The organism is Winogradskyella damuponensis, assembly GCF_039538385.1.
GTDB lineage: Bacteria > Bacteroidota > Bacteroidia > Flavobacteriales > Flavobacteriaceae > Winogradskyella > Winogradskyella damuponensis.
Map to the genome: position 1 here is coordinate 1 of NZ_BAABCB010000007.1, position 230,686 is coordinate 230,686.

Annotated in this window: 183 protein-coding genes, 3 tRNA genes and 1 riboswitch (1 of these 187 cut by a window edge); of the genes, 86 read left to right on the forward strand and 100 right to left on the reverse strand. The window is 33.2% G+C overall.

The genetic code is table 11. The features are described from left to right. Positions 1-603: 603 nt before the first annotated feature. Both ABD730_RS04235 and ABD730_RS04240 read left to right on the forward strand, forming a co-directional pair. Complete coding sequence (locus ABD730_RS04235; protein WP_215927820.1) at positions 604-804, forward strand: dodecin family protein; 201 nt, start codon at positions 604-606, stop codon at positions 802-804. Between the two features lie 59 nt (positions 805-863). Further along, on the forward strand, positions 864-1,676 hold the full coding sequence (locus tag ABD730_RS04240; protein ID WP_334471603.1) for a mechanosensitive ion channel family protein: 813 nt from the start codon (positions 864-866) through the stop codon (positions 1,674-1,676). On the opposite strand, the gene tsaB is transcribed toward ABD730_RS04240, so the two are convergent. The 23 genes from tsaB to ABD730_RS04355 all read right to left on the reverse strand — a co-directional run bounded on the left by tsaB (position 1,673) and on the right by ABD730_RS04355 (position 30,197). Then, positions 1,673-2,344: a tRNA (adenosine(37)-N6)-threonylcarbamoyltransferase complex dimerization subunit type 1 TsaB gene (gene tsaB / locus ABD730_RS04245; protein ID WP_334471602.1), complete on the reverse strand. Its 672-nt coding sequence runs from the start codon at positions 2,342-2,344 to the stop codon at positions 1,673-1,675. The two genes, ABD730_RS04240 and tsaB, sit on opposite strands and share 4 nt — an antisense overlap. A gap of 18 nt (positions 2,345-2,362) precedes the next feature. After that, positions 2,363-3,664, reverse strand: a complete 1,302-nt coding sequence (locus ABD730_RS04250) for an efflux RND transporter periplasmic adaptor subunit (protein ID WP_344712835.1) — start codon at positions 3,662-3,664, stop codon at positions 2,363-2,365. 6 nt (positions 3,665-3,670) lie between these two features. Beyond that, positions 3,671-5,011, reverse strand: a complete 1,341-nt coding sequence (locus tag ABD730_RS04255; RefSeq protein WP_334471599.1) for a TolC family protein — start codon at positions 5,009-5,011, stop codon at positions 3,671-3,673. Between the two features lie 54 nt (positions 5,012-5,065). Further along, positions 5,066-6,223 (reverse strand): efflux RND transporter periplasmic adaptor subunit, encoded by a 1,158-nt coding sequence (locus ABD730_RS04260; RefSeq protein WP_344712837.1) that lies wholly within the window; start codon positions 6,221-6,223, stop codon positions 5,066-5,068. Positions 6,224-6,242: 19 nt separating this feature from the next. After that, a complete protein-coding gene (locus tag ABD730_RS04265; protein ID WP_215927831.1) occupies positions 6,243-7,502 on the reverse strand; it encodes an ABC transporter permease in 1,260 nt (419 codons plus the stop codon). Between the two features lies 1 nt (position 7,503). Continuing rightward, complete coding sequence (locus tag ABD730_RS04270; RefSeq protein WP_334471595.1) at positions 7,504-8,748, reverse strand: ABC transporter permease; 1,245 nt, start codon at positions 8,746-8,748, stop codon at positions 7,504-7,506. Next, complete coding sequence (locus tag ABD730_RS04275) at positions 8,741-9,442, reverse strand: ABC transporter ATP-binding protein (protein ID WP_215927834.1); 702 nt, start codon at positions 9,440-9,442, stop codon at positions 8,741-8,743. The genes ABD730_RS04270 and ABD730_RS04275 overlap by 8 nt, the downstream gene beginning before the upstream one ends. A gap of 114 nt (positions 9,443-9,556) precedes the next feature. Next, entirely contained in the window at positions 9,557-9,799 is a 243-nt protein-coding gene (locus tag ABD730_RS04280; protein ID WP_215927836.1) for a hypothetical protein, read from the reverse strand. Positions 9,800-9,801: 2 nt separating this feature from the next. Next, the gene (locus ABD730_RS04285; protein ID WP_334471591.1) at positions 9,802-10,347 is read right to left on the reverse strand and encodes a DUF420 domain-containing protein; all 546 of its coding nucleotides are present in this window, start codon (positions 10,345-10,347) and stop codon (positions 9,802-9,804) included. A 2-nt stretch (positions 10,348-10,349) separates the two neighbouring features. Next, positions 10,350-11,117: an SCO family protein gene (locus tag ABD730_RS04290; RefSeq protein WP_344712841.1), complete on the reverse strand. Its 768-nt coding sequence runs from the start codon at positions 11,115-11,117 to the stop codon at positions 10,350-10,352. Next, complete coding sequence (locus ABD730_RS04295; RefSeq protein ID WP_334471589.1) at positions 11,110-11,829, reverse strand: hypothetical protein; 720 nt, start codon at positions 11,827-11,829, stop codon at positions 11,110-11,112. Before ABD730_RS04295 ends, ABD730_RS04290 begins: the two co-directional genes overlap by 8 nt. Before the next feature lie 169 nt (positions 11,830-11,998). Beyond that, on the reverse strand, positions 11,999-12,445 hold the full coding sequence (locus ABD730_RS04300; protein WP_215927840.1) for a cytochrome C oxidase subunit IV family protein: 447 nt from the start codon (positions 12,443-12,445) through the stop codon (positions 11,999-12,001). Between the two features lie 20 nt (positions 12,446-12,465). Further along, positions 12,466-13,464 (reverse strand): cytochrome c oxidase subunit 3, encoded by a 999-nt coding sequence (locus ABD730_RS04305; protein WP_334471587.1) that lies wholly within the window; start codon positions 13,462-13,464, stop codon positions 12,466-12,468. A 36-nt stretch (positions 13,465-13,500) separates the two neighbouring features. Continuing rightward, on the reverse strand, positions 13,501-14,100 hold the full coding sequence (locus ABD730_RS04310; RefSeq protein ID WP_215927842.1) for a cytochrome c oxidase subunit 3: 600 nt from the start codon (positions 14,098-14,100) through the stop codon (positions 13,501-13,503). Continuing rightward, a complete protein-coding gene (cyoE, locus tag ABD730_RS04315; RefSeq protein WP_215927843.1) occupies positions 14,100-14,993 on the reverse strand; it encodes a heme o synthase in 894 nt (297 codons plus the stop codon). Before cyoE ends, ABD730_RS04310 begins: the two co-directional genes overlap by 1 nt. Positions 14,994-15,144: 151 nt before the next feature. After that, positions 15,145-17,253 (reverse strand): gliding motility protein RemB, encoded by a 2,109-nt coding sequence (locus ABD730_RS04320; protein WP_344712845.1) that lies wholly within the window; start codon positions 17,251-17,253, stop codon positions 15,145-15,147. A gap of 125 nt (positions 17,254-17,378) precedes the next feature. Then, positions 17,379-18,176 (reverse strand): energy transducer TonB, encoded by a 798-nt coding sequence (locus ABD730_RS04325; protein WP_334471581.1) that lies wholly within the window; start codon positions 18,174-18,176, stop codon positions 17,379-17,381. 119 nt (positions 18,177-18,295) lie between these two features. Further along, on the reverse strand, positions 18,296-19,024 hold the full coding sequence (locus ABD730_RS04330; protein WP_334471579.1) for an energy transducer TonB: 729 nt from the start codon (positions 19,022-19,024) through the stop codon (positions 18,296-18,298). Between the two features lie 66 nt (positions 19,025-19,090). Further along, the gene (locus tag ABD730_RS04335) at positions 19,091-19,396 is read right to left on the reverse strand and encodes a VanZ family protein (RefSeq protein ID WP_215927847.1); all 306 of its coding nucleotides are present in this window, start codon (positions 19,394-19,396) and stop codon (positions 19,091-19,093) included. Between the two features lie 49 nt (positions 19,397-19,445). Beyond that, a complete protein-coding gene (gcvH, locus tag ABD730_RS04340) occupies positions 19,446-19,826 on the reverse strand; it encodes a glycine cleavage system protein GcvH (RefSeq protein ID WP_215927849.1) in 381 nt (126 codons plus the stop codon). A gap of 58 nt (positions 19,827-19,884) precedes the next feature. After that, a complete protein-coding gene (sov, locus tag ABD730_RS04345) occupies positions 19,885-27,255 on the reverse strand; it encodes a T9SS outer membrane translocon Sov/SprA (RefSeq protein WP_344712849.1) in 7,371 nt (2,456 codons plus the stop codon). After that, complete coding sequence (gene ruvA / locus ABD730_RS04350; RefSeq protein WP_334471572.1) at positions 27,255-27,836, reverse strand: Holliday junction branch migration protein RuvA; 582 nt, start codon at positions 27,834-27,836, stop codon at positions 27,255-27,257. Before ruvA ends, sov begins: the two co-directional genes overlap by 1 nt. Positions 27,837-27,914: 78 nt before the next feature. After that, positions 27,915-30,197, reverse strand: coding sequence for an NADP-dependent malic enzyme (locus tag ABD730_RS04355; protein ID WP_334471570.1), 2,283 nt, complete (start codon positions 30,195-30,197; stop codon positions 27,915-27,917). Positions 30,198-30,336: 139 nt separating this feature from the next. On the opposite strand from ABD730_RS04355, the gene ABD730_RS04360 reads away from it, so the two are divergent. Beyond that, positions 30,337-32,670, forward strand: coding sequence for a DUF5686 family protein (locus ABD730_RS04360; RefSeq protein WP_344712852.1), 2,334 nt, complete (start codon positions 30,337-30,339; stop codon positions 32,668-32,670). A 6-nt stretch (positions 32,671-32,676) separates the two neighbouring features. On the opposite strand, the gene queG is transcribed toward ABD730_RS04360, so the two are convergent. The 11 genes from queG to ABD730_RS04415 all read right to left on the reverse strand — a co-directional run bounded on the left by queG (position 32,677) and on the right by ABD730_RS04415 (position 47,966). After that, positions 32,677-33,603: a tRNA epoxyqueuosine(34) reductase QueG gene (gene queG, locus ABD730_RS04365; protein WP_334471567.1), complete on the reverse strand. Its 927-nt coding sequence runs from the start codon at positions 33,601-33,603 to the stop codon at positions 32,677-32,679. Further along, the gene (locus ABD730_RS04370; RefSeq protein WP_344712854.1) at positions 33,603-34,937 is read right to left on the reverse strand and encodes a cytochrome P450; all 1,335 of its coding nucleotides are present in this window, start codon (positions 34,935-34,937) and stop codon (positions 33,603-33,605) included. Before ABD730_RS04370 ends, queG begins: the two co-directional genes overlap by 1 nt. A gap of 9 nt (positions 34,938-34,946) precedes the next feature. After that, complete coding sequence (ruvB, locus tag ABD730_RS04375) at positions 34,947-35,969, reverse strand: Holliday junction branch migration DNA helicase RuvB (protein WP_334471564.1); 1,023 nt, start codon at positions 35,967-35,969, stop codon at positions 34,947-34,949. Between the two features lie 178 nt (positions 35,970-36,147). Beyond that, positions 36,148-37,941, reverse strand: a complete 1,794-nt coding sequence (locus ABD730_RS04380; protein WP_215927865.1) for a cytochrome c oxidase subunit I — start codon at positions 37,939-37,941, stop codon at positions 36,148-36,150. Positions 37,942-37,978: 37 nt separating this feature from the next. Beyond that, positions 37,979-39,037: a cytochrome c oxidase subunit II gene (locus ABD730_RS04385; protein WP_215927866.1), complete on the reverse strand. Its 1,059-nt coding sequence runs from the start codon at positions 39,035-39,037 to the stop codon at positions 37,979-37,981. A 24-nt stretch (positions 39,038-39,061) separates the two neighbouring features. Next, on the reverse strand, positions 39,062-40,420 hold the full coding sequence (locus tag ABD730_RS04390; RefSeq protein WP_344712858.1) for a quinol:cytochrome C oxidoreductase: 1,359 nt from the start codon (positions 40,418-40,420) through the stop codon (positions 39,062-39,064). A 22-nt stretch (positions 40,421-40,442) separates the two neighbouring features. Then, positions 40,443-41,003, reverse strand: a complete 561-nt coding sequence (locus tag ABD730_RS04395) for a c-type cytochrome (RefSeq protein ID WP_334471560.1) — start codon at positions 41,001-41,003, stop codon at positions 40,443-40,445. Position 41,004: 1 nt separating this feature from the next. Beyond that, complete coding sequence (locus ABD730_RS04400) at positions 41,005-41,544, reverse strand: DUF3341 domain-containing protein (protein WP_215927868.1); 540 nt, start codon at positions 41,542-41,544, stop codon at positions 41,005-41,007. Positions 41,545-41,552: 8 nt separating this feature from the next. After that, entirely contained in the window at positions 41,553-43,292 is a 1,740-nt protein-coding gene (gene nrfD, locus ABD730_RS04405) for an NrfD/PsrC family molybdoenzyme membrane anchor subunit (protein WP_334471558.1), read from the reverse strand. Between the two features lie 87 nt (positions 43,293-43,379). After that, a complete protein-coding gene (locus ABD730_RS04410; RefSeq protein WP_334471556.1) occupies positions 43,380-46,649 on the reverse strand; it encodes a TAT-variant-translocated molybdopterin oxidoreductase in 3,270 nt (1,089 codons plus the stop codon). Between the two features lie 27 nt (positions 46,650-46,676). Continuing rightward, on the reverse strand, positions 46,677-47,966 hold the full coding sequence (locus tag ABD730_RS04415; protein ID WP_215928288.1) for a c-type cytochrome: 1,290 nt from the start codon (positions 47,964-47,966) through the stop codon (positions 46,677-46,679). A gap of 298 nt (positions 47,967-48,264) precedes the next feature. Here ABD730_RS04415 and ABD730_RS04420 point away from each other — a divergent pair, with 298 nt between their 5' ends. Further along, positions 48,265-48,645: an SPOR domain-containing protein gene (locus ABD730_RS04420; RefSeq protein ID WP_334471554.1), complete on the forward strand. Its 381-nt coding sequence runs from the start codon at positions 48,265-48,267 to the stop codon at positions 48,643-48,645. Positions 48,646-48,757: 112 nt separating this feature from the next. On the opposite strand, the gene infB is transcribed toward ABD730_RS04420, so the two are convergent. The 3 genes from infB to rimP form a co-directional block, all read right to left on the reverse strand. Continuing rightward, on the reverse strand, positions 48,758-51,541 hold the full coding sequence (gene infB, locus ABD730_RS04425; RefSeq protein ID WP_334471552.1) for a translation initiation factor IF-2: 2,784 nt from the start codon (positions 51,539-51,541) through the stop codon (positions 48,758-48,760). A gap of 87 nt (positions 51,542-51,628) precedes the next feature. Continuing rightward, the gene (gene nusA, locus ABD730_RS04430) at positions 51,629-52,861 is read right to left on the reverse strand and encodes a transcription termination factor NusA (RefSeq protein WP_215927875.1); all 1,233 of its coding nucleotides are present in this window, start codon (positions 52,859-52,861) and stop codon (positions 51,629-51,631) included. 12 nt (positions 52,862-52,873) lie between these two features. Beyond that, positions 52,874-53,338, reverse strand: a complete 465-nt coding sequence (gene rimP / locus ABD730_RS04435; RefSeq protein WP_334471550.1) for a ribosome assembly cofactor RimP — start codon at positions 53,336-53,338, stop codon at positions 52,874-52,876. Positions 53,339-53,492: 154 nt separating this feature from the next. Here rimP and ABD730_RS04440 point away from each other — a divergent pair, with 154 nt between their 5' ends. After that, positions 53,493-54,317, forward strand: a complete 825-nt coding sequence (locus ABD730_RS04440) for a universal stress protein (protein WP_334471548.1) — start codon at positions 53,493-53,495, stop codon at positions 54,315-54,317. Between the two features lie 80 nt (positions 54,318-54,397). Here the strand turns inward: ABD730_RS04440 and ABD730_RS04445 are convergent. Continuing rightward, positions 54,398-54,474: transfer RNA gene (locus ABD730_RS04445), tRNA-Gln, on the reverse strand. 151 nt (positions 54,475-54,625) lie between these two features. Here ABD730_RS04445 and ABD730_RS04450 point away from each other — a divergent pair. Further along, the gene (locus tag ABD730_RS04450) at positions 54,626-58,024 is read left to right on the forward strand and encodes a glycosyltransferase family 117 protein (protein ID WP_344712864.1); all 3,399 of its coding nucleotides are present in this window, start codon (positions 54,626-54,628) and stop codon (positions 58,022-58,024) included. 6 nt (positions 58,025-58,030) lie between these two features. Further along, positions 58,031-58,699: a polysaccharide deacetylase family protein gene (locus ABD730_RS04455; RefSeq protein WP_334467933.1), complete on the forward strand. Its 669-nt coding sequence runs from the start codon at positions 58,031-58,033 to the stop codon at positions 58,697-58,699. A gap of 36 nt (positions 58,700-58,735) precedes the next feature. On the opposite strand, the gene ABD730_RS04460 is transcribed toward ABD730_RS04455, so the two are convergent. Further along, positions 58,736-59,032, reverse strand: coding sequence for a thioredoxin family protein (locus ABD730_RS04460; RefSeq protein WP_334467935.1), 297 nt, complete (start codon positions 59,030-59,032; stop codon positions 58,736-58,738). Between the two features lie 108 nt (positions 59,033-59,140). Beyond that, positions 59,141-60,370, reverse strand: a complete 1,230-nt coding sequence (locus tag ABD730_RS04465) for a metallophosphoesterase (RefSeq protein ID WP_344712866.1) — start codon at positions 60,368-60,370, stop codon at positions 59,141-59,143. A gap of 185 nt (positions 60,371-60,555) precedes the next feature. On the opposite strand from ABD730_RS04465, the gene ABD730_RS04470 reads away from it, so the two are divergent. The 6 genes from ABD730_RS04470 (at position 60,556) to ABD730_RS04495 (ending at position 71,525) form a co-directional block, all read left to right on the forward strand. Continuing rightward, positions 60,556-63,489 (forward strand): GH92 family glycosyl hydrolase, encoded by a 2,934-nt coding sequence (locus tag ABD730_RS04470; RefSeq protein WP_344712868.1) that lies wholly within the window; start codon positions 60,556-60,558, stop codon positions 63,487-63,489. Between the two features lie 108 nt (positions 63,490-63,597). Beyond that, entirely contained in the window at positions 63,598-65,268 is a 1,671-nt protein-coding gene (locus tag ABD730_RS04475) for an MFS transporter (RefSeq protein WP_334467941.1), read from the forward strand. 15 nt (positions 65,269-65,283) lie between these two features. Beyond that, on the forward strand, positions 65,284-66,285 hold the full coding sequence (locus tag ABD730_RS04480) for an isoaspartyl peptidase/L-asparaginase family protein (RefSeq protein ID WP_344712870.1): 1,002 nt from the start codon (positions 65,284-65,286) through the stop codon (positions 66,283-66,285). A gap of 38 nt (positions 66,286-66,323) precedes the next feature. Then, positions 66,324-68,273, forward strand: coding sequence for a tetratricopeptide repeat-containing sensor histidine kinase (locus ABD730_RS04485; protein ID WP_344712872.1), 1,950 nt, complete (start codon positions 66,324-66,326; stop codon positions 68,271-68,273). A gap of 103 nt (positions 68,274-68,376) precedes the next feature. After that, positions 68,377-69,066, forward strand: coding sequence for a LytR/AlgR family response regulator transcription factor (locus tag ABD730_RS04490; RefSeq protein ID WP_334467947.1), 690 nt, complete (start codon positions 68,377-68,379; stop codon positions 69,064-69,066). Between the two features lie 218 nt (positions 69,067-69,284). Then, positions 69,285-71,525: a tail fiber domain-containing protein gene (locus ABD730_RS04495; protein ID WP_344712874.1), complete on the forward strand. Its 2,241-nt coding sequence runs from the start codon at positions 69,285-69,287 to the stop codon at positions 71,523-71,525. Between the two features lie 239 nt (positions 71,526-71,764). On the opposite strand, the gene ABD730_RS04500 is transcribed toward ABD730_RS04495, so the two are convergent. After that, on the reverse strand, positions 71,765-73,177 hold the full coding sequence (locus ABD730_RS04500) for an aldehyde dehydrogenase family protein (protein WP_344712876.1): 1,413 nt from the start codon (positions 73,175-73,177) through the stop codon (positions 71,765-71,767). Between the two features lie 277 nt (positions 73,178-73,454). On the opposite strand from ABD730_RS04500, the gene ABD730_RS04505 reads away from it, so the two are divergent. Then, entirely contained in the window at positions 73,455-73,715 is a 261-nt protein-coding gene (locus ABD730_RS04505) for a hypothetical protein (protein ID WP_215927893.1), read from the forward strand. A gap of 109 nt (positions 73,716-73,824) precedes the next feature. On the opposite strand, the gene cphA is transcribed toward ABD730_RS04505, so the two are convergent. After that, positions 73,825-76,467: a cyanophycin synthetase gene (cphA, locus tag ABD730_RS04510; RefSeq protein ID WP_344712879.1), complete on the reverse strand. Its 2,643-nt coding sequence runs from the start codon at positions 76,465-76,467 to the stop codon at positions 73,825-73,827. 97 nt (positions 76,468-76,564) lie between these two features. On the opposite strand from cphA, the gene ABD730_RS04515 reads away from it, so the two are divergent. Next, positions 76,565-77,428, forward strand: a complete 864-nt coding sequence (locus tag ABD730_RS04515; protein WP_334467958.1) for a cyanophycinase — start codon at positions 76,565-76,567, stop codon at positions 77,426-77,428. Between the two features lie 231 nt (positions 77,429-77,659). On the opposite strand, the gene ABD730_RS04520 is transcribed toward ABD730_RS04515, so the two are convergent. After that, complete coding sequence (locus ABD730_RS04520; protein WP_334467961.1) at positions 77,660-79,666, reverse strand: T9SS type A sorting domain-containing protein; 2,007 nt, start codon at positions 79,664-79,666, stop codon at positions 77,660-77,662. A gap of 84 nt (positions 79,667-79,750) precedes the next feature. Here ABD730_RS04520 and ABD730_RS04525 point away from each other — a divergent pair, with 84 nt between their 5' ends. Further along, a complete protein-coding gene (locus ABD730_RS04525) occupies positions 79,751-80,077 on the forward strand; it encodes a hypothetical protein (RefSeq protein WP_334467963.1) in 327 nt (108 codons plus the stop codon). 198 nt (positions 80,078-80,275) lie between these two features. On the opposite strand, the gene ABD730_RS04530 is transcribed toward ABD730_RS04525, so the two are convergent. Continuing rightward, positions 80,276-81,205 carry an isoaspartyl peptidase/L-asparaginase family protein gene (locus tag ABD730_RS04530; RefSeq protein WP_344712883.1) on the reverse strand — a complete coding sequence of 310 codons (930 nt, stop codon included), beginning with the start codon at positions 81,203-81,205 and terminating at the stop codon, positions 80,276-80,278. A 364-nt stretch (positions 81,206-81,569) separates the two neighbouring features. On the opposite strand from ABD730_RS04530, the gene polA reads away from it, so the two are divergent. Beyond that, on the forward strand, positions 81,570-84,422 hold the full coding sequence (gene polA, locus ABD730_RS04535) for a DNA polymerase I (protein ID WP_344712885.1): 2,853 nt from the start codon (positions 81,570-81,572) through the stop codon (positions 84,420-84,422). A 14-nt stretch (positions 84,423-84,436) separates the two neighbouring features. Here the strand turns inward: polA and ABD730_RS04540 are convergent, their stop codons facing one another. From ABD730_RS04540 to ABD730_RS04565, 6 genes are all read right to left on the reverse strand, one after another. Continuing rightward, entirely contained in the window at positions 84,437-85,723 is a 1,287-nt protein-coding gene (locus ABD730_RS04540) for a DNA cytosine methyltransferase (RefSeq protein ID WP_344712887.1), read from the reverse strand. Beyond that, positions 85,704-87,125, reverse strand: coding sequence for a DNA cytosine methyltransferase (locus ABD730_RS04545; RefSeq protein WP_344712889.1), 1,422 nt, complete (start codon positions 87,123-87,125; stop codon positions 85,704-85,706). Before ABD730_RS04545 ends, ABD730_RS04540 begins: the two co-directional genes overlap by 20 nt. Positions 87,126-87,252: 127 nt before the next feature. Further along, on the reverse strand, positions 87,253-89,649 hold the full coding sequence (locus ABD730_RS04550; RefSeq protein ID WP_344712891.1) for an AIPR family protein: 2,397 nt from the start codon (positions 89,647-89,649) through the stop codon (positions 87,253-87,255). A gap of 2 nt (positions 89,650-89,651) precedes the next feature. Next, positions 89,652-90,632, reverse strand: coding sequence for a PD-(D/E)XK motif protein (locus ABD730_RS04555; RefSeq protein WP_344712893.1), 981 nt, complete (start codon positions 90,630-90,632; stop codon positions 89,652-89,654). Between the two features lie 12 nt (positions 90,633-90,644). Then, positions 90,645-93,779, reverse strand: coding sequence for a Z1 domain-containing protein (locus ABD730_RS04560; RefSeq protein ID WP_344712895.1), 3,135 nt, complete (start codon positions 93,777-93,779; stop codon positions 90,645-90,647). Between the two features lie 9 nt (positions 93,780-93,788). After that, positions 93,789-95,285, reverse strand: a complete 1,497-nt coding sequence (locus ABD730_RS04565) for an ATP-binding protein (RefSeq protein WP_344712897.1) — start codon at positions 95,283-95,285, stop codon at positions 93,789-93,791. Positions 95,286-95,788: 503 nt separating this feature from the next. Here ABD730_RS04565 and ABD730_RS04570 point away from each other — a divergent pair. Further along, on the forward strand, positions 95,789-95,929 hold the full coding sequence (locus ABD730_RS04570; RefSeq protein ID WP_344712899.1) for a hypothetical protein: 141 nt from the start codon (positions 95,789-95,791) through the stop codon (positions 95,927-95,929). Positions 95,930-96,586: 657 nt separating this feature from the next. Here the strand turns inward: ABD730_RS04570 and ABD730_RS04580 are convergent. Then, on the reverse strand, positions 96,587-96,952 hold the full coding sequence (locus tag ABD730_RS04580) for an endonuclease domain-containing protein (protein ID WP_344712901.1): 366 nt from the start codon (positions 96,950-96,952) through the stop codon (positions 96,587-96,589). A 360-nt stretch (positions 96,953-97,312) separates the two neighbouring features. Next, positions 97,313-98,239, reverse strand: a complete 927-nt coding sequence (locus tag ABD730_RS04585; RefSeq protein ID WP_344712902.1) for a T9SS type A sorting domain-containing protein — start codon at positions 98,237-98,239, stop codon at positions 97,313-97,315. 614 nt (positions 98,240-98,853) lie between these two features. On the opposite strand from ABD730_RS04585, the gene ABD730_RS04590 reads away from it, so the two are divergent. Further along, the gene (locus ABD730_RS04590; RefSeq protein WP_344712904.1) at positions 98,854-100,020 is read left to right on the forward strand and encodes a glycoside hydrolase family 3 N-terminal domain-containing protein; all 1,167 of its coding nucleotides are present in this window, start codon (positions 98,854-98,856) and stop codon (positions 100,018-100,020) included. A 535-nt stretch (positions 100,021-100,555) separates the two neighbouring features. Here ABD730_RS04590 and ABD730_RS04595 read toward each other — a convergent pair. Both ABD730_RS04595 and ABD730_RS04600 read right to left on the reverse strand, forming a co-directional pair. Next, entirely contained in the window at positions 100,556-101,209 is a 654-nt protein-coding gene (locus tag ABD730_RS04595; RefSeq protein ID WP_344712906.1) for a hypothetical protein, read from the reverse strand. Between the two features lie 10 nt (positions 101,210-101,219). Then, positions 101,220-102,137, reverse strand: coding sequence for a hypothetical protein (locus ABD730_RS04600; protein ID WP_334467984.1), 918 nt, complete (start codon positions 102,135-102,137; stop codon positions 101,220-101,222). Positions 102,138-102,468: 331 nt separating this feature from the next. On the opposite strand from ABD730_RS04600, the gene ABD730_RS04605 reads away from it, so the two are divergent. Beyond that, on the forward strand, positions 102,469-102,606 hold the full coding sequence (locus ABD730_RS04605; protein ID WP_344712909.1) for a hypothetical protein: 138 nt from the start codon (positions 102,469-102,471) through the stop codon (positions 102,604-102,606). A 7-nt stretch (positions 102,607-102,613) separates the two neighbouring features. On the opposite strand, the gene ABD730_RS04610 is transcribed toward ABD730_RS04605, so the two are convergent. Continuing rightward, positions 102,614-104,245, reverse strand: coding sequence for an ABC-F family ATP-binding cassette domain-containing protein (locus tag ABD730_RS04610; protein ID WP_344712911.1), 1,632 nt, complete (start codon positions 104,243-104,245; stop codon positions 102,614-102,616). A 168-nt stretch (positions 104,246-104,413) separates the two neighbouring features. On the opposite strand from ABD730_RS04610, the gene ABD730_RS04615 reads away from it, so the two are divergent. The 13 genes from ABD730_RS04615 (at position 104,414) to ABD730_RS04675 (ending at position 117,670) form a co-directional block, all read left to right on the forward strand. Further along, positions 104,414-104,557 (forward strand): hypothetical protein, encoded by a 144-nt coding sequence (locus ABD730_RS04615; RefSeq protein ID WP_215927940.1) that lies wholly within the window; start codon positions 104,414-104,416, stop codon positions 104,555-104,557. Between the two features lie 44 nt (positions 104,558-104,601). After that, positions 104,602-105,585, forward strand: coding sequence for an L-threonylcarbamoyladenylate synthase (locus tag ABD730_RS04620; RefSeq protein WP_344712913.1), 984 nt, complete (start codon positions 104,602-104,604; stop codon positions 105,583-105,585). 159 nt (positions 105,586-105,744) lie between these two features. Further along, positions 105,745-106,200 (forward strand): 50S ribosomal protein L13, encoded by a 456-nt coding sequence (gene rplM, locus ABD730_RS04625; RefSeq protein ID WP_215927944.1) that lies wholly within the window; start codon positions 105,745-105,747, stop codon positions 106,198-106,200. Then, positions 106,201-106,587, forward strand: a complete 387-nt coding sequence (gene rpsI / locus ABD730_RS04630) for a 30S ribosomal protein S9 (RefSeq protein WP_215927946.1) — start codon at positions 106,201-106,203, stop codon at positions 106,585-106,587. Positions 106,588-106,797: 210 nt separating this feature from the next. Further along, a complete protein-coding gene (gene rpsB, locus ABD730_RS04635; RefSeq protein ID WP_215927948.1) occupies positions 106,798-107,583 on the forward strand; it encodes a 30S ribosomal protein S2 in 786 nt (261 codons plus the stop codon). An 81-nt stretch (positions 107,584-107,664) separates the two neighbouring features. Further along, positions 107,665-108,639 (forward strand): translation elongation factor Ts, encoded by a 975-nt coding sequence (tsf, locus tag ABD730_RS04640; RefSeq protein WP_215927950.1) that lies wholly within the window; start codon positions 107,665-107,667, stop codon positions 108,637-108,639. A gap of 216 nt (positions 108,640-108,855) precedes the next feature. Continuing rightward, positions 108,856-109,563: a UMP kinase gene (pyrH, locus tag ABD730_RS04645; RefSeq protein WP_215927952.1), complete on the forward strand. Its 708-nt coding sequence runs from the start codon at positions 108,856-108,858 to the stop codon at positions 109,561-109,563. A gap of 45 nt (positions 109,564-109,608) precedes the next feature. Further along, positions 109,609-110,163, forward strand: a complete 555-nt coding sequence (gene frr, locus ABD730_RS04650) for a ribosome recycling factor (RefSeq protein WP_215927954.1) — start codon at positions 109,609-109,611, stop codon at positions 110,161-110,163. Between the two features lie 103 nt (positions 110,164-110,266). Continuing rightward, positions 110,267-111,547 (forward strand): DUF5686 family protein, encoded by a 1,281-nt coding sequence (locus ABD730_RS04655; RefSeq protein ID WP_344712917.1) that lies wholly within the window; start codon positions 110,267-110,269, stop codon positions 111,545-111,547. Between the two features lie 76 nt (positions 111,548-111,623). Next, a complete protein-coding gene (locus tag ABD730_RS04660) occupies positions 111,624-114,026 on the forward strand; it encodes an efflux RND transporter permease subunit (RefSeq protein ID WP_334467997.1) in 2,403 nt (800 codons plus the stop codon). Between the two features lie 36 nt (positions 114,027-114,062). After that, entirely contained in the window at positions 114,063-115,508 is a 1,446-nt protein-coding gene (asnS, locus tag ABD730_RS04665; protein ID WP_344712919.1) for an asparagine--tRNA ligase, read from the forward strand. 76 nt (positions 115,509-115,584) lie between these two features. Then, positions 115,585-117,051, forward strand: coding sequence for an RNA polymerase factor sigma-54 (gene rpoN, locus ABD730_RS04670; protein WP_334468000.1), 1,467 nt, complete (start codon positions 115,585-115,587; stop codon positions 117,049-117,051). A gap of 10 nt (positions 117,052-117,061) precedes the next feature. Next, entirely contained in the window at positions 117,062-117,670 is a 609-nt protein-coding gene (locus ABD730_RS04675) for a hypothetical protein (RefSeq protein WP_215927964.1), read from the forward strand. Here the strand turns inward: ABD730_RS04675 and ABD730_RS04680 are convergent. The 8 genes from ABD730_RS04680 to ABD730_RS04715 form a co-directional block, all read right to left on the reverse strand. Then, positions 117,665-118,372 (reverse strand): porin family protein, encoded by a 708-nt coding sequence (locus ABD730_RS04680; protein ID WP_215927966.1) that lies wholly within the window; start codon positions 118,370-118,372, stop codon positions 117,665-117,667. The genes ABD730_RS04675 and ABD730_RS04680 overlap by 6 nt on opposite strands. A 91-nt stretch (positions 118,373-118,463) precedes the next feature. Further along, positions 118,464-118,928 carry an ExbD/TolR family protein gene (locus tag ABD730_RS04685; protein WP_334468007.1) on the reverse strand — a complete coding sequence of 155 codons (465 nt, stop codon included), beginning with the start codon at positions 118,926-118,928 and terminating at the stop codon, positions 118,464-118,466. Between the two features lie 11 nt (positions 118,929-118,939). After that, positions 118,940-119,575: an ExbD/TolR family protein gene (locus ABD730_RS04690; protein ID WP_334468009.1), complete on the reverse strand. Its 636-nt coding sequence runs from the start codon at positions 119,573-119,575 to the stop codon at positions 118,940-118,942. Between the two features lie 6 nt (positions 119,576-119,581). Further along, positions 119,582-120,022, reverse strand: a complete 441-nt coding sequence (locus ABD730_RS04695) for a hypothetical protein (RefSeq protein ID WP_334468010.1) — start codon at positions 120,020-120,022, stop codon at positions 119,582-119,584. A 9-nt stretch (positions 120,023-120,031) separates the two neighbouring features. After that, positions 120,032-120,799: a MotA/TolQ/ExbB proton channel family protein gene (locus ABD730_RS04700; protein WP_215927972.1), complete on the reverse strand. Its 768-nt coding sequence runs from the start codon at positions 120,797-120,799 to the stop codon at positions 120,032-120,034. A gap of 75 nt (positions 120,800-120,874) precedes the next feature. Next, positions 120,875-120,962, reverse strand: a tRNA-Ser gene (locus ABD730_RS04705). A 74-nt stretch (positions 120,963-121,036) separates the two neighbouring features. Continuing rightward, positions 121,037-122,065, reverse strand: coding sequence for an asparaginase (locus ABD730_RS04710; RefSeq protein ID WP_344712924.1), 1,029 nt, complete (start codon positions 122,063-122,065; stop codon positions 121,037-121,039). A gap of 1 nt (position 122,066) precedes the next feature. After that, complete coding sequence (locus tag ABD730_RS04715; protein WP_344712926.1) at positions 122,067-122,834, reverse strand: TatD family hydrolase; 768 nt, start codon at positions 122,832-122,834, stop codon at positions 122,067-122,069. 60 nt (positions 122,835-122,894) lie between these two features. Between ABD730_RS04715 and ABD730_RS04720 the strand changes: the two genes are divergently transcribed. Then, positions 122,895-123,347 (forward strand): retropepsin-like aspartic protease, encoded by a 453-nt coding sequence (locus tag ABD730_RS04720; protein ID WP_334468391.1) that lies wholly within the window; start codon positions 122,895-122,897, stop codon positions 123,345-123,347. A 57-nt stretch (positions 123,348-123,404) separates the two neighbouring features. Then, positions 123,405-124,040 (forward strand): response regulator, encoded by a 636-nt coding sequence (locus ABD730_RS04725; RefSeq protein ID WP_334468015.1) that lies wholly within the window; start codon positions 123,405-123,407, stop codon positions 124,038-124,040. Positions 124,041-124,570: 530 nt separating this feature from the next. Here ABD730_RS04725 and odhB read toward each other — a convergent pair. Together odhB and ABD730_RS04735 are read right to left on the reverse strand one after the other, a co-directional pair. Beyond that, positions 124,571-125,785, reverse strand: a complete 1,215-nt coding sequence (odhB, locus tag ABD730_RS04730; RefSeq protein ID WP_215927981.1) for a 2-oxoglutarate dehydrogenase complex dihydrolipoyllysine-residue succinyltransferase — start codon at positions 125,783-125,785, stop codon at positions 124,571-124,573. Between the two features lie 49 nt (positions 125,786-125,834). Then, positions 125,835-128,591, reverse strand: coding sequence for a 2-oxoglutarate dehydrogenase E1 component (locus tag ABD730_RS04735; RefSeq protein WP_334468018.1), 2,757 nt, complete (start codon positions 128,589-128,591; stop codon positions 125,835-125,837). A gap of 117 nt (positions 128,592-128,708) precedes the next feature. Here ABD730_RS04735 and ABD730_RS04740 point away from each other — a divergent pair, with 117 nt between their 5' ends. The 13 genes from ABD730_RS04740 to ABD730_RS04800 all read left to right on the forward strand — a co-directional run bounded on the left by ABD730_RS04740 (position 128,709) and on the right by ABD730_RS04800 (position 140,505). Continuing rightward, a complete protein-coding gene (locus ABD730_RS04740; protein ID WP_344712929.1) occupies positions 128,709-129,251 on the forward strand; it encodes an alpha-ketoglutarate decarboxylase in 543 nt (180 codons plus the stop codon). Positions 129,252-129,558: 307 nt separating this feature from the next. Beyond that, positions 129,559-130,044 carry a c-type cytochrome gene (locus ABD730_RS04745; protein ID WP_334468022.1) on the forward strand — a complete coding sequence of 162 codons (486 nt, stop codon included), beginning with the start codon at positions 129,559-129,561 and terminating at the stop codon, positions 130,042-130,044. 6 nt (positions 130,045-130,050) lie between these two features. Beyond that, positions 130,051-130,623 carry a fasciclin domain-containing protein gene (locus ABD730_RS04750; RefSeq protein ID WP_344712931.1) on the forward strand — a complete coding sequence of 191 codons (573 nt, stop codon included), beginning with the start codon at positions 130,051-130,053 and terminating at the stop codon, positions 130,621-130,623. Between the two features lie 27 nt (positions 130,624-130,650). Beyond that, positions 130,651-132,609 (forward strand): Sec-dependent nitrous-oxide reductase, encoded by a 1,959-nt coding sequence (gene nosZ, locus ABD730_RS04755; protein ID WP_334468027.1) that lies wholly within the window; start codon positions 130,651-130,653, stop codon positions 132,607-132,609. A gap of 140 nt (positions 132,610-132,749) precedes the next feature. Continuing rightward, the gene (locus ABD730_RS04760; RefSeq protein ID WP_344712934.1) at positions 132,750-133,364 is read left to right on the forward strand and encodes a hypothetical protein; all 615 of its coding nucleotides are present in this window, start codon (positions 132,750-132,752) and stop codon (positions 133,362-133,364) included. Between the two features lie 27 nt (positions 133,365-133,391). After that, positions 133,392-133,829 carry a nitrous oxide reductase accessory protein NosL gene (locus ABD730_RS04765; RefSeq protein ID WP_344712936.1) on the forward strand — a complete coding sequence of 146 codons (438 nt, stop codon included), beginning with the start codon at positions 133,392-133,394 and terminating at the stop codon, positions 133,827-133,829. Between the two features lie 4 nt (positions 133,830-133,833). Beyond that, positions 133,834-135,069, forward strand: coding sequence for a nitrous oxide reductase family maturation protein NosD (locus tag ABD730_RS04770; protein ID WP_344712938.1), 1,236 nt, complete (start codon positions 133,834-133,836; stop codon positions 135,067-135,069). Continuing rightward, the gene (locus ABD730_RS04775) at positions 135,063-135,770 is read left to right on the forward strand and encodes an ABC transporter ATP-binding protein (RefSeq protein WP_334468034.1); all 708 of its coding nucleotides are present in this window, start codon (positions 135,063-135,065) and stop codon (positions 135,768-135,770) included. Before ABD730_RS04770 ends, ABD730_RS04775 begins: the two co-directional genes overlap by 7 nt. Further along, positions 135,763-136,545 (forward strand): ABC transporter permease, encoded by a 783-nt coding sequence (locus tag ABD730_RS04780; protein ID WP_344712941.1) that lies wholly within the window; start codon positions 135,763-135,765, stop codon positions 136,543-136,545. Before ABD730_RS04775 ends, ABD730_RS04780 begins: the two co-directional genes overlap by 8 nt. A 2-nt stretch (positions 136,546-136,547) precedes the next feature. Continuing rightward, positions 136,548-136,970: a hypothetical protein gene (locus ABD730_RS04785; RefSeq protein ID WP_344712943.1), complete on the forward strand. Its 423-nt coding sequence runs from the start codon at positions 136,548-136,550 to the stop codon at positions 136,968-136,970. Between the two features lie 54 nt (positions 136,971-137,024). Beyond that, the gene (locus tag ABD730_RS04790; RefSeq protein ID WP_334468039.1) at positions 137,025-137,423 is read left to right on the forward strand and encodes a hypothetical protein; all 399 of its coding nucleotides are present in this window, start codon (positions 137,025-137,027) and stop codon (positions 137,421-137,423) included. 99 nt (positions 137,424-137,522) lie between these two features. Further along, complete coding sequence (locus tag ABD730_RS04795) at positions 137,523-138,368, forward strand: hypothetical protein (RefSeq protein WP_344712945.1); 846 nt, start codon at positions 137,523-137,525, stop codon at positions 138,366-138,368. 136 nt (positions 138,369-138,504) lie between these two features. After that, complete coding sequence (locus tag ABD730_RS04800) at positions 138,505-140,505, forward strand: TonB-dependent receptor plug domain-containing protein (protein WP_344712947.1); 2,001 nt, start codon at positions 138,505-138,507, stop codon at positions 140,503-140,505. Positions 140,506-140,524: 19 nt separating this feature from the next. Here the strand turns inward: ABD730_RS04800 and ABD730_RS04805 are convergent, their stop codons facing one another. Together ABD730_RS04805 and ABD730_RS04810 are read right to left on the reverse strand one after the other, a co-directional pair. After that, on the reverse strand, positions 140,525-140,875 hold the full coding sequence (locus ABD730_RS04805) for a hypothetical protein (protein WP_334468045.1): 351 nt from the start codon (positions 140,873-140,875) through the stop codon (positions 140,525-140,527). 7 nt (positions 140,876-140,882) lie between these two features. Beyond that, positions 140,883-141,857 (reverse strand): polyprenyl synthetase family protein, encoded by a 975-nt coding sequence (locus ABD730_RS04810; RefSeq protein WP_334468047.1) that lies wholly within the window; start codon positions 141,855-141,857, stop codon positions 140,883-140,885. A gap of 150 nt (positions 141,858-142,007) precedes the next feature. Here ABD730_RS04810 and ABD730_RS04815 point away from each other — a divergent pair, with 150 nt between their 5' ends. The 8 genes from ABD730_RS04815 (at position 142,008) to ABD730_RS04850 (ending at position 153,154) form a co-directional block, all read left to right on the forward strand. Then, on the forward strand, positions 142,008-142,616 hold the full coding sequence (locus tag ABD730_RS04815) for a TetR/AcrR family transcriptional regulator (RefSeq protein ID WP_215928002.1): 609 nt from the start codon (positions 142,008-142,010) through the stop codon (positions 142,614-142,616). Next, complete coding sequence (locus ABD730_RS04820) at positions 142,613-143,938, forward strand: TolC family protein (protein ID WP_344712950.1); 1,326 nt, start codon at positions 142,613-142,615, stop codon at positions 143,936-143,938. Before ABD730_RS04815 ends, ABD730_RS04820 begins: the two co-directional genes overlap by 4 nt. Positions 143,939-143,956: 18 nt before the next feature. Next, positions 143,957-145,135, forward strand: a complete 1,179-nt coding sequence (locus tag ABD730_RS04825) for an efflux RND transporter periplasmic adaptor subunit (protein WP_215928005.1) — start codon at positions 143,957-143,959, stop codon at positions 145,133-145,135. A gap of 64 nt (positions 145,136-145,199) precedes the next feature. Next, positions 145,200-148,733, forward strand: a complete 3,534-nt coding sequence (locus ABD730_RS04830; protein WP_334468053.1) for an efflux RND transporter permease subunit — start codon at positions 145,200-145,202, stop codon at positions 148,731-148,733. Between the two features lie 140 nt (positions 148,734-148,873). Then, a complete protein-coding gene (aspS, locus tag ABD730_RS04835; RefSeq protein WP_334468055.1) occupies positions 148,874-150,628 on the forward strand; it encodes an aspartate--tRNA ligase in 1,755 nt (584 codons plus the stop codon). 142 nt (positions 150,629-150,770) lie between these two features. Beyond that, the gene (locus tag ABD730_RS04840) at positions 150,771-152,573 is read left to right on the forward strand and encodes a chloride channel protein (protein WP_215928010.1); all 1,803 of its coding nucleotides are present in this window, start codon (positions 150,771-150,773) and stop codon (positions 152,571-152,573) included. A gap of 32 nt (positions 152,574-152,605) precedes the next feature. After that, complete coding sequence (locus ABD730_RS04845) at positions 152,606-152,851, forward strand: hypothetical protein (RefSeq protein ID WP_344712954.1); 246 nt, start codon at positions 152,606-152,608, stop codon at positions 152,849-152,851. Between the two features lie 111 nt (positions 152,852-152,962). Then, positions 152,963-153,154, forward strand: a complete 192-nt coding sequence (locus ABD730_RS04850; protein ID WP_020898101.1) for a cold-shock protein — start codon at positions 152,963-152,965, stop codon at positions 153,152-153,154. A gap of 83 nt (positions 153,155-153,237) precedes the next feature. Here the strand turns inward: ABD730_RS04850 and ABD730_RS04855 are convergent, their stop codons facing one another. Next, entirely contained in the window at positions 153,238-153,705 is a 468-nt protein-coding gene (locus ABD730_RS04855) for a hypothetical protein (RefSeq protein ID WP_344712967.1), read from the reverse strand. Positions 153,706-153,730: 25 nt separating this feature from the next. Beyond that, on the reverse strand, positions 153,731-154,180 hold the full coding sequence (locus tag ABD730_RS04860; RefSeq protein ID WP_344712969.1) for a nucleoside deaminase: 450 nt from the start codon (positions 154,178-154,180) through the stop codon (positions 153,731-153,733). Between the two features lie 65 nt (positions 154,181-154,245). Here ABD730_RS04860 and ABD730_RS04865 point away from each other — a divergent pair, with 65 nt between their 5' ends. Continuing rightward, positions 154,246-156,027 carry a 1-deoxy-D-xylulose-5-phosphate synthase gene (locus ABD730_RS04865; RefSeq protein WP_334468069.1) on the forward strand — a complete coding sequence of 594 codons (1,782 nt, stop codon included), beginning with the start codon at positions 154,246-154,248 and terminating at the stop codon, positions 156,025-156,027. Here the strand turns inward: ABD730_RS04865 and ABD730_RS04870 are convergent. Together ABD730_RS04870 and ABD730_RS04875 are read right to left on the reverse strand one after the other, a co-directional pair. Continuing rightward, positions 156,001-156,171, reverse strand: coding sequence for a hypothetical protein (locus tag ABD730_RS04870; protein ID WP_215928018.1), 171 nt, complete (start codon positions 156,169-156,171; stop codon positions 156,001-156,003). The genes ABD730_RS04865 and ABD730_RS04870 overlap by 27 nt on opposite strands. Positions 156,172-156,257: 86 nt before the next feature. Further along, on the reverse strand, positions 156,258-157,598 hold the full coding sequence (locus ABD730_RS04875; protein ID WP_344712971.1) for a deoxyguanosinetriphosphate triphosphohydrolase: 1,341 nt from the start codon (positions 157,596-157,598) through the stop codon (positions 156,258-156,260). Positions 157,599-157,833: 235 nt separating this feature from the next. On the opposite strand from ABD730_RS04875, the gene ABD730_RS04880 reads away from it, so the two are divergent. After that, complete coding sequence (locus ABD730_RS04880) at positions 157,834-159,057, forward strand: hypothetical protein (RefSeq protein WP_344712973.1); 1,224 nt, start codon at positions 157,834-157,836, stop codon at positions 159,055-159,057. A 74-nt stretch (positions 159,058-159,131) separates the two neighbouring features. Further along, a complete protein-coding gene (locus tag ABD730_RS04885; RefSeq protein WP_344712975.1) occupies positions 159,132-161,957 on the forward strand; it encodes a TonB-dependent receptor in 2,826 nt (941 codons plus the stop codon). A gap of 89 nt (positions 161,958-162,046) precedes the next feature. On the opposite strand, the gene ABD730_RS04890 is transcribed toward ABD730_RS04885, so the two are convergent. Then, complete coding sequence (locus ABD730_RS04890) at positions 162,047-162,403, reverse strand: toxin-antitoxin system YwqK family antitoxin (RefSeq protein ID WP_334468080.1); 357 nt, start codon at positions 162,401-162,403, stop codon at positions 162,047-162,049. Positions 162,404-162,827: 424 nt separating this feature from the next. Between ABD730_RS04890 and ABD730_RS04895 the strand changes: the two genes are divergently transcribed. From ABD730_RS04895 to ABD730_RS04905, 3 genes are all read left to right on the forward strand, one after another. Then, positions 162,828-165,101, forward strand: coding sequence for an inorganic phosphate transporter (locus ABD730_RS04895; RefSeq protein WP_334468082.1), 2,274 nt, complete (start codon positions 162,828-162,830; stop codon positions 165,099-165,101). A gap of 149 nt (positions 165,102-165,250) precedes the next feature. Beyond that, complete coding sequence (locus ABD730_RS04900) at positions 165,251-166,102, forward strand: OmpA/MotB family protein (RefSeq protein WP_334468084.1); 852 nt, start codon at positions 165,251-165,253, stop codon at positions 166,100-166,102. A gap of 104 nt (positions 166,103-166,206) precedes the next feature. Further along, positions 166,207-166,926, forward strand: coding sequence for a DUF6503 family protein (locus ABD730_RS04905; protein ID WP_334468086.1), 720 nt, complete (start codon positions 166,207-166,209; stop codon positions 166,924-166,926). Between the two features lie 672 nt (positions 166,927-167,598). Here the strand turns inward: ABD730_RS04905 and ABD730_RS04910 are convergent. Together ABD730_RS04910 and ABD730_RS04915 are read right to left on the reverse strand one after the other, a co-directional pair. Then, the gene (locus ABD730_RS04910) at positions 167,599-169,398 is read right to left on the reverse strand and encodes a ribonucleoside-diphosphate reductase subunit alpha (RefSeq protein WP_344712978.1); all 1,800 of its coding nucleotides are present in this window, start codon (positions 169,396-169,398) and stop codon (positions 167,599-167,601) included. 3 nt (positions 169,399-169,401) lie between these two features. Further along, positions 169,402-170,676, reverse strand: a complete 1,275-nt coding sequence (locus ABD730_RS04915) for a ribonucleotide-diphosphate reductase subunit beta (protein ID WP_215928035.1) — start codon at positions 170,674-170,676, stop codon at positions 169,402-169,404. An 843-nt stretch (positions 170,677-171,519) separates the two neighbouring features. Between ABD730_RS04915 and ABD730_RS04920 the strand changes: the two genes are divergently transcribed. After that, positions 171,520-172,254: a LytR/AlgR family response regulator transcription factor gene (locus tag ABD730_RS04920; protein WP_344712981.1), complete on the forward strand. Its 735-nt coding sequence runs from the start codon at positions 171,520-171,522 to the stop codon at positions 172,252-172,254. A gap of 192 nt (positions 172,255-172,446) precedes the next feature. Continuing rightward, positions 172,447-174,216: a tetratricopeptide repeat-containing sensor histidine kinase gene (locus tag ABD730_RS04925; protein ID WP_344712983.1), complete on the forward strand. Its 1,770-nt coding sequence runs from the start codon at positions 172,447-172,449 to the stop codon at positions 174,214-174,216. A 40-nt stretch (positions 174,217-174,256) separates the two neighbouring features. On the opposite strand, the gene ABD730_RS04930 is transcribed toward ABD730_RS04925, so the two are convergent. Then, positions 174,257-174,829 carry a DUF3109 family protein gene (locus tag ABD730_RS04930; protein ID WP_334468095.1) on the reverse strand — a complete coding sequence of 191 codons (573 nt, stop codon included), beginning with the start codon at positions 174,827-174,829 and terminating at the stop codon, positions 174,257-174,259. 170 nt (positions 174,830-174,999) lie between these two features. Between ABD730_RS04930 and ABD730_RS04935 the strand changes: the two genes are divergently transcribed. From ABD730_RS04935 to ABD730_RS04945, 3 genes are read left to right on the forward strand one after another with little or no spacing between them, the layout of a single operon-like run. Then, positions 175,000-175,581, forward strand: a complete 582-nt coding sequence (locus ABD730_RS04935) for a MarC family protein (protein WP_215928049.1) — start codon at positions 175,000-175,002, stop codon at positions 175,579-175,581. Positions 175,582-175,591: 10 nt separating this feature from the next. Beyond that, the gene (locus tag ABD730_RS04940; RefSeq protein WP_215928050.1) at positions 175,592-175,792 is read left to right on the forward strand and encodes a hypothetical protein; all 201 of its coding nucleotides are present in this window, start codon (positions 175,592-175,594) and stop codon (positions 175,790-175,792) included. Continuing rightward, positions 175,792-176,397, forward strand: a complete 606-nt coding sequence (locus ABD730_RS04945; RefSeq protein ID WP_334468103.1) for an FAD-dependent oxidoreductase — start codon at positions 175,792-175,794, stop codon at positions 176,395-176,397. The genes ABD730_RS04940 and ABD730_RS04945 overlap by 1 nt, the downstream gene beginning before the upstream one ends. 4 nt (positions 176,398-176,401) lie before the next feature. Here ABD730_RS04945 and ABD730_RS04950 read toward each other — a convergent pair whose 3' ends face one another. The 3 genes from ABD730_RS04950 to ABD730_RS04960 all read right to left on the reverse strand — a co-directional run bounded on the left by ABD730_RS04950 (position 176,402) and on the right by ABD730_RS04960 (position 179,163). Beyond that, positions 176,402-178,012: a S41 family peptidase gene (locus ABD730_RS04950; RefSeq protein ID WP_334468393.1), complete on the reverse strand. Its 1,611-nt coding sequence runs from the start codon at positions 178,010-178,012 to the stop codon at positions 176,402-176,404. Between the two features lies 1 nt (position 178,013). Next, positions 178,014-178,466, reverse strand: a complete 453-nt coding sequence (locus ABD730_RS04955) for a deoxycytidylate deaminase (protein ID WP_215928052.1) — start codon at positions 178,464-178,466, stop codon at positions 178,014-178,016. A 106-nt stretch (positions 178,467-178,572) separates the two neighbouring features. Beyond that, the gene (locus ABD730_RS04960) at positions 178,573-179,163 is read right to left on the reverse strand and encodes a HupE/UreJ family protein (protein WP_215928053.1); all 591 of its coding nucleotides are present in this window, start codon (positions 179,161-179,163) and stop codon (positions 178,573-178,575) included. A 135-nt stretch (positions 179,164-179,298) separates the two neighbouring features. Beyond that, positions 179,299-179,422: riboswitch (SAM riboswitch) on the forward strand. Between the two features lie 100 nt (positions 179,423-179,522). Here ABD730_RS04960 and ABD730_RS04965 point away from each other — a divergent pair. The 4 genes from ABD730_RS04965 (at position 179,523) to metF (ending at position 185,557) form a co-directional block, all read left to right on the forward strand. Then, positions 179,523-180,692: a trans-sulfuration enzyme family protein gene (locus ABD730_RS04965; protein WP_344712987.1), complete on the forward strand. Its 1,170-nt coding sequence runs from the start codon at positions 179,523-179,525 to the stop codon at positions 180,690-180,692. 60 nt (positions 180,693-180,752) lie between these two features. Then, positions 180,753-181,754: a homocysteine S-methyltransferase family protein gene (locus ABD730_RS04970; protein WP_344712989.1), complete on the forward strand. Its 1,002-nt coding sequence runs from the start codon at positions 180,753-180,755 to the stop codon at positions 181,752-181,754. Continuing rightward, positions 181,754-184,486, forward strand: coding sequence for a methionine synthase (gene metH, locus ABD730_RS04975; protein WP_344712991.1), 2,733 nt, complete (start codon positions 181,754-181,756; stop codon positions 184,484-184,486). The genes ABD730_RS04970 and metH overlap by 1 nt, the downstream gene beginning before the upstream one ends. 114 nt (positions 184,487-184,600) lie before the next feature. Beyond that, a complete protein-coding gene (gene metF, locus ABD730_RS04980) occupies positions 184,601-185,557 on the forward strand; it encodes a methylenetetrahydrofolate reductase [NAD(P)H] (RefSeq protein ID WP_215928062.1) in 957 nt (318 codons plus the stop codon). 27 nt (positions 185,558-185,584) lie between these two features. Here metF and ABD730_RS04985 read toward each other — a convergent pair whose 3' ends face one another. From ABD730_RS04985 to ABD730_RS05005, 5 genes are all read right to left on the reverse strand, one after another. After that, complete coding sequence (locus tag ABD730_RS04985) at positions 185,585-186,958, reverse strand: tetratricopeptide repeat protein (protein WP_344712993.1); 1,374 nt, start codon at positions 186,956-186,958, stop codon at positions 185,585-185,587. A 149-nt stretch (positions 186,959-187,107) separates the two neighbouring features. After that, a complete protein-coding gene (locus ABD730_RS04990; protein WP_344712995.1) occupies positions 187,108-187,917 on the reverse strand; it encodes a DMT family transporter in 810 nt (269 codons plus the stop codon). A 112-nt stretch (positions 187,918-188,029) separates the two neighbouring features. Continuing rightward, positions 188,030-188,548, reverse strand: a complete 519-nt coding sequence (locus ABD730_RS04995) for a LacI family DNA-binding transcriptional regulator (RefSeq protein WP_334468117.1) — start codon at positions 188,546-188,548, stop codon at positions 188,030-188,032. A gap of 6 nt (positions 188,549-188,554) precedes the next feature. After that, the gene (locus tag ABD730_RS05000; RefSeq protein WP_215928067.1) at positions 188,555-189,220 is read right to left on the reverse strand and encodes a bifunctional 4-hydroxy-2-oxoglutarate aldolase/2-dehydro-3-deoxy-phosphogluconate aldolase; all 666 of its coding nucleotides are present in this window, start codon (positions 189,218-189,220) and stop codon (positions 188,555-188,557) included. Between the two features lie 4 nt (positions 189,221-189,224). Continuing rightward, positions 189,225-190,271, reverse strand: a complete 1,047-nt coding sequence (locus tag ABD730_RS05005) for a PfkB family carbohydrate kinase (protein ID WP_344712998.1) — start codon at positions 190,269-190,271, stop codon at positions 189,225-189,227. Positions 190,272-190,406: 135 nt separating this feature from the next. Here ABD730_RS05005 and ABD730_RS05010 point away from each other — a divergent pair, with 135 nt between their 5' ends. Continuing rightward, positions 190,407-191,450: a LacI family DNA-binding transcriptional regulator gene (locus tag ABD730_RS05010; protein WP_334468120.1), complete on the forward strand. Its 1,044-nt coding sequence runs from the start codon at positions 190,407-190,409 to the stop codon at positions 191,448-191,450. Here ABD730_RS05010 and ABD730_RS05015 read toward each other — a convergent pair. The 14 genes from ABD730_RS05015 to ABD730_RS05080 form a co-directional block, all read right to left on the reverse strand. Further along, positions 191,430-192,434: a sugar kinase gene (locus ABD730_RS05015; RefSeq protein WP_344713000.1), complete on the reverse strand. Its 1,005-nt coding sequence runs from the start codon at positions 192,432-192,434 to the stop codon at positions 191,430-191,432. The two genes, ABD730_RS05010 and ABD730_RS05015, sit on opposite strands and share 21 nt — an antisense overlap. An 89-nt stretch (positions 192,435-192,523) precedes the next feature. Beyond that, positions 192,524-193,285, reverse strand: a complete 762-nt coding sequence (locus ABD730_RS05020) for an SDR family NAD(P)-dependent oxidoreductase (RefSeq protein ID WP_215928075.1) — start codon at positions 193,283-193,285, stop codon at positions 192,524-192,526. Positions 193,286-193,311: 26 nt separating this feature from the next. Continuing rightward, entirely contained in the window at positions 193,312-194,706 is a 1,395-nt protein-coding gene (locus tag ABD730_RS05025) for an MFS transporter (RefSeq protein WP_344713002.1), read from the reverse strand. 9 nt (positions 194,707-194,715) lie between these two features. Beyond that, entirely contained in the window at positions 194,716-195,429 is a 714-nt protein-coding gene (locus tag ABD730_RS05030) for a FadR/GntR family transcriptional regulator (protein WP_215928078.1), read from the reverse strand. A gap of 162 nt (positions 195,430-195,591) precedes the next feature. Beyond that, entirely contained in the window at positions 195,592-196,515 is a 924-nt protein-coding gene (locus ABD730_RS05035) for a polysaccharide lyase family 7 protein (protein WP_344713005.1), read from the reverse strand. Positions 196,516-196,528: 13 nt separating this feature from the next. Next, positions 196,529-197,461, reverse strand: a complete 933-nt coding sequence (locus tag ABD730_RS05040) for a PKD domain-containing protein (protein WP_334468132.1) — start codon at positions 197,459-197,461, stop codon at positions 196,529-196,531. A 24-nt stretch (positions 197,462-197,485) separates the two neighbouring features. Beyond that, the gene (locus ABD730_RS05045; RefSeq protein WP_215928083.1) at positions 197,486-198,934 is read right to left on the reverse strand and encodes a RagB/SusD family nutrient uptake outer membrane protein; all 1,449 of its coding nucleotides are present in this window, start codon (positions 198,932-198,934) and stop codon (positions 197,486-197,488) included. Positions 198,935-198,957: 23 nt separating this feature from the next. Beyond that, positions 198,958-202,056: a SusC/RagA family TonB-linked outer membrane protein gene (locus tag ABD730_RS05050; RefSeq protein ID WP_344713008.1), complete on the reverse strand. Its 3,099-nt coding sequence runs from the start codon at positions 202,054-202,056 to the stop codon at positions 198,958-198,960. A gap of 294 nt (positions 202,057-202,350) precedes the next feature. Continuing rightward, positions 202,351-202,722 (reverse strand): cupin domain-containing protein, encoded by a 372-nt coding sequence (locus ABD730_RS05055; RefSeq protein ID WP_215928087.1) that lies wholly within the window; start codon positions 202,720-202,722, stop codon positions 202,351-202,353. A gap of 22 nt (positions 202,723-202,744) precedes the next feature. Continuing rightward, positions 202,745-205,030, reverse strand: a complete 2,286-nt coding sequence (locus tag ABD730_RS05060) for a heparinase II/III domain-containing protein (RefSeq protein WP_344713010.1) — start codon at positions 205,028-205,030, stop codon at positions 202,745-202,747. 201 nt (positions 205,031-205,231) lie between these two features. After that, positions 205,232-206,278, reverse strand: a complete 1,047-nt coding sequence (locus ABD730_RS05065) for a polysaccharide lyase family 7 protein (protein WP_344713012.1) — start codon at positions 206,276-206,278, stop codon at positions 205,232-205,234. Between the two features lie 24 nt (positions 206,279-206,302). Beyond that, positions 206,303-208,609, reverse strand: a complete 2,307-nt coding sequence (locus tag ABD730_RS05070; protein ID WP_344713014.1) for a chondroitinase-B domain-containing protein — start codon at positions 208,607-208,609, stop codon at positions 206,303-206,305. Positions 208,610-208,697: 88 nt separating this feature from the next. Next, a complete protein-coding gene (locus tag ABD730_RS05075; protein ID WP_334468146.1) occupies positions 208,698-209,648 on the reverse strand; it encodes a T9SS type A sorting domain-containing protein in 951 nt (316 codons plus the stop codon). A 508-nt stretch (positions 209,649-210,156) separates the two neighbouring features. Then, a tRNA-Leu gene (locus tag ABD730_RS05080) sits at positions 210,157-210,238 on the reverse strand. A 179-nt stretch (positions 210,239-210,417) separates the two neighbouring features. Between ABD730_RS05080 and ABD730_RS05085 the strand changes: the two genes are divergently transcribed. The 3 genes from ABD730_RS05085 (at position 210,418) to pth (ending at position 212,888) form a co-directional block, all read left to right on the forward strand. Next, a complete protein-coding gene (locus ABD730_RS05085) occupies positions 210,418-211,359 on the forward strand; it encodes a ribose-phosphate pyrophosphokinase (protein WP_215928094.1) in 942 nt (313 codons plus the stop codon). Between the two features lie 179 nt (positions 211,360-211,538). Continuing rightward, the gene (locus ABD730_RS05090; protein WP_334468179.1) at positions 211,539-212,174 is read left to right on the forward strand and encodes a 50S ribosomal protein L25/general stress protein Ctc; all 636 of its coding nucleotides are present in this window, start codon (positions 211,539-211,541) and stop codon (positions 212,172-212,174) included. 81 nt (positions 212,175-212,255) lie between these two features. After that, positions 212,256-212,888, forward strand: a complete 633-nt coding sequence (gene pth, locus ABD730_RS05095) for an aminoacyl-tRNA hydrolase (protein WP_215928097.1) — start codon at positions 212,256-212,258, stop codon at positions 212,886-212,888. Positions 212,889-212,946: 58 nt separating this feature from the next. Here the strand turns inward: pth and ABD730_RS05100 are convergent, their stop codons facing one another. Further along, on the reverse strand, positions 212,947-216,912 hold the full coding sequence (locus tag ABD730_RS05100) for a reprolysin-like metallopeptidase (RefSeq protein WP_344713018.1): 3,966 nt from the start codon (positions 216,910-216,912) through the stop codon (positions 212,947-212,949). 65 nt (positions 216,913-216,977) lie between these two features. Between ABD730_RS05100 and ABD730_RS05105 the strand changes: the two genes are divergently transcribed. The 11 genes from ABD730_RS05105 (at position 216,978) to ABD730_RS05155 (ending at position 228,155) form a co-directional block, all read left to right on the forward strand. Next, the gene (locus ABD730_RS05105) at positions 216,978-217,910 is read left to right on the forward strand and encodes a bifunctional riboflavin kinase/FAD synthetase (RefSeq protein ID WP_344713020.1); all 933 of its coding nucleotides are present in this window, start codon (positions 216,978-216,980) and stop codon (positions 217,908-217,910) included. After that, positions 217,903-219,210, forward strand: a complete 1,308-nt coding sequence (locus tag ABD730_RS05110; protein ID WP_344713022.1) for an HTTM domain-containing protein — start codon at positions 217,903-217,905, stop codon at positions 219,208-219,210. The genes ABD730_RS05105 and ABD730_RS05110 overlap by 8 nt, the downstream gene beginning before the upstream one ends. 172 nt (positions 219,211-219,382) lie before the next feature. Then, positions 219,383-220,654, forward strand: coding sequence for a serine--tRNA ligase (gene serS / locus ABD730_RS05115; protein WP_344713024.1), 1,272 nt, complete (start codon positions 219,383-219,385; stop codon positions 220,652-220,654). Positions 220,655-221,062: 408 nt separating this feature from the next. Beyond that, positions 221,063-222,847, forward strand: a complete 1,785-nt coding sequence (locus tag ABD730_RS05120) for a tetratricopeptide repeat protein (RefSeq protein ID WP_344713026.1) — start codon at positions 221,063-221,065, stop codon at positions 222,845-222,847. A gap of 187 nt (positions 222,848-223,034) precedes the next feature. Further along, positions 223,035-223,355, forward strand: coding sequence for a DUF4286 family protein (locus tag ABD730_RS05125; RefSeq protein ID WP_215928107.1), 321 nt, complete (start codon positions 223,035-223,037; stop codon positions 223,353-223,355). Positions 223,356-223,436: 81 nt separating this feature from the next. After that, positions 223,437-224,225, forward strand: coding sequence for a 16S rRNA (adenine(1518)-N(6)/adenine(1519)-N(6))-dimethyltransferase RsmA (gene rsmA, locus ABD730_RS05130; protein WP_344713028.1), 789 nt, complete (start codon positions 223,437-223,439; stop codon positions 224,223-224,225). 89 nt (positions 224,226-224,314) lie between these two features. Further along, entirely contained in the window at positions 224,315-225,688 is a 1,374-nt protein-coding gene (gene mgtE / locus ABD730_RS05135; RefSeq protein ID WP_334468198.1) for a magnesium transporter, read from the forward strand. 49 nt (positions 225,689-225,737) lie between these two features. Next, on the forward strand, positions 225,738-226,676 hold the full coding sequence (locus tag ABD730_RS05140) for a 2-hydroxyacid dehydrogenase (RefSeq protein WP_344713030.1): 939 nt from the start codon (positions 225,738-225,740) through the stop codon (positions 226,674-226,676). Positions 226,677-226,705: 29 nt separating this feature from the next. Beyond that, the gene (locus ABD730_RS05145; RefSeq protein WP_344713032.1) at positions 226,706-227,161 is read left to right on the forward strand and encodes a DUF1801 domain-containing protein; all 456 of its coding nucleotides are present in this window, start codon (positions 226,706-226,708) and stop codon (positions 227,159-227,161) included. Between the two features lie 54 nt (positions 227,162-227,215). Next, positions 227,216-227,602 carry a VOC family protein gene (locus tag ABD730_RS05150; protein WP_334468204.1) on the forward strand — a complete coding sequence of 129 codons (387 nt, stop codon included), beginning with the start codon at positions 227,216-227,218 and terminating at the stop codon, positions 227,600-227,602. 73 nt (positions 227,603-227,675) lie between these two features. Beyond that, on the forward strand, positions 227,676-228,155 hold the full coding sequence (locus tag ABD730_RS05155; RefSeq protein ID WP_215928119.1) for a YtxH domain-containing protein: 480 nt from the start codon (positions 227,676-227,678) through the stop codon (positions 228,153-228,155). Between the two features lie 45 nt (positions 228,156-228,200). Here the strand turns inward: ABD730_RS05155 and ABD730_RS05160 are convergent, their stop codons facing one another. Together ABD730_RS05160 and ABD730_RS05165 are read right to left on the reverse strand one after the other, a co-directional pair. Then, on the reverse strand, positions 228,201-229,220 hold the full coding sequence (locus ABD730_RS05160) for a carboxypeptidase-like regulatory domain-containing protein (RefSeq protein ID WP_344713035.1): 1,020 nt from the start codon (positions 229,218-229,220) through the stop codon (positions 228,201-228,203). Beyond that, positions 229,210-230,686, reverse strand: partial view of a GNAT family N-acyltransferase gene (locus ABD730_RS05165; protein WP_215928122.1) — the 3' portion only. Its footprint extends 353 nt past the window's final position; 1,477 of the gene's 1,830 nt are visible here — the last part of the coding sequence; its start codon lies off the right edge, out of view; it ends in the stop codon at positions 229,210-229,212. Before ABD730_RS05165 ends, ABD730_RS05160 begins: the two co-directional genes overlap by 11 nt.

Below are 230,686 nucleotides of genomic sequence, written 5' to 3' on the forward strand. Positions count from 1 at the left end.
GTCTCAAAAAGGATGAAGATTTAATTACTTTATTTGAGTATATCAACACATTATAATCTACCTAATTAAAAACAGAATTAAATTCTGCTACAATTAAATAAATTCTAATAAAATAACCTGCTTAGACATCTAAAATATGTTTTTGTAGGTTATTTTTTTAGTCGTAATAATCCCATCGGAATATTGATTTTGTATTGGTTGTTTACTCCACATTTAAAACAACAGATGCAAAACAGTTGTAGTAAGTACGCTTAAATAGTATTTAGAGCAATTCCAGCACTACACATGCTCTAAATGGTTAAAAATTCATTAACTTTAAGATTATTAAAAGTTGTAAAGAACAAAAGTCTCATATTGTTCTGACATTTGTTTGTTTTGCACTCAATTCTACATTTTGAGTATCTAAAAATTCTAGATCATAGAATTTGCTTTATTTATCCTTGATCTACATGTACTGTACATTAAAATGGACTAAAAGGCACACAAAACGATGACACTATTAACCGCTAATGCTATTTATAGCTAAATTTCATTGATTTTAAAGTGACTATTTTAAAAAAACAGTTTCTAAAAAATATAAACCTTATAAAACAAATATAAATTATGGCAGTATTAAAAGTTATAGAAGTATTATCTAATTCAGATAAAAGTTGGGAAGACGCAACTAAAAAAGCAGTAAAAGAAGCATCAAAAACAGTAAAAAACATTAAATCTGTTTATGTGCAAGATCAAAGTGCAATTGTTAAAGACAATAATGTTACAGAATTTAGAGTGAACTTAAAGTTAACTTTTGAAGTAAAATAAACGTATTAATCGGTATAAAGTTAACCGACTTTTTTTTAACATAAATTAATTAAACCAACATGGAAACACAAAAATGGATTGACGCAGGCTACAATTTTATTATTGAGTTTGGCCCTAAAGTTATTGGAGCTATACTTATATGGATTATTGGTAGCTGGGTAATTAAAATGCTCTTAAAAGGTGCTACTAAAGCAATGAACAAAGGCAACTATGACGAAAGCCTAAAAAAATTCTTAGTAAATCTTATTAATTGGATTTTAAAAATTCTTCTCATTATTGTTGTATTAAGCACAGTGGGTGTTGAAACAACGTCATTTGCTGCTATTATTGCCGCTGCTGGTTTAGCTATTGGTTTAGCCTTACAAGGTTCTTTAGCAAACTTTGCTGGTGGAGTTTTAATTATGATTTTTAAGCCCATTAAAATTGGAGATTTAATAGAAGCTCAAGGAGAAATTGGAGTGGTTAAAGAAATTGAAATCTTTACGACCAAATTGATTGGTCTTTCTAATAAAGAAATCATTATTCCTAATGGATCGCTTTCTAACGGCAACATTGTAAACTACACAACACAAGGTACAAGAAGAGTCGATTTAGTATTTGGTGTAAGTTATGATGCAGATATCAAACAAACAAAAGACGTATTCAGCAAAGTATTAGCGGCACATCCTTTAATATTAAAAGATCCTGCTCCAACAATTGCTTTATCTGAATTAGCAGATAGCTCAATTAACTTTGTGGTAAGACCTTGGTGTAAGACTGAAGATTACTGGACTGTTTACTTTGAAGTAACCGAAAGCGTAAAAGAAGCATTAGATGCGGCGGGTATTGAAATACCTTATCCACATCAAGTAGAAATACATAAAGAAGCTTAAGCTTTCTTTTTTAAAGCTACAAAATCCTTTAAGTAATAAGGTTCAAAATAAGCGACATCTTCGGTGTCGCTTTTTTTGTATTTAATTTCAGCTAAAGATGACATCTCATTAGCAGAAGGCAATTTTCCATCAATAAAAACAGCATTGGGATGCTGAATTAAAGCTTTTGTTTTTGTTACACCACTACCTATAAAATAAACTTTATTCGTCTCAAGAAGTGACATATAGCTTTCTTCTGTGAGAATTTCAGCCTTAATTTCTCTCTCTAGTTCTAAATTTGAATTATATATAGCAGCATACACTTCCATACGCCTAGCATCTAACATAGGAATTATAAACCCGTCATCTATTTTCACTTGACAGGCTAAACTTTCTAAAGTTGAAATGGCAATCAAAGGTTTATTAAGTGCAAAACACAAACCTTTTGCCGAGGATACACCTATTCGCAAACCTGTATAAGAACCAGGTCCTTTACTCACAGCCACAGCATCAATTTCTGAAGGTTTAATTTTTGCAATTTTAAAAACCTCATCAATAAATAGGTGTAATGTTTCTGCATGAGAATAGCCTAAACTATTATCTTCTTTTAAAACTAAAGTCTCTCCATCTTTAGACAGAGAGACCGAACAATTTGTTGTTGCTGTTTCTATATTTAGCACTAATGCCATTGTCAAATATCTATTAAACTATTCTTCTGTACTGTCTGAAGAAGCTGAGTTTTTATTCTTTTCCTCTATTAAATCACCTGCATTAAGCATTTTAGAAACCATATTATAGGGTCCTGTAATGATTTTATCATCTTTGTTTAAGCCTGAAATAATTTCGATATTAGTATCATCTTGAATTCCTGTCTTAACAACTCTTAATTTTGCCTTACCATTTTCATTAACAAAGACACACTCAAACTTCTTTTCTTCCTCTTCTGTATTTTCATCTTCAACAACACGCTTACTATAAGGCTTCTTAGTAGAACTGGTATCTGTTTTAATTACAATTGCGCTAATAGGCACAGAAATAGCATCTTTACGCATTTTTGTAATTATATCTACAGTTGCTGTCATTCCTGGTCTAAAAGGCGAATAGGACTCTGGTTTTCCTTCTGTTAAATCTCTATAAGACTCTTCAATTATTCTAACTTTTACTTTAAAATTTGTGACTTGGTCTGCCGCTAGAGTTCCTGCTGCTGAGTTAGCGATCTCTGTAACAACACCTTTAAACTTTTTCTTTAAATAGGCATCTACTTCAACAATGGTAGAATCTCCAATATTAACTTTTACAATATCATTTTCATTAACATCTACCTCAACTTCCATATTATTAAGGTTAGCTACACGTAAAATCTCAGTACCAGCCATTTGCTGTGTTCCAACAACACGTTCTCCCAATTCTACACTTAGAAGTGAAATTGTTCCACTCATTGGCGCATAAATTGTGGTTCTGTTTAAATTATCCTTAGCTTCATTTACTGTAGCTGCTGCACTTTGCACATTGTAGTATGCTGAGTTTTTTCCTGCAACGGCACTTTCATACGTCGCAATAGATTTATCCCAATCTGCCTTAGAAATAACTCCCTTATCAAAAAGAATTTTACTTCTATCGTAATCTGCTTTAGCTTGTTTTAAATTAGCTTCTGCTTGTTCTAAACCTGCTCTAACATTTTGATAAGATGCTTGCGAACGACTCACTGCAGACTGAATTAAATCTGGATTTACTCTAACTAACAAGTCTCCTTTTTTAACTTCTTCTCCTTCTTTAAAAGGTAATTCTAATATTTCTCCAGAAACTTCCGAAGATATTTTCACCTCTATTTCTGGTTGAATTTTTCCAGTAGCAGATACCGTTTCTACAATATCTTTTAAAGTTACCTCCTTAACAATTACACTTTTGAAATTTCCCTTTTTACCAAACCATCCCATTTTAGATCCTGCTACTAAAAGAACAAGGACAAGAATGACAATTCCAATGATAATTTTTAATGTTTTACTCATTTTATTCTAATTTAAATCTGTTATTGGTAAACCGAAATAAAATTCTAAAATTTTAAGTCTAAAAATATAATCATATTTTGTACGCACAACATCTGATTGAGAGTTCTCGTAAGTTGCTCTAGATTGATTAAAATCAAAAGCATTTGACAAACCAACATCATAACGTTCTTTTGCGTATTCAAAAGCTAAACGACGCGCTTCTTCGGTTTGTAATGCTGCTTCATATGCCTTTTTAGAGTTTTTAGCATCGTTATAGGCTTGATAAACCGTAGATTCTAAATCTATTTCTGTTTGTTCTAATTGGTATTTTAAACGCTCTACATTTACTTTGCTGCGTTTTACATTATTACGCACGTTAAATCTATTAAAAATAGGAACATTTAACTGTAATCCTACAGACGTACCATCAAATATATATAACTGGTCTACAAAAGGAATATCTCCTCCTGTAAGAGGGTCTATTTGTGTACTTGCCCAACGTGTATTGTAACCTAAAAACCCAGAAAGAGTAGGATAATAACTGGTTCTTGCCAATTCTAAATCTTTTTGTGCTAATTCAAAACTGGTTTGAGCAATCTTAATGTCATTAACCTCTTCTTTTGCTTTTGCAACAATTTCAGAAGCATCTTTATCTAAAATATCTGCTGGCACCAAACCATAATCATCATCTGCAATGTCAAAACTTTCATAATCTTTTAATTGCAGTGTTTGCGCGAGTCCCAACTTAGATAAAAATAGTGCATTCTCAGCTGCTATAATTTGCTGAGCTTGTGTGGCATCTGTAGCTCTTATTTCTAACAAATCACCTTGTGGTAAAACACCTGCATTAACTAATTCTTGTGTGTTCTCAAGATTTTCTTTTGTCAATTTGTTTTGAGATTGTAATACTTTTAGCTGCTCTCTATTAGCTAAAATTTGTAAAAATGAATTCGCTACAATTAATGAAATATCATCTTTCATTTTCTCTAAACGATACTCTGAAGCAATTTTATTAATTTTTGCTCTTTGAAGTGTTTTCCAATTAGATAATCCAGAAAATATATTAATACTTGAATTTAGACCACTAGAAGCTGATTTAAATGTATTGTTTTCAAATTGATTTGTTGCAGGATTAATGTTTGCACCAGTATTTATATTGTAGGAAACATTAGAGTTAAGATTAGGCAAAAAATTGGAAGATGCCTGTTTCTTGTCAATGTCTGCTAAATCAACATCTAAATCTGATTGCTTAATGGAAATGTTATTTTCTAATGCATAATTAACACACTCAAGAAGTGTCCATTTCTTATTTTGTGCTTGTGCTATAACTCCTAAAAAGAGGAATATTATTATGATTTGTTTTTTCATGATGCCTATTTGTCTATGTAAATCTTAAAGTGTTACACTAAATGTTAAAAATTATTATTGTGCATATTTAGGGATTCCTTGTACTTGGTTCCAAATTTTTATTTTGTCGGTTTTTGAAACACCACTTTTAACTTCAACAAAAATACCATCGCTAATCCCTAACTCTATATCTTTTCTTTCAAATTTCTGATCACCAACCTCTACCTCTACGTAAGGTTTTTTGGTTTCGTTATCATATTGCACTAAAGCTTCTTTGATTGCCAAAACTTTTTCTGCTTTTTCTATAATAATAGAAGCATTGGCACTTAAACCTGCTCTAATAAATGTAGAATCCATTTTTTTAAGTGACCCTTTTATTTCAAATTGAATGGCACCATTTTCTGCCACTCCTTTTGGAGCAATATAATCTAACACTGCATCAAACTTTTTATCTTCAATAGCACCAACAGTAATTTCTAATGGTAAGCCTTCTTTAATTTTGCCAACTTCACTCTCATCTACTTTGCCTTCAAAAATCATTTGTTTTACATCTGCTAATGATGCAATTGACGTTCCTTCATTAAAATTATTAGCTTCAATAACCTGATTTCCCGCTTTTACAGGAACGTCTAAAACCATACCTGAAACAGTTGCTCTTACTTGTGTTTGTGCAATATTTCCTAAACCAGATGTGGTACCCGTTTTAATAATATCATAGTTTTGAGATGCTGAATTTAAATTAATTTTTGCTTGCTCTACACTTTGCTTTGCTTGCAAATAAGCATTATTGATACCTTCAAAATCATTTGCAGAAATCACTCCTTTTTCGAACAATGCCTTTTGTCTATCGTAATTAGATTGCTGAGTTTGTAAGTTTATTTTTGCTGTTTGAAGTGCTGTTTGATTACTAGCAATACTGTTTTTTGCACTTGTTAAAGACGAAGCATTTGGTATTACCTTTATTTGCGCTATAAGATCACCTTGCTCTACATACTCACCTGCTTCAATAAACACTTCTTCTATAACACCTGATATATTGGGCTTAATTAAAATTTCTTCTTTTGGCACAATACTTCCAGTAGCTACAGTTTTAACAATAATAGTTTCTTCTGTTGGAGATTCTGAAGTGTAAGTTATAGGATCTTCTTGATTCTTTTGCCACAAATAAAAGAGAGAGATTCCAAATACAGCTACAATGGCGATTAGTATAATTACGGTTTTAGTTCTTTTCATGATTATGATTGATATAATTTTATTCTTTTCTTAAAGCGTCTACAGGTTTCATTTTTGTGGCACTATTTGCTGGAATTAACCCCGCTAAAACACCGGAAACTATTAGTATGATTAAAGCTGTAAATACGACCTGCATACTTACACTTGGATTTGCAAAATTGTCTACTGGGCCAGCATTATCTAAAATAATATTCATCACCCAAATGACAAACGCTGCAAATGAAATCCCAACCATACCAGACAGTATTGTTAAGATAAGACTTTCTTGTAAAATTTGTGATTTTATACTCCATGGACTTGCCCCTAAAGCACGCCTTACTCCAATTTCTTTGGTACGTTCCTTTACTACAATAAGCATAATATTACTAATACCAATGATACCAGACATTAAAACTAAGGCTCCTACAAAATACCCAACTAAACTTAATATTGAAAACAACCCGTTAATACGCTCAAATTGTTCTGACAAATCAAAATGACCAATAGCTCGTTCGTCTGTTGGATCTACCTTGTGTCTAAATTTCATTAAATCGAAAACTTGTTGTTTTAGCGATGTAATACTTACACCATCAACTGCTGTTATTGCCATCCAACCTACATTTTCGCCTCTATTAAATGCTTGACCAAAGGTTGTAAATGGTATGTATATAGTGCTTGCGTCTTGCTCTCCATCCCCTTGACTATTACTCATTTTAAAAGTGCCAACAACTAAAAAATTAACACCATTGACTTTAATATAAGTTCCTAAAACCTCTTCTTCTTTATCATACAGTCCTTTTACAACACCAGTACCTATAACACATACTTTTCGTTTGGCCTCTATATCTGAATAACTAATAAAACGTCCTTGAAGAATGTCCATAGGCTGCTGTTTAATAAACTCTGGATAATCTCCATAAATTTCAAATGCACCTGTTTTTGTACCTCTAGTAACGTTATTAGCACCATTATATCCTCCTAATTGATTTCTAGGAGACACATATTTTAAATTAGGAATCTCAGATTTTATTGCGGCAACATCTCCTATTTTGTAACTAAAATAACGTCCTTTTGGCAATCCTTTATAAGGTTTAGAGGTGCCTTGAGTCCACATAAACATAGAATTGGTTGCAAAATCACCAAAATCTGCAGTTACACCATTTTTAAGCCCATTGGTTAAAGCCAACAACAGTACTAAGATTGTGATGCCCCAGAACACGCCAAACGCCGTTAGAAACGTTCTAAATTTATTAGCGTTTAAAGCTTCAAGTATTTCATCCCAACGGTCTCTACTAAACATATTATTCGTCTCTAAGTGCTACAATGGGTTTAATTTTTGCCGCTCTATATGCCGGAATAAATCCAGCTAAAGCACCTGCAAACACTAACAAAAACACTGTGGTTATTGCAATATTAAAATCTACTTGTGGGTATTTAATAAAGTCACTTTCTATTAATGGTCCTACAAGTTCTAGCAATCCGAGTCCAAAAATTAACCCAAACAAACCAGCAAACATTGTTACAAAAACAGCCTCTTGTAATATCATTCCAACAATAGACATTGGCAAAGCCCCTAAAGCTTTTCGGATTCCGATTTCTTTAGTTCGTTCTTTTACGATAATAAGCATAATATTACCAACACCAACAATACCAGCGATGATTGTACCAATACCTACAAACCAAAATACAGCTTGTATAGTTGCTACTAAAGAATAGATTTTTTCGGCCTGTTCTAGAGTGTTATTTACTCTAACGGCACTTACGTCATCTGGAGCAACTGTATGAATTTCTTTAATTTTTCTTTCTATACCTAAAGCAATAGCATTAGACATGGCTACAGCTTCATCAAAATCATCTGCCATCTTCACAGTAAAGGCCATATTTCTAATGTTATCTCCAGCATTAAAAACTTTTTGAGCCGTACTAACAGGAATATAAACCTGACCTTCTTCTCGATCTCCACCTGGATCAAAAAAAACACCTACGACTTTAAAGTTCATTCCAAAAATTTGAACATTTTGATTTATTGGATCTTCACCTTTAAAAAGGTCTTGTTTTATTTTGTTCCCAATAACAGCCACTTTTTTGCTTTCATTGATGTCTGATTGATTAATAAATCTCCCTGATCCAATATCTGCATTTTCAATAAATTGATTGTCGGGTAAGGTACCTCGAACTCTGTAGTTGCCTGTTTCGTTATTATAAGATATGGTTCCGCCCCAAATCATATAATCTTTTGTTCGGTAATCTAAATAATCATCATATTCATTTACAACGGCATCAAAACTTGAGTTTTTAAGTTGAATATAGCGTCCAGGGTTTAAGCCCTTGTAACCTTTTGTTGTAACACCTGTCCAAACAGAAACTCTGTTGGTTGCATCTTGTTCAAACTGTGATTTTACACCGTTTGCAATGCCCTGACTAAAACCAAGAAGTATAACTAAAATAAAAATACCAGAAGCAACAGATAAACCTGTTAAAAACGTTCGCAATTTATTTTTGCTTAACGTTTCAAAGATTTCTTGCCAACGTTCTAAATCAAACATGTGCTGATGCTCTAATTTGTTCTACTGGACTATCATCAATGATTAAACCATCCTTAAGATTAACGATGCGTTTAGTCATATGTGCAATATCGTCTTCATGAGTGACGACTAATATTGTTTTCCCTTCGTCATTAATTCCTTGAATAAGCTCCATAACCTCATAAGACGTTTTGGTATCTAAAGCTCCGGTTGGCTCATCTGCTAACAATACTTTAGGATCACTAGCCAATGCTCTCGCAATAGCAACACGTTGTTTCTGACCACCAGAGAGTTCGCTTGGTAAATGGTGAGACCATTGTGCTAAACCTACCTTTTCAAGGTAATGCATAGCTCTTTCGGTACGTTCTTTTCGCTTAACACCTTTGTAGTATAACGGCATAGATACATTATCTAATGCGCTTTTATAATTGATAAGATTAAATGACTGAAAGATAAAACCTAGAAATTCATTTCTATATTTGGCCGCTATTTTTTCATTAAGATTTTTAATAGGAACATTATCTAGAATATACTCACCTTCATCGGCCTCATCTAGCATCCCAAGAATATTCAACAATGTAGATTTACCTGAGCCTGACGACCCCATTATAGAAACGAGTTCTCCTTCTTTTACATCAAAATTAATACCTTTTAAAACGTGAAGCGAATTGCTTCCCATATGGTAAGATTTATGTAAATCCTTAATTTGAATCATAATTATGGTTAGTTAGCGAGTGTAATTTTAAGAAAATTCATTAGGCTTTTATGCCAATAAACTGTTAATACATATACATGTACTTACAGCTAAGACTCTTAAAAAGGTAATATGTTACAGAGTTTCCTCTGTATTTTTTGCTTTTTGTGGTTTATTAAATTTTCTGTAAATAATAAAACCAATTGTCCCAACCAAAATATAAGGCACAGCCATTAAAAAGACAATTCCATCGTTAATACCTTCTGCTGCAGATTGATCTTCACCACTTTCTAAAACAGCTCTACACATAGCACATTGCGCATTAGTTCTTAGAAAGAAAAATAAAGAAAATATGAGAAATATAATTTTACGTTGCATAATTATATATAATAAGGCGAAATCATTAAATATACTATAACGCCTGTTACAGCGACGTATAACCACAATGGAAATGTGATTTTTGCGATTTTTTTATGTCGCTCTATATTATTAGTTATTGCCCTAACATAGGTAATTAACACAAAAGGAATCACAACGATTGAAAGTACAATGTGTGTAATTAATATAAAATAATAAATGTATTTAATAACACCTTCTCCTCCAAATTTTGTAGAATCGCTCGTCATATGATAAGCAACGTAAAGCACTAAGAAAATAACGGAACTCCAAATAGCGGTAGTCATTAAGTTTTCATGAAGTACTATATTTTTATTTTTTACAGCAAAAAAAGCTAAGATTAAAATTATTGCAGTTAAACCATTTATAGTAGCGTAAATTGGAGGTAAAATTGTTAACGGCTCTACATCAAAACCAAGTTTACGGAGATTAACACCAAATAAGGCTGCAACCACTAATGGAATAACGATGGATAATACAACAATCCATTTATTATACTTTTTTTCTTTTTCTATATCTACAGAACTCATAACTACTCTTTTAAAAGTTTAGCAATATCTTCTTTTAAAATGCTTATTTCTTGCCCAATGCCATCTTCATCAACGCCCACTGCTTCAGGAACTAACCCATTATAAAAGATTAAAGGGTTTCCAAAATTATCTTTTCTTGATCTTATAAAGCCTTCTTTATCTATTAAAGCAAAGTTTCCTGAATGTTCAAAGCCACCTTCTACACTCTCATCTTTTGCTGTGTATAAATTAAACCCTTCGTTGGCTAGTTTGTATATAGCAACTTCACTACCTGTTAAAAAATTCCAGTTTGGATTTGAGATATCGTATTTATCTGCATAAGCCTTTAAAACTTCTGGTGTATCAATATCTGGTGTGATTGTAAAAGAGGCCACACCGAAATCTTTAAAGTCTTTAAATTCATTTTGAACTTCTACTAAATTTCTGTTCATTATAGGGCAAATGGTTGGACATGTGGTAAAAAAGAACTCTACGACATAAACTTTTCCTAAATAATCTTCATTGGTAATGATTTTACCATCTTGATTTATAAAACTAAATGCTGGCACTTTTTTGGGTTGCCCATTAATTTCTAAATAGCTTAAATCACTTTTATTTTGCTTTGTGTTTTTTTCTTCTGTAGTAGCGTTTGAAACATTTTTACTCCGACTTTCGTCTCTGGTAATATCACCTTCGCTAATACGGTCAATTATTTTTGGAACAAAGATAATTCCAAAAACTAAAATAATAAATGCAATACCTATGTATGAATAATTAGTTTTTTTACTCATTGTCTTTTTTTATTTCTTTACTTCTTCTTGTATTAGAATCATCAAATTTACCTTCGCGTTTTTGACGGTATTCTGTAAATAGAACTCTAACATCGTCACTCATCATATTCTTAATTTCGGAAACCTCAATGGTATTATAAGAATAAACACTAAATGCTGGTTTCTTATCTTCTATTTCCCTTTCTGTTCTCCCATCAATTCTACCACGCTGATTTAAGTCTTTATCTATGATAAACACATTGTTTGTTGATAAATCTTCAGATAATCTTTCTTTTGATTTCAAGGTATTAAAGAGCATTTTTATTTCGCCTTCAGTGCCAAATGCGTAATGCCAAAACTTTAAATCTTCGTAAGTATTAATTTCTTTTTTTAATGCTTTTACATCCTCTTCTGTACCTTCTGGAACAACAATTACAATTTGAAAGTTCTTAAATCCTTTAAATTTATCATACACTAATTCTTTTAGGTTTGATGCCGAAATCATTTTATCTAAAGGGCTTTTACCTAAAAAACCTAGAACAGTAATATGATTTTTTAATACAATAGAATCTGCTCTATCTGTGTAGAACCCTTTAGTATCAGAAACCTTTTCGTTTACAACATTTAAAGGCTCGTAATTGTGTTTAGCGGGGTAGAGCATCAATAAAAATGCAACTGGTAAAAAGAATAATATACCAAGAACTATATTGCGTTTTACTTTGTCTGCTTTCATTTTTTGAAGAATAAAATCCTAGTTCTTAAGTGCTTTTATCAACTGCAGAATTAACCTTAGTTTAGCATAAACTATTAGATTGCAAAAATAAAAAAGGTGGTTTAGAAAAACCACCTTTTAATTGTATTTAACACTTTGATTTATCTTAGTGTATAAACTTTATTTTGTTTTAAAAATCTCTCTTAATTAAACTATCTGTACCATTGTATACTTCAAAGACATAACCTCCTTCTTGTAACAAGATAAAAATTAAATAACAGATAAGAAAAACACCTGTCCATACAACCATTTTTCTCATACTACCAGTTTCATCTCTCATGTGCATGAAATCCCAAGTAATGTAATATGCTTTTACAATGGTTAATAATATGAAGATAAGGTTTAACGGTTTCATGTAAACGATTGGTGAGAACAGTATATTACCTAATGTAGCAAAGAATCCACCTTCAAAAGGGCTCATCCAAGTATGCATCAAAACATCTGGTTTATAAATCCCTAATACAACTTCTATTAAGGTTACAAAAGTTAAGAATCCTAAAACTCCCCAAATTTTTTGTGTGTTAGATTTAAACTTCCAACGTCCTCTAAATATTTCTAATTTATGCTCGTGTGCCATAATTTAATCTTAATTTCTTTTTATACTAAATAGAAGAATGTGAATACAAATACCCATACTAAATCTACGAAGTGCCAATATAATCCAACTTTTTCAACCATCTCATAACTTCCTCGACGCTCATACGTTCCTAAAACAACGTTGAAGAAAATAATAATGTTGATTATCACTCCTGATAGTACGTGGAAACCGTGAAAACCTGTTATGAAGAAAAAGAAATCAGCAAATAACGTTGTACCATATTCATTGACTTGTAAGTTAGCTCCTTTTACAACAAGCTTACCATTCTCTTTTATTTGTTTCAATGATTCTGCTCTAGACAATACTGTTTTATGACCATTCTCATCAAGTAGTTGATTTCTAACTAAAACATTTTCGTTAGCCATTAAACCAGCATAAATTTCATTTACAGAATAAGGCGGTAATGTAGCTTCATCTACAAACCAAAGTCCGTTTTTACGCTCATGTGCAGCACGATCACTTTCTTGTGCTATGGCAATATCGTCGATTGAAACTCGTTTGAATTTCTGTTCACCATCAACTGTTACATATTCACCAAACTGTAAGATATTCCCACCTTTTGTTTGCACAGCACCATAATCTCCTTGAATAAAGGTTGCCCATTCCCAAGCTTGAGAACCAACGAATATAGCTCCACCAATAATAGTAAGAAACATATATATGGTTACTTTAGCTTTGTTCATGTGGTGACCAGCATCAACGGCTAACACCATAGTTACTGAAGACATGATAAGTATAAAGGTCATAAATGCCACATAAATCATTGGCAATTCTTGACCATGTAAAAAAGGTACGTGAGTAAACACCTCATCTGCAATAGGCCATTCGTTAATGAACTTAAATCTCGAAAAACCATACGCTGCCAAGAAACCTGAAAATGTTAATGCATCAGATACAATGAAGAACCACATCATCATTTTTCCGTAACTTGCTTTAAGTGGCTCATTGCCTCCTCCCCAAGTTTTTTCTTCTGTACCAGTAGCTACTGTAGAATCCATAGAATTTATTTAAATTTTAAGATTGGACAAAAATAATCAAATTATATATCTAAAAAAATATAAAAACAAAAAGAGCACAAGCCAAAGCATATCTACGAAATGCCAAAAATTGGCTGCGAGTTCAAAACCCAACATATTGTTGGAGTTATACTTTTGTTTAAAATGATTATAAATTACAACAATGAGACATATTAAACCAGCAATGACGTGCGCTATGTGCAATACTGCAATAATATAAATGTAAGACATTGTAATATTACTTGTTGGTCCTGTAAAATTATATCCTGTTGCAATAATCTCACTAAAACCAGCAAATTGACTGTAAACAAATGCAATACCTAAGCCTAATGTTACTAATAGCCAAAGTGTTACCATTTGCATATTATTTTGTTTAAGTGCTTTTTTACCTAAGATAAATGTTAAACTACTTAGCAAAATAAGAATCAAACTGATTAAAAATGCATTAGGCAACTCATAGTTAACCAACCAATCTTCATTTAATCGTTGTTTGCTACTTACAATAAATGCACTTACTAATCCGGCAAAGGACATTATTAAAGAGCCAATACCAAACCATAGCATCATCTTTTTAGATCTTGCTCTTTTTTCTTGTTGTGTTCCTTGTGTTAAATCCATTATCTCAAAAATTTATCAGCAACATATATAATTTGCAGTAGTGTAATGTAAAACACGCTTGATAGCATGAGTTGTTTTGCTGTTTTTACAGAACGATCTTTAAACAACTTGAAGGCATATACCAACATTATTAAACCAATTAGAAATACCAAAACAGCTCCAACAACAGACAATTTTAAATCTCCTGTAAATCCAAATACAGGTATTATTGATGCAATAATTGTCCAAACGCTATACATTATAATTTGTACGGCTGTTCCCTTATCTGGTTTTCCTGTTGGCAACATATGAAAACCTCCTTTTTTATAATCTTCGTGTAAAAACCATCCTATAGCCCAAAAATGCGGGAATTGCCAAAAAAATTGAATCGCAAATAAAGTTCCTGGCTCTATTCCAAAACTATTTCTAGCAGCAACCCAACCTAACATAAAAGGAATAGCTCCTGGCAAAGCACCAACAAAAACAGCTAAAGACGTTTTTGTTTTTAAAGGCGTATATACACTTGTATATAAAAATATAGAAATAGCACCATACATTGCCGTTTTTGGGTTAATAATGTACAATGTAACTATACCTAAAATAGTAAAAGCTGTTGCTATTATAAATGCGGTATTTACGGTCATTCGACCAGCAGGAATAGGCCTATTTTTAGTTCTATCCATAAGCGCATCTAAATCACGCTCAATAATTTGATTATATGCATTAGAAGCACCAACCATAAAATAACCACCAAAAGCCAATAAAAGAAGTGTTGTAAAATTTATAGTTTCGGCACCCAAAAAATAACCCGCAATAGATGAAAAGACGACACTTAAGGACAAACCCATTTTGGTTATTTCCTTAAAATCTGTTACAACAGAAGCTGTTGCTATCGAAGATTTTGTACTACTCAAACTCTATTTTTTTTGTTCTTTTAAAAGCGACTGCAAAGATAGTCTGAAAATTGATTCTAACCAACGCAAAAACCTAGTTTTATCTAGCTAATCTTCAAGCCTATGCTTTATGAAGAAGCTTAGCTTGTTCTAGTTTTAAAAAAAATTGTCACTAAAAATCATTATACCAATTAAACAAGTCTGTTCTAAAACCTAGACTAAACCAAACCGAACCAGAACGTACCGTAGAAGCATTGACTGCATCTGGATTAAAATCTCTATAGATAATATTAGCAAACATCTTAAGATTTGTTTCCGGATTTAACAAATAACCAGCCTGTAACTCTGCCATAAAACTATTGGTTTTGTTGCCTTGTCCAATTTCTATTCCTGTATTGGCATTACGATCATTATAATCTCTATAAATATCACCTCCATAAGACACACTATCATCTGTAGTATTATAATCTAACCCTCGCTGCCCTATTATCATTTTAGCATCGCCAAACCATCGCTTATAGTTATAACGTCCAATTAATACAAATTCTCTAAAGTTTGCTCCCCAAAGATGCGCCATTGGCTGATTAAAATGTCCATAATTTAAAACTTGAGTATTATGAGAATAAGTATAAGGTCTCACTTGGTTATACTCTGCTTGAATTAATAGATCATCTACATTAAAAGCATTAAAATATTTAGCACCTACCTGAAATCCGAATTTATTTTTCCAACTTTTTTCACCAGCTTTTACATCTGCTAAAGAGAATTCATCTAAGACAAACTGCCCATATAAATTTACTTTATTGTTCCATTTATATTTTGAACTTAGTCCTAAAATTGCATTTCCAGCACCTTGACCAGTTTGAAACTCTATGGCTCTAAAAAAGATAATTGGGTTTAAATAATTAACATCAAAACCTCTACCATTGGTATCTGCCCACATTACAGATTCAAACAGTCCAAGATTTAATCGTTCTGATACATTCCAACTCAAATAATGATTTGCCATGTATTTGGTTAGAAAAGCATCATCAACCACAACTTCATCTCTAACATCCTTTAACCACATCCATGTACTCGTATATTTTAATTTCCAAAAAGTCGCATTCAATTTTAAAAATGGATAAGGACTAGCAACATCACTTTGCAACAACGATCTGTAACCATCTCCTATAAAGTTTTTACCATGACCAAATTGAATATTGAGAAAATCAGCAGGAGTATAGGATAAGTAAGCTTCTGCTACAGGGTAATCATAAGAATTATCTTTAAAACGCTTGGCTATTCCACGTCCAGGAATAATAGCAGGATCTGGCCCATAAGCTTTCAAACTTTCAGCATATCTATTGTAATAATCTGCAAAACGACCTTGACTTTCATAAACTGAAGCCGTAAGATTAAAACGTTTACCTAAACCTGCTTGTATATAAATTCCTCGTGTATTATTATATGTAGAACTAAAATCGGCCTCACTATCTTTTCCCACTTGTAAATCTAAAATAGGATCAACCGTAAACCAATAATCCTCTCCTTGGACCTCTACTAAATGTTCATTAAACAGTTTTCTTCCTAACCACGAATCGGTATCTTTTGCTAAACTTTCCTTTTCAGCTTTAATATCGTAGTACCTAGCAACATCACTATACACAAATGGTTTTGCTGCCGTATGACTATTGGTACCAATAGCATTCATTTCTGCATCAAAACGCGCATAATAAGAGTGTGTAAAAGGCACATTTAACTCACTGCTGTATTCTAATTTTTCATAAGGTTTTAATCCTTCTACAAGCACATCAAACTCATCAGACAATGTTGCATTAAGGCTATCTTTTTTTGTGAGTTGGTTTATTTCTTCTAGAGAATCAATTTTTCTAACTGGCTTTGTTAATGGTATTGCTATAGATATGCTATACTGTACAAATGTTGGATTGCCATTATAGGTTGCAGGTTTTATCTTTGGAAGAGAATCGAATACACGTTGACTTTCAGCTTTTAACTCTTCATAAATAGCATCAGAATAAATAACTTTAAATTCACCTTCACGGCTAACTTCAAACAAAATTTGAACCTCTCCTTTATAAGATTCATCTAAAACAATTTGTGGTGTTTTAAAATTCTCATAGATAAACGTATTTAGCGTAAAATTGAAGCATGATTTTAATTGATTTACATCTTCGGAATTACATTCACTAAAAACAGGAGGTTTTTCGTAAGTTACTATGGATTGAGCATAACCAAAAGTGGTCGTTAAAAGAACAGCAAATAGCACAATGCGCTTCATAAAGGACTAATTTTTAATGTGCGAAAGATACTTAATTTTTTTAGTAACCTAGAAACCAATTGCCGTATAAAAAAACCGTTATTCTAAGAATAACGGCTATAACATATTACTAACAACTTGTTTTACTAATTTCTAGCATCAAAAACTATAGGCAATGTATAGATAACACCTACAGGAACTTGGCGTTGTAAACCAGGTTGCATTTTTGGAATTTTATTGATTACACGTTTTGCTTCACTTTCTAAAGCGTGATGTGGCCCTCTTATTTTAACATCGGTAACGTTACCATTTTTATCTATGGTAAATTGTGTTGTAATTTTTTGTCTTCCAGAAATACCATAATCAGATCCAATATCTGTATTGAATTTGCTACCGACTAACTTTGATATTTTATCCGACATACATTTTTTTCGCTCACTATTTGTTTTCTTTCTTTCGCACCCTGGATACACTGGTACTTTTTCAATTAAAGCAAATGGAACAAAAACCTCATCTACAGGGTCATCATCACTAGTATGAATATCTTCAATATTTACTATTGGTTGATCTGTTACCTTTGGTTCTTCTGGTGTTTTAATAATAGTTTCTACAACTGGAGTGTCATCTTCTACTTCCTTGTACACATCAGTTAAATCTTCGGTTGGTGCAGGTTCAGGAGCTTTGGGCTCTACAACCTCTACAATAAAAGGCTCTACATAATCTATAGAAATAGGCTCTGCTTTGGCCGTATCTTCTACAAGATTAAATTTCTTTTCTTGAAACTGCATTTCAAAAAGTGCATAGGTTCCTAGCAAACAAAGTATCAGCCCTATTTGGAAATAAAGGGTTGAATTTTTTTGTAAATTTGCCTCATGCTTTTGTGACTTCTTTGCTTCAGTAGTGCTCTGACCAGCAGTACCGAAGTCTTTTTTAGAATTTTTCATAATATCTATGATTTAAATGTTAATATTATGTAAAAGTCACAATAAGCATACCAAAACGAAAATCCCGTCCAATTAATTTTGAACGGGATTTTTATATTTGATAGTATTTTATCTACTACTTAGTCTTGTACTTGGAATACAATTGGTATAGAGAATGGCATTACCACTGGCTTACCTCTTTGTTTCCCTGGTTGCATTTTAGGCAACAAACTAATAACACGCTTTGCTTCTTTCTCTAATCCTGGATGCGGACCACGAGCACCGATACTAGTTATATTACCTGATTTATCTACTTTAAACTGCACAAAGATTCTTTTTTTACCTGGAGGTAAACCTAAATCACCAGCTAAATCTGTATTAAACTTTTTACCGATAAATTTATTGACCTTTTCATTCATACAGGCTTTTTTAGCTGCATTCCCTTTTTTCTTTTCACAGCCAGGAAAAACAGCCACATTTTCAATAACTGAGAATGGTACCTCTAAATCTTCTTCAACCTCTACAACTTCTACCTCTTCAACTTCAACAATTTCTGTTTCCATTTCTGTTTCTGTAGATTCTATAACTGTTTCCTCTACTTCTACTTCATCTTCAACAACTTCAATAATTTCTGGCGCAGCTGGTGGTGGTGGTGGTGGTGGTGGAGGTGTAACTATTTGTTCTGTAATTGGTACTTCCTCTTCTAATTCATCATCTAAATTAAGTGAGTCTGCAACAACACCAGATGGATCATACGTTTTATAATTGATTGCCATATAGGTAATACCTAGCATTAAGGCAAGACCAACAGCAAAGTATAATGAGCTATTACGACTTACATCTGATTTCGGATTCTTTTTAAGTTCCATAGTGTTTTTGTTTATTATAACGTTGCTAATTTAACTAAATAATAGTAAAAAAAACAAGGCTTTATGTTATTTTAACTTATATATATTTAATTGACTCGCAATTAACGTACCAAAAATAGCTCCTATACTATTGGCAACCATATCATAAGTCTCATAAGTTCTGTTTGGATTTAAGAGATATTGCAACAATTCTAATATAAACCCTAAAAAAGCTGCAGCTAAGACAATTATAAAAGGAATGTATTTTGCTTTAAAGGGTTTAAAATAAAATACCCATAAAAAAGCCAAACCTAAGTAGGCTAAGATATGATAAATTTTATCATCAAATGAAAACCCCAAACTAGGTACTCCATTTAAACTGATTAAACTCATAATAATTAATGTCAACGTATAAGCAATTGACACTAACAAAAGCATTTTTTTAACCACTTATAAGTGCTTTATAATCTTCTGCAGATAATAAATTCTCTATTTGTGAAGCGTCTGAGAATTTTAATTTAATCATCCAACCGTCTCCATAAGGATCTGTATTTACGTTTTCTGGTTGATCTTCTAAACCTTCGTTAAATTCTACGATTTCGCCAGATAACGGTAAAAATAAATCTGAAACTGTTTTTACAGCTTCAACGGTACCAAAAACCTCTTCGGCATCTAAAGTTTCGTCTAAGGTATCTACTTCTACATAAACAATATCACCTAATTCGCTTTGTGCAAAGTCTGTAATACCGATAATAGCTGTGTCGCCTTCGATTTTAATCCATTCGTGATCTTTAGTGTACTTTAATTCTGATGGTATATTCATTTTAATGTGTATAATATTATTGAAACAAATGTAATTTTTTAATTGCTTTCATTCAACATTAATTACCAAAATTATATCTTAAGGTAAATCCAGACCTTATAGATGTTTGTGGGAATGACGTTGAAATTGCAAAATCTGAGAACGAATAATCAAAATAGAAAATAGCCGTTAAGTTTTTGCTAAAGGCGTAATCTGCGGTATATTTTAACCCCCAAATGGTTTGTCCTGCAGTAATTTGATTATTCTCTAAATCTAAATATCTAATAATAGTTTTATTATCTCTTACTGAGATATCTGCTCGCATGTTTAAATCGCTCTTAATAATTTGTTTTGGTCCTGCAAGTGCCGAACGAATTCTCAAATCCTTAAAACGATATCCTAAACCAAGTGTATATTCTTTACCTTGAATTTCGGTCATTAAGTTATTATCAAAACTTAGAGATAATGTTCTATCTGTTTTTACTTCTGCTAAGACTTTAATTGAATTTTTCATTTCAAAATCTAAACGAATTAAAGGACTAAACTGTTCTTCTAAGTTAATATTACTGAATAATATTTCATTTTTAAAATTCCCAGATTGATCAACAGCTTCAGTGTTTTCAACTTCATCTGCTCTAAAATTATAATTAGGTGAAACATAGTCTAAATTAGTTCTAAACTGGTTTATAGTATAATTAGATCTATAGCCATGCTGAACAGAGAAACGTCTAAACGTTTTCTTAAACCATGGAATTTTCATTAAGCCTGTATATTTTAATGTCCAGTTTGGAATTGGAATATCTCTAAACGCATCAGTACTCACCTTTTCTGGATTAGTACCTTGATAAGCTGATAAAAATGCTGGTAATAAGACACGCTGACTATTTTTACCAAATCCTAAAGGATAACCTTCTGCATCTAAATTTGCACTATCATTAATATTTATTCCTGCTTGTTTTGCTAGTCTGTTTGCTATAATTAGCCTATTAGCTCTAAAATCGTCAAAGGCTGCAGATTGGTTTTCGTCACTTTTACTGAACGCTGTTTTTATTATAGCTGTAGAAATGTTAAAGTTTCCAAAGGTGTTTGGTGTTAATGGTCTGTAATCTCTAATTCCATCTCCTAATTCACCGTTCTCCACATCCACAATATTTCCGGATGCATCTAAATAATCTTCAACTCTAAAGTTTTCAGTATAATTTTCAGCGTAAGTTCTATTTCCGGTTAAATCTATTTTTAAATCGCGCATAGGCTCAATATTAACCGCATAGTCTAAGCTTTTATTTTGCACCTCTGTGTATTGCTGATTAAAATCTGGGAAGTTTGTTAACCAACCATTTCTAGCGGCCAAACTTCTAATATCACTTTGACTTCCAAAAGTATATCCTACAGTAGGCTTAAGTGTACCAATAAAACCAGGTGTTGGCATATAACCAGGAAGGAAAGTACCATTATTTTCTGAATAGTTAAACTGAATACGTTTTACCATGGTAACGACATCAATCATAGTATTATATGCCTTTTTCCCCACACTTAACTTGTTAGGATCTTTACCATCTTCATTGTCTGAAGCAGCGTTACTTGGTGATATAGAACGTCTGTTTGCTGCTGTACTCCTACCTCTTCCTGCACTTTTTGATTTCCCTTTTCTTACCAAACCTAACGTTTTGTATAGGGTTTCCATATTTAAGGTAGAGTTAATGTTGTGTGTGTTAGAATTCTGAATTGAATTTCCTAGGTTGTATGTATTAAAAACCCCTGGATTATCTATATCTTCTACTTGTAAACCTTCATTAAGATCTGATCCTTTTTGCCATTGAAATGCTCCATTATAAGCATAGGTGGCTTTTAAAAAGCTTAAGGCTGGAATTTTATACAACGGCAATTCATAATTAACTTGAAGCTGTTGTGTTTGAAAGTTTGGATCTCCAAAATCGAAGAAACCATCCCAAACATTAAGATCTGGATCTTGAAGTCCATTAATACGATCATCTACAAAGTAATTACGTACAATATTAGTATTAGCAGCTGTGAAATTTAAACTTAGCGCATCTGTTAAATTATAATTAATAGCGTATTGAAAATCGAACGTATAATTTCTTCTAAATAATTCTTCAATACCTATATTATTGCCTCCTAATTCTACTTCTCTAAACTTTTGCTTGCTAAACTGTCTATTAATATCTGTATTAACTGAAAAATTAGATGGTAATAAATTAAGATTAAAATCTTTTAATATCTTCCAATGTTTACCAGTAAATAGGGAATCGTTTTTCTTAAATGGTTCTACTTTTAAAGGCTCAAAAGAATAGTTATAATTAGCTCCAGCTCTCACGGTTTGATCTAAAGCGTTTTCGATTTCAAAATCGCGATGTTGCACCTTATTATAAGAGTAATTAAACGTTAGATTTTCTACATCATAAAACCGTTTTTTCGCATCTCCTGTTTTTTGTTTTCTTACACCAATAAAGTTGATACTCTGTCGTTTTGTATAATCTTCAGATTGCTCTCTAATACGGTCTTCTTCTGATCTAGAATCTGCTGCATCTAAGCGCGACTCTAAAGTTAAATCATTATAAAATTGATCAAATTTTGGTGTTACCAATTCTTCACTTTGTGCGTAATTAAACGGAATTTGCACTCCCCATTTCTTGGGTAATAATTGACCTAGTTGTATGTTTGTCACAACATCGTATTGTTGAACGTCTTCTAAACTACGTTCACTTGGACCTTGCTCAACACCACCAAAACCAATAGTACTTCGTCTTCCTGTGGCACTAATACTTGCAAAATCCGCAATTTGAGTATCCATACTAGCTACAGCTGCCCAACCGCCTTCATTGTCCATGTCAGACATACGTAATTCGTTAAACCAAACTTCGCCACAAGCATTATCCATTGAATCGCCAAGGTTGCCATTTTTAACACCAATCATTAATACTCTAATGTCTCCAAAATTTGGATTTCCTTTAATAGCAATACGTTGTTGACTTGTATTTATCTCTACATCATCATAAGGAACCTCTTCTGGATTGTTAAATCCGTTTTCATCTAACACTCCATCAACAACATTATAAAATACAGGATCTGGGTCACTTAAAGTCCCTTGAGAAATACCAAGAGCTTTAATTTTTTGTAAAAACTCTAAAGGAATGTTTATTTCATTCTGGCTTGGCCAGATTTCTTCAGCAGTTGGATTTGCACTTAAATTAGCAGATTTTAATAAAGGAACTTCTACTTGATAATAATTTTGAGTAAAATCATTACCCATTCTTATAAAACCAACTAACTCTCCAGAATCTAGCTGAGATCCTTCTTGTGCTCTGGCATGTAAAAACATACGTAGTTTTTTATACTGACGCATATCTACATTAATATTTTTAAATACACCACGAGAATCTGCTGGCTCTAAGTCACAAGCCTGTATTACTAAAGACTGTTCGTTTTGTCTAATTATACTGTTATTATTGTTAAGTTCTTCTTGTGTTACTCCAGGAGGAGTTTTATAACTTGGATTATCTTGTACACTAACAACTCCTACACTAAACTCAGTTGGTTCATTTTCATGATCTGCAACAGAGTCATCATCTAAAGGCAGTTGATAACGTCTCCAATCACTACGTACTAAATCTAAAGAAGCGAAACGCATAACTGTCTTTTCTGTGAAATTTGACACATATAAACGTGCAAAACGAACAGAGCGTATATCTGAAATACCACCAACACGCTTGGTTTCTTCGTTAATAGGAATTCTAAATTGATACCATTTTACATCACTTCTTACGTCTCCATTAGGTAGTGTTACTGAAAAACCTTGTTTTATATCATTAATATAAGGGTTACCTATATTTAAACTTGAAGGTGTAATATCCAATTCATACTCAAAATAACTATCAATAGTATTCATGGTATTATCTCTATTGATATCCTCTACGTCTGGCTGGGTTGTAGACCCTCTATTGGTATCTGTAAAGACATCTGGTGTATTTCCTTCTAAACCATTGTACTTTTTGTAACGTTCAAAAATGTCTCCATCAGTATTTAAATAGTATGTATAATTATCATTTGAAGGGTCGTCACCAAACTGTCCTCCAAATTCAGCTATTTCTTCTGCATCATTAAATCCATCATAACCAACATCCTGATTTGCACGTTCTGTTCCTGTAGTTCCAAACGTATAAATTAGTGATTGATTTTGTGGTACCACACCTCCAAAGGACGTTCGTGTTAACGTAGAAACATCTCCATCTTCTGGTAAACCATTTTCATATTGTTTTTTACCATCTTTTAAAACATCTTCCGAAATATTACCAAGATTTATAAATAATTTACCTCCAGAATTGGTTGGGTTGTCTAAAAAGGGATCTTGCACCCAAAATTCGATATATTCGACATTAGCTTGTTCAAAATCGGTTGATGTAATAGGTCTCATTATACCTGCCCAACTATCGGCAGGATTATCTATCACATTATCTGCTGCAGCTGGGTCAAAGTTATAAGGACCACGTTCTCTAGGATAATATGCTAAATCTAAAGTATTAATTACTGATGTTTGTCCTTGTACAATATCTTGATTGAAAATTTCGTCAATAAAAACACGACGTGTATATAAATCTGAAATGTCATCATCTGTAATGCCACCTGGACGTTGATTACTATAGAAAATAGGATCAATGGTGTACCAATTTAAAAGTGCTCTTCCGAAACCATTTTCAATTCTCTTATCATTAATTGGATCATTTTCATCTACTCCATTAACCGTAAGTGGCCTACTAGATAAAGACCAAGATAAAGGGCTTAACAAATCTATGGCTCCTTGTGTACCCTCAAAATCATCTATATAAGCGGTGGCTTCTCCATTAAAATCTGCACCATTTGAAGCTCCTGGTAATAAGTAAGCAAATTCACCTCTTAAAGACAAATTAGAAGGGACATCTGTATCTATATTTGGCAATTTATTTACCATACGTGTTAGAAATGGAACTTCTGTTGAGTAATTTCCATTAAAACCAAAAATGGTATTATTAATAGGCTCTGAATTAAAATTGGCTTTTTGTGTTATTGGTCGTTCATTAAGATTTAATAAAGTCGCACCTAAAACAAAGTTTTCGTTGAATTGGTGCTCTACATTAATTCCTGTAAAACGTTTTGTTTGTTGTCCAAAAACGGCATTATTTTCAACCGAAACATTAATTGGTGTGTTTGATGCTTTTAAAGCTTCATCTAAAATCTCTACACGTCCTAATTGATAATTCACTGTATAATCAACACCTTCAACAAGTTGACGTCCACCTGCAGTTACTCTAACCGAACCTCTTGGCACATTAAAAGCACCAATAGGAATACCACTATCTCCACCACTGCTTTTAAAACGTCCTTTTATTTGAAATTTATTCTTTTCAGCTTCATCTAAGGCTTGCGTCTTTGTGGTCTTATAAAGTAAATCGTAAACGTATTTTTCTTGATTTGGATTGGTATAGGTTGCTGCGTCATAATCTCCTGGGTTTGAAGGATCATCTAATACATCAAATAAATAACGACCAAAAGGTTCTGTTTTTGTAAAAATAATTTTTCCGTTCTGAGATAATACAGTAATTCCTTCTACATAATCAAAGAAACCATCTCCGCGTTCTTGTGGATCATTGTTAAAGTTTAATCGGTCTAAATGAAACAATCGAATTAAAGGTGTTTCTTCAATTACAGTATCATCATCAGGAATATTGGATGTATTATTATCAAAGAGAGGGAACGTGGTCTCATCTATTGGTTTTATATAATTTAATGCTGAAGATTCTGTATAAAAAATATTAAGTTTAAAATCTTCTTGACTGAGTTGAAATGCTCCAGTATCATAAATATTTTTCATCATTAAATCCCAAATTGGCTCATTTACAGATGTAACTGCACTTTTCAACATTTTTAAGATTAAACTTTGATTATTTACAACTTGATTTCCTGAGGTATTTTCATCTACTACTGTAGCCTCTACACCATCGTTTGCAAATTCACCTACCTGATATACTTGTCCTCCAATTGTATATTGAAATGCTACTGCTAAAACTTCATCATTTTGTAAACGTTGATTTAAAGAGATATACCCTAATTCGGTATTTAAAAAATACTCTTGTCCTTCTTGTAATTTTCTTGCAGATTCTAATTTACCGTAATCAAAACCTTCATTTACGTTAACTGTATTTACACCACTTTCTACATTAGTAATATTTCTAACAGCCTCCGTTAAAAAAGAACCTGCGCCTCCTATATTTGTTGGATCAAACGCATTATTTTTATTGTTAGGTCTTGCTCCTGGATTGGTTACAAAATTCGCTGGATATGAGTCAAGTCCTATGTTTTCAATAGTAGATTCACCTAAATCTTGAAATGCAACAATATTTCTAACATTGTCGGTTTGGTTATTTCTATTGGTTACCCATACTTCTGCTCTTGTTATTTGAAGTCCTTGATTATCTATAAAAGGGTATTGTCTTAAGGCTTTATCGTAGTTTTCTCTAAAGTATTGTGCTAAGAAAAAGTGTCTGTTTTCGTCGTAATCTCTTGCAAAAAATTCAAATTCTTCAACAGTACCACCTCCTTCTGCTACTACAGATTTTGACTGTGATTGTTGCTCAGAAAACACTGCTGTAACTCTAGTTTTACCAAATTGCAATTCGGTTTTAACACCAAATAAACTTTGCGCGCCCGTAATTAAAGAACTATTTAATGGCATATTAACGTTACCAACTTCAATTTTTCTAATGATATCGTCTTCTGTTGGAGTGTATTCTAATTTTACAACTTGTTGAAAATCGAAAGTTGCTTCAGTATCATAGTTTGCTGTTACTTGAAGCCTCGTTCCTACTTTACCTAATAAACTTAAACTAATTCTCTGATCAAAATCGAATGTAAAGTTAGTTCTGTTTCTTGGCGAAAAGGATGGATTATCTTGTTTAGAAAACAGCACACCTAAATCAACTTCAACCGAACCTTGAGGTACTACATTTATTGTATTACCACCAAATATTGTTTCAAACAATCCTGAATTCACATAAAACTCTGGTAATAAATTCTTTTGATCTTCTTCTGAACCTTCTTTTTGTCCAGCTTTAGCATCAGCCATTTTCTTGTAATAGGCTTTTAATTTTTCTTGTAAAACTAGCTTTTGAAATTCATCTGGAGTTAGAATTAATGGGTAATTGATGTTAAACGCGCCTATTTTTTCAGTGTATATATAACGATCTAAAATGGGATCGTAAGTATATTTTGCAACAATACTATTTGGGTTAGGCATGTTAAGCTTACCTAAAGCGTATGTTGTTTTAGTTGAATCTTGTTCTGTTTCTGTTTCCGTTTCTTGTGCTAAAACTGAATTACCTATTAGCAACATAAAAGCTAATACGCAATAAAATTGGATGGAAAGTGGTTGCTTATGGATAGTAGTATTCAATTGCATTATAAGTTTTTAAGAGCTTCTTTAATAATTTGCTCTACAAGGGCTTCTGGTTGGGCTTGTAAAATTCTATCAACAACTTTTTCGGATTGTTTTTTATTAAATCCTAAAACGTCTAAAGCAGATAACGCTTCATCTTTGTGCGTATTGTTTGGCTTTAAAGAAAGTTCGTCTATACCATACACTTTTAACACTTTATCCTTTAAGTCTATGATAACACGTTGAGCCGTTTTTGCACCAATTCCTTTTACACTTTGAATTAATGCCACGTCTCCTCCTGCAATACCGTCTTTAACTTGGTCTGGAGTTAGTGATGACAACATTGTACGTGCTATATTAGCTCCAATTCCACTAACAGAAATTAATAGTTTAAAAATTTCACGTTCTGTTTTAGACGAAAAACCATAAAGACTGTGTGAATCTTCGCGAACTTGAAGATACGTATAAAGTCTTAAGTGTTCTTTATCTGGAATCTGAGAAAATGTATGAAGCGATATATTAATAAAATACCCTACTCCATTGCAATCTATAACAACATCTGTCGGATTTTTTTCAACAAGTTTGCCTTCTATCTGTGTAATCATTTATAACGAAAAGTTAAAAAACCAAATGTAATAAAATTATTTTCATTTAGAGGACAAGATTAGCTACTAAGAAAATGTCTATTTCTGCTGTCTTCGCTCTCGTTCTTGAGCATCTACAACTGCAATAGCGGTCATATTTACAATTTCGTCAACACTTGCTCCTAATTGTAAAATATGCACTGGTTTTCGCATTCCCATCATAATCGGACCAATAGACTCTGATTTATTAAGTTCTTTTAATAGTTTATAAGTAATATTTGCAGCATCCAAATTTGGAAAAATAAGTGTATTCACTTTACGACCTGCTAATTTTGAAAACGGAAAAATATCTTGAAGCATTTTAGCATTTAAAGCAAAATCGGTTTGTAATTCTCCATCTACCACCATTTCTGGGTAAGCTTTATGTAAATAAGCTACGGCTTCTTTTACTTTTTCTGCTCGTGGATTTTCTGAAGATCCAAAATTAGAATATGAAATCATAGCTGTTACAGGTTCTATACCAAACATTTTTGTAACTCTAGCAGTCATACGTGCAATCTTAGCCAAATCTTGTGCTGTAGGATCTATATTAATTGATGTATCACTTAAAAACATTGGACCACGTTGCGTCATCATTAGGTTTGTAGTGGCAACCCTTGTTACGCCATCTGCCATACCAATTAACTCTAGCATAGGCTTTACTACCGATGGATAATTACGTGAATACCCCGTAATTAATGCGTCTGCATCTCCTACATTAACCATCATGGCTGCAAAATAGTTACGTTCTCGCATTTTCTTTTCGGCAGAATAGATGGTTACACCTTGACGTTTGCGTTTTTTCCAATAAGCTTTTGCATAGTGGTTTTTGCGTTCTAACTCTTCATCTGACTTTGGGTCGATTATAGGTACATCGGCATCAAATTCAATTTCCTCCATCAATGTGATGATAGTCTCTTTACGTCCTAATAAAATTGGATGAGCAATCCCTTCTTCATAAGCTATTTGAGCTGCTTTTAAAACATCAAGCTGGTCAGCTTCTGCAAAAACTACACGTTTTGGATTTGTTTTGGCTCTTCCTAATAGCAGACGTACCAATTTATTATCTGAACCTAGACGTTCTAATAATGAATTTTTATAGCGGTCCCAATCTTCAATTGGTTCTTTAGCGACTCCACTCTCCATTGCTGCTTTAGCAACGGCTGGTGGAACTACTGCTATTAGTCTTGGATCAAAAGGTTTTGGAATGATATACTCTTTACCAAAAGTTAATTTTGTTTCTGCATAAGCTATATTCACCTGTTCAGGAACAGATTCTTTGGCTAAATCTGATAAAGCTTTAACGGCTGCCATTTTCATAGCTTCGTTAATCTTTGTTGCTCTCACATCTAGAGCTCCTCTAAAAATAAAAGGGAATCCTAGAACATTATTAACTTGGTTAGGATGATCACTACGACCTGTTGCCATAATAATATCATCTCTAGTATCTATTGCGAGTTGGTATTTTATTTCTGGATTAGGATTAGCCATAGCAAACACAATTGGGTTTGCTGCCATAGATTTTAACATCTCTGGCGTTACAATATCTGGCTGAGATAGACCGACAAACACATCTGCATTTTGCATAGCTTCATCTAAAGTATCTATTCTACGGTGAGTTGCAAACTCAGCTTTTTCTGGTGTTAGATTAGTTCTATCGTCTCTAATAACACCTTTGCTATCTAGCATTACAATATTTTCGCGCTTAGCACCAAAGGCTTGGTACAATCTTGTACAAGAAATAGCAGCTGCTCCTGCTCCACTAACTACAATTTTGACTTCTTCAATATTTTTATTTGCAATCTCTATGGCATTAATTAATGCTGCTGCAGAAATAATTGCTGTTCCATGCTGATCGTCGTGCATTACAGGAATATCTAATTCTTCTTTTAAACGACGTTCAATTTCAAAAGCTTCTGGTGCTTTTATATCTTCAAGGTTAATACCTCCAAATGTTGGTGCAATATTCTTTACAGTAGCTATAAATTCTTCTACGTTTTCTGTATTAACTTCAATATCAAAAACATCAATATCTGCAAATATTTTAAACAACAATCCTTTACCTTCCATTACAGGCTTAGACGCTTCAGGTCCTATATTTCCAAGACCTAAAACCGCTGTTCCGTTAGAGATAACGGCAACCAAATTGCCTTTAGCGGTGTATTTATATACATTATCTACGTCTTTAGCAATTTCTAAACAAGGTTCTGCCACACCAGGAGAATAGGCCAACGACAAATCGCGCTGAGAGGCATATTTTTTAGTTGGAACTACTTTTATCTTTCCAGGAGTTGGTTTTGCGTGATATAATAGGGCTTCTATACGTTTACTTTGTTTGCTCATAATTTGAATGAAATAAGACGCAAAGATAATGATTTTGAATCTTTGTTATAAATAACAAGTGATCTAAAAAATATTCCGATATTTAGTAACTTCTAACAGATGTAACATGATGAGGTACTTGTTTCTACTTACTTTTCTTTTGATAAATTTTGAAGCTTTTACTCAAACTAATATAAAATTCATACTTATTGATGACACAACAGAACAGGTTATACCTTTTGCAAATGTGCTTTTTAGCGAATTAGAAAATAAAGGCACGTCTACAGATATTGATGGAGTTTTTTATGTATCTAATACCGTCAAAACAATAACGATAAGCTATGTTGGTTATGAAACAAAGGAAATAAAACTAGACGATATTAATTCTCAAATCATAAGACTTAAATCAAAATTTAGCGAATTAGATGAAGTTATTATCGATGGAGAAAACCCAGCGCATCGTATTATTAGAAATGTAGTTGCTAATAAAGCTATTAATAATCCGGAAAATTTAGAATCTTACACTTACAAGTCTTACGATAAAATTGTTGTTGATGTAGATGATAGTAAACCAATGAATGATTCCTTAAAGGAGACTCAAACATTTTTAAAGGACTCTTACTTTTTTATAACAGAAACCATCGCTAAACACAAATATTTAAAACCACGATTTAGTGAAGATAGCATTATTGCGATAAGAACATCTGGTTTAAAAGATCCTAATTTTGCCGTTCTGGCAAATGCATTTCAACCTTTTTCATTTTATAATGAACATATTGAACTTTTTGAAACACCTTACCTTAATCCTATTTCTAAAGGGAGTACAAAAAAATATAAATTCAGGTTAAAAGAAGAATACCTAAAAGGTAAGGATACAGTTTTTGTTATTTCTTTTGAACCAAAGACAAATAGAAATTTTGAAGGCTTAAAGGGGTTACTTTACATCAACTCTAACAGATATGCAGTTGAAAGCGTCGATGCTTCTACATTTAACTCTGGAAAAATTGATTTTACTATTCAACAGAAATATAAATTTATAAATAATCAATATTGGTTTCCTGAACAGTTGAATTTTGTCATTATTTTGGGACAAGGTTTTGGTAGTTTTAAATATGTTGGCAAAAGTTACCTTTCTGAAATTACACCAAATGCGACATTGGAAAAGAAAGATTTTCCGTTTGTATCGCTCACATTGCCTAAAAATGTAGGTGGAAGAGATTCGAAATACTGGGATGATTACAGAAGAGAAGCTTTAGACAAACGCGAACTGCGAACCTATGCACTGATTGATAGTATTGGAGACAAAATAAAGCTTGATAAATATTTATCAATTCCTCAAAAGTTATTTGAAGGAAAATATCCTTTAAAATATGTTGATATAGACTTGCTAAACATCATAAGGTTTAATAAATATGAAGGCACAAGATTAGGTGCTGGTTTTTACACTAATGACGACATTCTTAAAAATGTTTCCTTAGGTGCATTTGCTGGTTATGGATTTAAAGATGATACATGGAAATATGGAGGAGAATTAGAGATTGATGTGCCTGGAAAAAAAGATATTTCTTTTAATATAAAATATGAAAATAGCATTAGAGAGGTTGGTACCTATTCTGGAAACAAAGTTAACAATCCATTTGTATCACGTAATATTATTGCGAGCCAAATGGATGCCATTGAATCTTACAGTATTAGAACAGACATGAAGTTATTGAGAAACATCAACTGGTTTTTGGGTTTTAATACTGCTAAAATAAATCCGTTGTACAACTACCAATTTATTCAAAATAATAATTCGGTAACTGGTTATAATAATTCTGAAGTTACCATTGGTGTTGGTTACCATGTTAATGAAAAACTAATTAATTCCTTTGGTACTACAACTAGACTTGCTAATGACGCTCCGGTTTTAAAACTTATTTATTCTAGAGGATTAGAAGGTGCTTTTGAATCTAATTTTAGTTACAACAAACTGTGTTTTACGTTAGACCATAGTTTTATGACTAAAGGTATTGGCCGAACAACTTATCGACTCGATTTAGGCTATATAGATACTGCATTACCTTATGGATTACTATTTACCGGAGAAGGGACTTTAGACCGACAAATACCCTTTGTGGTTAAAAATTATTTTCAAACAGTAACACCTTATGAGTTTTTATCCGATAGGTATGCACACTTATTTATTACTCATAATTTTGGAAGACTATTTAATAATAAAGGTTATTTTCAACCTGATATTTTGCTTTATAATAATGTGGGAATTGGTGATTTAGACCATAATGAATATCACCAAAACATTGAATTTAAAACTAAAAACCACTTATTTTTAGAAACAGGTTTAGAACTTCATAATTTAATAAAGGTACCATTTCAGAATTTAGGTTATTTAGGAATGGGCTTTGGTGCTTTCTATCGCTATGGTTATCACAATCTTGAGAAGTCTAGTGATAATTTTGCTCTAAAATATTCCGTTGGATTTACTTTTAAGTAAAAAAAACTAATCCTTCAAAAAACTAATATTCCTCTCCAAACCAGCAAATTTAGTCCGCTTTACAGCCGATTTCTGAAACACTTTTTTAAAGGTATCTTCCGTAATTTCCTCCCAATCCTTTTTGGTCATATCTAATAATTCTGGATGTGGATTAAATAAAGGCTCGTTATGCGGTTTAGAAAAACGATTCCAAGGGCAAACGTCTTGGCAGATATCGCAACCAAACATCCAGTCGTCAAATTTGCCTTTAAATTCTGTTGGAATGTTTTCTTTGAGTTCAATAGTAAAATACGAGATACACTTACTACCATCTACCACATAAGGTTCTGTAATGGCTTCTGTAGGGCAAGCATCAATACATTTGGTACATGTGCCGCAATGGTCTGTTGTGGCGTAATCGTATTCTAACTCTAAATCGATAATTAATTCGGCTATAAAATAAAACGAGCCGACTTGTTGGGTTAATAAATTAGAGTGCTTTCCTATCCACCCCAAACCCGATTTTGCTGCCCAAGCTTTATCTAGCACTGGTGCAGAATCTACAAAAGCGCGTCCACCAACCTCGCCTATTTCATCTTGAATAAAATACAATAATGATTTTAGCTTATGTTTTATGACGTGATGGTAGTCGTTACCATAAGCATATTTAGACAATTTATATGAATCATCTGTTTGAGTTTCTGATGGGTAATAATTCAACAATAAAGACACCACACTTTTTGAACCTTCAACAAGCAATGTTGGATCTAAACGTTTATCGAAATGGTTTTCCATGTAACGCATTTCACCATTCATGTTCTTATTTAGCCAAGTTTCTAATCGTGGTGCTTCTGCTTCTAGAAATTCAGCCTTACTAATACCACAAGACAAAAAACCAAGGCGTTTTGCTTCAGCTTTAATGATTGTACTGTATTTGGAAGCATTGTTTATCACTAGTGTCGTTTTTCAAACGTTAAAAGTGCATTCTTTGGTTTTAAAGTAATCAAAGGAGTAATATCTATGGTGTTAAACTCAGGATGCATTTTATAGTTTGAAACTAACTCTGAAACGGCAATGATCATTTCGAACATCGCAAAATTATTTCCAATACATTTTCGTGGGCCAGCTCCAAAAGGAAAATATTGTGATGAGAATTTACGACCACCTTCATTAAAACGCTCTGGTAAAAATTCATTAGGTTGGTCCCATAGTTTAGGGTGACGATGTATTTCGTATACCGAAAATAATAAGTTAGATCCGGCTTCAAAATCCATCCCATTAAAAGTATCTGGTGCCTTATTTACACGATCTATAAAATACGCTGGAGGATACAATCGCATAGCTTCTTCTAAAACCTGCTGGCAAACTTTAGACTTTGTTACCAAATCCATTAAGTCATCGCTTTCACTTTTTAATGCCAGACGTTCTTCATAAATTTTATCTTGCCATTCTGGATGCAATGCTAATAATTGCGTCGTAAATGTAAGTGCATTTGATGTGGTTTCGTGTCCTGCTGTAAATAGAATCAAGATTTCATCAATGAGTTGTTCTTCTTCCATAGCATTGCCATCGTCGTACCTAGCCTCTAAAAGCATATCTAACAAATCATCTGCTTTTATGTTTGAAGCCCTTCGTTCGTTAACAATGCGTTTTAATATTTGACGTGCTTCGTTGGTGAGTTCGATATGTTTTTCAATTTCACCACTCAAATTAAACCACCAACCCAAATATGGTTGACGTAATTCTTTTACCAACATTTTTTGAGCCTGTTCTGTAATATATTGAAGGCGATTAATATCTTCTTGATTTGCGGCACTGCTAAACAAGGATTTCACCACCGTTTGAAATGCCAAATCGTTTAAAATAGGAAAGATATCTATCACTTCATTCGATGTGATTTTTCCGTATTCTAAAAGAATTGCATTTTTAATACTTTCTAAAAGATTTGCTAACTGCTTTTTATGAAAAGCGGGTTGAATGAGCTTACGCTGTTTTTTCCAATGTTCTCCTTCTGAGGTAAGCAAGCCTTTACCAACATACTTCACTAAATCTTCCGTTTGTATCTTAGACTTGGTATAGTTCTTCTGATTCTTTTGAAGAACATATTCGGCAAATGCAGCATCACGAATAAAGACAACGCTGTTTTTAAATCCAATTTTTAACTTGAAAACATCTCCTTGCTCCTCAAAATTTTTATGATGAAATGGCAGTGGATTTTTTAAAATTTCTAATGAATGTTTAATAAATCGACTTAAAGGAACCGTGGGTATATTTTGTTTTAGACTCATATGCTTAAGTTAAAACAAACCTCCTTGGGTTGGTCCTTTTATTTTGCCCAAATGTTTATACGCTTGTTCTGTAACCTCACGTCCACGAGGAGTACGCATAATGAAGCCTTGTTGAATTAAAAAAGGTTCATAAACCTCTTCTATGGTTTCTGTACTTTCACTAACGGCCGTTGCAATAGTACTAATACCAACAGGTCCTCCTTTAAACTTATCGATGATAGTGGTTAGGATTTTGTTATCCATTTCATCCAATCCATAAGCATCTACGTTAAGTGCTTTTAAGGCAAATTTAGCGATACCAATATCAATTTTACCATTCCCTTTTATTTGTGCAAAATCTCTAACACGTCGTAAAAGCGCATTGGCAATACGAGGTGTGCCTCTACTTCTACCTGCAATCTCTATAGCAGCTTCCATAGAAATTGGCATGTTTAATATGGATGCACTACGTTGCACTATGGTGGTTAATAATTCGGTTTTATAATATTGTAAACGACTTTGTATTCCAAATCGAGCGCGCATTGGAGCAGTAAGTAACCCTGAACGTGTGGTTGCACCAATTAATGTAAATGGATTTAAGTTAAGTTGAACAGTTCTGGCATTTGGACCAGATTCAATCATGATATCAATTTTATAATCTTCCATTGCAGAGTATAAGTATTCTTCTACAATTGGACTTAAACGATGGATTTCATCAATAAAAAGCACATCGCGGTCATCAAGATTAGTTAACAAACCTGCCAAGTCTCCTGGCTTATCTAAAACAGGTCCTGAGGTCACTTTAATGCCTACGTCTAACTCATTAGCTAAAATATGTGCTAAGGTCGTTTTTCCTAGTCCTGGAGGTCCGTGAAATAAGGTGTGATCTAAAGCTTCTTCTCTAAGGTTCGCAGCTTGTACAAAAACTAATAGGTTTTCTAAGACTTGATCTTGACCTGTAAAATCTTCAAAGGTTAAAGGTCTTAATTTCTTTTCGACATCTAGTTCTTCTGGTGTGAAGTTATCGCTATTTGGATTTAGGTTTTCGTTCATAGTACTTCCCGTGAAAACGGGAATCTTATTAAGTTACACTGAGCTTAGAAATATAGGTTCTTCGTTTCACTCTGAATGACAACAAAGTCAAAACAAATATAAAGAAAAAGACCTTTGGATAGCTATCCAGAGGTCTTTTCTAATCTATTATGAGTTTCCTGCCTTCGCAGAAATTTGTTTAATGCTGTAATTCCTCTTCACCTTCCATTAAAGGTACATTCTGAGGTACAAAATCTACATCATGTCCTGGTTTACTGTAGTCATAAGACCAACGGTAAACGTGAGGAATAGCTCCTGGCCAGTTACCATGTATATGTTTTACAGGAGTAGTCCATTCTAAAGTTGTAGATCTCCAAGGATTTTGTTCTGCTTTTTTACCAAAGAACATACTTGCAAAGAAATTATACAAATAAATAATTTGTGCTAAACCTCCAATAATAGCAAATATAGTTATGATAACATTTGCATTTGCTAAATCATCAAATAACGGGAAATTAGAGTTTGTGTAATAACGTCTTGGTAATCCTGCCATTCCAATAAAGTGCATTGGGAAGAAAACTCCGTAGGCACAAATTGCAGTGATCCAGAAATGTAAATATCCTAAGTTTTTATTTAGCATACGACCAAACATTTTTGGGTACCAATGATAAATACCTGCAAACATTCCGTAAAGTGCAGAAATACCCATTACTAAGTGGAAGTGTGCAATTACAAAATAAGTATCATGAACGTTAATATCTAATGCACTATCACCTAAAATGATTCCTGTTAATCCACCCGTAATAAAGGTAGACACAAAACCAATAGAAAATAACATGGCTGGATTCATTTGGAGATTACCTTTCCATATGGTTGTTATCCAGTTAAAGGCTTTTACAGCAGATGGGATAGCAATCAATAATGTTGTAAATGTAAATACAGATCCTAAGAAAGGATTCATACCTGAAATAAACATATGGTGCCCCCAAACAATTGTAGATAAGAAAGCAATTGCTAAGATTGAAGCAATCATCGCTCTATATCCAAAAATTGGCTTACGAGAGTTTGATGCCATAATTTCAGACACTAATCCCATAGCAGGTAAGATAACGATATATACTTCTGGGTGACCTAAGAACCAAAATAAATGTTCGAATAATACTGGTGATCCACCTTGGTAGTGTAATACTTCACCTTGAATAAATATATCTGATAAGAAGAATGATGTTCCAAAACTTCTATCCATAATTAATAATAACGCTGCAGACAATAATACTGGGAATGAAACCACACCAATAACCGCTGTTACAAAGAATGCCCAAATAGTCAATGGCAATCTTGTCATAGACATCCCTTTAGTACGTAAGTTAATTACTGTTACTATATAATTTAAAGATCCTAATAAAGATGATGCAATAAATATAGCCATTGAGACTAACCATAAAGTCATTCCTAAACCAGAACCTCCTGATGCCATAGGCAAAGCAGATAGTGGTGGATAGATTGTCCATCCTGCTGCTGCTGGTCCGGCTTCTACAAATAATGAGCTAATCATTATAACACAAGAAATAAAGAATAACCAATAAGACACCATATTAAGGAATCCTGAAGCCATATCTCTAGCACCAATTTGCAACGGAATTAAGAGGTTACTAAATGTACCACTTAACCCTGCAGTTAATACAAAGAATACCATAATAGTACCATGAATCGTCACTAAGGCCAAATAAATATCTGCATCCATAACTCCGTCTGGAGCCCATTTACCTAGTAATGCTTCAAACAATACGTTTGGCTGTTCTGGCCATGCAATTTGCATACGAAACATTATAGACATTAAAACACCTATAACTCCCATTATAGTACCTGTAATTAAATATTGTTTAGCAATCATTTTATGATCAATGCTAAAAATATATTTAGTTACAAATGTTTCTTTGTGATGATGTACGTCGTGATCGTCGTGACCGTGTGTATCTATAGTTGCTGACATAATCTCTATCTATTATCTTTTTCTTTAAAAAATTCTATTAATTTAATGAATTTGGAAAGGTTGTTTGTTCTTTCATCCAAGCATCAAACTCTTCTTGTGTTTCTACAATAATCTTCATCTGCATATTGTAATGTGATGTACCACAAATTTTGTTACATAATAATAAGTAATCAAACTCGTAAACCAACTCTTGTCCAGATTCTTCAATTTCGGCTTTACGTTCTAATCTAAGAGCGTTAATATCTTTAACTTTCTCAACCATATCTGGATTTTGACGCATATCTGCAGTGGTAATTGTTGGTGTAAAACCAAATTGAGTTACCATACCAGGTACACAGTTCATTTGCGCTCTAAAATGCGGCATATAAGCTGAGTGTAATACATCTTGAGATCTCATTTTAAATACAACCGGCTTTCCTACTGGCAAATGAAGCTCTGTTACAATAACATCATCTTGAGCATTAGGATCGTCTTCATCGACACCTAAAATATTAGCACGATCTAAGTCTATTAATCTAACATTCGCTTTACCAAGGACATTATCTGCACCACTATAACGTGCTTTCCAGTTAAACTGCTGTGCATATAATTCAATAACCATTGGGTCTTCATCCTCATCGATATTCATAATATCATTCCAAGTGAATAAACCGTAGATTATTAAACCTGCTAAAACAATTACAGGAATTACTGTCCAAATAAATTCTAAAGTGTTATTATCTGCATAAAATAATGCTTTTCTTCCTTTTTCACCTTTGTATTTATAAGCAAAATAATGTAGTAAAAATTGCGTAATAGTCTGTACTATAAATATAACTACCATAGAGATAATCATAAGATTATCGACTTCTACACCATGTTCTGATGCAGCATTAGACATTAATGGTAAATCTCCTAAATACCAAAAACTAAGAATAGTTATAACATAGATAAAAATTAAAAACCCTATCATTAAATAACCATTGATTTTGTTATCATGGTCGTCCGCAATTTGGGAATTTGTTGTGCCTACTTGGGCCAAGTCAAAAATCTTTACCATTTGCCACAAGGCAACAGCTACAAAGAGTACAATTATAATAGTTAATAAAGCAGTCATTATCGTTTCTGTTCTTATTTAAAATTAATAATGGAAATTTTTACTTTCCTTAATAAATGGATTTCCTTTAGCTAGTAATGGATATTTACCTAATGCTGTAAAGACAACAAGCATAAATAAACCACCAAATAATAAAATTGCTCCTATTTCAGGAATTCCAATAAACCATCTATCACCAACTGTTGCAGGCATAATCATATTGAAAATATCTACGTAATGACCACAAAGAATTACAACTCCTGCCATTATTACAAACCAATTTACGCGTTTGAAGTCACTATTCATTAATAATAATAGTGGGAATACAAAGTTCATAGCTACCATACCAAAGAAAGGTAAGTTATAATCTTCAATACGTGTTACAAAATAAGTAACTTCTTCTGGAATATTTGAATACCAAATTAACATGAATTGAGAGAACCATAAGTAAGTCCAGAATACACTAAATCCAAACATAAATTTAGCTAAATCATGGATATGACTATCGTTTACATGTTCTAATAAACCTTTAGATTTTAGGTAAATTGCTATCATGGCAATTGTAGTTACACCACAAACAAGCATACCTGCTAATAAGTACCATCCAAACAAGGTACTAAACCAGTGTGGATCTACACTCATTATCCAGTCCCAAGACATTATTGATTCTGTGTAAATAAAGAATACTAAAAATGCTGCTGAAATTCTGAAGTTCTTTTTAAAGTTTCTGTTATCATTTATATCAGCATTATCTTGAGCAACTGAGAACTTTCTAGAAAAATATTGGTAAGCAGACCAACCTGCTAAAAATACAGCACCTCTTATAAAAAATCCTGTTTTATTTAACCAACCTGATTTCCCTGCGACAAGCGCATCATAATTATCGTGACCTACTGTAGTCATACCATCAGTTAACCAGATAAACAAATGACTATCTGCAACAAATGCGATTATTAATAAGATAACACCACCTGGTAAAACATAAGATGTAATACCTTCCATGACTCTAAACAGTACAGGCGACCAACCTGCTTGAGAAGCATATTGTACAGCATAAAATGCTAATACCCCTAATGCAATCATAAAGAAAAAGAATGCTGCTACATAAAGTGCGGCATAAGGTCTGTTATGAATTTGGTGTAAGACATGTTCTTCATGACTCATTTTGTGTCCTTCCTCAGCATGAGCTTCTTCACCATGTAATTCTGCTTCTCCGTGAGCATCATCATGTACATCTGCTTCGTGAGCATCACCGTGGTGAGCTTCACTTGCCAACAATTCTTTTACATCTTCTACCGTTTCATAGCTTTTAGAAGATATGAAACCAGAAGTGACGCCAATTGCTCCTAAAATTACAAGAACAATAGCAAATATTCTTAATCGATTTGAAATTTTATATTCCATTTATATAATCTTTATCTAAATCTTACTTTTCTAAATCTGCTTTCAGTTTCTCAACGTAAGCTACTACTTGCCAGCGCTCAGTCTCGTTCAATTGGTTAGCATAAGAACCCATTGTGTTTTTACCGTAATAAATAACGTGGTAAATACTTCCTGTAGTAATTGCTCTTCCTACATCATCGTAAGAAGGAACCCCTAAAATCTTTTCGCGTTGAACCAATTTACCTTTACCATCTCCTTTGTTACCATGACAAATTCCACAGTAAATGTCATATAGTATCTTACCTTCTGTATAATCTACTTGTAAAGAATCTAAAGGACTTTTTAAATTCGCTTTTGCATACGCAAAACCTTCATTTGTATTTTCAATTTCAAAAGGCATAAAATCACCTCTTGGTATTGATCCTTCTGCAGGTAATTGGGCTTCTACACCATTTTTAAATGCGTCAGATTCTTGATATGTTTCATAACCAACTGACTCATACATGTTTGGCATATATTGGTAATTGGGTCTAGAGTTCTTTTGGCAAGACACAAAGCTTACCAATAATACTAATGCTACGATATATTTTGTGGCTATCTTCATATTAATGTGCATCTTCATCTTTATCAACAATATTTATCTCAACAGCTCCTGTTTCTTGTAACAATGCAGTTAATGAATCTTCATTATTATGCACAGCAATTTCCATTAAGAAATGGTCATCTGTAGTTCTTGGGTCAGGGTTTTCTGCTTTTTTAAACGGCCACATTCTACTTCTTAGGTAAAAAGTTATAACCATTAAGTGAGCTGCAAAAAACACTGTAAGCTCAAACATAATTGGTACAAATGATGGCATATTCTCAATATAACTAAAGCTTGGCTTACCTCCAATATCTTGAGGCCAATCTTCAATCATTATAAAATTCATCATTACAATAGCTACAGTTAAACCAACACAACCATATAAAAAAGCTGTTATTGCTAAGCGTGTAGGCGCTAATCCCATTGCCTTGTCTAGTCCATGAACTGGAAAAGGTGTATATATCTCTTCAATGTGATGTTTTTCTGATCTAACCGTTTTGACGGCTGACATTAGTACATCATCATCTGTATAAATAGCATGAATTACTCTCGAAGCTTCCATAGACTATATTAGTTGTTTAATAAATTTTTAGCTTGTCCTGACCAATCATCACGTTCTGCTCTTCCTGGGAAAGAACCTGTAATTGCATCTAACAAGTCATATTCTTTTTTCGTCATCTTACTTACCTGAAGGAATGTGTAAATACCTATACTATTTAACACCTCTTCCATCTTTGGACCAATACCATTTATTTTCTTTAAATCGTCTGCAGTACCTGTTGTGGCATCAAACGCTCCAATAGTACCTAAAAGGTCATTTACTTTAGTAGAATTATCTTCCGATGAAACCACTGGTTTTGTTGGTGTAATAGTATTGGCAGCTAAATTTGATGTTCTAGCATCTGCTCCTGTTCCAACTAAACTATCACCGCGTTCTCTAATGTTTTTATAACGCTCCCCAGATGATTTTAAAATTGTTTTTACTTCTGCTTGTGCTATTACAGGGAATGTACGAGAATACAGTAAAAATAATACAAAGAAGAAACCAATTGTTCCAATAAAAATTCCAATATCTACAAACGTTGGTGAAAACATAGACCATGATGATGGTAAATAATCTCTATGTAGTGATGTTACGATAATTACGAAACGCTCAAACCACATACCAATGTTTACAACAATAGAGATAAAGAAAGAGAACATGATACTTGTTCTTAATTTCTTAAACCACATAAACTGAGGTGAGAATACATTACAAGACATCATTGCCCAATATGCCCACCAATAAGGTCCTGTTGCTCTATTTAAGAATGCATATTGTTCGTACTCTACTCCAGAATACCATGCAATAAATAACTCAGTAATATAAGCCACACCAACTATAGAACCTGTAATCATTATTACAATGTTCATTAATTCTATGTGTTGTACTGTTATATAATCTTCAAGGTTACACACTTTTCTCATAATAATAAGAAGCGTGTTTACCATAGCAAATCCAGAGAATACTGCACCTGCAACAAAATAAGGTGGGAAAATCGTTGTATGCCAACCAGGAATAACAGATGTTGCGAAGTCAAAAGATACAATAGTGTGTACAGAAAGTACTAAAGGAGTTGCTAAACCTGCAAGTACTAAAGATACTTCTTCAAAACGTTGCCAATCTTTTGCTCTTCCAGACCAACCAAAACTTACTAAAGCGTATATTTTCTTTTGGAAAGGCTTAACTGCTCTATCTCGTAACATAGCGAAATCTGGTAATAAACCTGTCCACCAAAATACAAGTGATACTGATAAGTACGTAGAAATCGCGAATACATCCCAAAGTAAAGGTGAGTTAAAGTTTACCCATAACGAACCAAATTGATTTGGTATAGGTAATACCCAATATGCTAACCATGGACGACCCATGTGAATAATTGGAAATAAACCCGCTTGAACTACTGAGAAAATAGTCATGGCTTCCGCAGAACGGTTAATTGCCATTCTCCATTTTTGACGGAAGAGTAAAAGTACTGCAGAAATTAAAGTTCCTGCGTGACCAATACCAACCCACCAAACGAAGTTAGTAATATCCCAAGCCCAATTTACAGTCTTATTAAGACCCCAAACTCCAATACCGGTAGATACGGTATAAATAATACAACCTATTCCCCAAAGGAATGCGACCAACGCAATGCTGAAAACTATCCACCATGATCTGTTGGCTTTACCTTCAACTGGTCTTGCGACATCAACAGTAACATCGTGATACGATTTTTCTCCTGTTACTAATGGTCTTCTAATAGGTGCTTCGTAATGAGACGCCATTCTTTATTGTTTAAATGTTGATTTGTTTAAATGCTAAAAGCTGTTGTTTATTTCAACTTCTAACTATTTAACTTTTTATTTAGTTATTTATGCTTTTGATGTATTTCTCACCTTTGTCTGATAGATTACGTTTGGTTTTGTACCTACGTATTCTAGCAAATGATACATACGATCATCTTCTTTTAATGCTGAGATTTTACTCTCCTTATCATTAATATCACCAAACACCATCGCTCCGTTTCCACATGCCGCAGAACAAGCTGTTTGGAATTCTCCATCTTTAACTTCTCGTCCGTCACGCTTAGCATCAAGAATTGTTTTTTGTGTCTTTTGAATACACATAGAACATTTTTCCATTACACCACGAGAACGCACTACTACATCTGGATTTAATACCATACGTCCTAAATCATCATTCATGTAGTAATCAAACTCATCATTCTTATTGTATAAGAACCAGTTAAAACGACGTACTTTATAAGGACAGTTGTTTGCACAGTAACGTGTACCTACACAACGGTTATAAGCCATGTGGTTTTGCCCTTGACGACCATGAGCTGTTGCAGCAACAGGACAAACTGTTTCACAAGGTGCATGATTACAATGCTGACACATTACTGGTTGAAATGCTACTTGAGGATTTTCTGCAGGATTTTCCATCTCACCAAAGCCTCCTAAAGATCCATTATCTCCAAATAAACCAGAGAAACCATCTTTTTTAGCATCATCCGATTCAAATGTATCTTGATGAGAATAATATCTATCAATACGCAACCAATGCATATCTCTACTACGTCTCATTTCTGATTTACCAACAACAGGAACGTTATTTTCTGCATGACATGCAATTACACATGCTCCACAACCCGTACAGGCGTTTAAGTCTATTGATAAGTTAAAGTGATGACCTATAGAACGATCAAACTCATCCCATAAATCTACATCTGGAGATGTTACAGGTGTTTCTATATGATTAAGAGATACAACAGGAACTGCATTCCAGTGCTTCTTATCTTTTGTATTAAAGACTTCTAAAGTAGTTTCTTTAATAATATCTCCACGTCCCATTAAAGTATTATGCAACTGTACACAAGCAAATTCGTGCTCACCAGAAGCTTTTTCAATAGTAACGTTTTGAACTGAATTGAAATTTTGGTATAACGGATAAGCGTTAACACCTGTTTTCATTTCTTCTTTTAAACCTTTTGATGTTCTTCCAAAACCGAAAGATAAACCAACAGATCCTTTTGCTTGTCCTGGCTGAATGATTACTGGTACTGTAATTGCTTCTGCTCCATTAACTGAAACTTTTGCATAACTACCATTTAACCCACCATTAGCTACATTCCAATTTTTCAACTCTAACCTATCAGCATCTGCCTGAGAAACTGTTAAGTAATTATCCCAAGTTGTTCTTGTAATAGGATCTGGAAATTCTTGTAACCATGGGTTGTTAGCTTGTTGACCATCACCCATTCCTGTCTTGGTATAAAGCAATAATTCCATTGCGCTACCTTTAGCCGAACTTGCTAAAGCTCTTGCGGCTTCACCACCAGATAAAGCTGAAACTGAACCTCCTGCAACTGAACCACCATTATTAACAGTAGTTGCTGTTGTGTTTGTTACATATTCGTCCTTATCTTCATCTTTTATACCAACTCCTACAGCAACATCATGAATAACGCCACCTAGGAAAGTTCTATCTTTTTTATCTTTTAACGCTGTTGTGGTTTCTGTACTTGTTGAAGAACTATTTCCACCATTCTTTGCAGAACTAGACACGAAAACACCATCTTGAACCGCCTTATTAAATGACGCACCACCTAATATATTTGTTGTCCAATATGATTTTAAGAAGTCTCTATATGAACCTGACTTATCTGTCCAACCCATTAATACCTCTTGAAATTGCTTAGTGTCAAATAACGGACGAATTGTTGGTTGCATCATTGAGTAATGACCAGCTTTCATCTCGATATCTCCCCATGATTCTAAATAATGAGGTGCTGCTGCGATATATTGACAATTAGTTGACGTCTCATCTTGTTTCATTGAGAACGCAATTGACAATTCTGTTTTTGCAAGACCTTCTGAAAAATCAGAAGCATTTGGCAATGTATATATTGGATTAACACCATTCATGATGATAGCTCCAACTTTTCCTGCTTTCATATCAGAAACCAATTGCATAACTGCTTTATCGCTTCCTTGTCTTGTTTTTATTGTTGTTTTAGGGTCAAATGCCTTACTCTTTAAGTAAGTATTTAACTCTAACACTACAGTTTGTGCATTTACATCTTGTATACCTGTAACCACAACGGCATTGCTACCGGCTTTGCTAATCTCTTTAGCTGCTGCTTTAACGGCTGCGTCTAATCCTTCAGGAAGCTTAGCACCACCAGCAGAATTTCCAGTGACTTCACTGTATAATTTAGCTAAAGCTATTTTTTGCTGACTTGGTGTTAATGGCACACGCTTATCTGCATTTGCACCAGATAATGACATATTAGATTCAAACTGAATATGTCTAGACATCTTACCATCTTCAGGAATACGTTTTTTAGCATAAGCAGACTCAAAGCCTCCACCCTGCCAATCTCCTAAGAAATCAGCTCCAATAGAAACAATAGTCTTAGCCTTAGAGAAATCGTAATTAGCCATTCCTCTTACTCCGTACTTCGCTTGGTAAGCATCTAAAGTAGCAGATTCTGAAACAGCATCATAAACAACGTGGTTTACGTTGCCATATTTAGCTTTAAAATCTGCAATCAATTTATTTGTTGATGGACTTGGCAATGTTTGCGTTAAAAACACAATTGCCTTACCATTAAGCCCATTTAATTTTGAAGTTGTTTCGGACATAAACGTCTCCCAAGAGATTTTAGAATCACCTTTCATTGGCGATTTTACTCTAAGGTTATCGTATAATCCTAAAACGGAAGCATTAACTCTCGCATTTGCAATACCACTAGCCCCAGCTTCAGTGTTATTCTCAATTTTAATAGGTCTTCCTTCTCTTGTTTTTACTAAAACACTTGTAAAATCAAAACCATCTGCAATCGTTGTTGCATAATAGTTAGCCACACCAGGAATAATCTCAGTTGGCTGAACTATGTAAGGAATTGACTTAATTACTGGCCCTTCACAAGCCGCCAAAGAAGCTGCTGCGGTACTAAAACCAACGTATTTTAAGAAATCACGACGCGATGTAGACGAAGATTCTAACGATTCTTTGTCTCCTAAAAATTCATCTGTAGGAATTGGTTCCACAAATTCATTTTGTTGTAGCGCCTCAACAATAGAACTATTTTCGTTTAGTTCTTCAACACTTTTCCAGTATTTCTTGTTTGATGACATATAATTTTGAATTACTTCTTATTTAATTTAATAATGACACTTTCCACATTCTAATCCACCCATCTGCGCCACAGTTAACTGCTCAACTCCATACTTTTTAGATAATTCTTCGTGTATCTTAGTATAATATTCGTTGTCTTTAACTTTTACATTTGTTTCTCTGTGACAGTTAATACACCAGCCCATAGTTAATGGTGCATTTTGGTACATTATTTCCATTTCCTCAACAGGACCATGACAAGTCTGACATTCAATACCACCAACCTCTACGTGTTGTGAGTGATTGAAATAAGCAAAATCAGGTAAGTTATGAATACGTATCCACTTAACAGGTTTAGAATCTCCAGTATAACCAGTTCCATCCCAACCTACAGCATCGTATAATTTTTGAATTTCCGCATTGTAATCTACACCATACTCTGTGCCTTCTGCTAAAGTTTCTGGTGCGACTTCTGAAATTGATTTATGACAATTCATACAAACATTTAAAGAAGGAATACCTGAAGTCTTACTTACTCTAGCTGATGAGTGACAGTACTTACAATCAATACCATTGTCGCCTGCATGAATTCTATGCGAATAATGAATAGGCTGAACAGGTTCGTAACCTTGATCTACACCTACTTGCATAAAGTAACCATACACAAAGTAACCACTTGCTAACAAGAAGATAATTGCTGTAACCAATACTAAAAATTGATTTTGAACAAACGCCTTCCATAATGGTGTTCTTTTTTCTTGCGCTGTAAAGACTTCAATATCTTTAGCTTTAGCAAAACGATTTAACGTACGGTTTACTAACACTAACGCCATTGCTAATAACCCAAACAATAAGGCTAAAGCACCTAAAATGATATCATTTGAAACACCACCTTGCTGACTAGCACCTTCATTAGTGTTGCTTTCTACAACTACAGGTTCTTTTTTCTCCTCAGCAGTATAAGCCAAAATATCTGAAATATCTTGATCACTTAACTGTGGAAACGGCGTCATAGGAGTTCCGTTATACTCATTAAAGATCTTATTCGCATACGCGTCTCCAGATTTAATAAGCGAAGAGCTATTTCTAATCCAAGCACTAAGCCATTCTCTATCTAAGCCTTGCTCATCTGCCAATCTTGCCTCTACATTACGTAATGCAGGACCTGTCATTGGCTTATCTAGCTTATGACACGCTGCACAATTAGAATTATAGAGCGATTTTCCATTAACTGGATCACCTTCTTGAGCTGTAAGTGAGGTCGAAAATGCAAGCAATAGTGCAAAACAAAGACTAACTATCCTTGAGGTTAAACTACGGTAAATCACTTGTTTCATATAATAAGTTGAATTATCTTCTAAACTTTGGTACGATTTTTTCATTAAAAACTTGAAAAAAGATGTTTATAAAAACTCTGGCAAAAGTAACATTTAAAGTCGATTTTGGAAATCTTAGAGAAGTGTTAATATATAATTTATACCAATTCTAAATAATGTATTTCAAAAATTTAATGATTGAATATTCGTTCCTTAATTACCGACAGCTTGAAGTATAATTGATTACAGCTAAAATGTAGATAAAAAAATCACACATGTTCTTCTGAAAATTATACCTTTGCCAATAAATAATTACTCTATGAAATTAAGAAATAAATCTTTTTGTCTTGTCTTTTTAGGTCTAGCATTATCTATTTCCCTTCATTCGCAAGAAGGAACAGTTAACGTTAGCCAAGACAGTGATATTGATAAATTATTGGAATACAAAAAAGATATCAAAACCTCTAAGGTCTATAAAATACAAGTATTTCAAAGCGTGGATCCTGATAAGGCTGCTCGAGAAAAAGCTAACTTTTTAAACGCTTACAGTGAATGGCCTGTAGAAATTGTATGGAACACTCCAAATTATAAAGTTTGGGTAGGCAACTTTGCTACAAAGTTAGAAGCTGAACGCGCTGGTGTAAAAATTAAAAAGAAGTATATGAATGCTATTATTTTTCAACCTAAAACAGACGACTAAATAGCTTCTAAAACAACTGCAATGAGTCCTTTTAAATAACTCATGTTTTCTAATTTTATCTCATAAAAAAAACCGACAATTACTTGTCGGTTTTTTTATTTGTTATAAGTTATTACTTTAACTTTTTCTTTACTTCTACTTCTTGGAATGCTTCGATAACATCACCAATTACAATGTCGTTATAACCTTTAATTTGCATACCACAATCATAACCTTTAGCTACCTCTCTAACATCGTCTTTAAAACGTTTTAAAGCTTCTAGTGTACCTGTATGAACAACGACTCCGTCTCTAATAATTCTTATGTTAGAATTTCTAAAGATTTTACCATTCATAACCATACAACCTGCAATATTTCCAATCTTAGAAACTTTAAATATTTCTCTAATTTCTGCAGTACCTGTAACCTCTTCTTTTAACTCTGGAGATAACATACCTTCCATAGCATCTTTAAGATCGTTAATTGCAGCATAGATAATAGAATACGTTCTGATATCAATTTCTTCCTTATCAGCAATCATTCTTGCATTTCCAACAGGACGTACATTAAATCCAACAATAATAGCATCTGAAGCTGTTGCTAATAAGACATCACTTTCTGTAATGGCACCAACACCTTTATGTATAATATTAACTTGAATTTCTTCAGTAGATAATTTTTGGAAAGAATCTGTTAATGCTTCTACAGAACCATCTACATCACCTTTAAGAATTATATTAAGTTCTTGGAAATCACCAAGAGCAATACGTCTTCCAATCTCATCAAGTGTAATATGACGTTGTGTTCTAACAGATTGCTCACGTTGTAACTGAGTACGTTTAGTTGCAATTTGTTTTGCTTCACGCTCATCTGCAAAGACATTAAACTTATCACCTGCTTGAGGCGCACCATCTAAACCAAGTATAGATACTGGAGTTGCAGGACCTGCTTCCTTAACATCGTGGCCTCGCTCATCTTGCATAGCTTTTACTTTACCACTATTCTTTCCGGCTAAAACATAATCACCAACTTTTAAAGTACCTGCTTGTACTAAAATTGTTGACACATATCCTCTACCTTTATCTAAGTAAGCTTCCACTACTGTTCCGCTTGCTGCTTTATTAGGGTTTGCTTTTAATTCTAGCAATTCAGCTTCTAGCAATACTTTTTCTAATAATTCTTTAACACCAGTTCCCATTTTAGCAGAAATGTCATGTGATTGAATTTTTCCACCCCAATCTTCTACTAAGAGATTCATTTGTGCTAATCCTTCTTTTACTTTTTCAGGATTGGCATCTGGTTTATCTATTTTGTTAATTGCAAATACGATTGGTACTCCAGCCGCTTGTGCATGAGAAATCGCTTCTTTTGTTTGAGGCATTATAGCATCATCCGCAGCAACTACAATAATAGCAATATCTGTAACTTGAGCACCACGAGCACGCATCGCTGTAAAGGCTTCGTGACCTGGTGTATCTAAAAATGCTATTTTTTGTCCATTTTCTAGTTCTACACCATATGCACCAATGTGCTGTGTAATTCCACCGGATTCACCAGCAATTACATTTTCTTTACGTATATGGTCTAATAATGATGTTTTACCATGATCTACGTGCCCCATTACTGTAACAATTGGTGCACGAGGTAATAAATCTTTAGGATCGTCAACAACATCTTCTATTGATTCTTCAATATCAGCTTTAATAAACTCTACATCGTAACCAAATTCTTCTGCAACTATAGTTAAAGTTTCTGCATCTAACCTTTGGTTCATGGTTACCATCATACCAAGAGACATACATGCTGAAATAACTTGTGTTACTCCAACTTCCATCATTGTAGCAATTTCACTAACGGTTACAAACTCTGTAACTTTTATTGTTTTGCTTTCTGCTGCAGCGATTTCTTGATCGATTTCACTTTGTTCTCTGTGTTGATCTCTCTTATCTCTTCTGTATTTAGCGCCTTTTCCTTTATTAGATTTACCTTGTAATTTCTCAAGTGTTTCTCTAATTTGTTTTTTTACATCTTCTTCTGTAGGCTCTTCCTTAACAATTTTTGGTCTGGCATTTCCTCCACGTCCTTTTGGACCTCCTCTTCTATTATCAAACTTAGGTTTTCCACCTGAGTCATTTCCGCCTTTACTAATTCTACGTCTTTTACGCTTATTAGCATCGCCAGAAGCTCCTGGTTTATTGTCTTCTTTTTTCTTTTTAGGTTTGTTGAATTGAGAAAGGTCTATTTTTTTACCTGTGGTAACTGGACCAGTAAGTTTCTTATACTGTGTCTTAATAGTTTCTTCAACTGGCTCAGAAGGTGCTTTAGGCTCTTCTTTTTTAGTTTCTTTTTTAGTAGAAACCTCTTTCGTTTCGGCCTTCTCTACTTTTTCAGTTTTCTCAACCTTTTCTACTTTCTTAACCTCTTCTTTCTTTTGAGGTTCTTCAGGCTTTTCAACTTTTTTGACCTCAACCTTAGGTTTTTCCTCTTTTTTGACTGGTTTTTCAACCTTAGGAGTTTCCTTAACTTCAGGTGCTTTAGGAGCCTCTTCTTTTTTAGATTTTGGCTTTTTATCTAAGTCAATTTTACCAACTTGTTTTGGGCCACTTAACTCAGCTTTAGCCTTAACTACAGATTCTCTTTCTGCCTTTTGCTTTTGCTTTTCTTCAATTTCGCGTTCTCGCTGTTCACGAAGCTCTTCTTTTTCTTTAAGTTTTGCTTCACTAACCTCTTGAGCTTTTTCACGTTTAGATGCATCTGTCTGAAATTCATCAGAAAGCGTGTTATAAACTTCTTGCGAAATTTTAGTATTAGGGCTTTTCTCAATCTCGATACCTTTGGATTCTAAAAAATCCACTGCACGATCTATTGAGATATTTAATTCCCTTAATACTTTATTTAATCTTGTTGTTTGAGCCATAAACTGCCTGTAAAATACTTAAATATATGTTATACCAATATAACTTCAAAATGAAATAATAAAAATCATTTTAAAATTAATCTGATATTATTCTTCAAATTCCTCTCTTAGAATCCTAATGACGTCTAAGATTGTTTCTTCTTCTAAATCTGTACGCTTCACTAAATCAACAACATCTTGCTCTAAAATACTTTTTGCAGTATCTAAGCCAGCTTTGCTAAATTCAGAAATTACCCAACCTTCAATTTCATCAGAGAATTCTTTTAATTCTACATCTTCTTCTGCACCTTCTCTAAATACGTCAATCTCATAACCTGTTAGTTGACCAGCCAAACGAATATTGTGACCACCTCTACCAATAGCTTTTGAAACCTCTTCTGGTTTTAATAACACCTCAGCACGCATATTTTCTTCGTCTAATTTTAAAGACGTTACTCTTGCTGGGCTCAATGCTCTTGTTACAAAAAGCTGAACATTGTTTGTATAATTAATTACATCGATATTCTCGTTTCCTAACTCACGTACAATACCGTGAATTCTAGAACCTTTCATACCAACACAAGCTCCAACTGGATCGATTCTATCATCGTAAGAATCTACTGCAACTTTTGCTTTTTCTCCTGGAATACGTACTACTTTTTTAACTGTAATTAAACCATCAAAAACTTCTGGTATTTCCTGTTCAAATAATTTCTCAAGAAATACTGGTGATGTTCTAGACATCACAATTGCTGGTTTGCTTCCTTTTAATTCAACACTTTCAATAATTCCTCTTACATTTTCTCCTTTTCTGAAGAAATCTGAAGGAATTTGTTTGTCTTTTGGAAGTATAATTTCATTACCATCATCGTCTAACAAAATAATTGCTCTGTGACGAATGTGGTGTACTTCTGCTGTATAAATCTCACCTTCAAGCTCTTTAAAGTGCTTGTAGATATTTGTATTATCATGTTCATGAATCTTAGAAATTAAGTTCTGTCTTAATGCTAAGATAGAACGTCTTCCAAGATCAATTAACTTTACTTCTTCTGCAACGTCTTCACCAACTTCAAAATCTGGCTCTATTTTTTGCGCTTCAGATAATTCAATTTCTTGATTTGGTTCTTCAACTTCACCATCTGCAACAACGATTCGGTTTCTCCAAATTTCTAAATCTCCTTTATCTGGGTTTATTATGATATCAAAGTTATCGTCATCACCATACTTCTTCTTCAATGCATTACGTAATACATCTTCAAGAATTGCCATTAGCGTAACTCTATCTATTAATTTGTCGTCCTTAAATTCTGAAAATGACTCAATTAACGCTACATTTTCCATAATTGATATGAATTAAAATTTTATTTTAACTTTTGCTTCTTTAATATTATCAAAAGCTACATTAGCTTGTTTAGCTACTGTTACTTTTCCTTTTCCAACAGGCTTTGGTTCTCTTGCTTTCCAGCTTAGAACCACTCCATCATCATTTACTTCTGTGAGTTCTCCTTCTAAATTTTGATGATCTAAAGTCTTTACCTCTAAATTTCTACCAATATGCTTATTATACTGTCTAGGCAAAACTAAAGGAGTTGTCGCACCTGAAGATAAAACTTCTAAAGAAAAATCGTGTTCTTCTCTATCTACATTGTGTTCAATTGCTCGACTTATAAACATGCAATCTTCTACTAAGACGCCATTATCACCATCTATTACAATTTTAATAACGTTATCTCCAGACAAAGAAAAATCTATTAAAAAGAGGTCTTGTCTCTCGTCTAGTGCCTTTTGTAATAAGTCTTCTACTATTTTCTTAAACATTATTTGATATAAAAAGAGAGGACTTTTCGTCCTCTCGCTTATTTATTTTTAGTAAACAACGGTGCAAATATACGACATTTATATTAATTTATCCAAGCTATGCAATGTGGAATAATTTTCTTAGATTTAAGGAACTAAATAAATACAACAAATAATGAATAAAATATTAGTTCCTACAGATTTTTCTGAACAAGCTGAAAATGCATTAAAAGTAGCAGCAATGCTTGCTAAATCTCATAATGCCGAAATCTATTTACTGCACATGATGGAAATTCCAACGCAGCAAACCGATCAAGGAAATGCAGAGAGTGATATTCCCGAAACCTTGTTTTTTATGAAATTGGCACAAAAAAGATTTGAAAATCTTATGGCTTCAGACTACTTACAAGGTCTTACAGTACATGAAACCGTAAAAGCTGACATTACATTTAATGAAATTAAAGATTCTTGTAAAGAATTTGATATCGATTTTATTGTTATGGGCTCTCATGGAGCTACAGGGCTTAAAGAAATGTTTGTTGGGTCTAATGCCGAAAAAGTTGTAAGAACTTCTGACGTTCCTGTTTTAGTAATTAAAAATGAGCACGAATCTTTTGACGTATCTGATTTTGTTTTTGCTTCAGATTTTAAAAATGACAACAAAGAAACTTATAAACAAGCCGTAAAATTTGCTAAAGCTTTTGGCTCAAAAATTCATTTATTACTCGTTATTACTTCTGGTAATTTTATGACATCGTATGAAGCTAAATCTAGAATTGAAGATTTTATTTCAGGCGAGACTTTTGACAATTACACCATTACTATTCACAATGATAATTCTGTAGAACAAGGTATTTTAAATGTTTCTAAAGATATAAATGCAGATCTTATTGGTATTAGTACGCATGGCAGACAAGGTATTGCGCATTTCTTTAATGGCAGTATTAGCGAAGATTTAGTAAACCATGCAAAACGCCCTGTAATTACTTTTAAAATATAAAAAATCAGACTAAATCTAAAATTAACTAATATTCTAAAATTAAAAAATCCTAATCAATTACTGATTAGGATTTTTTCTTTTGGTTGGCCTACTAGGTTTCGAACCTAGACTCTTCTGTACCAAAAACAGATGTGTTAGCCAGTTACACCATAGGCCAATCTCTCATTTTGAGGGTGCAAATTTAAAACAAAGTTTCACTTAGACAAAAAAAAACAATAAAAATTTTAAAAATACTTAACGTTAACTTAAAAATGTAGCCATTTAGGTAATAATTAGTAAATTCGCCAGCATTAATAATCAAGGTTTTCATGACAGATTTTAACTTTAAAAAGTGGAACAACATTCTAGGATGGTTTGTTTTTACAATAGCAGTTGTAGTTTACGGGCTTACTATTGAACCAACAGTGAGTTTTTGGGATGCTGGCGAATATATTTTAACTTCATCTAAGTTACAAGTAGGACATCCACCGGGAGCACCGTTATTTCAAATGTTTGGAGCTTTTTTCTCCATGTTTGCGTTAGAACCTTCACAGATTGGTGCCATAATGAACATGATGAGTGGTGTTGCAAGTGCATTTACCATTCTTTTTATGTTCTGGACCATTAGTCTTATGCTTGTAAAACTTACAAAGTACAATGAAGACAAAAACCCAGGTAAAGCATATGCTATTTTAGGAAGTGCTTTAGTAGGAAGTTTAGCTTTTACCTTTACCGATTCGTTTTGGTTTAATGCCGTAGAAACCGAAGTGTACGCCATGGCTACATTAATAATGGCTATTCTATTCTATTTAGGCTTACGTTGGGAACAAGATATGAACAAGCCACGAGGTAACCGTTGGTTAATCTTAATAGCCTTTGTCATTGGACTATCTTTTGGTGTTCACTTTATGGGACTCTTAACGATTCCTGCCATAGGTCTTCTGTATTACTTCAAGAATTACAAAACCATTACCGTTAAAAACTTCATCATAGCAAATATTGCTTCAGCTGCAATTCTGCTTTTTATATTTAAGTTACTACTGCCTTCAACATTAAAACTTTTTGGATACTTAGAAGTCTTTTTTGTAAACTCTATTGGTTTACCTTTTAATTCAGGAACTATTATTACTGGATTAATGGTTATCGCTTTATTTTATTTTGGGCTGAATTATACGCGTAAGAAAGAGTTGAAACACGCAAACACACTAGTACTATGCCTAATGTTCATCTTTATAGGATTCTCGTCTTGGATGATGCTTCCAATTCGTGCGAATGCGCAGGTTGTTATTAACGAAAACAACCCTTCAGATGCTAGAGAGCTTTTAGCTTATTACAACTTAGAACAATATCCTGAAACCCATTTATTTTATGGACCACAGTTTACAGAATCCTATTCTGGTGCAGATAAAGACGAACCTTTTGTAGACGACAAAAAGAATTATGAGCGTGATGATGAAGCTGGAAAATACGTCATTATTAACGATTGGGAAAAAAGCAAACAAAACTACAATCATGAGCATGCTTCAATTCTTCCAAGAATGTGGAGTGCTGAACATGCCGAAAATTATATGATGTTTACAGGTTTAATTGACTTTAGAGTTGATCCTAACCTACAAGTACGTGCCTACAACGAAGCAATGAATGCAGGTTTAACCGAAGACCAAGCTTCACAATATGCTTTAGGAGAAAAACAACAATTTGACCAGCTTGTTTATGATTTTAAGAGACGTGTTGCCGAAGGAGAAATTGATTATGAAGGTTATAATCAGTTTTTAAGAAACTACGGTCAGCAATATTTAATTGTTGAAAAACCATCATTTGTAGATAACATCATGTATATGTTTCAATACCAATTTGGCTACATGTACTGGCGTTATTTTATGTGGAATTTCACAGGACGACAAGACGACATTCAAGGACGATACACACATAAAAATGGAAATTGGATTTCTGGTATAAACTTTATAGACTCGTGGCATTTAGGGCTGTCTCAAGATAATTTACCAACAGACGTTCTAGAAAACAAAGCCAGAAACACCTATTACTTCTTACCACTACTATTAGGTTTAGTAGGCTTCTTTTTCTTAATGTATTCGGATTTGAAACGTTTTTGGGTATTAGTCGTCTTCTTTTTGCTAACAGGCTTAGCCATTCAGTTTTACACCAATATAAGACCATTTGAACCTAGAGAACGTGATTATTCTGTTGTAGGCTCTTTTTATGTTTTTGCTATCTGGATTGGTTTTGGAGTTTACGCCATCTACGATCTTTTACAATCAAGTATAAAAACAAAATTTTTAGCTCCTATTATTACTTTAGCTTGTCTTATTATTGTGCCAGGTGTCTTAGCTGCGAATAATTGGGACGACCACGATCGTTCTGGTAAGTACACCACAAATTCTATGGCTCGTAAATATCTAGAGTCCTGTGCACCTAATGCAATTCTATTTACCATTGGAGACAACGACACATTCCCATTGTGGTATTTACAAGAAATTGAAGGAGTACGTAGAGATGTACGTGTAATAAACACCAGTTTATTTCAAACAGATTGGTACATTGACCAAATGAAACGCAAGGCTTACGAGAGTGACCCTATTCCTTCACAGCTTACTCACAATCAATATCGAGGAGCCACAAGAGATGTTATTATTAGAAGAGAAATTACCAAGGACACATTACCTATTAAGGACTTTATGGATTTTGTATCTAGTGAAAAGCCAAGTACCAAACTCAAATATGTAGTTGAAAGACAAGGTGAAGACCCAGATCAATATCCTAAACACTTATTAAATTCTAATTATTACCCATCACGCTATATAAGCATTCCTGTTAATAAAGACATGGTTCTTAAAAAAGGAATTGTAAAACCGAAAGATGCAGACAAAATAGAAGACAATCTTTTTACTGAAATTAGCTCTAGCTACATTTATAAAAACAATCTATTAATGTTAGACATTATTGCCAACAATAATTGGGAACGTCCAATTTATTTTACTGGTGGTGCTTTTGGAGCCGAGGATTATATTTGGCTAAAAGATTACTTACAACTCGATGGCATGTGTTATAAATTAGTACCTATTAAAACACCTGTAGACAGAGCTAATCCTTATGACATGGGACGTGTAGATCCAGACCTTATGTACGACATGGTGAAAAACTGGGAATGGGGAGGCAGTGGAGAAGACCTCTATTATGATATTGAAACCAGAAGAAATGGAATTACCTATAGAGGCAATTTAGCTCGACTAATAGAACAGTTAATTAATGAAGATAAATTAGATAAAGCCGAAGAAATTGCAGACATCGCTATGGAAAAAATGCCTGTAGATAAATTTGGTTTCTATTCTTTATTAGAGCCTTATGTGAGTGCATATTATGAAATAGGAAACGTAGAAAAAGGACGTGCCCTTTACAAAGATGTCGCTAAAAAATACCAAGAAAACTTGGTATACTATAGCAGCTTAGATATAGAAGACCAAGAATTTATGGTTGGTGAAGAGATTTATATAGATATACAACGTTACAGAGCCTTAATTGATATTCTAGTTATATATAACGATAAAGATTTTGCATTACAGGAAACCAAAACATTTAATAGCTATTTAAGCTTGTTTGACGAACTTATGAATCGCTATAGTGACGAAGAGCTACCTGAAGTGCCAAACGATATTGATATACAAAGTACCATTAAAGACACTATTGAAAGAATAGCACCAGAGAATTAAACTCTAATGAAAATTATTCCAGCTAAAATACCAGGGTTTGTGAAAGCTTTATTTCCAAATTTTATTTGGAATATTGATACAACTAAAAAAGAACTCTTTTTAACCTTTGATGATGGCCCAACTCCTGAAATTACAGATTGGGTGCTTCAAACTTTAAAAGATTACAATGCAAAAGCAACATTTTTTTGCATTGGTAGTAATATTGAGGCAAATATTGAAATTTTTCAAAATATAATTAAAGAAGGACATTCAATTGGTAATCATACTTACAACCATTTAAAAGGTTGGAAAACGAAAACGAAAATGTATCTTGGGAATGTTGAACTTACCGACTCCGTTATTCAGTTTCAAATTCAGAATTCAAAATTTTTAACAGATAACAATAAACCGTCATCAAAACTATTTAGACCACCTTATGGTAAGTTTAAAAATAAACAAAGTAAAAAATTGTTGAAATTAGGATACAAAATCGTGATGTGGGATATTTTATCTTACGATTGGGATAAATCTGTATCAAAAGAAACTTGCCTTAAAAATATAACATCAGCAGCCAAAGAGGGAAGTATTATTGTGCTTCATGATAGCATAAAAGCATCACGTAATTTAAAATATGTACTCCCTAAGGTTTTAGAATATTACAGCAAAAAAGGTTATGAATTTAAGAGCATAACATAATACTTGATAGGTTTTATAAACCTTTATCAAAATCACCTAAACATACTCTTGAATAATATTAATCAACGTATTAGCGTCTTGTTCGCCACTATGACGCCATTTCATTTCTCCATCTTTATAAATGATTAATGTTGGTAGACCTTTAACACGCAATGCTTCTGCAAGTTCTTTATTTTTACCGACATCAATTTTTATAACTTTAGCTTTATCACCTAATGAAGCCGCAACATCTCTAAGCACAGAATGCATAGCAACAGATTGATCATTCGCTTCAGTGTAAAAATCCAGAAGTACTGGAATTTCAACATCTATTAATTCCCCAAATTTTGACATACGTTTTAGTTTTAGTCAAATATACAAGTACTTCAAACTCACAAAAACCTAGTAATTTATATCCGTGAGTTAGGTACTCATATCATAAAAATAAGCAATTCTTTACAATTATGCACTTTTAGTTCCTCTTTTGAGCTCAATTACAGTGATTTCTGGCCAAATTCCAACACGTCCAGGATATCCTAAATAACCAAAACCTCTATTGACATTGATATGCTGACCTAACTCTGTATAAATTCCAGCCCATTGTTTATAACGCCATTTTGCAGGACTCCATTTTACCCAACCCGGTATTTCAATTCCAAATTGCATACCATGTGTATGGCCACTTAAAGTTAAATGATAATGATACGAATCATTAACCACAACTTTATCCCAATGACTAGGATCATGACTCATTAGTATCTTAAAATCATCTTTATGAACTTGCTCAGAAGCTTTCTTTAAATCTCCAGCTTGCTTAAAACCTCCTATACCCCAATTTTCAACACCGATTAAAGCAATACGCTGACCTTCTTTTTCAAGAAATCGGTTTTCATTTAATAACAAATCGAAGCCTATTTCTTTCTGAAGGGTTTTTAAATCTTCTAAATTTTGCTTTTTAGCAGCAGCAGAACTCCAATCTACATAATCTCCATAATCATGATTTCCTAAAACAGAATACAATCCATCCTTAGCTCTTAATTTTCCAAAAGTATCCTTCCAAGGTAACATTTCAGACGCTTTATTATTTACCATATCTCCTGTAAATAACAAAATATCAGATTCTTGTTCATTAATTAAATCTACGGCATACTCAATTTTTTCTTTGTTATCAAAACTACCCGAATGTATGTCACTTATCTGAGTTATTCTATACCCATCAAAGGCCTCTGGTAAATCCTCAAAATGAAGCGTATAATTAAGAACTCTAAAATTATATTTGCCTTTATACATGCCGTAAAGCAAAGATGAAAACGGAATAGCAGCCAAGCCTAAAGCAACCTGACTAATAAATTTTCTGCGTGATGGAAAATAGAACGCCTCTTTCTGAGTCATGGCCTTTTGGTACAGACCAATTGCTCCTCTTATAATATCTTCTCCAATTAAAATTGGGACTAACACCAAATTAAAAGCTAGAAATGTTAGTAAAAACCCAAATGCGTAACTTTTGGCTGGTGTCAGTACACGCCCTTCATTACCAGATGTAAACTGAAAAATAAAATTCCCCACAATAACGATAGCTATACCAAAGAATACATAGTATATCCAAGTTTGTTTAGTTACAGTTCTTATGGCTTGAAAACCATAAACCGTTAGAATTATAAATAAAATAGCAAATAGTATCCAGCGAATCATCTTGTTTTTTTGAGTTTACAAATTTAAAGCTTATAACAAGCGACCTATCTTATGAAAGTGTTAAAGATTTTTCAAGCTTAATACTCAGAATGTCAAAATAAAAACTAAACAAAAAGGACTCCCCTTAAAAACAGTCTTAATTTCATTTTACTATATTAGATGCATTATAATTAATTGTCTTTTTGATGAATTTTAAACGAACCGCTATTGTAATTGCGCTTACACTTCTTATAAGTTGTAATACCTCAACTTCAATTACCGAAGCTCAAAAAGACCAACTACTAACCCACTACGTTAATACCTTTATTGGCACAGGTGGTCACGGACACACTTATCCTGGGGCAACACTGCCTTTTGGGATGATGCAGTTAAGTCCTGACACACGCTTAGACGGTTGGGATGGTTGCTCGGGCTATCATTATACAGACCGTTATATTTATGGGTTTTCGCATACGCATCTAAGCGGAACAGGCATTAGCGACTATGGAGATGTGCTTTTAATGCCAACAAACGAAATCAATTTTAATAATGGAGCTGATGGCAAAAAAGGCTATCGTGCACATTTCAGTCATGATAATGAATTTGCAGAACCTGGCTATTATAAAGTCCATTTAGATTCTACAAATATTAATGTAGAACTTACCGTTGCACAACGAAGTGGTGTTCATAAATACGAATTTCCAAGTTCTAAAAATCAATATGTGATTTTAGATTTAGTACATCGTGATAAGGTTTTAGATGCTAAGATTGAAAAAATATCGGACACTGAAATTGTTGGTTATCGCCATTCTGAAGCTTGGGCAAAAGATCAACGTTTATACTTTATTATAAAAACATCGCACCCGTTTAATGATGTGTTACAATCACCACCAGAAACAGGAATACCAGGAGCCAGACGATCTGCTTTAAAATTTATAAACCCAAACAACGAATCTGTTTATATGAAAGTCGGCATTTCAGCCGTTGATATAGATGGTGCACGTAAAAATCTAGAAGCCGAAGTTTTAAACAAAGATTTTGAAACCGTTAAACAAGAAGCCCAACAGATTTGGGAATCGCAACTTGAAAAAATAGTAATTGAAAGCAACGATTTAGATAAAAAGACCAATTTTTATACAGCATTATACCATACTATGCTAGCACCACAATTGTATCAAGATGTTGATGGTCGCTATAGAGGCATGGATTTAGAGATTCATAAGACAACCGATTTTAATTATTACTCGGTATTTTCACTTTGGGACACCTATAGAGCAGCACATCCGCTTTACACCATTATAGAACAAGACCGCACCAATGATTTTATCAAAACCTTTTTAGCAAAATATGACGAAGGTGGCATTATGCCTATGTGGGATTTAGCAGGAAATTACACGAATTGTATGATTGGCTATCACGCCGTACCAGTCATTGCAGATGCCTATTTAAAAGGCTTGCGCGATTACGATACCGAAAAAGCTTTTGAAGCTATGAAGTATTCGGCAACCAGAGATAAATTTGGACTTGAAGCATATAAAAAATATGGATTTATTCCTGTGGATGAAGAAAGCGAATCGGTTTCAAAAACACTAGAATACGCTTATGACGATTGGACCATTGCGCAAATGGCAAAAGCCATGGGTAAAACGGAGGATTACAAAACTTACATTCAGCGTGCGCAGTACTACAAAAATGTATTTGATCCGGAAACCAACTTTATGCGAGGACGTTTTAAAAACACCTGGTTTACTCCTTTTGACCCTTACGAAGTGAATTTTAATTACACCGAAGCCAACGCTTGGCAATACAGTTTTTATGTTCCTCAAGATATTTCAGGATTTATAGAACTACTTGGAGGAAAAGATCAGCTAGAAGCAAAATTGGATGAATTATTCAGCGCCAAAACAGAAATATCCGGACGCCACCAATCGGATATCACAGGCCTAATTGGGCAATATGCGCATGGCAATGAACCTAGTCATCATATGGCTTACCTCTATAATTTTGTGAATAAACCCTATAAAACGCAAGAGAAAGTGCATCAAATTTTAACGGAGTTGTATCGTAATGATCCCGATGGCGTTTCAGGAAATGAAGATTGCGGACAAATGAGTGCTTGGTATGTGTTGAGCTCCATGGGTTTTTATTCCGTAACTCCAGGAAGTAATGAGTACATCATTGGAACACCTCTTTTTGATAAAGCAACCATAAGTCTTGAAGACGGAAAACAATTCAACATCACCGCCAATAACCTCAGCGATTCAAATAAGTATATTGAAAGTGTGAAACTCAATGGCAAAACATTAAATGAAACGTTTATAAGTCATTCAGCAATTGTTTCTGGCGGATCTCTAGAATTTAATATGACCAATCAACCTTCAACATGGGGAACAAAAGAAGAATCTGAACCAAAAACCGAAATAAAAGATCATATCATTCTGCCATCTCCATTTATCGCAAAAGGAGATATTACGTTTAGAGATTCGACCGAAGTTGTGTTATCTACCTCTGAAGTTGATGCTAAAATATATTATGCTTTAGATGACAATGATTTCAAAATTTATGACACCCCATTTACTATTTCAGAAGATACACAAGTAAAATTATATTCCGAAAAAGGGAATTTAAAAAGTCCGGTATTAACCACATCATTTTTCAAAATTGATCCCAATTTGAGTATTACTCTTGAAAGTGATTATGCCAATCAATATAGCGCAGGAGGCAATGATGCACTTATTGATGGTATTAGAAGTACCAAAAATTACAGAACTGGAAGCTGGCAAGGTTATGAGGATAAAGATATGGTTGCAACCGTTAATTTAGGCACTGAGAAATCTATTAATTTAATCGCAGTTAACTTTTTACAAGATCAGGATGCTTGGATTTTTTACCCCACGGAAGTTCAGTGTTTTGTTTCAAAAGACAATAAAACATTTAAAGCTTTGCCTCCACAAACTATAAATTCGGCTGAAAAGAATAGTGCAATAGCCATTAAAACAATTGAATTTAAAATTCCAAAAACTAAATATAAATATGTAAAAATCGTTGCGAAAAAACTTGGCAAAGTACCAAAATGGCATGTTGGCTATCCTATGGATGGACGAAGTTGGATTTTTGTGGATGAAATTTCAATAAAATAGCATAACATTCAATACTTTTAAATCCGATTAGAATTAACCATTTAAGATTGTATTAGCAACAAAACACAATTTAAGCAAGACCTTTAAACTAACTAACCATTTATAACAATGAACAATCAAAATAACAAATCAGCATTAGCAACTCTATGTACGGTTTTCTTTTTCTGGGGATTTATTGCAGCATCAAATAGTGTCTTTATTCCATTTTGTAAAACCTATTTTAATATTGACCAGTTTCAATCGCAATTAGTTGATTTTGCTTTTTATGGTGCCTATTATATTGGTGCGCTATCATTATTTGTAATGTCTAGTGCTGTAAAGCGTGATATATTAAATAATTGGGGTTACAAAAATGGTATTGTTTACGGCTTACTGTTATCTGCAATAGGAGCTTTTGTAATGTATCCTGCAACTGCTGGTGCAGAACAAGGCCAAACAGAGGTGTTCTATTTTGTGCTTATCGCTTTTTTCATTGTAGCACTAGGATTTTCATTACAACAAACTGCAGCAAACCCGTTTGCCGTTGCACTGGGTGATCCAAAAACAGGCTCACATCGCTTAAATTTAACAGGAGGTATAAATTCCTTTGGTACAACTATTGGCCCAATTGTAGTAAGTCTTGCTATTTTTGGATCTGCTTCTTGGTCTACTGAGCAATTAGCTGAAAAAATTAACACCAATGAAATTACGTTGGTCACCGTACAAGTTTTATATATGTGCGTTGGTGCTTTATTTTTAATTGCAGCAGCACTATTTCATTTTTCAAAAAAACTACCAGCTCTTAAATCTGAAACCGCTTTTGAACCCGCTAATAAAGCTAGAAACTTATTAATTATTTTAACCTTAGTTATCGTCGGTTGTTTTGGTTATATTTTTAGCACGTACTCAGGAGACGCTGTTGCTACTGAAGACATAGAGCACACTAGATTAATCATTTTGTTTATTGCACTATTGGCAGTAATAGCAACTGTTTTTATAGCAAACTCTAGTGCTTCTAAAAATCCGGATGGTTGGGGAGCCATGAAATACCCTCAACTTGTTTTAGGCATGCTAGCTATATTTACTTATGTTGGTGTAGAGGTAACCATAGGAAGTAATCTTGGAGAACTTTTAAAGCAAGGTGTAGAAAACACTGGTTTAAATACTATAGGTTTACCTGTTTTAAATGATTCGGAATTAGGAAAATATATTTCCATGTATTGGGGCGGACTAATGATTGGACGATGGGTTGGTGCTGTTACTGTTTTTAATCCAAGTAAAGGGTTAAAAAAAGTACTTCTAATTATAGTACCTTATGTGGCCTTTGCTGTAATCATTTTGGCTAATTTGGTTAAATACAGTTTTACAGCAAATGAAATTCTATTTTTTGCCATCTGTATTGCGGTTCAAATTGGAGGTTTCTTTTTAGCAAAAGACAATCCTGTTCAAACTTTAAAAATATTCAGTCTTTTAGGAATGTTAGGAATGCTTATTGGTCTCTTTACTTCAGGTAATGTTGCTTTATTTGCCTTCTTGTCTGGTGGTTTATTTTGCTCAATTATGTGGCCTTGTATTTTTACACTAAGTATTGCTGGCTTAGGAAAATACACCTCTCAAGGTTCAGCTTTTTTAATTATGATGATTTTAGGTGGTGCTATTATTCCTCCTGTACAAGGAAAATTGGCAGACGTCTTTAATATTCAAACCTCATACTGGATTGCTGTAGCTTGTTTTGGGTATTTATTATTCTATGCCTTTAGAACAAAAACGGTTTTAGACAAACAAGGTGTTACATATTAACGAAAATAATTTTCGATGAAAAGACGCGATTTTATAAAAAATACATCGTTAACCGGAGTTGGTTTTGCTGTTGGTAGTACACTTGTAAATTGTGCAGAAAATTCTACTGAAACGAAAGCATCAATAGTTAATGTAGAAAAAGCCTCACTACCAATAGTCATTGCAACTTGGCATGTTGAAAACGCCACAGCCAAAGCTATGGAAATATTAAAAGAAGGAGGAAATGCTCTAGATGCCGTAGAACAAGGTTGCAGAATAGAAGAAGCTAACGAAAAAGGACAAACCGTTGGTAAAGGTGGCTTGCCAGACAGAGAAGGTAATGTTACACTCGATGCTAGTATAATGGACAAACATGGCAACTGTGGCTCGGTAGTGTATCTTCAAAATATAACCCATGCCGTTTCTGTGGCAAGAAAAGTGATGGAAGACACACCACATGTAATGCTCGCTGGTGAAGGCGCCAAACAATTTGCCATTTCAAAAGGCTTTAAATCCGAAAACCTACTAACTGAAGCTTCAAAAAAAGCATGGGAAAAATGGAAAATTGAAGCCAAATACAAACCCATTATCAATATAGAAAATCATGATACCATTGGCATGTTAGCCATTGATAAAAATGGAGATATTTCTGGTGCTTGTACTACAAGTGGCTTAGCTTACAAAATGGGAGGACGTGTTGGTGATAGCCCAATAATAGGTTCTGGATTGTTTGTAGATAATGAAATAGGAGCATGCGCAGCTACTGGTTTAGGCGAAGAGGTCGCAAAAACTGTCGGTAGTTTTTTAGTTGTAGAGTTAATGCGGCAAGGCAAATCTCCTCAAGAAGCCTGTGAAGAAGCAATTAGCAGAATTGTAAATAAACCTAATAGCAATTACAAGAATTTTCAAGTAGGATATATTGCTCTTAATAAAAAAGGAGAAACAGGAAGTTATTCAATTCATCAGTGGTTTAGTATGACTAAATTTCAAGATGGAAAAAACGAACAAATTCAATCGGATTATTATAATAAAACATAAATGCTTAAATTGTAGGAAATTAACCAACCTACATAATATTGAAATATACTTATTTTATATTCTTGCTCAGTTTTTTAAGTTTTCTGCCAGCACAGAACAATTTAGATAAGCAAAAAGTCATAGACTCATTAATTAGCACTGTAGATACTTACACTGATAATTATGAAAAAATAAGAGTCCTTACAAGTAATGCTGGCCAATTTCGATACTCAAAAGATTCGCGTGCTTTAATTGATAAAGCCATCAGCATTTCTAAAACAAACAATGATGCTAAGCTATTTGCTAATTCATATTATTCCTTAGGAAACTTCTTCTATTACAACAGCCAATTAGATTCCGCTGAGATATATTTAGACAAATCTATTTCTTATATCAATGATGAGACAATGCCCTTTTTAAGAGCCTCTAACTTAATGACCAAAAGTGGTATTTATAGAAAACAAGGCAATATTCCCTTAGCACTTGCCACAATGTTGAATTCTAAACGTGCTTTAGATAAAATTGACACGTTAAAATTAGATAAAACTCAACGTCGCAAATTTAAAGGAGAAAGCTCTGTACTCAATAATTCATTAGCAAATTATTATAATCAAATGGAAGAATTTGACAAGGCTTCCATTTATTATGAAAATGCTTACAAAGCGTCTTTGAGTCTTGACTCTTATGTAAATGCTGGAATTATTATTTCTAATGAAGGTGAAATGCTATTAAATCAGGGACGTCTTCAAGAGGCTTTAAAACAATTTGAAGAAGGAAAAATATTAAAAGAAAAAGGGAAAGCTCCAATGCGTTTTATTATGAGTTCGGCCTTAAACATTGGAAATGCACATTCAAAATTAAAAAACTATGATGAAGCTTTAATCTTTTTGAAACAAGCTCATGATTATTATGATAAAGCTGGTGTAACAGAAAACTTAACCATTGCTAAAAATTATCTTGGTAATCTTTATTTCGAAACTGGAAAATACAATTTAGCTATAGAAAATTGTAACACTGCTAAAGATTTAGCCTTGAAAGCAGGAAATTTAGAATTAACTTCTGAAGCCTGCGATTGCTTATCCAAATCATATAAATCTATAGGAAGCTATAACTTGGCTTTAGAAAATTACCAATTATACACCAAGACTAAAGATTCTATTTTCAATGAAAACAACATTAAAAAACAAACGCAGCAAGAAATGGAATATGAGTTTAACAAAACTCAAGAACTTAATGCCATTGAATTAGAAGCTAAGGAAAAACAAAGTAAATTGTATTCTTACTTAGCTGCATCAGGCTTGCTGTTAGTTTTAGTTTTAGGGTTTTTCTCTTATAGAAATAAAAAGCAGAGTATTACACTAGCCAAACAAAAGAAACTATTAGAAGCATCCGTAGATGAAAAAAATGTACTACTTAAAGAAACACATCATCGCGTAAAAAATAGTTTTCAAATTGTATCTAGTCTGCTGTATTTACAATCTGAAAGTGTTGTAGATAAAGAAGCTAAAATTGCCATAAAAGAAGCTGAAAACAGAGTCCGCTCTATGGTATTAATTCATCAAAAATTATACAATAAGGATGAATTGGTAGGCATTAATACGCAAGATTATTTCAATGATTTAGTACGCGATATTTTTGAAAGTCATCAATTTGAGTCAGAAACCATTACATACGAACTAGATGTAGAACCTTTAGTTTTAGACATTGAAACCGTTACTCCAATAGGCTTAATTTTAAATGAGCTTATTGTAAACACCATAAAACACGCTTTTGATAAGGTGACACCCAAAAGTAAAATTAGTATTCAGTTTTATAAAGAAGCAGAACAATTAGTATTAAAAGTCATTGATAATGGTAAAGGGTTTGAGGGAGAAATAAAAAGTACTTCTTTTGGTATCACTTTAATGAAAGCATTGTCTAAAAAGCTCAAGGCTACTTTAAATTATAAATCAGAACTAAACAAAGGCACAGAAGCCACCTTAGTTATAAATAAATATAAGCTTCTTTAGGAATACTAAAAATCTTATTCACTAAATAAAAAGAGGCATTCACTAAAAAAAGAGACCATTAACAAAACGTTTAAACTAGATTAAGACTCTAAATAAATAAAGTTTGAAATCCCTAAACATCTTTATCGTTGAAGACGAACCTTTAATAGTTTCTACTATTGAAGTCGCATTACGCAAACAAGGTTTTTTTGCTGTTGGTGATGCTGAAGATTACACAACCGCTCTGCGAGATATAGAATTACTAAAACCAGACTTAACGCTTCTTGATATTCAACTTTCTGGAGATAAAGATGGTGTAGATTTGGCCATAGAGTTAGATAAAAAAAACATCCCTTATTTATTTCTTTCATCTCAAACGGATCCTAACACTATAGAACGTGTTAAACACACCAATCCACTTGGCTATATTGTTAAGCCTTTTACAGAAACCAGTTTAAGAACCAATATTGAATTGGCATGGCATAATTACAACGAATCAAAGCAACATTTTTTAAGTATAAAACACGAAGGTAGACTGCATCGTATTAATCAGAACTCAATACAATATTTAAAAGCATTTGATAACTATTGTTACATAGTTACCAAAACTGAAACTTACTTAGTACCACATACGCTCAAACACATTTCCGAACAATTACAAGGCAATGATTTTATTAAAGCACATCGTTCTTATGTGGTCAACTTAAAACACATTCTTAGTGTTAACAAAAACACCATCTCTCTTATTGACGAAAGTATTCCTGTAAGTGCTTCACAGAAAAGTTTAGTCGTTAGTAGGCTAAAAAGCCTATAGTTAAGATTAACGGAACTCAGTAAAAAACACATTTCTTACGTTAATCTGTATTCACTATAAAAAAAAGTGCGTTCACTAAAAATAGCAGTCTAAAAGACTGATTTTAAACTAGATTTATTTTAGCTATTAATCAGTCTTTATAATTGAAAAAACAATTTCTCTACAAAAATCATCACTCAAATTGTTTTTAGAAGAAGACTACTCAAAAACGTGCTATTATGAAAACAAAATTACGACTTTCATGTTCATTTACCTTTCTATTTATTCTTTCCGTTGCGGCACAAGTAGGTGTTGGTAATACTAATCCACAAGCCCAATTAGACATTTCGGCAAGCAGCACTTCTAGTCCTGCAAACAGTGATGGTATTTTAATTCCACGTATGAGTAATTTCCCATCTACACCAGGTGCCACAAGAGATGGTATGCTTATTTTTTACACAGGAACAGGAGCTTCAGGAAAGGGGTTTTATTATTATAATCACGGTACTGGTTGGGTTATAATAAATAGTAAGGATGATCAAAACCTATTAACACCTAATTTAGTTGGAACAACTTTAAATTTAGGTATCGAAAACGGAACAGGAACCGCTATCAATTTAGCTCCATTACAAGATGGAACAGGAACCGACAACCAAACCATTGATAATTTGAGTTTAAGTGGAACAACACTAAGACTTTCTTTAGAAAATGACGGTCAGCCTTTACAAACAGTAAACTTAGCCTCATTGCAAGACGGAACGGGAACCGACAACCAAACCATTGATAATTTGAGTTTAAGTGGAACAACATTAAGACTTTCTTTAGAAAATGACGGTCAGCCTTTACAAACAGTAAACTTAGCCTCATTGCAAGACGGAACGGGAACCGATAATCAAAATATTCAAAGCCTAGGGTTTAATTCATCAACAAATATGCTCACAGTTGGCATAGAAAATGGCACATCTCAATCTGTTAATTTATCTGCTTTAGATAGTGGTGGCGACATCATTCAAGTTAATGCAGGCACTGGTCTTACAGGAGGAGGAGCAACGGGTAATGTAACGCTTAATGCTGTTGGTACAAATGGACTTACAACATACTCCAATGATATTAGGCTTGGTGGAAATCTTATTCAGAATACAACAATAACCAACGGAGTTAACGATTTAAATATAAATATTAACAGTACTGGAACATTTAAAGTACAAGATACTGGCGTTAACAAGCTTGAAGTCAATGCCTTTGGTGACACTGTCCTTGGTGGCGACCTATATATAAGAGATGAAAATTCTAACTCAACATCTACAGTAATAGCAAGATTTATAGATGATGCAGATGATGGTAGACTTCAAATAATGGAAAACGGAATTGTTTCAGTTGACTTAGATGCCAATTCACAATTTGTTTTTAACGAACAAGGACTAGACAGAAATTTTAGAATAGAATCAAATGCAAATAGTGGAATGTTTAACCTTGACGCAGGGCTCAACAGAGTATCTATAGGCGCTGTTAATAATGCAGGCACCTTTAATGTTACAGGTAATTCTTTCTTTTCTGATGATATTTACCTTAGAGACGGTTCTGTAAGCGGAGGAGATATATTAGCCAGACTTTATGATAGTGCCGACGATGGTGTTTTAGATCTTTACCAAGATAACGCCATAAATCACAGAATACATGGTAATGGAGCTACTGTTTTTAATGAACTTGGAACAGCAGTAAATGATTTTAGAATGGAGTCGGATACAAGACCCTATTTATTTTGGTTAGATGCTAGTGCAAATGTAATAAGATTTGGAAATAATGATACCACTGGATATGCAGAGAACGGCAATACAAGAATGGTAAATTCATTTAACACTACAATAAACTATGTTGCAGATTTTGAACTTGGCTCAAACAATAGAGATACAACAGTAGGAATTGGAAGTACAGAGTTCTTACATGATGCTGGTAATTTATACGTTATGCTTCATGGAAGATTATTACCGTATGATGATAATGCAAGATCTCTAGGTACTTCAAATTGGAGATGGCAGTCACTTTGGGCAGTAGATGGTACAATTAATACCAGCGACCTAAGACAAAAAAAGAATATAAAGCCCCTAGAATATGGTTTAGAAAAGCTAATGCAAATAGAGACTATTACGTACAAATGGAAAGATGCAACCAACCAAGCTACTAAGATTGGCTTTTCTGCACAAAACTTATTAGAAACAATTCCTGAGGTTGTTGTAACAGAAGAATCTGTAACTATAGATGAAGAAACAGGTGCAGAAGAAATGCGTCCTGTAACAAATCTCGGTGTGTATTATTCAGATATTATTCCTGTAACCGTAAAAGCCATACAAGAACTAAACACTAAAATTAAAACTTTAGAAGCTGAAAATAAAAACTTAAAACAACAATTAAACAAGTTAGAACAGTTAGAAGCAAGACTTTTAGTTTTAGAAAGAAACACTAATACAACAGGAGATTAAAAAATTAATAATTGTTTAAAGGAACAATTATGTTTTTGAGGAAAAGGCCGCTGTAGGGAGCGGCTTTTTCGTTTTTAATAAATTTATCAAATCCTACCTAATGTTATTCACTAAAGAAAAGAAGCTATTCACTAAATAAAACTGATTTCTTCATGCATTTACGCTAATTTTATAGAGCTATTATTTTAGTAGAATTATATATTTAGGTAAAAGTCGCTGTAGGGAGCGGCTTTTTCTTTTTAAAACCACTTTATAGTCCATCTTGCCAATTTCTCCTTAAAACCACTATAAGGAGGAAATAGCAATTCAGTAACTCCAAACGTATGCTGTTTTAAAACGGAACGTTCGTTACTAAAAGATTGAAAACCATAAAAGCCATGACTCTTACCAATACCACTATTGTTTACACCTCCAAAAGGTAAATTATGATTAGCATAATGCAACACACTATTATTAATACAGGTCCCTCCTGCCCTAGTATTATTCATGATTTTTCTAGTATTAACTTTACTTTTACTATAAATATAAAGTGCCAATGGCCTCAGTTTAGAATTAATGTATTTAATCGCTTCATCTAAATTCTCATAAGTGACTATAGGTAAAATAGGCCCAAATATTTCATCTTCTAATAATTTAGCTTCAGGTTTTAAATCGGAAATTAAAGTCGGCTCAATATATTTTGAAGCACTATCGGTTTCACCTCCTACTTCAAAAGTTGCCTTTAGAGTTCTTGCATTTTCGAGATAAGAATTTAAACGTTCAAAATGCTTGTCTGTTACTATTTTCCCATAAGAATCTGATATTTTTGGATGATCATTATAATAGCTTTTAAGCCATTTTTTACACGATGTAATAAATTGAGTTTTTATACTTTCATCTATTAAAACATAGTCGGGAGCCACACAAATTTGTCCACAATTCAGAAATTTTGCCCACATAATTTTCTTTGCAGCTTTATCAATATTAGCCGTTTTATCTACTATGGTTGGAGATTTCCCTCCAAGTTCTAAAGTTACAGAAGCCAAATGTTTAGATGCTGCTTCCATAACAATTTTCCCCACATTTGGAGAACCGGTAAAAAAGATATGATTAAAAGGGAGTTTTAACAACTGCGTAGAGACCTCAACCTCACCTTGCACCAAAGCCACTTCATCTTCTAAAAACACATCTGCAATAATTTTAGACATTAATGCAGAAGAATGCGGTGTCATCTCAGAGGGCTTTATAATTGCCGTGTTTCCAGCAGCTATAGCTGATACTAAAGGACCAAAAGTAAGATTGAAAGGAAAATTCCAAGGAGAAATAATTAAACAAACCCCTTTGGGCTCATATGTAATATAAGAACTAGATCCCAACATAGACATTGGTGTTTCTACCCTTTGCTTTTGAGTCCATTGCTTTAAATGCTTTTTAGCATGTTTAATATCTCCTATGATGGCAAAAATTTCTGTAAGTTCTGTTTCTACCACAGGTTTCCCTAAATCTTTTTGCAGAGCCTCCTGAATTTGAGTTCTATAAGTAACCTCAATAGCACGCTGAAGTTGGGTTAAAATCTTACGCCTTTCTTTATAACTACGATTCCCTACTGCATATTGGTTTTCTCGTTGTTTTAAAAACAGTTTAAAATATGGATTACTATTAACATCATTCATAATAAAATGTCTATTTATAAGTGTTTCAAGTCCGTTTAATGTATTTCGTCGATAAAAAATATTATAATATGCTTTTTATCTTAAAAACAAGATCGTTTAACATAAATACCAACGTATTTAAAGGGCTAGCGGCGCAATTTATGCATTTCAACGATGTTTTTTGTCGCCATTTCCCATTTAACAGTTTATCGATATACTTCATCTAAAAATTTTAGCCACGCTCTCAATGTTATGTTTCTTTGACTCGAAGTTAAAACAAATATAACTTCTTACGATTATGAAAAACGCTTTAATCTTCTTATTATTCTTAACAGTATCTTTTACTGGATTTGCACAACAAGACGTAACAGCTAATACTGAAAATGAAATCGTAGAAACTGTTAAAGTTGAAAAAGTAGAATCTAAAACAATTGAAGCTTCTGCTAAAATTAAAGCTAAGGTTTTAAAAATGAATCGTAAAAAAAGTAACGAAATCATCAGTATTAAAGCGTATAGAAAAAGTCTTCAAATTAAAGTTAAGACTGTAAAGCTTTGTTAAGCCTAACAAAAAATGCTATTAACCATATATAATGCTATTAACCATATATTGTTAAAAAAAGCCGAAACTCACGTTTCGGCTTTTTTGTTTTTGTAAGATTATAAAATCATTAATCTGCATAATTCAGTTCACCTCTAGCTTCTTGCTCTTTAAATTTCTTTACCAATTCTAAAGCATCTGGAATTACATCACTACACAATATAATAAGCGAACCTTTTACGGCATTCTTAACCGCATATTTAATCGCTTCTTTTTCTGATGGAATTATAGTCGTCTTCTTATTAGGATCTCGTTTCTTTATCCCATCATCTAGCATTTTAATTAACTCCTGCTCAGTTTTTCCTCTTAAGCGTTTGTCTTGTCTAATAATAATTTCATCAAACATATCGGCAGCAATAGCTCCCATTTCGTTATTATCTTCAACACGTCGGTCTCCAATACCTGCAATAATACCAACTTTTACGGTCGCTTCAAGTTCATCTGTAAAATTCTGTAAGGCCCGCATTCCGGCTGGATTATGTGCATAATCTAATAAAATAGTAAAGTCTTTAAATTCAAATAGGTTTAATCGTCCTGGCGTTTGTGCTGCTGAAGGTATAAAGGTTTCTAAACCGGCTTTCATATCTTCTATACTTATACCTTGCACATGGGCTCCTAAAACTGCTGCCAACACATTCTGAATCATAAATGTTGCTTTTCCGCCGTAGGTTAATGGAATATTCTCAGCTTTCATTATTCGCATTTTCCATTCGCCTCTACAAATTGTCACATAACCATTCTCATAAACCGCTGTAATACCATTTAAGCGCTGCAAAGCTTTAATGTGTGGATTATTCTCATCCATAGAGAACAAGGCCACATTACAGTCTAAACTGCGTCGCATGTCATACACCAAATCATCATCAGCATTCAAAATCGCATAGCCATCTGGTAATACCGTTTCTGGCACCACTCCTTTTACTTTTGCCAACTGCTCTATGGTATGAATGCCTTTTAAGCCTAAGTGATCAGCTGCCACATTGGTTACAATAGCCACATCACATTTTTTAAAGCCCAAACCGGCTCTTAATAAACCTCCTCGTGCACATTCTAAAACCGCAAAATTCACCGTTGGATCTTTTAAGACAAACTCTGCACTTGCAGGACCTGTACAATCACCTGTCATTAATAAGCGATTCTGAATATAAACACCATCACTGGTTGTATAACCCACACGATAGCCATTCATTTTAGCGATATGAGCCATTAATCTAGAAGTCGTTGTTTTTCCATTAGTTCCTGTAATAGCTATAATTGGAATACGACCTGTATCTCCCTTTTGAGGAAATAATTTATCAATTACAGGAGCCGCCACATTACGAGGCAATCCGGATGTTGGTGCTAAATGCATTCTAAATCCAGGACCTGCATTAACTTCCAATACAGCTCCTCCTGTTTCTGAAAGTGGCTTAGAAATATCGGTGGTCATAATATCAATACCACAAATATCTAAGTCAATAATTTTTGAAATACGTTCTGCCATACTCACATTAGAAGGGTGAATAATATCTGTAATATCTTCAGCAGTACCTCCTGTGCTTAAATTAGCCGTATCTTTTAAAATTAAACGTTCACCTTCTGCAATCACAGAATCCAAAGTATAACCAGCATCTTTAATGATGGTTTTGGTTAATTCGTTTACTGTAATCTGTGTTAATACATTTTCATGTCCAAAGCCACGACGCGGATCACTATTCACTTTATCAATCAATTCTTGTACTGTAGACGTACCATCTCCAATAACATGAGCAGGAGTTCTAATCGCTCCAGCCACTAACTTATTATTAATAACCAACAACCTATAATCCTGACCTACGATAAATTTCTCAACGATAATCGCTCCACTTTTAGAACTTTCTTTAGCATGATGAAACGCCGCTAAAGCATCCTCATAATTTTGAATATCTACAGTGATACCACGACCGTGATTGCCATCAATAGGCTTAATAACTAAAGGATAACCAACATAATCACAAGCCTCTTCTAAACTGCGTTCCCGTCTAATAATATCTCCACGAGGCACTTCAACCTCAGCTTGTTCTAATAAGTACTTGGTATCTTCTTTATCACAAGCCAACTCTACTCCAATACTACTTGTTTCAGACGTAACGGTTGCTTGAATACGTTTTTGATTCGCACCATAACCCAACTGACAAAGCGAATATTTATTAAGACGAATCCAAGGAATACCTCTAGCTTCGGCTTCTTCAACAATAGAACCTGTACTTGGCCCTAAACGATCGGCTTCACGCAATTCTCTCATCTCCTGAATATCATCAGTCAAATCATAAGCTTCACCTGCAATTAAGGCTTCACATATTCTAACGGCAGCTTTAGCAGCAAAGCGTCCAACGGATTCTTCCATATATGAAAAAACAACACTATACACCCCTTTTTCTCCATAACCACGTGTACGTCCAAAGCCCGTATCCATTCCCGCAAGGGTTTGAATCTCTAAAGCAATATGCTCAATAATATGCCCCATCCATGTACCTTCATCAACACGCATAAAAAAACCACCTGCACAACCTTCGGAACAACGATGCGAATACATACTCGGAAACATGGCTTTTAAGCGCTCCGGAAAGCCTTCAATCTTGTTAGAAGGTAATTCTTCCATCTCTTCAAGATCGAGAACCATTACAATTAATTTATGTCGCCTTACTGACCAGTAATTAGGTCCTCTCATCGCATTAATTTCGCGTATTTTCATGTTAGTTGGTTTGTTTTAGTTATTGAAAGATTCTAAATATAGTATTTTTCACTAAAAAAATTGGCTTATTTTTGCGCAATATTTTTAGATAAAAATTATGCAGAAGATTAAAGGAACCTTAATACCAATTGGCGGAAATGAAGATAAAGGTATTGAGGAAAGTGAAATTTACACTTTAGAATTTATTGATGATGGTATTTTGTTCCACGTGGTAGAAGCCGCTGGTGGCATTGAGGCTAACATTGTAGTAATTCCCACAGCATCAAGTATTCCGGTTGAAGTTGGTGAAAATTACTTAACTGCATTTTCTACTTTAGGTTGTAAACATGTTGAAGTCTTAGACATTCGTTCTAAAGAAGATTCTGAAACCGAACACGCTATTGAGCTAATCAAAAATGCGGATTGCGTGATGCTTTCTGGTGGTGACCAATCTAAAATTACAGACAAAATTGGAGGCACAACGATTCATTCCATTTTAATGGAACGTTATAAAAACGACGAAGGTTTTGTTATCGCTGGCACCAGTGCTGGCGCTATGGTAATGGCTAATGAAATGATTGCAGGCGGAAGCGCTTCGGAATCCTTTATTAAAGGTGCCGTAAATATGTATAAAGGTTTAGGATTAATTCCTGAATTGATTATAGACACCCATTTTGTTCGTCGTGGTCGTTTTGGAAGACAATCTGAAGCCGTTGCTAAATTCCCTAATTTAATTGGATTTGGACTCGCTGAAGATACAGGTATGATTATTAAAAACGGAAATGATTGTACCGTAATTGGATCAGGAATGGTCATTGTTTTTGATGGTAGTACACTTACCCATAACAATGAGAAAATCTTAGAAGAAGGTACTCCTATGACGGTTGCTAATCTTACTATTCATGTGCTTTCTAATGGTGACGAATATGATATTGCTAGCCGAAAAGTGAAGGTGTTACCTATTGAAGCTCCTTTTATCTAAATTCCTGCGAAGGCAGGAATCTCATTACTTTTTTCTGGATTTTTCTGTTTTAGGTAAATCTTAACACAGAGATGCCTAGAGTTTTCGCGGTAATGCTCAGAGAGAAAAATCTAAACAAGAAACAATTTACCGACTTCTCATTACCCATAAATAAAAACATCAGCAATTCCTTTCAAAGATTTCTGACCACGATACATCCCGAGAATACTTTATTCACATCTATTAATAAGTTTATGTTTTGGTGAATTTTATGAATGTTTTGTTTTCTTCATCAACTGACGACAGACCTAAAATATACACTCCAGAGGCTAGGTAAGAGACTGATATTGTTTCATGATTTTCATTAGATAATTTAGAAAACACCTGTTGCCCTATGAGATTGTAAATAGTTATCGTCATACTGTTTTTTAAATTAACGATTTCAATAAAATCATCGGCAGGATTAGGATATACCCGAATTGCATTATCATAGACAGGATCTTGAACAGACATTGTATCGGTGTTATATTCAGAAGATATGTACATACAATTGCAATCATCCCAAAACTTTACGGTATATATTGCAGATTCAGAATCATTAAGTTCCAAATATTCATTATTAGCATCTAAGATGTCTGTGCCATTTTTTGTCCACTGATAGTCAAAGAAATTGAAGGGAGCGTACAGAACATTATCAACTTCTGTAATCAAAAATTCATCACGCAGACAATGGTTAAAATCAAGTTTTGCAATAAACCCTGAAAAGCTTCCCTGTACTTTGGTTTCTTTATGAGCACCACTTGTGGCCAAACCATCAATATCTGTAACTCCTGTTGCGTAAAAACTGTCATGCCCTATTGAACTTATGCTATTGATACCCTCATCAAATGGCTTACTCCAGTTAAGATTCCCAGTAGTGTCCAATGACGCAATAAACCCTTTATAATTACCTGTATGCGGCACATAACTGCATTCTGTGTCGAAATAAAAATCTGTACTTTGAGTACCTCCCGCTATTTGAAGTTCTTCATTGCCATAAGTGCCTTCAACAACCATAGAGTTAGTAAAGCCCAATAAGGTTCCCACTCCGCTCAAATAATTAGTCTCATTACCATTACCACCAATATACGACCCCCATTGTTTTTGCCCTAACTCATTGTACTTCAGCAAAATCATATCCCACTGCCCTCCACCGTAATCAAAACCATAGGTACCTGTAGTACCAAGGTCAGTACTACCTACCAAGCCGTAAACAAATACATTTTCCTGACCTGTTAATTCGTTGCTTGTAGTTTTTATATCAAAATACCTATCAACACTGCCATCACCGCCTAAAAACGTACTCCATATTCTATTACCTAAAGTGTCAAATTTTGCTAAAAACCCTATAGAATTGTTGGTGTTCGCTTCTCTGGTATCGATTTCCGCTCCTGGTGATGCAATGTTGGTTGCACTTTTGGTGCTTCCACAGATATAAAGATAACCTTCCTTGCTCAGCGTAATGTTATGAATTTGATCTGAGTCTTCTCCACCAAGATACGTGCACCAGATTCTATTGCCAGCACTGTTAAACTTTGCAATAAACCCATCTGAGTGTCCTCCAAAATATTCAGATTGAAATGTTCCGGAAGTACCCAACCCTTCATAGGTAGAGGTTCCAGTAATATAAATATCATTGTTGGCAGTATCTATGGTCACCCCTGAGTATAAATCATTACCTCCTAAACCAAAATAAGTACTCCATAACAATGTACCATTTTGCGAAAATTTTGCCAAAAAAATGTTTGGGTTAGGATCTCCTGACTCCCAGACGGTAAACTCTTGAAAAGCTCCTGGAGTTGTGATGTTGGCATGACCCTGATTAGATCCTGTGAGGATAATATTGCCATCAGCATCAAGAGCCATATTATTCAATCTATCTGTAAAAGCCCCTCCATAATAGGTGCTCCAAACCAGATTCCCCGCAGTATCCCATTTGGAAAGGAACATATCTCCATGCAGAGCAAAATTTGGGTTATTATCATAGTCATAAAGTTGTTCTTGATGTGCTCCTGATGTCGCAATCCCTAAAGTATCGCTAGTAACACCCGCTACGTATATATAATTGTTTATGCTGTCAAACACTACTTGAGATGGATGTGTACGACTGTAAGTGTAACTATCGTTTTGTATGCCGTAATAAGTGAGCCATTCTAGCGAAGCCTGCCCAAACAAAGCTGAAGAAAGAAAAAAAGAAAATAATGCGGTAAAATATTTCATTTTTTATCATTTTTTTTTTTAAAATTTATAAAAATTATACAACAAACCTTATGAAAAAAACTTATTTTAACATTAGTATTTGTAATGACTACAGTCATAGTTTATGCAAATAGCTTAACGGTAATTAATACAACTGGATGCACATATACCATATATACGGATGGTGGATGGTTTACTATTGCCCCTTCTGGAAATGCATACTATGCATCTCCTTATGATATAGGAAATGGAACACCAGCAGATGGCGACTTTCACGTTGTAAAAGTAGCACTTGGTTCTGATGCGACTCATGTTACCGAGTATGGTCCTTTTACCAATACAAGCGCAAATAATCATGCCTGCAATGGTGGTTCGCCATTTAATATTATGTGGAGTGCGGCAGGACCTAATGTAGTGGTCACTATCTATTAAATTTTAAAAGATTGGTATTGTTAAATTTCACAAACCTTTTCTGGAATCTGAAAAGGTTTGTGAAAATAATGAGTTTAAAATAGTATAGTTTTTAAATGGATGGCAATAGTATCTCAAACTCACACTACTTAAAAATATTTATAAGCTTAGGTATAAACTATTCCGTATTCTAAAGTACGTTTTATCTATTTAATACTATTACCCATAAATAGATACTTCATCAATCCCATTCGAAGATTTCTGACCACGATACATCCCTTCGGTATTAAAAGGCATCGCTATGTTTCCTTTTGCATCTACTGCGATTAATCCACCATCGCCTCCAATCTCTAAGATTCTTTTATTGATGACTTCTTCTGAAGCTTCTTTTACAGACATACTCTTGTGCTCCATTAAACACGCTACATCGTAAGCCACAACACCTCTAATAAAAAACTCACCACTACCTGTACAACTAATCGCACAAGTTTTATTGTTGGCGTAATTTCCTGCTCCAATCATTGGTGAATCTCCTACGCGTCCCCATTTTTTATTGGTCATACCACCTGTTGATGTTGCTGCTGCAATGTTTCCATCTTTATCGCAAGCAACCGCTCCAACAGTTCCGAATTTTGAATCTTTTTTTGTAGAGTGATCTAACTGAAAACGGTCAGTATCTTTAATCTCTAACCATTGTTTGTGCCTAAACTCATCATAAAAATAAGACGCATCTTCCAACTTATAATCGCGTTCTTTAGCAAATTGCATGGCTCCATCTCCTGCTAAAAACACATGCTCGCTTTTTTCCATGACATCACGAGCCAAAGACACCGGATTTTTAATTCCTGTAATTAAACTAACTCCTCCTGCATTCAACGTTTTACCATCCATAATACTCGCATCCATTTCGTGAGATTCGGTAGCTGTGAATACCGATCCTTTTCCGGCATTAAACAAGTGGGAATCTTCGAGTAACTTAACGGCAACCTCTACAGCTTCAACAGCCGTTTTTCCGGCTTCCAAAACGTTGTAACCTTCATCTAAGGCTAATTGTAATGCCGCTTTATATTGCGCTTCTAATTTTGGTGTCATCATGCCTTTGACTAAAGTTCCTGCTCCTCCGTGAATGGCTATTGAGAATGTTTTCATGCGTATCATTTAAGTTTGGAAAATTACGAATTGCTTTTTAAATAAACGCTTTAGTTTTTGTAATTTGCAGGCTGTTCTCATTAGCACAATCAAAAACATTTTACACTATTAGTTTTAAACACATTTGAGAAATGTCAAAAGCTATAGTACTTAAGCATTTCGACTGCGCTCAATGTGACATTCATTTTCAAATTAACGCAATATCATTTTTTGTTTAGGTTAGCTGACACAAAAAATGATGATTTTTTAGATGATGCGAGAAAGAAAAATTAAACATAGCCATAGCTACGTTTCATTTTTATTTTGAAGCAGAAATGAAAAAAGGGTGTTTTTTGAAGCTCACTTAAATAAAATATGATATAACATGTCAGACCAAAAACGCCTATTTCTCGTCGATGCCTACGCCCTAATTTTCCGTGGCTATTACGCATTTATAAAAAACCCAAGAATCAACTCTAAAGGAGAAGATACCTCAGCCATTATGGGCTTTATGAATTCCCTTTTAGATGTCATTAAACGCGAACGACCAGATCATTTAGCCGTTTGTTTTGATAAAGGAGGAAGTGTAGACCGCGTGGAAATGTTTGAAGCCTACAAGGCTAACAGAGATGAAACTCCCGAAGGCATCAAAACCGCTGTGCCTTATATTATGGAAATTCTTAAAGCCATGCATATTCCAATCATGGTAAAAGAAGGTTACGAGGCTGATGATGTCATTGGTACCTTAGCTAAAAAAGCCGAAAAAGAAGGCTATAAAACCTTTATGGTGACTCCAGATAAAGATTTTGCACAACTCGTTTCTGAAAACATTTTTATGTACCGACCAGTTTTTGGTGGTGGTTACGAAACTTGGGGAATTCCAGAAGTACAAAAGAAATTTGAAGTTACCGATCCTTTACAAGTCATTGACTTTTTAGGGATGATGGGAGATGCTTCTGATAATATTCCTGGACTACCTGGTGTTGGTGAAAAAACAGCAAAGAAATTTTTAAAGGCCTATGGCAGTATGGAAAACCTTTTTGCCAATTCACACGAGCTAAAAGGGAAGATGAAAGAAAAGATTGAAGCCAACCAAGAACTCGGTTTATTATCAAAACAACTCGCTACCATTATGCTCGACGTCCCTGTAGAGTTTAATGCAGAAGATTTTGAAATGTCGGAACCTGATATTCCAAAGGTGACTGAAATTTTTCAAGAACTAGAATTTAGACGTCTCATTGATAATTTTAATAAAACGTTTTCAGCGGAAGCTATGCAATCTGCTGGAACTTCAACTCCAACAGCAGATAAAAAGGAAGCTCCCAAAACAACACCTACAGAAGAAAAATCCGCAGGAGCTGGTCAATTCTCCTTATTTGGTGGCGCAGAACCATCAGCAACCGAAGCTATATCTGAGTTTACGCGTAAAACAGCCGAAACCACCTCACATTTTTACCAAAGTGTAGCATCTGGTATGGCAACCAAATTGTTTGTTAAGAACTTAATGAATCAAACGTCGGTGTGTTTCGATACCGAAACCACAGGCTTAAATGCATTAACCGCAGAATTAGTCGGGATTGCATTTTCGTGGGAAGTAGGCAAAGGCTTTTATGTGCCTTTTCCAGAAGATAGAGCCGAAGCACAAGAACTGATTGAAATACTAAGACCATTTTTTGAAAGTGAAACCATCGAAAAAATCGGTCAGAATTTAAAATACGACATCAAAGTATTAGCCAAATATAACATTACCGTTAAAGGCAAACTCTTCGATACCATGTTAGCGCATTATTTAATTAATGCCGATATGCGTCACAATATGGACGTCTTAGCAGAAACCTATTTAAACTATACACCAATTTCTATTACAGACCTTATTGGTAAAAAAGGAAAAAATCAATTGTCCATGCGTGATGTGCCGTTAGAAAAACTAACCGAATACGCTGTAGAAGACGCAGATATTACCTTACAATTAAAAGAACATTTCACCACGGAATTAGGCGAAGCCAACACCCAAAAATTATTCGATGAGATTGAAATTCCCCTACTACGTGTCTTAGCAGCTATGGAATTAGAAGGAATTAACCTCGATAAAAACTTTCTAGACTCCTTATCTGAAGATTTGAATAACGACATCGCAACGCTCGAACAAGAGATTTATGCCACAGCAGGCGAAGAATTCAACATTGCCTCACCAAAGCAGCTAGGGATTGTGTTATTTGAAAAAATGAAATTGGTCGATAAACCTAAGAAAACCAAAACAGGTCAATATGCAACTGGCGAAGATATCTTATCCTATTTAGCAAAAGACCATGATATCATTCAGAAAATATTAGATTTTAGAGGCCTTTCAAAATTAAAAAGCACCTATGTAGATGCTTTACCGTTACAAGTAGAATCCTCTACAGGTCGTGTGCATACCGACTATATGCAAACCGTTGCAGCAACAGGGCGTTTAAGTAGTAACAATCCTAATTTACAAAATATTCCAATTCGTACCGAACGTGGTCGTCAAGTGCGTAAAGCCTTTGTTCCAAGAAACGAAGAGTACATCTTACTGGCTGCCGATTATTCGCAAATAGAATTACGAATCATTGCCGCTTTAAGTGAAGAAGAAACCATGATTGAAGCCTTTAAAAACGGTGAAGATATTCATGCTTCAACCGCATCCAAAGTCTTTAATGTGCCATTGACTGAAGTCACCAGAGAGCAACGTAGCAACGCTAAAACCGTTAATTTCGGAATCATCTATGGTGTGTCTGCCTTTGGGTTAAGTAACCAAACCGATTTATCGCGTGGTGAAGCCAAAGAACTCATTGACACCTATTACGAAACCTATCCAAAATTAAAAGCCTACATGAGTAAGCAAGTCGATTTTGCTAGAGATCATGGCTATGTGCAAACCGTTTTAGGTCGTCGTCGTTATTTAAAAGACATCAACTCGCGTAACGCAGTCGTGAGAGGTGCTGCAGAACGAAACGCCGTAAACGCACCAATACAAGGAAGCGCTGCCGATATCATTAAAATCGCCATGATTAACATTTATAACAAGCTAGAAGCTGGTAATTATAAATCGAAGATGCTCTTACAAGTGCATGATGAATTGGTCTTTGACATCTACAAACCAGAACTGGAAGAATTAACCACATTGATTAAAACGGAAATGGAAAGTGCATACAAACTAGATGTACCATTAGATGTGGAAATTGATACTGGTGTTAATTGGTTGGAGGCGCATTGATATTTATCAAAAAACTAATTAAATTTTTTATTTAGACAAGAATCTTGAATAACTTCAGCTATCGCAATCGCTATTTTTTTAGCCATTAAGGGAGGCACTGCATTTCCAATCATTTTATAATTATATCCCATAGTTTCAATAAACTCAAAATCGTCCGGAAAAGATTGAATTAACGCAGCCTCTTTAACTGTAATACTTCTAGCCTGATTAGCGTCCGGGTGTATAAACAATAATCCATCTTTCTGCAAGTGAGCAACTATAGTTTTAGAGGGCATATCCCATTCCAAATTTCTATATTTCCCATGTTTTGAATCCTTACCTAACATATCATTATAAAACTTAATACGCTCATTAGTTGAGCATTTATTCATATTATTTGATATCCATTCTCTGAAAATTTTTATATCTCGTTCATTATGAAATCTAGGAATATGATTTCTAACACTCGCATCATTATATTTCATTGGTGCATGCGAAACCCTTCTCCCGTTAACTATATTAATCTTATTTAATGGTTTGAATTTAGGTAAATGTCCAATAGCATCAAAAACACTTTTTTTATTTCCCCTCTTTTGTTTATTAATTTCGGAATAAATTGTCTCCAAGTTAAGACTTTCAGTCTTCAAATCTTTCCTAATACCAATAATGATAACTCTATTTCTTTCTTGAGGAACACCAAAATCACTTGAGGTTAAAATTGAAGATTTTAGATTTTTAGGTTCTAATATTTCGTAATTATGTTCTTTAAAAGATTCATAAACTCTTTCTGTAACGAGTTTCCCTCCTGGCTTGGCACTTAACATACCTGGCACATTTTCAAAAACAAATAATTTTGGTTGAAATGTATGTACAACACTTATAAAACTTTCAAACAAATAGTTTCTGTAATCATTTTGCATCGAAAGATTGTTTTGCGCTCTACCTGCAATAGAATATGCCTGACATGGAGGTCCTCCAATTATCAGATCTACTTTATTACCTCCAACTAACCCCATGAGTCCACTATCTATAACTAACTTATCATTTGCACCTCCATAAGATTTAATCGTTTCTTCTTCCCATTCTCCATAAATAAGTTCTTTTACTTTTTGAATATCAAAATGAATGACTCTCTTATTGGCATCCTCATTAGAGTGCTTCCATTTATTTTTAAGCCGATTTCTTAAAGTATTTACCATTGGCAGATCCCACTCGACATGTGCAAGAGCATCAAAACGACCGGATTGCAAAAAACCTTCCGATAAACCACCACAACCGGCAAACAAGTCTATAAATGTTATTTTATTTGTCTTCTTTTTCATATACCACTTTAAGTGCTAATTTGAAGTTTTCTGCAAACACACTTGCTAATAGAGGAGGAACAGCATTTCCTATTTGCTTATATTGATTTCTAATATTACCCGTAAAAAAATACCAATCTGGAAAAGATTGAATCCTTGCTGCCTCTCTTGGAGTTATGCTTCTTGGATTTTCACCAGGATGCACATAAGAATTACCATCTGTTTCTAAATGTGCTATTATTGTTTTTGAAACATTTTCTGGGTCTAGTTTGAAATATTTATCGCCAAAACCAGTTACCTTTTTATTACCTTTCTCATCATAAGTTACGCCATAGGTGACCCTTGATAATGCTTTAGCGTTTAGTGGATCATTTAAATATTTCCCAGGAACTAGATACTTATAGATAAACAAATCTCTTTCATTATTGTATCTAGATTTATGATTATATAAGTATTTTGGCTTTATTAATTTTTTGTTATAAGTATTTATTTTTTTTAGATAGGGTGATTTTTTTATGTTCTTTAATAAAACTTCATAAGGTTCGTCTGAAATGTTTTTGCCAAAACTATTACTGTTAGTAAATGAGATTTCAGCTTCCTCTTTATAGTTGTTAGGTTTAGGGTTTGCTTTAATTTGAGGCAAATCTGAAATAACTTCTTTTAGTTTTATAGGTTCTTTTTTAGATGCTAAAATCTTATTAAATATATCTTGAGCTGTAATTTCATACTTCTCTGATATATCTTTTCTAACTCCTATAAAGAAAATACGCTCCCTATTTTGAGCTAAACCGAAATCTTTGGCATTTAGAACTTCAGACGCTACATCATAACCGTATATTCCCGTTTGGCTTAAAGATTTTTCAATTAAATCTCTATATCCTGAAGCAGAAACAAGGCCCTTAACGTTTTCAATAAGAACAAACTTAGGTAGTAATTTTTCTGCAAACTTCAGATAATATTTAAAAAGCTGATTACGAGGATCGTCTATAAAACCTTTTGTTCTTTCTTCCAAGGTTGCCTTTTTCGACCTACCAATCATTGAAAACCCTTGACAAGGAGGACCGCCTACTAACACATCTACATGGTTAATTTTAGACAGCATCTTGTTTATTTTTTTATTGTTTTTTAATGAGGGTGTGTTTTTACGTAACTCTACTTCTTTATAGGTTTCAACTACCATATGTCCTTGTATATCATATGTAACCTCCCCATTACCAAGATGTTCATATAACTCTTTAATATCTCCTAGAATAACTCTGTTTACATCAGTTTCGGGATGTGCTATTCTAAGGTTTTCTTTTAGAGTATTGAGTGCAGGCTCCGCAATATCATTAGCAATTTCGAGATGAAACCCATTATTACCAAATCCAATAGTTAGGCCTCCTGCCCCTGCAAATAAATCGATGTAATTATATTTTTTCATAAATAGAATGGCAAATATAAGCTCTAAATTGAAACCATCTCCAACTTAATTTATATTCATATTTTATCACATACTATTAATGGAAATTAGTTACAAAAAGTAAGAGTATTATTAGACTATACAACTTTTAACTTTTAAAATATTTCGAAGCTAAACTTACATGTTTAAACTCTGGACTTTTTCCATTTAATAATGCTTTTCCTATTTCAGTAATTGAACTTGTATATTTAAACCCCTTATTTCTTGCTAATTGCTCATGCCCCTGAAATACAGTTACAATATTTTTATTGTCACTAATTGCATTACCATAAATTGTCATTATCTTATTCAAAGCTGAAGGAATTGATAAGTCTGACTCTACATTTATTTGGTCAAATATTGAATTTGCATTTATTCTTATATTAGAAAATAAATCATCAAAAAACTTTATGCCTTGTTCAGAAAGCTTCTTGTTAGTGAATAATTCGGCAACATAAAGACTGAAGAGTCTTTGACTGTATTGTAACTGTACTTCATTATTTACATTATACATTATTAAAGCATTTTCTAATTTTGTGTAATACTCTTTTGTTTTAGAGTAAAGACCAACAATTTCATTTAATTGGCTAAAATCAACTTCTTTACTTTTCTTTGCTTTAGGTTTAGAAAAAGTATACTTTTCTGTAATAGATAAAGCGTTACTATTTTTTGTAAACTCTTTTAAATCGGTACTTTTCTTAATTGCCTCCCACAATTCTTTTTTCTTAGCGTTTTCAGATACATCCGTGCTAAATTTATATTTATCAATAAGATGATACATTTTTTTCATAAGTGACTTTAAAAACACTTTTAGGTCTTCCTCAATTTCCTGATCTTTCCAAAGTTTTTCTAAATTAAACTTTGCATCCCTCTTATCTGTACCTCCAAACATGTTATACAAAACTGATATTGAATAAGGAACTACAGCTGACCTAAGCTGTCCTATAGCATTACTTCTAACACCATGAATATCTTCCATACCCCTAAACAATATAGCTTTAGCTATAAGCTCTTCATAGAAATATCTATCAATTTCAATCTCTCCTTTTCGTACACCTTCACCATTTAAATTCTCCATGAAAGTTCTAAATACTTTTTCACCACCTTTTTTTACTAACCAAGGCTGGTCACCCCAAGCTGTATGATATTTTCCAATATCAGTTTTAGACAATCTGATTTTTCTAGGGTAATCTCTTTCTATTTTACCTCCTGTTAACCTTTTTCTTGTAGCAAACTCTCCTTTTGATTTTTCAAAAAACCATTTTCTTCCATTTGGAGTTAAAACTGTATCTGATAACTGTTTAATTCTATCAATTTTCGGATCTCTAGACCTTAAATCTACCCTAGACACCTTAGATTGGGAGTTTGAATACAAGCTAATGTTACTTATTAATGCGTTTAGATCTTCATCATTCAAGTTTTTAGCAATATTAATTTTTGCCATTAGATTTATTTCAGAAATATCAAGTTTATCCTTGTTAGAAAAAAAAATACTTGCTGTCGTTTGTCCTCCGTTTACAATTTGAAAATCCGTTAAAGTCTTTAAATATAACTTGGCACCCATTGATTCAATTTCACTATTGGTTGCTGTAATAGTTAAACCATTATTATAAGCAATAAATTTCTCTGGTGTTTCTCTGATAGTTTTTCGCATTCCGGCGTTTACACCTCTAAATTGGAGAAATGATCTAACATTTTTTTCTAACAATCTAGTACTATACTTTCTATATAAAGATGCTATACCTGATGCAGGGAGCACACATAGGTATGATTCAAAATCTTCTGTCTCTGCTGCTTTTAATACTTCTATTTTTGAACCAAAAATATCTTCTATATCAATTTCAAGAGCATACTCGTTTCCCTTTGATAACGAAACCGAATAAAGGAAATTTAAATCTATTAAGGTTTGCCTTATTAGTATTTTTTTTTCTTCTCTTCTCCTACCTAAAACGTATGTTGTTTTAAGCTCTTTATCTTTAAAGTTTAATCTTTTTAAACCTATAATTTGATTTTCTCTTTTAGAAACTGTGATTGTAGGTGAAACTAAAAATATTTCAATAACTTCTATCTGATTAATAAACTCTGATGATTTTAGCTGCTCTACAATAAAATAAGCTGGGTCGGAGTCTTGAAGATCTAAATGCCTTTTAATAGATTTTTTTATAAAATTATTAGCTTTAATAAACATTTCCTCATACTCTGCCTGAGTAGACAAAATTAAATCATCTTCCTTAGCACCTATACTTGTAGCCTTTTCATTAATTAGAAACAATTGTAGACGTTCTCCTGTTTCGTTTATACAATAAGCATCTACCTTAAGTTTACTACCATCTAAAATGGAACTATGAAAACAGTTGTTTATATCTTCAGAGTCTATCAGTTTAGTTTCTAATAAGTCTGATAAGATATTATCTAAAAATAAACTATCGGCATATCCACCACCATCAGGATATACTGAACTTTCTAGTAATTCTTTTCGATATGAAAAATATTCTTTAGTATCCATACTTAAAATGATTTAATTGTAGTTATAAACCCTTCAAGATCCTGAAGATTAACACTGTATTTAACTTTGCTTATGTGAATAGGTAATTTCGACTTTATTAACCTTGGAAACACTTTATTTTTATCAAGGACTAAATTACAGTCATATGTAATGTGCTGCTTAAGTGTAAACTTATAATTGTTATATTCCTTAAGATTTGAAGGAAATAATGATTTTTGAGCCAAAGCCTCAAATAATATACTTAAATCTCCATTAAGCTTTAGTATACTATCCTTAACAGTGCTTGTTAGAGATTCGATTGTTTCTTTCGAATTATAATTAGATTCAACAGATACCACTAAAAGTTCCATAGATTTTCCTGGTTCATTATCTAGTTGGTGTTCACTTGAAATTTTTACTTTTGAATTATCTATACTCTTAGTTTTAACCTCAATATTTTTATTGTCGAATACAAAATCGGTATTAACATCATAAGGTCCTTGCCATGACTTCAATATTGAATTTACTTTTTGTGGAGTTGTATTGATTAACAGTTCGTTTAAGACCGACAACTCTCCAAACATTCCTTTTATGACATCTTCCGATAATTTATTATTTCTACTATTTGCTAAAAAAGCTGACCACTTATTTATTGTACTTATAAAAATTGCTTTATATTCTAAATGATTTTCTAAATCTTTGATTTTAAAGAATAGAGATATGATTAAATCATTAAACAAAGTATAATAATACTCATCGATTAGTTCTAATACAATACAATTTTCTTTAACGTAGAATGATGTTTTTAAGTTTTCTTTAGTCTCTCCTCTAAAATTTGTCTTAGTACTTTTAGGAAGTCTCAACAATAAACATCTTCGCTTTTTGCTGTTAATCCCAAGATCTAAATCAGGTTTACATTTAGCGTCTATTTTCATCGTTATAAAGCCATTTCCTTTTTTATCAATAAGTTTTTTCCATTGATTTTCTAATTGCAGGGCATCCATAAATAACTGGTCTTATTTAATTTCTAATTCTTCTGAATCAGTTAACAAATCATCTTCATCTGATTCAGGGTTGTCATATATTGCTTCAAGTAATGACTTTTTATCCCAATTATTGTTATCTAAGTCTATATCAAAATCTCTAACCGAAATAAACTCTTTTAGTTCTTCTAACGTCATCTCTTCTGGTTCTTTATGAACATGTTGAGTAACATACATAGCTCCATCTACGCCAACTTTTGTAGGAAAACCTAAAGCATAACCTATTAATGGCACTTCATTTTGAAAGTCTATATCTAACCCTCTTTGTAATGCATAATTAGCTAAAGAAATATTATTGCCATAATTGTTGTTCTCTACATTGAAAATTTTATATAAATCCATTAAGTATATTATTAATAACCCCTGGGAGCTATCCATAAAGCTCCTATACTCTCTGTCGGGTACCGTTTTATTACCTGGGTTTTTCTCTAGATAGTTACTCTTAATTACAGCTATTTCTTCTTTAGTAAGCGTTAGAGAGAATGCATCTGGTGTTATAATAGTACTATTTCTTGCTTTAAATACATTTTTATCAACAAGAGCGCTATAGCTTAAGGAAGGTTTGCTTGGGTTATCGCCTATTCTTGGACCGGAACGAGTAACTTTTTTGAAGTTATAATTTTTCACCTTATCGTTCAGTTTTATTTCTCCACCCGTACTCCTTTGACTAACATTAATGGCTATTCTCCAATTTTTAAGCCTACCACTTTCAGAACAAGCATCTAAATATTCCCTTAAACCTAATATATTTAAATTCAACATTACATTAGGTAATTGAATAAACTCCATTAAGCCTTTTTGATCTGTATCATGAACAATATAATTAGGATGATTTTCATCTACACTCCATGAAATTTGTGAAAACTTTTCTTTAAAAGATTCATATGACTCATTAATCCTATCTTTATCTATCAGAAACTGAGTTGACTGCTGAACGGTATCTTCAAAAGATAAATTTTTTGTAGTCAATCCTTTTAAAAAGTTAGCTCGAGTAAGTTTTATTACATCAGGATTGTTTTGTACCCACAGGGTAAAGTCACTAGGTGTTCTGCCCGGCAACTCTGACAAATATTTGAATTTATTTTCAAGATCTTCTATAATTCTAGAGGCTTCATTAAATTTTTCTATATTTTCTGATGTTGTAAATAATTTACAGCAATCAAGATACCCAATTCGGTAACCAAACCATCTTCCCATTTGCATGAGTGTATCAGCGGTATTGGCTTTACGTAAGAAGTAATTAATAGTCAGCCCTTCAAGAGTAAAACCACGAGACAACCTATTACCTCCTATAGCAATATATTTTTTATGACCATTTTTGTAATCTAAATCTGTGTTTGTATATGAATTTATTGCTACTACCTCTATGCCTTCAATAGCCTTAATAAGTAGTGGTTTAATATCTTTATGATATTCTTTAGGAGTTAAATATTCGTCGATGTAATCTTTAGGTAGTTCATGTTTAATATTTGTAACTATATACTCAAAATGTTTAACCCAAACTCTTTCAAACTCCTTAAAAACAGAGGAATCTAATTTATCATGACTGATACTACTTGTTAATTCTGAAACAAACTCATTAATTAATTCTTTAAGCCTATTTTGCCATGTTCCAAATAAAGAAATGTGAATTAACATCGTATGATGAGGCTGAAAAAAAGGTGAATCTTTCAAAATTTCCTTTCTACTCTCTCGAATAGCAATTGAAAGTATAAAGCAGTGTATAGCTTCCTTTAAAGATTTAGGGAGGCCATCATTTTGGTTTGGATAAATATCATCTTTTTTAGCTGACCTAGTGCCCGAACCCCTACTTGTTGTAGGGTAATCATTACTTTTGAAAAACCGTGGAGGAAGACTTAAGTAGTACTCTGGGTCGTCAAGATCAATAGGTTTAGCAATTAAAGCTTCTATTTTATTAATCTCATCACTTTTAGTATCGAAAAAATGTTTAATTCCAACATAGTTAGATGGTGGGTTAAGTAACTCTATGAAATGATCTGGAAATAGGTTGTCTACTAAAGAGAAGCTATAATCCTGTTGTCTATCAGATAATTTAAGCTCAGTTATTGGTTGTTCATTTCTATCTTGAAAGACATTAGCAAAAGGAGTTGCAGTATATCCTAAATAGGTTTTTTTAGAAAACATTTCTAAAATAGCTCTTATTTCTGCATTTGTTTTAGAGGCATACTCAGCACCCTTATGTCCCATATTATTTAGCGAAGCATTATCACACTCATCATCAACAATTAATAAAGGTATATTTATTTTCGGATTATCATCATCTACTATTCCTTTTAACCAAAGTAAAATATTTTTTAGGATGTGAACATTTTTCTTTACAACTAAAATATTTTTATTAAAAATATCAAAATCAGCATCTAATAAATTTCTATTAAAATCAGACCCTTGTGATGTTATAGAAACAATAAGATTATCGTCAAAAGGATGTATTGCACCTACACCAATTCCCTTACCACCAACGCCTCTAGGACCTATAACTTCTTTCTCAATTCTTGCTTGAGTCTGAACCCTCAGATCCTCCATTATCCCAGAAAGTACAATAATCATTTTATAACCAGCATCGATCGCAGTATTAATAACCCCATTAAAATTTGCTGTTTTACCGGATTGGACACTCCCTACAACCATTCCTTTTCTATAAAACCCCTCCTCTTTTTTAGGGTCCTCAAAACTCTCAATAATATTTAGAGTACTTCTTCTTGTTTCATCTATTATTTTGTCACTACGACCAATTCTTTTTAAATATTCAAAATATCTTTCCCTGTATGTTGTATAACTACCATTGTTCCAACCTATTTCAGATTGCCTTTCTTTTGTTAGCCAAATATTGGAGTTAACTTTTAGAACAGAACTTTCTTCTATTGTGGCAGGAGTTGTTGCCTTGTGTTGATTAAGAGCGATTTTATAATATTTATTAAACAATTCATCAGAATATATTTTACCATAACTCTCACTAATTATTTTAGTTCTTATTTTTAGATTATCAACATCTATATTTTGATAAAAATCATACTTAAATTTTCCATTGTTATTTTCTGTATACCTATCTGACTCTGTGTTCAGTAAGTTTAAAATTATATCTATCATAATATATAGTTATACTAATATTTTTTTTAATTCATTTGGCAAATTGCCTTTATTAATACCTGTTCCTTTTAAGTATACCTCATACACTTCTTCTGTAGTAAGCCCTGATGCTAATAACTTATTAGTTGTATTAATAATTTCATTCTTAGAGATGTCTTCTTGTATAGAAACTGAATTATCATCTACATATCGTTGTTTGTTAATAACTGAATTAATCTTTCTTAATAATATTTTAAAATATCTTAAGGTCTCATCATTTAATTCATCCGACACCATTTTAACAAATGGATAGTTTAGATTTATTGAATAAACAGGACCTTTTGTAGTAGACTGCTTAGCTAAAAGCTTTAAATCATTATTAGAATTTATACCCTTACTACTTGAACTTTTCAACCCTCTATTATTATACTCCCTTATTGCTTCTTGTTTTAAATCACTGATATACCTTAAAACCCCCATTCTTAACTCATATGGAATAGATATTTTAGATTTAGCCACATTTAATTGAAGTTTTTCATCATTCATGTTTCCAACTTGAATTTTCAATCGAGCTAATTTTAATTTTGCCTGCTTCCTAATAACTCCATTCCAACCACCAAAGAAAATAATACGGTTACCACGATACACATAAATTCCCTCCATATCTAAAAGACTCTTATTTGAAGTAGACCAATCATTGGTGTTTTCAGAAGCAGATACTGGCAAAACAAAACCATCCATTTTTAAAACATCATTACCTAATAGCATCTCACGAGGTTCTAGTTTCCTCGCTATGCTTCCAGACTTTGATTTAAATGGATTAAATGGTCTTACTGAGACATTGTTTAATCTTATTTTTAGTGGATTTTCATTTTGTTCCATAAATTCATGAAACACAATACTTAAGTGTTCAGATGTTGTAGTAGTCAATTCATCATTAAGGTGCTTATGGTGATTATTAGAATCGATATAATTATCAAAGTTTTTTAACCCCTGCCACACTATTATAGTATTAGGCTCATAGTTTAAAAACTTTTCTAGATGATTATCTGAAGTATTTTTATATCGTTTCAATAATCTACAAATATCCTCTTCAGTATTTACAATAATCTCCCATTCCCCAGTTTTGCGAAGATGTGCAACATCCCAAGTCAAAGCTGCATATTCTTTGGAGTTTCTTTTTCTTGAAATAACAGTAAATTTTCTCGTCTGAGAAAAGGAAGCTGTTTTTAGACCTAGTCCAAAACGACCTAAATCTGTTTCTTTTCTTTTTAACTCCATATCTCTACTTGGAAATTGTAAGTTAGACGAAAGTTCTTCCTTAGTCATCCCAAATCCATTATCTGTAATAAAAATAAATGTTTGATCATCTTTATGCTCTGTTAATATCTCTATTTTATTTGCTTCAGCAGAAATAGAATTATCTATTAAATCAGACAAAGCCGTTTCTAACGAATAACCTTGTTCTGATATCGACTTTATTAAAAACTCCGAGTTTGGCTTTGCTTTAATTATTTTCGTATCCATGAATAAATTATTTTATTTTACGGCACATAAAGAATAACAATAAATTTAATTAACCTATTTTTAGATGATTGCTAAAAATAAAAAATATCCCCGTTAAACGTTACTGTTTTCTACAAATCTATTTTTTTTACAAACTAATGCTAAGAAATTAATCTAGAATTTCTTTGTTTTATTTTATTAATTACCACTTAGAGAAAAGGGACAGGATAATAAAAAACATTTTTATTTTGAAACTACTATCCAAAGCTCTTATTATGTTTTAACCCTTTCTAACAAAATCTTAAAAAGACAACAAATTTCTAATTCACTTTGACTCTTTATGTCATATTTTTTTAGACAAAATCAAAATTTAGGTTATAGTGTGGTTATATAATGATTAAAGTATGATTTATACATCTCAAATAGGAAAAAAGCATAAGCGAACCTTATACTAAACACATTAGATTAAGAGGTCTAGCAATAAAAAAAGCAATAGACACAAACAGAAATAACAAATCTTCTAATTGAAACATGGAATTAAAGTTTTTCCTAAACAAAGATTAAAAGAACTGGGTTTGCTTGACTTGACAGAAGATAATTATTTAGTTTATAGTTTTGAAGTAGATACTGAAAGTATTAGTGAATTTAAAAATTTAGAACAATAGAAGGAAAAAACATAAGAACAGCTGCTGGGATTCCATTTACTATTACACTTACAGAATTAATGGCTGTTATAAATAACATATTTGCACCATAAAAATCAATTAATACTATTCTAAAACGAGCGAAACTACTAAATACAATAAGCACTATTGGGATTTCACTGATTTTCTTCTTTTACGGCTTAAAATTAAGTCCAAATCAAATAAAACAAGGTTTAAAAAACATTTTCCTTATTTATTCAATTAAGCAATTTTCACCAATAATATGTTCTCATCACTGTGAAGATAAAGAAAACAGGAGTGATATGAGAATAATAGGAGAATTCGTTAAAGTTTTAGATAACTAAAAAACTACAATTCAGGTAATGCTTCTGCAAAACCTTTTACAACAACTTTAACCGAGTTAATTAATTCAAAAGTGTTATAAATACCAATTCTCTTTTACACCCCTAAAGTCCCCTCAAGGGGACAATCCTAACCGAGAAACCTAGGTAATTATATTTTATAGACACAAAATATAATCAAAAACCCAATAAACACTATATTTTCCTTTATCAAATGTCCCCTTGAGGATTATTGAGATGAAAATATATGTTCATTGAAGATACCGAGCGTAGCTCATTAGGGGTGTTTAGGAATATTTTGAGATGTTCCCTCTAGTTAATCACGCAATTCCCCAACCTTCGCCTCAATAACCAACAACACACTAAACATATTCTTTTTAACCTCGTCATTAGAGAACCTTAAAAAGGTAATACCATAAGCCTCTAACTCACTTTGTCGTTTAGTATCATATATAAAACGATGCTCATGACTATCACCATCAATTTCAATAGCTAAACCTATTTCATGGCAATAAAAATCTACAATGTAATTTAGCATTGGCACTTGCCTATGAAACTGAACACCGTAAGCACGTTGCTTTATATGTTGCCAAAGTAATACTTCGGGCAGCGTACTATGTTTCCGGAGTTGTCTAGCCAGTGCTTTTAGTTCTGGATTGTATGGAATGATTTTGTTTTTCATTTTACTAATTTATCACTCTTCTTTTTACACCCCTAAAGTCCCCTCTAGAGGACAATCTAGACCAAGAAACTTTTGTGTAAAATTAGTTTTTATTGATACCGTCCATAATATACAATTTTATGAATAACATGTTTTCCTTAAACAAATTTCCCCTTGAGGATTATTAAGGTGAAAGAATTCTTTTATCAAAAATACCGAGCGTAGCGCATTAGCGAAGTTTTAGAAATTACACATAATTCCCGCATCCTATTCTAAACAACTAGCAACACTCTAAATCACACCAATTTATCAAAAACACCAAACAAAAAAAAGCCTCAATTATAAAATAATCAAGGCCATTTCAATAAGATTTACGTAACGCTATTTTTTCAAAAGCTTATCTGTATGGGTCTTACCATCTGTAGTAACAATAGTTAACATATAAACGCCACCAGAAAGACGACTAACATCTAATGCATCTACAGAAGTACGTTCCATTAATTGCTGCCCATTTAAATTATAAACAGACACCTGCGCAATCTGCTCTCTCTGAATACCTGTAATTTGTAATTCATCAGTAACCGGATTTGGATAGACGCGCAATGTTGAACTATCAGCAACATCAGCAACACCTAAGGTACCCGTTTCAAAACTAAAATTATCGTAATAGGCATCACCACCATAATTGTTATGCAACATATTAAAACCTACAATATCAACAGACGTAAAATTGCTACGTGTATGCACCAAAACATCATTTAAGTAATACTTTAATTCTGTGGCAGTCACTTCAATTTTAACATGTAACCAAGTATTTGGAGTCCATTCTGCTCCGTCAATATAGGCAGCCGTATAATTAATGTCATCTATGGTATAAATAAATCCTCTATATTCCATAGCAATGCCTGCTACAGGAACAAAATCATCATTAGCATCAATACCAAAAAGCGTCATTTCAAAATCCGCTCCATTACTTTCTGTTACCATAACATCATACGAAAATGTAAAATCCTCAAATGACTTTGGTGTATCAAAACTCTTAACAGCACCAAAGATTGGTAACCATTGAAAATCAAAACTTGATTCATAAGAGTTTTTAAAGGCATAAACACCGTCTGAAGCTTCCTCATCAGACACCACTTGATTCTGAAGAAAAGCGCCATCTCCACTTTCTGTAACTTCCCAACCATTTTGATTATTTAGGGTTCCTAAAGTGTAAGATTCACTGGTTTCAAAGGAAATTGTTTCCTGACTAAAGACGCCTCCTGTAAGTAAGAACATGAGGCCAATTGCGTAATTTTTTATCATATTTTTTATTATTTAAAGGAATAAAAATAATATAAACTCATTGGAATTACGAAACAATTAACACTTCAAAAAGGTTTAAAATGAGTAGTTAATTGAGTTTCTGACACCTAACAAGAATTGCATTTTTTTAGGATGTTATAATTTTAATACTTTTCAAATAATAGCAAACAACATTGGCTTTCCAACGTAAAAAGAACCGCAAAGCCATATACATAAAACCACTAAGTAAGAGTTCACCCGTACCTAAGTCGGGTTAACCTCGGGTATGCGTCGGGTATGCGTCGGGTGTGCGTCGGGTGTGCGTCGGGTAGAACCCAACTTAATATAAGCTAAAACTAAAAGAATAAATAATATAACCCACAAATCAGACTGAAGTAAACAACTTAAGACTAACAAAGCTTCCTCTTTTTACATCTCTCCAACACGCTCATTAACACCCAATAAGAAACCGATATAAAATAAAAGCTTAAATTAGCAAACGCGTATATTTTGCAAGCAACTATCGTTCTGTTTCAACCGTTTTGTGGCTTCTTAGGGATAAAGATCATAATTCTAGTAAACTGTGGTTGATACTAGTCGTAATTGGCTAGAAGCTCTTTAAATATTATCACATTATGAAGTACCGTTTTTTAATTTCCATTTTAATACTTAATGTTCTATTAACGTCTTGTAATGGAAATAAAACAAAGCAACCTGTAATTAGTGCAGATGAATTACAAAAAAACAACATCTTACCTAGTGATAACGCAAAAGAGTTCTCTTTAAAAGACTTTTACACCTATGATAGCAGACTAGCCTATAAAACGGATAGTATTTTTAACACCATGACCGATTCAGAACGCGTGGCGCAGATGATAATAGCTTCTATTGGCGAATTAGGTCATGATTTAAACAAAGCCAAACTCCTTGTAGAAAACAAAAAAGTTGGTGGCTTTGTCATCTTAAAAGGCACCAAAGAAGATCACAAAAGCACTATCGAAACACTTAATGCTACAGCTAAAAAGCACAATTCATTTGGCCTTTTATTTAGTGCTGATGCAGAACCAAGCCTTTTTAACAGCCGTATTGTAGGGTCGCAACCCGTAAAAAACACAGTGGATTTAACATCTATTAGCGAAGTAGATGCAGTAGCTAAAACCATAAGTGACGAATTGCGTTATCTTGGAGTGCATCAAAACTATGCTCCGGTTTTGGATGTTAGTGAAAATAATTCAGCCATAACCAACAGAAGTTTTGGCGCTAATCCTAAAGATGTGATTAACAAGAGTAACGCATTTGTAGAACGTACCCAAAATGAAAATATAGTAGCCACCGTAAAACATTTCCCAGGACATGGTTTAGTCACAGGTGACTCGCATTTCAATACGGTTTTTATTGATGGTGATTTACTAGAACTCGATAATTATAAACCCATAATAGACAATGGAGTCATAAGTGTCATGGTCGCTCATATTTCGATAAAGAACAATCCTAAATACAATACGTTTAATGTTCCAGCATCTTGTTCTAAGAAAATAGTAACTGGACTTTTAAAAAACGAATTAAACTTTAAAGGTCTCATTGTTTCCGACGGCATGAAAATGAATGGTTTACAAAACATTCCAAAAGCAACATTAGAAGCCTCAAAGGCAGGTTGTGATATTATTTTAATTCCTAAAAACGAAGATGATACAGCCCAATTAATTTTAAACGAAATAAAAACTAATGCAGCTTATAAAGCTCAAGTATATGAATCTGTAATGAAAATAATTCGCTTAAAAACGTGCTTAGGTATTGAATAAATAGAACACCATGACGACGAGTTTAATAAAAAAAACACTTTGGATAATTTACGGAACCGTGGCATTAATTGCAATCGATTCTATCATAACAGCTATTGTATATTACCTATTCCATCTCACTATAGAAAACAACTACCAATTTTCCTCAAAAATAAAAAGCTATCTATTTATCGCGACCTTGAGTTTATATGTATTGTCAGCATGTATAATCGCCTTTTGGGTTACAAAAAAATCACGATTAAAGCATTACAAGGGTAAAGAAAACATGCCTCTGCTCCCCTTCTTAGCGCTTTTAATTAGCGCTATAGTGGTTAAGCCATTCACATTCTATAGTTCTGATAAAAAACTTGAAAGCGCACTTAATGACATGTCTAATACGGATTATATAAGTTCTCTAAACTTATCGAGTATTAGTGAGTTTATTACAAATACGATTTACATTTGTAAGTGGTCAACCATCATCCTTTTAGTATTGTATCTTTTTATTTTGAATCGATACGTTAAGAAACAGTAATAGACGATCTAACAGACATCTTTAGTTAATTGCGATGCCATAAAATGAATATTCATCTACATTGCAGCCGCAGGTTAATTTAAAAGCTATAGTCAATACTACAAAAATGAAAAATACAACAAGTATCAGATGATTCGTTAGTTTTTTATATTTCCATTTTATTTTACCAAATAGATGAAGAATAACCACACACAGCAAGACCACACCAAAAATCACTATTGGTAATATCTTACTATTTGTAGTTACAACATTATAGATGTGGCTGTACTCTCCCATACACACATAACCAAAAAACTTTATAATCATGCTCACTTCTGGTAGATACACGTAATAATGTTGTGCCCTAAATTTAATCAGTAAATCTTTTGTTTGCCTTGCATTTGAATCGAGATTATGATTAACAATCTCTGCATTAACCTGCTTTGCTAGCATTGACATCACAACGTTTCCTTTCATGACATTAGCAGCATTTAAACTATCGGTTTTCATTTGTAAAGCGTGATCAAATGCCTTAGAATAATCATCTATAGTGTAGCCACTAAAATCTATAGTCCCAACTTCTGTCAAATAGCTATAATCTATAGTTTTAGCGCTCATTGCATCTGTTGTTTGTCCAAAAAGACTCCATTGAAACAAGGCAATTAATGTAACTAATCCTATTTTTAAATATTTCAAATTAGCGCTTTTATTTATCCGTGTAAAAAACAATGAGACTAGAGGCTCTTTCAATTCTAGCGAGTTTTGTGGATGGGTTCTGATTTAAATTCTCAAGATGTTGACCGTTATTAACATGGAGTATATTTTTACTTCCTGTATCTAAATTGAGTATAAAATTAACATCGTAGTTTTTAGCTCTAAGATGCGTTAAGACATCTTTAGCAGCCTTTAACATATAGTCCTTCGCTTTGGTGCCTATTATTAGATTTTTTAATTCCCCATTTTTTGAAGCAACAACAAGAAATCGTCTTTCTTTACCATCAGCACCTACCAAAATGTTTTTAAAATTTTCGTCGTCCTTTTTTAAGTGGGAATACACCAATTGTGTTTGAAAAACAGAAAGTTTATCGGTTTCAACCTTATTATAAAAGACATAAGAATCCAATGCATTTTCCCTAGGATTAAGATGCTGATGCGCATGATTAGATGTCATTAGGAGATCGCATTTTTTACTTGTAAAATCTAGATCTATAATATCTTGTGTCGTCATTAAACCTTCTGAATTAATAACGACCAAGCCATCCATTGTTTGATTTGGCATTTTATTAAGAAATTGCCCTTCATAAGCACAAAGTCCAATCGGAGTGCCATCACTAAAAAAAGCTGAGGTAAAAGAGGCCGAGGTGACTAATAAAATGTCTTTGCTTTTTTGAAGATCCACAAACTTAGTATAAGCGTCACCCACCAAAAACTTGATTTTTACATTTTTACTATTCAAATGCTTATGACCAAATTCATATAATTCAAAATCATTATCAGAAGCACTGATAGCGTTGAATGTTTTGAGCCTTTCATTTTTTTCTAATCTTAACGTTTCATTTCCTATCGAAAAAAATAAAACTAAAAAAACCAAGCATGACAAGGCTATTACAAGGAATGATTTCATAATTAAGTCATTAACAATTATTCCAAATCTAATTTTACTAAACGATTTACAATAAAAAAACTGCTAAAAGGACTATTATGAAGATAAACATATCATTTTACAGGTTTCTAGCTATAAAATGAACATAATACATTCATTTCCAACAACTGTTATCACATTTCAATTTTGATGTTACAGACCCCTTTTTAAAACCTATTTGATGAATCTGCGCTTTAAAGCAATAGCAACATAAAAAAACCATAGCCAATCCAAGGAAGAGCACATACCAATACGGTGAGAAGTCAAAAACTAGATGTTTAACACATCTAAAAACGTTATTTAAAGTTAACTAATGAATGCGGAACAATTCATACAAAACTATATAGCAAATAGATTATCGGAAGCCTATAAAGCTAAAGTTGAGCATTTGTTAGAAACAGATTCAGCATTTAAAACTAAAGAAAGAAAGGCACTTCTAGAAAAATTGTAAATCGCTGTTATAAATCCAATCCTTTCAAACTTTCAACACGATTTCTAATTAAGAAATCATCTATAGTTTCAAAATGTTCAATTACGCGTTTTTCTTTAAACTCAAACACTTTATTAGATAATCCTTGTAGAAAATCTCTATCGTGAGACACGAGTATTAATGTGCCATCAAAATTCTTTAAAGCCTCTTTTAAAACATCCTTCGATTTTAAATCAAGGTGATTGGTAGGCTCATCGAGAATTAATAAGTTCACAGGTTCTAACAACAGTTTTACCATAGCTAATCTGGTTTTTTCACCACCAGACAACACACTTACTTTCTTTTCAATATCGTCACCTCTAAACATAAAGCCACCCAAAATATTTTTAATCTGAGTTCTTACATCTCCTTGAGCAACTTCATCAACGGTTTGAAAAATCGTTAAGTTTTCGTCTAACAAAGCCGCTTGGTTCTGCGCAAAATACCCAACCTTAACATTATGACCTAAAGCACAAGTCCCTTCCACATCAATTTCACCTAGTATGGCTTTAATCATTGTTGACTTCCCTTCTCCATTTCGCCCAACAAAACAAACTTTTTCACCTCTAGCAATAGACATATTAGCATCTTTAAATACCACATGATCACCATAAGACTTAGACACCTCCTTAACCGTAACAGGATAGTCACCCGAACGCTGTGTTGCTGGAAAACGCAACTTTAAAGCTGATGTATCGATCTCATCAATTTCAATCCTTTCTAATTTTTCAAGCATACGCTCTCGTGACGACACTTGGTTGGTTTTAGAATAGGTCCCTTTAAAACGCTCTATAAATGCCATATTATCAGCAATAAACTTTTGCTGCTCTTGATAGGCTTTTATTTGATGTGTACGTCTATCTTCACGCAACTGAAGGTAATGTGTATAATTAGCCTTATAATCGTAAATACGCCCCATCGTTACCTCGATAGTTCTATTGGTTATATTATCTACAAAGGCACGATCGTGAGATATAACCACAACAGCGTTGGCTTTATTCAATAAAAAATCTTCTAACCAAATCACCGATTCAATATCAATATGGTTGGTGGGCTCATCTAATAAGATTAAATCGGGCTTTTGTAATAAAATCTTAGCCAATTCAATTCGCATACGATAACCACCTGAAAACTCATTGGTTTGTCTTGTAAAATCGTCTTGTTTAAAACCTAAACCTTTTAATGCTTTTTCAACTTCGGCATCGTAATTGACATCCTCTAAAGCATAATATTTCTCACCCAAATCAGACACACGTTCAATAATTTTCATGTAGTCGTCAGATTCGTAATCGGTTCGCGTTTCCAATTGTTTATTGAGCGCTTCCATCTCATCACGCATTTCAAACACATGCTTAAATGCTTTTGATGCTTCATCAAAAACAGTCGTATTATCTTCGGTTAACAAATGTTGTGGCAAATACGCAATAACGGCATCCTTAGGACACCTTACGTTACCACGAGTTGCTTTTTGAACACCTGCAATAATCTTCATCATGGTCGATTTTCCCGCACCATTTTTACCCATTAAAGCAATTTTATCATTAGCATTAATCGTAAATGACACCTCACTAAAAAGCGTATGCCCACTAAATTCTACGGTTAAATTATCGACTGAAATCATATTTTGAATTTTAAAGATGCAAAACTACTAAATGGGAAGTCATTATTTATAATTGTAGTCAAAATAATATCACAACTCTTATAAGCTAATCCTAGTCTCTATTCAGTTAAGATGTAAAGATCCAATCCATTAATTTTAGAACATAATTTAAGATATAATAAAACAATTATGATACTAACAAAAGTTTTAGGGTTAACAAGCGCACTAACCAAAAGCAAAAAAGCCAAAATAGCCCTTTTAAGTCTCGAGATCGCTGTATTAGGTTACGCACTTTACCAACAGAAAAAGGAAAATAAGCGTATTAAATCTTAGTCGTATGAGATTTTGAAGTAATTTTGTAATCGCATTTTACGACTATGAGCATCATTTCAAAAGACATATCAAAAGCGATTCAACTATTAACGGCTGAAGACATTGTTGCTATTCCAACAGAGACTGTCTATGGCTTAGCAGGAAATATTTATAGCGAGAAAGCTATAAAAGCTATTTTTGAAACCAAGAAGCGCCCTTTTTTTAATCCGCTTATTGTTCATATTCCTTCTATAGACAAACTTTCCGACATCGTTGAATATATTCCTAAAAAAGCGCAGTTATTAGCCGAAGCTTTTTGGCCTGGCCCCATAACTTTGGTTTTAAAAAAGAAAGCTATAATTCCAGATTTAATTACTGGTGGAAAAGATACAGTTGCAGTTCGTGTTCCTAATCATCCCACTACAATAGAATTATTAAAACAATTAAATTTCCCTTTAGCAGCACCAAGTGCCAATCCTTTTAGTAGCATTAGTCCAACGACAGCAGCACATGTAGAAACCTATTTTAAAAATACTATTAAAATGGTTTTAGATGGAGGGGCTTGTACAAGCGGAATAGAATCTACCATTATAGGTTTTGAAAATGACGACCCTATTATTTATAGATTAGGCTCAACAGCTTTAGAAGACATTGAAGCCATTGTTGGAAAAATTAAAATAAAAAACATGGCTACTGAGCGTAGTCAAAATAATAAAGAAATAAGTCCGGATGCTCCTGGTATGTTAGAGAGACACTATGCACCAAAGACGACGACGATCTTAACAGACAATATTCCTAACACATTAGATAAACATAAAGCGAAACGTGTTGGACTCATAACGTTTCAATCTCAAATTGAAAATAACGCAATCGAAGTACAAATTGCGCTTTCAAAATCTGGCGACTTAGCCGAATCGGCTTCAAAACTTTACGATGTTTTACATCAGTTAGATAAAATGCATCTGGATGTTATTATTGCCGAAAAATTCCCAGATCATGGCTTAGGAAAATCCATAAATGACAGACTCACAAGAGCTACAAAAAACTAAATTAGAATACACATTTCCAAACCATCTGATTTTCAGTACAAAAAATATATTCATCAAGGTTTGGTAAATCAATTGTTTATCGTAAATTTGCAAACTCTTTTTTAAAGAGGAATGTTTAATCTTTTTGCGCTGTGAAGCGTAAATATAAATCAAATTAGTGTGGATACATTAAGCTACAAAACAGTTTCAGCTAACAAAGCTACCGTTAATAAGGAGTGGGTTTTAGTTGACGCTGAAGGACAAACTTTAGGTCGCTTAGCTTCGAGAGTAGCAATACTTTTAAGAGGTAAGCACAAACCTAATTTTACGCCACACGTTGATTGCGGTGACAATGTAATTGTTGTTAATGCTGAAAAAATCAACTTAACTGGTAACAAATGGACGGAAAAAAGTTACATCCGTCACACAGGTTATCCAGGTGGACAAAGAAGTCTGACGGCTACTGAAATGTTTGAGAAAGACCCAACCAGATTAGTAGAAAAGTCAGTGAAAGGAATGTTGCCTAAAAACAAATTAGGATCAGCCCTTTTTAGAAATTTAACTGTTGTTTCAGGTACAGAGCACGCTCACGCAGCTCAAAAACCTAAAGCAATCAAATTAAACGAAATTAACTAAATGGAAGTAATTCACAAAATTGGCCGTAGAAAGACGGCTGTTGCTCGTGTGTACGTTGCCCAAGGTAGTGGCAAAATCACAGTGAACAAAAAAGACATGGCGGATTATTTTACTACTGCAACATTGCAGTATAAAATAAACCAACCTTTAGCCTTGACTAACAATGATGGCAACTTTGATATTACTGTTAACGTATATGGAGGTGGTATCACCGGCCAGGCAGAAGCAATACGTTTAGGATTAAGTCGTGCAATGTGCGAACTAGATCCTGAAAACAGACTAGTATTAAAGCCAGAAGGTCTATTAACGAGAGACCCAAGAATGGTAGAGCGTAAGAAATTCGGACAGAAGAAAGCGCGTAAGAAATTCCAATTCTCGAAACGTTAATATCCAAACAACACTTAATTCAGAGTTTGATTTTTCAGGCTCTGAATTATTTTATTTTATTGAAAAGATTCTGAAATACTTTAGAATTAATTAAAACAGATCCTGAAATAAATTCAGGACTAAAAGTTTAGCATCTAAATGAAGCCAACAGCTAATAACCATTAGCTTAATGGAACATTGCTAATTTAACAGAACGTAAACTATTACAACATGGAAAAAGTAGAAGTAAAAGAATTACTTGAAGCAGGTGTACACTTCGGTCACCTTACACGTAAGTGGAACCCAAACATGGCTCCTTACATTTATATGGAACGTAACGGTATCCATATTATCAACCTTTACAAAACAGCAGCAAAAATTGAAGAAACTTCTGAAGCTTTAGCTAAAATAGCAGCATCAGGAAAGAAAATCTTATTCGTTGCTACTAAAAAACAAGCTAAAGACATCGTTGCTGAAAAAGCAGGTGCAGTAAACCAACCTTACATTACTGAGCGTTGGCCTGGTGGAATGTTAACTAACTTTGTAACTATCAGAAAAGCGGTAAAGAAAATGGCTGCTATTGATAGAATGAAAAAAGATGGTACATTCAACTCTTTATCTAAAAAAGAACGTTTACAAGTAGATCGTTTACGTGCAAAATTAGAAAAGAATTTAGGTTCTATTTCTGACATGACTCGTTTACCAGGTGCTATATTCGTAGTTGATATTATGCGTGAGCATATTGCCATTAAAGAAGCACAAAAATTAAATATCCCAATCTTTGCTATGGTAGATACAAACTCTGACCCTCGTGAAGTTGATTATTTAATCCCTGCTAATGATGATGCTTCTAAATCTGTAGATAAAATTTTATCTATCGTAACATCTGCAATTGCTGATGGTTTAAACGAAAGAAAAAATGAGCGTGCAGAAAAAGATGCTAAATCTGCTAAAAAAGACGCAAAACCAGCTAAAAAAGCTGAAAAAGCGCCTGTAGCATCTCAAGAAGAAGAATAAATAACATTTATACAATATTAAAAGTCATTTGGTTCTTTTCATTTTGAAAATTAATTAAATGACTTTTTAAATTTAAAAACTATGGAAAATACTGTAAAAATTACAGCAGCAGAAGTCAACAAGCTAAGACAAGCAACTGGTGCTGGTATGATGGATTGTAAAAAAGCTTTAGTTGAAGCTGGTGGTGATTTTGATAAAGCCATCGAAGTTTTACGTAAAAAAGGACAAAAAGTTGCAGAAAAAAGAGCAGACAGAGATTCTTCTGAAGGTGCTGCAATCGCAAAAATAAATGCAGATAACACATCTGGTGTTGCTATTGTTTTAGGCTGTGAAACTGATTTCGTTGGTAAAAACGAAAACTTCGTAGCATTAGCTAACCAATTAGCTGATATCGCATTAAACTATGACACAAAAGAAGCATTTTTAGCTGCTGATTTTGGTGGAATGACTGTTGCTGATAAATTAATTGAGCAAACAGGAGTTATTGGTGAAAAATTAGACATTACTGCTTTTGAAAAATTAGAAGCACCTTACGTAGGTCAGTACGTTCACATTAACAAAATTGCTGCTTTAGTTGGTTTATCTGCTAAAGTTGATAACGTTGAAACTTTAGTAAAAGACGTTGCAATGCAAGTAGCTTCAATGGGAGCAACTACATTATCTTATAAAGATTTTGAGCCTGAATTTATCGCATCAGAAACTGAAGCTCGTATCGCTGTTATTGAAAAAGATAATATCGAATTAGGACGTTTAGGCAAAACATTAAAGAATGTACCTAGCTATATTTCTATGGCTCAATTAACTCCAGAAGTTATCGCTGAAGCTGAAGAAGCTGCAAAAGCAGAATTAAAAGCTGAAGGTAAGCCAGAACAAATTTGGGATAGAATTTTACCAGGTAAAATGGAGCGTTTCATTTCTGATAACACAACTTTAGACCAAGAAAAATGTTTATTAGACCAGAAGTTTATTAAAGATGAAAAGCAAACTGTTGCTGATTATGTTAAAACTTATGGTGATGTTTCAGTTACAGGTTTCAAACGTGCAACTGTTGGATAATTGACATTATTCAAATTACAATAATTAAAAAAGCTTCTCAAAATTGAGAAGCTTTTTTTTTGCTTTTTTTTCACTTTTACAGATGCTAATAATTACGTAGTTTTGCTAAACTTTCTAAACCCACATAAAATGAATCAGAATCATATAGTAAATTTTCATCAATATGATGCTTGGCACATTCTATTAGACCATAAAATAGCAATAGAAACTATCTAAATGAAATATAAAAGAATACTACTCAAATTATCTGGCGAAGCCTTAATGGGAAACCGTCAATATGGTATTGATCCTGAAAGATTAACAGAATATGCTAAAGACATTAAAGAAATAACTGATTTAGGTGTAGAAGTTGCTATAGTAATTGGTGGCGGAAATATTTTTAGAGGTGTTGCTGGTGCCATGAACGGTATGGATCGGGTGCAAGGTGACCACATGGGAATGCTAGCTACTGTAATTAACGGATTGGCATTACAAAACGCACTAGAAGATGCTGATGTAAAAACGCGTTTGCAAACAGCTATCAAAATCAATGAAGTTGCAGAACCTTTTATCAGAAGAAAAGCAATGAGTCATCTAAGAAAAGGACGTGTTGTAATTTTTGGAGGTGGTACAGGTAACCCTTATTTTACAACAGATTCAGCAGCCGTTTTACGCGCTATCGAAATTGAAGCAGATGTCATTTTAAAAGGTACACGTGTAGATGGTATTTATACTGCAGATCCTGAAAAAGATATCAATGCCGTTAAATTTGATAATATTTCATTTAAAGATGTCCTAAGCAAAGGACTTAAAGTAATGGACACAACAGCGTTTACACTTAGTCAAGAAAATAACTTACCAATTATTGTTTTTGATATGAATAAAAAAGGAAACTTATTAAAAGTAGTTTCTGGAGAAAATATTGGTACTAAAGTCAACCAATAATTTTTGGCTTAAATTTTGATAAATCGTAATTAAAACTTCAACATTATGGACGAAGACATTAAATTTATAATAGACACAGCAAAGGAATCTATGAATGCTTCTATAAAGCATTTAGAAAAACAACTTACAAATATTAGAGCTGGCAAAGCTAGTCCTGCTATGCTAGGTAGCGTTATGGTAGATTATTATGGTTCTCAAACGCCTCTTAGCCAAGTTGCCAATGTAAATACTCCAGATGGAAGAACAATAACAGTTCAACCATGGGAAAAATCTATGCTTCAAGAAATTGAACGTGGTATCATGCTTGCTAATCTTGGTTTTAACCCAATGAATAATGGCGACACTATTATTATCAATGTTCCACCATTAACAGAAGAACGACGAAAAGATTTAGCAAAACAAGCCAAATCAGAATCAGAAGATGCTAAAATTGCCGTTAGAAATGCGCGTAAAGATGCTAATAATGATATAAAAAATTCTGAAGTTTCTGAAGATTTACAGAAAAATGCAGTAATTGATATACAATCACTAACAGATTCTTTTATCAAAAAAATAGATAGTATTCTTGAGGTTAAAGAAAAGGAAATTATGACTGTTTAATTTATTAATTAATAAAGTTACAAACCTAAAAACATTATCAGCACAAGTAAGCTAAGAGGTTAACCCCTTTTATATTTTTCTCTAGCTTTAATAACAATTTTAAATGTTACAGCGCCTGTTTGTTGTTTTTTTTATGACAATTGCAACGCATAGCTTTGCACAACAGCCTGTTAAAACAGATAAAGATTCTGTTAAAGCTGTTCAAGACTCTATCAAAAAAAAAGTATTTGTAAAAAATATAGGTAACGGCTATCTCCCTTTTAATTACTTTAATTTGGATTTACGTTACTTAATAAAATTTAATCAGTACGAAGGTTTCAGAACAGGATTAGGAGGTATAACAAATAATCGCTTTTCAGAACGCTATAGAGTTAATGGCTATCTGGTTTATGGTGTTAGAGATAAACGTCTAAAATATAAAATAGGTGGTGGTTTTAGAGTTAATGAAGCTTCAAACACATGGGTAAACTTAGACTATGTTGATGATTTACAAGAAACAGGAAGTTCAAAATTTTTAACTGATAAGCGTTTTTTTACTTTTTTTGAACCACGATTATTAAATATAGATCTATTTCATAGACATATTACAAAATCAATTGCTTTACAGCATAAGGTTTCTAATCACCTGCTTTCAGAATCTCAAATAGCACTTTCTAAAATAAATCCAACATACAATTATACTTATGTTTTAGGCGAAGACTCATATAAAACATATGATTTAAGCACTGCCAAGGTTAGTTTGCAATGGAGTCCGTTTAGCCACTATGCCATAATAAATGATAAAATAAAAGAAACTAAAGACGGTTATCCAAAATTTACACTTCAATTAACACAAGGATTCAAATCTATCTTTGGAAGTGATTTTAATTTTTCAAAGCTCGATTTTAGAACCTTGCAAAAATTCTATCATAAAAACGATGCTATAACAAGTATTACATTTGTTGCAGGAATTGCTGGTGGAGATACTCCTTTAACCCATTTGTACCATGCGTACCCAAACAACATCACTAAAGAAACTATTTTACAACGTTTTTCTGTTGCAGGTTTAAACAGTTTTGAAACCATGTATTTTAATGAATTTTTTAGCGACAAGTTTTCAACACTACAATTAAAACACACGTTTAAACCTTTTAAAATAACAGAACGTTTTAAGCCTCAGCTTGTATTAATATCTAGATATGCAGTAGGAGAAATGAAGAGCATTAGAAGACATCAAGGTATAGAATTTAACACTCTTGAAAAACTCTATTCAGAATCTGGAGTAGAAATTAATAAATTGTTCTTTGGCTTTGGATTGAGTTTTGCCTATAGATATGGTAGTTATCACCTACCAAAATTAGAAGATAATATGGCTTTTAAGTTCACCTTCAACATCTCATTATAATCAAAATTATAATACTGTTAATTACCTTACTAATCCTTAGCTTTTTTCTACCTTTGCGGCTTATTTTAATTGGCGCATGTTTAAACTTTTAACAACAGGATTTTGGGAAGCTATTGCGAGACTTATTCTTCGTAATAAAATTTTTATACTTATTGCCATCATACTAACCACTGTGTTTTTCAGCTTGCAATGGAAACACATGCGTTTTACCTTTACTGAAGCCAATCTTTTACCAGACGACCACGAAGTAAATCTTATATACAATGATTTTTTAGACGTTTTTGGTGAAGAAGGAAATCTAATTGTTTTAGGTGTTAAGGATTCTAGTCTATTTTCAGTAAAACAACTCAATGCTTGGAATAAACTTTCAGACTCGTTTAAAGGTTATGACGAAGTGGAAACCGTTTTATCCATAAAAGACCTGCAGAAATTAGTTAAAAACACTAAAGAAGAGCAATTTGATTTAGTGCCATTTATTAAGGATTCTATTTCTAGTATCGAGGAAATAGAGCGACTTCAAAACGAACTATTTAAACAATATCCCTTTTACGATAATTTCCTATTTAATGCAGAAACGAAAACTATTCGTACGGCCATATACATGGAAAAAGACATCGTAAATACATCTGCCAGAAAAGATTTTATCCTCGATGATTTTTTACCAAAAGTTGAAAAATTTGAGGCAGAAACAGGATTAGATGTTAGAATTTCGGGAATGCCTTACATCAGAACCTTAAATGCAACAAGTATTGTTGATGAAATCCCTATTTTTATTGGTGCGGCGCTTTTTGTAACCTCTCTAATATTTTTTCTTTTCTTTAGGTCGTTTAGAGCCACTTTTATTTCGCTTATTGTGGTTTGTTTTGGAGTAATGTGGACCTTTGGAATTATAGGTTTACTCGGTTATGAAATTACAGTCCTAACGGCATTGATTCCGCCTTTAATAATTGTTATTGGTATTCCAAACTGTGTATTCTTAATTAACAAATACCAACAAGAAGTAAAATCGCATGGTAACAAAGTAAAATCTTTACAACGTGTTATTACTAAAGTTGGTAATGCAACTTTAATGACCAATGTAACCACAGCTTCTGGTTTTGCTACATTTATACTTACAGAAAGTAAGCTCCTAAAAGAATTTGGAATTGTAGCATCATTGAGCATTTTGGCAATTTTCATGCTGTGTTTACTCATTATCCCTATTCTATACACATTTCTACCTTATCCTAAAGAACGTCATTTAGAACATTTAAATAAACGCTGGATTGGTGCTTTTGTAGATTGGATGGAACGTATGGTAAAGCACAGAAAAATTACCATCTATATCACAGCACTTATTTTAATTGTTGGTAGTATTATTGGGATTCATCAGATTAAAATTTCTGGTAGTCTTATTGAAGATATGCCGCAAGACACTGATTTCTTTAATGATATTCGGTTTTTTGAATCTGAATTTAATGGTATTATGCCATTAGAAATTATGATAGATACCAAACGTAAAAAAGGGGTGATGAAACTAGCCACTTTAAAACGAATGGAAGAGCTAGAAGAACTCATTAATGATATACCAGAACTATCGCGTCCAATTTCTGTAGTTAGCTTAGTGAAATATAGCAAGCAAGCCTATTACAATGGCAATCCAAAATATTACCAATTACCTTCAAGCCAAGAGAACACATTTATCTTATCTTATGCTAAAAACTCAACCTCTAATGTTGATATGTTGAGCAATTTTGTAGATAGTACAGGGCAATATGCACGTATTACTACTTTTATGAAAGACATTGGTACGGATAAGATGGAGCGTATTCAAGAAGATCTTCAAACAGAAATAAACAAGTTGTTTCCAGAAGAACGTTATGAGGTTATTATGACAGGAAAAGCTTTAGTTTTTCAAAAAGGAACTAAATATTTGGTTAAAAACTTAATCATTTCATTAACACTTGCCATTGTACTTATAGCCTTATTTATGGCCTACCTTTTCCGTTCTTTTAGAATGATTGTAGTTTCATTAATCCCCAACCTATTACCACTTTTAGTTACAGCAGGTTTAATGGGATATGTTGGAGTTCCTATTAAACCATCAACAATATTAGTATTTAGTATTGCTTTTGGTATTTCTGTAGATGACACCATTCACTTTTTGGCAAAATACAGGCAAGAATTACAAGCCAACCATTGGAAAATTAGAAAATCGGTTTACGCAGCACTTAGAGAAACTGGTGTGAGTATGATTTACACCTCTATAGTATTATTCTTTGGGTTTTCGGTATTTACAATTTCTAGTTTTGGAGGTACAGTAGCTTTAGGAGCTTTAGTATCTATAACACTATTATTTGCTATGCTTTCTAACTTACTATTATTACCTTCACTATTATTATCTTTAGAGCGTAATATTGCCAATAAGGAAGTTTTAAGAGAGCCTTCAATAAATATTATTCCTTCAGAAGATGAAACTGAAGACCATAAAGAAAATTAAGATTAACAATATATTAGCATTCAAAATTATTAAACAATGACTTCAAAAACTGTAGCACAATTATTATCGCAAGATGTCACCTTACAAGATGTTACCATAAAAGGTTGGGTAAGAACCTTTAGAGCTAACCGATTTATTGCCTTAAACGACGGTTCTACCATAAATAATATTCAATGTGTTGTCGATTTTGAAAATTTTGACGAAGCACTTTTAAAGCGTATTACTACAGGAGCTGCTATTCATGTTACAGGAGAACTTGTAGAAAGTCAAGGAAAAGGACAGTCCGTTGAAATTGTTGTAAAAACATTAGAAGTTTTAGGTGATTCTGATCCTGAAACCTACCCTATTCAACCTAAAAAGCATTCGTTTGAATTCTTAAGAGAAAATGCACATTTACGTACTAGAACAAACACCTTTAGTGCTGTAATGCGTTTACGTTCGTCATTATCATTTGCAGTTCACAAATATTTTAATGAGAATGGCTTTAATTACATGCATACACCAATTATAACAGGAAGTGATGCTGAAGGTGCTGGTGAAATGTTTAAAGTAACGAATTTAGATGTAAAAAATCTGCCATTAAACGAAGATGGTTCTGTAAATTACAAAGAAGATTTCTTTGGAAAAGAAACTAACCTAACTGTTTCTGGTCAGTTGGAGGCCGAAACTTACGCCATGTCTCTAGGAAAGGTTTATACTTTTGGACCAACCTTTAGAGCCGAAAACTCTAATACATCACGCCATTTGGCCGAATTTTGGATGATTGAACCAGAAGTTGCTTTTATGGATTTAGCGGGCAACATGGATTTGGCTGAAGATTTTATGAAGTCTGTTTTAAGTTATGTACTTGAAAACAATAAAGAAGATTTAGAGTTTTTAGAAAAACGTTTACTAGACGAAGAAAAAACAAAACCACAGGCAGAACGTAGCGATATGAGTTTAATTGAAAAAATTAAATTCGTAGTTGATAATAACTTTAAGCGTGTTAGCTATACCGAAGCTATAGATATTTTAAGAAACTCTAAGCCAAATAAAAAGAAGAAATTCAATTATATCATTAAAGAATGGGGAGCAGATTTACAATCTGAGCACGAGCGTTTCTTAGTAGAAAAGCACTTTAAGTGTCCTGTAATATTATTTGATTATCCAGCAAATATTAAAGCCTTTTACATGCGTTTAAACGAGCCAGACAGCGAAGGAAGAGAAACTGTAAGAGCGATGGATATTTTATTTCCTGGTATAGGTGAAATGGTTGGAGGCTCTCAAAGAGAAGAACGCTTAGACGTTTTAAAAGAAAAGATGAAAGCCTTAGACATTGATGAAGAAGAATTATGGTGGTATTTAGATTTACGTAAATACGGAACTGCTGTTCACTCTGGATTTGGATTAGGTTTTGAGCGTTTGGTTATGTTTGCTACAGGAATGAGTAATATTAGAGATGTCATCCCTTATCCTAGAACACCGCAGAACGCTGAATTTTAATTGTTAAATGATAATCCTGATAGGTTTTAGAAACCTATCAGGTTTTTTTATTACATTTATAATCAACAGAAATTTTATGTCTCTAAAGCAATTTTTATCATTTAAGCTTTCACAAAAGCTCTCTCCGCAACAAATTCAACTTATGAAGTTGATTCAGTTGCCTACACAAGCTTTTGAACAACGTTTAAAACAAGAATTAGAAGAAAATCCTGCCTTAGATACTGGAAAAGAATCAGAAACATCTGAAGATAATTTTGATGAGTTCGATAATTCTGAGGAAGATTTCAATGACAGCGAAACTATTGAAGCAGATGACATCAATATTGATGAATATTTAAGTGACGACGAAATTCCTGAATATCGTACCCAAGCCAATAACTATAGTGCAGATGACGAAGATAAATCAGTACCTTATGCTGCAGGAACTTCGTTTACACAACATTTAATAAATCAATTAAACACCTTTCGTTTATCTGATCAAGAAGAAGAAATTGCCTATTTCTTAGTTGGTAGTGTTGATGAAAGTGGTTATATACGTCGTGCATTATCCGATATTACAGACGATTTAGCCTTTACACAAAATGTCTATACAACAGAAGAAGAAGTTGAAAAGGTTTTACAAATTGTGCATCAATTAGATCCTGCTGGTGTTGGTGCTCGTAACCTTCAAGAGTGTTTAAGTATCCAATTACATCGAAAAGAACAATCTCCAGATGTAGAGTTAGCTACTACTATTATTGATAATGGCTTTGATCAATTCACAAAAAAGCATTATAAAAAATTAATGCAGAAATTCAATATTGATGAAGAACAACTCAAAGGTGCAATTGAAGAAATAGAACGACTTAACCCAAAGCCAGGTGGTTCTTATGCTGGAAATAACAAAATTGTTGAGCATATTGTTCCTGACTTTGCGATAAGAATTGTAGATGGAGAATTAGAACTTACGCTGAATGGCAGGAATGCTCCTGAGCTTCATGTGTCTAGGGAATATAATAACATGCTTAAAGGCTATAAAGAGACTAAAGATAAGTCTAAAGCCCAAAAAGATGCTGTTATGTTTATTAAACAAAAGTTAGATGCTGCAAAGTGGTTTATTGAGGCCGTAAGACAACGTCAGCAGACTTTATTTGTAACTATGAGTTCTATTATGCATTACCAAAAAGAATACTTCTTAACAGGTGATGAGCGTAATTTACGTCCTATGATATTAAAAGATATTGCTGACGAAATTGAAATGGATGTTTCTACAATATCACGAGTAGCTAATAGTAAGTATGTAGACACACCTTATGGCACAAAATTGATAAAAGAATTCTTTTCGGAATCTATGACCAATGACCAAGGTGAAGAAGTCTCTACAAGAGAAATTAAAAAAATCCTTGAAACTGTTATTGAAGAAGAAAGTAAAAAGAAACCAATGACAGATGAAGCACTTTCAAAAATATTAAAAGAAAAAGGCTATCCAATTGCTAGACGTACTGTTGCTAAATACAGAGAACAATTAGACATACCTGTAGCGCGTTTAAGAAAGGAATTATAAGAAACATTGGATGAAAAACTTTATTTTAAAGAGCATATCGTTTGTGTTTCACCCATTGATTATGCCATTATTAGGTCTGCTGTTTTATTTTTCTAAAACACCTCGATTTATTCCAGAGCCTGTTATGAAGGCTAAAATTTTTTCGATTGTTATTCTTACTATCATTTTACCTATTCTACTTTTCTTTCTACTTAAAACGATTAATAAAGTTGATTCTATCTATTTAAAGAGTACAAAAGAGCGCCTAATTCCGTTGTTTATAAATTGTATTATTATTCTACTGATTCTAATACGCGTATTAACACCAAGCGAAATTATTGAATTATACTACTTCTTTTTAGGGATTCTTTGCTCTACACTAACCTGTTTAATACTGGCTATTTTTAAAATAAAAGCAAGTATTCATATGATTGCAGCTTCAGGTTTTTTGATGTTTGCGATTGCTATAGGTATACACTATCATATAAATATAAACGGCTCTATTGCACTTATGATGATTATTTTAGGGGCTATTGCTACATCGCGTTTGCATTTAAAAGCGCATACAAACCAAGAGTTAATTTTAGGGATTTTTACAGGAGTTACTCCTCAACTTTTTTTATGCAGTTATTGGCTATAGAATATAAAACATAAGTCCAATTTTTAAGGATTTCATGTCTATAGTTTTAGTGTTGAGTTTTGAGTTGGAATCAAAAATTGGATTTAATCCGTAATACACATGAAAGTTCCAAGTACTATATCCTGCACTTAAAGTTAAGCCATATTGAAACTTATTAAAACTGTCAATATTAGAGAGTTTTACATTTTCTACTTCACTCATAAACTTTGTAGAATTATACAGCAAATAGCCTACTTTAAAACCTGTGTATATACGCCAAAAGTTATAATCTGTTGCATTAGAAGTTCTCCATCTAATTTCTAAAGGAACTTCGAGCAAATAGGTTGTAAATTTATTTTTTGAAACATTATACTCACTTTCGTCAATACTGTTAAATTCAATTCCATTATTACCTTCTTCAATGAGTATATTTTTCTGGTTATATGAATTTGAAGAGATCCCTAAACCTAATCCTATGGCAACATTACGGCGTTCGTTAATTGGCATATCTCTAATAAAACCTAAATGAAAGCCTGAAGAAAATCCATTTTGAGAAATTCCATCTGGTTTTTCATTAATCAAATTATAGGTTACTGAGGCGTAGAATTGATCTTCTCTATAATCCTTATAAAGTTCTGACTTATATCTATTATCAATATCTTCATTTTGAGAAAACCCAATGAATACTGAACATATTAGTAAAAGAAAAATATACTTTTTCATGTTTATAAAACTACGAAATCTTTAATATCTATTAAACAAAAAAACGTCCCGATTACTCAGGACGTTTTATCTATAAAATTAAGAATCTATATTAATTCTCAGTTTTTGTATTTGCAATGTACATTACTTTTAATGCATTTGCTTTACGTAACTCTTGCTTAATATCTGACACTAAACCGGCATTGGTTTCTTTGTCAACCTTTAAACCAATAACGACTTTACTTTGTAAATCTTCATTTAATTCAGAAATAGCCTGAATAACTGAAGGTCTAACATCATCTACACCAATAAAAGCATCATTGAATTGAATTCTTGGTTCTTCTCCAAATTGCTTATACTGACTGCTTGGTTTACCACCATATATAAATACGGTTCTGTCCTTTTTTAATTTTTCAACTTGATCTGCACTTGGCAATCTGTTTTCAATCATTAAAGAACTATCTCTCATTACAGTTGCAACCATAAAAAAGAAAAGCAACATAAATACAATATCTGGAAGTGATGCCGTTGAAATCGCTGGCAATTCACCTTTATCTTTATTTCTAAATTTAGACATATTTGTTTCTTTTAATTTTTATCAGGTTCTGCTTCAGACAATTTCATTGGGAATAATTTCTTAATGGTTTCAATACGTTCATTAAGCTTTTCATCCTTATTAAATTGATTCTTCTCTTTTTCTTCTAGCATTGCAGTAAACACTTTATCTGCATCTGGATAATACTTTTTGTATAGTCGTGTTGCTTCACGTTCTCTAAGAACATTGTAAGCAGCGACTAATTCGTTTTGTACATCCATGTACTGCTCGTAAGAAGTTTCTCTATCATGCTTCATAGAGATAATTGCTTTATCAGGATGGTCAGAGGAATCCTCTAAACGTTTTCCTTTACAATAATCACAAGATTCTCCTGCGGCATTTGTACCACCTCCGTTATCTAAAAAGTCAATTGCTGCTTGTCTTAAATCTTTTAATTCCATTTGCTCGTCTTCTACTAACAATTGGTTATTACGATTTATTAAAACAGTAAATAGATTTTTTTGCTTAATAATAGGCGGTTCAACTTCTGTGTCATCAATAGGTGGCAAACTTCTTAATAATCCTTTGTCTTTCTCTATCGTTGTTGTTACTAAGAAAAAGATAAGTAGTAAGAAAGCAATGTCAGCCATTGATCCTGCATTTACTTCGGGTGCTGCTCTTTTTGCCATACTATATTATTTACTAATTACTTTTTTAACTCCTGAGAAAATCATGGTTATAGCAGCAACTGCTAATAATATATAGAACGCAATTAAACCAGCTCCAACCATAGTAGATTCACCAGATGTAGCAATAGTATCTCCATTTTTATATTCTAACGGTAAATCACTACCTGATAGTGCATAAGAAACAACTAATACAGCAACAAATGCACCTACACCTATAAGTGTATTCTTTAAATCTGAAGTATTTGTAAACAAGTTTTTTAATACAAAAACTAAAACAAACAATACTGTTAGACCTAAGATAATATAACCTACCCAAGCCATAGGCTCAAAGAGACCGTCTTCTCCACCTGTTTTGATGGCTTCGTCACCAGCTGAGATAATTCTAATCAGAGATACAATTCCAATTAAACTTAAAACAGCGGCTACTATTTTTAATATTTTGTGCATAATTGTTTTTTATTTTTTGTGTCTTACTAATAAATCCATCAATGTAATTGATGCATCTTCCATATCATTTACAATGCTATCTATCTTAGCGATGATATAATTATAAAAAATTTGAAGTATAATTGCTACAATAAGACCAAATACTGTTGTTAAAAGTGCTACTTTAATACCACCTGCTACTAAAGAAGGTTGCATATCTCCAGCTGCTTCAATTTTATCGAAGGCTTGAATCATACCAATTACCGTACCCATGAAACCAAGCATTGGTGCCAAAGCGATAAATAAAGAAATCCAAGATACATTCTTTTCTAATTGTCCCATTTGTACTCCACCGTAAGCTACAACAGCTTTTTCAGCAGCATCGATATCTTCGTCTGCTCTGTCTAAACCTTGATAGAATATAGAGGCAACAGGTCCTTTTGTATTTCTACATACTTCCTTAGCAGCTTCAATACCACCTGAGTTTAGTGCATCTTCTACATTTTGAGTTAATTTCTTTGTGTTTGTTGTTGATAGATTTAAAAAGATAATTCTTTCAATAGCAATTGCTAATCCAAGAATTAAACATAGTAGTACAATACCCATAAAGCCTGGACCACCTTCTATAAAACGCTTTTTTAATTCTTGATGAAACGTCAAGTCTTCTGCCGCAGCGTCGTCTTGAGTTACAGTTGTTACAGTTGCTGTTGCGCTTGCAAAGGCTGTTGTTGCGTTTGCATTAACAGTTCCGATAGCCATTAAACATGTTATGGCAAGGATAGAAAATAATCTTTTCATTGTTCTGAATCTTAATTTTATTAGTTAAAGTGTTAAAGATAAAAAAAAATATGTAATTCTATCATAAAATATCAGCAGAGAGGAAGGGATTCGAACCCTCGATACCCTTTTGGAGTATACACACTTTCCAGGCGTGCGCCTTCGACCACTCGGCCACCTCTCTGTAATTTATATTTAAAATTACACGATGCCAAATAACGAAAAAAACTTCAAACCCTAAAATTTATAATGTTATTTTTAAGACATTTCTCCTCTTAGAGGTGTTTCAAAATAAAATTGAAATTTTTCAGCTTCTACTTTTTCTCCTAAAAGGTACATCATTTTAGCTATTGCTGCCTCTGTAGTGATATCTTTCCCTGAGATAACTCCAATAGATTTTAACTGTGAACTTGTTTCATACTGTCCCATGTTTACACTACCTCCAATACATTGCGTAACATTTACAATATGTAGTCCATTCTTAATCGCATTTTCCAATGCTTGAATAAACCAAGATTCTGTTGTTGCATTCCCAGAACCATAGCTCTCAATAATTAGTCCTTTTATTAGCTTACTTGTTAGAATAGCTTCGCAAATTGGTCTAGATATTCCTGGAAACAATTTTAAAACACCTATATCAGAATCCATAACAGTACGTACAATAAGTTCTGTATTTGGTATAGGCTTCCAAAGCTGTTTTGTGTTTACATTTAAGTGTACTCCTGACTCAGCTAAATGAGGATAATTGAGCGACTCAAATGCTTCAAAATGTTCAGCATTTACTTTTGTGGTTCTATTACCTCTATATAATTTATATTCAAAATAAAGACCAACCTCTCTAATTACTGGCACTCCATTATCTTGAAGTGATGCCATCTGAATAGATGTAATTAAATTTTCCTTAGCATCTGTTCGCAAATCTCCTATAGGTAACTGAGAACCTGTAAATATCACTGGTTTTGCAAGATTCTCTAACATAAAACTAAGCGCAGAAGCAGAGTAACTCATTGTATCACTGCCGTGTAACACTACAAAACCATCAAACTTCTCATAATTATCTCCAATAATACTAGCAATATCTGACCAATATTTAGGATTCATATTAGATGAATCAATGGGTTCTTCAAAAGAAATTGTTTTAATCGTACAATCCAAAAGACGTAATTCTGGAATTTTAATAAGCAAACTATCAAAATCGAATGCTTTTAGCGCACCAGTAAATGCGTCTTTAATCATACCAATGGTTCCTCCGGTGTAAATTAGTAGAATGTGTGGTTGTGTTGTCATTTTAAATTCCGAATATAGCTTTTGAATTTTCTGTAGTAATATGTGCAACTTCATCTGCACTCATTTGATAAAGTTCGGCTAACTTTTCTAATACCTTGTATATGTATGAGCTTTCATTTCGTTTTCCACGATATGGTTTTGGTGCTAAATAAGGAGAGTCGGTTTCTAAAACAATATGCTTTAAGTCTATTTGATTGATAAACTGATCTATTTTACCATTCTTAAACGTGACAACTCCACCAATACCCAATTTCATATTATACGAAATGGCTTTTTGTGCTTGTTCTAAATTTCCTGTAAAGCAATGAAAAATCCCATACAAATCATCTGACTTTTCTTGTTCTAAAACTTCAAAAATTTCATCAAAAGCTTCTCTACAATGAATTACTATTGGCAATTGATATTGTTTGGCTAAATGTATTTGATATCTAAAAGCTTCTATCTGAATATCTAAAGTAGATTTATCCCAATATAAATCTATACCTATTTCTCCTATGGCATAGAAAGACCTTGCCGCTAACTGTGCTTCTACATGAGCTAACTCATCTTTATAATTTTCTTTAACATGCGTTGGATGCAATCCCATCATTAAAAATACATGTTCAGGGAAATCTTTTTCTAATTGAAGCATAGATGCTGTATAAGTAGAATCTATCGCAGGAATAAAAAACCGTTTAACATTTGCATCAATGGCTCTATGGATCATTTCTGCTCTATCCTCATCAAAAGCTTCACTATATAAATGGGTATGTGTATCTGTAATAATCATATTGCAAAAGTAAGCGTTTACAGTATGATACCAATTCTTATATTTGTACAAATTGAAAAAATGGAAACACTAAAAGACTTCCTAATTGAAAAAGGGTATTCTAAAATTAAGCTAAAGCTCACAAAGACAAATCATTTTGAAATAAAGGCATCTATTAATGGTATTAAAGGACGATTTATTTTAGATACAGGCGCCTCTAGCAGCTGTGTTGGTTTTGAAGCCATTGAGCGTTTCAATTTAAGAGTAAAAGATTCTGAAATTAAAGCGGTTGGTGCTGGCGCCACTAATATGATGACTAAGATTTCTAAATCAAACGATTTAAAAATTGGAAAATGGAAAAAGAAACGTGTGGCTTTAATACTATTTAATCTTACTCATGTTAACACCGGACTTATCAGCCATAATGCACAACCTGTAGATGGTATCATTGGAGCTGATATCTTAAAAAAAGGTAAAGCCATTATAGACTACGAAAAAAAATATCTATATTTAAAATTAAAAGAAATTTTATAAGCAAAGGATTCTTAGTATATTCACACAACACTATATTTTAGTTGAATTAATAGCCAAATGAACCCTACCATCATTATAGCAGATGACCATCCGCTTGTACTTAAAGGTCTTCAAGATTTTTTAATTGAAAAAAAATTCAATGTTTTAGCAAGTGCTAAAAATGGAAAAGAAGCTCTAGCTTTAATTAAAGCTCATACGCCCGATATTGCTGTTTTAGATATTAAAATGCCTTTTTTTACTGGCCTTGAAATTGCAGAAAAATGTAAAGCAGACAAACTACCAACTAAAATTATACTTATTACTTTTGAAAAAGATGAAAAAACCTACAATGATGCTAAAGCATTAGGCGCTTATGGTTATATCTTAAAAGAATTTGCCCTCGAGGAAATTGAAAATTGTATAGCGTCTGTTATTAAAAATAAAACCTATTTTAGTCCAGACTTACTAAAATTTATAGAACTACAAGAACCTCCTAAATATTTTGAAGCATTAACTAAACACGAACAAAATATTGTTAAATTAATATCTAACAATAAAACAGGTGTTGAAATTGCAAACCTACTTAACATATCTACTAGAACCGTAGAAAAGCACAAAAGCAATATTATAAAGAAGTTAAAATTAGAAAGCAAACAAAACAGTCTGCTTATATGGGCTAAGGAAAATTCAGATTTTTTAAATACTCAAACCTAAATTAAACCTAAATTAATTTAAAAAATACGTAAAGTTACGTATAGTATGGTACCACATTTATTCAGACCTTTACATCAGTGATTTTATTATTATTTAATTGAATCGCTGTTATTAATTAAGGGTTAATAACGAGCTATTAGTTAGTTCTTAGGGGATTATTTAAGTCTCGGACATTTGTCCGAGACTTTTTTTTATAAAAAATACGTAAAGTTACGTATAGTATGGTATCACATTTATTCAGAAATTTACATCAGCTATTAATTAACACCTCAAATTAAATTCTTACTGCTCTGAATTAACTTATAATTCAGGACTTTTCTAAAACCATCATATTATGGAAACAATGAAAAATGAATCATCTACAAAAAGGGACAAAATTTTTATCATCTTGCTAATAGTAAGTTCTATAATTATTATCTCAGCAAATATTGCCGTTAATTTTTTCAGTTAGTTAATCTCTTGTTAGTTAGGAGTAAAAAAAAGCGCAATTCCAATGGAATTGCGCTTTTTAAATTTTATTAGCTTAAGATTTACATCTCTAAAGCCTTCTTTATGTTATTATCCATTAATAATTCTTCTGGATTTTCTAATGCTTCTTTTACAGCGACTAAGAAACCTACAGATTCTTTACCATCAATAATTCTGTGATCATAAGATAAGGCCACATACATCATTGGATGAATTTCAACATTACCATTTACAGCTATAGGACGCTCAATAATATTATGCATTCCTAAAATTCCACTTTGAGGTGGGTTAATAATAGGTGTCGATAACATACTACCAAATACTCCACCATTAGTAATAGTAAATGTACCGCCTGTCATTTCATCTACAGTGATTTGACCATCTCTAGCTCTTAATGCTAAACGTTTAACTTCAGATTCTATACCTCTAAATGATAAATTCTCAGCATTTCTAATTACTGGTACCATTAATCCTTTTGGCCCTGAAACTGCAATACTTATATCTACAAAATCGTAAGTCAACATTTCCTTACCATCTATCATTGAGTTTACAGCAGGATACATTTTTAATGCTCTAACTACCGCTAAAGAAAAGAAGCTCATAAATCCAAGACTAACACCATGCTTAGCCTTAAAGTCTTCTTTATACTGCTTACGTAATTCAAATATTGGCGTCATATTAACCTCATTAAATGTGGTTAACATTGCTGTTGTGTTTTTAGCTTCTACTAATCGCTCAGCAACTTTACGACGTAACATTGACATTTTACTACGAGTAGTTCCTCTATTACCTCCTGTTGGAGTTCCCATAGATGGCACTGCGTTTACAGCATCATCTTTGGTAATACGACCATCTTTTCCAGTTCCCGAAATAGAACTTGCATCAATTCCTTTTTCAGCTAACACTTTTTTAGCGGCAGGGCTTGCAGTTCCTGTTGCATAAGTTTTAGACGCTGCTGTAGTTGGTTTTGACTCTTCTTTTTTAGGAGCTTGCTCTACCTTAGCTTCTTCAGCTGGTGCTTCACCACCTTCTGGTTTTGCTGCGCTAGTATCAATTAAACAAACTATAGCACCAACAGCAACGGCATCACCTTCCTCGGCTTTTAGTGTAATTGTTCCACTAGCTTCTGCTGGCAACTCTAAAGTTGCTTTGTCACTATCTACCTCAGCAATGGCTTGGTCTTTTTCTACATAGTCACCATCTTGCACTAACCATTCTGCAATTTCTACCTCAGTAATTGATTCGCCTGGTGAAGGCACTTTCATTTCTAAAATCATGCTTTATTGTTTTATTTAAGCTCTAATTTGCGTTGTATTAATTCTCTTTTTATCTCTGGTTGTTTTTGGTGATATCAAAAACGTAATCTATAACCTCTTGGTGTCTCTTTTTAGAACGAACAGAACTACCAGCTGCTGGAGCTCCATAAGGCCTTCTACTTGCCACTCTAAATTGCTTAGCTTCATCTAAATGCATTAACATATGACTATAAGCTCCCATGTTTCTTGGCTCTTCTTGAGCCCAAACAATATCTTCTGCGTTTTTATACTTTGCTAAAACAGCTCTAATGTCTTCTGCTGGTAGTGGAAATAATTGCTCTATTCTTACTAATGCAACATCTTCTCTTCCTAGTTTTTCTTGCGCTTCTAATAAGTCATAATAAAACTTACCAGTCATAAAAACTAATGTTTTCACTTTATCAGCTTTAGCATTAGCATCATCAATTAGCATTTTAAAACTTCCGTTTGCAAATTCATCTACTGTAGACACTACTTTTGGGTGGCGTAACAAACTCTTAGGTGTAAAAACAATTAACGGCTTTCTGTAATCGGCTATCATTTGTCTTCTTAATAAATGAAACATGTTAGCAGGTGTTGTACAATCTGCTACAAACATGTTATCTTTTGCACATAATTGTAAATAGCGCTCCATACGTGCCGAAGAATGTTCTGCTCCTTGACCTTCATAACCGTGAGGTAATAACATCACCAATCCGTTTTGGAGTTTCCATTTATCTTCTGCAGCAGAAATATATTGATCTAACATTATTTGTGCTCCGTTGCTAAAATCACCAAACTGAGCTTCCCATATAGTTAATGTTTTAGGACTTGCCATAGCATAACCATAATCAAAACCTACAACTCCGTATTCAGATAATAATGAGTTATAGATGAAAAACTTCCCTTGGGTATCACTTAAAGTATTGTGAAGAATAATTTCCTCCTCACTATCTTCAACTTTAACAACAGCATGACGATGCGAAAACGTACCACGTTCTACATCTTGGCCTGATATACGAACATCATTACCTTCTAACAAAATAGAGCCATAAGCTAAATGTTCTGCCATTGCCCAATCCAAACGATTTTCATCAAACATCGTTTGTCTCGATTCAATTAAGCGCTGAATCTTTCTAATAAATTTCTTATCCTTTGGTAAATTAGAAATGGATTTTGTAATATTCTCTAGTCTTTCCTTAGGATAACGAGTATCTACAGGAAGCATCATTTTATCTTCTTCTGCAGTTTTAAAATCTACCCATTCATTTTGCATAAATGGAGTAATCTCTGTTTTCTTTATCTTACGAGAATCTTCAAGTTTTTCTTCAAGCTTATCCTTGTATTCTTTTTCTATTTTAGTAACAAAGTTTTTATCAATAACGCCTTCATTCATTAATCGCTGCGCATAAATATCTCTTGGATTATTGTGCTTTGCTATTGCTTTGTATAATAATGGCTGTGTAAATTTAGGCTCATCACCTTCATTATGTCCATATTTTCTATACCCTAGCATATCAATAAAGACATCACGCTTAAATTTCATTCTAAAATGTAATGCAAATAATGTAGCATGTACTACAGCTTCAACATCATCTGCGTTTACATGCAAAACAGGTGAAAGTGTAACCTTACCAACATCTGTACAATACGTACTAGAACGTGCATCTAAATAATTAGTAGTAAAACCAATTTGGTTATTAACTACAATATGTATCGTTCCGTTGGTTTTGTATCCATCGAGTTGCGCCATTTGAATCAACTCATATACTAAACCTTGACCTGCAATTGCAGCATCACCATGAACAATAATAGGTAATACTTGAGATGGGTTATCAGAATATTTGTCGTCTTGTTTCGCTCTAACAATTCCTTCTACAACAGCTCCAACCGTTTCTAAGTGTGAAGGGTTTGGTGCTATATTTAGATTAATTTTTTTACCTGCATCACTAACACGATCGCTGGTCCAACCTAAGTGGTACTTAACATCACCATCAAAAACTTCTTGCTCGTAATCTTTACCATCAAACTCGCTAAAAATATCTTTTGCAGATTTACCGAATATATTTGTTAAGGTACTTAAACGACCACGATGGGCCATTCCCATTACAAATTCTTTTACATCATAACCAGAAGCATGCTCAATTAAAGCATCTAAAGCCGGAATTAATGCCTCGCCTCCTTCTAAAGAAAAACGTTTTTGACCTACATATTTAGTATGTAAAAAGTTTTCAAAAGAAACCGCTTCATTCAGTTTTCTTAAAATTGTTTTCTTCTGATCTGGCGTGAACTGCGGATGATTGTCATTGACATTAAGCTTCTGCTGAATCCATTTAATTTCTTCAGGTTTTCTGATGTACATATACTCTACACCAATAGATTCACAATACACTTTTTCTAAGTGATCAATAATAACTTGCAACGTTGTAGATCCTAAACCTAACACTTCTCCTGCTGAGAAAGTGCTTTGCAAATCATTTTTTGACAATCCGAAGTTTTCAATTTCTAAGGTTGGTGCATATTTACGTCTTGCACGTACAGGATTTGTTTTAGTAAACAAATGACCTCTACTTCTGTAGCCATCAATAAGCTTTAAAACTTGAAATTCTTTTTGAACCTGTTCTGGTATTTGTGTAGAAACACCTTCTACAATTTCACCATCTAATCCGTAATTTTCGGATCCAAAGTCGTAACCTTGAAAAAAGGCACGCCAACTTGGTTCTACAGAATCTGGGTTTTTTAGGTATTGGTCGTATAGGTCAGCAAAATAAGCTGTGTGTGCCGCGTTGAGAAAGGAATATTTATCCATTATACTTTTTGAGACGTTTTCGTTTCAACATAATTTATTCAAAAATACAACTTTTACTAAATATAGATAAGGATTTATTATATTTATAACATATAGAAATTAACGCTCCCAATTATTATGAATAACAATTCCATTTCCTTAACAAAATCTTTACTCATTACTATCACTATTTGCCTTTGTAGCACAAGTGCATTCTCACAAGACCAAAGACCTAATAATCAGAGCTTTTGGAGGAATGTAGAATTTGGTGGTGGCCTTGGCCTTAACTTTGGCGATGGTTTTTTTAGTGGTGCTATTTCTCCTAATGCAGTTTATAGGTTTAACCCTTATGTAGCAACAGGTGTTGGCCTTAATTTTTCATACAGCTCGCAAAAAAATGTTTTTAAATCTACGGTTTTAGGAGGAAGTGTTATTGGGCTTTTTAATCCAATCAATGACATTCAGATTTCAACAGAATTTGAACAACTACATGTAAACCGAAAATTTGACGATAGGTTTATAACAAATCTTGAAGAAGACTATTGGTATCCTGCCTTATTTATAGGAGCAGGTTACACCAGTAGAAATGTAACTATTGGTATTAGATATGATGTACTCTATGATAAAGACAAGAGTATTTATTCCGAAGCATGGATGCCATTTGTTAGATTTAGATTTTAAACTAAACACTCTCTCTTTTCCTTTTTTAATACCTTATAAGGTAAAATACATTGATTCTTAATGTTACTAAAATACCTTAAATAGAGTTTTATAACATTCATATTAAACTGATGTCACAGAACTCTATTTAAGGGCTTTCTCTAATTTTATTCTCAATTTAAAATTCACATAAAAAACTCAAAATCAAATCTATTTGATGTGTTCTTGATTTATTTTCCTAAATAGGACAAATAAGTCTTAAATATGACATAAGTCATGTTTTTATTGTAGCATGCACTCTAAATTTGCTAAACTTAAATCTAGAACGATGAGAAAATATTTAAAACTATTATCAATGATTGCTATTGCAACTGTGCTTAGTTGTGGTGGTAACGACAAGAAGAAAGAAGAAACAGGTTACGGTAAAAAAGCACCAGCCAAAGTAGAAAAGAAAGTTGCAGCTTCGCAACGTATAGAACTTACTAATAAAGGTGTTGGACCAATAACCTCTATAACCCTAGGTGCAGAAATAGATCAAGATATGGCTGCGCATGGTAAGGACGTTTATGCAAAAATGTGTACCGCTTGTCATAAGGCAGACAAAAAATTTATTGGTCCTGCACCAACAGGAATTTTAGAAAGAAGAACTCCAGAATGGGTTATGAACATGATTTTAAACCCAGAACAAATGGTTAAAGAAGATCCATTGGCCAAAGATTTACTAATGGAATTTAATGGAGCTCCTATGGCTAACCAACATCTTACTGAAGAAGAAGCTAGAGCTGTCTTAGAATATTTCAGAACCTTAAAATAATAAACCATGAAACCAATTAAACATGTGTTTCTTGTTTTTATAATCGCAATACTTTTCTGCTCTTGTAAAGACACGAGCAAAAACACTTCAGCCTCGTCTTCAGACGTAACCACCGAAACACAATCTACTGAACGAACTGGCCAAGCCTTTATTGAAGACGACGGAAGCACAACCGTGCTAAGTATCGCTATAGGCTCTAAAGACCACACGACTTTAGTTGCTGCTGTACAAGCCGCTCAATTAGAAAATGCTTTAGTAAACGCAGGACCATTAATGGTTTTTGCACCAACAAATGAAGCTTTTGCAGCTTTACCAGAAGGTACTGTTGAAAATTTATTAAAACCTGAAAACAAAGATGCTTTGGCTAATATTTTAAAGTATCATGTAACTCCTGGAAACTATTCTAAAGACTTTTTAAAGAAATTTAAAAAACTAGGTCAGGCTAATAATGATTATGTAAAGGTAGAAGTTGTAGACGGAGAACCTATGATTGGAGGTGCAAAAATATTAGCAAGTATTAAAGCTGGCAACGGTATTGTACATGTTATAGACAAGGTTTTATTGCCTCCAACTGAATAATACAAACGCTAATTAAAACAATAAACAATGAAAAAAATACTAAAATCAACACTTGCAATTGTAGCGGTTTTTGCCGTTTTTACAAGCTGCAACAATGCCGATAAGTCTAGTAATTCTGGTGCCTTATCTAGCAACAATGCAGAAAAAGTATATGTAGCACCTGGAGAACACGATTCCCATTACGCCTTCATTTCTGGTGGCTATAGTGGTAACCTTACCGTTTATGGTTTACCATCAGGACGAATGTTTAAAGAAATCCCTGTATTCTCTCAATTTCCAACAAATGGTTATGGCTATTCTGAAGAAACGAAACCTATGCTAGAAACCTCTTATGGTTTTGTGCCTTGGGACGATTCGCATCACCCAGACATTTCTCAAACCAAAGGAAAACTAGATGGTCGCTGGGTCTTTATTAATGGTAACAACACCCCTCGTATTGCTAGAATTAGTTTAACCACTTTTGAAACTGAAGAAATTATCGAAGTTCCAAATAGTGCTGGTAACCACAGCTCTTCTTTTATAACAGAAAACACAGAGTATGTTGTAGCAGGAACACGTTTTTCTGTGCCAGTTCCTCAAAAGGATATGTCTATTAAAGACTATAAAGGCAACTTTAAAGGAGCTTTATCGTTTATCTCTGTAGATCCAGAACATGGACACATGGATATTAAATTCCAAGTATTAATGCCAGGTTTCAACTATGACTTATCACATCCTGGACGTGGAAAATCTCACGGATGGTTCTTCTTCACCACTTATAATACAGAAGAAGCCAACTCTCTATTAGAGGTGAATGCATCTCAAAATGATAAAGATTTTATCGCAGCTATAAACTGGAAAAAAATTGAAGAATATGTAAATAATGGTGGTGGCACAATGATGCCAACGGAATACGCACATAATGTATATGATGATGACACACATACAGCTACTTCTACAATGAAAAAAGAAGTACGTGTCGTTAACCCAACAGAAGTACCTGGAGCCGTTTATTTAATTCCAACACCAAAATCACCTCATGGATGTGACGTAGATCCTTCTGGAGAGTACATTGTGGGTAATGGCAAATTGTCTGCTAATTTAACTGTACACTCATTTACAAAAATGCTAGATGCTATTAAGAATGAAAAATTTGCTGGTGAAGCTTATGACATCCCAATTTTAAATTTCGAAGATGTTTTAGCAGGCTCAGTGGAGCAACCAGGATTAGGACCTTTACACACTGAATTTGATGGAAAAGGCAATGCTTACACCACTTTCTTTATTTCTTCTGAAGTTGTAAAATGGAAATTAGGAACCTGGGAAGTTATTGACAGAAAACCAACCTATTACTCTGTAGGTCACTTAACCATACCTGGCGGAAACTCAGCAGAACCTTTTGGAAAGTACATGTTTGCCATGAACAAAATAACAAAAGACCGTTATTTACCAACAGGTCCAGAAATGGAGCACTCTGCACAACTTTACGATATCTCTGGAGACAAAATGGAACTGCTTCTAGATTTCCCTACACATGGCGAACCGCATTATGCCGCAGCTATTCCAGCAGAGATTGTTAAAAACAACTCTCGTAAAATCTTTAAGTTATCTGAAAATGAACATCCTAAAAAAGCACTTAGCGATGCCGACACTAAAATTGTTAGAGATGGTAAAAACGTTCATGTATATATGACAATGATACGTAGTCACTTTTCACCAGATAATATTGAAGGTGTAAAAGTTGGAGACAAGGTCTTCTTTCATATCACTAACCTAGAACAAGATTTCGATGTCCCTCATGGTTTTGCTATGATTGGTGCTAGAAATGCTGAGTTACTGATTGCACCAGGACAAACAAGAACCTTAACTTGGGAACCTCAAAAAGTAGGTGTTTGGCCATTTTATTGTACCGATTTCTGTTCTGCATTACACCAAGAAATGCAAGGCTATGTTCGTGTGTCTCCTGCTAATTCCGACATTGAATTGTCCTGGTCTCTAGGAGAATAGTCAATTACTTTTAAAAATTTAGGGAAATTTTGTTTTAGTGTTTATTTTCCTAATATAAGGCGAGAGTTGACATGTCGCTCTCGCCTTTCTTTTTTAAATCACTATAAACTGAATGATTAAATTAGATAATACTGAATATTATGAAAAAGGCTGGAATTATAATGATTATAGGTTCATTACTCTTATTAGGGCTTTTTAAATTTCCTCTTTGGAACATTATGCTAGGTGCACCTCAATATCCTGATCCATTAGGAATGAATATCTATATTCAAGGTATTAAAGGTGTTGAAGAATTTGATCTACAAAACATTGATGGTTTAAACCATTATATTGGCATGAAAACAATCCCAAAAGCAGAAGAAATGTGGGAGTTTTCAGTTTTTCCTAAAGTTATTCTAGGCATGGCCATTTTAGGGGTTGCTATTGGCCTATTTGGCTATTTTGAAAAGCTAAATTATAAATACTTTTTAGGTTGGTTTTTATTGATGTCCATACTTGGTATTTTGGGCATGTACGACTTTAACAATTGGTTAGTAGATTATGGCGGAAATTTAGATCCACACGCTATTATTAAAGTAACCAATCCAGATGGCACACCAATGTCCTACAAACCACCATTAATTGGTTATAAAAAGTTACTAAATTTTGATGTCGATTCATGGCCTCACATAGGAGGGTATCTTATGTTTATTGGCATGGCACTAACCCTTATTGCTTTTTGGATAGGAAGAAAAGCAAGTTTGAGAACACCATAATAGTAATCTAAAAAAAACACTACACTCATGCAAACACTAAAACACTATTCAAGCCTTGTATTACTACTTCTGTTTTTAAGTTGTAATGTTGGTCCAGAACCCATAAATTACGGAAGCGACAGTTGTCAATTTTGTACCATGACTATTGTAGATAAAGTTCATGCCGCAGAAATTGTAACTAAAAAAGGCAAAGTCTATAAGTTTGATGCTACTGAATGCATGATTAACTTTATAAAGGATTTTGACACTACTGAAATTCAATTGTACTTATCTAATAACTACACAGAACCCGAAGTTTTAATTGATGCTACAAAAGCCACCTTTTTAATTAGTGAACAGATTCCTAGTCCCATGGGAGCCTTTCTTTCTGCCTTTAAAAACAAGTCAGATGCTGAAAAGTTCCAAGCAGATAAAGGAGGCCAATTATACACTTGGGAAACCTTACTAGCAAAATTTAAAGCCTAGTAACATGAAACATATTTTAGCTTTATTAGCCGTCATTTTAATGACTCCATTTACTTATGCCCAAACTGTTGAAGTTTGCAAAACCTGCCCTATTTCAACATTAAGCGATGGTATTGCACAGGCAAAGGATTTTGATACCATTGTCGTTAAAAAAGGGACCTATAAGGAACATAATGTTATCGTTGATAAACCCTTGACCATCATTGGGGAAAATTATCCAATTATTGATGGTGAATTAAAAGGCGAAATCATTACAATTATTTCAGATAATGTTACTGTCGATGGTTTATTCATCATTAATGTCGGTAATAGTTATACTGCAGATTACGCAGCCATCCGTGTTAAAAACAGTAAAAATTTCTTGATTCAAAATTTGGTTTTAGAAAAGTTATTCTTCGGAATTTATATCGAAAAATCAAGAGATGGTAAAGTCTTTCACAACAAAATAATTGGTGAAGCTGTAGAGGAATATAATTCCGGAAATGGTATTCAACTTTGGTACAGTAAAAACGTACTGATTGAACATAATTTTGTGCAGCATGTTAGAGACGGTATTTATTTAGAGTTTTCTAATTTTTGCACCATAAAAAACAACGTCAGTGCTTTAAACGTGCGTTACGGCTTACACTTTATGTTCTCTAATGACGATTTATACGAAGACAATACCTTTGAAAACAATGGAGCTGGTGTAGCGGTGATGTTTTCAAGACGTATAAAAATGTTTAATAATAGTTTTAAAGAAAATTGGGGAACCGCCTCTTATGGCTTATTGCTGAAGGAAATTAACGATGCCGAAATTAAAGGCAACACCTTTGAAGACAACACCATTGGTATTAATGTAGAAGGTTCTAACCGTATTAATTATACGCACAATACCTTTGAAAATAATGGCTGGGCGATTAAAGTTAAAGGCGCCTGCTATACCAACATCTTTACAGAAAACAACTTTTTGTATAATTCCTTTGATATTGCCTACAATAGCAAAGTCAATGATAATGAATTCGACAAAAATTACTGGAGCAGTTATACAGGTTACGACTTAGATAAAAATGGCATTGGCGATATCCCTTACCGCCCCGTAAAACTATTTTCATACATCGTAAATCGCACTCCAGAAACCATCATTTTGTTGCGCAGTATGTTTGTAGACATCATTGATTTTTCTGAAAAGGTATCACCTGTTTTTACACCAGATGACTTATTGGATAACAACCCTCAAATAAAAAAACTAACATGGTAACGATTGAAAATCTACATAAAAAATTTGGAAAGAATCAAGTCCTTAGTGGTGTTGATTTATCAATAAGCGAAGGTGGAATTTTTGCCGTACTTGGTCCAAATGGCTCTGGTAAAACTACCTTAATAAAATCGGTTTTGGGTATGGTAATTCCTGATAAAGGCACTATCACTGTGCTTGGCGAAAACATTAAAAAGAATTCCGAATACCGACATAAAATCGACTACTTACCCCAAATAGCCAACTTTCCGAGCAACCTTCGTGTTAAAGAATTAATCAAAATGATTAAGGATTTACGCAAACCCACCAATGAAGACGAACGCTTAATTGATCTTTTTAAATTGAAACCCTTTTTAGACAAAAAATTGGGAAACCTTTCTGGTGGAACCAAACAAAAAGTAAATCTCGTTTTAACCTTTATGTTCGATAGCCCAATTGTGATTTTAGACGAACCAACTTCCGGTTTAGATCCAATTTCACTCATTAGATTAAAAGATTTAATTAAAGCCGAAAAAGCTAAAGGAAAAACCATTCTCATCACCTCACACATTATGAGTTTTGTTGAAGAAATTTCAGACGAAATTGTATTTATCCTTGAAGGCAAAATTTATTTTAAAGGTAGTATTCAAAAATTAAAAACCAAGACCAATCAGCCCGATTTTGAACATGCGATTGCGTCTATATTAACCGATAACCATGCTTAAGATATTAAAATATAGTTTTTACGACCTTATGCGTAGTCGCTGGAGTTACGTGTATTTTGCCTTCTATTTATTATTAGGTGTTGTCTTGTTGTTTTTGAATAATGACTTATCAAAAGCCGTTATTACTTTAATGAACGTCATCATTGTTTTAGTACCATTAATAGGTACCATTTTTGGTGTGATGTATTATTATAATTCACAGGAATTTACAGAGTTACTTTTAGCACAACCTATTAAACGCTCGTCCATATTCTTAGGACAATATCTTGGTGTTGCCTTGTCTCTATCTATGAGTTTAATTTTAGGATTAGGCATCCCATTTGTGTTTTATGGTTTATTTGAAAGTAGCGCCATTTGGGATTTTTCACTACTACTAATCACAGGTACATTTTTAACTTTAATTTTTACGGCTTTAGCTTTTAATATTGCATTGTCTAATGAGAATAAAATTAAAGGATTTGGTTATGCCATCTTACTTTGGTTGTTCTTGGCTGTTATTTACGACGGATTATTTTTAATGACATTGATTCTGTTTGAAGATTATCCACTAGATAAAGTATCACTTGTTGGTACGATGCTAAATCCAATTGATTTATCGAGAACACTAATTCTTCTAAAATTAGACATTTCAGCCTTATTAGGTTATACAGGTGCTGTTTTCAAACAATTTTTCGGAACTAGTTTTGGTTTAATCGTATCTTTTGTAATGCTCACCGTTTGGGTTGTAATGCCTGTGTTACGCATTGTATTCAAATCAAAGAAAAAAGATTTTTAATTATGAAACGATTACTATCAAATTCAGTTATTCTTATAATGATACTGTTAAGTTGTTATTCATGCAAAAACAACACAACAGAACCTCAAGTCATTCAACTTGAAGGCTTAACACTCAACCATAACGAAAAGTGGATTGCCAACGAAGAAACCCATATTGGCATGAAGCGTATTGATTCTATTTTAAAGAACCATACGTCAACAAGCGGAAAAATTTTAGGTGATGTACTTTCAAAACAAACCAGTTATATTATTAAAAGCTGTGATATGGAAGGCGAAGCACACGACCAGCTTCATGTGGTACTCGTTCCTATTCTAGAAGAAATTACAGATATAAAAGACCTAGAAAATGCGTCAGATATAGATAAAAAGGTAACAACTTTAAAACGCTTAACAGCCACCTATTTTCAATATTTCAAAATATAGCTTTAACTGACATAAATCATATAATTAAAGACAAAATAGTCCGAATTTTGAATTATGATATTAAAGGTTATACATAAAGCCACGGCCTTGTTTTTAACGTTCGTTTTATTAGCGAACAATATTAACAATGTGGTTATTGTAACCGATTTTATAGTAAACCAAGATTTTATTGCTAAAACACTTTGTATTCAAAAAGACGATCAAAAAGGTTGTAACGGAAAATGTCATTTAGCAAAGCAATTAGTACAAAATAACACAAGTTCTAGTTCAGATGCACCACTACCAGACACTGACAGAACACGCTTAGACGTTTTTGTTATTTATGAAACTACAAACCAAACTATTGATAATTTTAGTCAATTATCAAGATTCCAAAACAATACACATTACAGAATAAAACAACCTGTTTCTGGCTTTTATTCTATCCACACACCTCCACCAGATTTAAGTTAGTTTTTTGAAGCTCTACAACGCGCAAATTTCCATTTTTTGAAACCAAATCGGCTTCAAACAGAACAATTACATCAAAAAAACAACTTAAATACATTAAAAATGAAACTTAAATATATATTACCAATTGCATTTATTGCATTATTCTTTTCATGTTCAACAGACGACGATAACGATACATCAACCATAAATGAAGTTGAAGGCTTAGAACTTATTCAAACTATAAGTAATGGTAACGAAACCATAGAACTTTACAACGAAAAAGGTCTATTTGAAACTGGCTACAATAGGATTAGCCTTAGACTTAAAGACAACACTACAGGCAGCTATATTGAAGACGCTACTCTTTCTTGGATGCCAATGATGCAAATGCCAACGATGCAACATTCTTGTCCTAAATCTACAATTTCTAAAGCTTTAGGAAAAGATACCGTTTACGAAGGTTTTATAATTTACCAAATGACAAATGAAGATAGTTCTGGCTGGTCATTAACCATAAATTATAATATAGATGACACCGACTATTCCGTGACAGAAACCATTAGTGTATGGCAATATGAAAATCAAAATACAGCGAGTTTTATAGGTAGCGATGACAGCAGATATATCCTTGCGCTAGTTGAACCGAAAGACCCAAGTATTGCCGTAAACGAAATAAAAGTTGGTTTATTTAAAATGCAAGATATGATGACATTCCCTGTTGTTGAAGATTATACTATTGCTTTAGATCCACGCATGCCTGGCATGGGAAATCATTCGTCACCAAACAACACAGATTTAACCTTTAATAATGCAGACAATTTTTACTATGGCGATTTATCATTAACCATGACTGGATATTGGAAACTAAATCTAAAGGTAATGAACGCTAATGGAGAGGTTTTAAAAGGAGAAGACGTAACAGAAGAGAACGAAGCAAGTAGCTTGTATTTGGAGTTAGAGTTCTAAACTGTCCTTTACTGTTATTTAGAACGAGGCACGACGTGAAGAATCTCAACTGTAATGCTGGTTGTGATTCTTCAGGTTCCCCTCTTCTTCTCTAACACATTTTACCCATTGATTTTAAACACTAAAATTTTTAGCTATGAAAACGCTAATAACAGTCATTCTATGTCTGCTATTGTCTTCTTTAGGATTTACTCAAGACAACAATAAAGAGACAAAAAAAGATACTACAAAACTCGAAGAAGTCCTCGTACTTTCAAGACGTAAGTTAAGCAATCACAGACAAGAAAAAACACTGTCTAGCATTGATGATTATCTTGAAAAATCTAACAAAATAACCATGATAAAACGTGGTAATTACGCTTGGGAACCAACCATTAACAACATGGCAAGCGAGCGTCTGGTAGTGACTATCGATGGTATGCAAATTTTTGGTGCCTGCACAGATAAAATGGATCCAATAACGTCTTACGTTGATGTTTCTAATCTCGAAAAAGTCACTATTGGTTCTGGCCAAGAAGGCACAGAAAACGGACATTCAATTGGTGGTGGCATTGATTTAAAATTACCATCCTCTAAATTTAATGGTTCTGGCTTTAAGTCTGGATTAGACCTAGGTTATGAAACTAACGGCAACTATAAAGCAACTGGACTAGATTTAGAATACATAGGCAATACATTCTTTATTAGCGCTGACGGTATTTATAGAAAATCTGATAATTATGACGCAGGTGGCAATGAAGAAATCTTATATTCTCAGTTTGAAAAATATAATCTCTCACTACAATCAGGTTATAAGTTTTCTGAAACTCAAAGTGTCGATGCTAACCTTATTTACGATAAAGCTACCGATGTAGGTTATCCTGCTTTGCCAATGGATGTTTCTTTAGCTGAAGCTTTAATTGCATCGCTAACGCACTATTACAAACCTGAAGATAAAGTCTTAAAATCCTTAGAAACCAAATTGTATTTTAATACCATAACGCATATTATGGACGATACAAAGCGACCTGTTGTTGCTATAAGAATGGACATGCCAGGTTGGAGCGATACGTATGGGTTTTACAGTAAAGCAGAACTGATAAAAAAGAAACATCATTTCATACTTAACCTTAATGGATTCTATAATAAATCACTTGCAGAAATGACTATGTTTTCTAACAATCCAGGCGAGCCAGACATGTTTATGTACACTTGGCCAGATATTAGAACCCTATATTCTGGTGTTTTTATTAAAGATGATTTTCATTTTAGTGAAGATGAAACACTCGCTTCTTCCATACGATTAGGCTATCACAATAACAAAATAGCAAAAGAAGTTGGCATTCAGAGTCTTGAAATTTTCCATGATACAGTAGACCAACAAAGCAATAGATTTTTAGTGAGTTTAGCATCTACATATCAACTTAAAAAGGACAATTACAATCTCTCTGCTGGTTTAGGTTATGGTGAACGCGCACCTTCCGTTAGTGAAGGTTATGGTTTTTATTTATTCAACAGTTTTGACAATTACGATTATATAGGCAACCCAAATTTAAAGGACGAAAAAGCCTTAGAAGCGAACTTTAGTTTTAAACAGAAATTCAACGATTTTGAAATTGGTTTAGAATCATCTTACTTCCATATCATGGATTATATTATTGGTGAGATTGCGCCAGACGTAAGCTCAATGACTATTGGTGCTAATGGTGTGCGTGTTTATACCGCATTAGACCATGCTTCTATTTTTAATACCTATGTAAATAGTAGTTATAAAATATCGGAACGGTTGGCAATCAACGGAACGGTTGGCTACAATTATGGAAAAGGAAATGATGGCGAAAACTTACCACTTATAAAACCGATTTCTTACTTTGCTGAATTCAATTACAACACAGCTAAATTTACTGCCGCATTGCAACTAGATGGCAACGGAACCCAAAGTAATTACAGCCGTAAGTATGGCGAAAACAAAACTGCTGATTATGCAATATTAAACCTTAATTTAGGGAATGTATTTTATAATAAACTCGGAAAAACAGTCTTAAAATATGGTGTTGAAAACATATTAGATGCCAAATATTCTACCTATGCCGATTGGAATAACTTTCCGAGACAAGGTCGTAATTTTTATATGAATTTGTCTTTTGTTTTTCAATAAAAAATACTCATAATTTTAATTAAGAATATTTAGCCTTATACCAAACTTTTTGCCATTCGCGTTGCAAAATCATAAAAGTAACCTCTTCAGATAATTTTAAAGTATCACTACCATCTAAAGATTTAATTTTTGCTTCGGAAACATCTACAATATATAGTAAATTGAGATAGTCTGAAAACTTAGAATTTATTAAGTTAAAAACCGTTTCTTGCAACACAAACCTTAAGCTCGTTGGCAAGGTTTCTTCGTCAAACTCTAGGTCAATATTAGCATACAACACATCTTTATTGAGTTGAACAATAAGTTTTTTGTATAGGTTTAAACCTTCGGCTTCAGATATTAAATCTTCAAAATTTGATGGTAAACTCATATATGAATTATACACGTCTATTCATTAATTGTTCTCCAAACAACCTCAGTGATTGCTTTTTCTCTTCAGGAATCTCTAATCTTTCTAAAACTTCAAATGCTTTGCTAGTGTAGTCTTTTACTGCATTTTGAGTTGCTTCTTTTGCACCAGAATTAGTAAATAATTGCTTTACTTTTTCAACCTTATTAGTGTTAGGCAATTCTAAGTTTGACATAAAAGTCTTTAAATTCACTTTATCATCATCAGATCCTAACGCTATTGTTTTAAGGTATAAATATGTCTTTTTATTTTCAATAATATCTCCACCTACCTGCTTACCAAAAGTTTCAGGATTACCAAAAGCATCCAAATAATCGTCTTGCAATTGGAATGCAATTCCTAAAAGTCGTCCAAATTCATAAATAGAATTTTGATCTTCAATAGAAGCATTTGCTACAATCGCTCCCATTTTCATGGCAGCACCAACCAAAACAGCTGTTTTATATTCTATCATTTTAAGATATTCGGGAATCGTAACATCATCTCGTGTTTCAAAATCAATATCATATTGCTGTCCTTCACAAACCTCTAAAGCCGTTTTACTAAATAATTTAGCTAACGCCTGAAATGTTTGCGGATCATAATTTTCAAATAGTTGATAAGCCATAATTAGCATGGCATCACCAGAAAGTATTCCTGTATTTAAATTCCACTTTTCATGAACCGTTTGTTCTCCCCTTCGTAAAGGTGCATCATCCATAATATCATCATGTACTAATGAAAAATTATGAAAAACCTCAATAGATAAAGCTGCATCCATAGCTTTTGGCACATTTCCACCAAAAACATCAGCTGTCATTAAGGTTAAAATTGGTCGTAACCGCTTTCCTCCTAATTGAAGAATATAATTAATAGGACTGTATAAATTTTTAGGTTCTTTATTTACGATAAAACCTTCTAAATATTTTAGAAAAGGCTTTTGATAGTGTTCAATATGTTGCATAAGACAAAAATAATCTTTTAAACATATTTTAAGCTAATGTTGGCTGTGTTAAAAAACCATTAAAACTTAGGAAACTTTTTTGGTTTTTAAAGTTTCCTATTGTAGCTTTGCGCAATAATAAAAAAGTTCCGTTAGCAAGGAAGATTAAAAATGAAAGAGAAAATAATATTTAAGTCTACTGATTTGTTCTTAAACCTAGGGTTTAAGAGTGTTACTATGGATGACATTGCTAATGAAATGGGTATTTCTAAAAAAACCATTTACCAGCATTTTCAGAATAAAACAAAATTAGTTGAAGCCACTGCAATGTATGTTTTTGAAAATATTTCACACGGTATAGATTGTATTTGTGAGCTCAATAAAAACCCAATTGAAGAGATCTATGAGATTAAGCGCTTTGTTATGCTTCATTTAAAAGATGAAAAATCATCACCTCAGTATCAGCTTCAAAAGTATTACCCTAAAATTTATAACTCACTAAAAAAGAAGCAGTTCGAAAAAATGCTTGGCTGCGTTACTCGTAACTTAGAACGTGGCGTTACTCAGCATCTTTACAGAGATTCTATAGACATAGATTTTATAGCACGACTTTACTTTAACGGTATGATTTCTTTAAAAGATCAGGACCTTTTTCCACACGAAAACTTTTCAATGCCAATGTTAATGAACAATTATATAGAATACCATTTAAGAGGTATCTGCTCCGAAAAAGGATTAGAAACACTAACAAAATTAAACACCAATCTAAATAACCTATGAAAAAAACACTAACGCTAATAATAGGTTTTATTATTTTTCAAACAGGATTTACACAAGAGCTACCCAAAAGTCTATCATTACAAGAAGCAATTGACTATGCCTTAGAAAATAATAGATCTGCTATAAATGCTGCTCGAGATATTGAAGCAGCTAAAAAGCAAAAATGGGAAACCACAGCTACTGGTTTACCTCAAATTAATGCCAAGATTGATTACACCAACAATATTAAGCAACAATTTGATGCTATTGATTTTGATCAAGATGGTATTGTAGATTTTGGTGCAAAGCAGTCTGTAAATCCATCGATAACATTAAATCAACTTATTTTTGACGGCTCTTACCTTGTAGGCTTGCAATCGGCTAAAGTATTTTTAGAAATTTCCGAAAATGCAAAAACCAAAACAGATTTAGAAGTTAGAAAAGCAGTGATTAATGCTTACGGAAATGTATTACTAGCCAACGAGAGCGTTGAAATTTTAAAACGAAACGTAATTGTATTGGAAAAAAACCTTTACGAAACTCAAAAAATTTATGAAAATGGATTAGAAGAAGAGGAAAGCGTTGAGCAATTACAAATTACACTTTCGGGTTTAAAAAGTAATTTAAATAAAACCGAGCGCCTTCAAAATATTGCGCTTCAAATGCTAAATATTAATTTAGGTATTGATGTATCTAGCAATACAATTTTAACCGACACCTTAGAGTCTTTAACCGATAATAATATAGATCTCGATATTCTAAACATTGAAAACAATGTAGAAAATACTATCGATTATAAAATTGCGAATAATGACAAAATCTCTAAAGAATTACTCGTAAAACTTGAGATGAGTAAGGCACTCCCAACATTAAGTGCGTATATTAATGGTGCTTATATCGCCAACAGTAACGACTTTAGTTATTTTGACAAAGAACAACGTTGGATAGGGACCTCTGCATTTGGTGTTAACCTTAACATTCCAATTTTTAGTTCGGGCAAAAGAAGCGCTTCAACACAACGGGCAAAAATAAACTTAGAAAAAGCAGAAACCGACTTAACAGAAACCGAACAACGCATTAAACTTCAAATTGCATCAGCACAAAGCGATTATCAATTTGCTATTGAAGATTATGAAAATAAAAAAGAGAATTTAGCACTAGCCGAACGTATTGAAACCAAAAACCAAACCAAATTTTTTGAAGGTATTGGTTCTAGTTTTGAACTCAGACAAGCACAAACACAGCTATACTCTGCACAACAAGAACTCCTACAAGCTATGCTAGATGTTATAAACACAAAAGCAGCTTTAGAAACCGTTTTAAATACACCAACTCAAAATTAATCAATCATCACATTTAACATGAAAAATATATATTCAATAATAGCCATTACTTTTCTTTTTCTCTCTTGTGGAGGCGAAAAGAAAAACTCTGTAGAAACCGTCATTGAAAGTGGTAATTTAGAAACCATTAGAGCAAAAAGAGGAGAACTTGTTGGCGAACAACAAGCCATTAATGATAAAATAAAACGTTTAGATGAGAAAATTAAAGCTTTAGACACTGTAAAACATGTACCATTAATCACAACTTTTAAGGCTCAAGCCGAAGTTTTTAATCATGTTTTAGAACTTCAAGGAAACGTAACCACAAAAAATCTTTTAACCATCACACCAGAATACAATGGTATTTTAACACATGTTTACGTAAAGGAAGGGCAAAATGTAACTAAAGGGCAAATCTTAGCCAAAATAGACGATGGTGGATTAAGCCAACAATTAGCACAATTAAAAATTCAATCCGATTTAGCAAAAACGACTTACGAACGCCAAAAACGTCTTTGGGAACAAAATATAGGTAGTGAAATTCAGTTTTTACAATCAAAATCTACTTACGAATCGCAACAAGAAGCCGTAAATCAATTAAAACAACAAATTGCTAAAACAAATGTTAAAGCACCTTTTTCTGGTACCATTGATGATATCATTACAGAACAAGGAAGCGTCGTTGGCGCAGGGCAAACCCCATTAATGCGAATTGTTAATTTAGACAATATGTACATTGAAACCGAAGTCCCAGAACGTTATGTTTCTGATGTTACAAAAGGCAAAAGTGTTTCTGTAAACATTCCGGTTTTAGGCAAAACAATAGAAACCAAAATTCGTCAAGCCGGAGACTTCATAAATCCTGCAAACCGAACTTTTAAGATTGAAGTTGAAATACCAAATAATGACAAATCTATAAAGCCTAATTTATCTGCACGATTAAAAATTAACGATTATACAAACGAAAATGCCTTATTAATTCCACAAAGTGTTGTTTCTGAAAATTCAGAAGGAGAACAATACGTTTATATCGTATCTAACAAAGATTCTAAAGGAATTGGTACTGCACAACGAATAATTATTGAGACAGGAAAAACACAAGATGACGTTATTGAAGTTTTAAAAGGTCTAGAACCAGGAGCTGAAATTATTAAAGAAGGAGCAAGAAGTGTTAGAGATACGCAATCTGTAAAAGTCCTTGAAATAGACGAAAAATAATGGAAGGATTCTATTCTTCTAAAGTAATTAAACACTAATTCTATAGTCTAAAAAACAAACTTAAATGACTAATAATAAAAAAAACACAGAAAAAGAATTTGCGTGGTCGTCGTGGGCAATTAATAATAAAACCACGATGTATGTGCTTATTGCTGTCTTTTTCTATTTGGGAATTTCGGCTTTCTTCGATATGCCAAGAGAATCATTTCCAGAGGTAAACGAGACTAAAATTTATGTCAGCACAATTTACCCAGGAAACACCGCTGAAGACATTGAAAAGTTAATAACCGACCCTGTAGAAGACCGACTAAAAACCGTGAGTAATCTTGTAGAAATCACTTCGACATCTCAAGAAGATTATTCTATGGTTATCATAGAATTTGATGAAAATATCACAGTAGAACAAGCCAAACAGAAGGTTAAAGACGAAATTGATTCTGAAACCGCTAGTGAAGATTGGCCAACATTTAACGGAGCAAAAGTAGAACCAGATGTTTTTGAATTGAGTCTTTCTGAAGAAATGCCAATTCTAAATATTAATATTTCTGGTGATTATCCAATTGAAAAATTAAAAGATTATGCCGAATATCTTCAAGATGAAATTGAAGATTTACAAGAAATTAAAAAAGCAGATATTCGTGGAGCTCAGGACAAAGAAGTAGAAGTTGCCGTTGACATTTATAAAATGATGGCAGCCAAAGTTACTTTTAATGATATCCTTGGTGCTATTGGAAATGGAAACATAACACAATCTGCCGGAAATTTAAAAGCAAGTGGACAAAGACGTACCATTAGAATTATAGGTGAAATTGAATCTCCTTCAGAGCTGAATGATTTTGTAGTTAAATCTGAAAACGGAAATTCTATTTATTTAAAAGATGTAGCAACCGTTTCTTTTCACGAAGAAGACAAAACCACTTATGCTAGAAAATCTGGAAAACCTGTTGTAATGCTAGACGTTAAAAAGCGTGCTGGTAAAAACATGGTTGCTGCTGCAGAACAAATTCAAGTTATTGTACAAGATGCTATTGATAACGAATTCCCTCAAGACGTAGAAGTCACCATTACCAATGATCAATCTTCTGTAACAATTGGTCAAGTAGATGATTTAGTAAACAACATCATCTTTGGTGTTATCTTGGTCGTTACCGTATTAATGTTCTTTTTAGGGTTTAAAAATGCCTTATTTGTTGGTTTTGCTATACCAATGTCTATGTTTATGTCATTAATGATATTAGGCATGATTGGCTATAGTTTAAACACAATGGTGCTTTTTGGACTTATTATGGGATTAGGAATGTTAGTAGACAACGGAATTGTAGTTGTAGAAAACGTTTACCGTTTAATGGAAGACGAAGGCATGAGCCGTATTGAGGCTGCAAAAAAAGGTATTGGAGAAATTGCATTTCCTATTATTATTTCAACAGCAACAACCGTAGCCGCTTTTGTACCCTTAGGCCTATGGCCTGGTATTATGGGAGAATTTATGAAAATTCTACCAATAACCCTTTCTATTGTTTTAGGCTCGTCTTTATTTGTGGCTATCTTCTTTAATTCGGTATTAGTATCGCGTTACATGACCACTGAAGACAAGGACATGCCTCTAAATCAAATTATTAAAACCACAATTATAGTTGCCGTTATTGGAATTATAATTTTAGTTTTCGGTGGTACATATCGTGGTTTAGGAACTATTATGGTATTCACAGCGATTATGCTTTGGGCATACCGTTTTTTCATCAGAAGATGGGCTAATAGCTTTCAAACTAAAGCATTAGTAAGACTTGAAAATTGGTACGAGCGTCGTTTACGAAGTGCATTATCTAAAAAACAACCTTATATCTTAAGTATTGGAACCTTCCTATTATTGATTGCGGCATTTATAGCCTTTGGAATTTCACTTTCTACACAACGTACTAAAGTTGAATTTTTTCCAGACAACAAACCCAATCAGATTATTGTCTACATAGAATATCCACAAGGAACAGCCATTGAAAAAACCAATGCTATAACGGCACAGATTGAACAGCGTGTTTATGAGGTTATTAATGCTGACCGTTTTATGGAAAACGGAAGAAACTTCTTAGTAGAAAGTGCTGTTTCTCAAGTAGGTGAAGGTGCAGGAAATCCTCAAACCGATATGGGTTCTGGTGCAGAAATGCCACATAAAGCTAAGATAACAGCTTCTATGCGCGAGTACAAATTCCGTCGTGGAGAAGACAGTGAGCTCTTACGTCAAAAAGTACAAGAAGCCTTAGTTGGTATTTATCCTGGGGTTTTAATTTCTGTAGAGAAAAATGCAGATGGACCACCTGCTGGCTCGCCTATTAACATTGAAATCATAGGTAATGATTATAATGAATTAATTGCAACAGCAGAACAAATGCGTGCTTTTGTTAATTCTAAAAACATTGCAGGAATTGACGAACTTAAAATCGATGTTAACAAGGACAAACCAACGATGCAAGTTGAAATTGACCGTAAAAAAGCCGGAGAATTAGGTGTTTCTGCCAAACAAATTGGAGACCAATTGCGTAATTCTATATTTGGTTCTAAAGCAGGAATATACAAAGAAGATGGTGATGATTTTGACATTTATGTGCGCTTTAATGAAAATACACGTTATGATAAAAGTGCGCTTTTTAATCAGAATATAACCTTTAGAGATAACACAGGTCAGATTAAAGAGATTCCTTTATCAACAGTTGCGAAACAAAAAAACAACTCTGGATTTAGTGCCATAAAACATAAAGCAACTAAGCGAGTCGTTACCGTTTATTCTGCTTTATCACCTGGCTATACAGATGCGCAAGCCATTGTAACCCAAATTCAAAATGAAATGAAAAGTTACAAGGGGTTATCAGAAGATATTCATATTGATTATACAGGTCAAATTGAAGAGCAGAACAAACAAATGGCATTCTTAATGGGAGCGTTTTTCACGGGACTTGGATTAATTTTCTTCATCTTAATATTTCAATTCAACTCTATCTCTAAACCAACCATTATTATGATTGCCATTTTCTTGAGTTTTATTGGTGTATTTGGTGGTATTGTACTTTCAGGAAGTGCTTTTGTGATTATGATGACGATGGTTGGGATAATTTCTTTAGCCGGAATTGTAGTAAATAACGGGGTGGTACTCTTAGATTATGCACAACTTTTAATAGATCGAAAGAAAAATCAACTCAATTTAAATGAAGATCAATACCTAACTAACGAAGACCTTTTTGAAAGTATCGTTACCGCAGGAAAAGCACGTTTAAGACCTGTTTTATTAACTGCAATCACAACTATTCTAGGGTTAATTCCGTTAGCAATTGGGCTAAACATTAACTTCTTTACGCTGTTTGCAGATTTTAATCCAAACATTTATATGGGAGGAGACAACGTAGTATTTTGGGGACCATTAGCTTGGACCGTTATCTACGGCCTGTTAATAGCAACATTCTTAACATTAATTGTAGTTCCAATTCTGTTTTATTTAAGTGTTAAACTAAAAATGTGGATGAACAAATCTAAAGTGGCTTCAACAAACGAAGTTATACCTCAGGAAACATTTAATATGAATAAGAGATTGGATGAAAATAACAGTTAAAACTCAATGTTAATAAATGAACCAAAAGAGAGCCTTAACAATTGTTGAGGCTTTTTTATTTGTTTATACCTTAAGTTGATTAAATTTGCAACCGCATTCATCAAAGCATTAGCAACGATGAATAAAATTAAAATTTCAATATGTACAGAAGTCACAATTGTGGTGAATTAAGAGCATCACACAGCAATACAGAAGTAACACTTTCTGGTTGGGTTCAAGGAATTAGAGACAAAGGATTTATGATTTACCTAGATCTTAGAGATCGCTATGGTATAACGCAACTTTACTTTGATGAAGAGCGTACTTCTAAAGACTTAATGGAAAAAGCGTCTAAGCTAGGTCGCGAATACGTTATTCAAGTTAAAGGTACAGTGGTTGAACGTGCTTCTAAAAACCCAAACATTCCAACTGGAGATATTGAATTATTAGTTTCAGAATTAACTATTTTAAATACGTCTTTAGTTCCACCTTTTACCATTGAAGATAAAACCGATGGTGGAGATGATGTACGTATGAAATATCGCTATTTAGATATTCGTCGTAATCCCGTAAAAAACAGTTTAATCTTAAGACATAAGGTTGCGCAAGCGGTTAGAAATTATTTGTCTAATGAAGATTTTATTGAAGTAGAAACCCCTTATTTAATAAAATCAACACCAGAAGGTGCACGTGATTTTGTGGTACCATCTCGTATGAATGAAGGCCAATTTTACGCATTACCACAATCTCCTCAAACCTTCAAACAATTATTGATGGTTGGTGGCATGGATAAATACTTTCAGATTGTAAAATGTTTTAGAGACGAAGATTTACGTGCAGACAGACAGCCAGAATTTACACAAATAGATTGTGAAATGGCATTTGTAGAACAAGAAGATATTTTAAATACGTTTGAAGGTTTAACACGTCATTTATTAAAAGAAATTAATGGTGTTGAAGTAGAAAAATTCCCAAGAATACTTTATGATGATGCCATGCGTTTGTACGGAAACGACAAACCAGACATTAGATTTGGAATGGAGTTTGGCGAATTAAACGATGTTACACAACATAAAGACTTTGGTGTATTTAATTCTGCAGAGCTAGTGGTTGGTATTGCTGTTCCTGGTGGTAATAAATTCACGAGAAAAGAAATTGATAACTTAATTAAATGGGTAAAGCGCCCACAAGTTGGTGCTTTAGGCATGATTTATTCGCGTTGTAATGATGACGGTTCGTTTAAATCTTCAGTAGACAAATTTTACGACCAAGAAGATTTAGCCAAATGGGCAGAAATTACAGGCGCAAAAGCAGGTGATTTAGTATGTGTATTGTCTGGCGATAAAAATAAAGTAAGAGCACAATTAAGTGCTTTACGTATGGAGTTAGCAACACAATTAGGTCTTAGAAAACCTAATGAATTTGCTCCTCTTTGGGTTATGGATTTTCCATTGCTAGAATGGGACGAAGACACCGAACGATACCACGCTATGCACCACCCTTTTACATCTCCAAAACCAGGTCAATTAGAATTACTAGACACTAATCCAGGCGAAGTAAAAGCCAATGCTTATGATTTAGTCTTAAACGGAAATGAAATTGGTGGAGGCTCTATAAGAATCCATGACAAAGCAACACAAGCCATAATGCTAAAACATTTAGGTTTTTCTGAAGAAGAAGCAAGAGCTCAATTTGGTTTCCTTATGGATGCTTTTGAATATGGTGCACCACCACACGGAGGTATTGCTTTTGGATTGGATAGATTAGTAGCTATTTTAGGAGGCCAAGAAACAATTAGAGACTTTATTGCTTTTCCTAAAAATAATTCAGGACGCGATGTTATGATTGATGCTCCTGCATCAATTGATAATGAACAACTAAAGGAACTGAGTTTAAAATTGAATTTGAAACAATAAATACTCCCTTTAGGAATTGCTTCCTCAAAATTGTATATTTGGTATAAGAGTGTAGTAAGCTCAATAAAATAAATAGGTTAAACCTGTAGGTTGATTACTGAGCTTTGTCGAAGTACAACCTACAGTTTTTTTTTGAAATAAGATGCCAACGAAATCTTTCATAAAACAATTTCTATTATTACGATACAAATATATATCGCAAAAGAACTTTGTTTACCTGTTAAGTGTTCTTGTTGGATTGCTTACAGGTGTTGCAGCTGTAACTTTAAAAAACATCACTTTCACCATTCAAAAGGGATTAGAAAAAGGGATTATTTTTTCTCAAAATCAGCTCTATTTTATACTCCCTGTTATTGGTTTATTCTTGGTATACCTCATAGCTAAATATCTATTTAAAAAAGGAATGACACCATCAATTCCACCTTTTATAAAGCGAGCTATTCCATCATTACTTTATTCTTTATTGAGACAAAAAGGGCTATTATCTTATAAACTTATTTACCATCCCTTAATAATGGCACCTTTAACAGTAGGTTTTGGTGGTTCTGTTGGGTTATTAGGACCTGCTATAACCTCTGGTTCTGCTTTAAGCTCTAATTTAAGTCGGATTTTACACGTTGATAAAAAAACAAGAACATTACTTATTGCTTGTGCAACCGCTGCTGCTGTAGCATCTATGTTTAAATCTCCAATTGCAGCAATTGTATTAGCTGTTGAAATTTTTAGTTTAGATCTTACATTTGCGGCACTACTACCCTTGTTAATTGCTTCTATATCTTCTGTTTTAACCTCTTATTTCTTTTTAGGAGATGAGTTACTTTTTAACTTTAATGTTACGGAAAAATTCAATCCAAAAGACACTCCACTCTATATGTTACTAGGTTTAGGAACAGGGATAGCATCCATATATTTCACCAAAATATATTTTGCTGTTTATGCCTTTTTCGACCGCTTTAAATCACGCTTTACAAAACTTTTAGTTGGTGGAGTTGCTATTGGTATTATGCTTTATTTTATCCCTCCACTTTATGGGGAAGGTTTAAGTTTTACTAAAGACTTATTTGAAGGTAATTATCTACACGCCTTAGGCGATAATCCTTTTGACAAATACGTTGACAATATTTGGGTTGTTATTGTATTACTCATTGGTTTTACCATATTTAAAGCGATAGCCATGACTACCACATTTGCCGCAGGAGGTGTTGGAGGAGTTATTGTACCAACGATGGTTATGGGAAGTGCTTTAGGTAATGTTGTTGCCAAAATCATTAATAATATTGGACTTGGACATCAGGTATCTGAAGCTAATTTTACACTCATTGGAATGGCCGGACTAATTGCCGGAGTGATTCATGCTCCATTAACCGCTATATTTTTAATAGCCGAAATTACTGGTGGTTATATTTTATTTTTACCGCTAATGATTACAGTCGCAATTTCATATATGATTACAAAAAATTATATGGAACATACAATTTACACGCGCGAATTGGCAGAACGTGGAGATTTATTAACACATGATAAAGACCAAAGTGTTCTTACGATGATGCAGTTAGATAGTGTTATAGAAAAAGATTTTATTGCATTAAACCCAGAAATGACCTTAGGAGAAATGCTTCATAAAGGCGTCTCTAAATCTAGTCGGAATTTATTTCCTGTAGTCGATAGTTATAAGCGTTTAGTAGGAATAATTCTGTTAGATGATATCAGAACTGTAATGTTTGATCAGTCGTTATACGATTCTACTTCGGTAGAAACTTTTATGCACAACCCGCCAAATTATATCGATTACGAAAAAGATACAATGAAAGCTGTGATGAAAAAATTTCAAGATAGCGGAGCTTGGAATTTACCTGTAATAAAAGAAGGCTGTTATTACGGTTTTGTATCAAAATCAAAATTACTAACCGCTTATCGTAACGAATTAATTAACTTTACATCTTAAGTCTATATAGACAATTGAATAAAAATTTTTGAATGAAACCTATAAAAACCATCACCTTTATTGCACTTGTCTCCTCAATAACTAGTATTGCTTGTGGTTTTTTATTAGATGTGCCTTACCATCAAAAACTAATTGGCTTTGGAGTTGTAGGTTTATTCTTCGTTGTTTTTCCATTGTTCTCCTATTATAGGTGGAAAGATAAAGATGTTAAGGACTATATGCTTTCTAAAGAAAATCTTGACAAGATGCGCGAAAATCAGCGTGATTCTAGAACGTGATTTATTAAATTCTGTTTCTATTATCGTGATATAAAACAAAATAAAACGATTTATTAACAGTGGACTTTATTTTTATATTATCTTTGCACTTTAATTTTTATTTATATTATAATGACTGGAACAGTTAAATTTTTTAATGATTCAAAAGGATTTGGATTCATTACCAACGAAGAAACAGGAAAAGACATCTTCGTACATGTATCAAACCTTAATGGCGTAGAATTACGCGAAGGTGACACAGTAGAGTACGACGAAGAAGAAGGAAGAAAAGGATTAGTAGCTGCAAATGTGCAAGTACTATAAGTAATATATCTTACAAGTTTCAACGCTCAACCAATGGTTGAGCGTTTTTTTTGCTCTATTACGAACTCAAAGACGTCATACAACTATTCAAAAACTATAGGCAAATCTGTTTTAGCTATCTTAGTAATATAAAAAGGTTGCGTCATTACACTCGTAGCATTTCCCGTAGGACTATTGTACATCACTTTAACAATAATCTTTTCAGACGTATTTGTCACAGCCAATTCTATACTATTACCACCACTTCCTTTTACAGTATTGAACACTGCAATGATTGTATATTTTGAAAAATCAACTTTAGTTTCAGAAAAACCATCAGAGACATTATTAACCTTATTCATCTGACGCATCAGATCCTCCCAATCACTTTGGTTTTCTATAATCATGTTCTGCTTTGTTAACCCTTCTTTACCAGCACCATAAAGATTGCCCTTTGCAATTAAAACAGATTCTACAGTGGTCATTTTTGCATTATTTACAGCTGTTTTATGGCATTTACAACTTACAACACATATTAAAGCTAGTATTATTAGTAATGGATGTTTTTTCATGATAACTATACTGTTTTGTTTAAAATTAATTTAAGTTACGCTTTTCAATAAAAAAACGTTTCATTAAAGCAGAAGCTTCTTCTGCTAAAATTCCGCTCACAACTTCTGTTTTAGGATGTAATGTCGTTCCTAATGTTTTAAAGCCTCTTTGTACATCTGAAGCTCCATAAACGATCTTAGAAATTTGACTCCAATACAGCGCACCAGCACACATTTGACAAGGTTCTAAAGTCACGTATAAGGTACATTTATTTAAATATTTTCCTCCTAAAAAATTAGCAGCAGATGTTATAGCCTGCATTTCGGCATGTGCTGTTACATCGTTTAATAATTCTGTAAGGTTATGTGTTCTTGCAATAATTCTATTTTCTATTACAATAACCGCTCCAACCGGAATTTCGCCTTTTTCAAAAGCAGCCTCAGCTTCCTGAAGGGCACGTTTCATAAAATAAGTGTCGTCAAATGGGTCTGTCATAGTTGTAAAAATACGATTCTAATTGCATAAAAAAATACATTTGCTTATAGTACATTTGTAATTGAATGAAAAACCTCTTAAAACATATTAATCTTCCTAAAGATTTACGCCAGCTTGCTCCCGAAGACTTACCTCAACTTGCTAAAGAGTTACGACGCTTTATTATTAACATCGTCGCTACAAAAGAAGGTCATTTAGGTGCTAGTCTTGGAGTGGTAGAATTGACTATTGCGTTGCATTACGTCTTTAATACTCCAAAAGATGAATTAATTTGGGATGTTGGCCACCAAGCTTATGGTCACAAAATCTTAACCGGAAGAAAAGATATTTTTGATACCAACAGGCAACTCAATGGTATAAGCGGTTTTCCAAAGCGCAGTGAAAGTGAATATGATGCTTTTGGTGTTGGACATTCATCAACCTCAATTTCGGCAGCCTTAGGAATGGCAATTGCTTCACAACTAAAAGGCGAAAACAAACACCATATTGCTGTCATTGGCGATGCTTCTATTGCTAGTGGAATGGCTTTTGAAGGTTTAAACCACGCCGGAGTTACAGATGCTAATTTACTCGTTATCTTAAATGATAATGCCATTGGTATAGACCCAAGCGTTGGTGCCCTAAAACAATATTTGACTAACGTAAAAAAAGGAACTGAAAAGCAAGACAATATTTTTGAAGCCTTAAATTTTAATTACTCCGGACCTATTGATGGTCATGATTTACCCTTACTCCTTTCAGAATTAAAACGACTAAAAACTGTAAAAGGACCTAAGTTTTTACATATTATTACCACAAAAGGAAAAGGCTTAAAACAAGCAGAATTAGACCAAGTAAAATACCACGCACCAGGAAAATTTGATGCAAAAACAGGTGAACTCCCAGTAAAATCAGACTTAAAGCAACCTCCAAAATACCAAGATGTTTTTGGTGAAACTATTGTAGAGTTGGCTTTAAAAAATGATAAAATAGTAGGTATTACTCCTGCTATGCCAACAGGAAGCTCCTTAAAATATATGATGGAAACCATTCCTAATAGAGCTTTCGATGTAGGTATTGCAGAGCAACATGCTGTTACACTTGCAGCAGGAATGGCAACACAAGGCCTTATTCCATTTTGTAATATTTATTCTACATTTTTACAACGCGCCTACGATCAAATCATTCACGATGTGGCATTACAAAACTTACCTGTAATCTTCTGTTTAGACAGAGCTGGTTTGGTTGGTGAAGATGGAGCTACACATCACGGTGTTTTTGATTTGGCGTATTTAAGTTGCATTCCTAATTTGGTGATTTTTGCACCAAAAGATGCTATTGCACTCAGAAATATAATGTACACCGTTCAATTAGGTATTGATTTTCCTATTGCAATTCGTTATCCACGCGGAAGAGGTCATCTTTTAGATTGGAAAAAACCTTTTGAAATCGTAGACATAGGAAAAGGCAAATGCCTTAAAGAAGGCCTTAAAATTGCCATACTTACTATTGGTACAACAGCAAAAACTATTGACGATGTAATTGCGTCTATCAATCAGAAAGATGCTATTGGACATTATGATATGCAATTTGTAAAACCTTTGGATGAAAATTTACTGCACCGTATTTTTAAAAAATACGATGCCATTATTACCATAGAAGATGGTACTGTTGTTGGTGGTTTTGGCAGTATGATTTTAAATTTTGCTAATACTAATAATTATAAACAAACCATTACTATTCTTGGTATTGAAGATCAGTTTATAGAACATGGCACTACAGACCAATTAAAAGCAATGCAAAAATTGGATGCCTCATCACTACAAAAGAGAATTGAAGACTTACTCTTCGCTCTCAACAATTGCTAAATCTGTATTATTTTCAACTTGTTCTACCTCAACAGTATCTTGTATTGATAACTGTTCTTGTGGATTTGAAATGTCGTCCAGCATTAATAAGCATGTTACTACAACCATGAAGATAACTAAGCCACCGAGTATATTATTTTTCATAAGTAGATGTTTTTTTTGAGGGCTGATTATAAGGTAAATAAAAAACAAATATCGTTAAAAAACAAATTTATTCGATGAAATGCACGTTATAAAATATTACCTTTTAACTTCTTATGTAGCAACATAGCATTTGTATCTGATAATTTTGAAATGTATAAGCATACAGAAAGTAGGTTTTGATAAAGTGCATCACTCTCCAATTTAACCGTTTCCGGCAATATATTATACAATAAATTATCGTAATTGGACATATGACCTTTATAATAATTAAAAGCCATTTCACCATAAGCATTGAGTAATTGATTTAGAATTTCGTAACCCGCAATTTCCTTATTTAATACATCTTTAGAGCGGTAAACATTCTTAACACTTATATCAATAATATCTTTTATCTGCGCTTTATACTGACTTACCTCCAACAAAGCCGTTTCAAATTTACCAGCTAAAATAGCTTCTTCATGCTCCATAAATAGAGACGCGGCTTCATTTATTAATCGTCCTATCGCTAAGGCTCGTAAATAACTCACACGATCTTCAGTAGTTTTTAAGGCGTGATAATTTTCTGTTTTTATACTGCCTCTTACCAAATTAATTAAATATTCTAAAGCATATTCTTCTTCAATCAATCCAAGGTTAATACCATCTTCAAAATCAATTATAGTATAACAAATATCATCTGCTGCCTCCACTAGAAACGCTAAAGGATGTCTTTGAAAACTCAAATAATCATTACCTCGTTTGGATAAACCTAACTCTGATGCTACATCTATAAACATCTCTTTTTCACTCTGAAAAAAACCATATTTTTTATCTACTATATGATTGGTTGGCTTTTTAGGTAAAGATTCTTTAGGGTATTTCATAAATGCTCCTAAGGTTGCATAACTCAATCTTAATCCTCCTGCTCTACCTTCTCTACTTTCGGTTAAGATTTTAAAACCATTGGCATTACCTTCAAAATCACATAAATCTTGATATTCTTTTTCTGTTAAGAGTTCTTTAAATTTGCAACCCTTACCATTTTTAAAATAAGCTCCAATAGCTTTTTCTCCAGAATGACCAAATGGTGGGTTACCAATATCGTGAGCTAAAGCGGCTGCTGCCACTATTGCGCCAAAATCATTCATGGTATAACCATGTACACTCTCTAAATGTGGATGCTTTTTTAATAGTAATTGACCAACTTTTCGCCCTAAAGATCTACCAACAACACTCACTTCTAAACTATGTGTTAAGCGCGTGTGTACAAAGTCGGTTTTAGACAAAGGTATAACCTGTGTTTTATCTTGAAGACCTCTAAACTCGGATGAAAATATAATACGGTCATAATCAACCTCAAAACCCAAACGCGTTTCATCTTGCTCTTTTCTCAATCTTTTATTAGTGTCTCCAAAACGCTTTAAGGAGAGTAGTTGTTCCCAATTCATAGTAATAGTGTTATAAGATGCAAGATAAATAAATTGCTATACAATTGATTATATAAAGCCTAGATAGATATTATAAATTTCTAATGTTACGTAATTGTTTCCTTAACATAAATCTAGTTAATACTAGGCTAACACTCCACTAACCTTTTCATTACAAACCTTTAATTTTCAATTAACCTACAAGTGAGGTAATCATGTTTTCTTTGCGGCATAACATTTAATGAACAAAAACAAAATGAAAACAATTAAAAACTTATTTTTCTTACTTGCTTTTTCGCTTATCGCATTTAACTGTAGTAGCGATGATGACAACAACACTGATGATGGAGGAGATCCTAATGAATTAATCCTGAAAACAGGTATTTTAACTGAAGATGAAACATGGACATCTAACAACATCTACTTATTAAATGGAAAAGTAGTTGTTAACGATGGTGTGACTTTAACTATTGAAGCGGGTACTATAATTAAAGGTGCTGAAGGACAAGAATCATTAGCGTCTGCTTTAGTTGTTGACCAAGGGGGTAAAGTTATTGCTAACGGAACAGCATCTGCACCAATTATAATGACATCTGAATTAGACAACATTACTTTTGGACAAAACACTGGAACAAACCTTAACCAAAACGATACAGGTCTTTGGGGTGGATTAATCATCTTAGGTCGTGCACCTATCTCTGTTAGTGGAGATGTTGAAACTGCGCAAATAGAAGGTATTCCTGCAACTGAGCCTTACGGTCAATATGGTGGTACGGATGCTAATGATAACTCAGGTGTATATAAGTACATTTCAGTAAGACATGGTGGTATAACTATCGGGTCTGACAATGAAATTAATGGTGTTACAATGGGAGGAGTTGGTAACGGAACTGTAATAGATCATATTGAAGTTGTTGCAAATCAAGATGATGGTTTTGAGTGGTTCGGTGGAACTGTAAATGCTACAAACTTAATTACTTGGGGTAATGGTGATGATGGTTTAGATGCTGATCAAGCTTGGTCAGGATCTGTAAATAACGCCTTAGTTATTCAAGGAAGTGAATCTGGTAGCGCATTAGAATTAGATGGTCCTGAAGGATCTGTAGCAACAGAAGATGGTTATACAATGAGCAATATTACTTTAATTGGTGATCCTACAACTTCTAGCTATATCGCAGATTGTAGAGACGGTTTAATTGCTAACTTAAATAATATTTTAGTTTACAACTTTGGAACTGAATCTACAGTAAGAATTAGTGGTGATGACTCACATACAGAATTTGCTAATGATAGATTAACGTTTTCTAACTGGGAAATTGTTCTACCTACAGGTGTTGCTCTTGCTGATATCATTCAAGCAGATGCTAACCAAGCAAAATTCACTGATAACGCAACCGCTATTACTGAAACACAAGCAACAACTGGTGCTAACACAAGTGTATTTGGATGGACGTACACAGCGTCTCAAAATGCGTTCTAAACTAACAAACATAATTCTCAAAATGTCCGGAAATTACTTTCGGACATTTTGTATATTTTTAAAATCATATTAAAATGATTAAGTCTATATCTCTATTTTTTGCAATCTTATTATCTTTTTCTTTCTTATCAGCACAACAAACAGGAACTGTAACCGGTAAAATTTTTGACGGTGAATTTAACGACGTACTTCCTTTTGCTAATGTGGTAGTTCAAAATACCTCAACAGGAACCACTACAGATTTTGACGGTGAATATAAATTAACATTAGACGAAGGAACCTACACTTTAGTGTATTCATTTGTTGGCTATGAAACTAAAGCTATTACAGATGTAAAAATAGAAGCTAATAAGGTGTTAGAGCTCAATGTTACTTTAAATCCATCATCTTCTGCACTAAGTGAAGTTGTAATTACAACATCAGCACGTAGAAACACGGAAGAATCTGTACTAAATCTTCAACGTAATTCTGCTGTTTTACTTGATGGTCTTTCTATTGAAAGCATAAAAAAAGCTGGAGCAAGCGATATAGCTTCTGCTATTAAAAGCGTACCTGGTGTTTCTGTACAAGGCGGTAAATTTGTCTACGTAAGAGGTTTAGGAGATCGTTACACAAAATCCATATTAAACGGCATGGATATCCCAGGACTCGATCCGGATAAAAACACCGTTCAAATGGATGTATTTCCAACTAATATTTTAGAAAATATTATTGTAATTAAATCAGGATCTGCCGATTTACCTGCTGATTTTACCGGTGGTGTTGTCGACATTATTACAAAAGATTTTCCATCAAAAAAAGCGATGAGCTTTTCACTTTCCACAAGTTATAATCCTGATATGAGCTTCAATTCTAACTATGTTACTTATAAAGGTAGTAATACTGATTTTCTTGGTTTTGACGGTGGTGATAGAGATTTACCTATTTCGCCTACAACTTCTGTCCCAAATCCGGCGTCGGGTAACAACTCTAGTTTAGAAGGCATTACACGTTCATTTAATAGCACCTTAGCTGCTGAGCGCGAAACAAGCTTACCAAACTTTAGCTTTGGTTTTAATTATGGTAACCAATTTGATGTTGGAGAGAATAGGTTAGGTTTAATTGCCTCTTTAAATTACAAAAACGAAACCTTATTTTATGAAGGTTTTGAAAACGGGGTTTACCAAAAAAATGAAGATCGTAGTATCAACGAATTACGGTTTGACCGTAGACAAATTGGTGATTTAGGCGAAAACAATGTTTTATTAAGCGGATTGGTTGGATTATCTTATAAAACCGACAACTCTAAATACAATTTTAATGTCTTACACATACAAAGTGGAGAGAGCAGAGCAGCTTTATTTACTCAAAACACAGAAATATCTAATGATATTGATGTCGATAAAGACAACTTAGAATATACCCAACGTTCTTTAACCAACTTTTTAATTGGTGGTCAGCATAATGATATAGAAAATGATTTCGTTACAGAATGGAAAGTATCACCTAGCTTTAGTCGTGTTTATGATAAAGACGTAAGATTAACCACTTTTATTTTGAACAATGATGGATCCACAAGTATTAGTTCTGATGCTGGATTTCCACAACGTTTATGGAGAGACTTAGAAGAATTTAATGCTACTGCAAAGGTCGATTTCACAAAGAAGTACGATTTATTTGACAACCAAGCGGCTCTCAAATTTGGAGCCTTAGGAAGTTACAAACAACGTAATTATGATATTTATAAGTATGAAGTTGCTTTTAGAGCAGTAACGACTTCAGATTTCAACGGTGATCCTAATGCGATTTTAGATCCTAGTAATATTTGGACACCTGAAACTAATTCTGGTTCTTATATCCGTGGAAACTTTGAACCAGCAAATTCATATGAGTCTACGCAAAACACTTTGGCTGCGTATGTATCCAATGAATTTAAGATTACAGAGAAATTAAAATCTATTGTTGGGCTTCGTGCAGAGTATTTTACAACATTTTTCACAGGACAAAACAATTCGGGTAGCGAAATCTATGATAACGAACAAACTATAGAAGAATTAGACTTATTTCCATCGGCAAATTTCATCTATGAAGCCAACGAAAAATCTAATATTCGTTTATCTTATTTCCGTACCGTAGCGCGACCTAGTTTTAAAGAATCTTCAGTAGTACAAATTTCAGATTTATTAACGGGACTTATCTTTTTAGGTAATATAGACTTGCAGCCTTCTTACATTAATAACTTTGATGCGAGATATGAGTTCTTTGGAGAGAAAGCGCAGATGTTTGCCGTAAGTGCATTTTACAAAAGATTTAAAGACCCTATTGAATTAGTTGCGTATTCTTATGTAGCGCCTAATCAATTTACACCAAGAAACTCACCTGAAGCACAAGTCTTAGGTTTGGAGTTTGAAGGTCGTAAAAACTTTAAGTTTATTTCAGAATCTCTAGCAGACTTAAGTTTAAATGTAAATGTTTCTATTATCAAATCTGAAATTGAAATGGCAAAAGGAGAAGGACAAGAATATGAGTCTAGACAGCAATTTGCAAGAGATGGAGAAACTATTGACGATACACGTGAGTTACAAGGGCAATCCCCATTTTTAGTGAATGTAGGTCTTAACTATAATAACGCTGAATCTGGTTTTGAAACTGGGCTATTCTACAACGTACAAGGTAAAACTTTAGAAGTTGTTGGCTTTGGCCAAAACCCTGATGTGTATACGCAATCCTTCAACAGTCTAAATTTTAATCTATCCAAGAGCTTTGGTAAAGACAAGCGTTCTAAACTAAGTTTAAAAATAGATAATATTCTTAATGATGACAGATTAAGTCAGTATGAATCTTATGGAGACATTAGTGCTGACTTTTCTTCAAGAAATCCAGGTACAACTTTTAGCTTAGGCTATAGCATGAACTTGTAAGAACTCATTAAATGTTATATAAAAAAAAGAGCTGTAATATATGTATTACAGCTCTTTTCTTTTTTAACGTTATGTAATCAGATGTCTTTTTAATCTCTCGATACTAAGGTTCTATCATTAGACCATTCAACTACACTTACAATAGCGTTGTCTCTATAATCTACTTCTTTTAGCGAATCACCTTCCCAAAAGAACCACTTTCCAACTTTTTTACCAGCATCATATGTAGCAACAGCTAATTTATTGCCTTCTACATCAAAACTCGTCCATTCTCCATGTAATTTACCATTGGCATCAAAAGTACCAGTTTGCTGTATTGCACCATTATCATGAAAATAAGTCGCAATTATTAAATCGCCTTTCTTCTCTAATTTTGGTTTATTCTTATCTTGAGCATAAGTAAAACCTACGCATAACATCAGTAATAATATAACAATCTTTTTCATATCTGTTTGGGTATTAATTAATATTCTCCTTACGAATATAACATTAATTTTACAATTATGTAATATTTACATAACATTAAGTTAACATAAAAGCGTTAATTATCTTATTTTCAGCATGTTAAAATTACAAGTTAATTCATATAATAAAACAATACATTAAATTTTTAGCTCTAGCTCATAGATTAGAAGTTAAATAACAAAATAACCAGAATTACAGTTTTGATAAGACTACAGTTTTAATACGCTAATTTTTAACGCAGATAAAATCAAGAACTATTCCTACACAACTTGATATAAAACCTTAAGATTTTTGACTTCAAAACAGCTACGCTTATCGCCATCAATAGAATTAATAATAACATTTAGGTAACATTCTCTTGGAAATAAAAAAGGTACTTTGCATTCAATTTATTATTCATTTTTAATGGAAAACCTTTATATCTATATGCTAGCTGCGCTTGCTTTTTTAGCCATAGCAGACTTAGTAGTTGGTGTAAGTAATGATGCTGTTAACTTTTTAAATTCTGCAATAGGATCTAAAGCAGTTTCGTTTAAAACCATAATGATCGTTGCTAGTATTGGTGTTGCAGTAGGCGCAATGACTTCTAGCGGAATGATGGAAGTTGCTCGTAAGGGCATCTTTAATCCTGGCGAATTTATGTTTAATGAAATTATGGTCATTTTTATGGCTGTAATGCTTACCGACATTTTGCTCCTCGATTTCTTTAACACCTTAGGAATGCCAACTTCCACAACGGTTTCAATTGTTTTTGAACTCTTAGGTGCTTCTGTTGCTGTTGCTCTCATAAAAATTTACAGTGATAGCGAACAATCTATTACAGACTTATCTGTATATATTAATAATTCTAAAGCGATTGAAATTATACTGGGCATACTACTGTCTGTCGTCGTCGCCTTTACAATCGGTGCCATTATTCAATATATTTCGCGAATACTTTTATCATTTAAGTTTCAAGAAAAGCCATCTTGGTATGGTGCTGTTTTTAGTGGACTGGCCACATCGTCAATTTTATACTTTATTCTTATTAAAGGGGTTAAAAATGCTAGTTTTATGAATGATGATGTTAAATCATTAATATCTACTAATCCTATCGCTCTAATTGGAATTAGCTTTATAGTTCTTACGCTACTATCTTACCTTTTAATAAAACATACTAAGACAAATATTTATGTTGTAATTATAGTTGTGGGTACATTTGCATTAGCTGTAGCTTTTGCTGGTAACGATTTAGTAAACTTTATAGGTGTACCAATCGCGGCCTTTAATTCTTACGAAGCATGGTCTATTAGTGGCGCATTACCAAGAGAATATGCTATGACAGCACTTGGAGAGCCTGTTAGAACACAACCATACTTATTACTTATAGCAGGACTTATAATGGTCTTAACACTTTGGTTTTCTAGCAAAGCAAAAGCTGTTGTAAAAACTTCTGTTGATTTATCTAGACAAGATGATATTAAAGAACGATTTGAACCTAATTTCTTATCTAGAAGTATTGTAAGATACTCTATTGGGATCTCTGACAGTCTTAACCTTGTGCTTCCTGATTCTTATAAAAAATGGGCAGACAAGCAATTTATAAAACCAAAAGTAGTTCTAAAAGAACAAGACTTACCTGCGTTTGATTTAGTAAGAGCTGCAGTAAATTTAATGGTAGCTAGTGTTCTAATTTCTATTGCAACTTCAATGAAATTACCTTTATCTACAACCTACGTAACATTCATGGTTGCTATGGGTACATCTTTAGCCGATAGAGCTTGGGGAAGTGAAAGTGCTGTTTATAGAGTTGCTGGTGTATTAAACGTAATTGGTGGATGGTTCTTTACTGCCTTTAGCGCCTTTGTAGCAGCTGCAATTATGGCTTATATCTTATACTATGGCGAAGGTTATGCTTTAGTTGGCTTACTTGTATTAGCCGTACTTTTATTAATACGCAGCTATATGTCGCATGTTAAGAAGTCTAAGGTAATGAAGGAAGTAGATCAGTTAGAAAAAGCTGAAAGTAGCTCTACACAAGGAGTTATTCAAGAAAGTGCTTCTAATATTGCTAGTGTTGTTAGACGTGGTAATAAAATTTACACGTCTGCAATCAATGGTTTAGCTGTTCAAGATTTAAAATTATTAAAGAAGAACAGAAAACAAATAGACAAATTATCTAATGAAATAGATGAGCTAAGAGATCATATTTTCTACTTTATTAGAAACCTTGAAGAACCAAGTTTATCGGCGAGTAATTTCTATATTAATATACTAGGCTATTTACAAGACATGACGCAATCCTTAGATTATATTTCTAAAGTAAGTCATAAGCACGTAAACAATAATCATAAAAAATTAAAGTTTAGCCAAATCAAAGAATTAAAAGATTTAGATGCACGTATGGAAGATTTATTTTCCAAAACCCAAATTGCTTTTGAATCACATTCTTTTGAACAAATAGGTGCTGTATTAACGGAAAAGTCGGAAGTATACAACTTAGTTAAAGAGAAAATTCAAAAACAAGTTGAGCGTACTCGTAGTGAAGAATCTAGTCCAAAAAACACAACCCTTTATTTTAGCTTGTTATTAGAGACTAAAGACCTATTAACAGCGACGATGAATCTTCTAGAAGAATATTTTGGTGCTCACGATAGTTCTGTAGAACCTGCAAAACTGAATACCGAACAAGAAGAATAAAAAAATATTACCAATAACAAATGCCTAATACTATTATAGTATTGGGCATTTTTTTTGAAAAATATGTAATCTTTTACAACTTTTAACATCCAAAAGGCACCTTTAATCGTATATATCACTTTAAAACGTTAACAACTAAAAATTATAAAATGAAGAAAGTTTCAATTCTACTAGTAACAACAATTTTATTGACCGCTTGTGTTTCAAAAAAGAAATACTTAGCCTTAGAACAAGAAAATGGGGAGATTAAAAGCGAACTCACAAAAACTAAAGTTGCAAAAGAAGATTTAGAAAATAAGTTTGCCGTTATTGAAGCACGTGTTAACCAATACAATTCTAAAATACAATCTTTAAATGAAGATGTTGAAGGACTAACTATTGAGAACAAAGCCAAGTTTCAAGTCGCTGAAGACGGTACAGTAGCTTCTGGTGCAAGCAAAGAAAAAATGCGTGAAACATTGAAAAATGTAGATGCAGAAAAATTAGCTGGCGCAAAGACTTTAAAAGATTCTATGAATTTAGCTATTCAGTACAACTTAAGTAAAGCAATGAACACTAGCGATCTTAACGAAGACGAAGATATCGTAGTAGATATTAACGAAACTGTAGTTATGATTTCTATTGCAGACAACATGTTATTTAACACTGCAAGTTACCGCGTAGGAAACAAAGCTGATAAAATTTTACAAAAATTAGCTGATGTTATAAACTCTGAGCCAAGTTTAGATGTTATGGTTGAAGGTCACACCGATTCTAGAAGCATTAATACAGATAAAATTGCAGACAACTGGGACTTAAGTGTATTACGCGCCACATCTGTTGTTAGAAAACTACAAAATCAATTTAAGGTTGCACCTGAGCAATTAATTGCTTCCGGACGTAGTAGCTACCAACCTTTAGTTGAAAATAACTCTAGCGCTAATCGTGCTAAAAACAGAAGAACACGTATTATTTTAATGCCAAATATTGACAAGTTTTTTGCTATGATGGAGGCAAAATAAATCACAAATCTATCTAAATTTACAAAAAGCATCCTCCCGTAAAATTCGGCATTGGGTGCTTTTTTTTGTTTGATATATTGTAATTTGTAGAAAAAATAATTACTATGAAATCTTTTCTTGCATTTGCATTCTTCTTATGCGCTTTATCTGGTTTTAGTCAAAATCTATCGTCTCAAGAACTATTAAACAAAGCCATTAATTACCACGACCCAAATGGGAACTGGGAACGCTTTAACGCTACGTTTACTGTGGTAATGACCATGCCAGAAGCCGCAAAACGCACTAGTAGTATTTCAATTAATTTACCTGCTGAATATTTTAGCGTTACCGCCACAAAAGACACTGTAACCACAACGTACACATTAGATAAAGGCAAGTGCCAAATGCAATACAATGGCAAAGTTTTAGATAGCATAGCCGCAAAAGAAAAGAACATGACTTGCGATAGAGCTACACTTTATAAAAACTACTATTCGTATTTATATGGTTTACCTATGAAATTGAAAGATCCAGGCACTAATCTTAGTGAAACGGTTGAAACAAAAACCTTTAAAGGCAAAACGTATTTGGTTCTAAAAGTCACATATGATGAAGCTGTAGGCAGTGATATTTGGTACTTCTATTTTAACCCAAAGACCTATGCTATGGAAATCTACCAGTTCTTTAAAACCGATGAGCATGGCAAAGCGAAACCTGATAGTGGTGAATATATAGTGCTTTCTGAAGAAACCCTCTTAAACGGTATTAAAATCCCTAAAGTGAGAGCCTGGTATTACAATAAAGCCGATAAATATTTGGGAACGGATACTTTGGTTGAAGATTAGAGTTTATCATTTGTATTACATAAAAAAAGCATCTCATTTCTGAAATGATTATAACTGAATTATAATTTAGAAGATACCAAGGTAATTAGTACTACCGAAAATGTATAAAAAAATTTATTACTTGTATATAATTACATTACTTTTGTAAAGCTGTTAAAAGCGAAAAGCCTATTGCGGTCACAATAGACTTCTCTAAATTTTAATGGTTTAAAAAATCACCTTGCCACTTTGGTCAAGGGTTGTAGCTAAAGTAGCCACATCGCGATTAGACCAACTGCTAATTTGACTATTAGTCTAATCTCTGTTTCAAATACCATCCACCATCGTGGATGGTTTTTTTTCTTTTTGCACATATCAATGTGTTAAAGTAAAAAACCCCTAACTAAAGGCCTAAGGGCTATGACCTATCTTTTCTAATTTCATTTGTCATATAGTTTTATGGTTAATATTAATTCTCTAATCTTAAATCTTCTTAAACCTACTTTTCATCATCTATTTTGCTATAATTTATTTAATAATCATATTAAAATATTTTTTATATAAATTTTATTTTAAAACTCTGACTATCAAGTGTTTAAACTCAAAATACCGCTTTCAAATTTCGCCTTAAAAAACCACCCTACACAATGATAGAGTGGCTTATTAATTAACACTTGTTGTATTTACTAGCTATTATCCTTCACAGCTCGTACATTCTTTCTTTTGCTTGAATTTTTGTGCTGCATTCATACTGTGTTGGTAGTACAATGATTTTACACCTAATTGCCAAGCCGTCACATAGATTTTATTAATATCTTTTACTGGCATATCTGGGTGTACCATAATATTTATAGACTGCCCTTGATCGATATGGTTTTGTCTATTTGCTGCCTGATAAATGATGGTCATTTGATCAATTTCAGAATAGGTTTTAAACACATCTTTTTCATGATCTGTAAGTCCTTCTAAATGTTGTACAGAACCATCATAATCTCTAATGCTTCTCCACACCTCACTAGTATTCATGCCTTTTTCTTCTAAAAGCGCTACTAAATAAGGGTTTTTAATTGTGGTTTTTATTTTCGCAATATCCTTTACGTAACTGTTAGACCAAATTGGCTCAATACCTTGAGATACTTGTCCTAGAATAAACGCAGAAGATGTTGTTGGAGCTACAGCGTTTAATGTTGTATTACGTCTTCCGTAACCTTTTAATACTTCTGGCTCACCAAATAATGTTGCTAATTCTTCAGATGCCTTAACAGACTTATCTTTTATTGTTTTAAATATTTCACTATTTAAATCAAACGCTTCTTTACTATCAAAAGCTACCATTTTAGATTGTAATAACGAATGCCATCCTAAAGCTCCTAATCCTAAAGCTCTATTTTCTTTAGCAAAGTTATAAGCCTTCTCCATAAACATGAAGGTTTGTCTGTCATCTCTATCTGCAGAGTCTCTATACACTTCTAATTTCGTAATGAATTCTTCTAAAACAGCATCTAAGAAATATACCATTGTTTCAACAGCATCAGTATCTTTCCACTTATCGTAATGCAATAAGTTTATAGAAGATAATACACATACAAACGACCATTTTTCGTTTGTTGGTAACATAATCTCTGAGCACAAGTTACTTGCGTAGATTTCATGGTTTTTATCTTGATATACATCTGGAGCTGTATTGTTAGCATTATCTCTGAAGAAAATATAAGGATATCCTATTTCACCTCTACGTTGTAATACTTTTGCCCAAATGGCTCTTTTATCTGTATCTCCATCAATCATTTCTTGCATCCAATCATTTCCAACAGTTACACCATGCGTTAACTCTTGTATTGGATTACCTTCTGTTCCTATTTCTAAAAACTCATGAATATCTTTATGCTCTATTGGTAAATATGGAGAAAAACGACCTCTTCTAACAGAACCTTGACTTACGACATCAACCATTTTTTCAAACAGTTGCATAATGTGTACAGCACCAGAAGATTCTCCGTTATTTTTTACAGGAGCTCCTCTATGACGAAGTTTTCCAAAATAACCTGAAGTACCTCCACCTAATTTAGACATCATACCAACTTCTGACTGTGTATAGAGAATATCTCCCATATCATCAGAAATATGTGAACCAAAACAACTGATTGGCAAGCCTCGTCTTTTTCCAAAGTTAGACCAAACTGGAGATGCTAATGAATAGTAGCCTTCTGCCATATAGCCATAAAACTTATCGGCAAAACCATCAATACCTAATATTTTTTCGGCATTATTGGCAATTTCTCTGATTCTTTCTTCAGGAGTTGTATCTTCTGTAAGGTAACCAGATGCTAAAAATTGACGACTATGATCTGTTAGCCATTTTATTTCTGGTTCTGCTTTTGCTTCTTTTATAGCTTCTTTTCTGGCTTTAATTAGTTCTTCATGATTTGAAGTTGTTGTAGTTTGAGGGTTCTCTACTTTGTTGTCAATGTCTAAATTAGTGTTGTCGTTCATGGTTTAAAATAAGTCGTCGCTGGTTATACTTTTTGTTCTTTTGCTATAGTTGATAGATCGTTTCACGAAAAAATCTCCGTGTTTTGTTCCTATAATTTCGTCGTCAAACCATTCGGTTTGCTCTAATAATTTTTCGTCGACATCGAATACTTTTTCAATGCCAATACTTTCTAATGAATTGTTAAATCTCTGTTTTATAAATTCGTTAATCACATCTTTTGGCAAGAAATCTAATTCACCTGCTTCAAAAATCCAATCCACTAATTTGCTTTCTGATATAAAAGCCTCTTCGCATAATTCTTTAACTAAAATGCTATGCTCTTCATCAAACCATGTTGGGTTTTCATGCTTTATAATTTTGATAATATCAATACCAAAATCACCGTGTATTTGTTCTTCCTTAGAAGTTGCTTCAACCACATTAGACACACCTTTTAGCATATTCTTATGTTTGTTAAAAGCCATAATTATTAAAAACTGTGAGAATAAAGAAACATGCTCTATAAATAATGAAAATAATAAAATAGATTCTGCATACTCTTTATTGTCTTCACTTTTAGCATTCTTTAAAGCCGTTTCTAAATAATGAACACGTCTCATTATTACAGGCTTTTTCTTTAGGTTTTTAAACTCGTTGTTAAGACCTAATATCTCTAATAAATGTGAGTAAGCATCGTGATGACGTACTTCACTTTCTGCAAATGTTGCTCCTACAGATCCGATTTCTGGTTTTGGCATTTTATGATAAATGTCTCCCCAAAATGATTTTACAGCGACTTCAATCTGCGAAATAGCAAGCATTGTATTTTTAATGGCATTTTGCTCTACAACTGTCAATCTTGTTTTAAAATCTTGAATATCACTTGTAAAGTTAAATTCTGAATGAATCCAGTACGAATGTCTTATAGCATCTACATATTCGTTAAGTTCTGGATATTCGTAAGGCTTTAAGTTAATACGCTTTTCAAAAATATTTGTTTTTCTGCTTCGCGCTTGTTCATCTCTATATAATATGTAAGCTTTTGCAACACCATGAAAAGAACTCTCCATTAGTTTCTCTTCTACAAGATCTTGCACTTCTTCTACTGTAGGCAAATACTTGTGATCTCTTGCTTTTCTTTCTAATAAGGTTTGTAATACTTTTACAGAAATCGTATTAGCGTCTTCTTTAGTACCATTTCCAACAGAAAGCATTGCTTTTTCAATAGCGTTAGAAATCTTATTTAAAACAAACGGACTCGTTTCATAATCTCTTTTTATAATCTGTGTAATCTCCATGCTCATTTAATTTTAAAGACTAGATAGTCCTTAGAATGATGCGTAATCATTCAGGTTTTTAATTGTTAAATCCGTAAAAGGTGTTATTGTTTTTCCTAAACTAGGAATATAAGGGCGTATTTTTAAATTGATTTTCTCAACACTTTTCTAAATCAAAAAAACCAGAAAAATCTATTTTATTTGCCTTGAACAAAGATTGACAATTGTTGTTAAAAAAGAAAGGATATTTCATAAACGTTGTCAACAAGTTTTTAACAAACCCATGTAGCACCCGTAAAACTTGAAGATTTAAAAAAAACATTACAATGCATTGATTACCAGTGAGTTAAATGCTTTTTCTGTAATTATATTTTGTAGGTTTTATCATGTTAAAAACAGGCTTAGTAAGCGTTTTTACTGATGGTATTACAATGCTATTTTAACTGTTAAAACCAAAATAAAAAAGAGCGTTTAGATAACGCCCTTTTTTCCCTAATAACTAACTAAAATTAATAATAAACAATAAAAAAATTACGTTATTATAAATTAACACTGAAATGAAAACGTCAGAATTTTAAAAACTCTGATTATTTCCTAATTAATAGCTTTTAACCAAAAAAGCAACCCCTCAATTTGCTGTATTTTTGGTTAATTTCAATACCCAAAGATGCCTATAAATTGAGTGCTATCACAATTGTAATGTATGACTGGTTAAAAAAAGTGTATAAATGGGCACCGTATTTTAAGTGTATTTTTTTTAGCATTCTACACATAAAACCATGCATTACATACATATTTAGATACAAAACATTCATTATGTATATACCTTTATATGTATATCTTTATATCAAATAATTCAGAAGCATGTTAAAAGCAGTAATCGTAGATGATGAGCCTAAAGCAATTCAAAGCCTCATATGGGAACTTAGTAACTTTAACCAAGAAATAGAAGTTATGGCTTCTTTTTCCAAACCTGATGATGCTTTAAAGTTTTTAAACACAAACACACCAGACTGTTTATTTTTAGATGTACAAATGCCCACTATTGGTGGTTTTCAGTTTTTAGAACAATTAAAAAATATAAATTTTGCTGTTGTAATCACTACCGCTTACGACGAGTATGCTATAAAAGCTTTAAAACACGAAGCAATAGATTACCTTTTAAAACCTATAGATTCTGATGATCTAAGCGCGTGCATCTCTAAAATAAAAAAACATAGCGAACGCACCCTTAATTCTCAAAAATTAGAACGTATGCTTTCTAATTTTAATTCACAATTCGATAAAAAAAAGATCACCATTAACACTGATGGGAAATTACTTTTTTTAGATGTAGATGATATTATCTATATAGAATCTGACGGTAATTATAGCACGCTATTTTTACAGAATAGAAAAAAAATAGTGCTCACCAAGAAATTAAAAGAAGTTGATGCCATCTTACCAGAACATTATTTTTTCAGAATTCACAATTCTTATATTATTAATCTCAATAAAATAAAAGCATTTATTAAAAATGAAGGGTATGTGATTATGGATAGTGAACACAAGATCCCTGTAGCGAGACAGCGTAAATCAGATTTTCTTGAAAAACTATAAACCAACACTATGAACTACTTGTTTAAGCATCAACTACTAAACCTGTGTCTGGTTTTTTTCTTTTTTGTTTCATATGGCTCTACGCAACAGACAAGTTTTGAAAACTCATTAATCTACATAAAAAACAATTCACCCTCTGAACACACCAAAATTGATTCTCTATTTAAACCGTTTGAACACGATAGTGTAAAAATGAAACGTTTGCTTAGCGTTTCTAAAAACATTTCCGCCTTTGAAACCTGTAGCTATGCACTTAATGCTCTAGGGGTTATCCAAAGAAATATTTCTAAATATGATGAGGCTATTGCCTTACACGAAGAAGCGAAAACTTATGCAGACAAAGCTAAAAGTACCGAATTTAAGATTATTAGTCTAAATATGATTGGTGTTGTTTACAGGCGAATGGACATGGTTAAACTAGCACTAGACCACCATACAGAAGCTTTAAAAATAGCCTACTCCGTAATAAACCCATCACTTGCAGTAACCAAAAATATTGCGGTTTCACAAAATAGTATTGGTAATATTTATTTAGCTTTAAAGCAATATGATTTGGCCATCAATCAATTTAATAAATCCCTTGAAATTGAAAAAAGTATAGGTAATAAACTAGGCTTAGCTATTAATTATCACAATATAGGCTATGCAGAAGAAGCTAAAGGCAATTTAAGTTCTGCCTTATCCAATTTTCAGAAATCATTAGATTACAACAACATGATTGATTCTGAAACCGGACGCCTTATTTGCTATAATAGTATTGGAGAAGTTTATCTCAAACAAGAAAATTACGAGGAAGCAGAACCTATTATTAAAGAGGCTTTAAATAAAGCCCTTAATATTGACGACCAATACTATATTTCGGCTTCATACCTTAATCTTGGTCAATTAGAAATAGAAACCAACCAACTCACTTCTGCAGAAAAGCATTTAAAAAAAGCGCTAGACATTGCAACTTCTTATAATTTAAAATCTACTGTAGCAGAATCTAGCAAACTACTATCTGAGCTTAACCGAACCAAAAAAGATTTTGAAACAGCATTAAAATATTACCAACAAGCTGTTGAAATAGAGAACACCATATTAACTGAGCAAAATTTACAATATGTAAATGATATTGCAGTTGAATATGAAAATGAAAATAAAAATAACCAAATTAAAGCCTTAGCTTTAGAGAATGAATCTGTTCGTTTACGACTAGAGCGAAACAAACAGATCTTACTATACACATCCTTACTTATAGGAATAATAGGTATCTCCCTTTTTATTATTCACAGAACAAAAGCTTTAAAACGAGACAAACATATTTTAACCTTAGAACAAGATATGTTGCGAAGTCAGATGAACCCTCATTTTATATTTAACTCGTTAAACTCCATTAAACTTTACATTATTAATAATGATAAAACTAATGCGGTTTATTACCTCAACAAGTTTTCAAAACTAATTCGAAAAATCTTAATGGCGTCAAAAGAGAAAGAAACATCCCTAAAAGACGAGCTCGAAACCATGAAGTTGTATATGAATATTGAAAACATTCGTTTTGATAATGAAATAAATTTTAACATCACTGTAGATCCAGCAATAAATACTGAAGCAACCAAAATACCCTCTTTAGTGCTTCAACCTTTTTTAGAAAATTCGTTATGGCATGGTTTGTCTTCAAAAGATAGCAACAAAAAAATAGATCTTACTGTAAGTAAAAAATTGCCCAATTTTATAACCGTTGAAATTATAGATAATGGTATTGGCAGAATTGCATCGCACAAAATTAATGAGAAGAAAAAACTAGAACGAAATTCTGTAGGTATAGATATCACAAAAGCAAGATTGGCTAATTTTTCAGAATCATTTCAAAATTCATACACTTTAGAAATTGAAGATTTGTACGAAGATGAAACCCCTTCAGGTACTAAAATAATCTTACACATACCAACAAAACTAAAGGCTAACATTACAATTTAAAGCCAAGCTTCAAAATTCTATTAGAGTAATGTAACACGTTTTATTTTCCGAAATTTTTCTCAGCCACTTTCTCCAATTCAGCATACCAATCTTCTCCAAATTTTCTAATAAGGGCTTCCTTTACAAACTTGTATATTGGCACTTGTAATTCTTTGCCTAAAGTACAGGCATCGTCACAAATTTCCCATTTTTCATAATTAACACCAGAAAACTCAGTGTATTCCTTCACTCGTATTGGATATAAGTGACAAGACACTGGTTTTTTCCATTGAATTTCTCCCTGATTATAGGCTTCTTCAATAGCGCAAAGTGCTGTTTTTTTCTCATCAAAAATAACATAAGCACAATCTGCTCCATTAATTAATGGAGTTTCAAAATCTCCAAAACTAGAGGTAATTGAAGTGCCTTGCGCTTCAATAGCATCAATCCCTTCTTGGCGAAGAAATGGCTTTACTTTTGGATAGATATCTTCTAAGATTTTTACCTCATCTTTATCTAAAGGCGCACCAGCATCTCCATCTATACAACAGGCTCCTTTGCAGGCTGAAAGATTACAAACAAAATCTTTTTCTATAATGTCTTCTGAGACTATGGTTTTTCCGAGTTGAAACATCCGGCAAAAATACTTAAACTTAACCGATATTTAATATTGCAAATATGTAATATTATCGCACCTTTGCAAAAAATTTCAAATCCACAGCGGATGTTTAGCCAATAAGATCATAAAAACCAAATACTTATAGCTATATTAAGAAACAATATAAAGATTAAAATCACAACGAAATGCAACTTAATTTTAAAGAAATATTTACAGCTTTTATGATCCTTTTTGCCGTAATCGATATTATTGGAAATATTCCAATTGTCATAGATTTACGTAAAAAAGTTGGACATATTCAAAGTGGAAAAGCCTCTATAATAGCAGGTGTAATCATGATTATTTTTCTTTTTGTTGGAAAAAGCTTGCTAAGTCTTATTGGTATAGATGTTAACTCGTTTGCTGTTGCAGGTGCTTTTGTCATCTTTTTTATTGCCTTAGAAATGGTTTTGGGTATTACGCTTTATAAAGACGATGAACATAGTGCTGTTACAGCTTCTGTTTTTCCATTGGCTTTTCCGCTTATGGCAGGACCAGGAACATTAACTACTTTATTATCGCTACGTGCAGAATTTGCCATTGAAAATATAATTGTTGCTGTAATTAGTAACGTTGTTGTTATTTATATAGTATTAAAAACATCTTCAAAAATAGAGCGTATCATAGGTACCAACGGAATTAACATTATAAGAAAAATATTTGGTGTAATTTTGTTAGCCATAGCAGTAAAGTTATTTGCCCACAACATTAAAGCTTTACTGGTTTAAATTTTTAAACATGAAAGTATTTACACTAATTCTATCTGCTATTGCATTAGCACTCATTATTTTTAATGCGACAAAGTTAAATTTTGAAGCGCTTTTTGAAGGAGAAAGTCAGACCGCACTAATTACAATTACAGCTGCGTTTTGTGCAATTATTTTATTACAGATTCTTAGAATTTCTAAGAAGATTGAAAAATTAAGCAAACAACGATAATGACTTTTGATGCTCTAATTATTGGCGGTGGAGCTGCAGGATTATCTTGCGCTTTAGTTTTAGGTTCTGCACAACACAAACCTTTTGCAGAAGGCAAGCACATTGGCATTATAATGCACCAAAAAACATCGCATTTACAAACCGCTTTGTTTAATAATGTTTTAGGATTACAAGCAGGTACGCTAGGTGCAGACATTCTAGAGGATGGTAAAAACCAATTAACAGATCTTTATCCGCATATCTCTCAGATTGAAAATGAAAAGGTAAATGCTATCGATAAAGATCACGGTGATTTTATAGTTACTACAAATCAAAACAGTTACCGATCTAAAATTGTAGTTGTTGCTGTAGGCTACACTAACTTAATGACCATAAAAGGTCTTAAAAACTACACAGAACCACACCCAAGAGCTGCTATTGAAAAAGATAGAATTTGGTTAAAAAACACAGATCATCTCATTGAAAAAAACCTTTACGTAGCTGGCACTTTAGCCGGTTGGAGAAGTCAATTTGCCATGGCATGCGGAAGTGGCGCACACGTAGCGACAGATATTTTAACGCTTTGGAATAATGGGAAACACACCAAAATTCACGATAAAATATAAGCGTTTAATTTTGTTTAAAGTTTGGATATTCTTTGCTTAATAAAATCACTTCTTGCACCATAATATCCTCTTTATTTATAATTTCTTCAAACGCATTATCATCAAATAACTGACGTGCAAGTGTGGCTTTAATAAGGCGTCTTATTTCGTCATTATAGGCTACAAACGTAATATTAGTACGTTCTTTTTTATTAACATATTCTTGAAAACGCACAACGATATCATCACTAACTTCAAAATTATTAATGAAATCGTATTTTGAAATATCTTGATATATACTGCGATCTTTATCTAATTCTTCAAAGACAAAATAACCAAAATGACCGCGTCGTCTTAAATAATTTATAGTTTCATTATCAAACAAACGATCAACAGGAACAAATACATCTGGGATGATGCCTCCACCTCCATACACCACTTTTCCTTTTGGTGTGGTAAACTTTAATGAATCATCAACTTCTATGCTTTTTTCATCAATCAGTTCCCCTGTCCTTAAACGCTTGTAATAATCTTTGTAATAGTTTTCACTATCTCCATTAGTATAAGGTCTTTGAATAGAACGCCCTGTAGGAGTATAATATCTAGAAACGGTTAATCTTACAGCACTTCCATCTCCTAAAGCCATTTCTCGCTGCACCAAACCTTTTCCATAAGAACGTCTTCCTACTATTATACCTTTATCATTATCTTGAAGTGCTCCAGCAATAACTTCGCTTGCCGATGCAGAGTTTTCATTTATTAGAATATATATTTCGCCCTCTTCAAAATCTCCATGTTGTGTTGCATATATGCGTTCTTCTTTTCCTTTTTTGTCTTTAGTAAACAGAATCAGCTTATCGTCTTCTAAAAATTCATCAGCAATCTGCTCTGCAACACCCAAAAACCCTCCTGGATTATCCCTTAGATCTAAGGCTAGTTTTGTAGCACCAAGTTCTTTTAATTCGCCTAATGCCAACTTAAATTCCTTAAAAGTAGATTCTGCAAAACGATTCATTTTTATATAACCTAAATCGTCCGTTAGCATATAAGCTGCATCTACACTTTTAATTGGGATACTTTTGCGTTTTACTTCAAACTCTAAAAGCTCCTCTTCACCTTTTCTAAAAACTGTCAATTTGACCTTAGTGTTTTTATCACCTCTAAGCTTATTTCCTATAAAATCATTATCAAAATCAACTCCATACAGTGTATCTCCATCTGCTAAAAGAATTCGATCTCCACTCATAATTCCAGCACTTTCACTTGGCCCACCCTCTGTTGGTTTTACTACAGCTATAGAATCTCTATAAGGGTAAAAATTAATACCAATACCTACAAAATCACCTTTCATATTTTCAGTGATGCGCTGTAAATCTTCTTTAGGAATATACATCGAATGTGGATCTAAATTGTTTAAAATCCCATTAACAGTAACATCTACAATGCTATCTGTATTAACCTCTTCTACGTATTCGTAATCTATATAATCTATTAAACGGTTGAGCTTATTCTTTTTACTATTAGTTGAAAAAAGATTATCTGAAGTATCTGCAAAATTTAATTCGCCACCTATAATAACTCCTGCTGCAATTGCAACGCCTATAATTAGTGGTATGTATTTATTTTTAGTTGCCATACTATTTCCCATCAGAATGGGAATCTGCATTTAAGTCTTCTATTAACTCTAGTTCTATACCTGCTTTTCTTAAAAAATCAATTCCCGAACAATCCTTATAACCTTCATGATACACCACTCTTACAATACCAGCTTGATGAATTAGTTTACTACATTCCTTACAAGGCGACAACGTAATATAAAGCGTCGCTCCTCTACAAGATTGTGTAGATGATGCTACTTTTAATATAGCATTGGCTTCTGCATGTAACACATACCATTTGGTATACCCTTCATCATCTTCGCAATAATTTTCAAAACCTGTTGGAGTACCATTATAACCGTCAGAAATTATCATTCTATCTTTTACAATAAGCGCACCAACTTGTTTGCGTTTACAATGTGATAATTTCCCCCATTCTTTAGCTATACGTAAATAGGCTTTGTCGTAACGTAATTGTTTTATATCTGACATTAATTCTTGTTCTTGTACAAAGTATACTAGTTAGTAACGAAGATATAAGCTTAGTATTTTATAACCAATTTACTATCAGTTAAAATTTTACCAAACTTTTAAAATTTTACTTTAAAAAATCACTTTGCGTAATCATTGGAATTACCAATCCAATAACTATAGCTGAAAGCACCATCATCCAGTCACGACGTGAAAACCTAAATACCGTTTGACATAAAAACCCTATGAATAAAACGACAAATACGATAATGACTTGCGCAAGTTCAATACCTAAAGCAAATTCTATTAGAAGTTCCAATTTATTTTCTGATTGCCCTGAAAACATTTTAAATTCTCTTGCAAAACCCAAGCCGTGTATCAGTCCAAAAAATAAAGTTGTAAAAAATAGTAGGCCAAATTTATTCGTTTTAGATTTTTTACCTGCAGTAAACACGTTGTAAATGGCCATGATTAAAATAGTAATTGGTATTAAAAACTCTACTAACTCACCATTAATACTCACCACTCCATAAGCTGCCAAAACCAATGATAACGTATGGCCTAAGGTAAATGTCGTAACTAAGACCAAGACACGTTTCCAATCATTAAAAACATAAGGCACAGCTAATACCATTAAAAAAAGGATATGGTCATACCCATTAATATCTAAAACGTGGTTCATGCCGTATTGTACATTAAACCAGAAATTTTCTAACATAATTATTGTGTTTGGGAAAACCAAAGTTACAATTAAAATGCAATATGTTTCCATTAAAATAAAGTGAATAAAATTTGTGTAATCCTATTTTCTTTCGGAATATTGTAACACACAAAGTTCAAATAACTTACTGAAATGTTATCAAGAAAGGTGGAGGGATTAGACCCATTGAAGCCTTAGCAACCCTTAAATTTATTAAGAAGGTGCTAAATTCTACTTAATTGGCGATTCATTTATCGCGAAATTGGATAGATAACCAAACCTAATTACTCATCTGTAATTACTACTCTTTATAACATTTTCTAGAAAATTACGTCTACGACGTATTTGGTTTTTTGATATTATCAAATGATTAGAAAATGAGTTCCAAACACATTGAAACACAAGCCATACGCACACAGATTGAACGTTCGCAATACTTAGAACATTCAAGCCCTTTATACCTCACATCGAGTTATGTTTTTGAAGATGCTGAAGATATGCGTGCCTCTTTTGCAGACGAAAAACAACGGAATATTTACAGTCGCTATTCCAATCCTAACACTTCTGAATTTGTAGAAAAAGTATGCCAAATGGAAGGTGCAGAACGTGGTTATGCTTTTGCTTCTGGTATGTCTGCTGTATTTTCAACATTTGCAGCCTTATTAAATTCTGAAGATCACATTGTATCTTGTCGTAGTATTTTTGGTTCTACGCAAACCCTATTTAATAACATATTACCAAAATGGAACATCGCAACAAGCTACTTTAAAATGGATGAATTAGATACCATTGAAAGTCTAATTCAACCCAATACCAGAGTGATTTATGCAGAAAGCCCAACAAATCCTGCTGTAGATATTTTAGACTTACAACGTTTAGGAGATATCGCTAAAAAGCATGGACTTATATTTATTATCGACAATTGCTTCGCAACGCCTTACTTGCAACAACCTATAAAATTTGGTGCCGATTTAATCATTCATTCTGCCACCAAATTAATGGATGGCCAAGGCCGCGTTTTAGGAGGTGTTGTTGTGGGGAGTTCCAATTTTATTCAGAAAATTTATTTGTTTTCTAGAAATACAGGTCCTGCTTTATCTCCATTTAACGCATGGGTGTTATCTAAAAGTTTAGAAACCTTAGCGGTTAGAGTCGATAGACATTGCGACAGTGCTTTAAAAGTTGCTACCTTTTTAGAGTCTCACAAGAATGTAAATGTTGTAAAATATCCATTTCTAAAGTCACACCCGCAATACGAATTAGCCAAACAACAAATGAAATTAGGCGGAAACGTCGTGGCTTTTGAAATAAAAGGAGGCATTGAAGCCGGTAGAACCTTTCTAAACGCCATTAAATTATTATCACTATCTGCAAACTTAGGAGACACTAGAACTATTGTAACACATCCAGCATCAACAACACATGCTAAAATCCCAGAAGATGTACGATTAGAAACCGGCATCACTTCAGGATTAATACGAATTTCTGTCGGTTTAGAACATCCAGAAGATATTATTAACGATTTAAAACAAGCGTTAGAAAATTAACGTCAGTTCGAGTGATTTTATGACATCGGAATAAAATTATATCGAGAACAAACATATACTATGAGCAATATAAAAGACGAATTACAAAAACGCATATTAGTTCTCGATGGAGCCATGGGAACCATGTTGCAACAATATAACTTCTCGGAAGAAGACTTTAGAGGCGAACGTTTTAAGGATTACCCATCTCCTTTAAAAGGCAATAACGATTTGTTATCCTTAACCCAACCAAAAGCTATAGCTGAAATTCACGCTAAATATTTTGAAGCTGGTGCTGATATTGTGGAAACCAATACCTTTTCCGGAACCACCATTGCCATGGCAGATTACAACATGGAAGATTTGGTATATGAGTTGAATTTTGAATCGGCTAAAATCGCCAAAGAAGTGGCAGATAAATTCACAAAAGCAAATCCTGACAAACCGCGTTTTGTTGCAGGTAGTATTGGACCAACCAATAAAACAGCAAGTTTATCACCAGATGTTAACCGCCCAGAATATAGAGCCATTACGTTTAACGAATTACGTATTGCCTATAAACAGCAAGTAGAAGCGTTAATTGATGGCGGTGCCGATTTACTTTTAGTGGAAACTATTTTTGATACTTTAAATGCAAAAGCCGCTTTATTCGCTATTGAAGAAGTCAAAGAAGAACGACATATTGATATTCCAATTATGGTTTCTGGAACCATAACGGATGCTTCAGGAAGAACCTTATCCGGACAAACCGTAGAAGCATTTTTAACCTCAATATCACATATTCCCTTATTAAGTGTTGGCTTTAATTGTGCCCTTGGCGCGCAACAGTTAAAACCGTATTTACAGCGTTTATCTAACGAAACGAATTTCTATACCTCAGCACACCCAAATGCAGGATTACCAAATGCTTTTGGAGAATATGATGAAACACCAAAACAAATGCAAGGCTATATTGAAGACTACCTTAAAAATAACCTTATCAATATTATTGGCGGCTGTTGTGGCACAAGTCCCGCGCATATTAAAGCCATTGCAGATGTCGCAAAAAACTACAAACCAAGATTAATACAAGAATTAGCATAATGGCAGAATCTGATTGTAAGAAATACTTAACCTTATCTGGATTAGAACCTTTAGTGGTAACACCAGACAGTAACTTTATTAATATTGGAGAACGTACCAATGTGACTGGTTCTCGAAAATTTCTTCGGTTAATTAAAGAAGAAAAATACGATGAAGCTCTAGAAGTGGCGAGAGACCAAGTCGATGGAGGCGCACAAATTCTAGATGTTAATATGGATGAAGGGATGCTCGATGGGGTTTATGCTATGACGACCTTTTTAAACCTCATCGCTTCAGAGCCCGATATTTCTAGAATCCCCTTAATGATAGATAGTTCTAAATGGGAAATCATTGAAGCAGGCTTACAAGTGGCTCAAGGAAAATGTGTGGTTAATTCTATTAGTTTAAAAGAAGGTGAAACACAATTTAAACACCACGCCAAACTCATCAAACGTTACGGAGCCGCAGTTGTGGTAATGGCTTTTGATGAAGACGGCCAAGCGGACACTTACAACAGACGAATCGAAATCTGTAGACGTTCCTATCATATTTTGGTGAACGAACTTAAATTTCCTGCGCAAGACATCATCTTTGACCCTAATATTTTTCCAGTAGCCACAGGTATGGAGGAACATCGCAGAAATGCGCTCGACTTTTTTGAAGCGACCAAATGGATTCGTGAAAATTTACCATATGCTAACGTTTCTGGAGGTGTGAGCAATGTGTCGTTTTCGTTTAGAGGAAACAATATCGTTCGTGAAGCCATGCACTCTGCCTTTTTATATCATGCCATTAAAAACGGTATGAATATGGGCATTGTAAATCCAACCATGTTAGAAGTTTACGATGAAATAGACAAAGATTTATTAGAGCGTGTTGAAGATGTTTTATTTGACAGACGTGAGGATGCTACAGAACGCTTATTAGATTTTGCCGAATCGGTAAAAGGACAAAAAAAGGAACACGAGGATAAGGTTTTAGAATGGAGAAGTCATCCATTGCAAGATCGAATTACACACGCTTTAGTAAAAGGTATTGATGCCTTTATCTTGGAAGATGTTGAAGAAGCACGATTGGCATCCGCCAAACCCATTGAAGTTATAGAAGGTCATTTAATGATTGGAATGAATGTGGTTGGCGATTTATTTGGAAGCGGTAAAATGTTTCTGCCTCAGGTGGTAAAATCGGCTCGTGTAATGAAAAAAGCCGTCGCTTATTTACAACCGTTTATTGAAGCTGAAAAAGACGGCAAACAAGAGTTCGCTGGTAAAATTTTAATGGCGACCGTTAAAGGTGATGTTCATGATATTGGAAAAAATATTGTAAGCGTTGTGTTAGGTTGTAATAATTACGAAATCATTGACCTTGGTGTTATGGTACCACCAGAAAAAATTATTGAAACCGCCATTAAAGAAAAAGTAGATATTATTGGTTTAAGTGGCTTAATTACGCCTTCGCTAGATGAAATGGTCTATGTTTCTAAAGAACTTGAAAAACAGAATGTAAAAATCCCACTTATTATTGGTGGTGCAACAACCTCTAGAGCGCATTCTGCTGTAAAAATTGCACCGCACTATAACAATACAGTGGTGCATATTAATGATGCCTCGAGAGCGGTAACGGTAGTTGGAAATTTACTTCAAAACGATAGTCGAATTTATAAAAATCAGATTCGAGAAGAGTATGATGCATTCCGTGAACAATTCTTAAAGCGTACCAAGAAAAAAGACTATTTAACGCTTTCGGATGCTCGAAAAAACAAGTTAAGAATCGATTGGAATACCTCTAACATCGTAAAACCTCAGCAATTAGGCATTCAAATTATAGATGATTTTGACATCACTAAATTGGAAGAATTTATAGATTGGTCACCCTTTTTTAGAAGTTGGGATTTACATGGCAAATATCCAGATATACTAACAGATACCGTTGTTGGAGAGCAAGCCACAGAGTTGTTTGCGGATGCTAAAATATTATTGAAACGTATTTTTAAAGAAAAGCTCTTAACAGCTAAAGCCATCTTTGGATTATTTGAAGCTAATACGGTTAATGATGATGATATTGAAGTGACAATCTCTGATGATTATACTGAACTTGATTCAGTGTCTCAGAAAGAAGGTCTCGACGGCACTCGACCAGACAAATTAAAATTCTTAACCCTTCGTCAGCAATCCAAAAAAGCCCAAGGCAAACCCAATATTGCACTAGCCGATTTTATTGCACCTAAAGCTTCAGGAAAACAAGATTATATGGGATGTTTTTGTGTATCCACGGGATTTGGAACAGCAGCATTAGCTGCCCAATTTGAAGCGGAACACGACGATTATAATTCCATTATGATTAAAGCCTTAGCTGATCGTTTGGCAGAAGCTTTTGCGGAATACCTACACAAAGAAGTCAGAACCAAACATTGGAGCTATGCAAAAAACGAAAACTTAACTAATGCCGATTTAATAAAGGAACAGTATAAAGGTATTCGTCCCGCACCTGGTTATCCTGCTTGCCCAGACCATTTAGAAAAGACCAGCATTTGGAAACTTTTAAATGTAGAAGAAACCATTGGAGTAAAACTCACGGAAAGTTTAGCCATGTGGCCAGCGGCGAGTGTTAGTGGTTATTATTTTGGAAATCCCGAAGCCAAATATTTTGGATTAGGAAAGATAAAAGAAGACCAAGTGGAAGATTATAGTAAAAGACGACACATAAGCATAGATGAGGCTACAAAATGGTTGAGCCCGAATATTGCAGATTAATAGAATTATGATTATAGACCTAGCAGGTTTTAAAAACCTTGCAAGTCAAAAAATAATGTCTATAAAAAATTAAGATTAAACATTAAAGAGATACCTGCTTTCGCAGGCAATAGTATGAAAGTAACAGACCATATAAAAAACGCGAACGGAAAAACACAATTCTCTTTTGAGATATTACCTCCATTAAAAGGGCAGCATATTCAGTCTATTTTTGACAATATAGATCCATTAATGGAATTTAAACCACCATTTATTGATGTTACCTATCACAGGGAAGAATATGTTTTTAAAGAAGTTGAAAATGGATTGCTAAAAAAACAAGTTGTTAAAAAACGACCTGGAACAGTTGGGATTTGTGCTGCGATTCAGAATAAATACGGAGTAGATGCTATTCCTCATATTTTGTGTGGAGGCTTTACCAAAGAAGACACAGAAAACTTCTTAATTGATTTGGATTTTTTGGGCATTGAAAATGTTATGGCATTACGTGGTGATGCCGTTAAAAGTGAAACCTACTTTAAACCTGAAAAAGAGGGTCATAATTATGCCTGTGAACTCGTAGCTCAAATTGATGATATGAATAACGCTAAGTATTTAGATGATGCCTTACAAAACAGCTCTGCTACAAATTTTTGTATTGGTGCAGCTGCATATCCAGAAAAACACATGGAAGCTCCTAGCTTAGATAGTGATATTCATTTCTTAAAAAAGAAAATTAAAAATGGGGCGACCTATATTGTAACTCAAATGTTTTTTGATAATCAGAAATATTTTGACTTTGTTGCTAAATGCCGAAAAGAGGGCATAACGGTTCCTATTATCCCCGGACTAAAACCTATTGCGACTAAAAAACAACTGAATCTAATTCCACACCGTTTTCATGTAGATTTACCAGAAGAATTAATTATTGCTATCGTAAAATGCAAAGACAATAAAGCTGTACGACAAGTAGGAATTGAATGGTGTATTCAACAATCCAAAGCGCTTCAAGATGCAGGCATACCTGTGCTTCATTATTATTCTATGGGAAAAAGTGACAATATTCAGGCTATTGCTTCTGCGTTATTTTAGATAAAAAATATATGTGTTTCTCAAAAATTAAGGAACTACAATTGATGAATTAATCCAACATCCTATTTCTATGGTTTTACCAGACATATCTCTGAGAAATATGTCTTCTTTTGTTGGCGCTTTTGCTTCATAATTTGCCACATATTGATTCACTAATTTTTGCAATGTAGGATCTACCCTAGAACCTTTCTTTGCTTCTTTAGCAGCTAACCAATATACTGCTCTTTGATAAAAATTATCCTTACCACAATGCTTTGCGCTTTCACCATACATTTCGGCAATCAATACATGCGGATTTCCGTTCGCAGGATTTAACTTTAAAGCTTTATTAAAGTAGCCTCTTGCTTTACTATATTGTTTCTGTTTCTTAAGAATAACACCAATTCTTAGTGCTAATTTTGATTTTTTAAATGTATCTGTTTCTAACTCATAAGCCTCTTCTAAAAATTTAAAAGCTTCTGCTGTTTTATTCTTTTTAATTAAAATGGTTGCAACGTAAACTTTTGTATCGGCTGATGGTGACACCTCATCATATTGTTTTACAAGTTTTTCATAGAGTGCCGCTTCTGTGCATTCCTTATGATACATTCTACTTACAGCGCGTTTTAACCAAACAGCATCATTTTTATTAATTTCAAACGCTTTAGTATAAAGTGGAATTAAATTATCGCAATTGGCTTTTTTACTCAGTATTGCATCAATATTTCCCTGAATAAGTGCATAATTTTTAAGGTAGCTTTCATAGACTTTTTTTCTGTTTTTTTCTTTTGAGGACAGTGCTTCTCCGCTTTCCATTTTTAAGACTAATTCATTTAATTTTTCTGAATAATTCTGAATTTCAACTTGAATTTTCTCGCTAACATCGTCATAAGTATTGAACAGTTCTGCATCTGTTTTCTTAGCTGCATCATACAAATCTACCATTACCGAGAAATAAGTATAAAGACTCTTAGGGTGTGTGAAGGTTTTTGAATCTGCTATAAATGCATTGTTAAAGCAATCATATAATTCATCATTGCTTTTCTTGAAGTTGTCTTTATAATCATATTGCAGCTGACAAATTTTAGCATCATACTCTCCTTTAGATGTTCTATTGGCAAAATAGTGTTGGCGCTCTTTCCATAAATTGATTAAGTCTTGAAGAAACTCTAATTTTAAATCGTCTACAGAATTTTCAATTTTATATTTTAAAATCTTTTCACCATCTATATAAATAGCTATATTTAAATTCGGACATTCAGTCCTTACATATAGCCAAGGCTCATAGGCAGCATCGTACTTTTTTGCCTTTACATTTTCATGAAAAATTGAAAGTTTAGTATTACATACTTCCTTTTGGGCATTTATAGTCCCTAGACTACATATAAAAATAATACAAAAGAGGATGGATTTCTTTGTCATAATAAGGTTGTTTATAGTTAGTTACAAGCTACAAAGCCACAAAAAACATACCAAAGACCTGAAAAACAATATTATACGCTCACATACATATAACTTCCACAACACAATACATGCAAACAGATAACAAACAGGCTTTTAGACCAAAAACACTATTTCTTTTTGGTAAAAATATTCAAAGTTAGTCCCGAAATAATAAGTAAAATACCTACCAAACTCCAAATGGTATAAATTTCCTTAAACCAGACCAAGCCAATAATGATTGTAAAAATGACTTCAAGATATTTAAGAGGTGCTATTTGGTTGGTTTCTCCAGCTTGCATTGCTTTTGTCATATATAACTGAGCAAAATACCCAAAAACACCTAGACTTAACAATATAAGCCATTCTTTACCTACTGGATTTACCCAAGCATTAATTGATAAAAGCCCACCAATTACAGCCGAAATAATCATAAAATAATTGACCACCACCACTGGGTGATCTTCATTTCCTATTTTTCTAATGGTGATATAAACTAATCCTACAAAAACCGCAGAAACTAAGGCAAAGACCATCCCTTTAATTTCTAATTCGGTATCAAATCCTTTTAAAACTAACACTCCTAAAAAAGCCATTAAAAAAAAGAACCATTGTATAGGTTTTATTTTTTCCTTTAGAAATAATAATGCAAAAAGAGCGGCAAAAATTGGACCTATATATCGTATTGAAACAGCTGTACCCATTGCAATATACTTTATAGATAAAAAGAATAAAGTCATAGATATGAGCCCGAATATACTTCGCATTATCAATAGTCCTTTTTTATTTCCCAATAAAGAAATCTTATGTTTTAATAAAAATGGTATTGTAAAAAACAGAGAACCAATGGACCTAAAAAAGACAATTTGATAAACTCCAAAATTATTTAATGACTTTACAAATACATTTAAAAATGTAAATGCTAGTGCACTAATTATCATGTATTGAATAGCTTGTTTCAAAATATTGATTATTGTAATTAATGCAAGGTTATAACTATTTTAATGTTTCTCTGTAAATAAAAAACATTATCTAAAATATCAAAGTAAAACCTTAGTTGCCTTTTAATAAATTTATTAGACTATTATACGAAAGTTGTTTTACCTCTTCAAGCGATTGATTACTGTCAATATTTAGTAATTCTATAGAAAGTGAATTCCCTTCAAATTGTGATTTTTGTTTATTTTCTGATGAAATAATAATGGCTCCTTCAATAGAACCATCGTTAAGATTTTTAATGTAGTTTAACTCCTTCTCATAAGAATTAAACGACTGATAAAACAGAATTCTATACCCAAATCTTTCTGCAGATTTCTGTAAATGGCATAGAGAATGGCTATAACATGCTTTGGTCACTTCAGGTAATATAACTGCAATAGACTCTGTTTTTTTTATTCTAAGAGAAACAGCATAATTATTAGGTACATAATTATGCTGTTTAGCTATTGTATTAATTGTTTTTCGTGTAGCTTCACTAATCTCAAGCTTATTATTTAAAGCTTTAGATACCGTAGATATAGAATATCCAGATAAAGACGAAAGTTCCTTTATAGTTACAGCAGACGATTTCAATACTTTTTATTTTAAATCTTTAATTATTGCTAATGCATTTCTCGTATCCGATTCTATTTTAGCCAAATCATAATTACCATCAGCATTTTTAGCAATAAGTTTAGAGCCCATACCAACACATGTGACACCTGCTTTAAACCAGCCTTCTAAATTTTCTTTAGTTGGAGATACTCCACCTGTTGGCATTATGCTTGTCCAAGGTTGCGGACCACGAATGGCCTTAACAAAATCGGGACCATAAATACCACCTGGAAACAATTTTACAACTTCACAGCCTAGTTCTTCTGCTCTACAGATTTCGGTTAAAGAACCACATCCTGGAGACCAAGCCACTTTACGTCTATTACAAACTATTGCAATGTCTTCTCTTAAAACAGGCGTTACTATAAAGTTTGCTCCTAAAGCCATAAAACGAGATGCTGATGCTGCATCAGTCACAGATCCCACACCCATAATCATTCCAGGTAATTCTTTAAGTACCCATTTATTAAGTTCACCAAAAACTTCGTGAGCAAAATCTCCTCTTGCTGTAAATTCTAATAATCGTGCACCACCATCGTAAGTAGCTTTGATTACTTTTTTACTAATTTCTATATCTGCGTTATAAAACAATGGAACCATTCCGGTTTGTTTCATAACATTTGCGACTTCTATTCTTGAAAAATTTGCCATAATTTTATCTTGCTACACGTCCTGAGGCATCACCACCCATTAATTTTTCTACTTCTGCTACAGTTACTAAATTGGCATCACCTTTAATAGTGTGTTTTAAACATGAAGCTGCAACTGCAAAATCCAATGCATTTTGGTCATCTTCAGGATATTTTAATAATCCGTAGATTAATCCACCCATAAATGAATCACCTCCTCCTACACGATCAACGATATCCGTAATTTGATACTGACGTGTTTCATACATTGTTTTACCATCGTATAACACACCTGCCCAAGTATTATGAGATGCTGAAATTGAACCTCTTAAAGTTGTAATTACTTTTTTAGCTCTTGGGAATTTTTCCATCATTTGTTTACAAACCGATAAGAACGCTTCCGCTTTTACATCGTGTCCATGTTTATGTACATCTAAACCTTCAGGATGAATATTAAAATGCTTTTCAGCATCTTCTTCGTTTCCTAACACAACATCACAATACGACGTTAATTCCGTCATTATTTTTTCTCTGTATGCTGCATCACAATACGTCCAAAGTTTAGCTCTATAATTTAAATCTGTAGAAATAGTCACTCCCATTTCACTAGCAATTTTAACAGCTTCTAAACAAGCATCTGCTGCGCCTTGAGAAATTGCAGGAGTTATACCTGTCCAATGAAACCAAGCCACATCTTTAAACACTGCTTTCCAATCTACCATTCCTGGCTCTATTTCAGAAATAGCAGAATGTGCTCTATCGTAAACAACTTTAGACCCTCTACTTACTGCTCCAGTTTCTAAGAAATAAATCCCTAAACGGTCTCCTCCATAAATAATTTTATCTACACCAACACCTCTTTTACGCATTTCCATCATAGCACATTCACCAATATCATTTTTTGGTAAACGTGTTACAAAATCTACTGGTACACCATAATTAGCTAAAGACACTGCTACGTTAGATTCACCTCCACCATACACCACATCAAAACTTGATGCTTGTGAAAATCTTAAAAATTGTTGAGGAGCTAATCGTAACATGATTTCTCCGAAAGTAACTACTTTTTTCATCCTATATTTTAATTAAATATTGTTTTGGTTAATCGTTTAAGCAAACTTTTTAAAAATAAATCAAAACGATGTTGTTTTGATTTTTAAAGTTAAAACGATACTTTTGCTTAAACGTTTAAGCAAATATATATAAACTTGGGTGAAAAAAAAAGAATAACTATAAAAGACATTGCAAATGTGTTAAAAATCTCACCTGCAGCGGTTTCTAAAGCTCTACATGATGATTCTAGAATTAGTGCTAAAACTAAAGCGGCTGTAAAACGTGTTGCAAAAGAGCTTAACTACCAACCTAATCACTTGGCTAGTGCTTTAAGAAAAGGAAAAAGTAATCTAGTTGGTGTTATTGTACCAAAAACAAATAGCAATTTCTTTTCTTCGGTTGTAGAAAACATGGAAAGTGTTTTAAATAAAGCCGGTTATAATATTATTATTACGCAGTCTAACGAGTCATTTGAAAAAGAATGCCGAAATATAGACACGCTATTATTTACACAAGTGGATGGCATTATTGCATCTATGGCTAATGAAACTGTAGATTTATCTCATTACGAAAAAATTAAATCTAAGGGAATTCCATTAATTTTATTTGATAGAGGGGAAAACGATTTAAATGTAGATTATATTGGCATAGACGATTACCAAAGCAGCCATATGATAGTAGAGCATTTAATCTCTAAAGGTTGCAAACGTATTGCACATATTGGAGGTTTTAGACGCACTAGAATTTATAATAATAGAATTCGAGGTTATATTGATGCGATACATAAACACCATTTACCTCAAGACGATGTTTTATTAATAGAAAGCAATCTAGATCTTGAAGATGGCAGAATAAAAATGAAAGAATTACTTGCATTAGATCATCCGCCAGATGCCGTTTATGTTGCTAGTGATTACGCAGCCTTAGGAGCGCTTCAAGTTTTAAACGAACAACATATAAAAGTTCCTGAAGAAATATGTTTAGTTGGATTTGGTAATGAACCTTTTACGTCGTTAGTTAGCCCAACTATTACTACTGTTAGCCAACATAGTAAGCAAATAGGTAAAATTGCAGCAGAAACGTTTTTGAAACGAATTAACACCAAAAATTGGAAGCCTAAATTGGACAAAAATATTTTAAAATCTGAATTGATAGTAAGAGACTCTTCTAATAGAGACTTATCTATTAAATCGTCCTGATGTATTACCTTCTAAAACATTCATGACCTCATCTACATTTGAAAAATTCACATCACCTTCATAAGTATGCTTTAAGGCACTTGCTGCTGCAGCAAACTCCATCGCTTTATAATCATCAAAATGCTGCAAGCCATATATTAGTCCACCAGCAAAAGCATCACCTGTACCAATTCTATCTACAATATGTGTAATGTCTAAATCTTTAGTTTCTCTAAATTCATTACCATTCCACATTCTAGATCGTATTTTATGCCAAGAGGCATTAATTGGTGTTCTAATTTTATCAAATGTTTTTTTTATGCTCGGGAATTCTTTTAGTAATTGTTTACTTGCCGCAATAAAATCTTCGTTTGAATAATTGTAATTAGCACCTAAAACTTCATTCATTTCATTAATACCACCTATAAAAATCGTACAATAGTTTAATAAGTCTGATAGTGTTTCTTTTGGATTGGCACCATACGTCCACAAACCACTTCTATATGTAGGGTCAACAGAAATTTCGACCCCTTTTTCTCTAGCTAATTTTAATCCTTCTTTTAAAGTAAGATAACCTCCTTCGCAAAGTGCTGGTGTAATTCCTGTCCAGTGAAACCATGTACAACCTTTAAGAGCTTTTTTCCAATTTACCATATTGGGAGTTATCTCAGAAAATGCAGAATGTGAGCGATTATAAGAAATTGAACTCGGCCGCATTACTGCTCCTACTTCGAGAAAATAGACGCCTAAAGGTCTATTAGAACGTACTATTCCTGATGTGCTAACACCATATTTTCTTAAATAAGATTTTGCTGTATCTCCTATAAAATCATTTGATATGGACGAAATATGTCTTACTCTGCCACCAAAATTTGCTATTGAAATAGCCACATTAACTTCTGTTCCACCAAAATAAAACTCTAAACGATTAGACTGCATAAATTTTTTATTCCCTAAAGGGGAAAGGCGCATTAAGACCTCTCCAAATGTTACCGTTTGATTCATAATTCGTTTTGTTTTCTATTAAATTTACAAAAAAAATAGCCTTTCTGTGATTGAAAGGCTACTCTAAGTATTTATAAAAAATTTGCTTGTTATATCCCTAAAGCTTGTCCACCACCAATTTGAATAGTTTCTGCGGTAATAAACGATGCATCTTTACTTGCTAAGAACGAAACAACGCCTGCCACATCTTCTGGCTGACCTAATCTCCCTAACATAATATTATTTGCCCATGAAGCGAAAACTTCAGGTTTAGTTGCCTTAATTTGTGCATGGAAAGGAGTATCAATGGTACCTGGTGATACTGCATTTGCTCTAATTCCATATTCAGCTAAATCTTTTGCTAATGCTCTTGTAATAGCATGAACTCCTGCTTTAGACGTACCGTAGATACCTGCTCCAGGTCCACCAGCAGTCCATCCTGCATTTGATGTATAGTTAATTATAGAAGGGTGTTCTCCTTTTTTCAAGAAAGGAATTGCTGCTCTTGACGCAAAAAACACAGAGTCTAAGTTTAATGCCATTACATTTCTGTAAAACTCAGTTGTCATTTCTTCAAAACGAGATCTACCACCTAAACCACCTGCATTGTTTACAAGTACATCTATTCTACCATATTTCTCACCAATCTTAGTGATATTTGAAGTGACTTGTTCTTCATTTGTAACATCAAAACCAAGATATTCAGCTGTAATTCCAGCATCTGTAAGCTGTTTTACTTTTTCTGCTCCTGCATCGTCATCAATACCATTTAAAACTACAGTATATCCATCTGTACCTAATCTTTTTGCTACTTCAAAACCTATTCCTCCTGTTGCTCCTGTTACTATAGCTACTTTTCCTTTATTACTCATTTTTATTAATTTAATATATAATTATGTTATACTTTTTTTGTCACTGGTTTCACTTTTGGGATAAAAATCCAAACACTTGCAACTGTTAATAATGCTAAAGTTGCTCCTATTATAAAAGCTGGCGTATAGTTTCCACCGCTTGTTAACCATGGCACTAAATAAGTTAATCCCGCAGCTGTAAGTTTAGCAGCCATACCAGAAAAACCTGCTAAAGAACCTACTGTTTTCCCACTAAAAAGATCACTAGGTAACGTCTGAACATTTCCTATTGCTGTTTGAAAACCGAATAAAATAACGGCCATTAATATTACAGCGGTTGTTGCACCCGGATTTTGCATATCTGATATATTCATATCTATAGCTCCTAGACCATTTAAAAAATGAATAACCTCTGTTTCAATACCTAATGGGTTTGACATTGCTAATAATGCTGGTAACATTACAAAACAACCAAGGGTTATTACCATTTTACGTGTTCTGTCAACGTTCCATCCTTTTTTTAGTTTATTTCGCGCTAAAATACCACCATAGTAAGCACCTACCATTGCACCGGCATAAGGCACCCAGCCATATAATGCCATTGACTTAACGTCCATAGCAAAAACTTCATTTAGATAAATTGGAATCCAGAAAACAAACAACCACCATATAGGATCGATTGCCGCTGACGCTAATATGACACCCCAACTTTGTTTATGTCCAAGTAACTCACCTGTATTAGGGTTATACTCCTGATCTTCTACTCCATCACCATCAAAGTCTTCATTTTTTTGTCCTGTTAAAATATATTCACGTTCCTCTTCTGTAATCCAAGGGTGATCTTTAGGTGCTGCTTTTACTAATATCCACCAAGGTATCAACCAAAGTAAGCCTGCTAAACCAATAAGAATAAATATAGCTTTCCAGCTAAAATATATTGATAAGGTTGCAATTAATGGAATGGATATAATTCCGCCAATAGCTGCTCCAGAATTAAAAATTCCTTGTGCAAGCGCACGCTCTTTAGTAGGGAACCATTCTGCGTTTCCTTTAGTTGCACCAGGCCAGTTTCCTGCTTCTGAAACTCCTAATATTGCACGGAATATCCCAAAACTTAAAATACCACTAGCAAAAGCATGTAATGCTGTAGCAATAGACCAAACACCTATTGAGAGTACAAATCCCATTCGTGTACCAACCCAATCGAAAATCTTACCAAATATGGCTTGTCCAAAAGCATAGGAAAAAACGAAAATAATAGAAATTAGTGCATATATGGCTTTTGTTTCATCTGCTGTGTGTCCTGGATACAAGTCACTAGCAATTTCTGGCCAAAGAACACTGAGTGAAGTACGATCAATATAATTAATAATCGTAGCGATAGCAATTAAAGTAACTACCCACCATCTTAAACCTTTTATTTTATTTCCTGCTTTTTTCATTTACTTGAATTACGATGATTTTTTAATGTTATAGCAATATTGGTATAACACATTAAAGTGATCTTTCATTTTTTGTTTTGCTAATTTAGGATCCTGACTCTTAATGGCCTCGTATATAGCGATGTGCTCTTCTATACCTTGATTAGCTAAATTTTTATCACACACATGATATTTTTCGAAATTTGTTATAATTTTTGGTGTTATTAACAACATAAAATTATTCATAGTACTATTTCTACTCGCTTTAGCTATAGCTAAGTGAAATAATAAATCCTCTTGTACTGCATCTTCACCTGCAATAACTTTTTGGTTATAAGCCTCTAAAGCTTCTTTCATTGTTTTAAGATCTTCATCAGTTCTTCTCAATGCTGCTAAGCGAACTGTTTTTAGTTCTAATAAAATCCTAGTCTCAACTAAAGATTTAAAACCTGGTTCTTCTAATCTTAAAATATCATCTATCATTCCATTCATCGCAATGACACCAATATTAGCAACAAAAGTTCCACTTTGAGGTTTAGACTCTAAAAGTCCGTAGAACTCTAATTTTTGAATAGCATCTCTAACATTACTCCTTGTCACTCCAAATTTTTCTGACAACATCCTTTCTGAGGGCAATTTGTCGCCAGGTTCAAGATTTTTAAGATTTATATGATCTCTTATTTTGGAAATGATTGTTTTTTGTAAATTTCTACCATCTGTTTTTGCTAATATTTCTAATTTCATATCTTACCTTTTAAATTGGTTAGCCAGTTTTAACAGGCTAAATTTATGCAAATAATATGCAAATACAACATCTTAGAGGCTATTTAATAGTCCTTAAAGAATTCCACTTACATGACATTAAAAAGTAGAATTCAATAAGACACTAACTCAACTATTTTTTTTCTAATGACTAACTTCTAATTCGTAAAATTTTACTTTAGCAAAGGCTCCTTCATCTCTAGATTGAAAGTAATTACCTGCTTTAAAATAATTTTCAAATACTCCCCATTTTTTTATGTGAATACTTTCATAAGATTTATACTCTGTATTGTTTAAAACAATAAGCATTTTACCTTCTGAAACCCGAACCTCTAAAGTAAATTTCTTAAACCCAACTTCTTGTTTAAAATTAAAACCTTCATCATCATCCCATGCGTCTTCATGTAATATTTCGGTATCTGAAGCATTTAAGTTTTTTAAGATTTTAGTTTTTACTCGTATTTTTCCTTTATCCCAATATATTTTCAATATCGGAGGTGCATTATTATCATCTTCACCAATTAAATCGCGTTGTTCATTGGTTAACCTTCCATGAATTTGCATTATGATAACGCGATGGTATTTACCATCTGAATCTCTAGTGACTTCTTCCATGGCAAGTTTACCTTTCATAGTTCCGCCTTGCTTAAACGTCCAATTGGTATTATTATCACCAGGTACCATTTGCTCTCTTAATTCTGACCTTGTGTACTTTGTATTTCTGGTCTTAGAATCTGTTGGCATAGCATGAAATACAATTGCTCCTTTTGTAGAATCTATATACATATAAGGTTTTGCAATATCCATTTTGGCAAAATCCAAAATCTCTGGCGGCTCTATTTCGTATGGCTTACCTTTTTCATTTGCCACTGGCAATGTTACTTTCCAATGACTAAGGTCTATTTTTGGAAGCTTTGCTTTTTTCTTTCTCCCTTTCTTCTTTTTCTTTTTCTTTTCAATTTTTTTATCCGATTCTGTAACGTTACTTTCCGTGTTTTGGGAAGTGACATTAGCAGATACAAATGCTATCAGTAAAAAAACTAATATTTTTTTTCGGAAATTTTTCATATTACTATAATGATTAGTCTACTGGATATACTTTCACATTGTCCACATAAGCATCAACATCTGTAACACCATAAATAAGTATTGCAACTTCACCTGTTGCATTTGAAGTAAAAGGAATTTGAACTGTTGTAAAAACCGTTTTTCCTAAATCTTCATCTCCAACAAACATAGCTAAAGGAGCAGCATCAAAACTAGCAATGGCATCAGCACCATCATTAAAATGACCATCTATAATTCCTCCAATGATTCTATTATCGCCTGGAGCCTGTGTACCATCATTTTTTATAGCATATTCATATTCTAGAATATAATCAACATTAGGTGAAACTACTATTGCTTGATATGCGTATCTGGTATTAGAACTTAGATAAGCACCTGCAGAAGTACTCATTGTCCATTTAGCGCCTTTGGTTTTAGATCCATTATCTGAACCATCATAATTTAACCACGATCCATCAGAACTAGCATTAAAAGGATTTGTTGTACCTCCCGAGAATGTATCAAATTTCCAATCGCTAGTACCATCTGTAAAATCTCCATTTATAATTTCAGGAGTAATAGGTACAAACACATCTAAAAGTTCAACGTCTATAGTTACCGTATCCGATGCTCCATTAGCATCACTAGCTGTTAATGTCACAGGATAAATACCTTCTACTGCTGGGAATGTATAAACTGGATCTTGTTCTGTTGAGGTATCTCCTCCACCAAAATCCCACAAGTATGTTGTAGATTGAAAAGAAAGATCTGTGAACTGAATAATATTAAAATTAACAGGGTCTGGAGTGTATGAAAAGTCTGCTGTTGGTAAAACAGTATCAACCTGAGAACCAGCTTCTGGCAATTCAAATTCGTAAGCGCTTTCACAGCTGTTATAAGTCACAGCTGTTATTAAACACAGGAACAGTACTGTTACTCTGTGGAAAATATTTGTTTTATTTTTCATGTCTTTAACAATTTAGTTTTTTAATTAATATCCAGGGTTTTGGCTTAAAAGACCACCACTTAAATTTATTTCTCTTGATGGAATTGGTAATAATAACTGTCTAACATTATAGTCTGGATAGTCCATTTCAGAAGCATGAGCACTTAAAACAGCATCAGCTACGCCAAACCTAACCAAATCAAAGAAACGTTGATTTTCGAAAGCCAACTCTACACGTCTTTCTGCAAGTAAAGCCGTTTTAGTAAGTACTGAAGGACGATCTGCTTCTGCATCAAAACCTGCTCTTACTCTAACTTCCATATAAGAGTCTATTGCAGCAGCATCTGTTGTTTCAGAACCACCAGCTAAAATAGCTTCTGCATGCATTAATAATACATCTGCATAACGTAAAATAATCCAATCGTTACCGGCTTGTTGAGGACTTCCTCCGTAAGTAGGTGGATTAGCTGTAATATCTGAGCCTTCAGGTAAAAACTTGATGACCTCACTGTATTGAACAAATGTTTTAAAAGAAGCTTCTGTTCTATTACCACCGTATAAAGCAAAATCTGCAATAAGATTATCGTTAACTACATTTAAGCCATCTTCTCTTCCTTGGCTATTTGTCGTTGTAAATTCTGCAGAAAAAGCTTGACTTTCATTAGCATCTCCAGTCATATATTGAATAGCAAAAATAATTTCATCATTTAATTCGTCATAAAACACATCACTAAAATTATTCTCTAAAGCAAAACCACTCCCCATGATATCTAAACATAATTGCGCAGCTTCTCCATAATTAATTCCTTGAGTTAAGTACACTTTAGCTAAAAGGCCTTGTGCTGCGGCTTTTGATGCTCTAGATTTATAAGTATTATCTAAAACGTCTTTTGCTTCTACTAAATCTAAAACTATTTGCTCATAAACCTGAGCTTTAGCTACTCTAGTAAACAATATTTGATCTTCTTCTGGTCCTACTACAGAAGTTACTAAAGGCACATCACCAAACAGCCTTACTAAATTGAAATAAGCATAAGCTCTTAAAAATTTAGCTTCAGCAGCATATTTAGCTCTGTTAGCTTCGTCTGCAACATTAATATGAGTCAATACATCATTTGCTCTAAAAATAATTTGATACATTGATTGGTAATAATCTTCTGACTGTGCATTTGTAGCATCGATTAAATATCTATGAAAATCTGCTTTAGAACCTTCAAATGTTTTACCTCTAGTGTTATCTGTACGATGTTCCGTTAAAAGGTATTCTACTTGAACACCTCTGTTTGATCTCTCATAACTCGTATCTGTATTTTCATTAACACCTTGTATAGCGTCGTAAATCCCAATAATACCAGTTAATACATCTTGATCTGAACTGTAATATGCTTCTACAACAATTGCAGTATCTGGTAATGGATTTAAAAATTCTTCAGTATCACAGGAAATGAAAACAAATCCTGTTACAGCAAAAATTAAATATTTTATATGTTTCATAATTTGGTGTGTTTTACTTTTAATTAAAAATTAACGTTCAAACCAAGTGACATGGTTTTAAATATTGGCGTACCTCCTCTTTGAGCTCCATAAGCCCTAGGATTATCATCATCTACAAACTCAGGGTTAAAACCTTTATAGTCATCAGAAGTAATATAAAGTATATTCTGAGCAGTAGCATATACTCTTAATTTTTCTATACCTAATCTAGATGTTACAGTCTCTGGTAACGTATAGCCAATATTTATATTTCTCAAAGAAAAATAGCCTGCACTTGAAATGACATCGTCTGTATGAACTCTTTGCTGTAAGAAAGAAGTGTGAGGTATAATACCTGCGTCAACAACTGCTTGTGGACTTGTAGTAGCACCTTGCCAAAATGTCCCAAAGTATTGATCACCTATGTTTTTTACTTCAGCACCTTGACTTCCTTGAATCATAAAAGAAAAATCAAAATCAAATATTCTAAATTCATTAGATACACTCCATACAATCTCTGGATATGGATCTCCTAATATGGTCTTATCTTCATCTGTAATTAAACCATCACCATTTAAATCCTTAACAATAACATCTTCTGATGCACCATTAATAGGAATCCAAGGAGAATCATAATACTCATAAGCTAATTCTTCATCTACAACATAACCATAAAATGAAGATATTGGGTTTCCTACAGAGTTAATCCATTGTGAATTTCTACTAAAAGTATCTTCTAATAATGCCCCATCTGAATCCCCCAAACTTAGTAATTCGTTTTTGTTAGTAGATGCTATGATAGTAGTACCCCAAGAAAAATTCTCTTTAGAGATGTTTTTAGTTCTTAATTCAAACTCCCATCCACTATTTTGTACTTCACCTAAGTTTACAATTCCAGAATTAAATCCTGTTGCATAAGAAACAGGGTTTTCTAATAATAATTTATCACTTGTTCTTTTGTAATAATCTACTGATCCAGATATTCTATTATTTAAAAAGGCAAAATCTATTCCTGGATTAAGTTCTTCTGAAGCTTCCCATTGTAATAATGCATTTGCTATATTTAGCGCAGATACACCTGCAGTAACTCCACCTTCTGTAATAGCATTATTATTATCTAACAATGCCAAGTAAGGCCATACATCTGTAATATCATTACCTGTATCAAAATTCTCACTTCCGGTAAGACCGTAACTAAATCTAAGTTTTAAGTTACTTAAGAAATCACTATCTCTTAAGAAATTCTCTTTAGATATATTCCAACCAACAGATACTGCTGGGAAATTACCCCATTTTGAATCTACTCCAAAAACAGAACTTCCATCTCGTCTAAACGAAGCCGATAGTAAATATTTATCAGCGTAAGCATAGTTAACTCTTGCAAAATAACCGATCTTTCTTCTTACAAGACTTATTTCTTCAATTTCAGAATATAAAGTTGCTCCTTCTAAGTTTTTAAGTAAATCATTAGAATATCCACTACCTTCTATTTGACTTTGATCTGTTGTTCTAGATTGTACAGAAAAACCTGCCAAAACATCGAATTCATGATTTCCTATTGCTTTGCTGTAATTTAATGTATTGTCTGAAATAACTCTAGTTCTATCTCTGTTTTGTAAACTATAACCAGCTCTACTTGCACCATCTCCGTGGTGTTTTGTACCGTCCCATCTTGTTCTTTTACGAAAATCTAATGTAACACCTAATGATGTTTTTGCCTTAAGACCATCTAAAATTTCATATTGTAAATATGTAGAACCTAATAATTTGGTATTGTACTCATAATGCTCTCTTTCTACATATTGAGCGTATGCATTTGAATCTCCTGTAGTACGTGGTCTAGAACGACTACCATCTCCATTCACATCTAAGTTTCTTAAGTGATCTTCCTCAAAATAATCTCCTACTTTAACATCTGGGAAGTAATAGTTATCATTTGGATCGTCTTGATTTACAAACTGAAGCGACTCTTCTGTATGATATATTGGCAACCAAGGAGATTGTCTTAAAGGGTTGTGAATAGAAGTTGGTAAAGCTCTTCTTTTTGAATACGAAGGAGTGGCATTAATTCCAAATTTAAGATTTTTGGTCAATTTGGTATCCATCTTTAACCTTCCTGTAAATAACTTATAGTTATCTGTTATAACAACACCTTCATCTTCAAGAAAACTAAGAGACGCACTAAATTTAGTATCCTTAGTACCTCCTCTTGCAGAAAAAGAATGACTTGTAATAACACCTCCATCAAAAAATACTTCTTGCCAATCTCTATCAACACCAAGTGTTGACACTAATAATTGTGCATATTGTGTCGTATTAGAAAGCTCTCCTGTTGCAGCCAATTCTTGAGCTGCCCAACCTGAAACACTCTTCTTATAATCGTCACTTTCAAATGCTTCTTTCCATCCTGTGTACGTATCGTAACTAAATTTTGTTTTTCCTTCCTTACCACTCTTTGTAGTAATTAAAATTACACCGTTAGCTCCTTCACTACCATAAATAGCTGCAGATGCTGCATCTTTTAATACTTCAAAAGATTCTACATCATTCATATTTAAAGACCCAAGAAAATCAGAACTCACAACGATTCCATCTACTACTACAGCAGGTCCTGAATCGGCAGCAATAGATCCAAAACCTCTAATCGTGATTGTTGGTGCCGCACCAGCTTCTGCTGAAGTCGCTTGAATATTAACACCAGACACTTGGCCTATTAAAGCATCATCAACTCTAGCTACTGCTATTTGATCTAAATTTTCGTTCTTTACTTTTGATACAGAACCTGTTAAATGGCTTTTCTTTTGTGTACCATATCCAACAACAACAACCTCATCTAACGTATTTGTGTCTTCTGCTAATTTTACATTAAGTGTTTTTTGGGCCTCAATAATTACGGTTTGAGTTACATATCCTATGTATGAAAATTGTATAACATCTCCACTTTTAACTTCTAATTGATAATTCCCATCAAAATCGGTCGATGCTCCTTTCGTAGTACCGACAACAATAATATTAGCTCCAGGAATAGGCATATTATCTGCCCCAGATGTCACTGTACCCTTGAGGATATAGCTATCCTGAGCAAAAATCATTACACTAAAAAACAGTGCAACAATTGTAATGAGTTTAACTTTTAAATTCATAATTCATTGTTTAAAATTAGATTGTTTATTTATTAGCTTGTTTTATAACTTCAGTTACTTGCTTAACACATTAAAAATGGCAACAAATTCTATGTTATTTGCTGGAAAACCAAATTGGTTAACCAGATTGGCAAACCAAATATATACAAAATTTTGTTAAATACAACGTTTTCGTGAAATTTATATGTTAATTAAGCAAATGTTTAGGTTAAAATAGCAAACATTATATTTAAAAGCTAAAACCCATTACCACTCTATAAAGCCCATAGAACACGTCTGGCAGTTTTTTTGTAGTTATTTGTCTCCAAAATAAGACACCTCACCACCACTTAAAAAATCTTCTCTTACTGGACTAAAAGTATCAATTAGTTCTCCTTCTTCTAGGCAAACTGCGCTATGTAGTAAGTTAGGCTCAATATATACACCATCTCCTGCTTCTACAATTTGTTTTTCTCCATCAATTTCAAATTCAAATTTACCAGAAACACAGTAGGTTGCTTGCGTATGAAAATGTTGGTGTGGCGCACCTAATGCTCCTTTGTCAAATTTTACTCTTACCATCATAATTTGGTTATCATATCCTAAGAACTTTCTAGATACTCCTCCTCCAAGTTTTTCCCATTCCATGTCTTTTGTAACAATGTACTTTTCGCTAAATCTTTTCATAATTTTTATTGTTTTGTATGTTTTATTTAAAATAATAAGAACCTGACCACTCATAATTCTTACCGTTAATTTTTAATGTGTGTTTGGCGTCTTTAGCGGCATTACCATTTGATAGTATAAAAACTCTAGAAACGCCTGATTTAAATTCCAATTCTAAAGCCGTATACGCTTTATTATCTACTACAACTTTTATAGCTTTAAATTGACTATATGCCATGTTGGCTTTTTCGGCTACAGGATCGTAATCGCCATGCGATTCTATAATGGAAGCAAACACCGTTGATTTCGTATTTTTCTTGCTAATAATTATTGCGGGATCTCTTCGTAAATTAAACTTAGGGTCGTTAGCACCAATTCTGGCTAAAATAATGTCATCATTATTTGAAGTTGCAGATGTTATGCTGTAAAAGGTTCTATTATTTAGCCATGTAAACTGAATATGATCTGCTTCCGCTTTCCCTTGAGCTTCTTTCCATAAGTGCTGATAGCCATTTTTATCACTTAATTCCGCCAAGTTTTTTTCAGCCTTATAGTCAAAACTTGTTGAAATTATTTGCCCAAAATAATAATACGGAAAGTCATATTGGTTTTCTTTTTCTGAACTTATTTTAAAAAGATCTAGGACATATGGTTTTTTGTGTTCTGCATCTTTAATTAACAACATCGTACGATGAAAATTAGTACCTGGATAAGCATTGGTTTCTTTGGCACTCATAATTTGAACATTCGGATTTGAAGCATCGAATAAATATTTTTCAGAATGATTATTACTTCCTACTGCAAAATCATAATTAAAGTGTGAGGTTTCATTTTGAGTGACAGTATTATGAGCAATAGTATGCTTTGCAAAGGTTTTATTTTCCTTTAAATAGCCACCACCGTTTTTTTGCTCTACGTTCACAAAACGAGACAAACCGTAATCTTGTATAACTTCCTCTCCGTCCTCATATAGTGAAAACGATAATTTATCGTAATGTCCATGACTTAAGCCTTGCCCTGTATATTTCATTACTAATCCTACGGTATTATTATCATCGTTATACCTTAATATTCCTACAGCTCCTTCATCTCCTTTGGCTCCATCTGTTAATTCCATAGATTTTTTAATGAATGGTTTTTCCTTACCATCCCGTAAACCTATAGCAACATCTAAACCAGCCGCATTTAACTGCACTGCATTTTGAGCTTTTGCTACAGAGAGTAATTCTGGTTTTTGATTTCCGTAGTGATAGGCAATATCTACAACTGACACCAACGAAGAGGTGAAGTAAGACATTCCTTTCTGACCATCATTTAAAGGGAAAAATTCACCATTTGCATCCGTTAAATTTAGAAGGGCATCTACAGCTTTTAAAAGCACACCATCTTTATATTCAAAAATCTTTAATTCTGGCTTTTTATTTTGGAGTGCTTCGGCAAATATCATAAATGGATACATAGCATAACGTTGATAATAAGGGCCTTCTGTATAAAACCCATCAGGAGAAAAAGGGCTATCTAAGTTTGATAAAAAACCTGCTTTTCCGTCTTTATCATAAATATAACCACCATCATTATCTAAAGCATTATTGTCTATATCTATGTTTTTAAGTCCATATAATGCCCGATTTACTAATTCGTCATCATCCATAACTAAACCAATCATACCAACTGAAACATTTCCCCAAGTACTATGGTTATGAATACGGTTAAAATATTTTGGAGTTTCTATAGATAAGAAATCTGCATATGGTCTAAAAAAGCTTTTATTTAAATAGTCGCTCTGTTCTTTTGGCAACCAATCGTAAATACAATCGTAGGCTTGACTTGTGTATGTTAACCAATTTGAATCGTTGAGACATTGCCAGAAAAATTTGCCTCTCGCATAAGAACGTTCTTGAGGGTGCCGATTTAAGGTTGGATATAATTTTGCATATTCTAACAACATATCTCTTACATAAATAGCATATTTTTCATCTTCTAAAAGCTGAAATAAAACACCAGCTTTTTGCATATTTTTATAGTTTAAAGTATGCTGAGTATGCGTGTAACCTCCTGCCATATCTTTAGGAATTGGCACATCTATACCTGCTTTTATCGCCAAATCCACGTCTTGTTTTACAGCAGCTAAAGTAGCGTCAAAAACAGGAACATTTCCTAATTGCGATTTTATTTTAGAAACACTATTTTGGGTGAGTATTAAGTTTGGGTGACTTCCGTTTTGGTTAGCAATATTGCTTTCAGAAACAGAACTACGTTCTTCTTTACAAGAGAAATTAGAAAACAAAAAAACGATTGCAAGAAAAGAGAAAATAAGATGATTTTTCATACAAAATTGGTTTACCAAATTGGTTTACCAATATACGAGTTTTTTGAGGTTAACCAAAAAAATGTATTAACAATTAACACAAAACTATATTAAATTGCTCTCTTATTCTTAATTTGATTTTAGAACATGTAATTAGAAAGGCTCAAAAAACCTATAATTACACCAAATAAAAACGACAATCTTAGTGCTTAAAGCCAACGACTATTTATTAGGCGAAGTTCCTTCTCCTACTGTTGCTTCTTTAAACCAAACTTCAGCATAGCATCCATTTTCGTATTGCTTTGCTATATCTCCATTATAAATTTCGGCTCCTGTGCTCCAAACCATATTATCCTCAGGCTTTTTACCGTTGGTTTGATTATATGCTCCTTGTTTAAAATAATTTATTTCTCCAGCATAAGCATTTTCACGCTCTACTCCATCACGACCTATAGAGGCATATAAAGTCCAAATTTGTTGAGGAATAGCTTCTTTTGTTGTAAAATCTGATTTTAATAAATTTTTAGTAAACGTTTTGGTTTCGTGATTTTCACTTGTAAAGGTTAAATACATTATACCTTTATAAACATTTACTTCATAACTAAATTCTTCACCTAAGGCAATTCCATCTATTGGTTCTGCAGGATAGGTCTCTGGACTTGTACCAACAACCGACATATCATAACCCCAAACTGCTGTAGAGTAATCCCATCTTTTAGAATTATCACCTGCCGTATTGATTTCATAATTCCAAAAAACAGAACCTTTTGTGTGTTCTGGAAATTTTTTATAATAGATTTTTAAAGGTTCATTTTCATGACCTTCATCACTATGTATTTGACCAACAACTACAGAATATGATGCTGCAACTCTAGCGTCTCCTGAAACTGAAACATGTTGCACTTTTAATGTTCCTGTTAATTTACCTCCAGTTTCGGGCACCCAATGTTTTTTTTGCCCTAATTCTGTTCTGGTGTTACTTGAAGTACGAGAAGTAATACCTGAATTAGGTGTTTTATATACTACCCAATCCCTATTGTTTTCGTTTTCTACATAGAAAAAATCCTTTTTATCATAGCCAACTAAATCTTTAACACTAGTACCATCACCTAAAAGAATCTTCCATTGATCCATAAACGGAATAACATCACTTGGGTATTTTTTTACTATTTCAGTTGTTTCTTCAGCTTTTATTTCTGATGATGTTGTTTCGTTTTTACACGATACAATTGTTAAAAGTATAGCGAAGGTGAATAGTGTTTTTTTCATGTATAGAATAATTTAGCAGTTAGATTAATACATCAGCGTCATAACTAAGTTTTCTTCTGTCTTAATTTGCCCTGAATTGATAAGGGTATTGTTTGACTCAACATTGTTTTTTGCTCCCCAAAGAATGGAAACAAATTTCACCTTATTGTTTTTAAAGGTATTATTATTAATATTCACATTTACAATTCCGTTATGGTTTAACAATCTTTGGTTTTTCTCTTCTGATCCACTATTTGTAAAGGTACTGTTAGTAATTAAAAGATTTCCTCCAATAGTAGACTCGTCGTAACCACCTCGATAATAATCAACAACATTTTGTTTTACGTTATTAAAAGTACAGTTATCAATGGTTAAATACTCTGTGTTATAATCTCCTCTGTCCTTTGTTTCTTCAGATAATTCGATACCATTTTCACAATCAGAAATTGTAGTGTTTTTGAAAGTGATCTGTTCTGAAAACGCTTGTTTGTAAACTCTTAACGCGTAATTAAAATTGCTGATTTCAGAATCTATAACTTCTAAACCAAAATGATTAGACATATTTTCTTTTAAACTAGCAAATGCATAATTTGAAGTGTTACCTATTAGCTTAATGTTTTTAACTGTTATTTTCCCATAAGGGGTTAAAGAAAAAGCAGGTGTATTTGCAGCTCCCTCGTATACTATTTCGGTACTACCTTTAGATTGAATAGTGATGGTTTTATCAATAATTAAAGATTCTGAAATCTTAAAAACTTCAGCATTTAATTCTAAAATATCCCCATTTTCTGCGTCTTTAAGTTTAGCCACTAATTCTGAAGCATTTGATACGCTATGCGTTTTAGGGTCTCTAATTTCTACTTCATTTGAATACCAATCTGCACCGTAATTGGCTTTATTCAAAATATCTAACTTGATATTTTCTACATCTAAAATCGCCCCCACCTGATTTGACTTATCTCTTGAATTTCCTAATACATCTTCAGTGATTGTTTCAAAATCAAAACCGTTATAAACCTCAACATCACTAAAACCAGAAACTGGAGCAGAAATATCTGAACCTATAGGCGTTAGTGTTAATTTTTTTGAAGTTAATCCGTCTCTTTTAGAAAAATCTACTCCATTATTATCTATAATATTGCTTGCAAAAGTTACACCATCAGCTTTATCGTGCTCAATAATTGGATTGGCATCACCAACAGAATTATAGATAACATTATTTACAACTTCTGTTCTTAATGGTCTAGCGGAACGAATTTCTGATTTAGGTAATACATCAGCTTGCGAAATATTAGTACCCACCCCAAACTGCCAAGGCGAATCTGAATCTATAAACGTATTATAAGCAACAACCACATCTGTTACCTGATTATACCTATTTAATGGCGACTTTGGTATTCCGTTCATAATTGCTATTGGACTTCTAAAATTCTTTCCTTTTATTTTATAAAAAAGATTATTTGTAATCCAATGCCCTGTATTAATAATTCTTATTCCACCATATTGGTCGTTTACACCATCACCAATAAAATAATTACCATCAACAGTAACGTAGTTTCCATGACGTGTTACTACAGAGCCTTCACTTTTATAAAATACATTATTTTTAATGATGTTGAAGTTAGTTTTGCTTGATATAATTTCAACTTCACCATTACATTCTTCAAATAAATTATTGGCAATTGTTGTATTACTTGGACTCATAGATGTAAAACTGCTTCCTAATTGAATGGTTTCACCTCTTGCACCACCTTTTCTAGGTCTTGGCCCAAAATGATTGTTTATAATGTTATGATAGTTTCTTATACTTTGATTCCCTTTAAGATCTACCCTAACTGTTGGTCCGCCATTAGTTTTACCAGCAATATAACAGTTACTTAATTCATTTTGCTTTCCGTAAAACTGCACCCAAATATTATCTTGGTCTCGTTCTAAATTATTAAAATCTAGAATAACACAATTTGTAACTTTAGAATGATTTGCAACTTCTTTTGCACTAGTTCTGAATGCAATTACATTAGTTTTAGGAGAATGACCGTTTCTAAAAAACAATCCACTAACCTCTAAATGATTTCCGCTTAGTTCTAAACTGGAAACACCTTCAATAAAAACCTCTCCTGCTGTTTCTGCCTTTAAGATAATTGGGTTTTCTTCTGTACCATTTCCTGAAAATTTAATTTCAACATCTTTCCAAACTCCATTAGCTAAAACAATTTCATCTCCTGCTTTGCAATCTTTAATAGCAGCGTTTAATTCCTCTAGATTAGACACCTTAATTAGCTTAGTGATTTTAGGCTTACTACAAGCTGTAAGTAATACTAATAGACAAATAATGGATGTTATTTTTTTCATAAATGGCACTATTTTATTTCATATATTCTTAAAAAGACAAAAGCCTTTTGTTTTTAAAAGGCTTTTTTAATATTTATTAAAGCTTAGACTACTCAATAATTATCTTTTTAATTGTCGTATTTCCGTTAGCATTAATTTGTAAAAAATAAACACCGTTATTTAACATAGAAACATCTAAACGGTTATTGTTTAATCCTTTTTGAGAAAGTACGTTCTTTCCTAAAATATCATAAACCGCTACAGAAGCCACTTCTAATGTATTTGAATCTATATTAATATAATCTTTTGCTGGATTAGGATACACTTTAACCCCTTGAGCAGAGAATTCTCCTACTGAAAGTGACTCATTAGTTAAAGCTACATAATCTATTCTCGTTTCTTGATCACCTGCAGACCAAGTATAACATCTTGTAATATCTTCTGGAGCATCATCACAATCATTATCATCATTAGGGGTATTTGGTCTACCTATACCTCTCGCCAAAATTGCTATACTTGTTTCATCTCCTGTATTAAACGTAAATTCAGCAAGCGTATAATCATCATTACCTGGATAAGCTTCTACAATAGTAGCTATATTATTTGCTACATTTTCTACCACAGTAATATCAGAATACCCAAACCCATCAGATGGCACTTCTACAGGTGCAGCATAATAGGTAGGAACATAACCGTCTGTATAACCTGTTCCTTTTAAAACACGTATTTCTAATTCACTTGTTCCATCTTCACCACCACTAACTCTATAACGATACGTTAATTTATAATCTGTATTTGCTAAAACTGCAATTTCTTGATACATTAAATCGGCTTCAAAATTATCAAATTTAATGGCATCATTACCTGGTGTATCATCAATATTTTCAGAAGATTCCGCTTGATCTCCTAATGATTTATTCATCCATCCCGAACAAGAACAATCACTACCAGAAATTTTAGGTATTTTATCAAAATCGGAATTCAAAACCACAGGGTCTTGAGCAAACATTGTACTACTAGCCAAAGCTAGAATAAAACTAAAAAGTAAATTTGTTTTCATAATAATGTAATTTAATTGTGGTTAATATTTAATGTGTAACTTATTAAGTTTCCTTTGTTGTATTCACCTACAGGTTAAGTTTAATTTCCTATTAGAAAAGATTAAAAAAATTAATATCTAATTATTAACGTCCCATTATTCATCATCTACCACAACTACATTCTTATCTAAACACCAAAAAAAACACTTTAGAAACAACTTATATCGAAGCTAAGTTCCACTTCATTTAATACTTTTTCACTTTTGGTAAACCAATCTGGTAAACCAAAAGTAGAAATAATTTTTCACACTAAAAAAGGAAATGGGTTAATTTTGCATATAAAACGGATAATTCTCTTAAGAAAACTGATTAATCACGTTAAAAAAGCCTTTATTAAAACGTCATTAAATCTTATAATAGAAGCACAATTAGGCAGTATATTAAGAATTAAACTAACTAATTCTCAAAAAAACAAAGTTTACAAACAAAAAAAAGCCTCCAACCTGTAAAAGGTTGGAGGCTTTAGCGTACTCAAGGCGGGAATCGAACCCGCACGTCTCGCGACATTGGATTTTGAATCCAACGTGTCTACCAATTCCACCACTTGAGCGATTAAAAATAATTGGTAACTTCTAAACTGCTAATGCAATTTTGGACTGCAAAAATAGAAAATTATTTCTGTCAACCTATCAAAATTAGTAGGTTTTATCCTTTTTGTAGTAAAATAATTTTCTAAATTTGAAGCAAATAAAAAACACAACACAACACCAACCAAATAACTGATATCAAATGTCATACGAAACCAAAGAAGCCAAATTTTTTGCTTGTACACAAAGCACTGACCTTGCAGAACAAATTGCAAAATCCTACGGTGTTAAACTAGGAAATGTAATTACATCTACTTATAGTGATGGCGAATTTCAACCATCTTACGAGGAATCTATTAGAGGTACACGTGTTTTTATTATTGGATCTACGCATCCAGGACCAAAGAATTTAATGGAAATGCTTTTAATGATAGATGCTGCTAAGCGTGCTTCGGCAAGACACGTTACTGCTGTTATGCCATATTTTGGTTGGGCAAGACAAGATAGAAAAGACAAACCTAGAGTTCCTATTGCTGCAAAATTAGTGGCTAAAATGTTAGAGGCGGCAGGTGCAACACGAATTATCACTATGGATTTACATGCTGATCAAATTCAAGGATTCTTTGAAAAACCTGTAGATCATTTATTCGCTTCAACCATATTTTTACCATATTTAAAAAGCTTAAACTTAGACAACCTGACCATAGCTTCACCAGATATGGGAGGTTCAAAACGTGCCTATGCTTATTCTAAAGCATTAAAAAGCGATGTTGTTATCTGTTACAAACAACGTGCAAAAGCAAATGTTATTTCTCATATGGAACTCATTGGAGATGTTACTGGTAAAAATGTTGTTTTAGTAGATGACATGGTAGATACAGCTGGAACATTAACCAAAGCCGCAGATTTAATGATGGAACGTGGTGCTTTAAGTGTAAGAGCTATTTGTACACACCCTATTTTATCAGGCTCTGCTTATGAAAGACTTGAAGCTTCTAAACTTGAAGAATTAATTGTTACCAATTCTATTCCTTTAAAACAAGAAAGCAAAAAATTAAAAGTCTTGAGTTGCGCCGATTTATTTGCCGAAGTTATGCACCATGTACACCATAACGAATCTATTAGTAACAAATTTATAATGTAAATCTAGATTTTAAGCCCTTTTCAGACGAGACTTAAGGCTGAAAAAATGCTTATTTAATTTCAAAAAAAAGTGGTCTTATAAAAAATAGTCCACTAACACTAGTATTTTCATATAATATACCTAAATTTGCAGCCCTCAAAATGAGGGAATTAAATTTTATATAAACAAACATTTTAAAAATGAAATCAATTACAATTAACGGATCTCAAAGAGAAAGCGTAGGCAAAAAGGCAACGAAGGCCTTACGTAATGCTGGTCAGGTTCCTTGCGTTATATACGGAGGAGACAAAGCTTTGCATTTCTCAGCACCAGAATTAGCTTTCTCAAAACTTGTATACACACCTAACGCACACACAGTTGTGATTGCTTTAGATAACGGTGAAGAATACAATGCAGTAATGCAAGATATTCAATTTCACCCTGTAACAGACAGAATTACACACGTAGATTTCTATCAAATTTTCGAAAACAAAGCGATTACAATGGAAATCCCTGTGAAAACAATAGGATCTTCTAAAGGTGTAATGAATGGTGGTAACTTAAGAATGCCTTACCGTAAACTTAGAGTAAAAGCTATCCCTTCTAAATTACCAGATTTTATTGAAATCGATATTACTCCATTAAAAATTGGAAGTAAATTCTATATCACTGAATTAGAAAACGAAGATTACAAATTCTTACACCCAGACAATACTGTTGTTTGTCAAGTAAGACGAAGCAGATTAGCTGTTGTTGATGCTGATGACGATGACGATGATGAAGCAGGAGATGTACCAGCTACTGAAACTGACGATGTTGCTGCAGTAAAAGAATAGATTATTACAATTTTCAAATATTTAAAAAGCATTCTATTTATAGGATGCTTTTTTTATTTTTACACAAAGATGAAATACTCTATGTATAAACTTTTAAAAAAATGGTTTGGTTTTAGCGATAAAGCTAAACTTACAGAAGACGATATAATGAAAAAATTCTTAATTGTTGGCTTAGGAAACATTGGAGAAAAATATACCCATACCAGACACAACATTGGCTTTAAAATTCTTGATCATTTAGCTGAAACTAATGCAGTGTCCTTTGAAACTGTAAAACTAGGTGATGTAGCAACTTTAAAAATTAAAGGAAGAACCTTAATTCTTTTAAAGCCTAGCACATTTATGAATCTCAGCGGAAAGGCCATAAAATATTGGTTAGAAAAAGAAAAAATACCTTTAGAAAATCTACTCGTTGTAACAGATGATTTGAATCTGCCTTTTGGATCACTACGCCTTAAAACAAAAGGTAGTGACGGAGGACACAACGGCTTAAAAGATACACAAGACAAATTGCAAACCGTAAAGTATAACCGTTTTAGATTTGGTATTAGTGACGAATTTAGCAAAGGAAGGCAGGTAGATTACGTTTTAGGCGAATGGAATGAAGAGGAAAATTCTAAACTCGATGAGCGCTTAAAAATTTCCGCAGAACTTATTAAATCTTTCGCCTTAGCTGGTGTAAATACAACAATGAATCAATTTAATGGAAAATAAAAAAGCTGTCTGAAAAATTATATTTTCAGACAGCTTATACTAATTTCTACTCTGTAAGTTAGTTCACTACAATTTTCTTAATAATTTGATGATTTCCATCTTTAACTTTTACCAAATATATACCAGACTGTATCTGACTTAAATTTATTTGTTCATCAACTATTTGAGTAGAGTTAAAACGTTTTTCAAAAATTCTTCTACCATTAATATCATAAACCTCAATATCAACTTTATTAGATATAGGATTACGCATTGTAATATTAAATGTTCCGTTATTAGGATTTGGATAGATATTTAAATCCGAATTAAATGCAACTTCATTTACAGATAACAAAGGAAGCACACACAATTCTAGTGTAAACTCTTCTATTGATCCTCCATCCCCATCAGCATCATCAACTACGGCTAACGTCCAATCTCCCGCTGCAGATTCTCCATATATGGCTGACAAATCACCTTCTGGTAAAAAGCTTCCCGTAAATGGAGCTGAAGCACTAGAGATTGATGCAGAAGCCTCTCCATCAAATAAAGTATCTGTATAATTATCACCACTACCACCATTATCTGTAGACAATTCTACAACTGTTCCACTCGGACTAGTTATTGATATATCTAAATCTGAAGTATAAGAATGTGAGATATTTAGTAAGACATTAACATCAGACACCAAACCAGTATTAGCAATAGAAATTGTAGAGGTATATACAACATTACCTACATTAGATATAGTAATTGGAGTGTCTGTTGCTGAAGTTATACTACATTCAAAATCACATACGTCACCTATTCCATTTTCATTTGTATCAGCTTGATCTGTATTAGCATATAAAGGACAGTTATCATTATCATTTAAAATTGTATCACCATCAATATCATCATCACAAACATCACCTATACCGTCTCCATCTAAATCTGCTTGATCTGAGTTTGCTGTCATTGGACAATTGTCTGAATCATTAGGTATACCATCATTATCATCATCTGCTTGAATCACACCACATATTTCAATAGACCAACTTTCTAAATTACCTCCAATAAAAAATTCTGTATCAGACGCATTTAAAATCCAATCACCACCTGAAAGGCTTCCATTTAATGCTGATAAATCTCCTTCTGGCTGAAAAGCGCCTGTAAAAGGAGCCACACCTGCAGTTATTAATGCACCTGCCTCATTGTCAAACACAGTTCCAACATAATCACTACCATTACCTCCATTACTTGTTGACAATGGAATTTCTGTTCCGTTTGGAGCTATTAGCTTTAAAGTAACATCTCCTACCCAATTATGAGTTACATTTACAGTTACATTTATGTCACTGATTATTGATGGTGTTGGTACATTTATAATTGAACTAACACCTGAAGTATTAAAATCTGGAATACTTAACGGTGTATCTGCAGAATCATATGATGCACATGAAATATTTGCCGTCGTAAAGCTAGATTGCGAGTAATTCCCCAATCCACAATCATTACTACTTCTCACTCTCCAAAAATAAGAAGTAAGAACATTTAAAGTCGTAACTGTATATGTTGGGTTATCAACTGTTGATGTTGCAACAATATTAGTAAATCCTGCATCTGTAGCTACATCAATGTCATACATTGTAGCATTTGAATCTGCATCCCAAGTAAAAACAGCAGCATCTGCAGGTACGTCAGTAGCACCATTAGAAGGAGTTAATAAATTTAAAGTAGATAAATTAGAGTCATATACATTAAATTCTACTTCAGAAGTTTTAGTTATTGCACCAGAGGTACCAACCAAATTAAATGGATAATTCCCTGATGATAAAGCTCCAATACCATTAATAGTAACTGTAACCTCTGTACCATCTGCAGTTGCTGAAGATGGAGAAAAAGTGGCAGTTACACCTTCAGGTAAATCCGAAGCACTAAAAATAGTGGTGTCAGAAAACCCTAAAAACGTATTATAAGTAAAGGTAAACACAGCATTATCTGGCGTACAAACATCTACAGAACTTTCAGCAACATTAAGAACAAATTCTGATTCTTGAATGGTGAAGTTTGTAGGATTTATAGCGTAGAAAATATTGTTATTTCCTTCTACTTTAACTCTAACAGTTGTTGAGTCACCACCTGTAATTGGTACAGTAACATCGTGTGATCCATCATTTGGCACAGCAGTAGCCATTACAAATGGAAATGTATAACCGCCATCTGTAGACAATAAGATATTTACCGTAGGTGTATTAACAGAACCACTGTCTGTATTAGCCACATCCCAAGTTACAGTTTGACTAGATCCTGCATCCCAAATTTCATTAGTAGTTTGAGACGTTACCACAAAAGGCCCTGAAGCATCCTCAACTGTAACAGTCATCGTATCAAAATCACTTTGAGGCGTTTGCCCAACTCCATCAGCCTCACTTCTATCTCTTATAGTTAATGCAAAATTTAAAGTTCTCCCAACATTAGATACCGTTTCCCAAGAGGAATTATTTGCCGTTACTACTGGATTTGTTTCTGTTAATTGTCCAGAAATTACACGTTCAATAATTGGCATATAACGATCTGGTGATGTACTTGGAGGTCGCGATCTCCAAACTGCACCAGAGGTTTTATTTGGTCCAAAATTCCCAAAATTTGTTGTCCCATCGTCAATTTGCTCCCATGTATATGTTAAAACATCACTTCCATCAGCATCTGTAGCGGCTCCTTTTAAAACAAAAGCAGTTCCAACAGGTATAGTATAATCTAATCCTGCATTTGATACTGGAGGGTTATTAGTAATAGGAGTACTTGTCCAACACGTTCTTACATTAAGATTATCTAATATTTGCGTAATAGAGGCATAATGAAAATATGGATCTGAATGGTCTTGCACATCATTATTACCTGTAATACCTGCATAACCCATAATTGTTGTACCACTACCTGGCTCTACATTTACACCTGTGTTTTCAGAAAAGTTTGAATACGTATGGTTTGCCCCTAGTTGGTGCCCCATTTCATGTGGTACGTAATCAATATCAAAGAAATCTGACATATATGGTCCTCCATCATTGTCTGTAAATTCATGAGCAGAAAAACCGCTTCCTTTTTCTCCATCTACACAAACACAACCTATACAACCTGCATTTCCGTTGTTATCATCATAAGTAAATAAATGACCTATATCGTAATTTGCTTCACCTATATTATTGGTCAATGTGGTTTGTAATTGCGAATTTAAACTACCTGTATAAGGGTCTGAACCAGCATTTGCATATATAATTTCTTTTCCTGTAACTAAAACAAATGTTACAGCCATATCAACTTCATAGATTTCATTAACTCTATTTAAAGTTGAAACAACCTGAGCCAAAGCATCGTCTTGAGCACCACCATTACCAGCATTGCCATCGTCCCAAAAGTTAGTGTATTCACCCGTTGTTGAAATTGCAATTCTAAGAGTTCTCAATATTTGATCATTAGCATCTCTACCTGCATATTCAATAGTATCGTTTTCTATAAATACATCTTCTGTTAAACATTCAAATTCTTTTAACTTTTCAGTCCGCGCAGCTCTATTATATAGAATATACGAAGTAGCATCTGTTTTACTCAATGGCACTAAAAAATGCATTGGCGCATCTGGATAGGTTACCATACTTTGCAAACCTTGAGGAGTAATACTAAAACGTGCTCTTGCGCCTGGCACTCTAGTACTAAACCCTAAATATGTTTTAATATTAGGATACTCTAAAGATAATTCTTCGGATAAAACAGGAGTTTCAACAACCATAAACTGTTCTAATTCACCTTCTAAATTAGGAAGGTAAACCTTAGTATTAGATGTCGTTGTTGTAACAGAACGCAATGGAGCATTAATTAATTGCGCTTTAAAAGTCTCTATATCTAATTGATATGTCTGATAAAATTTTTGATTAAGAGTTGAATTGCTTCCATTAGCATTCAGCTCATTTTTATTCGTTTTTTTCCAATAACTCTGCTGAGCTGTTACTGAAAATACAGATAAAAATAAGGATAATGCCAAAACAAAATGTAGCTTTGTTTTCATAAATGTTTGTATAAAAATTAAGATTCTTCGAAATTAAGGTTTTTTTTTACAAATATTTGTTAAAAATGAACACTTATAAAAGACAACGCTTGACTTCAATTTTAGCAAAAGTAACAACCATTGGCACCTTTGACGGTGTACACATTGGACATCAAAAAATACTAAAACAAGTTGTAAAACTTGCTCAAGACAGTGGTCATATTCCTGTGGTATTAACCTTATTTCCGCACCCTAGAATGGTGCTTCAAAAAGATGTTTCCATAAAATTACTAAACACTATTGATGAACGAATAGATTTATTAAAAGCACATGGAATAAAAGAGGTTATTGTCAAAAAATTTACTAAAGAATTTGCTAACCTTTCTGCTAAAGACTATGTAAAACAGATTTTGGTAGACGAACTCAACACCAAACAAATTGTTATTGGTTATGACCATCACTTTGGAAAAAACCGAAATGCAAATATTAAAGACTTAAAAGAATTTGCCCAACTCTACAGTTTTAAAGTCGAAGAAATTTCTGCACAAGATATTAAAGATGTAACCGTAAGTTCTACTAAAATTAGAAAAGCATTAAACAACGGAGAAGTTGCATTAGCAAATTCTTTTTTGGGTTATAATTATTTTATTACAGGAACTGTAATTAAAGGAAAAGGCTTAGGAAGAACTATTAATTTTCCTACTGCAAATATTCATATTAAAGAGGCTTACAAATTAATTCCTCGAGATGGTGTTTATATCGTACAATCTAAATTTGAAGGTAACACTATTTTTGGAATGATGAATATTGGCTCTAATCCAACAGTTGAAGGCAAAACACGTTCTATCGAGGTTCATTTTTTCAACTTTAAAGAGAACATCTACAATGCTAAACTAAAAATTGAATTCCTAAAACGCCTGAGAAGTGAAGAAAAGTTTGAAAATCTTGAGGCTTTAAAAATTCAACTTAAAAAAGATATGATAGATGCTTCCGATTATATAAAAACATTAAATGAATAAGTTTTTATTTAAACATATTGATAATTCAGGGCTCATTATTTTTAGAGTCATTTTTGGATTATTATGTTTTTTAGAAGCCGTTGGAGCTATTTTTACAGGTTGGATACAACGCACCTTAATAGAACCTGAATTTACATTTTCATTTATTGGTTTCGAGTGGTTACAACCATTACCTGGCAATTGGATGTACTTTTATTACCTCGTCATGGGTGTTTTTGGGCTCTTTATAATGCTAGGCTTCAAATACCGATTTAGCATGGTAATGTTTGCATTAATGTGGACAGCCACTTACCTCATGCAAAAATCATCATACAATAATCATTATTATCTACTTGTTCTATTGAGTTTTTTAATGGTGTTTTTACCCGCAAATCGTTATGCTTCATTAGATGTAAAATTAAAACCATCGCTCAAAAGTATTTCAATGCCTAGTTGGTGTAAATGGATTTTTGTCCTGCAACTATTTATCCTTTATTCTTATGCTTCTGCAGCAAAACTCTATTCAGATTGGCTAGATGCTTCTGTTATTGAAATCCTAATGAGAAACAAAGCCAATTACCCTATTATTGGTGAACTTTTACAGCAAAACACCGTACATTATATTTTGGCCTACGGAGGCATTCTATTTGATGGTTTAATTATTCCTCTGCTACTCTTTAAGCCTACTCGAAAATATGCATTTTTTGCATCTATTTTCTTTCATTTATTTAACTCTATTGTCTTTCAGATTGGTATTTTCCCATACATGTCGTTAGCCTTTAGCTTGTTCTTTTTTGATCCTAAAACCATAAAAAATATCTTCTTAAAGAAGAAGCCCTTTTATGACGCTAATGCTATCATTGTTCCAAAATACAAACCCATATTAGTTTCGTTTTTCTCAATTTACTTTATGGTTCAAATAGCTTTACCTCTTAGACATCATTTCTTTAAAGACGATGTGTTATGGACCGAAGAAGGTCATCGCCTATCTTGGAGAATGATGCTCAGAGCAAAAAGTGGCAGAACAACCTATTCTGTAATTAACGCCAATACGAATAAAGCTATTCCTATAAAGCTAGATGATTATCTGACCAAAAAGCAGCAACGAGGTGCAAGTAGTAAACCCGATGTTATTTGGCAATTTGCACAACACCTTAAACAAGATTTTGCTAAACAAGGAATCCCTGTTAAAGTGTTTGTAAAATCTTATGTAAGTGTAAACGGCAAACCCTCAAAACAACTCATAGACCCTAAAGTTGATATTGCAAACGAAGAATGGCACCATTTTAAGCATCACGATTGGATATTACCTTCTGAATAGGATTTAGTTGAGAATGAAAAGGTTGAAATTCGTGTCTAAAAAACAGAAACTCGACCAAGACCCAAATCCTCAGTCAAAATTGACCACTTTATATTTTTTTCTGCTTATTTTATTTTTACTTTTGTTTCCTGTTTTTACTGAGCTCAATTGGTAAAAACCTAAATTAAAAGATATGTTACAAGTTGCTTTTATTAAAGAGAATAAAGAAGACATCATAGCTCGTTTAGCAAAACGAAATATTGATGCTACCGAAATGATTAATGAAGCTATTGCTTTAGATGAAGACCGTAAAGCACTTCAGACCTCATTAGATAATACAAAAGCAGAATCAAACGCATTATCTAAAGAAATTGGTAATTTGTTCAAATCTGGAGAAACTCAAAAAGCAAATCTTTTAAAAGAGAAGACCACGCAATTAAAAGAATCTACTAAAAACTTTGAACAAGAGCTAAACGACAAAGCTAATGCCCTTGCAGAGTTATTGTATAAGATTCCTAATGTCCCAAACCCTATTGTTCCTGCAGGAAATACAGACGAAGACAATGAAGAAACATTTAGAGAAGGTGATATTCCAAAATTACATGACGGCGCTTTACCACATTGGGAATTAGCAAAAAAATACAACATCATTGATTTTGAATTAGGAAACAAAATCACAGGTGCTGGTTTTCCTGTTTACATTGGTAAAGGTGCTAGATTACAACGTGCACTTATTGCATATTTCTTAGACAAAAACACTGAGGCTGGTTATACAGAATACCAAGTACCACATTTAGTCAATGAAGCGTCTGGCTTTGGAACTGGACAATTACCAGATAAAGAAGGACAGATGTATCATGTTACTTTAGATAATTTATATTTAATTCCAACTGCAGAAGTACCTGCAACAAATATTTTTAGAGACACACTTTTAAACGAAAGTGATTTACCTATTAGTATTACAGGTTACACACCTTGTTTTAGACGTGAAGCAGGAAGTTATGGTGCACATGTTAGAGGACTAAATCGCTTACACCAATTTGATAAAGTTGAAATTCTAAGAGTTGAACATCCTGATAATTCTTACAAAGCTTTAGATAGCATGGTAAATCATGTAAAAGGAATTTTACAAGACTTAAAATTACCATACAGAATACTAAGATTATGCGGTGGAGATTTAGGATTTACCTCTGCTCTAACTTATGATTTTGAAGTATTTTCAACAGCACAAGACCGTTGGTTAGAAGTATCTTCTGTTTCTAATTTTGAAACGTTTCAAGCCAATCGTTTAAAATTACGTTTTAAAAATAGCGATGGTAAAAATGAATTATGCCACACACTTAACGGAAGCTCTTTAGCATTACCTAGAATTTTGGCTGGTATTTTAGAAAACTGCCAAACCGAAAATGGTATTAAAATCCCAGAAGTTTTAGTGCCTTACACTGGATTTGACATGATATCGTAACGCCATAAATTAATTCATATTTTATGCGAATTGTTAAACAAATATGTATTTCATCGATTATTAAGGCATTTCTTCGTTTTATTTGAATATTTTTCAGAAGTTAGTGCTTCCAAATCAGAATAACCTAATTATGAAAAACTTAAAACGAATTGTATTACTTGTTTCATTAATTGTTATGGTAAGCAAAGTTTTGTTTTAACTATTTTCATTTAGAAATAATAAAACAGAACCAAGACAGAATAATTGAATCATATTTACAAAAATAATGGTTAATAGCACATTTATTTTGCTGGTAAATGCCTAAACTTTAGTTTAGGCATTTTTTTTGTGAAATGTTTTTAACTAACTTTTACAACATCTAGGTTTAGCATTTGTTATATTTGAAGTTATCTTAACAAAAACAGTTACATGCTACAGCGATTTTTCATTTTGCTTTTTATTTTAGGATGGCATTCTGGCTTTGCTCAAAACAACGAAGCTCAAGCAGAAAGTTATTACAAGAAAGGAGAGTTTAAAAAAGCACTTATCATTTACGAGAACCTAGCTAAAGAAAAGCCATATAACTCTAACTACATTTATAAACTAATTGATATTCATCAGCAATTAGAGCAATATAAAGACGCTGAAAACATTATAGTACAACGGCTAGCAAAAAGACAAAATCCCACTATGCTTGTTGCTTTAGGTTACAATTTTCAACTTATAGACAGTTTAAATAGAGCAAATAAACTATATGATGAAGCTATTGCTTTTGTAGATGAAAAACCCAACTACATTTATAGTATCGCACAAAAATTTGAAGATTATTCACTCTTAGACCAAGCGATTAAAGTTTACGAGAAAGGAAAAATTTTAACACCAGATAGAAATTACACAATTCAATTGGCTCGTATTTATGGTGATCAAGGTAACATAGAACAAATGTTTGCTAATTATATAGATTACGTAAATTTTAAACCCAACAACCTCAACAATATAAAACGTGCCATCACTGATTTTATTTCAGAAAATAAAGACAATGAGAACAATGTTTTTTTAAGACGACTACTTTTAAAAAAAATACAACAAGAACCAAAACCTTATTGGTATGATATGTTGAGTTGGTTATATATTCAAGAAAAAGCCTATAACAAATCCTTTATTCAAGAAAAAGCACTTTACAAACGTAATCCAGAAAGTTTAGACCGTATAATTGAATTGGCAGAAACCGCTAGAAAAGATAATGATGATGACACTGCAAAATCAATTTTTAATTACATATTAGAAACCACACAAGACAGAGCTACTGCTTTAATTGCTCATCAATATATTTTAGAAATAGATACTAAAACTGCAGACGAAAAAACCTTAAAACTTATTGATGAAACTTATAAGAATCTGTTTCTTGAGTTTGGCAAGTCTCAGTTAACGATTCCGCTACAGTTAGCCTATGGAAAATTCTTAGCCTTTAATCTTAAAGACACAGAAACTGCTACTAATTTCTTAAAAGAAAGCTTAGAACTAAACATTTCTTATTATAGAAAAGCTAAAATTAAATTGTTATTGGCCGATATTTTAGTGCTCCAAGAAAAGTTTAATGAAGCCTTAATTTTTTATTCTCAGATTCAGACCGAATTAAAAAACAGCACTATTGCGCAAGAGGCACGCTTCAAGGTTGCCAAAACAAGTTATTATAAAGGAGATTTTGATTGGGCAGAATCACAGCTCAAAATCTTAAAATCATCAACATCTCAATTAATTGCAAATGATGCTCTAGATTTAAAACTATTAATTTCAGATAACAAATTTGAAGACAGTTTACAAACTTCATTAAAATTATATGCTAAAGCAGACTTGTATGCTTTTCAGAATAAAACAGACGAGGCGATATCGCTTTTAGATAAAATTTTAGAAGAACACAAAGGTGAAAGTATTATCGATCAAACACTTTACCAACAAGCAAAACTCTTCGAAAAGAAAAAACAATATATTAAAGCCGAAGCTAATTACTTAGAAATAATAAAGGATTATAGAGACGGTATTTTGGCTGATGATGCACATTACCATTTAGCAGAACTCTATAATACACCATTAGCAAACCCAGAAGAAGCCAAACAACTGTACGAAAAAATAATATTTGAATACCAAGACAGTATTTACTTTATAGAAGCACGACGCAAGTTTAGAATGTTACGTGGCGATAGTATTAATTAATCGTTCAGACTTTAGTTTGTATATTACCAATTATATCCAATAGCTTCAAGTTGACCTCTTTTCTCTTTATAGATATTTATGCTAAAGTTATAACACATTTACATTAGCGCCTTTTTCAACTTTGTAAAACCGCAAAACCGTTTACTTCAAAATTCATACTTTTGCATCAAATTCTTATGACCCAAATATGATTATTTATAACGTTACCCTTAACATAGATAAAAGCATCCATCAAGAATGGCTTGAGTGGATAAAAGAACACATTCCACAAGTATTGGCTACAGGACTATTTAAAGAAGCCAAACTCACTAAAGTTTTGGTAGAAGATACCGAAACAGATACCTACTCGGTACAATACAGAGCGCATTCTAGAGAAGCGTTAAATTCTTATTATGCAGAACATGCAGAACGCTTAAAACAAGATGGATTACAACGTTTTGGTGAAAAAGTTCTATCTTTTAGAACAGAATTAGAAGTTGTAGATGAATATTCGGTAACTATAAATTAAGGTTTCTAAAGTAATTCTGCTTATCTCTATCTAGCTCTGTGTATCTTTGCGTAACGACTAATTAAAAACATCCGTGTATTTGTGGCAAATCAACACCAAGTAAAAGCAAAAAAACATCTAGGGCAACACTTCTTAGAAGATGAATCTATAGCACAAGACATTGCAGATAGTCTATCTCTTGAAGGTTATAAAGATGTCTTAGAAATTGGTCCAGGAATGGGTGTATTAACGAAGTACCTTTTAAAAAAAGATACCACTACACATGTTATTGAAATTGACACAGAATCTGTAGACTATCTAAAAAACAATTACTTAAACCTTGCCGATAGAATTATTGAAAAAGATTTTTTAAAATACGATTTAAACCTTGTTTTTAAAGACAAACCTTTTGCTATTATTGGTAACTTTCCATACAACATATCCTCTCAAATACTCTTTAAGACCTTAGAATTAAGGCATCAAATCCCTGAGTTTTCAGGTATGTTTCAAAAAGAAGTTGCACTGCGTATTTGCTCTAAAGAAGGTTCAAAAGTTTATGGTATTTTATCAGTGTTAACCCAAGCGTTTTACGATGCAGACTATTTATTTACAGTTCCTCCAACCGTTTTTAATCCTCCACCAAAGGTAGATTCTGGAGTATTATTATTAAAACGAAAAGAAAATTACACGTTACCTTGTGACGAAAAACTATTTTTTAGAGTTGTAAAAACCGGTTTTCAACAACGCAGAAAAACATTACGCAACAGTTTAAAAACATTCAATCTGTCGGATAATTTAAAAGCAAATACTATATTTGGGCAGCGACCAGAACAATTAAGTGTTTCTCAGTTTATTGAACTGACTTCGCTTATTCAAAATGATATAAATTAATTGTAATTGCGAGTATTGCGAAGCAATCTATCTCTCTATTAAAAAAAGATTGTTACGCCTTTTGTCCTCGCAATGAAGGAAAGCATTAAGTGGAAGACATCCAAGAAAACATACAATTTCAGCTTACAGATGAACTTATTGAAAAGGTAGAAATCCTTGTTGAAGATCAAAACGACAAAGATTTAAAAGCTTTATTAAATGAGTATCACCATGCAGATATTGCCGAAATTCTAGATGAATTAGATTTAGAAGACGCGGTTTATGTCATAAAACTTCTAGATTCTGAAACCACTTCAGAAATTCTAATGGAACTCGATGAGGACATTAGAGAAAAAGTACTTAAAAATCTTTCTACTAAAGAAATTGCCGAAGAGGTTGAAGAACTAGATACCGATGATGCGGCAGATATGATTGCCGAGCTTCCTGAAGAAAGGCAAGCAGAAGTTATCTCCCAAATAGAAGATGACGAACACAGAGAGGAAATCCAAGAACTTTTAGCCTACGATGAAGACACTGCAGGTGGACTCATGGCTAAAGAATTAGTAAAAGTTTACGAAACTTGGACTGTTGCAGGTTGCCTACGTCGTATTAGAGGACAAGCCAAAGACGTTACAAGAGTACACTCAGTTTACGTAGTAGATAAGCAAGACAAACTTATTGGCAGATTATCTTTAAAAGATTTAATCATTTCTAAAAGCGACCAAAAAATAGCAGATATAGCTAAAGATAATGTGGACTGGGTTCATGTTAATGACGATGTAGAAGATGTTGCCAAAGTAATGGCAAAATATGATTTGGAAGCCATTCCTGTTGTTAATGACAATCAAACTTTAGTAGGCAGAATTACTATTGATGATATCATTGATGTTATAAGAGAAGAAGCAGATAAAGATTACCAATTAGCGGCTGGTATTTCGCAAGATGTAGAAGCAGATGACAGCATTTTTAAATTAACAAAAGCACGACTACCTTGGTTGTTTATTGGTATGTTTGGCGGACTTGGAGCTGCTAGTATTATTGAACAGTTTAATGACAATATGGGCAATTTTATTGTATTGCTTAGTTTTGTGCCGTTAATTCAAGCTACTGCGGGTAATGTTGGTGTACAATCTTCGGCTATTGTAGTTCAAGGTATAGCTAATGGTACTATAGATGGTAAAATCTTAAAACGATTATTTAAAGAATTTTTACTGGGTTTGGTCAATGGTGTCGCAATTTCACTTGTTGCCATTCTTATCACACATTTTATATTTGGAACTCCATATATAGTATCTATAACCATAAGTATTGCATTAATTGCTGTAATTGTTATGGCTGCTATTATTGGCACATTTATTCCTATTTTTTTAGACAAAAGAGGTATTGATCCGGCTGTTGCAACAGGCCCATTTATTACCACAAGTAATGATGTTTTTGGTATATTAATTTACTTCTTAATAGCCAAATTGATTTTAGGAATTTAAGCCCCTAAAAACATCTAAATATTAAAAATCTGCTTAAACTAGTATGACTATGAAAGTACTGCACCTAGACTCTAATCACCCTTTACTTATAAAACAACTTAACGCGTTAGGATTTACCAATCACGAAGATTACAAAGCCTCAAAATCTGAAATTGAAGCCAAAATTTCCGAATATGATGGCATGATTATTCGCAGTCGCTTTAGTATTGATAAAGCTTTTTTAGATGCCGCAACAAACCTAAAATTTATAGGACGTGTTGGTGCAGGATTAGAAAACATAGATTGTGATTATGCCCAAAAAAAAGGCATTCATCTCATTTCTGCCCCAGAAGGCAATAGAAATGCTGTTGGCGAACATGCTTTAGGAATGTTATTATCCCTATTTAATAAATTAAATAAAGCAGACAGAGAAGTTAGACAAGGCCAATGGTTACGAGAAGAAAACCGTGGGTTAGAATTAGACGGAAAAACTATTGGACTCATTGGTTATGGAAATATGGGTAAAGCCTTCGCAAAAAAATTAAAAGGCTTTGATGTAGAAGTATTATGCCACGATATAAAAACAGGTGTTGGAGATGCCAATGCTAAACAAGTTATTTTAGAAGAGTTAAAAGCCAAAGTAGACGTATTAAGCCTTCATACACCACAAACTGCATTAACGTTAAACATGGTTAATTCAGAATTTATAAATGGATTTAAAAAACCATTTTGGCTCATAAATACAGCACGCGGAAAAAGTGTAGTCACAGAAGATATAGTATCAGCTTTAAAATCTGGACAACTATTAGGTGCAGGATTAGATGTTTTAGAATACGAAAAATCATCTTTTGAAAATTTATTTTCTTCAAACACCATCCCAGAAGCCTTTCAATATTTAATAGAATCAGAAAATGTTCTTCTCTCGCCTCATGTGGCAGGTTGGACTGTTGAAAGCAATATAAAACTAGCACAAACCATTGTAGATAAAATTAAAGCAAAATTTTGCTAAATTTAGAACAGTGTTAAATCTAAAATTAAATGACATCAACAGCAACTACTCCCGAAGAATATATTGCACAACTTCCTAAAGATCGGAAAGCACCAATTACCAAACTAAATGAACTCATAAAGAAACACATGCCTGAAGGACTAGAAGCAGGCATGAGTTATGGTATGTTAGGTTATTATGTACCAAAATCTATTTATCCAGATGGTTACCATTGTAAGCCTTTTCCGCCTTTGCCTTTTATAAATTTGGCTTCACAAAAAAACTTTATTGCACTTTACCATTCCGGTATGTATGCCAAAAAGGAATTATACGATTGGTTTGTAGCAGAATATCCTAAACATTGCAAATACAAATTAGATATGGGGAAAAGCTGCGTGCGTTTTAAAAAAATAGATGATATTCCTTATGATTTAATAGAAGAACTATTAGGTAAAATGTCTGTTGAAGAATGGATTAGCATTTATGAAAATACGATAAAAAAATAACATATAAAATACAGGATTTCAATAGCTGAAATTCTGAAATAAATTCAGGATAAAATGAAAAAAAGAGTTACGGGAATTGGCGGACTATTCTTTAAAACCAAAGATCCAAAAGCAGCAAAAGATTGGTATAAAAAGCATCTTGGTTTTAATACAGACGATTATGGTTCTACTTTTTGGTGGAAAGACAAAGAGGGAAAAGATTGCTCAACACAATGGAGTCCGTTTGCAGAAGACACTAAATATTTTGAACCTTCAAAAAAAGACTTTATGTTTAACTATAGAGTTGAAAATTTAGAAGCGCTTTTAAAGGTTCTAGAAAGTGAAGGAGTAACTATTGTTGGTGATATGGAGACTTATGACTACGGGAAATTTGCATGGATTTTAGATAATGAAGGCAATAAGATTGAATTATGGGAACCTATTGATGCTGCTTTTCAGTAATTCATATTTGTTTTTTTACTAAATTTAACGTTTTAACTTTTATACCAAATACTAACCTCTAAAACGATTAAAAATGTCAGATGATAATAAAAATTTAAGTGATGACCTAGATGATATGATAGGTGATGCTAAAGAAGGAGCAAAAAAAGCAGGAGATAAAATAAGTCAAAAAGCTAGCGAATTCTCAGAAGATGCTAAAGAGTTTGGTCGTGATGCCAAAGAAGCAGCTAGTGAATTTGCTGATGATGCCAAACAAGTATTCAGTGATGGTAAAAATGTTGGCATTATTGCTCATATGACCTTTATTGGCTGGATAATAGCTATTGTAATGAATAGTAGTAATAAAACCGAATTTGGTTCTTTCTACATAAGACAGATGTTAGGCTTAGTTATAATTGCTATAGTTACATCATGGATTCCAATTATAAATTTAATCATGTGGCTTGTCTTACTTGTAGCATGGATTATGAGTGTAATTGCTGCTTTAGGTGGTGAAATGAAACCAACATTTTTATTTGGTAAACAATTTCAAGAATGGTTTAAAGGCCTTTAAAAATATTAAAACCCAGAATTAACATTCTGGGTTTTCTTTTTAGCATTAGTTTTCACTTTTATTAAATCTATAATCCAAAGGCAGAGTATCGCCAACACGTTGGTTGCCCATAACTCCACTAAAATAGACTCCAACAATTGGAGAATAATTGCCATACTTATCTACATTGAATTTAGGAACAGATGTCTGTATCACTGAACCTTGATCAACTTTATAATAAATATCCAATTTCTCTTTTAACATAACCGTTTTATAACCAAACGCATCTGTATCATAAATAGTAAAAAAATCATAAGGGTTAACCGTAAAACGCTTTTGGGCAAACATATAACCATCCTCATCTAAAGACCCATGAAAAAGTGCTCGCATGAAGTGTTGTACAGATCCCTTAAAAGCATGGTCTCGGTGTTTTATTGTTTTAGATTTTTCAGCTTTGTTTAAATCTTTATAAAATGAAGTCCCAAAATAGACAACAGAATGTGTAGTAAATGTTTTGGTTTCTAGATTTACATATTTATAGTTCGCTTCAAAATCTGCAAGATCATAAGAAATTTCATATTGCAATGCCTTGTTTTTAATCTTAAGTACAGCATTTGAGCTTACGTATAAAGCTTTATTACTTTTATCATACTTTAAGACTAAGTCATCTTCATTTACTATTTTACAAGACTTACCAAACTCAGATGTTCCTAAAAATTCCTTTCTAAAAAGACGTAATTTTTGTCGTCTAGTTAAACCATCATCATATTCAATAAGCACTTCACTTAAAGCGTTATCTGCTTCAACGAGCTCTATAGAAATATTGTTTTGACTTCTATAATCGGAAATAAAAACTTTTTCATAGCCTAAATAAGAAATAACTAAAGTAGATTGTACAACGTCTGTATAAACTATTGAAAACACTCCATTGCTATCTGTCGTTGTACCTATTGTGGTATTATCAAAATATACAGCAGCAGTTTCAATAGGTTGTTGTGTTATTTTATCTACAACACGCCCTGTAAACGTTTGCGACACACAAAATAAAGGTAAAAGAAAAATAATTAGATAAGTTTTACTTATCATGATTATCCATGAATTTACGTTCTAACTCAGCTTGAAACTCTTCCATTACTGGTCTAACAGTACTTTCTGGTAGGTCTGCAATTTTTATATACATTAAGCCGTCAACCGCATTATTAAATAAAGGATCGACGTTAAATGCAACGAGCTTAGCATTCTGCTTGATATATTTTTTAAGTAAAACGGGTAATCGTAAAGCTCCTGGCTCTACTTCGTCTATAATCTTATCAAACTTATTTAAATCGGCTTCTGTTGCATCAAAAACAAAATCCTTATCTGCATCTTGAAGTTTTACTTTAAATTCTTTTTTAGGATGCACGTATTGCGCCACATAAGGATCGTAATAATGAGACTTCATAAATTCAATCATCAAACTTTTAGAAAAGTTAGAAAACTGATTACTTATACTTACTCCTCCTATTAAATATTTATGTTCTGGATAACGTAACGTGGTGTGTACAATTCCTTTCCAAAGCAAAAATAAAGGCATTGGTTTTTGTTGGTATTCTTTAATGATAAAAGCACGCCCCATTTCTATGGATTGGCTCATCATTTTATGTAATTCGGGTTCAAAACGAAATAAGTCTTGCAAGTAAAACCCATCGATTCCAAAGCGTTCAAAAATTTTAGATCCTAAGCCCATTCTATAAGCTCCTGCAATGACATTTTTCTCGTTATCCCATAAAAACATTTGATGGTAGTAAGCATCAAAAGTATCTAAATCAATAGCTTCGTTAGTCCCTTCGCCTACTTCTCTAAATGTAATTTCTCTAAGCCTTCCTATTTCTCTTAAAATATTAGGAATATCTTTAGGAGAGGCTAAAAACACTTCGTAATTTTTGCTTTCTAAAAGCCTACAATCACTTACTCTAAGCTTATCTACCTCAGCAATCATCACTTTTGGTGCTATAGGAGTCACAATACGTTTGGGTATTTTGGCCACCTTTAATTGTGATTGAATATTATCTAAAATTTTAGGTTTATCTTCAAACGTTTTAGATAACATATACGTTTTTCGTCTTAAAAACTCTGAAAATTCGGGAAGACTAGGATGCTCTTTTTGATCTTTTACAGAAATTGCTTTTCCAACTCTAACCTTAATAACACGGCGTTTTTGAGTTAACAACTCCGAAGGTAATTTTGCTGTTCTAAGTGTGTCACTTAACTTAGAAAGCCTATAAAACAAACGGCTATTTTTAGCATGAAAATAAATAGGAACTACAGGCACTTCTGCTTTCTGAATTAATTTCATAGCCGCAGCTTCCCACTCCTTATCAACCACTAACTTTCCATCTCTATATGTAGAAACCTCTCCTGCTGGAAAAACCCCTAACGGGTGCCCTTCTTTTAAATGTAAAATTGCATTTTTAAAACCGGCAATACTGCTTGCCGCATCTTTTCTGCCTTCAAAAGGATTTACAGGCATTATATATGGCTTTAGAGGCTCTATACGATGCAATAGAAAATTA

Bases quoted from the DNA above. Each gene is read 5' to 3' on its own strand.
- ABD730_RS04235 (WP_215927820.1), top strand. From the start codon at position 604: ATGGCAGTATTAAAAGTTATAGAAGTATTATCTAATTCAGATAAAAGT.
- ABD730_RS04240 (WP_334471603.1), top strand. From the start codon at position 864: ATGGAAACACAAAAATGGATTGACGCAGGCTACAATTTTATTATTGAG.
- tsaB (WP_334471602.1), bottom strand. From the start codon at position 2,344: ATGGCATTAGTGCTAAATATAGAAACAGCAACAACAAATTGTTCGGTC.
- ABD730_RS04250 (WP_344712835.1), bottom strand. From the start codon at position 3,664: ATGAGTAAAACATTAAAAATTATCATTGGAATTGTCATTCTTGTCCTT.
- ABD730_RS04255 (WP_334471599.1), bottom strand. From the start codon at position 5,011: ATGAAAAAACAAATCATAATAATATTCCTCTTTTTAGGAGTTATAGCA.
- ABD730_RS04260 (WP_344712837.1), bottom strand. From the start codon at position 6,223: ATGAAAAGAACTAAAACCGTAATTATACTAATCGCCATTGTAGCTGTA.
- ABD730_RS04265 (WP_215927831.1), bottom strand. From the start codon at position 7,502: ATGTTTAGTAGAGACCGTTGGGATGAAATACTTGAAGCTTTAAACGCT.
- ABD730_RS04270 (WP_334471595.1), bottom strand. From the start codon at position 8,748: ATGTTTGATTTAGAACGTTGGCAAGAAATCTTTGAAACGTTAAGCAAA.
- ABD730_RS04275 (WP_215927834.1), bottom strand. From the start codon at position 9,442: ATGATTCAAATTAAGGATTTACATAAATCTTACCATATGGGAAGCAAT.
- ABD730_RS04280 (WP_215927836.1), bottom strand. From the start codon at position 9,799: ATGCAACGTAAAATTATATTTCTCATATTTTCTTTATTTTTCTTTCTA.
- ABD730_RS04285 (WP_334471591.1), bottom strand. From the start codon at position 10,347: ATGAGTTCTGTAGATATAGAAAAAGAAAAAAAGTATAATAAATGGATT.
- ABD730_RS04290 (WP_344712841.1), bottom strand. From the start codon at position 11,117: ATGAGTAAAAAAACTAATTATTCATACATAGGTATTGCATTTATTATT.
- ABD730_RS04295 (WP_334471589.1), bottom strand. From the start codon at position 11,829: ATGAAAGCAGACAAAGTAAAACGCAATATAGTTCTTGGTATATTATTC.
- ABD730_RS04300 (WP_215927840.1), bottom strand. From the start codon at position 12,445: ATGGCACACGAGCATAAATTAGAAATATTTAGAGGACGTTGGAAGTTT.
- ABD730_RS04305 (WP_334471587.1), bottom strand. From the start codon at position 13,464: ATGGATTCTACAGTAGCTACTGGTACAGAAGAAAAAACTTGGGGAGGA.
- ABD730_RS04310 (WP_215927842.1), bottom strand. From the start codon at position 14,100: ATGGATTTAACACAAGGAACACAACAAGAAAAAAGAGCAAGATCTAAA.
- ABD730_RS04320 (WP_344712845.1), bottom strand. From the start codon at position 17,253: ATGAAGCGCATTGTGCTATTTGCTGTTCTTTTAACGACCACTTTTGGT.
- ABD730_RS04325 (WP_334471581.1), bottom strand. From the start codon at position 18,176: ATGAAAAATTCTAAAAAAGACTTCGGTACTGCTGGTCAGAGCACTACT.
- ABD730_RS04330 (WP_334471579.1), bottom strand. From the start codon at position 19,024: ATGGAACTTAAAAAGAATCCGAAATCAGATGTAAGTCGTAATAGCTCA.
- ABD730_RS04335 (WP_215927847.1), bottom strand. From the start codon at position 19,396: ATGAGTTTAATCAGTTTAAATGGAGTACCTAGTTTGGGGTTTTCATTT.
- gcvH (WP_215927849.1), bottom strand. From the start codon at position 19,826: ATGAATATACCATCAGAATTAAAGTACACTAAAGATCACGAATGGATT.
- sov (WP_344712849.1), bottom strand. From the start codon at position 27,255: ATGCAATTGAATACTACTATCCATAAGCAACCACTTTCCATCCAATTT.
- ruvA (WP_334471572.1), bottom strand. From the start codon at position 27,836: ATGATTACACAGATAGAAGGCAAACTTGTTGAAAAAAATCCGACAGAT.
- ABD730_RS04355 (WP_334471570.1), bottom strand. From the start codon at position 30,197: ATGAGCAAACAAAGTAAACGTATAGAAGCCCTATTATATCACGCAAAA.
- ABD730_RS04370 (WP_344712854.1), bottom strand. From the start codon at position 34,937: ATGAGTCTAAAACAAAATATACCCACGGTTCCTTTAAGTCGATTTATT.
- ruvB (WP_334471564.1), bottom strand. From the start codon at position 35,969: ATGAACGAAAACCTAAATCCAAATAGCGATAACTTCACACCAGAAGAA.
- ABD730_RS04380 (WP_215927865.1), bottom strand. From the start codon at position 37,941: ATGTCAGCAACTATAGATACACACGGTCACGACGATCACGACGTACAT.
- ABD730_RS04385 (WP_215927866.1), bottom strand. From the start codon at position 39,037: ATGACTGCTTTATTAACTATTATAATTGTACTCTTTGTAGCTGTTGCC.
- ABD730_RS04390 (WP_344712858.1), bottom strand. From the start codon at position 40,420: ATGGAATATAAAATTTCAAATCGATTAAGAATATTTGCTATTGTTCTT.
- ABD730_RS04395 (WP_334471560.1), bottom strand. From the start codon at position 41,003: ATGAAGATAGCCACAAAATATATCGTAGCATTAGTATTATTGGTAAGC.
- ABD730_RS04400 (WP_215927868.1), bottom strand. From the start codon at position 41,544: ATGGAAGCTTCGAGAGTAATTCATGCTATTTATACAGATGATGATGTA.
- nrfD (WP_334471558.1), bottom strand. From the start codon at position 43,292: ATGGCGTCTCATTACGAAGCACCTATTAGAAGACCATTAGTAACAGGA.
- ABD730_RS04410 (WP_334471556.1), bottom strand. From the start codon at position 46,649: ATGTCATCAAACAAGAAATACTGGAAAAGTGTTGAAGAACTAAACGAA.
- ABD730_RS04415 (WP_215928288.1), bottom strand. From the start codon at position 47,966: ATGAAACAAGTGATTTACCGTAGTTTAACCTCAAGGATAGTTAGTCTT.
- ABD730_RS04420 (WP_334471554.1), top strand. From the start codon at position 48,265: ATGAAATTAAGAAATAAATCTTTTTGTCTTGTCTTTTTAGGTCTAGCA.
- infB (WP_334471552.1), bottom strand. From the start codon at position 51,541: ATGGCTCAAACAACAAGATTAAATAAAGTATTAAGGGAATTAAATATC.
- nusA (WP_215927875.1), bottom strand. From the start codon at position 52,861: ATGGAAAATGTAGCGTTAATTGAGTCATTTTCAGAATTTAAGGACGAC.
- rimP (WP_334471550.1), bottom strand. From the start codon at position 53,338: ATGTTTAAGAAAATAGTAGAAGACTTATTACAAAAGGCACTAGACGAG.
- ABD730_RS04440 (WP_334471548.1), top strand. From the start codon at position 53,493: ATGAATAAAATATTAGTTCCTACAGATTTTTCTGAACAAGCTGAAAAT.
- ABD730_RS04450 (WP_344712864.1), top strand. From the start codon at position 54,626: ATGACAGATTTTAACTTTAAAAAGTGGAACAACATTCTAGGATGGTTT.
- ABD730_RS04455 (WP_334467933.1), top strand. From the start codon at position 58,031: ATGAAAATTATTCCAGCTAAAATACCAGGGTTTGTGAAAGCTTTATTT.
- ABD730_RS04460 (WP_334467935.1), bottom strand. From the start codon at position 59,032: ATGTCAAAATTTGGGGAATTAATAGATGTTGAAATTCCAGTACTTCTG.
- ABD730_RS04465 (WP_344712866.1), bottom strand. From the start codon at position 60,370: ATGATTCGCTGGATACTATTTGCTATTTTATTTATAATTCTAACGGTT.
- ABD730_RS04470 (WP_344712868.1), top strand. From the start codon at position 60,556: ATGAATTTTAAACGAACCGCTATTGTAATTGCGCTTACACTTCTTATA.
- ABD730_RS04475 (WP_334467941.1), top strand. From the start codon at position 63,598: ATGAACAATCAAAATAACAAATCAGCATTAGCAACTCTATGTACGGTT.
- ABD730_RS04480 (WP_344712870.1), top strand. From the start codon at position 65,284: ATGAAAAGACGCGATTTTATAAAAAATACATCGTTAACCGGAGTTGGT.
- ABD730_RS04495 (WP_344712874.1), top strand. From the start codon at position 69,285: ATGAAAACAAAATTACGACTTTCATGTTCATTTACCTTTCTATTTATT.
- ABD730_RS04500 (WP_344712876.1), bottom strand. From the start codon at position 73,177: ATGAATGATGTTAATAGTAATCCATATTTTAAACTGTTTTTAAAACAA.
- ABD730_RS04505 (WP_215927893.1), top strand. From the start codon at position 73,455: ATGAAAAACGCTTTAATCTTCTTATTATTCTTAACAGTATCTTTTACT.
- cphA (WP_344712879.1), bottom strand. From the start codon at position 76,467: ATGAAAATACGCGAAATTAATGCGATGAGAGGACCTAATTACTGGTCA.
- ABD730_RS04515 (WP_334467958.1), top strand. From the start codon at position 76,565: ATGCAGAAGATTAAAGGAACCTTAATACCAATTGGCGGAAATGAAGAT.
- ABD730_RS04520 (WP_334467961.1), bottom strand. From the start codon at position 79,666: ATGAAATATTTTACCGCATTATTTTCTTTTTTTCTTTCTTCAGCTTTG.
- ABD730_RS04525 (WP_334467963.1), top strand. From the start codon at position 79,751: ATGACTACAGTCATAGTTTATGCAAATAGCTTAACGGTAATTAATACA.
- ABD730_RS04530 (WP_344712883.1), bottom strand. From the start codon at position 81,205: ATGAAAACATTCTCAATAGCCATTCACGGAGGAGCAGGAACTTTAGTC.
- polA (WP_344712885.1), top strand. From the start codon at position 81,570: ATGTCAGACCAAAAACGCCTATTTCTCGTCGATGCCTACGCCCTAATT.
- ABD730_RS04540 (WP_344712887.1), bottom strand. From the start codon at position 85,723: ATGAAAAAGAAGACAAATAAAATAACATTTATAGACTTGTTTGCCGGT.
- ABD730_RS04545 (WP_344712889.1), bottom strand. From the start codon at position 87,125: ATGAAAAAATATAATTACATCGATTTATTTGCAGGGGCAGGAGGCCTA.
- ABD730_RS04550 (WP_344712891.1), bottom strand. From the start codon at position 89,649: ATGGATACTAAAGAATATTTTTCATATCGAAAAGAATTACTAGAAAGT.
- ABD730_RS04555 (WP_344712893.1), bottom strand. From the start codon at position 90,632: ATGGATGCCCTGCAATTAGAAAATCAATGGAAAAAACTTATTGATAAA.
- ABD730_RS04560 (WP_344712895.1), bottom strand. From the start codon at position 93,779: ATGATAGATATAATTTTAAACTTACTGAACACAGAGTCAGATAGGTAT.
- ABD730_RS04565 (WP_344712897.1), bottom strand. From the start codon at position 95,285: ATGGATACGAAAATAATTAAAGCAAAGCCAAACTCGGAGTTTTTAATA.
- ABD730_RS04580 (WP_344712901.1), bottom strand. From the start codon at position 96,952: ATGAAAAACAAAATCATTCCATACAATCCAGAACTAAAAGCACTGGCT.
- ABD730_RS04585 (WP_344712902.1), bottom strand. From the start codon at position 98,239: ATGATAAAAAATTACGCAATTGGCCTCATGTTCTTACTTACAGGAGGC.
- ABD730_RS04590 (WP_344712904.1), top strand. From the start codon at position 98,854: ATGAAGTACCGTTTTTTAATTTCCATTTTAATACTTAATGTTCTATTA.
- ABD730_RS04600 (WP_334467984.1), bottom strand. From the start codon at position 102,137: ATGAAATCATTCCTTGTAATAGCCTTGTCATGCTTGGTTTTTTTAGTT.
- ABD730_RS04605 (WP_344712909.1), top strand. From the start codon at position 102,469: ATGAATGCGGAACAATTCATACAAAACTATATAGCAAATAGATTATCG.
- ABD730_RS04610 (WP_344712911.1), bottom strand. From the start codon at position 104,245: ATGATTTCAGTCGATAATTTAACCGTAGAATTTAGTGGGCATACGCTT.
- ABD730_RS04615 (WP_215927940.1), top strand. From the start codon at position 104,414: ATGATACTAACAAAAGTTTTAGGGTTAACAAGCGCACTAACCAAAAGC.
- ABD730_RS04620 (WP_344712913.1), top strand. From the start codon at position 104,602: ATGAGCATCATTTCAAAAGACATATCAAAAGCGATTCAACTATTAACG.
- rpsI (WP_215927946.1), top strand. From the start codon at position 106,201: ATGGAAGTAATTCACAAAATTGGCCGTAGAAAGACGGCTGTTGCTCGT.
- rpsB (WP_215927948.1), top strand. From the start codon at position 106,798: ATGGAAAAAGTAGAAGTAAAAGAATTACTTGAAGCAGGTGTACACTTC.
- tsf (WP_215927950.1), top strand. From the start codon at position 107,665: ATGGAAAATACTGTAAAAATTACAGCAGCAGAAGTCAACAAGCTAAGA.
- pyrH (WP_215927952.1), top strand. From the start codon at position 108,856: ATGAAATATAAAAGAATACTACTCAAATTATCTGGCGAAGCCTTAATG.
- frr (WP_215927954.1), top strand. From the start codon at position 109,609: ATGGACGAAGACATTAAATTTATAATAGACACAGCAAAGGAATCTATG.
- ABD730_RS04655 (WP_344712917.1), top strand. From the start codon at position 110,267: ATGTTACAGCGCCTGTTTGTTGTTTTTTTTATGACAATTGCAACGCAT.
- ABD730_RS04660 (WP_334467997.1), top strand. From the start codon at position 111,624: ATGTTTAAACTTTTAACAACAGGATTTTGGGAAGCTATTGCGAGACTT.
- asnS (WP_344712919.1), top strand. From the start codon at position 114,063: ATGACTTCAAAAACTGTAGCACAATTATTATCGCAAGATGTCACCTTA.
- rpoN (WP_334468000.1), top strand. From the start codon at position 115,585: ATGTCTCTAAAGCAATTTTTATCATTTAAGCTTTCACAAAAGCTCTCT.
- ABD730_RS04675 (WP_215927964.1), top strand. From the start codon at position 117,062: ATGAAAAACTTTATTTTAAAGAGCATATCGTTTGTGTTTCACCCATTG.
- ABD730_RS04680 (WP_215927966.1), bottom strand. From the start codon at position 118,372: ATGAAAAAGTATATTTTTCTTTTACTAATATGTTCAGTATTCATTGGG.
- ABD730_RS04685 (WP_334468007.1), bottom strand. From the start codon at position 118,928: ATGTCTAAATTTAGAAATAAAGATAAAGGTGAATTGCCAGCGATTTCA.
- ABD730_RS04690 (WP_334468009.1), bottom strand. From the start codon at position 119,575: ATGGCAAAAAGAGCAGCACCCGAAGTAAATGCAGGATCAATGGCTGAC.
- ABD730_RS04695 (WP_334468010.1), bottom strand. From the start codon at position 120,022: ATGCACAAAATATTAAAAATAGTAGCCGCTGTTTTAAGTTTAATTGGA.
- ABD730_RS04700 (WP_215927972.1), bottom strand. From the start codon at position 120,799: ATGAAAAGATTATTTTCTATCCTTGCCATAACATGTTTAATGGCTATC.
- ABD730_RS04710 (WP_344712924.1), bottom strand. From the start codon at position 122,065: ATGACAACACAACCACACATTCTACTAATTTACACCGGAGGAACCATT.
- ABD730_RS04715 (WP_344712926.1), bottom strand. From the start codon at position 122,834: ATGATTATTACAGATACACATACCCATTTATATAGTGAAGCTTTTGAT.
- ABD730_RS04720 (WP_334468391.1), top strand. From the start codon at position 122,895: ATGGAAACACTAAAAGACTTCCTAATTGAAAAAGGGTATTCTAAAATT.
- ABD730_RS04725 (WP_334468015.1), top strand. From the start codon at position 123,405: ATGAACCCTACCATCATTATAGCAGATGACCATCCGCTTGTACTTAAA.
- odhB (WP_215927981.1), bottom strand. From the start codon at position 125,785: ATGATTTTAGAAATGAAAGTGCCTTCACCAGGCGAATCAATTACTGAG.
- ABD730_RS04735 (WP_334468018.1), bottom strand. From the start codon at position 128,591: ATGGATAAATATTCCTTTCTCAACGCGGCACACACAGCTTATTTTGCT.
- ABD730_RS04740 (WP_344712929.1), top strand. From the start codon at position 128,709: ATGAATAACAATTCCATTTCCTTAACAAAATCTTTACTCATTACTATC.
- ABD730_RS04745 (WP_334468022.1), top strand. From the start codon at position 129,559: ATGAGAAAATATTTAAAACTATTATCAATGATTGCTATTGCAACTGTG.
- ABD730_RS04750 (WP_344712931.1), top strand. From the start codon at position 130,051: ATGAAACCAATTAAACATGTGTTTCTTGTTTTTATAATCGCAATACTT.
- nosZ (WP_334468027.1), top strand. From the start codon at position 130,651: ATGAAAAAAATACTAAAATCAACACTTGCAATTGTAGCGGTTTTTGCC.
- ABD730_RS04760 (WP_344712934.1), top strand. From the start codon at position 132,750: ATGAAAAAGGCTGGAATTATAATGATTATAGGTTCATTACTCTTATTA.
- ABD730_RS04765 (WP_344712936.1), top strand. From the start codon at position 133,392: ATGCAAACACTAAAACACTATTCAAGCCTTGTATTACTACTTCTGTTT.
- ABD730_RS04770 (WP_344712938.1), top strand. From the start codon at position 133,834: ATGAAACATATTTTAGCTTTATTAGCCGTCATTTTAATGACTCCATTT.
- ABD730_RS04775 (WP_334468034.1), top strand. From the start codon at position 135,063: ATGGTAACGATTGAAAATCTACATAAAAAATTTGGAAAGAATCAAGTC.
- ABD730_RS04780 (WP_344712941.1), top strand. From the start codon at position 135,763: ATGCTTAAGATATTAAAATATAGTTTTTACGACCTTATGCGTAGTCGC.
- ABD730_RS04785 (WP_344712943.1), top strand. From the start codon at position 136,548: ATGAAACGATTACTATCAAATTCAGTTATTCTTATAATGATACTGTTA.
- ABD730_RS04790 (WP_334468039.1), top strand. From the start codon at position 137,025: ATGATATTAAAGGTTATACATAAAGCCACGGCCTTGTTTTTAACGTTC.
- ABD730_RS04795 (WP_344712945.1), top strand. From the start codon at position 137,523: ATGAAACTTAAATATATATTACCAATTGCATTTATTGCATTATTCTTT.
- ABD730_RS04800 (WP_344712947.1), top strand. From the start codon at position 138,505: ATGAAAACGCTAATAACAGTCATTCTATGTCTGCTATTGTCTTCTTTA.
- ABD730_RS04805 (WP_334468045.1), bottom strand. From the start codon at position 140,875: ATGAGTTTACCATCAAATTTTGAAGATTTAATATCTGAAGCCGAAGGT.
- ABD730_RS04810 (WP_334468047.1), bottom strand. From the start codon at position 141,857: ATGCAACATATTGAACACTATCAAAAGCCTTTTCTAAAATATTTAGAA.
- ABD730_RS04815 (WP_215928002.1), top strand. From the start codon at position 142,008: ATGAAAGAGAAAATAATATTTAAGTCTACTGATTTGTTCTTAAACCTA.
- ABD730_RS04820 (WP_344712950.1), top strand. From the start codon at position 142,613: ATGAAAAAAACACTAACGCTAATAATAGGTTTTATTATTTTTCAAACA.
- ABD730_RS04825 (WP_215928005.1), top strand. From the start codon at position 143,957: ATGAAAAATATATATTCAATAATAGCCATTACTTTTCTTTTTCTCTCT.
- ABD730_RS04830 (WP_334468053.1), top strand. From the start codon at position 145,200: ATGACTAATAATAAAAAAAACACAGAAAAAGAATTTGCGTGGTCGTCG.
- aspS (WP_334468055.1), top strand. From the start codon at position 148,874: ATGTACAGAAGTCACAATTGTGGTGAATTAAGAGCATCACACAGCAAT.
- ABD730_RS04840 (WP_215928010.1), top strand. From the start codon at position 150,771: ATGCCAACGAAATCTTTCATAAAACAATTTCTATTATTACGATACAAA.
- ABD730_RS04845 (WP_344712954.1), top strand. From the start codon at position 152,606: ATGAAACCTATAAAAACCATCACCTTTATTGCACTTGTCTCCTCAATA.
- ABD730_RS04850 (WP_020898101.1), top strand. From the start codon at position 152,963: ATGACTGGAACAGTTAAATTTTTTAATGATTCAAAAGGATTTGGATTC.
- ABD730_RS04855 (WP_344712967.1), bottom strand. From the start codon at position 153,705: ATGAAAAAACATCCATTACTAATAATACTAGCTTTAATATGTGTTGTA.
- ABD730_RS04860 (WP_344712969.1), bottom strand. From the start codon at position 154,180: ATGACAGACCCATTTGACGACACTTATTTTATGAAACGTGCCCTTCAG.
- ABD730_RS04865 (WP_334468069.1), top strand. From the start codon at position 154,246: ATGAAAAACCTCTTAAAACATATTAATCTTCCTAAAGATTTACGCCAG.
- ABD730_RS04870 (WP_215928018.1), bottom strand. From the start codon at position 156,171: ATGAAAAATAATATACTCGGTGGCTTAGTTATCTTCATGGTTGTAGTA.
- ABD730_RS04875 (WP_344712971.1), bottom strand. From the start codon at position 157,598: ATGAATTGGGAACAACTACTCTCCTTAAAGCGTTTTGGAGACACTAAT.
- ABD730_RS04880 (WP_344712973.1), top strand. From the start codon at position 157,834: ATGAAAACAATTAAAAACTTATTTTTCTTACTTGCTTTTTCGCTTATC.
- ABD730_RS04885 (WP_344712975.1), top strand. From the start codon at position 159,132: ATGATTAAGTCTATATCTCTATTTTTTGCAATCTTATTATCTTTTTCT.
- ABD730_RS04890 (WP_334468080.1), bottom strand. From the start codon at position 162,403: ATGAAAAAGATTGTTATATTATTACTGATGTTATGCGTAGGTTTTACT.
- ABD730_RS04895 (WP_334468082.1), top strand. From the start codon at position 162,828: ATGGAAAACCTTTATATCTATATGCTAGCTGCGCTTGCTTTTTTAGCC.
- ABD730_RS04900 (WP_334468084.1), top strand. From the start codon at position 165,251: ATGAAGAAAGTTTCAATTCTACTAGTAACAACAATTTTATTGACCGCT.
- ABD730_RS04905 (WP_334468086.1), top strand. From the start codon at position 166,207: ATGAAATCTTTTCTTGCATTTGCATTCTTCTTATGCGCTTTATCTGGT.
- ABD730_RS04910 (WP_344712978.1), bottom strand. From the start codon at position 169,398: ATGAACGACAACACTAATTTAGACATTGACAACAAAGTAGAGAACCCT.
- ABD730_RS04915 (WP_215928035.1), bottom strand. From the start codon at position 170,676: ATGGAGATTACACAGATTATAAAAAGAGATTATGAAACGAGTCCGTTT.
- ABD730_RS04920 (WP_344712981.1), top strand. From the start codon at position 171,520: ATGTTAAAAGCAGTAATCGTAGATGATGAGCCTAAAGCAATTCAAAGC.
- ABD730_RS04925 (WP_344712983.1), top strand. From the start codon at position 172,447: ATGAAACGTTTGCTTAGCGTTTCTAAAAACATTTCCGCCTTTGAAACC.
- ABD730_RS04930 (WP_334468095.1), bottom strand. From the start codon at position 174,829: ATGTTTCAACTCGGAAAAACCATAGTCTCAGAAGACATTATAGAAAAA.
- ABD730_RS04935 (WP_215928049.1), top strand. From the start codon at position 175,000: ATGCAACTTAATTTTAAAGAAATATTTACAGCTTTTATGATCCTTTTT.
- ABD730_RS04940 (WP_215928050.1), top strand. From the start codon at position 175,592: ATGAAAGTATTTACACTAATTCTATCTGCTATTGCATTAGCACTCATT.
- ABD730_RS04945 (WP_334468103.1), top strand. From the start codon at position 175,792: ATGACTTTTGATGCTCTAATTATTGGCGGTGGAGCTGCAGGATTATCT.
- ABD730_RS04950 (WP_334468393.1), bottom strand. From the start codon at position 178,012: ATGGCAACTAAAAATAAATACATACCACTAATTATAGGCGTTGCAATT.
- ABD730_RS04955 (WP_215928052.1), bottom strand. From the start codon at position 178,466: ATGTCAGATATAAAACAATTACGTTACGACAAAGCCTATTTACGTATA.
- ABD730_RS04960 (WP_215928053.1), bottom strand. From the start codon at position 179,163: ATGTTAGAAAATTTCTGGTTTAATGTACAATACGGCATGAACCACGTT.
- ABD730_RS04965 (WP_344712987.1), top strand. From the start codon at position 179,523: ATGAGTTCCAAACACATTGAAACACAAGCCATACGCACACAGATTGAA.
- ABD730_RS04970 (WP_344712989.1), top strand. From the start codon at position 180,753: ATGAGCAATATAAAAGACGAATTACAAAAACGCATATTAGTTCTCGAT.
- metH (WP_344712991.1), top strand. From the start codon at position 181,754: ATGGCAGAATCTGATTGTAAGAAATACTTAACCTTATCTGGATTAGAA.
- metF (WP_215928062.1), top strand. From the start codon at position 184,601: ATGAAAGTAACAGACCATATAAAAAACGCGAACGGAAAAACACAATTC.
- ABD730_RS04985 (WP_344712993.1), bottom strand. From the start codon at position 186,958: ATGACAAAGAAATCCATCCTCTTTTGTATTATTTTTATATGTAGTCTA.
- ABD730_RS04990 (WP_344712995.1), bottom strand. From the start codon at position 187,917: ATGATAATTAGTGCACTAGCATTTACATTTTTAAATGTATTTGTAAAG.
- ABD730_RS05000 (WP_215928067.1), bottom strand. From the start codon at position 189,220: ATGGCAAATTTTTCAAGAATAGAAGTCGCAAATGTTATGAAACAAACC.
- ABD730_RS05005 (WP_344712998.1), bottom strand. From the start codon at position 190,271: ATGAAAAAAGTAGTTACTTTCGGAGAAATCATGTTACGATTAGCTCCT.
- ABD730_RS05015 (WP_344713000.1), bottom strand. From the start codon at position 192,434: ATGAATCAAACGGTAACATTTGGAGAGGTCTTAATGCGCCTTTCCCCT.
- ABD730_RS05020 (WP_215928075.1), bottom strand. From the start codon at position 193,285: ATGAGTAATAAAGGAAAAGTAGCTATAGTAACAGGAGCAACAGGAGGA.
- ABD730_RS05025 (WP_344713002.1), bottom strand. From the start codon at position 194,706: ATGAAAAAAGCAGGAAATAAAATAAAAGGTTTAAGATGGTGGGTAGTT.
- ABD730_RS05030 (WP_215928078.1), bottom strand. From the start codon at position 195,429: ATGAAATTAGAAATATTAGCAAAAACAGATGGTAGAAATTTACAAAAA.
- ABD730_RS05035 (WP_344713005.1), bottom strand. From the start codon at position 196,515: ATGAAAAATTTCCGAAAAAAAATATTAGTTTTTTTACTGATAGCATTT.
- ABD730_RS05040 (WP_334468132.1), bottom strand. From the start codon at position 197,461: ATGAAAAATAAAACAAATATTTTCCACAGAGTAACAGTACTGTTCCTG.
- ABD730_RS05045 (WP_215928083.1), bottom strand. From the start codon at position 198,934: ATGAAACATATAAAATATTTAATTTTTGCTGTAACAGGATTTGTTTTC.
- ABD730_RS05050 (WP_344713008.1), bottom strand. From the start codon at position 202,056: ATGAATTTAAAAGTTAAACTCATTACAATTGTTGCACTGTTTTTTAGT.
- ABD730_RS05055 (WP_215928087.1), bottom strand. From the start codon at position 202,722: ATGAAAAGATTTAGCGAAAAGTACATTGTTACAAAAGACATGGAATGG.
- ABD730_RS05060 (WP_344713010.1), bottom strand. From the start codon at position 205,030: ATGAAAAATCATCTTATTTTCTCTTTTCTTGCAATCGTTTTTTTGTTT.
- ABD730_RS05065 (WP_344713012.1), bottom strand. From the start codon at position 206,278: ATGAAAAAAACACTATTCACCTTCGCTATACTTTTAACAATTGTATCG.
- ABD730_RS05070 (WP_344713014.1), bottom strand. From the start codon at position 208,609: ATGAAAAAAATAACATCCATTATTTGTCTATTAGTATTACTTACAGCT.
- ABD730_RS05075 (WP_334468146.1), bottom strand. From the start codon at position 209,648: ATGAAAACAAATTTACTTTTTAGTTTTATTCTAGCTTTGGCTAGTAGT.
- ABD730_RS05085 (WP_215928094.1), top strand. From the start codon at position 210,418: ATGTCATACGAAACCAAAGAAGCCAAATTTTTTGCTTGTACACAAAGC.
- ABD730_RS05090 (WP_334468179.1), top strand. From the start codon at position 211,539: ATGAAATCAATTACAATTAACGGATCTCAAAGAGAAAGCGTAGGCAAA.
- pth (WP_215928097.1), top strand. From the start codon at position 212,256: ATGTATAAACTTTTAAAAAAATGGTTTGGTTTTAGCGATAAAGCTAAA.
- ABD730_RS05100 (WP_344713018.1), bottom strand. From the start codon at position 216,912: ATGAAAACAAAGCTACATTTTGTTTTGGCATTATCCTTATTTTTATCT.
- ABD730_RS05105 (WP_344713020.1), top strand. From the start codon at position 216,978: ATGAACACTTATAAAAGACAACGCTTGACTTCAATTTTAGCAAAAGTA.
- ABD730_RS05110 (WP_344713022.1), top strand. From the start codon at position 217,903: ATGAATAAGTTTTTATTTAAACATATTGATAATTCAGGGCTCATTATT.
- serS (WP_344713024.1), top strand. From the start codon at position 219,383: ATGTTACAAGTTGCTTTTATTAAAGAGAATAAAGAAGACATCATAGCT.
- ABD730_RS05120 (WP_344713026.1), top strand. From the start codon at position 221,063: ATGCTACAGCGATTTTTCATTTTGCTTTTTATTTTAGGATGGCATTCT.
- ABD730_RS05125 (WP_215928107.1), top strand. From the start codon at position 223,035: ATGATTATTTATAACGTTACCCTTAACATAGATAAAAGCATCCATCAA.
- ABD730_RS05140 (WP_344713030.1), top strand. From the start codon at position 225,738: ATGAAAGTACTGCACCTAGACTCTAATCACCCTTTACTTATAAAACAA.
- ABD730_RS05145 (WP_344713032.1), top strand. From the start codon at position 226,706: ATGACATCAACAGCAACTACTCCCGAAGAATATATTGCACAACTTCCT.
- ABD730_RS05150 (WP_334468204.1), top strand. From the start codon at position 227,216: ATGAAAAAAAGAGTTACGGGAATTGGCGGACTATTCTTTAAAACCAAA.
- ABD730_RS05155 (WP_215928119.1), top strand. From the start codon at position 227,676: ATGTCAGATGATAATAAAAATTTAAGTGATGACCTAGATGATATGATA.
- ABD730_RS05160 (WP_344713035.1), bottom strand. From the start codon at position 229,220: ATGATAAGTAAAACTTATCTAATTATTTTTCTTTTACCTTTATTTTGT.